Origin of the sequence: Geothrix limicola, assembly GCF_030268085.1 — a bacterium.
In the GTDB taxonomy this organism is placed as follows: domain Bacteria; phylum Acidobacteriota; class Holophagae; order Holophagales; family Holophagaceae; genus Geothrix; species Geothrix limicola.
Map to the genome: position 1 here is coordinate 57,672 of NZ_BSDE01000007.1, position 167,330 is coordinate 225,001.

General features: G+C 67.0%; 146 protein-coding genes, 4 tRNA genes, 1 pseudogene and 1 riboswitch (1 of these 152 only partly in view). Of the genes and pseudogenes, 75 read left to right on the forward strand and 76 right to left on the reverse strand.

The window, feature by feature from the left end; genetic code table 11:
- Together mazG and QSJ34_RS15665 are read left to right on the forward strand one after the other, a co-directional pair.
- Nucleotides 1-760, forward strand: partial view of a nucleoside triphosphate pyrophosphohydrolase gene (gene mazG / locus QSJ34_RS15660; RefSeq protein ID WP_285577003.1) — the 3' portion only. 32 nt of this gene lie to the left of the window's left edge; only the last 760 of its 792 coding nucleotides appear in the window; its start codon lies beyond the left edge, outside the window; its stop codon occupies nucleotides 758-760.
- A complete protein-coding gene (locus QSJ34_RS15665; RefSeq protein WP_285577005.1) occupies nucleotides 727-1,278 on the forward strand; it encodes a hypothetical protein in 552 nt (183 codons plus the stop codon). Before mazG ends, QSJ34_RS15665 begins: the two co-directional genes overlap by 34 nt.
- Before the next feature lie 176 nt (nucleotides 1,279-1,454).
- Here the strand turns inward: QSJ34_RS15665 and QSJ34_RS15670 are convergent, their stop codons facing one another.
- Nucleotides 1,455-2,789, reverse strand: coding sequence for an anaerobic C4-dicarboxylate transporter (locus QSJ34_RS15670; RefSeq protein ID WP_285577007.1), 1,335 nt, complete (start codon nucleotides 2,787-2,789; stop codon nucleotides 1,455-1,457).
- Between the two features lie 220 nt (nucleotides 2,790-3,009).
- Here QSJ34_RS15670 and QSJ34_RS15675 point away from each other — a divergent pair, with 220 nt between their 5' ends.
- The 5 genes from QSJ34_RS15675 to QSJ34_RS15695 all read left to right on the forward strand — a co-directional run bounded on the left by QSJ34_RS15675 (nucleotide 3,010) and on the right by QSJ34_RS15695 (nucleotide 8,730).
- Nucleotides 3,010-4,377 carry a bifunctional type I 3-dehydroquinate dehydratase/shikimate dehydrogenase gene (locus tag QSJ34_RS15675; RefSeq protein ID WP_285577008.1) on the forward strand — a complete coding sequence of 456 codons (1,368 nt, stop codon included), beginning with the start codon at nucleotides 3,010-3,012 and terminating at the stop codon, nucleotides 4,375-4,377.
- Nucleotides 4,378-4,396: 19 nt separating this feature from the next.
- Entirely contained in the window at nucleotides 4,397-5,677 is a 1,281-nt protein-coding gene (locus QSJ34_RS15680; RefSeq protein WP_285577009.1) for a sigma-54-dependent transcriptional regulator, read from the forward strand.
- Entirely contained in the window at nucleotides 5,674-6,645 is a 972-nt protein-coding gene (locus QSJ34_RS15685) for an AAA family ATPase (protein ID WP_285577010.1), read from the forward strand. Before QSJ34_RS15680 ends, QSJ34_RS15685 begins: the two co-directional genes overlap by 4 nt.
- A 151-nt stretch (nucleotides 6,646-6,796) precedes the next feature.
- Nucleotides 6,797-7,624, forward strand: coding sequence for a helix-turn-helix domain-containing protein (locus QSJ34_RS15690; protein WP_285577011.1), 828 nt, complete (start codon nucleotides 6,797-6,799; stop codon nucleotides 7,622-7,624).
- On the forward strand, nucleotides 7,621-8,730 hold the full coding sequence (locus tag QSJ34_RS15695) for a hypothetical protein (protein WP_285577013.1): 1,110 nt from the start codon (nucleotides 7,621-7,623) through the stop codon (nucleotides 8,728-8,730). Before QSJ34_RS15690 ends, QSJ34_RS15695 begins: the two co-directional genes overlap by 4 nt.
- Before the next feature lie 7 nt (nucleotides 8,731-8,737).
- Here QSJ34_RS15695 and QSJ34_RS15700 read toward each other — a convergent pair whose 3' ends face one another.
- Nucleotides 8,738-9,196, reverse strand: coding sequence for a GNAT family N-acetyltransferase (locus QSJ34_RS15700; RefSeq protein WP_285577014.1), 459 nt, complete (start codon nucleotides 9,194-9,196; stop codon nucleotides 8,738-8,740).
- A gap of 85 nt (nucleotides 9,197-9,281) precedes the next feature.
- A complete protein-coding gene (locus QSJ34_RS15705; RefSeq protein WP_285577016.1) occupies nucleotides 9,282-9,761 on the reverse strand; it encodes a hypothetical protein in 480 nt (159 codons plus the stop codon).
- Nucleotides 9,762-10,023: 262 nt separating this feature from the next.
- Here QSJ34_RS15705 and QSJ34_RS15710 point away from each other — a divergent pair, with 262 nt between their 5' ends.
- Nucleotides 10,024-11,025 carry a peptidylprolyl isomerase gene (locus QSJ34_RS15710; protein WP_285577018.1) on the forward strand — a complete coding sequence of 334 codons (1,002 nt, stop codon included), beginning with the start codon at nucleotides 10,024-10,026 and terminating at the stop codon, nucleotides 11,023-11,025.
- Nucleotides 11,026-11,222: 197 nt separating this feature from the next.
- Here QSJ34_RS15710 and QSJ34_RS15715 read toward each other — a convergent pair.
- A tRNA-Gly gene (locus tag QSJ34_RS15715) sits at nucleotides 11,223-11,297 on the reverse strand.
- Nucleotides 11,298-11,528: 231 nt separating this feature from the next.
- Here QSJ34_RS15715 and QSJ34_RS15720 point away from each other — a divergent pair.
- The 3 genes from QSJ34_RS15720 (at nucleotide 11,529) to fbaA (ending at nucleotide 16,221) form a co-directional block, all read left to right on the forward strand.
- Nucleotides 11,529-13,979, forward strand: a complete 2,451-nt coding sequence (locus tag QSJ34_RS15720) for a glycogen/starch/alpha-glucan phosphorylase (protein WP_285577020.1) — start codon at nucleotides 11,529-11,531, stop codon at nucleotides 13,977-13,979.
- A 32-nt stretch (nucleotides 13,980-14,011) separates the two neighbouring features.
- On the forward strand, nucleotides 14,012-15,121 hold the full coding sequence (locus tag QSJ34_RS15725) for a 6-phosphofructokinase (RefSeq protein WP_285577022.1): 1,110 nt from the start codon (nucleotides 14,012-14,014) through the stop codon (nucleotides 15,119-15,121).
- 74 nt (nucleotides 15,122-15,195) lie between these two features.
- Nucleotides 15,196-16,221, forward strand: coding sequence for a class II fructose-bisphosphate aldolase (gene fbaA, locus QSJ34_RS15730; RefSeq protein ID WP_285577024.1), 1,026 nt, complete (start codon nucleotides 15,196-15,198; stop codon nucleotides 16,219-16,221).
- 115 nt (nucleotides 16,222-16,336) lie between these two features.
- Here the strand turns inward: fbaA and QSJ34_RS15735 are convergent, their stop codons facing one another.
- The 5 genes from QSJ34_RS15735 to lpxK all read right to left on the reverse strand — a co-directional run bounded on the left by QSJ34_RS15735 (nucleotide 16,337) and on the right by lpxK (nucleotide 22,399).
- Nucleotides 16,337-17,053, reverse strand: coding sequence for an ABC transporter ATP-binding protein (locus QSJ34_RS15735; RefSeq protein WP_285577027.1), 717 nt, complete (start codon nucleotides 17,051-17,053; stop codon nucleotides 16,337-16,339).
- Nucleotides 17,054-17,061: 8 nt separating this feature from the next.
- Nucleotides 17,062-19,035: a branched-chain amino acid ABC transporter ATP-binding protein/permease gene (locus QSJ34_RS15740; RefSeq protein ID WP_285577028.1), complete on the reverse strand. Its 1,974-nt coding sequence runs from the start codon at nucleotides 19,033-19,035 to the stop codon at nucleotides 17,062-17,064.
- A 1-nt stretch (nucleotide 19,036) separates the two neighbouring features.
- The gene (locus QSJ34_RS15745; RefSeq protein ID WP_285577031.1) at nucleotides 19,037-19,915 is read right to left on the reverse strand and encodes a branched-chain amino acid ABC transporter permease; all 879 of its coding nucleotides are present in this window, start codon (nucleotides 19,913-19,915) and stop codon (nucleotides 19,037-19,039) included.
- Between the two features lie 66 nt (nucleotides 19,916-19,981).
- Entirely contained in the window at nucleotides 19,982-21,274 is a 1,293-nt protein-coding gene (locus QSJ34_RS15750; protein ID WP_285577033.1) for an ABC transporter substrate-binding protein, read from the reverse strand.
- A 105-nt stretch (nucleotides 21,275-21,379) separates the two neighbouring features.
- Nucleotides 21,380-22,399: a tetraacyldisaccharide 4'-kinase gene (gene lpxK / locus QSJ34_RS15755; RefSeq protein ID WP_285577035.1), complete on the reverse strand. Its 1,020-nt coding sequence runs from the start codon at nucleotides 22,397-22,399 to the stop codon at nucleotides 21,380-21,382.
- Between the two features lie 25 nt (nucleotides 22,400-22,424).
- Between lpxK and QSJ34_RS15760 the strand changes: the two genes are divergently transcribed.
- The 4 genes from QSJ34_RS15760 to QSJ34_RS15775 all read left to right on the forward strand — a co-directional run bounded on the left by QSJ34_RS15760 (nucleotide 22,425) and on the right by QSJ34_RS15775 (nucleotide 24,485).
- Nucleotides 22,425-22,964 carry a GAF domain-containing protein gene (locus tag QSJ34_RS15760; protein WP_285577038.1) on the forward strand — a complete coding sequence of 180 codons (540 nt, stop codon included), beginning with the start codon at nucleotides 22,425-22,427 and terminating at the stop codon, nucleotides 22,962-22,964.
- A gap of 25 nt (nucleotides 22,965-22,989) precedes the next feature.
- Entirely contained in the window at nucleotides 22,990-23,712 is a 723-nt protein-coding gene (locus tag QSJ34_RS15765) for a cyclic nucleotide-binding domain-containing protein (protein WP_285577040.1), read from the forward strand.
- A gap of 34 nt (nucleotides 23,713-23,746) precedes the next feature.
- Nucleotides 23,747-23,974 carry a hypothetical protein gene (locus QSJ34_RS15770; RefSeq protein ID WP_285577042.1) on the forward strand — a complete coding sequence of 76 codons (228 nt, stop codon included), beginning with the start codon at nucleotides 23,747-23,749 and terminating at the stop codon, nucleotides 23,972-23,974.
- Between the two features lie 61 nt (nucleotides 23,975-24,035).
- Nucleotides 24,036-24,485: a DUF1569 domain-containing protein gene (locus QSJ34_RS15775; protein WP_285577045.1), complete on the forward strand. Its 450-nt coding sequence runs from the start codon at nucleotides 24,036-24,038 to the stop codon at nucleotides 24,483-24,485.
- Nucleotides 24,486-24,551: 66 nt separating this feature from the next.
- Here the strand turns inward: QSJ34_RS15775 and QSJ34_RS15780 are convergent, their stop codons facing one another.
- Both QSJ34_RS15780 and QSJ34_RS15785 read right to left on the reverse strand, forming a co-directional pair.
- Nucleotides 24,552-25,523, reverse strand: coding sequence for an electron transfer flavoprotein subunit alpha/FixB family protein (locus QSJ34_RS15780; protein WP_285577046.1), 972 nt, complete (start codon nucleotides 25,521-25,523; stop codon nucleotides 24,552-24,554).
- Between the two features lie 37 nt (nucleotides 25,524-25,560).
- A complete protein-coding gene (locus tag QSJ34_RS15785) occupies nucleotides 25,561-26,310 on the reverse strand; it encodes an electron transfer flavoprotein subunit beta/FixA family protein (protein WP_285577048.1) in 750 nt (249 codons plus the stop codon).
- A 186-nt stretch (nucleotides 26,311-26,496) separates the two neighbouring features.
- On the opposite strand from QSJ34_RS15785, the gene QSJ34_RS15790 reads away from it, so the two are divergent.
- Nucleotides 26,497-27,588, forward strand: a complete 1,092-nt coding sequence (locus QSJ34_RS15790) for a UDP-N-acetylglucosamine--N-acetylmuramyl-(pentapeptide) pyrophosphoryl-undecaprenol N-acetylglucosamine transferase (protein ID WP_285577050.1) — start codon at nucleotides 26,497-26,499, stop codon at nucleotides 27,586-27,588.
- A gap of 10 nt (nucleotides 27,589-27,598) precedes the next feature.
- On the opposite strand, the gene tatC is transcribed toward QSJ34_RS15790, so the two are convergent.
- The 3 genes from tatC to QSJ34_RS15805 all read right to left on the reverse strand — a co-directional run bounded on the left by tatC (nucleotide 27,599) and on the right by QSJ34_RS15805 (nucleotide 30,104).
- Nucleotides 27,599-28,369 carry a twin-arginine translocase subunit TatC gene (tatC, locus tag QSJ34_RS15795; RefSeq protein ID WP_285577052.1) on the reverse strand — a complete coding sequence of 257 codons (771 nt, stop codon included), beginning with the start codon at nucleotides 28,367-28,369 and terminating at the stop codon, nucleotides 27,599-27,601.
- Between the two features lie 62 nt (nucleotides 28,370-28,431).
- Nucleotides 28,432-28,617: a twin-arginine translocase TatA/TatE family subunit gene (gene tatA / locus QSJ34_RS15800; protein ID WP_285577054.1), complete on the reverse strand. Its 186-nt coding sequence runs from the start codon at nucleotides 28,615-28,617 to the stop codon at nucleotides 28,432-28,434.
- 119 nt (nucleotides 28,618-28,736) lie between these two features.
- On the reverse strand, nucleotides 28,737-30,104 hold the full coding sequence (locus QSJ34_RS15805) for a UDP-glucose dehydrogenase family protein (protein ID WP_285577056.1): 1,368 nt from the start codon (nucleotides 30,102-30,104) through the stop codon (nucleotides 28,737-28,739).
- Between the two features lie 59 nt (nucleotides 30,105-30,163).
- On the opposite strand from QSJ34_RS15805, the gene QSJ34_RS15810 reads away from it, so the two are divergent.
- The 6 genes from QSJ34_RS15810 to QSJ34_RS15835 all read left to right on the forward strand — a co-directional run bounded on the left by QSJ34_RS15810 (nucleotide 30,164) and on the right by QSJ34_RS15835 (nucleotide 36,188).
- Nucleotides 30,164-30,859 (forward strand): MotA/TolQ/ExbB proton channel family protein, encoded by a 696-nt coding sequence (locus QSJ34_RS15810; RefSeq protein WP_285577058.1) that lies wholly within the window; start codon nucleotides 30,164-30,166, stop codon nucleotides 30,857-30,859.
- A gap of 104 nt (nucleotides 30,860-30,963) precedes the next feature.
- On the forward strand, nucleotides 30,964-31,671 hold the full coding sequence (locus tag QSJ34_RS15815) for a DUF3473 domain-containing protein (RefSeq protein ID WP_285577294.1): 708 nt from the start codon (nucleotides 30,964-30,966) through the stop codon (nucleotides 31,669-31,671).
- Nucleotides 31,668-32,399: a peroxide stress protein YaaA gene (gene yaaA / locus QSJ34_RS15820; protein WP_285577060.1), complete on the forward strand. Its 732-nt coding sequence runs from the start codon at nucleotides 31,668-31,670 to the stop codon at nucleotides 32,397-32,399. The genes QSJ34_RS15815 and yaaA overlap by 4 nt, the downstream gene beginning before the upstream one ends.
- On the forward strand, nucleotides 32,396-33,193 hold the full coding sequence (locus tag QSJ34_RS15825) for a DUF309 domain-containing protein (RefSeq protein ID WP_285577062.1): 798 nt from the start codon (nucleotides 32,396-32,398) through the stop codon (nucleotides 33,191-33,193). The genes yaaA and QSJ34_RS15825 overlap by 4 nt, the downstream gene beginning before the upstream one ends.
- The gene (gene nadB / locus QSJ34_RS15830) at nucleotides 33,190-34,764 is read left to right on the forward strand and encodes an L-aspartate oxidase (RefSeq protein WP_285577064.1); all 1,575 of its coding nucleotides are present in this window, start codon (nucleotides 33,190-33,192) and stop codon (nucleotides 34,762-34,764) included. The genes QSJ34_RS15825 and nadB overlap by 4 nt, the downstream gene beginning before the upstream one ends.
- Before the next feature lie 23 nt (nucleotides 34,765-34,787).
- Nucleotides 34,788-36,188, forward strand: coding sequence for an L-serine ammonia-lyase (locus tag QSJ34_RS15835; protein WP_285577067.1), 1,401 nt, complete (start codon nucleotides 34,788-34,790; stop codon nucleotides 36,186-36,188).
- Nucleotides 36,189-36,421: 233 nt separating this feature from the next.
- On the opposite strand, the gene QSJ34_RS15840 is transcribed toward QSJ34_RS15835, so the two are convergent.
- The 10 genes from QSJ34_RS15840 to QSJ34_RS15885 form a co-directional block, all read right to left on the reverse strand.
- Nucleotides 36,422-37,024 carry an L-threonylcarbamoyladenylate synthase gene (locus QSJ34_RS15840; protein WP_285577069.1) on the reverse strand — a complete coding sequence of 201 codons (603 nt, stop codon included), beginning with the start codon at nucleotides 37,022-37,024 and terminating at the stop codon, nucleotides 36,422-36,424.
- Nucleotides 37,021-37,701, reverse strand: a complete 681-nt coding sequence (locus QSJ34_RS15845) for an NUDIX domain-containing protein (RefSeq protein ID WP_285577071.1) — start codon at nucleotides 37,699-37,701, stop codon at nucleotides 37,021-37,023. Before QSJ34_RS15845 ends, QSJ34_RS15840 begins: the two co-directional genes overlap by 4 nt.
- Nucleotides 37,702-37,830: 129 nt before the next feature.
- Entirely contained in the window at nucleotides 37,831-38,100 is a 270-nt protein-coding gene (rpsO, locus tag QSJ34_RS15850) for a 30S ribosomal protein S15 (protein WP_285577072.1), read from the reverse strand.
- 172 nt (nucleotides 38,101-38,272) lie between these two features.
- A tRNA-Leu gene (locus QSJ34_RS15855) sits at nucleotides 38,273-38,358 on the reverse strand.
- Nucleotides 38,359-38,456: 98 nt separating this feature from the next.
- Complete coding sequence (locus QSJ34_RS15860; RefSeq protein WP_285577073.1) at nucleotides 38,457-38,915, reverse strand: type II secretion system protein; 459 nt, start codon at nucleotides 38,913-38,915, stop codon at nucleotides 38,457-38,459.
- Nucleotides 38,912-41,275 carry a secretin N-terminal domain-containing protein gene (locus QSJ34_RS15865; protein WP_285577075.1) on the reverse strand — a complete coding sequence of 788 codons (2,364 nt, stop codon included), beginning with the start codon at nucleotides 41,273-41,275 and terminating at the stop codon, nucleotides 38,912-38,914. The genes QSJ34_RS15860 and QSJ34_RS15865 overlap by 4 nt, the downstream gene beginning before the upstream one ends.
- A gap of 17 nt (nucleotides 41,276-41,292) precedes the next feature.
- Nucleotides 41,293-41,943: a hypothetical protein gene (locus QSJ34_RS15870; protein WP_285577077.1), complete on the reverse strand. Its 651-nt coding sequence runs from the start codon at nucleotides 41,941-41,943 to the stop codon at nucleotides 41,293-41,295.
- Nucleotides 41,940-42,521, reverse strand: a complete 582-nt coding sequence (locus QSJ34_RS15875) for a hypothetical protein (protein ID WP_285577079.1) — start codon at nucleotides 42,519-42,521, stop codon at nucleotides 41,940-41,942. Before QSJ34_RS15875 ends, QSJ34_RS15870 begins: the two co-directional genes overlap by 4 nt.
- Nucleotides 42,518-43,441, reverse strand: coding sequence for a hypothetical protein (locus QSJ34_RS15880; RefSeq protein WP_285577081.1), 924 nt, complete (start codon nucleotides 43,439-43,441; stop codon nucleotides 42,518-42,520). Before QSJ34_RS15880 ends, QSJ34_RS15875 begins: the two co-directional genes overlap by 4 nt.
- A complete protein-coding gene (locus QSJ34_RS15885; RefSeq protein ID WP_285577084.1) occupies nucleotides 43,441-44,172 on the reverse strand; it encodes a hypothetical protein in 732 nt (243 codons plus the stop codon). Before QSJ34_RS15885 ends, QSJ34_RS15880 begins: the two co-directional genes overlap by 1 nt.
- Nucleotides 44,173-44,386: 214 nt before the next feature.
- On the opposite strand from QSJ34_RS15885, the gene smc reads away from it, so the two are divergent.
- Nucleotides 44,387-47,896 carry a chromosome segregation protein SMC gene (gene smc / locus QSJ34_RS15890; RefSeq protein WP_285577086.1) on the forward strand — a complete coding sequence of 1,170 codons (3,510 nt, stop codon included), beginning with the start codon at nucleotides 44,387-44,389 and terminating at the stop codon, nucleotides 47,894-47,896.
- Nucleotides 47,897-48,222: 326 nt separating this feature from the next.
- Here smc and QSJ34_RS15895 read toward each other — a convergent pair whose 3' ends face one another.
- From QSJ34_RS15895 to QSJ34_RS15920, 6 genes are all read right to left on the reverse strand, one after another.
- Nucleotides 48,223-49,764: a tetratricopeptide repeat protein gene (locus tag QSJ34_RS15895; protein ID WP_285577087.1), complete on the reverse strand. Its 1,542-nt coding sequence runs from the start codon at nucleotides 49,762-49,764 to the stop codon at nucleotides 48,223-48,225.
- A 28-nt stretch (nucleotides 49,765-49,792) separates the two neighbouring features.
- Nucleotides 49,793-50,731 carry a 2-hydroxyacid dehydrogenase gene (locus QSJ34_RS15900; RefSeq protein WP_285577089.1) on the reverse strand — a complete coding sequence of 313 codons (939 nt, stop codon included), beginning with the start codon at nucleotides 50,729-50,731 and terminating at the stop codon, nucleotides 49,793-49,795.
- Nucleotides 50,728-51,315 carry a Holliday junction branch migration protein RuvA gene (gene ruvA / locus QSJ34_RS15905; protein ID WP_285577090.1) on the reverse strand — a complete coding sequence of 196 codons (588 nt, stop codon included), beginning with the start codon at nucleotides 51,313-51,315 and terminating at the stop codon, nucleotides 50,728-50,730. The genes QSJ34_RS15900 and ruvA overlap by 4 nt, the downstream gene beginning before the upstream one ends.
- 36 nt (nucleotides 51,316-51,351) lie before the next feature.
- A complete protein-coding gene (locus QSJ34_RS15910) occupies nucleotides 51,352-52,485 on the reverse strand; it encodes an acetoin utilization protein AcuC (protein ID WP_285577091.1) in 1,134 nt (377 codons plus the stop codon).
- Entirely contained in the window at nucleotides 52,482-53,114 is a 633-nt protein-coding gene (locus QSJ34_RS15915; protein ID WP_285577093.1) for a CBS and ACT domain-containing protein, read from the reverse strand. Before QSJ34_RS15915 ends, QSJ34_RS15910 begins: the two co-directional genes overlap by 4 nt.
- A gap of 287 nt (nucleotides 53,115-53,401) precedes the next feature.
- Nucleotides 53,402-55,840, reverse strand: coding sequence for a GNAT family N-acetyltransferase (locus QSJ34_RS15920; RefSeq protein WP_285577095.1), 2,439 nt, complete (start codon nucleotides 55,838-55,840; stop codon nucleotides 53,402-53,404).
- Nucleotides 55,841-56,005: 165 nt separating this feature from the next.
- Here QSJ34_RS15920 and QSJ34_RS15925 point away from each other — a divergent pair, with 165 nt between their 5' ends.
- Nucleotides 56,006-57,703 (forward strand): AMP-binding protein, encoded by a 1,698-nt coding sequence (locus QSJ34_RS15925; RefSeq protein ID WP_285577098.1) that lies wholly within the window; start codon nucleotides 56,006-56,008, stop codon nucleotides 57,701-57,703.
- Between the two features lie 37 nt (nucleotides 57,704-57,740).
- On the forward strand, nucleotides 57,741-59,576 hold the full coding sequence (locus QSJ34_RS15930; protein ID WP_285577100.1) for an acyl-CoA dehydrogenase: 1,836 nt from the start codon (nucleotides 57,741-57,743) through the stop codon (nucleotides 59,574-59,576).
- Nucleotides 59,577-59,617: 41 nt separating this feature from the next.
- On the opposite strand, the gene QSJ34_RS15935 is transcribed toward QSJ34_RS15930, so the two are convergent.
- On the reverse strand, nucleotides 59,618-60,790 hold the full coding sequence (locus QSJ34_RS15935; RefSeq protein ID WP_285577102.1) for an RICIN domain-containing protein: 1,173 nt from the start codon (nucleotides 60,788-60,790) through the stop codon (nucleotides 59,618-59,620).
- Between the two features lie 495 nt (nucleotides 60,791-61,285).
- Between QSJ34_RS15935 and QSJ34_RS15940 the strand changes: the two genes are divergently transcribed.
- The 3 genes from QSJ34_RS15940 (at nucleotide 61,286) to QSJ34_RS15950 (ending at nucleotide 65,281) form a co-directional block, all read left to right on the forward strand.
- Nucleotides 61,286-63,574 carry a nitric-oxide reductase large subunit gene (locus tag QSJ34_RS15940; protein WP_285577104.1) on the forward strand — a complete coding sequence of 763 codons (2,289 nt, stop codon included), beginning with the start codon at nucleotides 61,286-61,288 and terminating at the stop codon, nucleotides 63,572-63,574.
- Nucleotides 63,575-63,658: 84 nt separating this feature from the next.
- The gene (locus QSJ34_RS15945; RefSeq protein ID WP_285577106.1) at nucleotides 63,659-63,967 is read left to right on the forward strand and encodes a cupin domain-containing protein; all 309 of its coding nucleotides are present in this window, start codon (nucleotides 63,659-63,661) and stop codon (nucleotides 63,965-63,967) included.
- Between the two features lie 6 nt (nucleotides 63,968-63,973).
- Nucleotides 63,974-65,281 carry an NAD(P)/FAD-dependent oxidoreductase gene (locus QSJ34_RS15950; protein ID WP_285577108.1) on the forward strand — a complete coding sequence of 436 codons (1,308 nt, stop codon included), beginning with the start codon at nucleotides 63,974-63,976 and terminating at the stop codon, nucleotides 65,279-65,281.
- A gap of 66 nt (nucleotides 65,282-65,347) precedes the next feature.
- On the opposite strand, the gene QSJ34_RS15955 is transcribed toward QSJ34_RS15950, so the two are convergent.
- The 5 genes from QSJ34_RS15955 to QSJ34_RS15975 all read right to left on the reverse strand — a co-directional run bounded on the left by QSJ34_RS15955 (nucleotide 65,348) and on the right by QSJ34_RS15975 (nucleotide 70,429).
- Nucleotides 65,348-65,851 carry a hemerythrin domain-containing protein gene (locus QSJ34_RS15955; RefSeq protein ID WP_285577110.1) on the reverse strand — a complete coding sequence of 168 codons (504 nt, stop codon included), beginning with the start codon at nucleotides 65,849-65,851 and terminating at the stop codon, nucleotides 65,348-65,350.
- A gap of 63 nt (nucleotides 65,852-65,914) precedes the next feature.
- Nucleotides 65,915-66,940 carry a hypothetical protein gene (locus tag QSJ34_RS15960; protein ID WP_285577113.1) on the reverse strand — a complete coding sequence of 342 codons (1,026 nt, stop codon included), beginning with the start codon at nucleotides 66,938-66,940 and terminating at the stop codon, nucleotides 65,915-65,917.
- A gap of 338 nt (nucleotides 66,941-67,278) precedes the next feature.
- Nucleotides 67,279-67,354 (reverse strand) — tRNA-Ala (locus QSJ34_RS15965).
- 201 nt (nucleotides 67,355-67,555) lie between these two features.
- Nucleotides 67,556-68,593 carry a 2-oxoacid:ferredoxin oxidoreductase subunit beta gene (locus tag QSJ34_RS15970; protein WP_285577114.1) on the reverse strand — a complete coding sequence of 346 codons (1,038 nt, stop codon included), beginning with the start codon at nucleotides 68,591-68,593 and terminating at the stop codon, nucleotides 67,556-67,558.
- A gap of 12 nt (nucleotides 68,594-68,605) precedes the next feature.
- Nucleotides 68,606-70,429, reverse strand: a complete 1,824-nt coding sequence (locus QSJ34_RS15975) for a 2-oxoacid:acceptor oxidoreductase subunit alpha (protein WP_285577115.1) — start codon at nucleotides 70,427-70,429, stop codon at nucleotides 68,606-68,608.
- Between the two features lie 212 nt (nucleotides 70,430-70,641).
- On the opposite strand from QSJ34_RS15975, the gene lexA reads away from it, so the two are divergent.
- Nucleotides 70,642-71,307 (forward strand): transcriptional repressor LexA, encoded by a 666-nt coding sequence (gene lexA / locus QSJ34_RS15980; RefSeq protein ID WP_285577117.1) that lies wholly within the window; start codon nucleotides 70,642-70,644, stop codon nucleotides 71,305-71,307.
- A gap of 106 nt (nucleotides 71,308-71,413) precedes the next feature.
- On the opposite strand, the gene QSJ34_RS15985 is transcribed toward lexA, so the two are convergent.
- A complete protein-coding gene (locus tag QSJ34_RS15985) occupies nucleotides 71,414-72,439 on the reverse strand; it encodes an isocitrate/isopropylmalate dehydrogenase family protein (RefSeq protein ID WP_285577119.1) in 1,026 nt (341 codons plus the stop codon).
- A gap of 92 nt (nucleotides 72,440-72,531) precedes the next feature.
- Here QSJ34_RS15985 and QSJ34_RS15990 point away from each other — a divergent pair, with 92 nt between their 5' ends.
- The 3 genes and pseudogenes from QSJ34_RS15990 to QSJ34_RS16000 all read left to right on the forward strand — a co-directional run bounded on the left by QSJ34_RS15990 (nucleotide 72,532) and on the right by QSJ34_RS16000 (nucleotide 75,053).
- Nucleotides 72,532-73,020, forward strand: coding sequence for a peroxiredoxin (locus QSJ34_RS15990; protein ID WP_285577121.1), 489 nt, complete (start codon nucleotides 72,532-72,534; stop codon nucleotides 73,018-73,020).
- A 73-nt stretch (nucleotides 73,021-73,093) separates the two neighbouring features.
- Nucleotides 73,094-73,669 (forward strand): annotated as a pseudogene (locus QSJ34_RS18590) (GTP-binding protein); the annotation flags it as partial.
- A gap of 802 nt (nucleotides 73,670-74,471) precedes the next feature.
- Nucleotides 74,472-75,053: a LolA family protein gene (locus QSJ34_RS16000; RefSeq protein ID WP_285577125.1), complete on the forward strand. Its 582-nt coding sequence runs from the start codon at nucleotides 74,472-74,474 to the stop codon at nucleotides 75,051-75,053.
- On the opposite strand, the gene QSJ34_RS16005 is transcribed toward QSJ34_RS16000, so the two are convergent.
- Together QSJ34_RS16005 and QSJ34_RS16010 are read right to left on the reverse strand one after the other, a co-directional pair.
- Nucleotides 75,037-75,744 (reverse strand): HAD hydrolase-like protein, encoded by a 708-nt coding sequence (locus QSJ34_RS16005; protein WP_285577295.1) that lies wholly within the window; start codon nucleotides 75,742-75,744, stop codon nucleotides 75,037-75,039. The two genes, QSJ34_RS16000 and QSJ34_RS16005, sit on opposite strands and share 17 nt — an antisense overlap.
- Before the next feature lie 6 nt (nucleotides 75,745-75,750).
- On the reverse strand, nucleotides 75,751-76,275 hold the full coding sequence (locus QSJ34_RS16010) for an inorganic diphosphatase (RefSeq protein WP_285577127.1): 525 nt from the start codon (nucleotides 76,273-76,275) through the stop codon (nucleotides 75,751-75,753).
- Between the two features lie 356 nt (nucleotides 76,276-76,631).
- On the opposite strand from QSJ34_RS16010, the gene QSJ34_RS16015 reads away from it, so the two are divergent.
- Both QSJ34_RS16015 and QSJ34_RS16020 read left to right on the forward strand, forming a co-directional pair.
- Complete coding sequence (locus tag QSJ34_RS16015; RefSeq protein ID WP_285577128.1) at nucleotides 76,632-78,560, forward strand: TonB-dependent receptor plug domain-containing protein; 1,929 nt, start codon at nucleotides 76,632-76,634, stop codon at nucleotides 78,558-78,560.
- 8 nt (nucleotides 78,561-78,568) lie between these two features.
- Nucleotides 78,569-79,000, forward strand: a complete 432-nt coding sequence (locus tag QSJ34_RS16020) for a hypothetical protein (RefSeq protein ID WP_285577129.1) — start codon at nucleotides 78,569-78,571, stop codon at nucleotides 78,998-79,000.
- On the opposite strand, the gene QSJ34_RS16025 is transcribed toward QSJ34_RS16020, so the two are convergent.
- The 9 genes from QSJ34_RS16025 to ispE form a co-directional block, all read right to left on the reverse strand.
- Entirely contained in the window at nucleotides 78,995-80,104 is a 1,110-nt protein-coding gene (locus QSJ34_RS16025) for a sensor histidine kinase (RefSeq protein ID WP_285577130.1), read from the reverse strand. The two genes, QSJ34_RS16020 and QSJ34_RS16025, sit on opposite strands and share 6 nt — an antisense overlap.
- Complete coding sequence (locus QSJ34_RS16030) at nucleotides 80,101-82,467, reverse strand: HEAT repeat domain-containing protein (RefSeq protein ID WP_285577131.1); 2,367 nt, start codon at nucleotides 82,465-82,467, stop codon at nucleotides 80,101-80,103. The genes QSJ34_RS16025 and QSJ34_RS16030 overlap by 4 nt, the downstream gene beginning before the upstream one ends.
- The gene (locus QSJ34_RS16035) at nucleotides 82,464-83,144 is read right to left on the reverse strand and encodes an HD domain-containing protein (RefSeq protein WP_285577132.1); all 681 of its coding nucleotides are present in this window, start codon (nucleotides 83,142-83,144) and stop codon (nucleotides 82,464-82,466) included. The genes QSJ34_RS16030 and QSJ34_RS16035 overlap by 4 nt, the downstream gene beginning before the upstream one ends.
- Entirely contained in the window at nucleotides 83,145-84,632 is a 1,488-nt protein-coding gene (gene hutH / locus QSJ34_RS16040; protein WP_285577134.1) for a histidine ammonia-lyase, read from the reverse strand.
- Entirely contained in the window at nucleotides 84,629-85,897 is a 1,269-nt protein-coding gene (locus tag QSJ34_RS16045; RefSeq protein ID WP_285577136.1) for an MFS transporter, read from the reverse strand. The genes hutH and QSJ34_RS16045 overlap by 4 nt, the downstream gene beginning before the upstream one ends.
- A gap of 38 nt (nucleotides 85,898-85,935) precedes the next feature.
- A complete protein-coding gene (locus tag QSJ34_RS16050) occupies nucleotides 85,936-89,487 on the reverse strand; it encodes a PAS domain S-box protein (protein ID WP_285577137.1) in 3,552 nt (1,183 codons plus the stop codon).
- A 45-nt stretch (nucleotides 89,488-89,532) separates the two neighbouring features.
- Complete coding sequence (locus tag QSJ34_RS16055) at nucleotides 89,533-90,591, reverse strand: ABC transporter permease (RefSeq protein ID WP_285577139.1); 1,059 nt, start codon at nucleotides 90,589-90,591, stop codon at nucleotides 89,533-89,535.
- 2 nt (nucleotides 90,592-90,593) lie between these two features.
- Nucleotides 90,594-91,514: an ABC transporter ATP-binding protein gene (locus QSJ34_RS16060; RefSeq protein WP_285577141.1), complete on the reverse strand. Its 921-nt coding sequence runs from the start codon at nucleotides 91,512-91,514 to the stop codon at nucleotides 90,594-90,596.
- A 230-nt stretch (nucleotides 91,515-91,744) separates the two neighbouring features.
- The gene (gene ispE / locus QSJ34_RS16065; RefSeq protein WP_285577143.1) at nucleotides 91,745-92,581 is read right to left on the reverse strand and encodes a 4-(cytidine 5'-diphospho)-2-C-methyl-D-erythritol kinase; all 837 of its coding nucleotides are present in this window, start codon (nucleotides 92,579-92,581) and stop codon (nucleotides 91,745-91,747) included.
- A 38-nt stretch (nucleotides 92,582-92,619) separates the two neighbouring features.
- On the opposite strand from ispE, the gene QSJ34_RS16070 reads away from it, so the two are divergent.
- Both QSJ34_RS16070 and QSJ34_RS16075 read left to right on the forward strand, forming a co-directional pair.
- On the forward strand, nucleotides 92,620-93,123 hold the full coding sequence (locus tag QSJ34_RS16070) for a thioesterase family protein (protein ID WP_285577144.1): 504 nt from the start codon (nucleotides 92,620-92,622) through the stop codon (nucleotides 93,121-93,123).
- A gap of 26 nt (nucleotides 93,124-93,149) precedes the next feature.
- Nucleotides 93,150-93,614, forward strand: a complete 465-nt coding sequence (locus QSJ34_RS16075; protein WP_285577145.1) for a GNAT family N-acetyltransferase — start codon at nucleotides 93,150-93,152, stop codon at nucleotides 93,612-93,614.
- A 20-nt stretch (nucleotides 93,615-93,634) separates the two neighbouring features.
- Here QSJ34_RS16075 and QSJ34_RS16080 read toward each other — a convergent pair whose 3' ends face one another.
- Complete coding sequence (locus QSJ34_RS16080) at nucleotides 93,635-94,729, reverse strand: PEGA domain-containing protein (protein ID WP_285577146.1); 1,095 nt, start codon at nucleotides 94,727-94,729, stop codon at nucleotides 93,635-93,637.
- A gap of 101 nt (nucleotides 94,730-94,830) precedes the next feature.
- A complete protein-coding gene (gene map / locus QSJ34_RS16085) occupies nucleotides 94,831-95,628 on the reverse strand; it encodes a type I methionyl aminopeptidase (RefSeq protein ID WP_285577148.1) in 798 nt (265 codons plus the stop codon).
- A gap of 108 nt (nucleotides 95,629-95,736) precedes the next feature.
- On the opposite strand from map, the gene QSJ34_RS16090 reads away from it, so the two are divergent.
- From QSJ34_RS16090 to QSJ34_RS16110, 5 genes are read left to right on the forward strand one after another with little or no spacing between them, the layout of a single operon-like run.
- A complete protein-coding gene (locus QSJ34_RS16090) occupies nucleotides 95,737-96,033 on the forward strand; it encodes a hypothetical protein (RefSeq protein ID WP_285577150.1) in 297 nt (98 codons plus the stop codon).
- Nucleotides 96,033-96,656 (forward strand): hypothetical protein, encoded by a 624-nt coding sequence (locus tag QSJ34_RS16095; RefSeq protein ID WP_285577152.1) that lies wholly within the window; start codon nucleotides 96,033-96,035, stop codon nucleotides 96,654-96,656. The genes QSJ34_RS16090 and QSJ34_RS16095 overlap by 1 nt, the downstream gene beginning before the upstream one ends.
- On the forward strand, nucleotides 96,653-97,960 hold the full coding sequence (locus QSJ34_RS16100) for a hypothetical protein (protein ID WP_285577155.1): 1,308 nt from the start codon (nucleotides 96,653-96,655) through the stop codon (nucleotides 97,958-97,960). The genes QSJ34_RS16095 and QSJ34_RS16100 overlap by 4 nt, the downstream gene beginning before the upstream one ends.
- Nucleotides 97,957-98,499, forward strand: a complete 543-nt coding sequence (locus QSJ34_RS16105; protein WP_285577157.1) for a DUF1697 domain-containing protein — start codon at nucleotides 97,957-97,959, stop codon at nucleotides 98,497-98,499. The genes QSJ34_RS16100 and QSJ34_RS16105 overlap by 4 nt, the downstream gene beginning before the upstream one ends.
- A 43-nt stretch (nucleotides 98,500-98,542) precedes the next feature.
- Nucleotides 98,543-99,148, forward strand: a complete 606-nt coding sequence (locus tag QSJ34_RS16110) for a TMEM175 family protein (RefSeq protein ID WP_285577158.1) — start codon at nucleotides 98,543-98,545, stop codon at nucleotides 99,146-99,148.
- A gap of 16 nt (nucleotides 99,149-99,164) precedes the next feature.
- On the opposite strand, the gene QSJ34_RS16115 is transcribed toward QSJ34_RS16110, so the two are convergent.
- Nucleotides 99,165-100,235, reverse strand: coding sequence for a DUF3187 family protein (locus QSJ34_RS16115; RefSeq protein ID WP_285577160.1), 1,071 nt, complete (start codon nucleotides 100,233-100,235; stop codon nucleotides 99,165-99,167).
- A gap of 469 nt (nucleotides 100,236-100,704) precedes the next feature.
- Between QSJ34_RS16115 and QSJ34_RS16120 the strand changes: the two genes are divergently transcribed.
- Nucleotides 100,705-101,031 carry a winged helix-turn-helix transcriptional regulator gene (locus QSJ34_RS16120; RefSeq protein ID WP_285577161.1) on the forward strand — a complete coding sequence of 109 codons (327 nt, stop codon included), beginning with the start codon at nucleotides 100,705-100,707 and terminating at the stop codon, nucleotides 101,029-101,031.
- A gap of 9 nt (nucleotides 101,032-101,040) precedes the next feature.
- Here QSJ34_RS16120 and QSJ34_RS16125 read toward each other — a convergent pair whose 3' ends face one another.
- Entirely contained in the window at nucleotides 101,041-101,505 is a 465-nt protein-coding gene (locus QSJ34_RS16125) for an Lrp/AsnC family transcriptional regulator (protein WP_285577163.1), read from the reverse strand.
- Nucleotides 101,506-101,583: 78 nt separating this feature from the next.
- On the opposite strand from QSJ34_RS16125, the gene QSJ34_RS16130 reads away from it, so the two are divergent.
- Together QSJ34_RS16130 and recG are read left to right on the forward strand one after the other, a co-directional pair.
- Complete coding sequence (locus QSJ34_RS16130; RefSeq protein WP_285577165.1) at nucleotides 101,584-102,792, forward strand: trans-sulfuration enzyme family protein; 1,209 nt, start codon at nucleotides 101,584-101,586, stop codon at nucleotides 102,790-102,792.
- Between the two features lie 140 nt (nucleotides 102,793-102,932).
- Nucleotides 102,933-105,038 carry an ATP-dependent DNA helicase RecG gene (gene recG / locus QSJ34_RS16135; RefSeq protein ID WP_285577167.1) on the forward strand — a complete coding sequence of 702 codons (2,106 nt, stop codon included), beginning with the start codon at nucleotides 102,933-102,935 and terminating at the stop codon, nucleotides 105,036-105,038.
- Nucleotides 105,039-105,047: 9 nt separating this feature from the next.
- On the opposite strand, the gene QSJ34_RS16140 is transcribed toward recG, so the two are convergent.
- From QSJ34_RS16140 to coaD, 4 genes are all read right to left on the reverse strand, one after another.
- Nucleotides 105,048-106,592, reverse strand: a complete 1,545-nt coding sequence (locus QSJ34_RS16140; RefSeq protein WP_285577169.1) for a methyl-accepting chemotaxis protein — start codon at nucleotides 106,590-106,592, stop codon at nucleotides 105,048-105,050.
- Nucleotides 106,593-106,688: 96 nt separating this feature from the next.
- Nucleotides 106,689-109,700: a sensor histidine kinase gene (locus QSJ34_RS16145; protein WP_285577297.1), complete on the reverse strand. Its 3,012-nt coding sequence runs from the start codon at nucleotides 109,698-109,700 to the stop codon at nucleotides 106,689-106,691.
- Nucleotides 109,701-109,779: 79 nt separating this feature from the next.
- The gene (locus QSJ34_RS16150; RefSeq protein WP_285577170.1) at nucleotides 109,780-110,664 is read right to left on the reverse strand and encodes a LysR family transcriptional regulator; all 885 of its coding nucleotides are present in this window, start codon (nucleotides 110,662-110,664) and stop codon (nucleotides 109,780-109,782) included.
- A 16-nt stretch (nucleotides 110,665-110,680) separates the two neighbouring features.
- Nucleotides 110,681-111,160, reverse strand: coding sequence for a pantetheine-phosphate adenylyltransferase (coaD, locus tag QSJ34_RS16155; RefSeq protein WP_285577172.1), 480 nt, complete (start codon nucleotides 111,158-111,160; stop codon nucleotides 110,681-110,683).
- Nucleotides 111,161-111,347: 187 nt separating this feature from the next.
- Here coaD and QSJ34_RS16160 point away from each other — a divergent pair, with 187 nt between their 5' ends.
- The 6 genes from QSJ34_RS16160 to QSJ34_RS16180 all read left to right on the forward strand — a co-directional run bounded on the left by QSJ34_RS16160 (nucleotide 111,348) and on the right by QSJ34_RS16180 (nucleotide 117,072).
- Complete coding sequence (locus tag QSJ34_RS16160; RefSeq protein WP_285577174.1) at nucleotides 111,348-112,451, forward strand: D-alanine--D-alanine ligase family protein; 1,104 nt, start codon at nucleotides 111,348-111,350, stop codon at nucleotides 112,449-112,451.
- A 53-nt stretch (nucleotides 112,452-112,504) separates the two neighbouring features.
- Entirely contained in the window at nucleotides 112,505-112,822 is a 318-nt protein-coding gene (locus QSJ34_RS16165) for a flagellar basal body rod C-terminal domain-containing protein (RefSeq protein WP_285577176.1), read from the forward strand.
- 72 nt (nucleotides 112,823-112,894) lie between these two features.
- Nucleotides 112,895-114,106 carry a S41 family peptidase gene (locus tag QSJ34_RS16170; protein ID WP_285577178.1) on the forward strand — a complete coding sequence of 404 codons (1,212 nt, stop codon included), beginning with the start codon at nucleotides 112,895-112,897 and terminating at the stop codon, nucleotides 114,104-114,106.
- A complete protein-coding gene (locus QSJ34_RS16175) occupies nucleotides 114,106-115,020 on the forward strand; it encodes a divergent polysaccharide deacetylase family protein (protein ID WP_285577181.1) in 915 nt (304 codons plus the stop codon). Before QSJ34_RS16170 ends, QSJ34_RS16175 begins: the two co-directional genes overlap by 1 nt.
- Nucleotides 115,021-115,049: 29 nt before the next feature.
- Entirely contained in the window at nucleotides 115,050-115,814 is a 765-nt protein-coding gene (locus tag QSJ34_RS18595; RefSeq protein ID WP_420798869.1) for a penicillin-binding transpeptidase domain-containing protein, read from the forward strand.
- Nucleotides 115,773-115,835: riboswitch (Fluoride riboswitch) on the forward strand. Its footprint overlaps the gene before it by 42 nt.
- Before the next feature lie 13 nt (nucleotides 115,836-115,848).
- Nucleotides 115,849-117,072 carry a chloride channel protein gene (locus QSJ34_RS16180; protein ID WP_285577183.1) on the forward strand — a complete coding sequence of 408 codons (1,224 nt, stop codon included), beginning with the start codon at nucleotides 115,849-115,851 and terminating at the stop codon, nucleotides 117,070-117,072.
- Between the two features lie 7 nt (nucleotides 117,073-117,079).
- On the opposite strand, the gene QSJ34_RS16185 is transcribed toward QSJ34_RS16180, so the two are convergent.
- Nucleotides 117,080-117,520, reverse strand: a complete 441-nt coding sequence (locus QSJ34_RS16185) for an ATP-binding protein (RefSeq protein WP_285577184.1) — start codon at nucleotides 117,518-117,520, stop codon at nucleotides 117,080-117,082.
- Between the two features lie 209 nt (nucleotides 117,521-117,729).
- Here QSJ34_RS16185 and QSJ34_RS16190 point away from each other — a divergent pair, with 209 nt between their 5' ends.
- The 3 genes from QSJ34_RS16190 (at nucleotide 117,730) to QSJ34_RS16200 (ending at nucleotide 122,252) form a co-directional block, all read left to right on the forward strand.
- On the forward strand, nucleotides 117,730-119,961 hold the full coding sequence (locus QSJ34_RS16190) for a nitric-oxide reductase large subunit (protein ID WP_285577187.1): 2,232 nt from the start codon (nucleotides 117,730-117,732) through the stop codon (nucleotides 119,959-119,961).
- Between the two features lie 214 nt (nucleotides 119,962-120,175).
- A complete protein-coding gene (locus QSJ34_RS16195; protein ID WP_285577189.1) occupies nucleotides 120,176-120,469 on the forward strand; it encodes a hypothetical protein in 294 nt (97 codons plus the stop codon).
- Nucleotides 120,470-121,112: 643 nt separating this feature from the next.
- Nucleotides 121,113-122,252: a PilZ domain-containing protein gene (locus tag QSJ34_RS16200; protein ID WP_285577191.1), complete on the forward strand. Its 1,140-nt coding sequence runs from the start codon at nucleotides 121,113-121,115 to the stop codon at nucleotides 122,250-122,252.
- Nucleotides 122,253-122,264: 12 nt separating this feature from the next.
- Here the strand turns inward: QSJ34_RS16200 and ppc are convergent, their stop codons facing one another.
- From ppc to QSJ34_RS16215, 3 genes are all read right to left on the reverse strand, one after another.
- On the reverse strand, nucleotides 122,265-125,015 hold the full coding sequence (ppc, locus tag QSJ34_RS16205) for a phosphoenolpyruvate carboxylase (protein WP_285577193.1): 2,751 nt from the start codon (nucleotides 125,013-125,015) through the stop codon (nucleotides 122,265-122,267).
- A gap of 217 nt (nucleotides 125,016-125,232) precedes the next feature.
- On the reverse strand, nucleotides 125,233-127,137 hold the full coding sequence (locus tag QSJ34_RS16210; RefSeq protein WP_285577195.1) for a methyl-accepting chemotaxis protein: 1,905 nt from the start codon (nucleotides 127,135-127,137) through the stop codon (nucleotides 125,233-125,235).
- A 162-nt stretch (nucleotides 127,138-127,299) separates the two neighbouring features.
- The gene (locus QSJ34_RS16215) at nucleotides 127,300-129,234 is read right to left on the reverse strand and encodes a sensor histidine kinase (RefSeq protein ID WP_285577197.1); all 1,935 of its coding nucleotides are present in this window, start codon (nucleotides 129,232-129,234) and stop codon (nucleotides 127,300-127,302) included.
- Nucleotides 129,235-129,379: 145 nt separating this feature from the next.
- On the opposite strand from QSJ34_RS16215, the gene ispH reads away from it, so the two are divergent.
- Nucleotides 129,380-131,101: a 4-hydroxy-3-methylbut-2-enyl diphosphate reductase gene (ispH, locus tag QSJ34_RS16220; protein ID WP_285577199.1), complete on the forward strand. Its 1,722-nt coding sequence runs from the start codon at nucleotides 129,380-129,382 to the stop codon at nucleotides 131,099-131,101.
- 27 nt (nucleotides 131,102-131,128) lie between these two features.
- Complete coding sequence (locus QSJ34_RS16225) at nucleotides 131,129-131,947, forward strand: SDR family oxidoreductase (protein ID WP_285577201.1); 819 nt, start codon at nucleotides 131,129-131,131, stop codon at nucleotides 131,945-131,947.
- On the opposite strand, the gene QSJ34_RS16230 is transcribed toward QSJ34_RS16225, so the two are convergent.
- Nucleotides 131,938-132,393, reverse strand: coding sequence for a cache domain-containing protein (locus QSJ34_RS16230; protein ID WP_285577204.1), 456 nt, complete (start codon nucleotides 132,391-132,393; stop codon nucleotides 131,938-131,940). The two genes, QSJ34_RS16225 and QSJ34_RS16230, sit on opposite strands and share 10 nt — an antisense overlap.
- Nucleotides 132,394-132,460: 67 nt before the next feature.
- On the reverse strand, nucleotides 132,461-133,099 hold the full coding sequence (locus QSJ34_RS16235; protein ID WP_285577205.1) for a cache domain-containing protein: 639 nt from the start codon (nucleotides 133,097-133,099) through the stop codon (nucleotides 132,461-132,463).
- Between QSJ34_RS16235 and QSJ34_RS16240 the strand changes: the two genes are divergently transcribed.
- Genes QSJ34_RS16240 through QSJ34_RS16250 form a run of 3 tightly spaced genes read left to right on the forward strand, consistent with a single transcriptional unit; the run spans nucleotide 133,098 to nucleotide 136,116 of the window.
- On the forward strand, nucleotides 133,098-134,264 hold the full coding sequence (locus tag QSJ34_RS16240) for an acyltransferase family protein (protein WP_285577208.1): 1,167 nt from the start codon (nucleotides 133,098-133,100) through the stop codon (nucleotides 134,262-134,264). The two genes, QSJ34_RS16235 and QSJ34_RS16240, sit on opposite strands and share 2 nt — an antisense overlap.
- Entirely contained in the window at nucleotides 134,265-135,374 is a 1,110-nt protein-coding gene (locus QSJ34_RS16245) for a sensor histidine kinase (protein ID WP_285577211.1), read from the forward strand.
- Complete coding sequence (locus QSJ34_RS16250) at nucleotides 135,367-136,116, forward strand: LytR/AlgR family response regulator transcription factor (RefSeq protein ID WP_285577213.1); 750 nt, start codon at nucleotides 135,367-135,369, stop codon at nucleotides 136,114-136,116. The genes QSJ34_RS16245 and QSJ34_RS16250 overlap by 8 nt, the downstream gene beginning before the upstream one ends.
- 15 nt (nucleotides 136,117-136,131) lie before the next feature.
- Here QSJ34_RS16250 and QSJ34_RS16255 read toward each other — a convergent pair whose 3' ends face one another.
- Both QSJ34_RS16255 and QSJ34_RS16260 read right to left on the reverse strand, forming a co-directional pair.
- On the reverse strand, nucleotides 136,132-137,085 hold the full coding sequence (locus QSJ34_RS16255) for an alpha/beta hydrolase (protein ID WP_285577214.1): 954 nt from the start codon (nucleotides 137,083-137,085) through the stop codon (nucleotides 136,132-136,134).
- Between the two features lie 7 nt (nucleotides 137,086-137,092).
- The gene (locus tag QSJ34_RS16260) at nucleotides 137,093-137,746 is read right to left on the reverse strand and encodes a TetR/AcrR family transcriptional regulator (RefSeq protein WP_285577216.1); all 654 of its coding nucleotides are present in this window, start codon (nucleotides 137,744-137,746) and stop codon (nucleotides 137,093-137,095) included.
- 161 nt (nucleotides 137,747-137,907) lie between these two features.
- Here QSJ34_RS16260 and polA point away from each other — a divergent pair, with 161 nt between their 5' ends.
- From polA to QSJ34_RS16290, 6 genes are all read left to right on the forward strand, one after another.
- Complete coding sequence (gene polA, locus QSJ34_RS16265) at nucleotides 137,908-140,718, forward strand: DNA polymerase I (RefSeq protein WP_285577219.1); 2,811 nt, start codon at nucleotides 137,908-137,910, stop codon at nucleotides 140,716-140,718.
- Between the two features lie 168 nt (nucleotides 140,719-140,886).
- Nucleotides 140,887-142,005, forward strand: coding sequence for an isocitrate/isopropylmalate dehydrogenase family protein (locus QSJ34_RS16270; RefSeq protein WP_285577223.1), 1,119 nt, complete (start codon nucleotides 140,887-140,889; stop codon nucleotides 142,003-142,005).
- A 7-nt stretch (nucleotides 142,006-142,012) separates the two neighbouring features.
- Nucleotides 142,013-142,921 (forward strand): hydroxymethylglutaryl-CoA lyase, encoded by a 909-nt coding sequence (locus tag QSJ34_RS16275; RefSeq protein WP_285577226.1) that lies wholly within the window; start codon nucleotides 142,013-142,015, stop codon nucleotides 142,919-142,921.
- Nucleotides 142,918-144,117 (forward strand): CaiB/BaiF CoA transferase family protein, encoded by a 1,200-nt coding sequence (locus QSJ34_RS16280; RefSeq protein WP_285577229.1) that lies wholly within the window; start codon nucleotides 142,918-142,920, stop codon nucleotides 144,115-144,117. The genes QSJ34_RS16275 and QSJ34_RS16280 overlap by 4 nt, the downstream gene beginning before the upstream one ends.
- A gap of 8 nt (nucleotides 144,118-144,125) precedes the next feature.
- Complete coding sequence (locus QSJ34_RS16285) at nucleotides 144,126-145,415, forward strand: 3-isopropylmalate dehydratase large subunit (RefSeq protein WP_285577232.1); 1,290 nt, start codon at nucleotides 144,126-144,128, stop codon at nucleotides 145,413-145,415.
- Between the two features lie 129 nt (nucleotides 145,416-145,544).
- The gene (locus QSJ34_RS16290; RefSeq protein WP_285577234.1) at nucleotides 145,545-146,039 is read left to right on the forward strand and encodes a 3-isopropylmalate dehydratase small subunit; all 495 of its coding nucleotides are present in this window, start codon (nucleotides 145,545-145,547) and stop codon (nucleotides 146,037-146,039) included.
- Between the two features lie 48 nt (nucleotides 146,040-146,087).
- On the opposite strand, the gene tpx is transcribed toward QSJ34_RS16290, so the two are convergent.
- Nucleotides 146,088-146,633 (reverse strand): thiol peroxidase, encoded by a 546-nt coding sequence (tpx, locus tag QSJ34_RS16295; protein WP_285577237.1) that lies wholly within the window; start codon nucleotides 146,631-146,633, stop codon nucleotides 146,088-146,090.
- A 207-nt stretch (nucleotides 146,634-146,840) separates the two neighbouring features.
- Here tpx and QSJ34_RS16300 point away from each other — a divergent pair, with 207 nt between their 5' ends.
- Together QSJ34_RS16300 and QSJ34_RS16305 are read left to right on the forward strand one after the other, a co-directional pair.
- Nucleotides 146,841-147,878: a sensor histidine kinase gene (locus QSJ34_RS16300; RefSeq protein WP_285577240.1), complete on the forward strand. Its 1,038-nt coding sequence runs from the start codon at nucleotides 146,841-146,843 to the stop codon at nucleotides 147,876-147,878.
- Complete coding sequence (locus QSJ34_RS16305; protein WP_285577242.1) at nucleotides 147,875-148,627, forward strand: LytR/AlgR family response regulator transcription factor; 753 nt, start codon at nucleotides 147,875-147,877, stop codon at nucleotides 148,625-148,627. The genes QSJ34_RS16300 and QSJ34_RS16305 overlap by 4 nt, the downstream gene beginning before the upstream one ends.
- Nucleotides 148,628-148,649: 22 nt before the next feature.
- Here QSJ34_RS16305 and QSJ34_RS16310 read toward each other — a convergent pair whose 3' ends face one another.
- Both QSJ34_RS16310 and QSJ34_RS16315 read right to left on the reverse strand, forming a co-directional pair.
- A complete protein-coding gene (locus tag QSJ34_RS16310) occupies nucleotides 148,650-149,165 on the reverse strand; it encodes a protein-tyrosine phosphatase family protein (protein ID WP_285577245.1) in 516 nt (171 codons plus the stop codon).
- A gap of 140 nt (nucleotides 149,166-149,305) precedes the next feature.
- Nucleotides 149,306-149,878, reverse strand: a complete 573-nt coding sequence (locus QSJ34_RS16315) for a type 1 periplasmic-binding domain-containing protein (protein WP_285577248.1) — start codon at nucleotides 149,876-149,878, stop codon at nucleotides 149,306-149,308.
- Between the two features lie 237 nt (nucleotides 149,879-150,115).
- Here QSJ34_RS16315 and purD point away from each other — a divergent pair, with 237 nt between their 5' ends.
- On the forward strand, nucleotides 150,116-151,420 hold the full coding sequence (gene purD, locus QSJ34_RS16320; protein WP_285577251.1) for a phosphoribosylamine--glycine ligase: 1,305 nt from the start codon (nucleotides 150,116-150,118) through the stop codon (nucleotides 151,418-151,420).
- Between the two features lie 31 nt (nucleotides 151,421-151,451).
- Here purD and QSJ34_RS16325 read toward each other — a convergent pair whose 3' ends face one another.
- Together QSJ34_RS16325 and QSJ34_RS16330 are read right to left on the reverse strand one after the other, a co-directional pair.
- Nucleotides 151,452-151,802 carry a hypothetical protein gene (locus QSJ34_RS16325; RefSeq protein WP_285577254.1) on the reverse strand — a complete coding sequence of 117 codons (351 nt, stop codon included), beginning with the start codon at nucleotides 151,800-151,802 and terminating at the stop codon, nucleotides 151,452-151,454.
- Nucleotides 151,803-151,825: 23 nt separating this feature from the next.
- Nucleotides 151,826-152,713, reverse strand: a complete 888-nt coding sequence (locus QSJ34_RS16330) for a 3-hydroxyacyl-CoA dehydrogenase family protein (protein ID WP_285577256.1) — start codon at nucleotides 152,711-152,713, stop codon at nucleotides 151,826-151,828.
- Between the two features lie 119 nt (nucleotides 152,714-152,832).
- Between QSJ34_RS16330 and QSJ34_RS16335 the strand changes: the two genes are divergently transcribed.
- Nucleotides 152,833-153,312 (forward strand): DinB family protein, encoded by a 480-nt coding sequence (locus QSJ34_RS16335; RefSeq protein ID WP_285577258.1) that lies wholly within the window; start codon nucleotides 152,833-152,835, stop codon nucleotides 153,310-153,312.
- Nucleotides 153,313-153,323: 11 nt separating this feature from the next.
- On the opposite strand, the gene QSJ34_RS16340 is transcribed toward QSJ34_RS16335, so the two are convergent.
- The 3 genes from QSJ34_RS16340 to queG all read right to left on the reverse strand — a co-directional run bounded on the left by QSJ34_RS16340 (nucleotide 153,324) and on the right by queG (nucleotide 158,896).
- Complete coding sequence (locus QSJ34_RS16340; protein ID WP_285577260.1) at nucleotides 153,324-155,849, reverse strand: hybrid sensor histidine kinase/response regulator; 2,526 nt, start codon at nucleotides 155,847-155,849, stop codon at nucleotides 153,324-153,326.
- 119 nt (nucleotides 155,850-155,968) lie between these two features.
- On the reverse strand, nucleotides 155,969-157,864 hold the full coding sequence (gene speA / locus QSJ34_RS16345; protein WP_285577262.1) for a biosynthetic arginine decarboxylase: 1,896 nt from the start codon (nucleotides 157,862-157,864) through the stop codon (nucleotides 155,969-155,971).
- An 87-nt stretch (nucleotides 157,865-157,951) separates the two neighbouring features.
- Nucleotides 157,952-158,896 (reverse strand): tRNA epoxyqueuosine(34) reductase QueG, encoded by a 945-nt coding sequence (queG, locus tag QSJ34_RS16350; RefSeq protein WP_285577264.1) that lies wholly within the window; start codon nucleotides 158,894-158,896, stop codon nucleotides 157,952-157,954.
- Nucleotides 158,897-158,912: 16 nt separating this feature from the next.
- On the opposite strand from queG, the gene QSJ34_RS16355 reads away from it, so the two are divergent.
- The 4 genes from QSJ34_RS16355 to QSJ34_RS16370 are packed head-to-tail and all read left to right on the forward strand — an operon-like array spanning nucleotide 158,913 to nucleotide 161,571.
- Nucleotides 158,913-159,497, forward strand: coding sequence for a hypothetical protein (locus QSJ34_RS16355; protein ID WP_285577265.1), 585 nt, complete (start codon nucleotides 158,913-158,915; stop codon nucleotides 159,495-159,497).
- 37 nt (nucleotides 159,498-159,534) lie between these two features.
- Nucleotides 159,535-160,182, forward strand: a complete 648-nt coding sequence (gene pgsA, locus QSJ34_RS16360; RefSeq protein ID WP_285577266.1) for a CDP-diacylglycerol--glycerol-3-phosphate 3-phosphatidyltransferase — start codon at nucleotides 159,535-159,537, stop codon at nucleotides 160,180-160,182.
- Nucleotides 160,179-160,793 (forward strand): DUF502 domain-containing protein, encoded by a 615-nt coding sequence (locus QSJ34_RS16365; RefSeq protein ID WP_285577269.1) that lies wholly within the window; start codon nucleotides 160,179-160,181, stop codon nucleotides 160,791-160,793. The genes pgsA and QSJ34_RS16365 overlap by 4 nt, the downstream gene beginning before the upstream one ends.
- 28 nt (nucleotides 160,794-160,821) lie before the next feature.
- Nucleotides 160,822-161,571: an SDR family NAD(P)-dependent oxidoreductase gene (locus tag QSJ34_RS16370; protein WP_285577273.1), complete on the forward strand. Its 750-nt coding sequence runs from the start codon at nucleotides 160,822-160,824 to the stop codon at nucleotides 161,569-161,571.
- Nucleotides 161,572-161,592: 21 nt separating this feature from the next.
- On the opposite strand, the gene QSJ34_RS16375 is transcribed toward QSJ34_RS16370, so the two are convergent.
- Together QSJ34_RS16375 and QSJ34_RS16380 are read right to left on the reverse strand one after the other, a co-directional pair.
- Complete coding sequence (locus tag QSJ34_RS16375; protein WP_285577276.1) at nucleotides 161,593-162,150, reverse strand: OsmC family protein; 558 nt, start codon at nucleotides 162,148-162,150, stop codon at nucleotides 161,593-161,595.
- Between the two features lie 185 nt (nucleotides 162,151-162,335).
- Complete coding sequence (locus tag QSJ34_RS16380; RefSeq protein WP_285577279.1) at nucleotides 162,336-163,556, reverse strand: MFS transporter; 1,221 nt, start codon at nucleotides 163,554-163,556, stop codon at nucleotides 162,336-162,338.
- Nucleotides 163,557-163,597: 41 nt separating this feature from the next.
- On the opposite strand from QSJ34_RS16380, the gene QSJ34_RS16385 reads away from it, so the two are divergent.
- The gene (locus tag QSJ34_RS16385; RefSeq protein ID WP_285577281.1) at nucleotides 163,598-164,827 is read left to right on the forward strand and encodes an FAD-dependent oxidoreductase; all 1,230 of its coding nucleotides are present in this window, start codon (nucleotides 163,598-163,600) and stop codon (nucleotides 164,825-164,827) included.
- 17 nt (nucleotides 164,828-164,844) lie between these two features.
- A tRNA-Arg gene (locus tag QSJ34_RS16390) sits at nucleotides 164,845-164,921 on the forward strand.
- Nucleotides 164,922-165,138: 217 nt separating this feature from the next.
- On the opposite strand, the gene QSJ34_RS18600 is transcribed toward QSJ34_RS16390, so the two are convergent.
- A complete protein-coding gene (locus QSJ34_RS18600) occupies nucleotides 165,139-165,579 on the reverse strand; it encodes a bacteriohemerythrin (RefSeq protein WP_420798868.1) in 441 nt (146 codons plus the stop codon).
- Between the two features lie 119 nt (nucleotides 165,580-165,698).
- Nucleotides 165,699-166,418 (reverse strand): response regulator transcription factor, encoded by a 720-nt coding sequence (locus tag QSJ34_RS16400; protein WP_285577285.1) that lies wholly within the window; start codon nucleotides 166,416-166,418, stop codon nucleotides 165,699-165,701.
- A gap of 686 nt (nucleotides 166,419-167,104) precedes the next feature.
- Between QSJ34_RS16400 and QSJ34_RS16405 the strand changes: the two genes are divergently transcribed.
- On the forward strand, nucleotides 167,105-167,330 hold a 226-nt coding region (locus QSJ34_RS16405; RefSeq protein WP_285577289.1), incomplete at its 3' end, for a hypothetical protein.

A 167,330-nucleotide genomic window follows, 5' to 3' on the forward strand; every position in this document is an offset into this window, starting at 1 on the left:
CGCGCTCCGCAAGCCGGAGACGGGCTGCCCCTGGGATTTGAAGCAGGACCACCAAAGCCTGGCCCGCTACCTCCGCGAGGAGGCGGCCGAGGTGCTGGAGGCCCTGGCGGCGCTCCGACCCGGAGATCCGGCCACCGAGGCCCATCTGTGCGAGGAGCTGGGAGACCTTTGGCTGCAGGTCGCCTTCCACGCCCAGTTGGCGGCGGATCGCGGGGCCTGGGACATCCACGACGTGGAGCGCGCCATCGTCCAGAAGCTCGTGCGGCGGCATCCCCACGTGTTCGCGGAGGTGGATGTGGAGGGCGCCGACGAGGTGCTCACCAACTGGGCCGCCATCAAGCGCGAGGAGAAGGGCCAGGCCGCGGATCATGAGCCGCGCCTGCTGGATGGCATTCCCGCCTCGCTGTCGCCCATGGATGAGGCGCTGGAGATCGGCCGCCGCTGTGCCAAGGTGGGCTTCGAATGGCCTGATCTGGAGGGCGTCCTCGACAAGGTGAAGGAGGAGGTGGGCGAACTGCAGGCCGAATCCGATCCCGTGCGTGTGGAAGAGGAATTCGGCGACGTGCTGTTCAGTCTCATGCAGTGGGCCCGTAAGAAGGGCGTGGATCCTGACGCTGCCTTGCGGCGTCAGATGATCCGCTTCAAGGGCCGTTTCGCCTCTGTGGAAGACGATGCCAGGGCCGCAGGCGGCTGGGAGCAACGCGACCTCGATCAGATGGAAGAGGCTTGGCAGGCGGCGAAGCGAAAGGGGAAGGCGTGATGGCGATGCTGATGCTATTGTCTCGCCCCGCGGCCCCGCCACTTGTCTGGTTGCTGCTTTTCATTCCCGTGGTTTTTCTGGCGACGACCTGGATCACGAACCACTTCATGGGGACCTTCGCCATGTACCGGGACTGGCCTGCCGACCCCAACGATGTCATCGAGCAGAATGCGGGCTGGCAGCAGGTCGAGTTCGGCGCCTTCCGGGGCCACTGCCCCATGTCCATCAAGTTCGGGCGGCGCTGCCTGCACCTCAAACAGCCCTTCCCGTTTCAGCCGCTCTTCTGGCTGGGGCCAGCCTCCATTCCTTGGAGCGAGGTGCTGCTGGAAAAAGAGCCGAAGGATTCCTGGTGGGCCTTCCTCAGCCCGGCCGAATTCCGTCTGGGTGCGGGTGGACGGATGATCCGATTGCGGGGGAAGGCGGCCAAAACGCTGATGGAAAAAGTGAGGGAAAAACAAGGTCAGGGGATCGGATTACCACCCCCCATGGCAGGATCTTCACCCATCCGCCCGAAGTGAATGGACGCTTAAAAAAAAGAATTGAATAAGCGGAGGTTCGCGGAGAAGCGGAGGAGAGCGGAGAAAAAGCAAAAGGCATCAGGCCGTTTTCAGTTCTCTGCTTTCCTCAGCCCCTCCGTTCTCCTCCGCTTTAGAGATTCCTTTCCATCGTTGAGCCAGGGCGCTGCTTCAAAGCCTCAGGCGAACAGCTTCGACAATCCGAAGGCGACCACAGTGGAGACGCCCACGCCGATGAGGCCGGGGATCATGAAGCTATGGTTGAGGAGGTACTTGCCGATGCGCGTGGTGCCGGTGCGATCCATGTTGATGGCGGCCAAGTCGCTGGGATAGAAGGCGAAGAAGAAGTAGGCGTAGCTGGCGGGAATGAGGCCCAGCAGCAGGGGTGTGGGCAGGCCCAGGGCGTAGCCGAAGGGCAGCATGATGGTGAGCGTGGCTGCCTGGCTCTTCACGAAGGCCGAGACGCAGAACATGGCGATGGCAAAGGTCCAGGGCGCCACCTGCACCATGGCCTTGATGTTGGCGATGAGGTAGCCCTCGTTGGCCTTGATGAAGGTCTCGCTCATCCACGCGATGCCGAAGATCGATACCACGGCGATCATGCCCGCGATGAACACGCTGGATCGGGCGATCTCGGCGGCCTTCACCTTGGTGGCGAAGAGGATGAACGATCCGAAGGCCAGCATGATGATTTGCACGACGGTGGTCATGGGCACGGGCTTGCCGGCCACGAGGGGCAGCAGGGCTGGTTTCAGGGCGATGATGACGATGCTGATGACGCCCGCGAAGAAGAGACCCACGGACAGCTTGGCCGAGAAGGGAATCACCTTGTCCAGCGTCGTGACGTTGGCATCCAGGGCCTTGGCGAATTCGGGATCCTTCATGCGCTCGAGGAATTCGGGGTCCTGGTCCAGCTCTTTGCCGCGGTTGTAGCTCCAGGCCGCGGCGGCCAGCACGCCGATGAGGCCCGCGGGCATGGTGACGCGGATGATGTCGAAGAGGCCCACCGGATGGCCGTTCTTGGCGGCCATAGCCAGGAAGGTGGTGACGGCGGCGGCCACGGGGCTGGCCGTGATGCCCATCTGCGAAGCCACGCTCGATATCGCCATGGGCCGCTCGGGGCGGATGCGCGTCTTCAGGGCCACGTCGGAAATGACCGGCAGCAGCGCGTAGACTGCATGCCCCGTGCCCACGCAGACCGTGAGCAGGAAGGTGGACAGGGGCGCCAGGATGGTCACGTATTTCGGATTGGCCCGAAGCACGCGCTCCGTGAGTTGCACCAGGTAGTCGAGACCTCCTGCCACCTGCAACGTGGCCGAAGCCGTCACCACCGCGAGGATGATGAGCATCACGTCGATGGGCGGCGTCCCGGGCGCCACGCGGAAACCCAGCACCAGCACGGCCACGCCCAGACCGCCGATGAGGCCCAGGGCCACGCCGCCCTTGCGGATGCCGATGAGGATGGCGCCCAGCACGAGGACGAATTGAATCCAGAACATCAGAGCAGGCGACATGTCTGTTTCTCCTGGGTGGGATTGGGTGGTCAGACCGCGCGGTTCACGTTGGGCGAAATAGTAGCAGATGGGTAGGTCGTTAAATATCGGTGGCAGATGGTGATTGTGAGACGTATCACCGCTCATAAAAGGCCTCCATCATGAAAGCGAATGCTCTCAATCCTTTCCGGATGGTCGGAGGGAGGCGCGGGAGGTAGGATGGCGGAACCTGGATCTTGCCGTGAGCCCACTCCCCTTCCATCTGGTTACTCTGACCCACCCCGAGTGGGAGCAGGCCCTCGTCTGCGCCAAGCGCCTGGGGGAGGACGCCCTCCCCGAACTGCGGCTGGACCTGTTTCCAGAAGCCGATCCCGAGGCCCTGGTGGATGCGCTGAGGCGCCGCTGCCTCGTGACCTGCCGGCGTGCCTCCGAAGGCGGGCGCTGGCCGGACGAGGACGAGGCGGGCCGCATCGCCCACCTGATGCGCGCGCTCAAGGGCCGACCCGCCTGGATGGATCTGGAATGGGACCTGCCCATTCCGCCCGAGCTCCAGCTCGCGCGCACCCACGTGCGGCTGCTCCGATCCATCCACGTCCAGCCAGGCACCTTCGATCTGGAAGCCCGCCTGCAGGCCCTGCCCGAAGGGGAGGCCTTCAAGTGGGTCGGCTGGGCCGGGCGCCTGGGTGACAACGGCCGCCTGCGGAAGCCCCTGGCCTGGGCCCGGGATCACGGCATTCGCCTCTCGGCCTTCCTCATGGGCCCCAAGGGCCTGCCCAGCCGCGCCATGCAGGCCGTCTGGGGCGGCGCCTTCACCTACGCGGCTCCCGACGATGGCCCCCCCGCCGCGCCGGGGCAGCTGCCGCTGTCGACCCTGCGCGCCTGGCGCAGCGCCCGGCTCCTCGTCGGTCACGGCCTGTGCGGTGTCATCGGCGATCCCGTGCTGCATTCCCGTGGGCCGGCCTTTCACAATCCGCGCTTCCAGGCTGCCTACAAGGATCTGATCTACCTGCCCCTCGCCTGCGCCGAGGCAGAGGAGGCCGTGGAGGCTCTCCAGGCCCTCGACGTGCTGGGGCTCAGCATCACCGCGCCGCTGAAGCTGTCGTTGCCCGAGGCGCTGGGCCTGAAGGGTCCGCTGAACACGCTCTGGCGCCGGTCTCCCGGCGCAGGTTGGCAGGGCGCCAACACCGATGCCGAGGCCTTTGAACAATCATTGTCCAATCTGGCCCCGGGCCCGGTCCTGCTGCTCGGCGAAGGCGGCGTCGCCCAGACCAGCCGCGCGGTGCTCGAAGCCGCGGGCAGGGCCTTCCTCCAGGTTTCACGGCGGTGGCCCGCTTCCGTGGAGGCCGTTTCGGCCCTGGCGCCCGTGGGTGTGGTTCAAGCCACCAGCCTGGGCATGTCCCCCGAGGATCCCGCGCCCTTTCCCGAGTTGCTGGAAGCGACCCGCGCCAGCGCCGCCTGGGCGGTGGAGTGGATCTACAAGGAGGACACGGCCTTCGCCCTCTGGGCCCGGGAAGGGGGCCTGCACCTGGTGCCCGGCACGGCCCTCTTCGAGGCCCAGGCCCTGGCCCAGAGCCGCAGGTTCATCGAAGGCTGCGGGGGCGAAGGCTAGTCCTGCTAACGTGCCATTCATGGACCTCCTGCTGGTCGAGGACAAGGACAGCTTCCGGCGCCTGCTGAGCCAGGCGCTGGCGGGATCGCTCTGGAAGGTCCAGGCCGTGGCGGATCCGCAGGAGGCACTGCGGGCCCTGGAATCCCAGCCCTTCCACGTGCTCGTCACGGATCTGCGCCTGCCGGGCATGAGCGGCCTTGAGCTGATCCGCCGCGCGCGGCGCCTGCATCCGGGCCTGCGCGTGGTGCTCATGTCCGCCTTCGGTGAGCCCAGAGACATCGTGGAAGCCATGCGGCTGGGGGCGGACGATTTCCTGCCCAAGCCCTTCGACCTCGATGCCTTCCTCGCCCTGCTGGACCGCCTGCGGGCCCTCGTCGGCGCGCCGCCGCCGGATCCGACCGAACCCTGGATCGCACACAGCCCGGCCATGCAGGCCCTGGAGGCGGCACTCCGCCAGGCGGCCGCCTCCACCCTGCCCGTGGTGTTCCGCGGCGAGCGGGGTTCCGGTCGCGAGCGTTGCGCCCGGCGGCTGCACGCGCTCCGGCATCCGGCGGCCCCCTACCTGAGCCTGCCCGCGGCCACCCTGGGGCCCGAGGGGCCCGATCCCCGGACGCTCCAGCTGCTGGAGGGCGGAAGCCTCTACCTGGGCGGTCTGGAGCATCTGACCACCGCCGCGGCGGGAGCCCTGGCCCGGGCCATGGAAGGCGAGGCCGGACGCCGCCTGGCCTGGATGGGGGGCGTGGACGCCGAGGCCCCCCTGGACCCCGGCATCGCCCAGCGCCTGGGATCCCTGGAACTGCGCGTGCCCGCCCTCCGGGAGCGCCGCGAGGATCTGCTGGCCCTGGCGCGCCTGCTGCTGGAACAGGCGGCACGGCGCGAAGGCCGGCCTTCCCCATGGCTGGAGCGGAGCGCCGAGCGGCAGCTGCTCGAGCATGACTGGCCCGGCAACGTGCGCGAGCTGGAGGTGCTCGTGGGCCGCACCCTCCTCTTCGCCGAAGGCCACGCCGTCCGCCGGTTTCCGGACCTCGGCCTGGGCCAGGAAGCTCCACTCTGCCTGCCCTGGCCGGAGCCGGGCCCCCTGGAGGGTATGCTGAAGGCCGTGGCCCGGTCCGCCGAGGCGCAGCTGCTGAGGCGGGGGCTGGCCGAGGCCGAAGGGGACCTGCCACGGGCCGCGGAGGCTCTCGGCCTGACGGTGCGGACCCTCGCTCAACGCTTGCGGGATCATGGCATCCCTCTGGAAGATAGAGCATCGAGTCCCATCGCTGAGGGAGGCTCCGCGCCCCCCCGAAAGGCACCATGACCCAGGCCCCTCCCGTCCTCATTCCCCCGGTCCGCATTCCGGAGGGGATCCGTCCCGCGGCGCGGGCCGGGTTGGCGGCGCTGCAGGCGGTGGTGGTGGGCAAGGAGATCCAGGTTCGGCGGGCCTTCGCGACCATGCTGGCCGGGGGACACGTGCTGCTGGAGGACCTCCCGGGCGTGGGGAAGACCACCCTCGCCAAGGGCCTGTCGCGCATCCTCGGCGGCAGCTTCCAACGCGTGCAGGGCACCAACGATCTGCTGCCCTCGGACCTGCTGGGCGTCCACCTCTGGGACGCGAAGGAGCAGGGCTTCCGCTTCCAGCCCGGACCGGTGTTCTGCCACGTGCTGCTGCTGGACGAGCTCAACCGCATCGGCCCCAAGACGCAAAGCGCCATGCTCGAGGCCATGGTGGAAGGCCAGGTCACCTTGGATCGCAGCACCCACAAGCTGCCCGAGCCTTTCTTCGTCATCGCCACGCAGAATCCGCTGGATCACGCCGGCACCTTCCCCCTGCCCGAAAGCCAGCTGGACCGGTTCTCCTGCACGATCCACATGGGCTATCCGGACCGGGCCGCGGAGCGGCGCATCCTCATGGGCGAGGCGGGCGCCGACAAGCTGGACGATCTCGTGCCCGTGCTGGATCTGGACGGCTGGCGGCAGGCCCGCGCCGCGGTGCGCAGCGTGAAGGTCGCCGAAGCCGTGCTGGATTACGTCGAACGGATGGTGGAGCGCATCCGCGCCGGAGGCGGCTTCTGCTCCACCCGCGCGGCCAAGCACTGGATCGGCCTGGCCCAGGCCGAGGCCTGGCTGGAAGGCCGCGATTTCATCACACCGGATGACCTCCAGCGCACCCTCGCCGACACCATGGCCCATCGCGGCAGCCTGGATGACCGCCGCCTCAACCGCGGGGAACGGCGCGAACACCTGGCCCGCCTGCTGAAGGACCTGCCCGTGGGGTGGGCCGGATGAGGCCGGAGCAGGAGCGTAGGCCCACCGTGCGCGTAGCGCATGACCCCTTGGGGTCCGGCCCAGGGATGAGCCGGATGAAGCCGGAGCAGGAGCGTAGGCCCACCGTGCGCGTAGCGCATGACCCCTCGGGGTCCGGCCCAGGAGGGGCCGGATGACCGAAGACACCTCCGTCGGCCAGCTGCTCAGGCAGGCCCGGGAATCGAAGGGGCTTTCCCTGGAGGATCTGGCGCAGGAGCTCAAGCTGCCCCTGCGACACCTCGAAGCCATGGAGATCGATGACTGGGCCGCGCTCCCGCCAGGTCGCGCCCGGCCCCTGGCCCGTCAGTTGGCCGAGCGGCTGGGGGTGGACCTCGAGAACCACACGGGCGCCTTCCAGATCCTGCCAGGCGTGCAGGAGCTGGATCCGCCCGATCCCAGGCAGGAACGGCTGGAGCGGGTGGTCATGGGGGCGCTGACGGTGGCCTCGGTGCTGGTGCTGCTGTGGCTCGTGGTGCCGGGGCCCAGCCTGGGGCGCAAACCCCAGCCGAGCTACCTGACGACGATTCCCAAGGCCACCCTGCCGCCGCCACCGCCGCCCTCGGAATCGCCCTATCCCGTGTTGGGAGAGCTGCTGCCCGAAGCGCCGCTGAACGAGCAGGGCGCCCTCGTGAGCCTGCGCGCCATGGACACCTGCAATGTGAAGATCGAGCCCGAGGTTGTGCCGGGGGGCGAGCCCGGGGCCCCGGCCCAGGCGCGCACCCTGCGCGTGTCCGAGCCCTGGCGCCTCCGCGTGAAGGGCCCCTTCATCCTTTCGCTGGACAATGCCGGCGTGGTGAATGTGGAAGTGGCGGGCCGGCGCATCGCCCACGGGCGGAGTGTCGGCGAGACTTGGAGTGGGCGCTTCGATGCCGAGGGGCGCTGGCTCCAGCCCCCGCCTCCCGAGCTTCCGGAAGGGGCGCCGCTGCCCGACGACGAAGAAGAAGGTGGAACCCGCCCATGAGCACGCATCCGATCGTCGAAAAATTCGTCCAGGGCAAGCTGCCCGAACCCATGGCCATGGCTCTGGTCGGCGGCAGCCTCCCGGTGCCGGCCAAGGACCTGCTGAATGCGCTGGCCTTCGCGGTACTGCGGGAAACGCCCTACACCCAGCGCGCGCTGGATTTCCTCGCCACTATGCCGGAATCCATGGTGGCCGGCGTCGTCACCGAACCGGTCGATCCGCCCGAGATCCTGCAGCTGGTGCTCTGTCACCGCAAGGAACCAGCCCTGCTCGAAACGGCGTTGCTGAACCCTTCGCTCACATCGGAGATCGTGGAAGCCTCGGTGCTGAGCCTGCCGGGCACCGTGCTCGAGATCGTGCTGAACAACCAGGTGCTGTGGCTGGAGCGACCGCGGATCCTCGACCTGCTGGAAGAGCACCCCGAAGGAGAATACGTCATCAAGCGGCGCGTCAACGAATTCCGTTTCGACATCCTGCGCCTGATCCCCGAAGACGTGAAGAAGCAGCGCCTCGAGATCATCGACGAGGTGGAGGCGGGCCGGCTGGACCGCGCCTGGTCCGAGCTGCCGCTGCCCAAGGAGAAGTCGAAGGAAGAGGCCGACGCCGAGGTCGAATCCGATGAGATGGCCGCCGAACGCCGCCTGCTGGCGCAGAAACCGCCCGTGGACGACGAGGGCAACGAGATCACCCTGACGCTCACCCAGCGCGTGATGAAGCTCAGCACCAACCAGAAGATCATGCTGGCCATCAAGGGTGGCAAGGAGGAGCGCACCCTGCTCATCCGCGAGGCCAATCGCCTGATCCAGGTGAACGTCATCCGCAACGGCCGCATCACCGAAGGCGAGATCGCCTACATCGCCCAGATGCGCACCGTGAACGAGGAGGTGCTGCGCATCATCTCCAACAGCCGTGAGTGGATGAAGAAGTACCCCATCACCAAGGCCCTGGTCATGAACCCCCGCACCCCGCTGCCGGTGGCCATGACTCACTTCAAGCGCCTCTTCGACGCCGACATGAAGCTGCTCATCAAGGATCGCAACGTGCCCGAACTCCTGCGCCGCGAGGCCAAGCGCCTCGTCGAGATGAAAGAGAAGGGGAAGAACTGAAGGCCGGCTAGAGGTTCAGGCGGAAGAAGATCTGGCGCCCGTTCCACCGCTTGGATACGGCGTTGAATCCGAGCTGGGTGTAGATCCGGGTGGAAGCGGCGTTGTGCTCGTTGGTGTCCAGGCAGACCGTGGCGCAGCCCTTGGCTCTGGCCTGTTCGAGGGCGAATGCGATCAGGCGCCGACCCACGCCGCCCTGCCGGTGGTCGGGGGACACGAAGAGATCCTCGATGGTCGCTTCCAGACCCGCGGCCCACATGGAGAAACGGTACCGCTGGAGGACGTAGCCAATGGCCGCACCCTCCTCGAAGGCGAGGTAGAACGCCGCGTCCTCCGCGGACAGGAGATATTCGATGCTGGCCTGGAACTGGGCATCCGAGGGCGCGGTCCGTTCGAGGTGGTTTCTGAAGGAAACGGCCAGTCCGGCCAGGTGATCCGAGTCTTCCACGGTGGCGATTCGCAGGTCCAAGGTCCGCTCCGCAGGCGCTCAGCGCCCGATCAAGCACCTTAACCGGACTGGGAAGGCCAATCGGATCACGTCCCGCTGGGCCCGGCTACTTCAACACGCTCTTCTTGAAGGTGGCGACCATTTCTCCCGCGAGGGCCGGATCGACGGCTTCGGCCGAACGGTCGCGCGGCCCCTTGCCCTCCACCTGGACGACCTCCACCTCCTCCCCGGAGGCATCCTGGATCGTGAATTCGACGACAAAGGTGCCGGTCTGCTTTTCCACCCGGATCACCTCGACGGTCAGGCGGTAAGGACTCCCGGGCCGGGTGATTTCCCTCAGGGAACCTTCCAAGGCCGTTGCGAACCCCCAGGCCCGCTCCTCGGTCTTCCACCCGATCCGCCCGTCCCAACAGACGCCGCGCTCGCGCTCGAAGGCCGGGGGCAGGCTGGCGTTCACCGTCATCAGGCTTCTGGCGGACCGCCTCAGGTAGGACGGGGCGGGGGCCAGATCGGGGGACGGATGGGCCCCCAGTCCGAGTCCGCCCAGGGTGAACAAGGCAGCAAGGGCAAAGAAGCACTTCCTCATGGGGCCTCCCCCTGGAATCAAGCTGACCTTGGGGCGGGGGCGAGGATCGCTCAGATGCCTGTCAGGACGGGCTTGATGGTCTATCGACCGAATGGCGGAAGGCATGAGCCTTTTTCTTGCCTGGTTTGGAGACAGATCCATCGAGAGATCTGGTACCGGAACGCGCCCTGGCCCTAAACTGGGGATCGGGCCGTCCGTGGATCGCTCTGCTGGCAGAGGCCTCGATCCGACACTCAGCCCCCTTCTTCTTCATGGAGTCCCCATGTTTCGAACCCCGCTTCTCTCCCTACTGACGACGCTCCTGGTCGGCCAGACGCCGGCCGTGGCGCCCGCCCACGGGAAGGCCCCAGCCGCGCCTGCCAAGGCCACGAAGGCCGCCGATCCCGCCAAGGCCACCAAGGAGGACGCGGTCATCGCCAAGCTCGGGAAATCCGTCATCCGCCAGTCGGATTTCGACACCTTCGTCCGGGTGGTGTTCAACGAGCAGCAGCGGCAGCAGATCAACGCCACGCCGGGGGTGCTCGACCGGGTGAAGACCAGCTACCTGGATTCCCTTGTGATGGCCGCCAAGGCGCGGAAGGATGGCCTGAACAAGGGCGCGGACGTGAAGAAGCAGGTGGAGCTGGCGGAAATCCGGGTGCTGGCCACGGCCCTCGCCGAGCAGTCCAAGGATGAGCTGAAGAAGCGCGCCGAGGTCAACGACGAGGAGCTGAAGACCTTCTACGACAAGAACCACGAGCAGTTCCAGTCCAAGCCCAGCTTCAACGCCCGGCATATCCTCATCGCCGTGAAGGGGTCGCAGCCCGGAAGTGACAAGGGCCTGAGCGACGAGGAAGCCAAGGCCAAGGCCGAGAAGGTCCAGGCCGAGCTGGCGGCGGGAAAGCCCTGGCAGGACCTCGCCAAGCAGTACTCCGATGATCCCGGCAGCAAAGACAAGGGCGGGCTCTACGAGAACGTGCCCTACGGCCGTTTCGTGCCCGCCTTCGACGAGGCCGTGCGCAAGCAGGAACTCGGGAAGCCCGGGGCCCCAGTGAAGTCCACCTTCGGATACCACGTCATCCAGGTCGAAAAACGGATCGACGCCGAGCTGCAGCCCTTCGACAAGGTGAAGGAGCAAATCCGCCAGCGGCTCACGGCCACCAAGATGGAAGACGCGAGGAAGGCCTTCATGGACGAGTGCCGCAAGGCGGTCGGCTTCGTGGAGGTTCCCGCGGCGCCCAAGGACGGGCCGAAACCTGCTCCTGCCCCCAAGGCGGAGCGCTAGACAGGCGATGGGGATTCCCCAGCCCCGCCTCCGGCGTGACTGGGGCCGCGCGAATCGCTGGCACGCCGCTTGACGCCTGCGGCAGCCCCCCGGGCTGCCTTCGGCTGCGGCTACCTGCCAGCGATTCAGCGATTTCAGTCCCCGCCAATGGTTCTTCTCCAAAACAAAGGGCCCGCCGATTGGCGGGCCCTTTGTTTTGGAGCGGGCGATGGGGATTGAACCCACGACATCAAGCTTGGGAAGCTTGCGTTCTACCACTGAACTACGCCCGCGGCAGGGGTTCATCCTAGCGCAAGACCGGGGTGGGGGCCAACCCCACCCCGGCGGGAGTGCTGGCGGCAGGGGATGCCAGTCTTAATCCGGGGTTGCGGAATTCCCGATAGAAAGGGAATCTGCCTTCGCAGCCGGCTTGAGCATGAACCCTAGCCGGGAAGGCTGCGGGACGCCGGGGGGTGTCGATGACGATGGGACCGCGCAACATTCCCACTCCGGCCGCTGGGGGGATGGCGGTGCCCCAGATCATCGAGGCCTTCGCGCACCGCATGATGTACTCCATCGCCAAGGATCGGCACACGGCCACGGATTTCGACGTCTACCAGGGCCTGGCCTTTGCCGTGCGGGACCGGCTGATGGAGCGCTGGTTCAAGACCCAGAGCACCTACTACCTGCAGGACGCGAAGCGGGTCTACTACCTGTCGCTGGAATTCCTGATGGGGCGGGCGCTGCTGAACAACGTGCTGAACCTCGGCGCCGAGGACAGCTACCTCCAGGCCATGCGCGAGCTCGGCTTCAAGCTGGAGGACATCGGCGAACAGGAGTGGGACGCGGGCCTGGGCAACGGTGGGCTCGGCCGTCTCGCCGCCTGCATCCTGGATGCCGCGGCCACGCTGGAGCTGCCCTTCTATGGCTACGGCATCCGTTACGAGTACGGCATCTTCCAGCAGCGGATCCTCGACGGCCAGCAGGTGGAGTATCCCGACGGATGGCTGCGCTACGGCAACCCCTGGGAGATCCAGCGCCCCGATGCCATCTTCCCGGTCCGGTTCTACGGCCATACGCGCGGCTCCTTCGACGCCACGGGTCGCTATCACGTGGATTGGCTCGACACGCAGGATGTGTGGGCCATGGCCTACGACACGCCGGTGGCGGGCTTCCGCAACGGAACGGTGAACACCCTGCGGCTGTGGTCCGCCAAGTCCAGCCGTGAATTCGACCTGGCCCACTTCAACTCGGGCGAGTACGTCCGGGCGGTGGAGGACAAGACCCATTCGGAAAACATCTCCAAGGTCCTCTACCCGGCCGATGACCAGAGTGCGGGCAAGGAGCTGCGCCTCAAGCAGCAGTACTTCTTCGTGTCGGCCACGCTGCAGGATGTGGTGCGCCGCTTCAAGAAACGGCCCAGCTGGCGCTGGGAGGAGCTGCCGGACAAGGTGGCCATCCAGATGAACGACACCCATCCGGCCCTGGTGGTGCCCGAGCTGATGCGCGTGCTGCTGGACCAGGAGGGCCTGGAATGGGACCTGGCCTGGTCCCTCACCCAGCAGGTCTGCGCCTACACGAACCACACGATCCTTCCCGAGGCCATGGAGGTCTGGCCCATGGATCTCTGGCGCAACCTCCTGCCGCGCCACGTGGAGATCGTCGAGGAGATCGACCGCCGGTTCCGCCTGGCCGTGCGCGCGCGCTATCCCTTCGACGACGCGAAGCTCCAGCGCCTGGCCATCGTCGATCACGGCCACAGCGTGCGGATGGCCAACCTGGCCATCGTGGGCAGCCATTCGGTCAACGGCGTGGCCCAGCTCCACACCGATATCTTGAAGGCCTCCACCTTCGCCGAAATGAACGAGCTGTTCCCCGGCCGGATCAACAACAAGACCAACGGCATCACGCCCCGGCGCTGGCTTCTCAAGAGCAATCCGGACCTGGCCGCTCTGGTCAGCGAGGCCATCGGAGACCGGTGGACCAAGGATCTGGACGCCCTGCGGGGCCTGGAACCTTTCGCGACGGATGCGGCCTTCCAGGAGCGCTGGACGCGGGTGAAGCGCCGCAACAAGGAACGCCTGGCCGACTGGGGCCGGCGCACCCAGGAATTCGCCCTCGATCCCGCCTTCCTCTTCGATGTGCAGGTGAAGCGGATCCACGAGTACAAGCGTCAGCTGCTGAACCTGCTGCACGTCGCCACGCTCTGGAACCGTCTCCGCGACGGCGTGGACGGAGGCGTGCCGCGAGCGGTCCTGATCGGCGGCAAGGCCGCCCCCGCCTACTGGGCGGCGAAGCAGATCATCCACCTGGCCAATGCCATGGCCCGCGCCATCGGCGAGGATCCCGCCGCCAAAGGGCGCCTCAGCCTGGCCTTCCTGCCCAATTACCGGGTGTCCCTGGCGGAGGTGGTGTTCCCCGCCACGGAGCTGTCCGAGCAGATCTCCACCGCGGGCACCGAGGCCTCGGGTACGGGCAACATGAAGGCCGCGCTCAACGGCGCCCTCACCATCGGCACGCTGGATGGCGCCAACGTGGAGATCCGCGAAGAGGTGGGTGACCCCAACATCTTCATCTTCGGACACACGGCGGAAGGCATCGTGCGGCTGCGGGACGCGGGCTACAAGCCGCGGGACTGGGCCATGGCCCACCCGGAGCTCAGGCGGGCCATCGACACCATCGGGAACCTGGAGGGCGGGCGTTTCCGGGCCCTGGCCTGGGCCCTGATGGATTCGGACCACTACTTCCACTGTGCCGACTACGCCTCGTACCTGGAAACCCAGGAGCGCGTGTCGGCCACCTATCAAAAGCCTGCCGAATGGGCTCGCATGTCCATCCTCAATGTGGCGGGCATGGGCAAGTTCTCCATCGACCGCACGGTGAGCGAGTACGCTCGGGATATCTGGAACGCCCATGCGGTGCCGGTGGAAGGGCCCCCGCCTGAACCGTCCATGCAACCGGCTTTGAGGCTCTGACCCTTCACGCCACTCCTTTCAGGAACACCATCATGGCCAATCCCATCCGACGCATCGCGATTTCCACCGGCGGAGGCGACGCCCCGGGCCTGAACGCCGTGATCCGCGCCGTCGTCATCGCCGCCACCAACCTCGGCTGGGAATGCTACGGCATCCGCGAAGGCTTCAACGGCATCCTGTTTCCCGAGCGCTTTCCCGAAGGCGGCGTCTTCCGCCTGACGCGGGACCGGGTGCGGGGCATCGGCCACCTGGGCGGCACCATCCTGGGCACGACCAACCGCGGCAACCCGCTGCATTTCCCCGTGAAGATGCCCGACGGCACCGTGAAGGACGTGGATCGCACGGACGAGATCCTGGAATGCTTCGCCCGCAAGGAGCTCGACGCGCTCGTCTCCATCGGGGGCGACGGTTCCCTCACCATCGCTCACGCCCTGTATCAGAAGGGCCTGCGGGTGGTGGGCGTGCCCAAGACCATCGACAACGACCTCGACAAGACCTATACGACGTTCGGCTTCGATACGGCCGTGGCCTTCGCCACCGACTGCCTCGACCGCCTGCACAGCACGGCCGAAAGCCACCAGCGGGTGATGGTGGTGGAGACCATGGGCCGCTATGCGGGCTGGATCGCCCTCAATTCGGGCATCGCCGGCAGCGCCCACGCCATTTTGATCCCTGAAGTGCCCTTCGACCTGGAGAAGGTGGCGGCCAAGATCCGCACCCGGGACCAGGAAGGCCGCATGTATTCGCTGGTGGTGGCCGCCGAGGGGGCCAACCCGACGGACGGCCACCGCGCCGTGCTGGAACAGGCGGGCATCGGGCACGCCGAGCGCCTGGGCGGCATCGGCGAGTGGGTGGCCAGGGCCCTGCAGAACCTCACGGGCAAGGAGAGCCGCGTGGTTGTCCTGGGGCACCTGCTCCGGGGGGGCAGCCCCACCAGCTTCGACCGCCTGGCGGCGCTCCGGTTCGGGGCCGCCGCCGTGCGGGCCCTGCAGGAGGGCCAGAACGGCATCATGGTCTCCCTGGCCGTTCCCAACGTCATCTACGTGCCCCTGGAAGAGGTGGCCGGGCGCATGAAAGCCGTGCCCCTGGATTGCGATACGTTGCAGACGGGGCGGGATTTGGGCATCTGTTTCGGGGATTAGTGACGTCCGGGGCGAAATTCCGTTTCGCAGGATCCGGCAGGCTTGGATAGCCTGGAATGTGATTCGGAGGATCCATGCCCGTCGTCAGTCCCGCACAGTACGTCCAGATGCTGGAGAAAGCGAAACAGGAGAAGTTCGCCTTCCCGGCCTTCAATGTCACCTCCACTGAGACCGCCAATGCCGTCCTGCTGGGCCTCAAGACCGCCGGTGCCGATGGCATCATCCAGGTGTCGACGGGCGGCGCCGAGTTCATCAGCGGCCTCGGCGTGAAGAGCATGGCCAAGGGCGCCATCGCGCTGGCCGACTACGTGCACTACATGGCCGAGCACTACGAGGTGAACGTGGCCCTGCACACGGACCACTGCCATCCGAAGTATCTCGACACCTTCGTGCTGCCCCTGATCGAGGAGACGGAGCGCCGCCGGGCCGCGGGCCGGCCCAACCTCTTCAATGCCCACATGTTCGACGGCTCCGAACTGGGCCTGTCCGACAACATCGCCCGCTCCTCGGAACTGCTGAAGCGCTGCGCCGCCAGCGAGCTCATCCTGGAAGTGGAGATCGGCGTGGTGGGCGGCGAGGAAGACGGCCACGACACCAGCGGCGTGGGCAAGGACAAGCTCTACACGACGCCCGAGGACATGGTGGCCACCCACTCGGCCCTGGCGCCCCTGGGCCGCTACATGCTGGCCGCGACCTTCGGCAACGTGCACGGCGTCTACAAGCCCGGCAACGTGGTGCTGAAGCCCAGCATCCTGCGCGACGGCCAGGCCGCCATCGCCAAGGCCTGCGGCGGCGCCAAGTCCCTGCTGGTCTTCCACGGCGGGTCAGGCTCGAGCCTCGAGGAGATCCACGAAACGCTGGACTACGGCGTCATCAAGATGAACATCGACACCGACACCCAGTACGCCTTCACCCGCGCCATCGCCGACCACATGTTCAAGAACTACGACGGCGTGCTGAAGGTGGACGGCGAAGTGGGCAACAAGAAGGCCTACGATCCCCGCCCCTACATGAAGAAGGCCGAGCAGAGCATGGCCGACCGCGTCGTCCGCGCCTGCAACGATCTGCGCTGCGCCGGCAAGAGCATGGGCAAGATCTAAAAAGATCTGAACCGCGAATGACGCGAATGAGCGCGAATAAAGATTGAATGCCAAAGCACGGCTGCTCTTATTCGCGCGCCCGTAGGGCGATTCGCGTCATTCGCGGTTATCTTTTTCAGCCCAGGTAGGCCGCAATGACGCGTTCGTTGCGGCTCAGCTCGGCGGGGGTACCTTCGACGGCGATGCGACCGCGCTCCATGACGTAGGCGTAGTCGGCGACTTCGAGGGCGCTCTTGGCGAACTGCTCGACGAGCAGGAGGGTGAGGCCTTCTTCCTTCAGGCGACGGATGGTGCGGAAGACTTCCTGCACGATGACCGGCGCGAGGCCCATGGACGGCTCGTCCAGCAGCATGACCTTGGGCCGCGCCATAAGCGCCCGACCGATGGCCAGCATCTGCTGCTCGCCGCCGGAGAGGGTGCCGGAGGCCTGTTTCGCGCGGTCCCGGAGGCGCGGGAACAGGTCGTAGACGCGCTCCAGATCGGTCTGGGCCTTGGTCCGAAAGCCGAAGAAGCGCGGCAGGCGGCCATAGGCACCCAACAGGAGGTTGTCCTCCACGGACAGCGGCCCGAAGACCTTGCGTCCTTCGGGGGCGTGGGCGAGGCCCAGGCGCGCGATGCGCGAGGCATCGAGACCCTGCACCTCCTGGCCCGCGAGCACCACGCGACCGCGGCTGGGCTTGAGCCCCCCGGAGATGGCGCGCATGGTGGTGGTCTTGCCCGCGCCGTTGGCGCCGATGAGAGCCACGAGGGTGCCTTGCTTCACCTCGAGGGAGGCGCCGCTCAGCACTTCGCTGGCGCCGTAGCCCGCATGGAGGTTCTCCACGTGCAGCATGGGGGCTCCTAGGCGGGTTGCGGCGCGGGGCCGCCAGGTTGGGGATCGGACTCGGGGGAGGCGGGCTGGGGCGGCTGGCCCAGGTAGGCCTCCACCACCTTCGGATGGCGCTTCACTTCGTCGGGCGCGCCCTCGGCGATGACCTTGCCGCCATCCAGCACGGTCACGGTGCTGCACAGCTCGCTGACGACATCCATGTGGTGCTCGATGAGGATGATGGTGATGCCGCGCTGGTGCACCCGCTTGATGATCTCGATCTGCTGCAGCACGTCCGGGTGCGCCAAGCCCGCCGCGGGCTCGTCCAGGATGAGCAGGTCGGGCTTGCGGGCCAGGGCCCGGGCGATCTCCAGGAAGCGCTGGGCGCCGTAGGTCAGGTCCTTGGCTTTGTTGAGGGCCTGGCCCCGGAGTCCGATGAGATTGAGCAGGGCCAGGGCGTCCGCCCGCGCGCGGCGCTCCTCCGCGCGGCCGAGGCCGAACAGCACCATGGGCAGGGGGCTGCGGTACACGCCCTTCAGCGCGACCATCACGTTCTCCAGCGCCGTCAGTTCGCCGAAGAGCTGGAGGTTCTGGAAGGTCCGCGCCACGCCCGCCCGGGCCACGCGGAAGAGGCTGCCCGTGGGCAGGGCTGAGCCGCGCAGGAGCACGCGGCCTGAACTGGGCGTGTAGAGGCCGGAGATGACGTTCACCACCGTGCTCTTGCCCGATCCGTTGGGCCCGATGAGGCCGTGGATGGCGCCTGATTGGACGCTCACCGACAGGCCGTCCACGGCCTTCACGCCGCCGAAATGGCGCTTGAGATCCTCGAGCACCAGCAGGGGGGCGCCGTCGGCGGGCCGTGACGGCAGGACGTCTTCGAGGGCCGAAGGTTCGGGCAGCGGCGCGTGAGGCACGCGGAAGAGGCGGGCGAGGAAATGCGAGAGGAAACCCATGAGGCCCTCGGGCAGGCCCACCACCACGGAGAAGAGCATCAGCGCGAAGATGGCCTTGCGCCAATCTTCGGTGTTCTCGACGAGAAAGCCCCCCACCACCAGCAGGCCCATGGCGACGACGGGGGCCAGGGCCTGGAAGGGCCGCGTCGTCTGCTTCGCCAGTCCGCGCAGGCCCGCGGCGAGGGCCGCCGCGAATCCCAGGCCCGAGAAGATCTGGAAGAGGTGGCGGTTCGACAGCAGGTTGGGCAGGAGGACGATGACCGAGGACCCCACGAAGGCGCCCCAGAGGCTCTTGCGGCCCCCCAGCACCACGCCCAGCAGCAGGATGATCATCAGGTCGTAGGTGAAACTCTGGGGCTGGAGGTACTGGAAGTTGAAGGCGTAGAGCCCGCCGGCCAGCCCGCCCAGGCCCGAGCCCAGCGCGAAGGCCGCGACCTTGTGCCGGTAGGTGCCGACACCCATGGCATCCGTGGCGATGGGGCTGTCGCGCAGGGCCTCGAAGGCGCGTCCCCACTGGGAGGCCAGGAGGTTGCGCATGAGCATCCACACCACCGCCAGCAGGGCCATGCAGAGCCAGTAGAAGAGGGGCGGCGTCAGCACGTGCCCGAAGACCGGCGGGCGGCTGAGGCTGAGGCCCTGGGCGCCCCCCGTGAGGCTTTCGAGTTCGTTCAACGCCGTGGTGCTGAGGGCGGCGAAGCTGAGGGTGGCCAGGGCGAACTGGGGGCCTTCGAGCCGCAGCGCGGGCAGGGCGAGCAGGCCACCCAGCAGCAGGCCGACGGCCATGGCGGCCAGCAGGGCCGGGCCCATGCCGAGCCCCAGCTTCGTGACGACGAGGCCGGCGGTGTAGGCGCCCAGGCCCAGGAAGGCCACGTGGCCGAGGTTCACCTGGCCCAGGTAGCCCACGGTGACATCCAGGCCGATGAGCAGGATGCCGTAGATGGCGAGCAGCGTGAGCAGACCCAGGGCGTAGGGGTTCACCACCAGCAGCGGAATGGTGGCGAGGCAGGCGAAGACGATGAGTTCGGCACCACGGAGGAGGAGGATCCGCTTCATCTCACACCTTCCGGATCGTGGCCTTGCCGAACACCCCGTTGGGGCGCAGGGCCAGGGCCAGGATGAGCAGCACGAGGCCCGGGGCCTCGCGCCAGCCGCTGCCGAGGTAGAAGCTGGCGAGGCTTTCCAGGGCGCCGAGGCACATGCCGATCAGCACGACGCCAAAGCCCGAATCCAGGCCCGCCACCACGGCGACGGAAAAGGCCTTGAGGATGAGGGCCGAGGCCATGGTGGGCCCCACGGTGGTGATGGGCGAGACGAGGATGCCCGCCAGGGCCGCCACGGCGCCTGATAGCGCGTAGGAGAGCATGACGGTGCGCGTGGCGGAGATGCCCATGAGCTCGGCGGCGTCGCGATCCGCCGACACGGCCTCGAAGGCCTTGCCCAGCAGGGTGCGACGCTTGAAGAGCTCGATGGCGCCCATGATGGCGATGACGCCCACCGCCACGGATAGTTCCAGCCGCGTGACATCCACGCCCAGCACATGGATGGGATCGGCCGAGATCGGCGTGGGGAAGGGCCGGTCGTCCCGGCCCCAGATGTTTTCGGCCGAGGAGAAGAAGAAGAGGCCGAGGATGATCGTGAGCAGGATCCAGCCCTCGCTCTTCTGCTCCAGCGCGAGTCGCACGGCCGCGCGCTCGACGATGAGGCCCATGAGGGCGCCGAAGAGCAGGCCGCCGGGGATCATCGCCCAGTAGGGCAGGCCCAGGTTCGTAAGGGTGAGGCTGAAGAAGGCCGAGACCATCACCAGCTCGCCCTGGCCGAAGTTGATGCTCTTGCTGGTGGCGTAAGTGAGCTGGAACCCGTAGGCGATGAGGGCGTAGACGAGGCCCATCAGCGCGCCGCTCACGGCCATCTGTCCGATGATCTGAACGTTCATGCGGGCTCGATTCGGAAGGGGGAAAGATCGGGGGGCCGAAGCCCCCCGGGTTGGCGATGGCGCGACCTACTTGGTTTTCGGCTTGGCGGCTGGCTTGGTGGTGGGCTTGGCGGCCTTCGGGGTGGTGCCGGCGGCCTCCTTGATCAGGCGGGCCTTGTCGGCGGCATTGCCGAAGACCACGTGGCCGTCCTGCACCATGCCCATGACCGCCTGTTCGCGGCGGAAGGCCTCGTGGGTGGTGACATCGGCGGGATCCCACTTCGTGTAGGGGTGGTTCCAGGTGGCGATGACGCCTTTCACGGGCTCTTTCAGATCCTCGAGGGCTTCCTTGATCTTGTGGGTGTCCGTGCTGCCGGCCTGCTTCACGGCGGCGGCGAAGATGTAGACGGCGTCGTAGCCCTGGGCCGCGGCCACGGCCGAGGGGATGCGCCCCACCTTGTAGGTCAGGTGGTAGCCGTCGATGAAGGCCTTGGCCTTGGGCGTGATGGGCTCCTCGATGAAGGTCTGGGGCATGAGGGTGCCGTTGCCGTTCTTGCCGGCGTTGTCGATGTAGTTGGACATGGACAGCGTCCAGCCGCCGATGAGGGGCGCCTTCATGCCGATCTTGGCCATGCCGTTGGAGACGGCGGCCAGCTCGGGGCCGATGGCCCAGATGAGCACCGCCTGGGCGCCCGCGGACTTGGCGCGCAGCAACTGGGCGGTCATGTCCTTGTCGCCGATGTTGAACTTCTCCTGGGCTACCACCGTCAGCTTGTTCCCCTGCTTCTTGATCTGATCCAGCATGTCGTCGCGCCCGGACACGCCGTAGTTGGTGGAATCGAAGATGACGGCCACCTTGGTGAAGTGGCGGTTGATGGCCTCTTCGACGACCATGGCCGACTGGATGCCGTCGTGGGCGGCGAAGCGGAAGATGGAGAGATCCTTCACGCCGGCCCGATCCGGCTTATTGGCCCATTGCGTCATCGAGGCGGAACCCGCCGCGGGACAGATGATCTTGGTGATGCCCTTTTCCTGAAGGTGCTTGTCGCCCGCGAGGCAGACGCCGGTGTTCACGGTGCCGATGACGCCCGAGAGATCACCCATGGCCGCCAGCTCCTGGGCGATGAGGGCGCCGCGCTCGTTCTTGGCTTCGTCATCGCGCTCGATGATCTCGATCTTCATCTTCCGGCCGCCCACCTGGATGCCGCCCGCCGCGTTGATCTCGGCGATGGCCAGCTTGGCGCCGTCCCGCGTGGAGACGCCCATGGGGGCCGAGCCGCCCGAGAAGGGCCCCGTGAGGGCGAGCTTGACGGTATCCCCGGCCTGGAGGCCGAGGGCCGCGCACAAGAGGAGAGATCCTTGGACGATCTGCCTGGACATCGTGTCCTCCTTGGAGGCGATGGGTTGGAGTAATTGGAAGTTGCCGCAAGCATAGCGGTCCACCGCCCGGCCGGGAAGGTGGGCAGAATCACATCAGACAGGAATCTAGCCCAACCGGGCCTGGACCCAGGCCAGCAGCGCCTCTCCGCCGGAGACGTGCTGTTCGGCGACGAAGAGGGGCATGTCCAGGGCCCGGGCGTGTTCGGCGCCCAGTTTCACCGCGTCCTTTTCGGTGCAGACCAGCCAGCCGGCGCCTTCAGCGCGGGCCAGGGCCTGCAGGCGCCGCAGATCCGCCGGGGCCGGGCCCTGGTGGTCGGGAAAGCTGTGGGAGCCGATCCAGCTGTGGCCGGCCAGCAGCAGATCGGCGTAGAAGGCCTCCGGGTGCCCGAGGCCGCACCAGGCGAAGGCCGGGCCCTGGGCCTCGCGGGATGGCCCATCCGCGGGCCAGGGGCGCAGGGTCCCCAGGATGAAATCCACCCAGAAGATGGGGCCGCCGGAACCGTGTCGGGCCCACCAGGCTTCGACCTCCGCGCGGTCCTTCGTTCTCGCCGCGCGCGTCACCACTAGTGCGTGGGCGCGCCGGGCGCTGTCGAGGGGTTCGCGCAGATCGCCCAGGGGCAGCATGCGCCCGTTGCCCCAGAGCCTCACGCCGTCGAGCACCAGCAGGTCGAGGTCGCGGTGCAGGGCGCGATGTTGGAACCCGTCATCGAGCAGCAGGCAGCGCAGTCCGGGCCGCTGGGCCAGGGCCCGCAGGGCGGCGGCGTGGCGCTTCCGGCCCACCACCACGCGCTGAGAACCCAGGCGCCGGGCCATGAGCAGGGGCTCGTCGCCGGTCTGGCGGGGATCCGAATCCGCCTCCACGCTCATGGGATCGATGTCGCGCCGCCCGCCGTAGCCCCGCGACAGCACGGCGTTCGTCCAACCGGCGGCTTCAAGGCCCTCGGCGAGATAGAGGGTGAGGGGCGTCTTGCCCGTGCCCCCGGCGCTGAGGTTGCCCACGGAGACCACGGGCACCGCCACGCGGGCGGCCCGTTCGGGATGGGCGTCGAAGCTGCGGTTGCGGGCGCGCACCACCGCCCCGTAGAGGGGGGCCAAAGGAGCCGCCAGGTAGCGCAGAATGGACATGGATCAAGCGTAGCGGAGGTTGGCGATGAGCGAGGGCATCCTGCTGGCGAAGGTGGTGCGGGGCACCCTGCTTCCTGAAGACGCACGCGTCGCTCGGCTGCAGGAGGCCCTGCCGCAGATCGAGGCGGCGCTGGAGGGTGAGACCGATGAAGTGGCGCTCCAGGCCACGTTGGCCTGCCTGCTGTGGGAGACCCTGCCGCAGACCAACTGGTGCGGTTTCTACCGCCGGGTGGCGGATCAGATGCTGGCCGTGGGGCCGTATCAGGGCGGCATGGGCTGTCTGCGGATTCCCTTCGCGAAGGGCGTCTGCGGGGCCTGCGCGCGCACGGGCACCACCCAGCTGGTGCCGGATGTCCACGCCTTCCCCGGTCACATCGCCTGCGACGACGCCACCCGCAGCGAACTGGTGATCCCGGTCAGGAGGGGGGGGCGCGTGGTGGCCGTCCTGGACCTCGATTGCCCCGAACCAGAAGGCTTTTCGGCCCGGGAAGCCCAGATCCTGGAGAGCCTGCTTTCACGGACCTTCGACCGACCTGGGTTCCTTCCGGGCGGGACCCTGGGTTAAGCTAGGAAACTCCCCCGGGACCTTCATGGCTGAACCCAGCTTTATCGATCAAAGCAAGCTGCGCTTCCGCGAAGGCGAGATCATCTTCCGAAAAGGGGAGATGGCCCAGCAGATGTACATCATCCTGCAGGGCAAGGTCCGCCTGTACATCTCAGAGGAGCCCAAAGGAGATTGGGCCGAAGAACTGGCCAAGGGGGACTTCTTCGGAGAAGGCAGCCTGCTGGAGGCCCTGCCGCGCCAGCACACCGCCATCGCCCTGGAGGATTCGGATCTCATCGCCATCAACCGGGGCACCTTTTTGCGGATGATCCGACAGAACCCGGAAGTCTCCATCAAGATGATGCAGCGGCTGGCCCAGCGGCACCGGGAAGTGGGCGAGCGCCTGGAATCCCTGGATGCCACGCGCCCCGCCAAGGTGACCACGGGGCCCGTGGCGAACCTGGTGTCGGTGCTCAGCGGCAAGCCCCATCCCATCCTGTCGCACGGGTCTCTCATCGGCCGCTTCGACCCCACCACGGGCGTCCATCCCGACATCGACCTGACCGAAGAAGACCACAACCTGAGCGTCTCCAGGCGCCACGCCCGCATCCTCTGCGAGCACGGGCGGTATTTCCTCCTCGAAGAACCCGGCGTGGCCAACGGCACCTTCGTGCGCGGCGAGCGCATCCTGCCCGGCGAACCCCGCGAACTGAAGCATGGCGACCGGGTGGGTTTCGGAATGGTGGTGCTCTTCTTCGAAAAGACTTAACTTTCCCGCGGGCGGAAAAGTTGAGGAGGGCGTCATGGGCACGGACCTGATGGTGGAGTTGTGGCGGGACGAGCACGGCGTTGTCCGGGAGCTGGTCCAGTTCGGCCTGGATGAGATCGGCGGGGCCTGCATCATCCGGGAGCGGAACAGCCTGGATGAGCTGGATGGCGATGTGAACGAGGGGGACATGGTCGTGGCGCGCTTCGGCGATCCCGAGGCGGCCCGAGACTTCCTGTGGGAGGAGGGCTTCGAGCCCGTGTGATCCCTCTCGTGACGGGAGTGGCGCTCCAAATCATGGAGAATGAAAGGCTAGGAGCGTCGCGATGGAATCCCTCTTCAACCCGGCCGACCGGGAAGCCTTGTCAGTGCGCCTCGCAGCCCTGGAGGCCGATACGCCGCACCGGTGGGGCAAGATGAACCCCGCCCAGATGCTGCAGCACTGCTCGCGGGGGTTGGAGGCGGCCACGGGAGACCGGCCCATGAAGCAGCTCTTCATCGGAAAGATCCTCGGGCCCCTCGTCCGCCGGCTGGCGCTGGGGAAACGGCCCATGGGCCGGAACTCCCCGACGGATCCGAGCTTCGTCGTGCTGGACGTCCGGGACTTCAACGCGGAGCGCATCCGCCTCGCGACGATCATCGATCGCTTCGTCCAGCGGGGCCCCGAATCCGCCGGAAAGGCCACCCACGCCTTCTTCGGCCGGATGAGCGGCGACGAGTGGGGCCGCCTGATGTACAAGCACCTCGACCACCATTTGAGGCAGTTCGGGGTTTAGTTTTTTCTTCTCTCCAAAAAACAGCCCGGCCAATGCCGGGCTGTTTTTTGGAGCTGGGAACGAGACCTAGTTGGAACCAATCCCCAGCGCCTTCGCGGCCTTGGTGAGTTCGGGGACGACTTCGAAGAGGTCACCGACGATCCCGTAGTTCGCGAGCTTGAAGATGGGGGCTTCGGGATCCTTGTTGATGGCGACGACGAACTTCGAGCCGCTCATGCCGGCGATGTGCTGGATGGCGCCGCTGATGCCGCAGGCGATGTAGAGGGTGGGGCTCACGACCTTGCCGGTCTGGCCCACCTGCATGCTGTGGGGCAGGCCCCAGCCCGCATCCACGGCCGCGCGGGAAGCACCCACCACGCCGCCGATGGCGTCGGCCAGCTCTTCGAGGATCTTGAAGTTGGCGCCGTCCTTCATGCCGCGGCCGCCGCTCACGATGACGTTGGCTTCGCTGAGATCCACCTTGCCGCTGGCCTTGGCGAGGATCTCCTTCACCACCGACTTGAAGTCGCCGGCGGGGGCGGGCAGGACTTCGGTGGCGCCGGCACCGGCCTTCTCGGCGGCGGGGAACACGTTGGGACGCGTGGTGGCGACCTGGATCGCGCTGGAGAAGGTGGTGGTGGCGAAGGCCTTGCCGGCGTAGACCGGGCGCACGGCCTGGAGCTTGCCGTCGACGATGGAGAGGGCGGTGACGTCCGAGGCGTAACCCGCACCCAGGCGCGCGGCGGCGCGGGGGGCCACGTCCTTGCCGACGGCGGTGGCAGCGGCCAGCAGCACGGTGGCGCCCTTGGCCTTCACGGTGTCGGCCATGAGGGTGGCGAAGGCATCGCTGGAGTAGGACGCGAGGGTCGGGCCTTCGGCGGTGAAGATTACGTCGGCACCGAACTTGGCGGCCTCGGCGGCGCCCGCGCAGGAGGCGCCCGCGAACAGCGCGCCCAGCTGCTTGCCCGCGGCATCGGCCAGGCGGCGGCCTTCGCTCAAGGCCTCCGTGCTGGGCTTGCGGATCTGGCCATCCTTCAGTTCACAGAACACGAGAATCATGGATCATCCTTTCGAATCGGAAGTCTGTGGGGGTGGCCTAGAAGACCTTGGCTTCGTCCTTGAGCGCCTGCAGGAGCGCCTGGGCCTGGGCGGCGGCATCGCCTTCCAGCTTGCGGCCCGCGGGGCGTTCGGGGGGCAGGGCCAGGGCGCTGACCTGCGCGCCGGAGGTGGCGGGCGTGGCGTCCAGCTCTTCGATGGTCTTCTTCTTGGCGGCCATGATGCCCTTCAGGCTCGCGTAGCGGGGCTCGTTGAGGCCCTTCTGCGCGGTGATCACGGCGGGCAGGGCGCCTTCCACGATCTCGGATCCGCCTTCGATCTCGCGTTCGGCCTTGAAGGTGCCTTCGCCGAGTTCGAGTTTCACGATCACGTTGGCCTGGGCCACGTTCAGCAGTTCCGCCAGCATGGGGCCCATGGCGGCGTTGTCGCCGCCGAGTCCCTTGTTGCCGCAGAGGATGAGGTCGAAGCCCTTGTCCTTCACGTAGGCGGCGATCATCTGGGCCACCTGATACGCATCGCCCTGGCCGTCGCCCTTCAGCAGCACGGCGCTGTCGGCGCCGAGCGCGAGGGCGTTCTTGAGCACTTCCTTGGTGCTGTCGCCGCCGACGGAAAGGGCCACGACTTCAGCGCCCTTGGCTTCCTTGATGCGGATGGCTTCTTCCAGTGCGTATTCGTCGTAGGGGCTGGTGATCCACTTCACGTCCGCCGGATCGAGAGACCGCCCATCGGCGGCGACCTTGATCTTGGTTTCGGTGTCGGGAACCTGCTTGAGGGCGACGAGGATCTTCATGGGCGCTCCCTGATGCGTCATGGACAGGCCGGCGGAGGACCGGCCCAAAAGAAGAGTCTAGCCTGACGAAACCTCCCACCCCAGCGGCGTTTCACCGGGTTTGTGCCAGGAATCACGCTTGTCTCCGGGTAGGCTGCGGCGCCGACTCGCGGTAGGCCCGGACACTTCCGGTATGGTGGACGGATCATGATCGAAGCCACGCCGAGTTTCCTGGATGCGCTGGTCCTCACGGGAGGTGGAACCGGCGGCCACTTCTTTCCCGCCATCGCGCTGGCAGAAGGGGCGCGGGCCCGGTGGTCAGACCGCGCCATCGTGTTCGTCGGCGCCCGGCGCGGCATCGAGGGCCGCGAACTCCCGAACCGGGCCTGGCCGCATCTGCTGCTGGATGTGGAGGGCGTGGTGGGCCGGTCTCCGCTGCGCATGGCGCGGTCCGCATGGAAACTCTGGCGCGCCGTGTCCCGGTTGAAGCGGCTCTGGCGCAGCGAACGCCCTTGGGCGGTCATCGGCACGGGCGGCTACGGCGCAGCCCCGGCCCTGCTGGCGGCGCGGGCCCTGGGCATCCCCTTCTTCCTGCATGAAAGCAACGCGGCGCCCGGCGCGCTGGCGAAGCTGGTGGCCCCCAAGGCGCGGCGGGTCTGGTGCGGCATGGATGCCGTGAGGCCCCTGCTTCCGCAGGCCGACTGCCTGGTGGTGGGCACGCCTGTCCGCGAAGCGTTCCTCCGCGACTTCCGCCCTCCCGAATCGCTGAAACCACCCTTCCGTCTGCTCGTGCTCGGGGGCAGCGGCGGCGCGCGCGCGATCAATGAGGCGATGCTGGAACTCGCGCCCACCCTGCTGGAAGGCCTGCCGGACTGGGGGATCCTGCACCAGGCCGGGCCGATGGAAGTGGCGCGCCTGGAGGGCCGGCCCCGCCATCCGCGCCACGAGCTGGTGCCCTTCATCGCGCGCATGGACGAGGCCATGGAGGCCTCCAGCCTGGTGCTGAGCCGGGCCGGTGCGAGCACCTGCGCAGAACTGAAAGCCTCGGGGCGCGGGAGCATCCTGGTGCCTCTTCCCACCAGCGCCAATGACCATCAGCGAATGAACGCCCGCGCCATGGCGGCGGAGGGAAGGGCGGTGGTGGTGGAACAAGGGGTGGATTTCCCCGCGAGACTCGGCTGCGCGGCCGGGGCGCTCATGCGGGATTCGGGGGCAGGGCGGGCCATGTCCGGGCAGGCCGAGGCCAACCAAGCTGTGGCACGCTGCCTGGATGACCTCGAGGCCCGGTTGCGCCTCTGAAGGCCGTAGGCTACTTCGGCTGACGGGGCTCGGCGAGCCAGGCCACGACGACGGAGATGAAGTAGAGGCCCAGCAGCACGACGCTGAAGAAGATGGTGGTGACCACCACGTCGCCGGGTGTGAAGAAGGCGCTGAAGATCAGGATCGCCATGGTGGCGTGGCGCCAGTACTTCAGCATCAGCTTCGCGGTCACGATGCGGAAGCGCGCCAGGAAATAGAACAGCACGGGCAGTTCGAACATCACGCCGGTGATGAGCGTGGTGGAGATGAAGAGGTCGAGGTAATCGGACGCGTGCAGGTTCGCGCGCAGGCCCGCGGAGGCCGCCTCCTGGAAGAGGATGTCGCCGAGGAACTTGAAGGCCTGCTTGTAGGCGAAGGCCGCGCCGGCCAGGAAGCAGCCGGAGGTCACCAGCACGAAGGGGATGACGAGGCGGCGTTCCTTGGGCAGTAGCCCCGGCCGGATGAAAGCCCAGAGCTGATAGAACAGGAAGGGGGCGGAAAGCACGGCCGCGGCCCACAGCGAGAGCCGCATCATGCTGAAGAAGGGCTCGGTCAGGTCCGTGAAGGCGAAGGGATCGAGGGCCGTGATGGCCTTGCCCGTCTGGCGCGCCATGGCCTCAAGGAAGGGACGCTGGGCCCAGGCCCACAGGTTGAACCGGTAGGCGTACGTGATGGCGAACACGACGGCCACGATGATGAGCGACCGGACGATCCGCACCCGCAGTTCCTGCAGGTGCTCCCAGAAGCTCATCTTGTTGGGCGGGGTCTCTGGAAGGGGCATGGTCCTCTTGCGGGAAAAGGAACCGGCCTCCCGAGGGAGGCCGGTCGATGGGTCATGCGGCCCTACTTCTTGTCCTTGTCGGAGGTGACGTCTTCCTTCACGGAATCCGTCAGCTCACGGCTGGCCTTCTTGAATTCCTGGATGCCCTTGCCTAGGCTCTTGCCCAGCTCGGGCAGCCGGGAGGGGCCGAAGAAGATCAGCAGCGCGATGCCGATCAGCAGGATTTCCATCATTCCGAGGTTGCCCATGGGGTGCTCCGATTCGCAGAGGTGGTCCGACCGCCTGAACTGACCGCAGGGTCACCGGGCAGGTTGAGTTCCATTCTAAACAAAGAAAGCCCGGGGGTCTGCCCCCGAAGCGTTTGATTTCACGCCTTGACGGTGGCGCCGTCCACCGAGCGGCGGCCGAGGGACTGGTAAATCCAGCCCTTGGCCTCCATGGCCTCGGGCCGGAACAGGTTGCGACCATCGAACATGCGGGGGGCCTTGAGGGCCTTGGCAACGGCATCCAGATCCGCGTGGCGGTACTGGGACCATTCCGTGGCGATGAGCAGGGCGTCGGCGCCTTCGCAGGCCGCCAGCGGCGTCTCGGCATAGCGCACCTTGGTGCCGATTTTGGCCTTCACTGCGTCCATGGCGGCGAAATCGTGCACCACCACCTCGGCGCCCATGGTCACGAGGCCGTCGATGAGCTCCAGGGCCATGCTTTCGCGGATGTCATCGGTGTCGGCCTTGAAGGCCAGGCCCCAGAGGGCGAAGCGGCGGCCCTTTAGGGGACCGGGAACCCCCGCCTTCACGCCGAAATGGGCCTTCACCTTCCGCAGGAGCACCTGCTTCTGGTGGCGGTTGGCTTCCACGGTGGTGGCCAGGGTCATCATGGGCTGGCCGTGCTCGCGCCCGACCTTGAGCAGGGCCTGCAGATCCTTGGGGAAGCAGGAGCCGCCGAAACCCGGTCCGGGATTGAGGAAGGCGGGCCCGATGCGGTGGTCCGCGCCAATGGCGACCTTGACGTGGTCCACGTCGGCGCCCACGGATTCGGCCAGGTTGGCGATCTCGTTGATGAAGCTGATGCGCAGGGCCAGCATGGCGTTGGCGGCGTACTTCGTCAGCTCGGCGCTGGGGGGATCCATGCGGAACCACTTGCCGCCGCTGCGGTCGAGGAAGGGCTGGTAGAGCCCCTTCATCACGGTCTCGGCGTGGTCCGTGCGGCAGCCCACCACCACGCGGTCGGGTTCGAGGAAATCCTTGATGGCCGAGCCTTCCCGCAGGAATTCGGGATTGCTCACCACCTCGAAGGCCCGGTCCGTGTGGGCGGCGATCTCGGCATGCACCTGGGCGGCGGTGCCCACGGGCACGGTGCTCTTGTCCACGACGATGAGGGGCTTGGCCTCCATGGGTCGCAGCGCCATGGCCTGGCCGATCTGGCCCGCCACCGCCAGCACGTATTTCATGTCGGCGCTGCCATCCTCGCTCTGGGGCGTGCCCACGCAGATGAAGGCGGCGTCGGCGGTGGCGATGCCCTCGCGAAGGTCGGTGGTGAACCGGAGGGCGCCCGAAGCCAGGTGCTTCCGCAGGAGGTCGTCCAGGCCCGGTTCGAAGATGGGGGATTCGCCCCGCGAAAGGGTAGCGACCTTCGCCGTGTCCACGTCCACACCGAGGATGCGGTGGCCCGCCTCGGCGAAACAGGCCGCAGCGACCAGTCCCACATATCCCGACCCGATGACCAGCACCTGCATGAGAGCCTCGCGCAAAGGATCCAGTGTAGCTTGCTATCATTCGAGATGAAGGAGAGGGCATGGCGATCCTGGCATCACCCACGGGCAACGAGGTCAATCTGCTGGAGGTCATGCTCCACGCGGGGCCGGTCTCCAAGTCGGTGCTGCTGATCCTCGGGACCTTTTCGCTGCTCAGCTGGGTGGTCATCATCCGCAAGGCGCTGCTCTACCGCCGCAGCCGGGCCATTTCCGAGCAGTTCCGCAACGTGTTCAAGCGCGCCACGGACTGGCGTGAATTGAAGCAGCAGGTGGAGAAGTTCGCCCTGAGCCCCCTCGTGGGCCTCTTCGTGGCGGGCTATGGCGAAGTGACCTACCAGCTGCGCCAGGTGGGCCAGGACGGCCGCCCCACCCTGCGCAGCATGGAAGCGGTGGAGCGCAGCCTCCAGCGGGCCAGCGTCGTGGAAATGGGGCGCCTGGAGCGCTCCCTGGGAGGCCTGGCCACGGTGGCGGCCGTGAGCCCCTTCATCGGCCTCTTCGGCACGGTCTGGGGCATCATCGATGCCTTCCGCGGCATCGGCGCCACGGGCAACGCCAACCTCGCCACGGTGGCTCCCGGCATCTCCGAGGCCCTGGTGGCCACGGCCATCGGCCTGGTGGCGGCCATCCCCGCCCTCATGGCCTACAACTTCTTCCAGGGCCAGCTCAAGCAGTTCCAGACCGAATTGGATGACTTCTCCCTCGAATTCATCAGCCTTTCCGAGCGGAACTTCACCTGAGACAGCGGCTGCCCCTCTCCCTGGACTGGGAGGACTGGTTTCAGCTCTGCTGCCCGCCCTATGACCAGCCCGAGGCCCTGGACCGCTTCGAGTGCCGGCTGGAGCTGGCCACGGAGCGGGCCCTGGCCCTGTGCGCCGATCTGGGCGCCACGGCCACCTGGTTCTGCCTGGGGGATCAGGCGCGGCGCCATCCGGAGCTGCTGCGGCGCATCGCCGCTGGGGGCCATGCCATCGCCCTTCACGGCCTGACGCACCGTCGGGCCTTCGAGATGGACCGCGCCGCCTGGCGGGATTCGGTGCGTGACGGCAAGGCCCTCCTGGAGGATCTGAGTGGTCAGGCGGTGGTGGGCCATCGCGCGCCGGAATGGAGCCTGCGCGGCCCGGCCGCCGACTGGTGGCGGGACCTGCCGGAGTTGGGCTTCCGCTACGATTCCAGCCGCGTGCCCCTGGCCGTCATCGGGGATCCCGGATTCCCGCGACGCCCGCACCTTCTGACCGAAGGCCTGTGGGAACTGCCGCCGCCGGTGCTCTGGTCCGGCCCCGTGCGGATGCCGCTCTGGGGCTGGGGCCCGCGGGTGCTGCCCTTCAGCCTGGTGCGCCGGGCCCTGGAATCGCTGGCCCAGGAAGACGCTGGCACGCCCCTGGTGCTGCATCCCTGGGAGCTGGACGCGGATCAGCCGCGGCTGCCGGGCCTTTCGCTGGGCCACCGCTTCACCCACAGCGCCGGTCTGCGGGGATACGGGGGACGTCTACGAAACCTCCTGGAGGGGTTCCGCCTCACGAGCCTCGAAGCCTGGCTGGCGTCCCGATGAAGCACTCGCCGTTCATCTTCCTCGCGCCTTCCGAAGACAAGGCCCCGGGCGGCGTTCCGGGCCACCTGGCGGAAACACCAGCCCAGCGTTGGGTGCGCGAAAGGCTCGTGGCCCTGGCCAAGACAGGTTCGCCCGAAGCCTTGAAGAAGGCCTTCGACGTGAAGGACTTGGCCCTCGACAAGGCGCGAACCGAGGCCCTGGCGCTGGCGGGCCGCGCGCCCACATTGCCCCTGATGCCCGCGCTCGCGCGCTACAGCGGCGTCGCCTTCCAGGCCCTCGATGCGGCATCGCTTCCCGGTGAGGTGTGGTCCCAGGTGTTCGTGTTGTCCAACCTGCGCGGCCTCGTGCGGGGCGACGAGGTCGTGCCGCCCTACAAGCTCAAACTCGGCGCCATTCCGGGATTGAAGACTCATTGGCGGAAGGCGCTGCGGGCCCAGCTCGAAGCCCTTCCGGAAGGGCCCGTGTGGGAGCTGCTTCCGGGGGATTCGGCGGACCTGCTGAAGGGTTGGGCGCGCCCGCGCCACACGCTGGAGATCGTCGATGGCCGGGGGAAGGCCATCAGCCATTTTTCGAAGAAGTACCGCGGCCTCGTGGGGCGGTGGATCCTGGAGCACCAGCAGGGGGATCCCCGCCGGGTGTTGAAGGGCCGCATCCCCGGCTGCCACTGGGCGGGCAGCGCGGACAACGAGCTGGGCGGCCTGAACCTGAGGCTGGTGGTGGAACCATGAGCGACGATTGCAACCGCACCCCCTTCTGGCAGCGCCAGCCGCGCCTGCCCCTGGAGGTCCACCGCTTCCTGCAGGACCGCATGGAGGCCGCCCTGCATGATCCCGAGGCCCGCCAGCACCTCGTTTGGCCCACGATCCTCGGCGCGCCGGGCATCCGCAAGGCCCATCCCGAAGGCCTCGCCGAGGCGGATCTCCTGAACCATGCCGCCCGCATGCTCGGGGCCCTGGGCCATCACGATCCGGAAGGCGCATGGAGGGCCCACCGCGACGCCTGGCCGGACACGGCCGAAGCTGGCTCTACGGGCTGGCGGCCGGCGTCGGCCTGGGGTGCCTGGGGGCCCCTGGTGAGCCTGCGCAGCGGCTGGCAGCTGGCCGCCCTCACGCCGCTGCCGCTCGGCGCGCGCTATCCGCTGGCCTGCGGCGTGTCGCTGTTCAACCACGGGCTCTTCCACGAGTGCCACGATGCCCTCGAACCCCTCTGGAGCGGCGCACAGGGCGATCTGAAGGATCAGCTGCAGGGGCTCGTCCTCCTCACCGGCGGCTACCACCACCTTCAGATGCACAACCTGGGTGGGCTGCGGGCCCTGTGGGAGGAGGCCCTGGGCCGTCTGGCGGCCTGTGGCGGCCGCGTGGCCACGCCCTGGGGCGAGGTGCGGGCCGAGGCCGCGCTGGACCTGACGGCCCGACGGCTGGAACATGGGAAGCGCATCTCCGCGGACGCGGACGATGCGGATGATGAGGCGGTGTTCGGACCCCTCTGGGCCCTGGACCGCCCCACCTGGGAGCTGGCATGAGTGACGTGGCCGATCTGCTGGTGCTGGGTGCGGGGATCGCCGGATGCTCGGCGGCCCTGCGCGCCGCGGACCTCGGTGCCTCCGTGGTGCTGGTGGCCAAGGATGAGCTGGGAGGCACCAACACGGCCTGGGCCCAGGGCGGCATCATCGGTCTGGCGCCTCCCGAGATCGGGGATTCGCCGGATCTCTTCGCTTCCGACATCGAGGCCGCCGGCGCGGGTCTCTGCCGGCACGAGGCCGTGCGCATGCTCGCGGAAGAAGGTCCCGGGCTCTGCCGCAGCTTCCTGTGGGAGCGCCTGGGCGTGCCCTTCGACCTGGGCCCCAACGGCACACCAGATCCCACGGCGGAGGCGGCCCACAGCGCGCGGCGCATCTACCACGCCAAGGACGCCACGGGGCTCGCCATCCAGACGGCCCTCAGCGAGGCCGTGCGCAAGCACCCGAACATCCGCGTACGGGAGCGGCTCTGCCTGGTGGATCTCATCACGAGCCCCCACCACTGCCTCAGTCCTGAGCGCGTCTACGAGCCCATCCGCGTGCACGGCGCCTTCCTCTTCGATCCCGCCACGGGCGAGGTGGAAGCGGCCCTGGCCAAGCGCACCCTGCTGGCCACAGGGGGGCTGGGCTACCTGTACCTGCACACCACCAATCCGCCGAGCGCCACGGGCGACGGCCTGGCCGCGGCCTACCGCGCCAGTGCACGCATCGTGAACTGCGAGTACGTGCAGTTCCATCCCACGGCGCTCTACGTGCCGGGCAAGCCGCGGACCCTGCTGACCGAGGCCCTGCGCGGCGAGGGCGCCTGGCTGGTGAACCGCCGGGGCGAACGCTTCATGGAACAGTACGCGCCGGAGCAGCTGGAACTCGCGCCGCGCGACGTGGTGAGCCGCGCCATCTTCCAGGAGATGGCCCAGAGCGGGGAGCCCAACGTGTACCTCGATCTGGCGCCGGTGGCCGCGCACCTGGACCTGGATTCCCATTTCCCCACCGTGATGGCCGCCTGCCGCGCCGAAGGCCTGGATCCCAGCCGCCAGCCCATCCCCGTCGTGCCCGCGGCCCACTATTTCTGCGGCGGCGTGCTGGTGGACCTGGAGGGCCGCACCAGCCTGCCGGGCCTCTTCGCCGCGGGCGAAGTGGCCTGCACGGGCCTGCACGGCGCCAACCGGCTGGCTTCCACGAGCCTGCTGGAGGGCCTGCTCTGGGGCTTCCGCGGGGCCGAGGCCGCGGTGCGCGAACTGCCCGAGGCTGCCCCGCCCGAGGCCGCGGAGCTGGCGCCCTGGCGCATGCCCGAATCGCCTGAGCCCACGGATCCCCTGCTCATCGACCAGGACTGGGGGCTCATCCGCAGCACCCTCTGGAACTATGCGGGCATCGTGCGCACCGGCGCGCGCCTGCAGCGCGCCAAGGCCGATCTGCACTACCTCAACCACCGCATCGAGCGCTTCTACCACGAGGCCGGCCTCAGCCGGGAGCTGCTGGAGCTGCGCAGCGGCATCATCTGCGCGCGGCTCATCCTGAACGCGGCGCTGCAGAATCCCGAAAGCCGCGGCTGCCATTACCGCGTGGATTGAAGCCGATTCAGGGACAATGAGCCATGACGCTTTCGGTGTTCGACCTCTTCCGCATCGGCATTGGCCCCAGTTCCTCGCACACGGTGGGGCCCATGCGGGCCGCCCGCGCCTTCGCGCAGAGGCTGGAGCGCGAGGGTGCGCTGGCTGCCACCTCGTCCGTTCTGGTGGAACTCTTCGGCAGCCTCGGTGCCACGGGGCGCGGTCACGGCAGCGACAAGGCCGTCATCCTCGGCCTGTTGGGGGAGACCCCGGAGGATGTCGACGTTGCCTCCGTGGACGCGGTGTTGGCGCAGGTCCGCGCCACGGAACGTCTGGCCCTCCTGGGCCGCCATGCGGTGGCCTTCCGCGAGGCGGAGCACCTGCTCCTGCTGCACAAGAACCTGCCCTACCATCCCAATGGCATGCGCTTCTCGGCGATGGATGGGGGCGGCACGACCCTCTGCAGCCAGGTCACCTACTCCGTGGGGGGCGGCTTCCTGGTGGAGGAGGGCGCTGCGCCGGTGGCCACTGAGCGGGCCGAGGCCCCCCATCCCTTCCGTACCGGCGATGACTTGCTGGCGCGCTGCAACGAGAGTGGACTCAGCATCAGCCAGCTCATGCTGGAAAACGAGAAGACCTGGCGCCCCGAAGCCGAGATCCGACAGGGCCTGCTGGACATCTGGTCCGTCATGCAGGCCTGCGTCCGGCGCGGGTGCGCAACGGAAGGTCTGTTGCCCGGCGGCCTGAAGGTGGCACGGCGCGCCCCGGCCCTCTATAGGCGCCTGACGGAATCCCCCGAGGCCGGCTTCCGCGATCCCCTCACGCCCCTCGATTTCGTGAGCCTCTACGCGCTGGCCGTGAACGAGGAGAACGCCGCCGGCGGCCGGGTGGTGACGGCTCCGACAAACGGCGCCGCGGGCATCATCCCCGCCGTGCTGCACTATTACCGCCGCTTCGTGCCCGGCGCCTCGGACGAGGGTGTGCTGCGCTTCCTGCTCACGGCGGGGGCCATTGGGGCCCTCTACAAGGAGAACGCCTCCATCAGCGGCGCGGAGGTGGGTTGCCAGGGCGAGGTGGGCGTGGCCTGCTCCATGGCCGCGGGCGCATTGGCCGAGGTGCTGGGCGGCACGCCGGACCAGGTGGAGAACGCCGCGGAGATCGGCATGGAGCACAACCTCGGCCTCACCTGCGATCCCATCGGCGGCCTCGTGCAGGTGCCCTGCATCGAGCGCAACGCCATGGCCAGCGTGAAGGCCATCAACGCGGCCCGCATGTCGCTTCACGGCGACGGCCAGCACTTCGTGAGCCTCGACAAGGTCATCCGCACCATGCGCGACACCGGCGCCGACATGAAGAGCAAGTACAAGGAAACCTCCCGCGGCGGCCTGGCCCTGAACGTGCTCGAAGCCCCGCTGGACTTCACAGTGAACCTGCCCGAGTGCTGATGCCGCTTTGCCTTAAAAAGAAAAACCGCGAATGGCGCGAATGAACGCGAATGCGGCGAGGATGGGCCGCCTGGACCTACGCCGGAAGGATGCCTGGTCGCCATTCGCGCGCCCGAAGGGCGATTCGCGTGATTCGCGGTTGATCTCTTTTTAAGCCGCAGAAAATCGATAAGGATCTGGCCTTTTCTTCGTGCCTTCGCGGTGATCCTTTGTTTCCCCAACAACAGACCGTATCAAAGCGGCCAGGGGCCAGCGCCTTCGCGGATCAAGAGGGGCTCGTCTTCGCTGAGATCGACGATGGTGCTGGGGATGCCCAGGGGCTGGCCGCAGTCCACCACGAGGTCCAGCGCGTGGCCCTGCTCCTCTTCGATCTCCCAGGCGGTGTTGAGCACGGGCTGGTCGGGTAGCGCCACGCTCGTGGTGATGATGGGTTCGCCCAGCAGCGCCACCAGGGCCTGGCAGAAGGGCTGGTGGGGGATGCGCAGGCCGACGACCTGCTTGTTCTGGAGGTAGCGCGGCACTTCGCGGCTGGCGGGCAGCAACACCGTGTAGGGCCCGGGCAGCATCTGTTTCAGCAGGCGAAAGGTGGGGGTGTCCAGGTGGCGCGTGTAGCGGCAGAACATCTCCATGTCCGAGCAGAGGATGGACATGGGTTTCTTCGGATCGCGCCCCTTGATCTGGAGGATGCGGTCCACGGCCTTCTTGCGCGAGGCGAGGCAGCCCAGGCCGTAGAGGGTGTCGGTGGGATAGGCGATGACCCCGTCCCGCTGCAGCAGCTCCGCGATGCGCTCGAGGTGGCGCAGCTGGGGCGTGTCGGGGTGCAGGGTGAGGATCATGTCAGCGATTCCCAGCGCGCGCGGCCGGCGGAGGGATGTTCTGAGGGCCGTTGGAAGAAGCGCTCCGCAAGCGCTGCGTCGAGTTCCGCGGGCACCCCGCTGCGCCGGGCCTGGAGGGCCAACAGGGCCATGACCGTGAGGCTGTCCGTGATCTCCCCGCTCAGCACGCGGCGGAGGCAATCAGCGAACGGTTCGCGATGGAGCAGCAGTTCCTCGTCATCCTCTGGGTGATGGCCTTCGAGGGGCGCCAGGCCCGTGGCGAGAAAGAGAAAGGCCTCCTCCTCGGTGGAGGAATTGCTGGGATGGAAGAAGCAGAGGGGCTCCCAGATCTGGGCGCTGAGGCCGGCTTCTTCGGCGAGCTCCCGCCGCATGGCCTCGTAGGGACTCTCCGAGGTGTCGCCACCTCCTTCAGGGAGTTCCCATGAATAGAGCTCGAGCGGATAACGCCACTGACCCACCAGCACCACGCGGTCCTGGTCATCCAGCGCGAGCACGCCGCAGGCGGTGCGCCGAAATCCGCAGACCGCGTAGCGGCCTTCGGCGCCGCGCCGATGCCGGAAGCGATCCTCGCGGATGCGGATCCAGGGCGAGTCGTAGACGAACCGGCGGTCGAGGACGGTGTAGGGGTCCGGATGTTCAGGCCGGGGCAGGGGCTTCAGATCCATAGCTTTGAACATAGCAAAACGCCCGCAGAAGCGGGCATCCCGGAATCCTCGGAGGATAAAAGCAGAAGCCCGGCTTGGCCGGGCTTCTGCGCGGGGGTCCGGGGGTGTGCGCGCAGCGCGGAACCCCCGGAGAATACTGACCTACCGACGGAGGCCGAGGCGCTCGATCAGGGTGGCGTAGCGCTCCTTGTTCTTCTTCTTGAGGTAGTCAAGAAGGCGGCGGCGCTGGCCGACCATGATCATGAGACCGCGACGGCTGTGGTAGTCCTTCGTGTGGGTCTTGAAGTGTTCGGTCAGGTCGTTGATTCGCTTGGTGAGGATCGCGACCTGCACCTCGGGCGAACCCGTGTCCGACTCGTGCTGCTTGTAGTCGTCGATGATGATCTTCTTCTGTTCAACGTTCAGGGCCATGGTGGCTCCTTTTCGGGGGATCGCCCGTCACCCTGCTGCCAACGCTTCGCGTTGTCAGATCGCCTGCGGCGAAACCTTCAGTCCCGTACCGAAGGTGGGTCAAATCTGGTGAAGGCCAGATGCCTATCGTTTTTCAATCACCATTTTTTTGCCGGCTTTGCCGGCGAAAAAATGGTGCGGATAGAGGGACTCGAACCCCCACGTCTTGTGAACACTAGTACCTGAAACTAGCGCGTCTACCAATTCCGCCATATCCGCTTGAAAGAACAATCCAGGTCCCGCGGGATCCGAATGTGCCGAACTCCAAGCCTAGCGCGGTTCGCCGTCGGAGGCAACACCGATTCTTCGCAGGGCGATCACCATTCCCGGTAGGGGATGCCGTTCATGCCCGTGCCCTGGGAAAGGCTGTAGACATCGTAGACATGGCCGCCCCCCCAGCTGGTGCTGGTGGGGTCATCGTTGGTGTTGCGCAGCCCCCATTCGGCTTTGCCGGTGAAGGGGTCCACCGGGATGCGGCGGAGAAACTTGACCTTGCGGTTGAGGGAGCCGGCAGCGGGAACGCCCTCCACGAGGATCTCGAGGCTTTCGGGATAGAAATTCGCTTCGGCGGGAGGCGCCTTGATCTTCTGCTGCTCGGCTTGTCGCTTGTAGTCATCGATGGCGGCGCGCATTTCGCGGAGGTCACGCCTGAGTTCGATTTCCTGCTGCCGTTTCAAACCGTTGCGCGCCAATGGCACCACCACGGAGGCGAGGATCATCAGCACGGTGGCCGTGACGACCAGCTCCAGCAGGGTGAATCCGCGCTGGCGGCTCACTGCACCGTCACGAGGGCGTTGGACCAGCGCCCGGAAACGGGATTCGTGCCCATCAGGAACTGGCCGCTCTGGATGAGGACGGGCGCGTTCCCGGCGCTGAGGCCTTCCAGTTCGAGGGTGGCGAAGGGCCCGGCATCCGCGCCCGCCGGGTTGCGCCGGAAGACCAGTTTCAAGGCGCCATCCTTGCCGGGGATTTGCTCCAGAGTGCCGTTTTCCGCGCTGAGGAATTCACCGGGCGTGACGCCCTGAAGGCGCAGGCCGGGGGGCAGTCTCAGCTCCAGGGTGCCCGAACTCAGGCCGCCTCCCCCGCTCACCGTCAGGGTGACGCGAACCCTTTCCCCGACCTTGATTTCAGAGGCCACGGGGGACATGAAGATCACGAGGTCCGAGGGCGCAGGCGGCGCGTCGGCCGGCTTCTTTTCCTGGGTGGTGTCTGTGGGAGCGGGCGCGGTCGGGGGCGCGGTCGGTGGCGCCGCCGGGGGGGCGGCTGGAGCGGTCGAGGGTGGCGCTGCGGGAGGCTGCACGGCCGGGGGCTGGGCGGGACTGAGCGGCGCGGGCTGGGCTGTGGGCTGGGTGGCAGGCGGATTCACGGCTGTGGCGGGCTTGGTCGTGGTGGCAGGCGCTGGCGTCTTCTTCGGTGCGACCGGAGAGAATGGGCCGGCCTTGGAGGTGGCGTCATCCGGATTGAAGGGCGCCATGTCCTGCTCGGTCAGGACGGGCTTGCGGACGAGCACGGCGCGGATGGTGAGGATCACGTCGGTCTTGGCCTTGCTGTTGTGCGTGTTGCCGAACAGCCGGCCTACGAGCGGGATGTCGGCGAGTCCCCAGATGCCCTGGAGGCTCTTCTGCTCCTCGTCCTTCAGCAGGCCGCCGAAGATGGCGGTCTCGCCGTCCCGTAGGCGAGCGGAGGTCTTGATCTCGCGCTGGCCCAGGTCCGGGCGGCCAGGCGTGGAGCCCGATTTCAGCGTCGTCACGGTGCTGTCGATCTTCAGCGTGACTTCCCCGTTGTTGTGAACACGGGGCTCCACCTTGATCTTCACGCCCACGTTCTCGTAGGAGAAGGAGGTCTGGCCGACACCGCCCAGCAGGGAGGAAGCGCCGGCGGTGGCGCCCGTGGTGCCGGTGGGCAGGGAGAGCTGGCTCTGGGTGGTGGAGATCTTTTCGCCGATGTTCACTTCGCCGGTTTCGCCCGAGGCGACCCGCACATTCGGGCTGGCCACCATGCGCGCATCGCCGTTGCTCTTGAGGAAGTCGAGGGCCAGGTTGGGGAAGAGCACGCGAATGTCGGCGGTGTGGATCTTGGTGAATCCCGAATTGGTGTTCATGCCCGAGGTGTTGTTCACCGTGGTCGCGCCGAAACGGTACGTGCCCGAAGTATCCGAGGCGTTCAGCACCGGCAGCAGGCCCACCTGCTCCAGCGTGTTCTCGGTGACTTCCATCAGCTCGAAGTAGACCATGACCTCGGCCTTGCCCTTGTCGAGGGTGCGCACCACCTGGTCGACGATGGCCAGTTCCGTCGGCTTGGCCCGCACGATGATCGCGTTGGTACGCTTGTCCGTGAACACCTTGAGCTGGTTGTTGAGGGTCGTGAGGGTCTGCCGGAGTTCCTGGGGATCGGCGAAGGACAGGTAGTAGGTCTTGATGATCTGGTTTTCGTAGGCTTCGCGGTTCTGGGGGCTGTTCTTGAAGATCATGATGGTGTTCTTGTCGAGCACCTTGTAGAACAGGTCGTTCTGCAGCATGAGGGTGTCGAGCACGCGCTGGAAGGGCAGGCCGCGGAGGTCGATGGACACGCTCTGATCCTGGTACGACGTGTGGGTGATGATGTTCACCCCTGAGGCCTTGCTGAGGGTCGCGAAGATCTCGCGCAGGCTGGTCTTGCGGCTGAAGTTCAGGTCGATGCCGTCGATGGAGCGCGGGTTGAGCTGGATCGCGTTCATGGCATCAGCCTTGATCTTCATCAACTCGAGATCCTCGGTGGTATCGGCTTCGGCCTTGTCACGGGCGGCCTTTTCCTCCAGGCGGATGAGCCAGTCCTGGGCGATCTGGTTGTCGGGATCCAGCACGAGGGCCTTGCGGACTTCGGACAGCACGGTGTCGCTGAACCCCTTCATTTCGGCCTGGCGGGCGAGGTTGAGGTGCAGTTCGGAGGCCCGCTGGGAGGCGCGCTTGATGCCGATGCGCGCCTTGGTATTGGTGGGATCGCTGCGGAGCGCGGCGCGGTATTCGGCGACGGACTCGTCATACCGGCCTTCGTCGAAGGCCTTGTTCGCCCTGTGGAGGCTGCAGCCGAGGGCCAGCACCAGGAGCGCGGCGGCGATGAGCGGTTTGCGAAGCTGGGCGAAGGAGGGAATCGGCATCGGGGGCATCCTTCGGATCAGAATTGGTTCACGGGTGCGCCGCCGGAGGCCTCGCGGACCTCCAGGACCAGACGCAGATCCGGGTATTTCGTGTTCTGGAATTCGGCTTTGGTATCGAGGACAGACATGAGCTTCCACCGGTCCTTGAGCACGGAACCCTGGACCAGGGTGACGGGTTCCTCACCCTTCATGAAGGCACCCACCTTGCCCGAGGGGCTGCCCTTGAAGAAGCCGAGGTAGCGCAGGTCCTGCGGGCGGCCCGCGAATTCGGCGGCCTTCTCCTGGGCCAATTTCTGGCGCTGGAGTTCCTCGGCTGTCGGCGGCGGCGGCGGTGGCGGCACCACCACCTTCACGGGCGGCGGTGGCGGCAGCGGGGCCTCGAACATGAAGAGATCCCGCTGCTGCTTGGCCACCGGGGGCAGTTCGCCAGCCTTGCCCAGGGCTGCGAGGTCAGGCAGGCGGCGGAGGCCCTGCAGCTGCCGGGGATCGAGGTTCGATCCGGTCTTGGCGGCCGCCTTGTGGCCCTTGGGTGCATCCGGACTGAGGAAGGAGTACAGGGCGTAGCCCATGACGAGCAGGAAGGCGGCGAGGGCGATCTGGGTCTTGGGGTTGGACCGGATTTCCTGGCGCATGGCCTGGAAGTCGAAGGCGTTGGAGGATGCGCTCATGCCTCGCCCTCCTCAGCCTGGGGCCCACTGGCCTTGCGGAAGGCTCGAAGCACGATGGTGAGCCGCGCGCCCTCGGGGCTTTCCTCCAGGCGGCCGTCCCGCACGGCGAAGGGCAAGCCGGATCCTTCGAGATCGAGCATGAAGGCTTTGTGGTTGGCATAGATGCCCACGGCCACGAATTCGACTTCCACGGCCTCCAGGTCGGAGCCCTTGGTGCCCTCGCGGCTGGGCAGGCCGTACTTCACCGTCTGCAGCCTCAGCCCGTGCTTCTGCACCAGGGCGTGGAGGGTCTTGCTGAGGTTCCACTGGAGTTCGCCGGCCGATCCCCGGGGCAGGCGGGTCTCCAGATCCGCCAGGGTCTCCCGTCCGCGCCGGATACGGTCCGCCAGCTGCTGGAGTTCCTGGAGCTGGGTGACCTGCTGATTGCGGCTGAGCTCGGCTTCCCGCTTGGCCTTCAGTTTCTGGGACAGCTGCTGGGAGGCGTCCGGAAGCAGAAAGAACGCCACGCCCAGGCCCGACACCAGCCCCAGGATGCCCAGGGCCAGTCGGAGGCGGCTTGCGCGAAGGGGGCTGTTCATTGGGGATTCCTTGGGTCCGTCGGGCGCGCCCGCGCGGGACGGCGGCGGCGGTCTCCGGCTTCCTCGTCATTCGTGGGTGCGGGCGTGGGCGGCCGGGGCTGGAAGGTCTCCGGAGTCGGCCTGGCCGACGGGGGAACGACGTGCGGGGACGGCTGGCCCGTGGGTGATTGGACCTGGGGGGACTGGACCTGGGGCAGCGGGCCCGCCACGGCCCGGCCGGCGGCCGATCCCGGGCGTCCCGAAGCCACGGGCGCGGGGGAGGCCACCGGGGATTTGCCCGGCGTTTTTCCGGGCAGGGGCGCTGCGACAGGAGCGGCGGGTCCCAGCTTGATGGCCTTCACCTGGAAGGGGGGCGGCACGGCGGCCGTGGGCAGGCTGAGCTCGAAATCCCAGCCGCCGCCCTGGCGCTCGGCTTCCCGCTCCAGATTGACCTGCGCGAAGACCGGGGTGGTGCGCAGGGCTTCGATGAAAGCGGCTTCGGCCACGCGAGTCCGCGCCTCGCCCTTGAGTTTCATCACCACCTGCTGGGAACTGCTGCGGGCCCGCTGCAGCGTCTTCAGGCGCATGTCGGGCACCATGCACTGCTCCAGCTCCGCCGTGAGTCTGGACCAGGGCAGGCTGCGTTCCAGCAGGATCCGCTCGGCCAGCTTCCAGCGGGCCTGCTCGCGGGAGACGTCCATGTCCTGGAGGGAGGCCTGGATCTGCTGTTCCTGCCTGGCGGCGCGCTTGGCTTCCTCGGTCAGGCTGACGGCGTCCCGTCCGGCCCGGCTGGCCTGGTGGTAGGCGCGCCAGGTGAGTCCGATGGCGCCGGTCAGGACGAGGATGCCCAGGCCGAGGCCGAGCCAGCCGAGGGCCTGGTGCCGCTGGCGCCAGAGGCTGGGGCGCGGCGCCAGGTTGAGGTGGAGGACCGGAACGGCCATCAGCGGCTCTCCCCGAATACGAGGCGATCATCCATGAGCTTGGTGGCCAGGCCGCTATCGGGCCAGGCGGGCGCGCCCCAGATGAAGAGCTGCTGGGGCGGGCGCGATTCCCGTTGAAGGAAGGCGGCGCTGGGGGCGATGCGCTCCTCCATCCAGCCTTCGGCATCGAGGGGCTCGGACCATTGGCGCAGGAGGCAGAGCGTGCGGCCCCAGGCCACGAGGGTGCCGGCGTAGCGCCCGGATTCCACGGGGCTCAGCGACAGCAGCATGCCCGGCAGGGCGAGGGAGGGGGCCAGCAGGTTGTAGAGGTACAGCCAGCGGGGCGTGAGCGTGTGGACCGTCCGATCGAGGCGCAGGCTCAGCTGGAGCATGGATTCGCGCAGATCTTCGCGGATGCCCGAAGCCAGCCAGGCTCCGGGTTCGACTTCCAGGGCCTGCACGAAGTGGGGCGTCTCCAGGGCCAGGGCCTGGGTGAATCGCCACTTGAAGAAGGCCTCCTGGGCTTCGGCGCCGCGGGGCAGCTCGGTGAGGTCGCGCATCAGGACCGAAGGGGTCCACAGGTCTTCCACGACCCAGCGGGTGGGGCCCGGAGGCAGGGCCGCCAGCGCCTGGGCCAGCTGGTCCTCGGTGGGCGTGCCGTTCAGGGGGCGTCGATGGGTTCCGGCCACGACCCGATGGGCGTCGAGCCACAGGAGGGAGGCGTCGGGCGGAGCCAGGAGGGGCAGCTTCACAACCCTTCCCCCGGCCGGTGATCGGCCGCCAGGCTAGACGGGGGGGCTGGGAAAGGCTGCACAGGTGACTCCTGACTGGCCTGGGAAGGCCTAAGTCTAACGGGCTTCCGGCCGTTTCCCAAGGGGCCGCCCGCAAGCGCGGGTCGGATCCTACGCGTGATGTGGAATGATGGAGGGAGATGTTCCCCACTGTTTTCACCGGAGCGCTGACCGCGTGCGCCTGATCTCTCTCGAACTCCATGGTTTCAAATCCTTCGCCGACGCCCAGAAGCTGAGCTTCCCGGGCGGCATGACGGCGGTGGTCGGGCCGAACGGCTGCGGGAAATCGAACATTTCCGACAGCCTGGCCTGGGTGCTGGGAGAGCAGCGCGCGTCCATGCTCCGCGGCTCGGAAATGGCCGACGTGATCTTCGCGGGCACGGCCCAGCGCCGGGCGACGGGCATGGCCGAGGTCAAGCTGGTGCTCGAGATGCCGGATCCGGCCCTGCCGGGAGCGACGCGCGAGGTGGTGATCTCGCGCCGCCTCTACCGCGACACGGGCAGCGAGTACCGCATCAACGGACGCGAGGCCCGCCTCAAGGATGTGCAGGATCTCCTGCTCGACACGGGCATGGGCACGCGGGCCTACAGCTTCATCCAGCAGGGGCAGATCGACCTCATCCTCAGCAGCAAGCCCAAGGATCGCCGCCTGCTGCTCGAAGAGGCCGCGGGCATCACGCGCTACAAGCTGCGCCGCGCCGACGCCGAGAAGCGACTGGAAGAGACCAAGGCCAACCTCCAGCGCCTCGACGACATCCTCTTCGAACTGAACAAGCAGATGGATTCGCTGCGCCGCCAGGCTTCCCGCGCGCGCAAGGCCAAGGAACTCGACACCGAGATCAAGGCCACCCAGCGCATCCTGCTCGCGGGCAAGGCCGTGGAACTGGAGGCCGCCAAGCTGCGCATCCTCGATCAGCTGGATGCCATCGAGCGCAGGGTGGCGGAACTCACGGCCCAGGTTTCGGAAAAGGCCTCCGAAGTCGAGGCGCTGCGCCTTTCGGTAGACGAGCAGCAGCAGGCGCAGGCCAAGCGCCACAGCGCGATCCTGGGCCTGGATCAGCGCCTGCAGCTGGCGGAGCAGGAGCGCGGTTTCCAGGAGGAACGGCGGGACGAGGCGACGGGACAACTGCATCGCCTGCAGGAGCGCATCCAGACCCTGGCCGACCGGCTGTCGGAATCGGGCGATACCTTCACGGCGCTGGAGGCGGTGCTGAAGGAGGCCTCCGAACGCCTGAGTGTGTGGGAAGCGGACCTGGCCAAATCCGAAGAGATGGTGGCCCTGGCCCAGGGGGCGCTGCGACACGAGGAATCGGCACTGCACGCCCTGCGGGAGCGCAAGGCCGAAAGCCAGAAGGAGGCCCAGGCTCGCCAGAAGCAGCGGCTGGGTTTCCAGAGCCAGATCGCGCAGCTCGAAGGTCGACTCGATGCCCTGAACCACGAGGAATCCGTCCGGTCGCCGCGTCTGGAGAGTCTGCAGGCCGAAGCCACCCAGGTGGATCGCTCCCTGGAGGGGCTGCTCTCCCAGTTGGAGCAGGCCGAAGAGGCCGCCTTCGACCAGCGCCGCCGGGCGGAGACCCTGGAAGAGACCCAGCGGGTGCTGGCCCAGGATCATCACCGCGCCGAAGCCGAATTGGATGCCGCCGAGCGCCGCCTGCGGCAGCTTTCGGACCTGCTGTCCCAGAGCTTCGGCGACGAAGAATTGAAGAAGGGCCTCGGCTGGCTGCGGGAGCAGGGCATTCGTCCCAACGCGCTCGTGGAACTGCTGACGGTGGACGAGGCCTCACGCCCGGATCTGGAACGTCTGCTGGGCGCCTGGCTGCAGTCCCTGTCGGTGGATGTCGCCGGAGCCCGCCTGGCCGCGGGCGCGCCGGGGCATCTGCTGCTGGCCCTCGAGGCCGAAACCCCGGCGCCAGCCGCGCCCGAAGGCTGCGAACCGCTGCGGGACCACGTCCGCTGGAGCGGCTCTGAAAGACCGCTCGGGGCCCTGGTGGACCGGGCTTTCCGCTGTTCGGACGAGGCCCTGCCGGATCTCGCCCTCGCCCATCCCGAGTTCGCCTTCGTATCTCCCGGCTTCATCCGCCTTCCCTTCGGTCCCCTGCAGCTCGGCGTGTCCGCGCCCGCGGCCTCGCCGATCAAGCTGAGGGCCGAGCAGGAGGAGGCCAGCGCCACCCGGGAGGCGCTCCTCGACCGCCTGGAGGATCTGGAGGCCCAGCGGGGCCGGGGCGGGGATGAGGCCCGCGCCGCCCGCGAACGCTCCCTGGAGATCGATGAGGATCTGCGTGCCCTGCGCCGGAGGAGCGACACCCTCAAGGCCCAGAAGACCTCGCTCCAGGCCCAGTTGTCCGAGATCCGCGCCGCCAGCGAGCGGGCGGACGCCCTCTGGGAACAGATCGAAACCGAGATCAAGCGCCTACAGGGCCTTCTCCGCGAACTCGACGAGCATCCGGAGGAAGCGGGCGACGCCGCGCTGGAGGAGGCCATCCAGCAATCGGAAACCCTCGTGCGCGAGGCGCGCCAGCGCCTGGACGAGCGGCGCGACCAGCGCTCGGAGACGGCCCGGGGCCGCGACGCCGCCTGGGCCGAGCGGGATGGGCACGAACGCCACCTGCAGCTCGCCCAGCGGGGCCGTTTCGATCTGGAGGCCGAGCGCCAGCGGATGGAGGCCGAGGTCGGCGAACAGGTGGAGCGCATCCAGGCTTGTGCCCAGCGCCTGGCCGAACTGGAAGCCGAATCCCAGCGCCTCCTGCAGGATCGGGAAGGCGTCCAGGAGCAGGCCCGAGAGGCTCAGCCGAGGCTGGAACTGGATCAGGAGAACCTGCGGGTCCAGGAACGGTCGGCCCGCGAATTCCAGGAGGCCCTGGAAAACGCGCGGTCCCAGCATCAGGAAGTGCTGATCCACGGGGCCCAGGTCCAGGGCAGCCAGGAGGCTCTGGCCAAGGAAGTGGAACTGGCGCTGGGGCTGGAGGTGCCGGCCTTCCTCGCGGGCCTCAGCGAGGCGGAACGCGAAGCCTGGGAAGAAGGCGAGCTGGTCCACCAGACGCGCCTGAACGAACTGCAGGGCCGGCGCATGGACCTGGGCGGCGTGAACCCCCTGGCCATCCAGGAACTGGAAGAGGCCGAAACGCGCATGGCCTTCATGGACGAGCAGCGGGCCGACGTCACCGCCGCCATCGGCAACCTGGAATCCACCATCCAGGAGATCAACTCCACCAGCGAGGAACGGTTCCGCGAGGCCTTCGACTTCGTGAACAACCGCTTCCAGGAAGTCTTCCGCGAGGCCTTCGGGGGCGGCAGTGCCCACCTCAGCCTCGAGGATCCGAAGAACCTGCTGGAATGCGGCATCGAGATCACGGCCCAGCCGCCCGGAAAAACCGCCAAGGCCCTCACCCTGCTGAGCGGCGGGGAGAAGGCGTTGACGGCCATTTCGCTGCTCTTCGCCATCTTCCACTTCAAGCCCAGCCCCTTCTGTGTGCTGGACGAGGTGGACGCGCCCCTGGACGAGGCCAACGTGGGGCGTTTCGCGGCCATGGTCCAGAAGATGAAGACGGACACCCAGTTCATCGTCATCACCCACCAGAAACCCACCATGGTGGCCGCCGATACCCTCTACGGCGTGACCATGGAAGAGGCCGGCTGCTCCCGGCTGGTGAGCGTCCAGTTGCGGGAGGCGGAAGCCCTCGTCTGATGGCGTGAAATGGAGGTTGACAGGTTCGTTTTCGCCCCTACCTACCGGGGTCCAAGGCGTTCTTGGCTGTCAATGCGAAAGAAAGCGGAAATTGTGGAAAACCCAGGATTTGGGTGGGTCGGCAGATTCTGCTAGCGTCATCAATCTAAGAGTTGAAATAATTGATCTTGTATTGATGCAGATTTGCCCTGCTCGCGTTAGGAACCCTGTATCCGGACAGGATTTAGCACCTCGAAATAGGGGCAATCCACAGCCTTTTCCACAGGGAAAAATGCCCTATTTGTAACTGTCTGGAAATATTTGAGTGACGAAGCCGTGACGGGAGCTCAGCCTTCGGTCTCGCCCACGAGGAATCCCGGACGGAGCCATTCGCGGATGGTCTCGTCGGTCACGCCCAGACTGGTCAGGTGTTCGGTGGCCATCTTCAGGCTCTGGTCTTCGTCGCGGCAGATGAGCAAGCGCTGCTTCCAGGCTTCCGTGGCCCGACTGCGCAGCTCGGGCTCACCGTTGTTCATGCGCTTCTCGAGCACAAAGCCCAGGTTGTTCGCCGCCTTGCGGTGCTGGGGTTCCAGCGACAGGGCCTTCTCGTAGGCTTCGGTGGCTTCCTTCCAGAGGTTGAGCACCTCGAGGGCCACGCCCTTGGCGTTCCAGACATCCGCGTCCTGCGGGGCCAGGGCCATGGCCTGGTCCACCATGCTCATCTGATCCTCGCGGCGGTTGGCGAAGCGGTAGACCTCGGAAAGGCCGAGGTAGGCACTGTATTCGCCCGGATCCAGCTCCAGGGCCTGGAGGAAGGCCTGCTCCGCGGCAGGTCCCTGGCGGGTTTCCACGAGCACGTAGCCCAGTTGTACCTGCAGGTCCGCGGCGTCGGGTTCGCGCATCAGGGCCTCGCGGTAGCAGCGCAGGGCGTCCTCCCAGCGGCATTCCTCCCGCGCCATGTCGCCCAGGGCGGCCCAGGGATTCGAGGCATCTGGATCGGTTTCGGCGGCGAGGCTGAAGTAGGACACGGCGCCGTCGCGGTCGCCCATGTCGCGCTTCAGTTCGCCCAGGAGCGCCTGGGCCTCGGCCAGCACTGGAGCGGGAGGGGCCAGCAGCATGAGGGTGTGGAGCTGCCCCTGGGCCAATTCCAGATGGCCCTGCTCGCTGAAGATCTCGGCGAGGATGAAGAAGCTGGCGGGTTCGGAGGCGTGCAGGCTGCGGGCCCGGTGGATGCAGCGGAAGCCTTCGGCCAGTTCGCCGCGCTTCAGCAGTAATTCTCCGAGGGCGTGCCAGCCCCAGTAGTAGGAGTCTTCGGCGGAAAGCGCGGCCACGAGCTGGGCCTCGGCCCCCGCGAAGTCGCCCAGCTGTTCCATCGAGATGGCGAGCAGGCGCAGCGTGCGGGGATCCTTCGGATTGAGGCTGAGGGCCTTCAGCAGCCAGGCCTTGGCGTCCGAGGGCTGGTTCAGGTGCAGCTGCAGGAGACCTGCCAGTTCAAGGGCCTTCGGGTCCTGGCCGTTGAGGGCCAGGGCCTGCTGAAGCGCCAACTCGGCGCCGTCCAGATCGGCCATGAGCAGGCGCAGGTAGGCGAGGTTGCGCAGGTGCCCGCCATCGGCAGGATGCTCGTCCCGCAGCGATTCCAGCTGGCCGAGCAGTTCCAGGGCCTCTTCTTCGCCGGTATGGTCGCCGTAGCAGAGCAGACGCTCGAACCAGACCTCCGCATGGGCCCGGTCCTCGGCCAGCAGCTGTTCGAGGAGTTCCTGGGCCTCTTCATGGCGGGCGCGTCCGTTGAAGGCGCGAGCCAGCGCAAGCCGGTCTTCAAAGGAAGGGCCGGTTGCCGCCTTGAGGGTCGTCAGTCCGGGGTCTAGCAGCTTGAGCCAAGGGCGTACCATGGGATGCCTCGTGAGTGCATCCAGGGTATCACCCCCGAGTGCCGGTCAGGGCGTTCCCAAGACCGTCGCAGAGCAGGCGCGCCATCGCTTCGCGCGTTTCCACGGTGGCCGATCCGAGATGGGGCAGCAGCACGGCGCGCGGCGCCTGCAGCCAGCGGGGGTTGATCCGCGGTTCGCCGTCGTAGACATCGAGTCCGACGCCGCCGAGGCGGCCGGATTCGAGCAGGTCGATGGCCGCGTTCTCATCGAGGATGCCGCCGCGCGCCGTGTTGATGATCACCGCGCCTTCCGGCAGCTTTTCGAGTGCCGCGCGGTCCAGCAGGCCGCGGGTCTGATCCGTCAGCGGGCAATGGAGGGACAGCACGGCGCTGAGGGGCAGCAGCTCGGCGAGGGACATTCGTTGAGCGCGCCCGGCGCCGAAATCCACCTCGCCATCGCGACCGTCGCGATCCCAGAAGAGGGGCCGCATGCCCAGGGCCCAGGCGCGTCGCGCGAAGGCCTGGCCGATGGGGCCGCTGCCGAGGATGCCGCAGGCCTTGCCCGCGAGGCCGGGGCCCAGCAGTTGATCCGGCGCCCAGCCCTTCCAGGCGCCGGAGCGCACGAGGGCCTCGCCTTCGGCCACACGGCGCGTCAGGGCCAGCAGCAGGGCCAGGGCGATATCGGCAGTGGCGTCCGTCAGCACACCCGGCGTGTTCACCACGGCGATGCCGCGAGACTCGCAGGCCTTCAATGGCAGGTGGTTCACGCCCACGGAATAGGTGCCGATGGCCCTCAGCTTCGGAGCGGCGTCGAGATCCGCCTCCGTGATGGGTTCGGACAGCATCACCACCAGGGCCTCGGCCTCGGGCAGGGCGGCGTTCCACTCGGGCGAGCGGAACGCCGCGAGCCGCAGGTTGGGGAAACGCGCGCCGAGTTCGGCCAGGGCGGGGCCGACGAGGGGTGAGGTGGAGAGGATGCGGATGCTCATCGTTGCAGGGCCTTCAGGGCCTGGCGGATGGCGTCCGCCAGCGGGGGTTTGGAGGTGCGGAGTTCGGCGACCACGGGCAGCACCACATCCTCCTTGAAGCCGAGGTTGGTGAGGGCCGAGCGCAGGCTTTCCTCCCAGGGATCGCCAGTGGGCACGCCGGACAGGCCATCGAGCCCCGACAATCCGCCCAGTTTCTCCGAGAGTTCGAAGCAGATCTTTTCGGCGGTCTTCTTGCCCACGCCGGGAATGCGGGTGAGGGTCCGCACGTCGCGCCCGCGAATGGCCCGCACCAGGTCTTCAAGCGAAAGCGCGCCCAGGGCCGCGAGGGCCATCTTCGGGCCGACGCCGTCCACCTTGATGAGCAGGCGGTACAGCTCCCGCTCCTGGGTGGAGGAGAAGCCGAGCAGGGAGATCTCGTTCTCCCGCACCAGCAGTTCGGTGTGCAGCACGACCTGGGAGCCGGCCTCGGGCAGCAGTCCGTAGGTGGACAGGCTGATGGCGGCGGCGTAGCCCACGCCCCCGCATTCCACGAGGGCCAGGTTGGGCAGCTTCTGGATGAGTTCTCCGCGCAGGCGTCCGATCATCCTTCGAGGATAGCGGAAGGCCGTCCTCGGACGCGCTCAGAGCCAGTAGCGGAGGAGGGAATCCTGCAGGCGGCCCACCACATCCCGGTTGCGGCGCATGCGCTCCTCCCGGCCCGGCAACGCCTCGAAGGCCGGCACGGGATCGTGGAGGGTGCGGCCCACCTCGGGTCCGAGCAGGTGTTTCCACCGCGCCAGCCACGCGACCGGAAGGGCCTCGGGAATCGGCAGGTCCATCAGCGTGAGGTAGAGGATGGCCCAGACGCGCGCCACCACCTGGGCATCGTAGCCGCCACCCAGCGTGAACAGGGCCCGGCCCTGCGTGTGTGTCTTGGCCAGGTCGAGGATGCGGCGGTAGAGGGTTTCGAAGGCCTGGGTCGTGAGCGCGAGGTCGCCCAGGGGATCGGCGAAGTGCGCGTCGGCGCCGGCCTGCACCACCAGCACATGGGGGGAGAATTCCTCCAGGACTCGCGGCACCACGGATTCGAAGGCCTCCAGGTAGCTGTCGGACTCCGTGAAGGGCTCCAGGGGCACATTCACGCTGAGGCCCCGCGCCGGGCCCGATCCCAGTTCCTGGATGTGGCCGGTGCCTGGGTAGAGGTAGTGGCCCGTTTCGTGGAGGCTGATGGTGAGCACGCGGTCGTTGTCGTAGAACAGGTTCTGCACGCCGTCGCCGTGGTGGAGGTCGATGTCGAGGTAGGCCACACGCCAGCCGTGATCCACAAACGCGCGGATGGCCACGGCCAGGTCGTTGTAGAGGCAGAAGCCTGCGGCCCGGTCTTTCTGGGCGTGATGCAGGCCGCCCCCGAGCTGGAGGACGCGCGTGTCGGCGCCGTCCATAAGCATCCGCGCTCCGTGGAGGGTGCCGCCCACCAGCCAGCGGGCCGCGAGGTCCATTCCCGGGAAGATGGGATTGTCCGGCGTGCCGAGGCCGAAGCGCTCGGCCTCGGGCCGCGCCTCGCCGCGATCCAAGGCCTCCACCATCGCCACGTAGGCCTCGTCGTGGATGCTGAGGATGTCCTCTCGCGTGGCGGCGGGCGCGGCAAGGGGCGTGGCCGGGTGACCCAGGCCCTGGAGCAGGTCCAGCAGCATGGCCAGCCGGGCCGGCGTGAAGGGATGCTCCGGGCCGAAGTCGTACCCGGCGTATTCCGCGCGGTGGATCAGGACGGTCATTGAACGGGTCGAAGCTTCGGAAGGGGCCAGAGCACGTTGAATTCGGCGGCGCGGAGATCGTCCGCCAGGCTGCGGATCTGGTTCGAATCCACCCGCAGCACCGTGCGCACCGCCTCATCCGGCGTGGGGTAGGTGAGGATGGAATGGATGTTGACGTGTCGCGTGGCGAGGAGGGCCGTGAGGCGGGCCAGCTCGCCGGGCCGGTCCACGAGGGCCACCTCCAGACGCGAGGAGGGCTTGGTCACACCCGTCAGGCTCATGAGGGCGTCGAGCAGATCCATGCCCGTGAGGATGCCCACCAGTTCGCCGCCATCCAGCACGGGCAGGCACCCGATCTTGTGCTCGCGCATGATGCGCGCTGCGTCCTCCACGGGATCCAGGGGATCGGCCGTCAGGGGCGGGCTGCTCATGGCCAGCGACACGGGATCGTCCCCGCTGCGCGGCTCGGGGCAGAGGCTGCTGGTGGCGAAGCGGATATCCCGATCGGTGAGCACGCCCACGAGGCGCCCCTGGTCCATCACGGGCAGGTGGCGGAATCCGCGGGCCTGGAGGATCTGATTGGCCTCGCCGAGGGTGGCTCCGACAGGGACCACCGTCACCGGCCTGCGCATCATTTCCTTCACGAGCATGGCCACCTCCTTCGAATCAGGGCTTCCGGAAATCCGGAGCGTGTCCAAATAATGGGTTGGGGTTGCACTGGGGCGCCAGCCGAGGGAGGCAAGAAAGGCGACGAAGGCCTTGGCGGTTCCAAGGACGAGGAGCCTGACGCAGCATCCCGACGGCTGCCGCCCCAGCCCGAAGGGTTGATGGCAAAGGGCTCCCATGCTGCGTCAGCGGGCTTGAACGGTGAACCCGCACCGCCCTGCGCCCCCCTCCTTGCCTGGAAACCCTTTGCCATCAATGCAGCCCCTATCGATTACTTGGACACGCTCCTAGCCTGGCAGAAGGTCAGGCGCAAGCTGGGCTGCAGGGGGAGCGGACCGGTGGCGGCCGCTTCGCCCTGGATGAGGACCTGGGCTTCCAGCGCGCACAGCCAGGGCAGTTCTTCCACGAGCTGGGTCAGGCGGCCCAGCGTTTCGCCCAGGCCGCTGGTGGGGCGGAGGCGCAGCCGCTCGAGGACGTCGGCGATGTCGAGATCCGTGAGCGGCGTGATGCGCAGGATGGAGCCCGCGCCCTGGCGGTGGAAGCGCCAGATGGGCCCGAAGTCGGGATCCGCCGACAGGTTGAGCGATACCTGCGGCGCCTTCGATTTGGCCGGAGCCGCGGCTTCGGCGATGGGAACGCCGAAGAAGGCCATCAGCTCGCGGAGCTCGGGTTCGGGCAGGGCCGCGGGCGCCGATCCTGTGAGCCCTTCTACGAACTGCTCGACCCGGCGCCGGGCCTCGCCCGCGCTCAGATCCGCGTATCCCGAGATCCGCCCTGCAGGCTGCATGCGGAACCGGGCGTATTCCACGACCTTGGAAAGGGCCAGGGCCGCCGATTCGGGAAAGCGGTACGAGGGGAAGGTGCGGTAGCGGCCGCCGCTTTCGCCCAGGGCCGTCGAACCCACGGGCACGGCGCCGCTCATGCCCATGAGGGAGAGCAGGGTCGGCTTGGCGATGCCCGTCGTTTGTTCGGCCCGCACGGCGGCGCGCCGGATGGCCCGCGCCACCACCGTGGGATCGCAGGTGCCCAGGCAGGCGAAGGAGGCGATGAGGGCATCCACCTGGGGATGCTCCAGGGCCTCCTGGCAGGCCCGTTCGTAGTGCTCGGGCATGGCCATGGCGTGCAGGTCCACCACGCCGGGGCCGGCGATCTCCATGCCGTGGGTTTCGCAGGCGTCCGCGCAGATGGTGGCGACTCCGCCGGAATTGCTGACGATGGCCACGCGGTTGCCCCGAGGCAGGGGCTGGTGGGAGAGCAGCAGCGCGATGTCGAAGAGGTCTTCCAGTGTGTCGGCGCGGATGACGCCCGCCTGGTGGAAGAGGGCCTCCACTTCGGCGTCATCGCGGGGGCTTGCGGCGATGTGGGCCAGGGCCACGCGCCGCCCCGCGTGGCTGCGGGCGCTCTTGACGCAGAGGATGGGCTTGCGGTGCGAGATGCGGCGGGCCAGGCGGGCGAAACGCCGGGGGTTGCCGAAGGTCTCCAGGTAGAGCAGGGCCAGGTCGGTATCCGGATCCTCGTCCCAGTATTGCAGCAGGTCGTTGCCCGAGACATCGGCCCGGTTTCCGGCGGAGACGAAGGTGGAAAAGCCCAGTCCGCGCTCGGCCGCGTACTGCAGGATGACGACGCCGAGGGCTGCGGAATGGCTGAAGAAGCCCACCCTCCCGCGCGGCGGCATCGTCGCGGCCAGGCTGGCGTTGAGCTGCACCGCGGCGTGGGTGTTGATGAGCCCCAGGCAGTTGGGGCCCACCAGCCGCGCCCCGTGGCTGCGGGCCAGCCGCAGCAGGCGGGCCTGGCGCCGGGCCCCCTCGGGCCCCGTCTCCGCGAAACCGGCGGCGAGGGCCAGCAGGCCGCGGGCACCCCGTTCCAGGGCGCGCTTCGCGAGGGCGGAGGCCTTCGTGGCCGGCACCGCGAGGATGACCAGATCCGGCGTTTCCGGCAGGGCCGCCAGCGAGGCGTAGGCCTGCACGCCTTCGATGGTGTCGGCCTTGGGGTTGATGGGATAGACCGAACCCTGGAAGTGGTTTTCGAGGATGTGGCGGAAGATGATGTTGCCCACGGAACCCGGATCGCGCGAGGCGCCCGCCACGGCCACCACGCGGGGTCGCAGGAGCGGCACGAGGGAATTGGCTGTGGCCACGCGCTCTCGCAAGTCCGTGCGTTCGCGCAGGGCCTCGGGCGCGCTGAGCGGGAACTGCACGTGGATGATGCCGCCCTCCATGGCCCGCCGGGTTTCGAAGCCCGTGTCACGGAACACGTTCGCCATCTTCTCGTTGCGGGTCAGCAGCTCGGCTTCGAAGCCCAGGTATCCGGCGCCCGCGGCCATGCCCGCCAGGCGCTCGAGGACCAGGGTGCCGATGCCACGGCCCTGGTGCGCATCGCCGATCATGAAGGCCACTTCCGCCACGGCGCCCCCGCCGCCCACGTAGTTGCCCAGCCCGAGGATCTTCTGCTCCTCGCCCTCGCCTTCGACGGCCAGGAGGCAGGCGCGCAGGCGCAAGTTCGGATCGCAGAGTTCCTCCACGAATTTGCGAGAGACGCCGGCCACGCCGCCCATGAAGCGCATGGCCATGCTTTCGGCGGACAGGCTGCGGATGAAGGCCGCCACCCGTTCCACGTCGTCAGGCACCGCCACTCGGAGCAGGATGCCCTGGCCGTCCTTCAGGAGGACGAATTCCCGGTAGGTTGCCCCGTCTGGGATGATGCTGAACACCCTGGGCCTCGTGAGTGTGGTGAGATCCGACCACCCTACCATGCTCGCCTAGCCGCCTGATTCCATGTGGGATCCATAATCTTCCCGCGCGTCCTTTTCCCTTATGGACGCTGGGGTCGGGGCGTTATAGATTGGCCACATCACTACAATCAATCAGGGGGCGATATGCAGCCGCGCGAGGCTTTCCTCCAGGCCAGGGCTCTTCTCGTCGAACATCGGGAAGCGTACGGGAAGGCCCGCGAGGCCTTCCGCTGGCCGGCGCTGGACACCTTCAACTGGGCCCTCGATTGGTTCGATGTGCAGGCCGCGGGCAATGACCGGCCGGCCCTCTGGCTGGTGGAGGAGAACGGCACCGAGACCAAGGTCAGCTTCCAGGAGCTGTCCCGCCGCAGCAACCGGGTGGCCAACGCCCTGCGGGACCTGGGCGTGAAGCGCGGCGACGGCGTGCTGATCATGCTGGACAACGTGCTGCCCCTCTGGGAGGTGATGCTCGCCTGCATCAAGCTGGGCGCCGTGCTGGTGCCCTCGACCCTGCTGCTTTCGGAAGCCGATCTGAAGGACCGCATCGAGCGGGGCGGCATCCGTCACCTGGTGGTGGACGCCAGCCAGACCGGGAAGTTCGCGGCCATGGATGCCTCGCTGACGCGCATCATTGTGGGTGCCGGGGTGGGCACCGGGGTGGGCGCCGCGCCGGGCTGGCACGGCTTCGAAAGCCTCTACGGGGGGGCCGACGACTACGGGCCCGATGCGCCCACGCGCGCCACGGATCCCATGCTGCTCTACTTCACCTCGGGCACCACGGCCAAGCCCAAGCTCGTGCTGCACACGCACCAGTCCTATCCAGTGGGGCATCTGTCCACGATGTACTGGGTGGGCCTTCGTGAAGGCGACATTCACTACAACATCAGCTCGCCGGGCTGGGCCAAGCACGCCTGGAGCAGCTTCTTCGCGCCCTGGAACGCCGGCGCCTGCATCTTCGTCTACCGCGCCGCGCGGTTCAACGCCGCGACCACCCTGCAGGTGATCGTCGACAAGGGCGTGACCACCCTGTGCGCGCCGCCCACCGTGTGGCGCCTGTTCATCCAGGAGGATCTGGCCGCCTACCAGGTGAAATTGCGTGAGCTGGTGGGCGCGGGCGAGCCCCTCAATCCCGAGGTCATCAGCCAGGTCCAGAAGGCGTGGGGTCTCACGATCCGCGACGGCTACGGGCAGACGGAGACGACGGCCCAGGTGGGCAACCCGCCCGGGCAGCCCGTGAAGGCCGGCTCCATGGGCCGCCCCTTGCCGGGCTACGAGGTGGTGCTGCTGGACGCGGAAGGCCACGAGGCCGAAGAGGGCGAGATCGCGCTGAAGCTCAAGCCCCGGCCCCTGGGCCTCATGGCGGGCTACCGGGATGATCCTTCGAAGATGGCCAAGGCTGAGGCGGAAGGCTTCTACCGCACGGGCGACGTCGCCACCCGGGACGCGGATGGGTATCTCTTCTTCGTGGGCCGCGCCGACGACGTGTTCAAAAGCTCGGACTACCGCATCAGCCCCTTCGAACTGGAATCCTTCCTCATCGAGCACGAGGCCGTGGCCGAGGCTGCGGTGGTGCCGAGCCCCGATCCCCTGAAGCTGGCGGTGCCCAAGGCCTACGTCATCCTCCGCGCGGGCGTCGAACCCAGCCGCGAAACGGCCCTGGCCCTGTTCCGCTTCATCCGCGAGCGGCTGTCGCCCTACAAGCGCATCCGCATCCTCGAGTTCGGCGACCTGCCGAAGACCATCTCTGGCAAGATCCGGCGGGTGGAGCTGCGCAAGCGCGCCGCCGAGCAGACTCACGGTCCCGCCGAGTTTCGCGAGGACCAGTTCCCCGAATTGAGATAATCCGACATCCCGCCCCGCCTATGCATCAGGAGGCCCCATGAAGTACCTCGACGACGATCGCGACATCCGTTTCAACCTCCTCGAATGGCTGGATCTCGACGCGGTGCTCAAGGGCGAGGCCTACCGGGACATGGACCGGGAGCAGCTGGGCATGGTGCTGGACGAGGCGCTCAAGGTGGCGAGAGGCAGCGTGGCTGCCTGCAACGAAGCGGGGGACCGCACGGGCGCCCGCTTCGAGAACGGGAAGGTACAGCTGCCGGAGGGCTTCGCCGAGGCCTTCCGGGATCTGGCTTCGGGGGGCTGGATCAGCGCCACCATGAACCCCGAGTTTGGCGGCATGGGGTTGCCGGAATCCGTGGGCACGGGCATCAGCGAATTCCTCATGGGGGCCAACACCTCGCTGGGACTCACGGTGCTGCTCACACGCGGATCCGCCCACCTCATCGAAAGTTTCGGCAGCGAGGCGCTCAAGGCCACCTACTGCGAGCGGATGTACACCGGCGAATGGGCCGGCACCATGTGTCTCACCGAAGCCGGGGCCGGCAGCGATCTCGGCGCGCTCACGACGAAGGCGGTGCGGCAGGCGGATGGCACCTACCTCATCAGCGGCGAAAAGATCTTCATCACCAGCGGCGAGCACTCCCTCACGCCCAACATCGTGCACGCCGTGCTGGCGCGCACGCCCGACGCCCCGGCGGGCCCCAAGGGCCTCAGCCTCTTCGTGGTGCCCAAGTTCCGTGTGAACGCGGATGGCAGCCTCGGCGCGGCCAACGATGTGACCTGCGCGGGCATCGAGCACAAGCTGGGCATCCACGGATCGCCCACTTGCAGCCTCGTCTTCGGTCTCAACGGCGCCTGCCAGGGGTTCCTCCTGGGCCAGGAAGGGCAGGGCCTCGCCCACATGTTCCAGATGATGAACGCCGCACGGTACGAAGTGGGCGTGCAGGGTCTGGGTAACGCCTCGGCCGCCCACCAGGCCGCCCTCGCCTATGCGAAGGAGCGCCTGCAGGGGCGCGGCCCGGGCGCCGCGAAAGGCGGGGCCCAGTCGCTCATCATCGAGCATCCGGACGTGCGCCGCATGCTCCTCATGCAGTCCGCCTATGTGCAGGGCATGCGGGCCCTCGTCTCCTACACGGCCTGGTGCATGGACATGGCCGCGGTATCGGAAGGCGAGGAGAAGGACCGCTGGCAGGGGCTGGTGGAGCTGTTTACGCCCATCAGCAAGGCCTGGTGTTCGGATTGGGGTTTCCGCGTGACGGAATGGGCGCTGCAGACCTACGGCGGTTACGGCTACACCATGGACTACCCGGCCGAGCAGTACCTGCGGGACTGCAAGATCGCCTCGATCTACGAAGGCACCAACGGCATCCAGGCGCTGGATCTCGTGGGACGCAAGTTCAAGATGCAGGATGGGCGCCCCGTGAGCCACCTCCTCAGGCTGGCGGGCGACACGGCGAAACAGCTGGCGGACGACCCGGTGCTGGGCGCCTCGGCCCGGCAGCTGGCTGAGGCGGTGAAGGCCCTGGGCGCAGTGCTGGCCCACATCCCCACCCGCGAGAATGCGGGCCTGCTCACGATCCTGAATGCCGTTCCCCTGCTGGACATGCTGGGCCACGTGGTGGCGGGCTTCCTCCTGCTGCAGCAGGCGGCGCTGGCCGGCCGCAAGGGCGCCGAGCTCCTGAGCGCGCGGGGGGTGGATCCCAAGGATCGCGCCGCCGTGCGGACGCTTTGCGCCGGCAGTCCGGATGCGGCCTTCTACCTGAACAAGGTGCAGGTGGCGATCCACTTCGCCCACCGGGGCCTTCCGCTGGTGGCCGCCCACGCCGCCGCCATCCTCAGCGGGGAGACGGCACCCATGGAGGCCATGCTGTAGATCGGGGCCCGGCCGAAGCCGGGCCCCGATGCATGCAAGCCTTACTGGATGATCCACACCTGCTTTGAGGTGCCGGTGGCCGTGGCCTGGCGGATCTTGGCCAAGCTGGTGTTGCCATTGGGATCCACCATCAGGCTGCTGTAGGCGCACTCGATGAGGTAGCCGTTCCCGGAGGGGGTGAGGAGCCACTGCTCGTTGGGTGTGCCCGTGCCGTAGGGATACTGAATCAACAGGGTGCCGCTGGTCGTGCTGCTGCCGGGGTCATTGAGGCAGAGGCCGCTGGTGACGTTGACGATCTTGTAGTACCCGTTGCCGAGGTACGTGAACTGCCATTTCTGGTTGTTGCCTCCGTTGGCGGCGTACAGGATGACGTTGGTGCCCGAGGTGGTGGCGCTGCCGGGATCATCCCAGACCAGGCCGCTCGCGCTGTTGGTGACGGTGTAGGTGCCGTTGGGCAGGGGGCCTCCGCTGCCGTTGCAGCTGTTCGTGAGCAGGCAGCTGCCCACTTCGGACACGATGCTGTTGCCCGAAATGGCGCAGGTGGCTTCTCCGGGGCAGGTGTTGTAGGTGTGGGGATTGCCGGGGGTGGCCACGGTGGCGCCGGAGGATACGGAGTAGCGGCAGCGGGCATAGGGTCGGCTTCCGCAGGGGGTGCCCAGGTAGAACTCCGTGAAGGTGGATGTGGTGGCCTGGAAGGCGGTGGCGTTCACCGTGCCCAGGGCGCCCAGGTAGGTATCCGTGCCCGTGCTCATGTCCCGCACGGTGCAGCCCCACCAGCCGCCGCCCTCCGGGGCCAGGTGGAAGCGGTACTGGCGACCCACGGTCCAATCGTAGTGGCGGAGCAAGTGGTAGCCCACGCCTTCGCCTCCGAAGGGCTCGCCGCAGGTGCCGGCGGAGGGGCGGGACCCGGTGGTGTTCCATATGGCGAAGACCACGCCCTTGCCGCTGCTGCCGACGCAGGGGTTCACGTCGGTCTGCAGTCCGCAGTAGCCGCCGGTGCCCGCCGTGTCATTGAGCCAGAACTGGTTGGCCTGGTAGATGCCGGCTCCCACGCCCGGGCTCGCCTCGATGGTGAAGAACATGTCGATGGTGGCGGGTTGGCTGGGGAAGGTGAAATTGCCCGCGGGGGTCCCGCCCTGGGCCAAGAGGACCAGCCCGCTGAGGGCCAACAAGCCGCAGCCAAAGGCGCGGCGGAGGGTGGATAGGATGCGCATGAAGGCTCCTGGAATGGGGTGAAGGGAGAACACGAGGATGGGTGGGTGCAGAGGGCACACCCTCCCGCGGGGCCTGGCCCGGAGGCTCCCTGAATGGACAGGTGCTGAGGGAGCCCAAGGCAGGCCCGGGCCTCAATCGGCGCGCTCGATCGAGGGTTCGAGTATTTATTTTGTGCAAACAAAAATATTCAAAAAATCGGGACCGATTCGCAGAAGGTAGATTCGATGATCGGCCTGGTCAAGCGCATATGTGAAGTTTTTAAAATTAATTTGTGTTCTCGTTAAAATTATTGATCTTGGGTCAATCGGGCTGCTGCCACGGGAGGCCATTACGCGCGTCCTTGGTCGGTTCGCCGGGAGGACTCGAGGGGCAGCTGTGCCTCCTGCGTCCGCAAGCGGCACCCGAGCCTTGAGTCAGCATTTCAGCTTGAGCATTGATGCTTTTACGAGCAATGTTTGATTGGTTTTTCCAATTCACTCAAGAAAGGACCTGTCATGAACGCTGCGCATCAGGACTCAGCCCCCCTCTCTCCTCGGTGGCGTCAAGCACTGGTCCTGGTGATGGTGTTCGGCTTCAGCCTGCTGATCTGGGTGACGGCCAAGACCTACGCGGGAGCTCCGCCCATCCCGGCGCGAGTGCTGGGCGAGGCGGGCCAGACCCTCTTCACGGGAGAGGACATCAAGGACGGCCAGGAGGTCTTCCTGAAGTACGGCCTCATGGAGCACGGAACCCTGTGGGGGCATGGTGCCTATCTGGGCCCCGACTACACGGCCGAATACCTGCATCGCCTGGCGGAGATCGGCCGTGAATCGCTGGCCCAGGCGCGGTACGGCAAGGGCTTCAAGGATCTCAGCGAGGGGCAGGGCCTCGAGATCGGGGCGCTGGTGGCCCCCCAGATCAAGCAGAACCGCTACGATCCGGGCACGGACACGCTCCGCTTCAGCAGCCTGGAGGCGGAGGCTTTCCGCATCCAATCGGAAGAATGGAAGACCTACTTTTCGGGAAGCGAACCTGCGGTGGGGCTGCCCGCGAAGTTCATCCGCGATGAGCGCGAGCTGAGGCAGCTGACGGCCTATTTCGCGTGGGCCACCTGGGCCACGGTGGCGCCGCGCCCGGGCAAGGACTACTCCTACACCAACAACTGGCCCTACGAGCCGCTCGTGGGCAATGCCCCCACGGCCTCCACCTACCTGTGGAGCGCCATGAGCCTCATCGCGCTTCTCGGTGGTCTTGGATTGATCCTCTTCATCTTCGGGAAGTTCGACTATCTGGGATGGGGCGGCGAGGCCGGGTGGAAGCACGCGGAGGAGGGCAGGCTCCACGCCTGGGCCCTCACGCCCAGTCAGAAGGCCGTGGGCCTCTACTTCGCGGTGGTGGTCCTGCTCTTCCTGGGCCAGGCGGCCTTGGGCGGCGCCCTGGCCCATTACCGCGTGGAACCCGGTGGCTTCTACGGCTTCGACCTCACCCGGTTCCTGCCCTACAACCTCGCCCGCACCTGGCATCTGCAGCTCGCGATCTTTTGGATCGCCACGGCCTGGGTGGGAGGCGGGCTCTTCCTGGCGCCGCTCGTGGGCGGTTCCGAGCCCAAGGGGCAGAAGGCGGGCGTGCTCCTCCTTCTGGGCGCCTTGGCCATCGTGGTATTCGGTAGCCTCTTCGGGGAGTTCCTGGGGATCAACAACAAGCTGGGCAGCCTGTGGTTCTGGCTGGGACACCAGGGGAGCGAATACCTGGATCTGGGCCGGTTCTGGCAGCTCCTCCTGGCGGTCGGGCTCATCTTCTGGCTCTTCCTCATGTTCCGCGCCCTGCGTCCCGCCATGAAGGGCACGGAGCAGGGAGAGCTGCCCTCCCTCTTCTTCTACGCGGCCATCGCCATCCCCCTGTTCTACGTGCCCGCGCTGTTCTACGGGCCCCGCACGAATTTCGCCGTCATCGACAACTGGCGTTTCTGGATCATCCACCTGTGGGTGGAAGGCTTCTTCGAACTCTTCGCGACGGTGCTGGTGGCGGTGATGTTCTATCAGCTGGGGCTGGTCACGGCCAAGTCGGCCACGCGACTCGTCTACCTCGACGCCATCCTCTACCTGGCCGGGGGAATCATGGGCATCGGCCACCACTGGTACTTCACGGGGCAGGGCACCCTGAACATGGGGCTGGCGGCCAGCTTCTCGGCCCTGGAGGTGGTGCCGCTCACACTCTTGACGCTGGATGCCTGGGATTTCATCCGGCTGCAGGACAAGAATTGCGAGGATTGCGGCCGGCCCCTGGCGGCCAAGCAGCGCTGGGCCATCAAGTTCCTCATCGCCGTGGGCGTGTGGAATTTCGTCGGGGCGGGCGTCTTCGGATTCCTGATCAACCTGCCCATCGTGTCCTACTTCGAGATCGGCACCACCCTCACCGCCAACCACGGCCATGCGGCCATGTTCGGTGTCTTCGGGATGTTGGCCCTGGCGGTGCTGGTGTTCTGCCTGCGGGAGCTGAAAGGCGACCGGGCCTGGGACGGGGCCGAGACGTTCATCCGCATCGGCTTCTGGGGCCTCAACATCGGGCTTGGCCTGATGATGCTCCTCGACCTGTTCCCCGGCGGCGTGATCCAGCTCTGGGATGTGCTCGCCCACGGCTACTGGCATGCCCGGCGCCTCACTTTCATCATGGGCGGCACCTTCCACACTCTGGAGTGGATCCGGATCGCCGCGGACATGATCTTCCTTCTCGCCGGGGCGCTCCCCATCGCCTACGGCACCCTGAAGCTGCTCTTCACCCAGGAGCCGAACGGCCAGGCCTGACGGTTCAGCAAAGGCTCGCACCATCTTGAATCGAACCCGGGTACACCAAACAACGAGGGAACACCAAGCACCAAGGAGACCGACATGCCCATCACGAACCTTCAGGAAGCCCTGCCCATGCCCGAATCGCAGCGGGCGATGCTTCCGCTGATTGATGTGGAGCACGGGACCAAGCTCGTGCTGGTGGCCCTGCCCAAGGATGTCCAGATCCCCGCGCACAAGGCCCCCTATCCGGCCAGCGTGCAGCTGCTCACGGGACGGATCGAAGTGCTCAAGGGGGAAATCTGGATCCCCATGCTTCCCGGAGAACGGGTGGTCTTCGACAAGGACCAGCCCCATGCCCTGAAGGCCTTCGAATCCTCCTACCTCATCGTGACTCACATGCGGGGCTAGGGGGCGATGACTGACCCGCATCCCGTGCCTTCATCCCTTCCCACCGTCCTCATCGTCGGGGCCGGGTTCGGGGGCCTGAAGGCGGCCACCGCGCTCAAGCATGCTCCAGTCCGGGTGGTCGTGGTGGACCGCCAGAACCATCACCTGTTCCAGCCCCTGCTCTACCAGGTAGCCTCGGCTACGCTCTCCCCGGCGGACATCGCCGCGCCCATCCGCCACATCCTCCGCACCCAAAAAAACGCCGAGGTGGTGCTGGGTGAGGTTAGGGCCGTGGATCTGGCTGCGCGGCGGGTGGACCTGGCGGACGGAACGGGGCTTTCGTACGACTTCCTGATCCTGGCGGCGGGATCGCGCAGCTCCTACTTCGGCCGGAAAGATTGGGAGGGCCTGGCCCCGGGCCTCAAGACCCTGGACGACGCCCTGGAGATCCGACGGCGCTTCCTGCTCACCTTCGAGCGGGCGGAGCAGGAGGAGGATCCGGACCTCCGCCGGGAATGGCTGACCTTCGTCATCGTCGGCGGCGGGCCGACCGGCGTGGAACTCGCGGGCACCCTGAAGGAGATGGCCCGGCTTTCCCTGCCACGGGAATTCCGGCGCATCCGCACGGACCGGGCCCGGGTCATCCTCGTCGAGGCCGGCAGCAGCATCCTGGCGAATTTCGGAACCGGACTTTCCGAGAAGGCCGTAGTGGAACTGGAACGCATCGGCGTCGAAGTCCGCCTGGGACAAGCCATCACGGGGATCGAAGCACGCGCCGTCCAGCTCGGCGGAGAGCGCATCCCCACGCGAACGGTCATCTGGGCCGCCGGCGTGGCGGCCGTGCCCTTGGCTGCGAGTCTGGGCCTGGAGGTGGATCGCATCGGGCGGCTGCTCGTCGAGCCCGACCTCAGTCTTCCGGGCCATCCCGACGTGTTCGCCATCGGGGACCTGGCCGCCTTCCTCCACGGCTCAGGAGGTGCCCTCCCAGGTGTCGCGCCGGTGGCAATCCAGCAGGGCGACTGTGCGGCGAACAACATCGTGGCGACCTTGGGACATCGATCCCGACAGGCTTTCCGTTACCGGGACAAGGGCAGCATGGCGACCCTCGGACGAGGGAAGGCCGTGGCCCACATCGGCCACCTGAGCTTCACGGGCTATCCGGCTTGGCTGGCCTGGCTGTTCATCCACCTGATGCTGCTCGTCGATTTCCGAAGCCGGGTCTTCGTCTTCTTCGAATGGCTCTGGGCCTACCTGACGACCCAGCCTCGGGCCCGGCTCATTCTCAGGAACGGTCCTCGACCCGGTGCAGGTGAGCCCTCCGGCAAGGATGCGTAAATCTCAGAATACGCCTTGCCCAGGCTGGATCCCGCGAACGGTTGGGTGTGCGCGACGGGCATGCTTTCAGGATCCGTAGCGCGAAGGAAGAAAGTTCAGCTCCCGGGCGGCTTCCTCCAGCATCGCCGTCACCTGATCTGGGGGAAGCCGGTCTGCGGCCGGGTAGATGGAGGCCTCCTCGAGGGCATTGTGAGCCGTCAGGCGGAGCTTCAAGGCTTCGATGGCCGCCTGGATCGAGGCGATCTCAGGGGATGGATCACGCAGCGCCTTCACGGCGCCTGCCAGAACGGTCATGAAGGCATCATGGTCTTCATGGAGCGTCTGAAGCGGCCTTCGGAGATCCGGATGGGTCTGCTCCAGAACGGGAAAGATCACCTTGTGTTCGGCACGAATGTGGACCGCCAGTCGCATCCAGATCCGATCCAGGGCCGTGCAGGCCGCGTCCCACCGGCCGGAATCGAGCGAGGTCTGGGCGATGGTGAACAGGTGATCGATCTCTTTGTGGTCGCCCGAGAGCATCGCGGTGAGGGAGGGGGCTTCAAACGAGTGTCTTCGGTGAGGCGTGAGCATGGTTCGGACCTCCGACAGCGTGTGTGACCTGGGCTCGTTCCTTCACGCGGTTGAGGGTTTCGTTCAACCGCCTGCCAAGCGACCGAGGGCCAGGAGGCCGCGAGGCGGCCCCGGCGGGCTGGCCGGCAGATCCGGAAGGTCCATGGAAGCGCCAGGGGTTAGCCCCTGTTCGAGCACGGACAGGAACAGTTCGGACAGCTCGGCGGCCGCCCCTTCCACGTGGCGGGAGGCCTCGGCCAGGGCGGCCCGCGACATCCGCCCGGCATCCTGCAGACGGTAGAGCAGGTACCAGCTCGTGAAGCCTTGGATCTTTTTCCGGACCCAGGCGAGAAGATCCTGGCGTCCCGGCAGACGCGCGGAGGGAATGCCCGTTTCGGCCCCCAGGAGGCGGGCGAAGAGCCTCCAACGATCGGCCCAGTCGGATTCCGGCTTCTGGGCGTAATCCTCCAGGGCGTGGGCCACACTCACGAACTGGTGCGACTTCAGCAGGGACACCCGGTTCTTGACGATGGGATCCCGGGCCACCAGGTATCCGGCCACGTCGCCTTCCAGGTTGGGCCGGAGATCGTAGGTGTGCTTCGAGAACAGGAGCGGCACGGCCCGGGCCAGGGGATCTTCCAGGCGCTGAAGCACCAGGAGGCCCGCCGCGCCTCCCAGGTCGCCCAGCCACGTGCCGAGTTCGAGGCCCGTGCCACCCTGGCCCAGCAGGGGCAGGCGCGAGGCGCCCAGGCGGGTCCGGGCTTCCAGGCCGACGAGGATATGGCCGGCATCCATCCAGCGGTCCTGATGCCACACCACGGCGGAGTCCTTCAGGGCGCGCACGAGGGAAGCCCCGAGCAGCGGCGTCGGATCGGGAGGCGCCAGGCTTTGCAGGTAGAGGTTGAAACCCCAGTTGCGCAACCGGCTCTGCCGGCGTTCGAAGTCGAGGCTGTGGGAGGTTCCGTAGTACAGGCCGCGAAGCGTCCGGATGCGCTGGTAGGGGCCTTGCCCACGCTGCTGAAGGCGAAGGGCGGCCTCGTGCAGCAGCCGGATCAGGATTCCCAGCGTGGGGCCGGGCAGCGGGCCAGGGGGAGGGTCGGGGTTCAACATGCAATGCCCTCGCGCACGTCTGGAGTGAGGACCGAGGTGAAGGGAGGATCCAGTGGGGGATTGCGTCGACCTTGAATAAAAGATTGGGATCCCAAGTAATTGATTACGATAGCAGGTGAATGGTTGTCTCGACAGATCCTGAAGGTCAGCCCATGGGCGGCCGGAGCAACAGGGGCATTGAATGCGCCTTCTGGAGGAGGACTGGCCTCACAAGCTATCGGTAATCTCTGGGCCATTCCGGTGATGGCGATTGAGCACCGCTTGAGCACATGGCCCCGGTGCAAGGAAGATGTGCTGAATAAAAACAAAAATGCCCCCTGATTTCTCAAGGGGCTGGTTGGTGGACCTGATCAGGATCGAACTGACGACCTCTGCATTGCGAACGCAGCGCTCTCCCAGCTGAGCTACAGGCCCACGAAGCTCCAGTTTAGCGTGTCGGCGTTGGGCGTCAATGGTGGGGCCCGGCGGGCAGTAGTGGCTGGCGCCGCGGGAGGGCCTGGGCGGAATGGCGAAGGCCGCCTTGCGGCGGCCTTCGGTGTCCATGTGGCATAACCTTCTCGCCGGGGGCCGGCTCCGAACGCGCCACCGGCGCGTCCTCCGTCACCCGGCGGTCGGTTACATGAGGCTCTGCATGATCTTGTCGAGTTCGGCGGCGCTGGGCTTCAGCATGTCCTCGCCGAGGCTGGCCAGGGGCTCGTCCACCAGGTTCAGCACCTGGGGAAGAGGGGGCTGGATGGGGTTGATGTAGAGCAGGCCCGTGAGGAACTCACCCTTCTCCATGGATTCGTGGATGGCCTTCATGGCACCGAAGCGGTCCGTGGGGTCGTAGTGCTCGTGGATGGCCTTGATGGCCACCTTGGAACCGTCGGGGAAGGTCACGACTTCGGTCTCGCCGGCGGCGATATCGACGTCCTCGACCTCGGAGTACTGGATGAAGCCCAGGTCGTGGAGGGGGAAATCATGATCCTTCACGTGCTTGTAGGAGCGCGTGGAGGCGTCGTGGTTGTTGAAGGTGACGCAGGGGCTGATGATGTCGAGCACCACGGTGCCTTCGTAGGCGAAGGCGGCCTTGAGGATGGTGTTCATCTGCTTGGGGTTGCCCGAGAAGCAGCGCGCCACGAAGCCGCAGCCCAGTTCGATGGCCAGGGTGCAGGGGTCGATGGGAGGCAGCTCGTTCTTGGCGCCCGTCTTGAGGAAGGAACCCTTGTCGGCGGTGGCGGAGAACTGGCCCTTGGTGAGGCCGTAGACGCCGTTGTCCTCGATGATGTAGATCATCGGGATGTTGCGGCGCACGGCGTGGACGAACTGGCCCATGCCGATGGACATGGAATCGCCGTCGCCCGATACGCCGATGTTGATGAGCTGGCGGTTGGCCAGGGAGGCGCCGGTGGCGATGGAGGGCATGCGGCCGTGCACGCTGTTGAAGCCCCAGCCCTGGTTGATGAAGTAGGCGGGGGTCTTCGACGAGCAGCCGATGCCGGAGTACTTGGTGACGCGGTGGCCTTCGATGTTGGATTCGAAGGCGGCGTTGATGATCTGGGCGGTGATGGAATCGTGGCCGCAGCCGGCGCAGAGGGTGGACTTGGAGCCCACGTAGTCCTGCTTGGTGAAGCCGAGCTTGTTGGTGGGAGCTGAAGGGGTGGCGGTGGTCATGGTCGGCTCCTCTTACTTCTGCTCGAAGGCGTTGATCTGATCCACGATGCACTTGGCGTCGATGGCGTAGCCGTTGTAGTGGAGGACGCTCTTGAACTTGGTGGCGAGCGCCGGATAGGTCTCACGGAAGAGGTTGGCCATCTGGCCGTCGCGGTTCTGCTCGACGACGTAGACCACCTGCTTCTCCTGCACGAAGGCGTCGACCTCGGCGGTGAAGGGCAGGGCGCGCAGGCGCAGGTAGTCGGTCTTGAGGCCGGCCTCGGCCAGGACGTCCTGGGCCTCGATGACGGCGGGATCGCTGGATCCGAAGGCGAGGATGCCCTTGTCCGAACCCAGGTTGCGGAAGACGGGCGCGGGCACGTGGGTCTTGGCGGTTTCGTACTTCCGCTTCAGGCGATCCACGATGGCGACGTAATCCTCGGGCTTCTCGGAGTACTGGGCGTACTCGTTGTGGCCGGAACCGCGGGTGAAGTAGGCGCCCTTGCCGCCGGGCGTGCCGGGCAGGGAGCGGTAGCAGATGCCATCGCCATCCACGTCCTTGTAGCGGCCCCAGTCCTTGGCCTCGGCCAGCTGCTGCTGGTTGAGCACCTTGCCGCGGTCATAGGGCTTGGCGGGGTAGGCGAAGGGTTTCGACGACCAGTTCTGCATGCCCAGGTCGAGATCCGTGACGACGAAGATGGGCGTCTGGAAACGCTCGGCCAGATCGAAGGCGTCGTAGGAGAACTGGAAGCACTCCTCCATGTTCCCGGGGTAGAGGTTGATGTGCTGGGTGTCGCCATGGCTGCACTTGGCGCAGAGCTCCACGTCCGACTGCTGGGTGCGCGTGGGCAGGCCCGTGCTGGGGCCCGTGCGGGCGACGTTGAAGAAGACGCCAGGGGCTTCCACGTAATAGCCCAGGCCGATGAACTCGCTCATGAGCGAGACGCCGGGACCCGCGGTGGAAGTCATGGAGCGGGCGCCGGCCCAGCCGGCGGCCAGCACGACACCGGCCGAGGCCAGCTCGTCTTCCATCTGCACGATGGCGACGGTGGACTTGCCCGTCTTGGGATCCTTGCGGTACTCGTCGGCGTATTCGATGAAGGTTTCGACGAGGCTGGAGGCGGGGGTGATGGGGTACCAGCCCACCACGGTGACACCGGCGAAGAGGGCGCCGAGGGCACAGGCCTCGTTGCCGTCGACGATGATGAGGCCCTGGGTCTTGTTGTCGCGCACGACCTTGACGTGATCCTGGTCGGGCAGGTTCTCCATGGCCCAGTCGTAGCCCGCGACGCAGGCGTTCTGGTTGAGTTCGATGGCCTTGGTCTTGCCCTTCAGCTGCTTGGCGATGGCCTTCTTCACCTCTTCCATGTCGATGCCGAGCAGGCGGGAGGCCACGCCCACGTAGATCATGTTCTTCACGAGCTTGTGCAGCTTGGGCTCGGGGCAGGAGGCCGTCACGAGCTTCTGGAAGGGTACGGGGATGTAGGCCAGGTCGCTGCGGAGCTTGTCGAGCTGGAGCGGCTCGTCGTAGATCACGAGCGCGCCGACATCGGCCTTGGCGATGTCTTCCTTGGCCGTCTCGGGGTTCATGAGGATCAGCATCTCGTTGCTGGCCTTGCGGGCCACGTAGCCCTTGGCGCTCGCGCGGATGGTGAACCAGGTGGGCAGGCCCGCGATGTTCGAGGGAAAGAGGTTCTTGCCGCTGACGAAGACGCCCATCTGGAAGATGGCGCGCAGCAGAACGGTGTTGGCCGTCTGGGAACCCGATCCGTTGACCGTGGCCACCTGGATGGAAAAATCATTGATCCGGGTTTTCGCCCCTTGGGTGGGGGAGGGGGCGGCAAGACTGGCAGTCATGGGGACTCCTTTCTCATTTCGGACGCGGGCGTCGAAGAGGCCAGAAAGATGACGAACAGGGCGTAAATACTTGAGCCTCAAGGCCGTCTTTCAGTATGGCAGAGGCGACGAACGGGTTCTATCGCGGGTCTTGGAAAGCGGGAATGGGGGTCTGAAATAAAGCGAAAAAAAAGGGATTGACGACCTGCGGCTCAACTCCTAAGTTGGAACGTATGAAAGCCAGTGATCTCACCAAACGCCAGCAGGCCGTCCTGAAGTTCATCCGCACCTTCGTGGAGAGCGAAGGGCGGAGTCCGACCTTGGCGGAGATCGCCAAAGGGGTGGGCTCCAGCGCCGTGTCCACCATCCACAAGCACGTCCAGCACCTCATGGACAAGGGCTTCCTCGTGCGCAGCCACGGGAAGGGCAACAACCTGGTGGTGGCGGCCGCAGCCGAGGCGGAGAGCGCGTCTTCGCGAACCCTGCGGAGCGAGCCCCGCGCCGAGGCGGCGCCCATCGTGCGCATCTTCCCCTTCTGCGGGGACGTGGCCGCGGGCTCGCCCATCCTGCCGGAAAGCCGCGCCCTGCCCATCGAAGTGCCCAACAGCATCCACCGCCAGCGGGACGAGCTGTTCGTGCTGCGCGTGCGGGGCGACTCCATGGTCGACGATGCCATTCTCGACGGGGATCTGGTCGTGTTGCAGCGCAAGGGCGAGTACCGGAATGGGGATCGTGTCGTCGCTCTCATCGACCGGGAAGAGGTGACACTCAAAGAATTTCGCCGCGACCCCAAGGGTGTGTGGCTGATCCCCCACAATCCCGAGCTGCAGCCACGCTGCTACGCGCCGCAGCAGGTCGACATCCAGGGCGTGCTCATCGGCGTCATGCGCAGCTGCTGAGGACCCGGAGATCCGGAGACCTTTCCTGAAAGCGGAGCATCCGAACGGATCTCCGCTTTCTTTTTCCGGTTCATCTGGAGTCGCTCGGCCGCGCAGGGGCGTTGAATCAGGAAAACCGTTCCCGGATGGCCCGGCCCATGGCCGCGGTGGAGAGGGTTCCGCCGAGATCGCGAGTTTTCGCGCCGGCGGCCAACGCGTCCGAAACCGCGGTCTCCAGCGCCGCGGCTTCAGGTTCCCAGCCCAGGTACCGGAAGAGCAGGGCGGTGCTGAGCAGCATGCCCACGGGATTGGCGAGGCCCTGGCCCGCGATGTCCGGGGCGGAGCCGTGGACGGGTTCGGCCAGGACCGCGCAGCGATGGGGCCGGTGGGGCGCGAAGCTGATCGAGGGGGCCACGCCCATGCCCCCGATGAAGGCCGCACAGAGATCGCTGATGAGGTCGCCCAGGTAGTTGTCGGCGGCGATGAGGCCGAAGGGCGTGGGATCCTGCACGAGGGCGCAGAGCAGGGCGTCGGCGTGCATGCCGCGGGCGTTCACCTCGGGGTGGGCTGCACGGAGTTCCTCGAAGACGCGCATCCAGAGCCCGTGGCCGTGCTTCAGGACGTTGGCCTTGTGGGCCAGCGTGAGCGGGCGGCCCAGCGACGCGGCGCGCGCGAAGGCGGCCTGAAGGAGCCGGCGCACGGCGGGTTCCGTATGCACGGAGAGATCCACGGCCCGCCCCACTTCCGTCGAACCCTGTAGGCAGTAGGAGCCTTCGGTGTTTTCGCGGAACACTTCGATGTCGACGGTGCGCGCGACAGAGAGGAAGGGTGGGCAGGGCCGGAAGTTCACGGTGAGTTCGAGGTCGCGCCGCAGCCGCAGGAGGATCTCCTCGGCGTGGCGTCCGTCCGGAACCCGCGGATCGCCCACGGCGCCGAAGAGGATGGCGTCGAAGTGATCGCGCAGATCTGTGAAGGCGGAATCTGGAAGGGTCTCCCCGGTGGCGAGGTAGTGGTCGGCTCCATAGGGAAAGGTCACGGTTTCGAGGGCGCGGCCCCGGTTCCGGGCCCATTCCAGGCAGGGCAGGGCCTCGGCCAGAACTTCGCCGCCGACACCGTCGCCGGGGATGAGGGCGATGCGAATGGGCTGAGCCAAGGTTCCACTCCTCTTGAAGAGCCGATGGTGCCACACTCCATTCTCTTTTCTCTTTCCGGAGGTCAGGCATGGATCGGAAATGGAGGGTCAGCATGGGAATCTTCGCGATGCTGGGACTGGCTTCGGCCGCCGACATCAAGGAAGGCATGAAGGCTCCGGCCTTCGAGGCGCAGGATCAGAACGGCATCACCGTCCGTCTCGCCGACTACCAGGGCAAGGCGAACGTGGTGCTCTACTTCTATCCCAAGGACGACACGCCGGGATGCACGGCCCAGGCCTGCAGCCTGCGGGATGGCTTCGCGGCGATCAAGGCCGCCGGCGCCGTGATCCTCGGCGTGAGCGCCGATACGACTCAGAGCCACAGGGCTTTCGCGGAGAAGTTCCACCTGCCCTTCAGCATCCTCGCGGACCCCGACAAGCGCATCATCGAGGCCTATGGCGTGAAAATGCCTCTGGTCGGATTTGCCAAGCGGGTCACCTTCCTGATTGATCGCCAGGGTCTCGTGCGGAAGGTCATCACGGATACCCGCACGAAGGATCATGACCAGCAGGTGCTCGCCCTGCTGAAGGGAATGTCCTAGGGGATTCCTGCATTTGCATTGAGACAGAGGCCGTTTCCAAGCTAGACTTCGTGATCCACTACGAGGTCCTGGAATGGTGTTCTTCAACCACGCCACCCGGCAGATGACGGCGAAAATCGTCTATTACGGGCCCGGTCTGTGCGGAAAGACCACCAACCTCAACACCATTTACGGCAAGACGAGCCAGAAGGCCCGCGGCGAAATGGTGAGCCTCAACACCGAGACTGATCGAACGCTCTTTTTCGATCTGCTGCCCATGGATGTGGGCATGGTCGGTGGTTTCAAGACCAAGCTCCAGCTCTACACGGTGCCTGGGCAGGTGTTCTACAACAGCACCCGCAAGCTCGTGCTGAAGGGCGTGGACGGCATCGTCTTCGTGGTGGACAGCCAGACGCCGATGCTGGACGCCTGCAAGGAGAGTTACCAGAACCTGGAGGAGAACCTCCGGGAACTGGGCCTCAGCCTGAACGACATCCCCATGGTCTTTCAGTGGAACAAGCGCGACCTGCGCAATGTCGTGCCCGTGGAGGATCTGGAGGCGGCCTTCAACCCCAAGGGGCATCCCAGCTTTCAATCGGTGGCCTCCGATGGCTCGGGCGTTTTCGAAACGCTGCGGGGGATCACCAAGCTGGCCCTCTTCCACATCAAGACCAACGTGCTGGGCGAATCCCAGATCGCCGTGGCACCTCCACCGGTCACCTCGGCGGTACCGATGGCTCCCATGCCCGAACCGTCCCGCCCTTCGGTGGAGCCCCTCACCCTATCGGACCTTCCCTCTGTCACCGACCTGCTCGACATGGAAGGCTCGTCCTACGGCGCCGTGGCCGGGGCCGCGCCCCTGCCGGACGAGGACGAGGATTCGGGCTTCTACATCGAGGCGCCTGTGTTGCCCGAACATCCGGGAGCCGCGGACGATGACATCGCATTCCTGGTGGACGAAGTGCCTCCGCCCGAACCTGCGCCGGAGGCCTTGCCCGCAGTCCCCCTGGCCTCTGCCGAGCCCGTGCCCAGCCCGGAGCCTGTCCCGGCCCCGCCTGAAGCGGCGCCCGCGGCGCTCCCTGTCAAGGCTCCGGTCCTGTCACCTGAACCCGGGCCGCAACACCCTCCTCTCGCGACACCCGCCCATGCGCACAAGCCACCCTCGAAGGTGGATCCCCTGGCGGCCCTGGCCTCGTTGAAGGTGGAAGCCAAGAAGCCGGTGGCCAAGCCCAAATCCATCGACCACAAGGACGCGATCAACTCGCTGTTGGGTGAGCTGACCATGGTGGGCCGCTCGGGGGCACCCTCCGTGCTGCGCCTGGAGGTGCCCGCTGAGATGGACGGGCAGGACATCGAGGTGGTGGTCCAGCTGCGTTTCCAGGGCCAGGTGCTGACGGAAGGCCAGATCCACCGTCCGGCGCCAGGCAAGGGCAGCACGGCGAAGCTTAGCGTCGAACTGAAGCGGAGCTGAGGTGCGCCTTCCGCTCCTGCTCTGCCTGGCCCTGTCACCGGCATTCGCTGGTCCGCCCGGGTGGTGGGTGGCCTTCAGCAAGGGGCCCGCCCTGGAAAGCCGCTTCCGCCAGGAGAGCGATAGCGCGGTGTTCGGAAAGCTGTCTCGGGAAGGCCGTCTGGCCCTGGCCCGCGGAGGCAAGCTGCGCGTGGCCTACAATGGTGGCCTCACTGTCACCTGCGACGGCCACTACCTGGTGCAGTACGACCCGGATACCCGCACGGCCCAGCGGGTCGAGCTGGCCCGTGCCGTGCGGGATTTCCCGCTGCTGGGCATCCTGCTGGACCCGGCGCGGCTGGAACGCCTGTACAGAGTGGACACCTATGGCGGCGAGACCGTGAAGCTCACGCCCAAGGAGGCCGGCCTGCCTGAATTGAAGGCCACCGGACGCCGCGGGCTGCTGGGCACCCTGGAGTGGACGGATCCGACCGGAGCGCGGCAGAAGCTGGAGCTGCTGGACGCGAAGGTGCCGGCCAGCCTGGCACCGGACCTCTTCAAGACCCAGGTTCCGGCGGGCACCCGCTGGTCTACTCCGAACGGCTGAAGGCGTCGAATCGCTCCGGCTGCGGGAAGCGGATGCGCAGCCAGGCATCGAGCTCGGGCACGGTGTCGAACAGGTGCTCCGCGCCCGCGGCGAGGAGTTCCTCGCGGGTGCCGTAACCCCAGCCCACGCCGATGGCCTCCAGGCCGTGATCGCGGGCGGCAACCATGTCCACGCCGCGATCGCCGATGAACACGCCTCCGGGCCGGACGGTGCCCTGCTTCACCAACCCGCCAAGCACCTCGGTCTTGGGCTGCCAGCGGCCCTTGAGGGTGCTTCCGAAGATGTCGTCGAAGATCAGGTTCAGGTCGAACTGGTAGGCGATGCGGCGGGCGAAGAGGCTGGGCTTGGCCGACACGATGTAGATGCGGTGGCCCTGCCGCTTGAGGCGGTGCAGGAGGTGGAAGACGCCGGGGTAGAGCTCGTGCTCGAAGACGCCGTCTTCCCGGTAGCGGTCCCAGTAGAAGTCGAGCGCGTCCTCCAGGCGGGCGGGGTCTTCCAGTCCCGGCAGGGTGGCCAGGGACTCGCGCATGCCGAAGCCGATCCAGCTGCGGATGGTGGCCTCATCGGGCAGGTCCAACCCGAAGGCGTCGCAGGTCTTCAGCAGACAGTTGCGCACGCCGAGCAGGGGATCCACGAGGGTCCCGTCCAGGTCGAAGCAGACGACCCCGGGGGCCGTCTCTTGGGATTCCATCACCAGTTACTTCTTCTCGCGGTTGTAGGCCGCGGTAGCGGCCCGGATGAAGGCGTGGGCCTCGTCCTTGCCGCCCCAGCCGTCGCTGGCCACGGTCTTGCGCTCGAGGTCCTTGTAGGTGAGGAAGAAGTGCTCGACCTCCAGCAGGAAATGCGGGGGCAGATCGCTGCGGGACGTTACGTGGGCGTAGGTGGGATCATCCGTGGCCACGGCGAGGATCTTGGCGTCGTGTCCCTTGTCATCCGTCATGCGCAGGATGCCGATGGGCCGGGCGCGGATGACGACACCCGGATAGGTCGATCCGTTGATGAGCACGAGGATGTCGGCGGGGTCGCCGTCTTCGGCCAGGGTGCCGGGAATGAAGCCGTATTCGGCGGGGTAGTGGAAGGGGGAGAACAGCACCCGGTCCACGTGCACCAGGCCCGTGTGATGGTCGATCTCGTACTTGATGCGGGATCCCGTCGGAATCTCGATGATCGCATTGACGATTTCAGGCGCCTGCTTGCCAGGATGCAGGTGGACCAGGGACATGGATGCTCCGTAAAGACGTCGATTTTCGCATATTCCTGGGCGGGCGTCCCGCAACCGTCGGAGCGTTTGAGTCATAAAGATTAAAAAAGGATTCAATGATGGCCCACTGAATCACCTTTGAGGCGTTTATTGCCGTGTTTTTCCCGGTGCGGCCTTTCAGGCGCACGTTTTTATTCAAAAATTAATCCATTCAGATGCCAGGACCGATGTCTGGCCCATCCATGGCGGGCCGGCTGATTGGGACATCAGGCGGGTGTCATTGGGGTCATGGGGGAACCATGGCGATCTCTTGAGGGCCACGGAACACACCGGCATCCGAGTCGGTCGGAGCCGGTCATTTGGTCAGGGAGGATTCGATGAATGACCGACCTGCATGGATGCTCCTGCTCGTCTCCGGATTGCTCAACGCCCAGGCGCCGCCCCCGAAGGATGTCAACCTGGCGGCTGAGCTGGAGGACCTGCTCAACACGCCCATCACGGTGGCTTCCACCAAGGCCATGACCCTCCGCGAAAGCCCGGGCATCATCACGGTCTTCAACCGAGACGAGATCGTGGCCTCCGGGGCGCGGGATCTGCTCGATGTCCTGAGGCTGGTGCCGGGCTTTGAAATCGGCACGGACACCCAGGGGGTCACCAGCGTATTCGTACGCGGCATCTGGGGCCACGAAGGCAAGGTGCTCATCCGCGTCGATGGCCAGGAGGCCAACGAACTTCGCTACGCCTGCCTCTACCTCGGCAACAGCTTCCTCACGGAGACCATCCAGCGCATCGAGATCATCCGCGGTCCCGGCAGCGCGACCTACGGCGGCTTCGCCGAACTGGCCGTGGTGAACATCGTGACCCGCGGGGCCGACGAGCTGAAGGGCGCATCGGGATCTGTGAGCCTCGGCCGAAACCCGGATGACTGGAGTCACCAGACGCTTTCGGCTTCGTACGGCGACACGGCCGGGGACTTCAAGTTCTCTCTGGCGGCGATGGGGTCCCGGGGCATCCGCTCCAACCATGATTTCGTCAGCTGGGATGGCGCCGGAACGACCACCGTGATTCCCATGAACCGCGATACCGGCTACCAGAACGATGCCAACGTGAACCTGGGTATCCAGGGCAAAGGGCTGGGTTTCCGCTTCATCGAGGATCGCTACGCCACCTTCGACTACCAGTCCTCCACATATGCCCGCATGGAATTCAATCACCGGTACGCGGAACTGAGCTACGCCTGGAAGGTGGCGGATGGCTTCACGCTGACACCCAAGGTCAATTACAAGCTCAGCCAGCCCTGGTTCTATCCCTCTCTGGAAGCCTCCAACGACAAGCAGGTGACCCGCCTCACGGGCGAGGTGCAGGGCATCTGGGACGCGTCCAAGGAACTGAACATCGTCTTCGGCGCCCTGAGTTTCAAGGACGAGGGCAAGGCCAAGGGCGCCGGCCAGGTGTGGAGCAACGGCTCCGACACCATCAGCTACACCACCAAGGCCCTCTACGCGCAGGCCCTCTGGAACCTGCCCATCGTCAACGTGACATTGGGCGGGCGCTACGAGGATCACAGCGCCGCGGGGTCGGCCTTCGTGCCCCGCTTCGGGCTCACGAAGGTGATGGGCAAGTTCCACGCGAAGCTGCTGGTGGCGCGCGCCTTCAGAACCCCCGTCATCGAGAATCTTGAAGGCGGCCCCATCCATCCCGAGAAGACCACGGCCTATGAAGTGGAAGCGGGCTACCAGCTCACGCCCCAGATGATCCTCACGGTGAACGGCTTCAACCTGAAGATCGAGGATCCCATCGTCTACGCCAACACTTCGTTGACGGGATCCTACGCGAACCTTCCGCAGACCGGCAGCCAGGGCCTGGAGGCGACGTTGGCCGTCCGCGGCGGCTGGGGCTACCTGAACCTGACCGGGGCCTACTACCAGGCGAAGGACAACCAGGTGCCCGACTACGCGGTACCGCAGAACGACCGCACCCTGCTGGGCGCGCCGCGCCTGAAGTTCACGGCCTACGCCAACTTCATCCTCACCTCGTCGTTCAGCCTCGCGCCTTCGGTGGTCCACACCGGTTCGCGCTACTTCTACGACCAGGCCCACCCCGTTCAGCCGGGACAGCAGGAGGCCAGGACCATCCTGAACCTGTTCGGGAACTACCGGTTCCAGGCCCTCAAGCTGCTCGCGTCGCTGGGCGTCTCCAACCTCACCGACGAAAAACTCTATTACGCAGGAGGCTATCTGTCCGCGCCGTCTCCCAACCCCGCCCAGGGACGGGAGATCACCTTCCGACTTGGATACAACTTCTAGGAGGCTGTATGTCCGTTCGATCGCGTCTTTCTCTCGGAATGCTCGCGGGCGCATGGGTGCTCGCGGCGGGCCTGAACGCCTGGGCCGGGGACATCCCTCCCGCCGTCCAGGCGAAGTTCGTCAAAATCCTCGCGGCCGCTGCGGGTTCGCCCGGCAAGGTGGCCTGCAAGGATGCGGAGGTGCTGGCCGAGCTTGAAAAGATCGGCGTGTCCCAGGATGCGGGCGCCAAGGTCGCCTGGGCCAAGAGCGGGGAAGTCGGCGCCCTGAAGGCCGCGGGCAAGTTCATCATCTGCTCGAAGCTGGACGACCTTCCCAAGGGCGGTTCCATCGCCATCGTGGAAGAGGGCGGCAAGCCGCAGATCTACCTCCACATGGGCAACATCTCGGCCTCGGGTGTGACCCTGTCGGACAGTGTCCTCAAGATCGGGAAACGCCTATAGCCCCGTGGCCGGGGCAGGATCAGCGGCGGCGGCGGGAAGCCGCAGATGCACTGTCGTACCCCGGCCCACCTGGCTTTCGACGAAGAGCAGGCCACCGTGGGCCACGATGATGCGGTGGCACACCGCCAGGCCCAGCCCCGTGCCTCCGCCGAAGGTGCTGAAGAAGGGATCGAAGATCTTGGCCAGCGCCTCGGCAGGGATGCCGCAGCCGTTGTCGGACAGGGTGAAGTGCCAGCAGGGCTGGCCGTCCATCTGCTCTTCCACGGCGTTGAGGCTCATCCGGGGGGCCTCGGTGTCCTCCATGGCGCGGGTGGCGTTCTGGAGCAGGTTCTGGGCGACCTGGCGCAGCAGGTCCGGATCGCCGCGCCAGGCGGCCTGTTCGGGAATCAGGTTCTCCCAGGGCACCGTCTCGGCGAGGGTGGCGTGGCGCAGGGCCTCTTCCCACAGGTGACGCAGGGACACGGTGCCGGCCTTGGGCTGGAGGTCGCGGCTGAAGGCGAGGGTGTTGCCGACGACGCGGTTGAGGCGCTTGACGCCCTCCTGCATCTTGCGCGCGAGTTCGAGTGGGCCCGGCTGTTCGGCGAGATCCTCCACGAGCATGCCGGAGAAGAGCGAGAGGCTGCCCAGCGGGTTGCGGATCTCGTGGGCCAGTTCGGCGGCCATGCGGCCCATGGCCGCCAGGCGGTCTTCGCGCGTGGCCTGCTGGGCCCGCAGCACGGCCTCGGTGACATCGCGCAGGGTGACGATGGTGCCGCCGTGGGGCGCGGAACGCCGTTCCTCTTCGAAGATCAACTCCCGGCCTTCGGGGGTCTGGAAGCGGCGCTGCCCGCCGGGGCTGCCGATCTCCCAGGGGGCCGGATCCTGGAGGAAGCGCCCTTCGAGCCCCTGGGGCCGGTTGGTGAATCGCAGCGAACCGTCCTCGGCGAGCACCCATATGGCGAAGGGGACGGCCTCGATCACTGTTTGGAGCTCGCCCTGGAGCTGGCCCAGCTGCGCCTGCAGGGCCTCGTAGCGGGCCTGCAGGTGCTCGGAGGCGGCGGTGAAGGCCTCGAAGGCCTCGAGGAGCTGGCGCGGATCCGGATGGGCCTGCGCGGCGTCGCTCATAGCGGGGCCGGGCGTTCCAGCAGGCGGTTCATGGCTTCGCGTTCTTCGCCCTTGGGCTCGGCTTCCACGGTTTTCTGCAGCGCGGCGCGGGCTTCGGGGGTGCCCAGGGCCGCCAGGGCCTTGGCGGCGGCCAGGCGAATGGGCGGGGCCTCGCCGCCGCCGAAGAAACCCTTCTTGCGGATGCATTCGAGGAGGACGGGCAGGGATTTCGGCGAGGCGATGTGGCCGAGGGTATCCAGGGCCTGGACCCGGATCCGTTCCGTCACCCGCTTATCCTGGGCCAGCTCCGTGACCTGGGGCAGGCCGACTTCGGAGCGCAGCTGCCCGAGCGCGAAGAGGATCTCCTGCATGGTCTCCCCGTCCGTGTCCTTCATGCGCGCGATCAGGTGGGGTTCAGCCACGGGCCCGCCCAGCTTCCAGAGGGCCCGCACGGCCGTGCGGCGCACGCGGGGTTCCGGGTGGCGCAGGAGGGGAAGGATGGCCTGGACGCAGCTGGCGTCGCCCAGATCGGACAGGAGGGTCAGGGCGTTGCGCACGAGGAACCAGGCCGGCGCGCTCAACGCGTCCAGGAGGGCGGGCAGGGCGGCGGGTCCCAGGCTGCGGACGGATTCCACGAGGCGCCCACGCCGGGTGCGGTCGGCCTCGTCGCCGAGCCGGCTCACCAGGTGCCGGGCCATGGGATCTCCGATGAATTCCAGGTAGGGGTGCACTTCCCGGATCATCTGGTCGCGTTCTAAGGCGAAGGCGTGGGTGATGACCTCGTCGAGGAGTTGCGGCCGGTGGAGGGCCGCCCGGAGCCGCGCCAGGGCCTCGTTGCGCCAGGGATGCTGTTCGTCCAGGAAGGCGCAGAGGCCTTCGAGTTCCTGGATGTCGGAAATGACGGCGCCGAATTCGCCGCGGTGGACGAGGGCCGCGAGCAGGGATTCAAGGGCGTCCGTGGTCCAGCGGTGAATCGGGGGATCGGGTTCCCAGGCGAAATGCGCGCGCAGCGCGTCGGCCAGCGGGCCCTCGCTGTCGGGCGGCAGACCGGGGTCGCGGGCCCAGCGCGCCACGCCCGAAAGGGTCTGGCCACCCAGGAAGCGCAGGTCGGGGCGGTCGCTGCTGAGCGTTTCAACCAGCACTTCCTGGACCCGGAGGAATTCGTCGAAACGGCGCACCTCCAGCAGCTCGCGGAGGAAGGCCAGACGCTGCTCGAGGCTCAGTTCGAAGAGGCCGCCCTCCTCGAGCACCCTGAGCAGCTTGGCTTCCAGGCTGAGGCCCTCCCAGTCCAGGTGCCGCAGGAGCAGTTCGGCCTGGGAGGTGTCCTGGCCGGCGATGCGCAGATGGGAGGTGAGGGTCCGCACCAGGCGCTCGCGGTCGCCGAGCGGGCGCAGGATGTCCTGGATGGGGCCCTTCAGTTGGCCCCAGGAGGTTCCCTTGGCCAGCAGGCTGCTCGTGGCCACGGCGAGGATCTCGCCCGCCAGCGCCTTCACGCCCAGACCCAATCCGGCGGGGTGTTCCGGCAGGCTGCCCAGGCCCGCCAGGAGGCCCAATTGGACCTCGGGTGTGAGACCCATGAGCACCTGGCGGAGGGTGCCGAGCTGGCCGGGCGTCGGCATGCCTTCGCCCAGGCCCAGTTCGCGGCCCAGGGGCCCCAGGCCGCTGAGGTCGGCGGGGCCGAAGCCGCGCAGGGATCCCAGATCGTCGCGATCCGAGCCGCCCGAGGCCAATCCGCCGGATCCCTGGCCTCCGAGCCCCAACCCACCGGGGCCGAGGATCCCGGCCCCCGGCCCGCCCGCGCCGGGGCTTCCCGAGCTCAGGCCATTGGCCGCGCCGCCCTTGGCGATGGAGGCCAGCAGGGCCTCGCGGATGAACTTGACGAGGTTCTCGGGGGACTGCGAAGGCGGCGGGGCGGGGGAGAAGGCCGGCGCCTTTTCGGTGGAACCGGATTCTTCGCCTTCCGAGACCTCCTGGTAGCGGGTCTGGGAAACACGGATGCGCAGCACGCCCGAGGAGCGCAGCAGTTCCTCGAAGCCGCCCAGCTCCTCGAGCTTCTGGGGTTTGGTGGCCAGGCCGAAGAGGAAGGTGAGCAGTTCGTCGGGCGTGACGCCGCGTTCGAAGACGAAGCCGCCGATGCCGCGTTCGGAGACGAGCCGCACCAGGGCCGAGACATGGGGGCTGCGGGTGTCCTGCACCTGCCCGTCCAGGAAGGCCTTGGAGCCCGAGACGACGAACTGGACGCGCTCCTGATCCAGCAGCCAGGCCTCGAGGATGGTGTGGGCGACGGCCAGGCTTTCCTGGGCGCGCGGATGCGAGGCGGTGTACATCTGCAGCGCCTTGAGGGCCACGGCCAAACTCTGGGCAAGCTGCAGGAAGTCGCTCATGGGGGCGTCATCTCCATGGGATCGGACCACTCGCGGCGCAGTTGGGCGTAGTGGGCCTCGAGAAAGGCGAGCCTGCGCAGGCCCTCCGCCTTGGCGGGCTCGGTGTTGAAGCTGGCGGTGATGCCGCGGGCCAGGTCCAGCCATGCCTCCCCGCGCTGAAGGATGTCCGCGGTGGTGATGGGCTGGAAGGCGCCGCTGATGCAGCCGAAGTGGATGAGGCTGGCCGCGCCGATCTTGCTGAGCTTGTCGCAGTCCCAGAGGCAGGCCGTTTCAACGGGCTCCAGACGCTTCGTGAGCTTGAGACCCACATGATGCTCGATGGCGTGTCGCACGGCTGGGATCTTCGCGGTGGGGAAATCCGTGCCCGCGAGGATCTGCTCCACCTGGGCGGAGGCGTCCTGCGCGTGGGTGTCCTTGCCCTTGGGATCCTTGAGGCGTTTGGCGACGTCGTGCAGCCAGGCGGCGCACTCCACCACCTCCGCGTCTGCGCCGACGGCGGGCGCCAGCCAGCGGGCCAGCAGCACCGCCGCGTAGGTGTGTTCGAAGCGGTAGTTGAAGATGGGCTTGTAGCCCCCCTCGACCTCGTGGCCGATGCCCCAGAAGCGGATCGAATCGGCGTCTGAAAAACGCCGGAGCGCCTGCTCGCAAGCGGTCCGCCAGGGGGTGGGCTGGGTCATCTAATGGGCTTCCTGATGGGCGCGGAGGGCGCCGAGGGTGGCGTGGATTTCCTCAAACATCGCGCGATCGGACCAGGGCGCGCAAGCCTGGGACAGGCGGTCCAGCAGGGGCTTCAGGCCGGTGGCGGGGGCCATGCCCAGGATGCGGATGCCCTCCAGGGCCATGCGGGCCTCGATGGCCAGCACCTGCTCCAGGGCCTCCACCGCGCGCAGCAGCTTGCGGGCGGCGATGGGGCCCATGCTCACGTGATCTTCTTTGCCGGCGCTGGTGGGGATGGTGTCCACGCAGGCCGGATGGGCCAGACCCTTCATTTCGCTGACGAGGGCCGCCGAGGTGACGTGGGCCATCATGAAGCCGGATTCGAGGCCGCCGTTTTGGGTGAGGAAGGCCGGCAGATCCGAGTAGGCCGGGTTCACCAGGCGCTCCTGGCGGCGCTCGGAGATGCTGGCCAGATCCGCGGCGGCGATGGCGAGCACGTCGCAGGCGAAGGCCGGGTACTGGCCGTGGAAGTTGCCGCCCGAGCGGGATTCCTGGGTGTCGGTGAAGATCATCGGGTTGTCGGTGGCGCTGTTCAGTTCGCGTTCCAGGATGGCTCCGGCAAAGCCCAGGGCATCCCGGGTGACGCCGTGGACCTGGGGCAGGCAGCGCAGGCTGTAGGCATCCTGCACGCGGTGGCAGTCGCGGTGGCTGTCGGCGATCTCGCTGCTGGTGCCGAGGATCTCCCGCATGCGCTCGGCCACGGCGATCTGGCCGGGGTGGGGTCGAGCCGCGTGGATGCGCGGGTCGAAGGCCGCGCGGGTGCCGCGCAGGGCCTCCAGGCTGAGGGCCGCGACTTCATCGGCCAGGGCCGCCAGGCGGGTGAACTTTTCCAATGCCAGGTTACCCAGCGACGTGATGAGCTGGGTGCCGTTGATGAGGGCCAGGCCCTCCTTCGCCTGCAGCACCACGGGCTTGAGGCCCGCCTGGGCGAGGGCCTCGCCGCCGGGGATCTGGCGGTCGCCCGACCAAGCCAGCCCTTCGCCGACGAGCAGCAGGGCCATGTGGGCCAGGGGGGCCAGGTCGCCGCTGGCGCCCACGCTGCCCTGGCAGGGCACGACGGGCACCACATTCTTGTTGAGGCATTCGGCCAGCAGGCGGATGGGCTCGGGGCGGATGCCGCTGTGGGCCTTCAGCAGGCAGTTGATGCGGGCGGCCATGAGGGCGCGGGTCTGATCCTTGGGCAGGGGTTCGCCCACGCCGGCGGAATGGCTGCGGATGAGGTTGAGCTGGAGCAGCTGCAGCTGATCGGGGGCGATGACGACGGTGGCGAACTGGCCGAAGCCCGTGTTGATGCCATAGACCGTGCGCCCTTCGGCCACGATGCGGTCCACCACGGCCCGGTTCTCGGCGACGAGCGCGAGGGCGCCCTCGTCGAGGCTGACGCCTTCGCCCGCGGCGATGCGCGCCAGCAGGGGCGCGGTGAGGGAACGGCCATCCAGATGGATCATGGGACTTCCTTGCGGGAAAGGGTGAGGGCCAGCATCAGGGCCAGGCCCAGGGTGAGTCCTGCGACGGTGTACGTGGTCTGTCCGCCCCAGCGGGCGAAGGTGAAGGTGCCGACGGCGGGCCCGATGATGCGGCCCATGCCAGTCATGGCGTTGATCACGCCGAAGAGCCCGCCCTGTTCTTCAGGGGGCGTCAGGCGGCTGGCCAGGGCCGTGCCGGCCGTGTTGCCCATGCCGCTGCCCCAGGAGAGCGGGATGAAGAGCAGGACGAAGGGCCACATCCAGGGCGCCTTGGGCATCAGGGGCAGGGTCACGCCCATGAGTACGAGGCCCGTGATGAGCGCCACCCGCTCGGGGATGCGCTTGGCGACCACGCGCACGAGGCCGCCCTGGTAGATCACGAGGAGGATGCCGATGCCCGCGAAGAGGTAGCCCACTTCGCGTTGATGGAAATCGAAGCGCTGATGGACCATGAGGGCGAAGGTGCCCTCCATCATGGCGAAGCCCGCCATGGCCAGCAGGGATACGCCGAGGATCTGGGGCATGCCGGGCCGCTTCAGGGCCTTCACGAGGGCGTGGCCTCGGCTCTCGTGGGAGCGGGCCCGGGCGCGCACCTCGGGCGTGAGGGTCTCGGGCAGCCAGAACAGCACCATGAGCGAGGCCAGAAGCGAGAGGCCGCCCGCCACGAAGAAGGGCAGGTGCCAGCCGCGGGTGGCCAGCAGGTGGTGACCGAAGGCGCTGCCGCTGAGGAGGCCCGCCAGGGCGGGTCCCAGCACGAAGCCCAGGCCGAAGGCGGCGCCGATCATGCCCAGCACCTTGGAGCGTTCCTCGGGGGCCGAGGTGTCGGCCATGGCCGCCTGGGCCACGGAGATGTTGCCGCCGGTGATGCCGTCCAGGATGCGCGCCGCGAGCATCCACTCGAAGCGGCTCGTGAGGGCGAGCATGAGGTAGCCGATGGCGGATCCGACGAGGCTGATCCAGAGCACGGGCTTGCGGCCCGTCTTGTCGGAGATCCGGCCCAGGATCGGTGAGGCGATGAACTGCATGACGCTGTAGCTGAGGAAGCCCACTCCGGCCCAGAAGGCGCCCGGCGTGGTTCCCGCGCCGCCCAGGCCGAGGAAATGGTTGACGCTCGCCATCCAGTCGCTGGGATGGTCGGCGATGGCCTGCGCGTAGAGCGGCAGGATCGGGATGACGATGCCGAAGCCCAAAAGGTCGACGAAGACCGTGAGGAAAATGGCCATCCGGGCGCGTTTGGAAGACTGCATGCGGCTCTCCAGCCTCCCAGTGTAGCCCGGCGCCGGTCTCAGTCTCCCAGGACCATCTGAATCAGCCCACGGAGTTCCTTGATCTGATAGGGCTTCTGCATGAAGGCCGCCGGACCCTGCCCCGACAGGGTCCGGAGGGAATCCCGCTCCGTGAAGCCGCTGCTCAGCACCACGGGCACCGAGGGATCCAGGTCGTACATGGCCTGGAAGGCCTCGCGCCCATCCATGCGCGGCATGGTGAGGTCCATGAGCACCAGGTCCGGGCGGGGATCGGCCTCTTTGAATATCTGCAGGGCCTCCAGGCCGTCCCCGGCCGTGAGGACCTCCAGCCCGAGGGTTTCCAGGGCGGCCCCGATGGTCTGGAGGATGAGGTCCTCGTCGTCCACCAGGAGGATTCGGCCGTGGATGGGGTGCGAAAGCACCGTGTCGAGGGCGGGGGTGGAACTGGCGGGGCGCTCGCTCGTGGCGGGGAAGCAGAGGCGGAAGGTGCTGCCCCGGCCCACCTGGCTGCGGATGTGCAGACCGGTGCTGTGCCCCCGCAGGATGCCGAGCATGGCCGACAGGCCGAGGCCGCGCCCCGTCGACTTGGTGGTGAAGAAGGGGTCGAAGATGCGGCCCATCACCTCCGGGGACATGCCGATCCCGGTATCGGTGACTTCCAGCAGGACGAAGCGCCCCGGTGCCAGGCCCTCCGGGCGGTAGTTCGAGCGGAGTTCATGCTCGTCGAGCTCGGCCGTGGAGGTGCTGAGGTGGATGATGCCCTCCTGATCCCCGATGGCGTCGGAGGCGTTGGTCACGAGGTTCATGACCACCTGCTGGATCTGGGCGGCGTCCGCCTGGATGGCCGGCAGTTCGGCCGCCAGGTCGAAGCGCAGGCGGATCTTCTTGGAGATGGAGACCTCCAGGAGGTGGGTGACCTCGCAGACCACCTCGTTGAGATCCTGGGGCTTCACGACGAAGTGGCCGCGCCCGGAATAGGCCAGCATCTGCTTGGTGAGTTCGGTGGCCCGCAGCACCGTGGCTTCCATCTTGGCCAGGTAGGGCAGGGCCGACGAATGCTCGGGCAGGTGCATCTGGGCGAGGTTCAGGTTGCCCATCACGACCGTCAGCAGGTTGTTGAAGTCGTGGGCGATGCCACCTGCGAGGATGCCCAGGCTCTCCAGCTTCTGGGACTGCCGGAGGGCGTCTTCGGCCTGCCGGCGCTCCGTGATGTCCAGCACGTAGCCCAGGTAATGGGAGGCTCGCGGGCCCGGACCCATCGCGGCGGAGAAATCGTAGAACCAGCGGTACTCGCCCGAAGCGGTCCTCAACCGGTACTGCTGTTCAAAGTGGGTCTGGCCCCGGGCCTCGACCTCGGCGGATTCCCGCAGCACCCGCTCCAGGTCATCCGGGTGGAAGAGGCTTTCGTAGGTGATTCGCCCTTCGGCCAGATCGCTGGCGCTGTAACCGAGGATGGACTGGACGTTGGGCGAGGCGTATTCCACGGGCCAGCCGGGATCCGTGCGCCACTTGAACACCATCACCGGACCGCCGATGAAGAGGCCGCGCTCGGCGGCCAGGGCCTCCTCCGCCCGCTTGCGGTCGCTGATGTCGCGGGTGATGGAAAGCAGGCAGGGGACGCCGTCGACCTCCATGGCTTTGCCCGACATCATGCCCGTGATGAGGCTGCCATCCTTGCGGCGGAACGCGACCTCCATCCCCGTGAATTCGCCGTCGGCCCTCAGCCGGTCCACGATCCGCTTCCGATCCTCGGGATCGGCCCAGATGTTCAAATCGAGGGCCGAACGCCCGAGGACCTCCTGCCGAGTCCAGCCGCTGATCTTTTCGAACCCATCGCTGACCTCCACGTACGTCCCGTCGTCGATCCGCGTGAGGTTGATGGCATCGGGACTGGCGTGGAAGGCGCGGGAGAATTTGTCCTCGCTGTAGCGGATGGCGGCTTCCGCGGCCTTGCGGTCGGTGATGTCGCGCGTGATGGTCAGCAGACAGGTTTCCCCGGCGACCTGGAGCAGGGTGCCGGACACGAGACCCGTTCGGATGGAGCCGTCCTTCATGCGGAAGTCCGCCTCCAGGCCCACGAAATGGCCCTCTGCCTTGAGGTGTTCCTGCATCTTGGCGCGATCTTCAAGGTGAACCCAGAGGTTCAGATCGAGGGTGGAGCGGCCCAGCGTCTCCTCCCGGCTCCACCCGCTCAGGCGCGTGTAGGCCGGGTTCACGTCCAAGTAGGTGCCGTCGAGCCGGTTGATGTTGATGGCGTCCGGGCTGGCTTCGAAGGTCTTAGAGAACTTCTCCTCGCTGGCGCGGAGAGCCTCTTCGGCGGCCTTCCGGGAGGAGATGTCCCGGGCATGGGTGAAGATGATGTCCCGCCCTTCCGTTCGGAGGAAATTGCTGCTGAGTTCGACCGGGAAACACGTGCCATCCTTGCGCCGGTGCTGGCTTTCCATGCGCCGGGTGCCCAGGCGGCTGACCTGCTCCCAGCGGGATGGCCACGTCGCGGGATCCACCGAGGGATCCACGTTCCACACGTGCAGGCGAAGGAGCTCCTCCCGGGTGTAACCCAGGGAGGTGCCGGCCGTCTGATTGACGAAGATGAAACGCCCCTCGGCGTTGATGCCGAAGACCGGATCGGCCGCGGCGTCCATGGCCGCGGTCAGGACGCGCTGCTCGGACTGGGCCCGGGTGCGGTCGATGGCCAGGGCCACTTGGGCGGAGACAAATGCCAGCAGATCGTGGTCGGCCATGTTGTACCGGTGGTCACCCGTGTAGCTCTGGACCACCAGGGCGCCGAACACGCCGGCATCATTGCGGAGCGGCACCCCCAGCCAATCCCGGGGGGGCGTGCCGTGCGGATCCACCTCGCCGGATTGCAGCAGACCGGCCAGGGTGTCGGGGCTGACCAGCAGCGGCCTGCCGCTGCGCAGGATGTACTCGGTCAGGTACCGCTTGGGCCTGCGGGGCTCCGGGACCGGGTCGAGCTGGTCGACCCAGTAGGGAAAGCTGATGGTGTCCGTGGACCGGTCCCAGAGGGCGATGTAGAGGTTCTCGGCGGGCATCAGGTCGCGGATGATGACGTGGGCGCGCTGGAAGAGTTCCTGGGTGTTCCTGGCCTCAAGGGCGGCTTCGGCGATGTGGTAGGTGGCCCGCTGTGTCTGTTCGGCCCGTTTCCGTTCGGAGATGTCCTGGGCCACGGCGATGACCACCTCCTGACCCAGGTAGGTGCCGGGGTACAGCCGGATCTCCTTGGGAAAGGGGGTGCCATCCCGTCGGAGGCCCCAATACTCGAGCTGCTGGGGCTCACCGTGGAGGGCCTGGTCGAAGGCGCGGCGGAAGCCTTCCGCATCGTTGCGGCCCGGCGCGGAGAGCACCTCGGGGGTCCGGCCGAGAAAGAAGGCCCGGGGATACCCGTACATCCGTGCCGCGCCTTCGTTCACATCGAGGAATCGCCCCTCCGCATCCTGGACGTAGATGGCTTCGGAGATGGCATCGAGCATGCCGTGCGTCGCGTCCAGCCGCGCCTGCAGTCCGTCGGCCCTCAGATCCGAGGGGTCGAGGGCTTGCCGGAGATCCCGGGGTGGGGACTGGAAGGTCATGCCTACACCATCGACTGGAACGGGGCAGGGGCCAAGTTTTTCGGTTCAGGACCAGCGGAAGCGCCGCACCGCCAGGAGGAAGGCCGCGAATCCCCAGGCCGCGACGATGGCCAGGCCCAGCCCGTGTCCCGCCAAGCCTGCGCCGTCGTTGAACACGGCCCGCAGGGCGCGCAGGAAGGGCGCGAGGGGCAGGAGGGCCACCGTGTGCTGCAGCCAGGCCGGTGCCGCATCCAGCGTGAAATAGACGCCGCTGAGGAGCATCAGGGGGAAGAAGACGAGGTTGGAGATGGCGGCGTAGCCCTCGGAGGTTTCCGCGAAGCCGCTCAGGGCGAAGCCGAAGGCCATGAAGCAGCCCGTGCCCAGGGTCATGATGAGTAGCAGGTGGGAGAACGATCCCTGGTTCTGGATGCCGAAGACCAGGCGCCCCACCAGGATGAGGATGGCGGCCTGCACGACCGTGATGGTGAGCCGGTGCAGCACCTGACCGAGCAGGAAGATCCACTTGGGCAGGGGTGTGACGGCGAGGCGGCGGAACTTCCCCTTTTCGCGGTAGGAGACGTTCACCATGCCCACGCTGAACAGGCCCATGCTGACGAGGTTGAGGCCCAGCAGGCCCGGCAGGAGGAAGGAGGCGTAGTTGGTGGAGCGCTTGTGGCCCGGCGATTCCACCTGGACGGGGATGCGCTGGGGTTCTGGGGCGCCGCTCATCCGCGCCTGGGCCATCAGCCAGGCCTGGTTCACCAGCCCCGCCGTGGCGCCGGCCTGGGCCATGAGGTAGCTGTTCAGACGCAGGCGGTAGCCCTCGCCATCGGGTTCGACCTGGGCCGCGGTTTCGCCGCGGGACCAGCGGGCTTCGGCCTCGGCTTTCGTGAGGGTCTGCACCTTTAGCTGCAAGTCCGTCAGGGCCTGGTCCAGGGCCGCGTCATGGGGGGATTGGACCGCGGATTGGACCCGCACCACGGACAGCTTGGGGCCGCCACCGTCGCGGAAGATCGTGCCGAAGCCCAGCAGGAGCAGCACCGGAAAGGCCATGGTCCAGAACATGGCCACTCGGTCGCGGGCGTAGAGCCGCCATTCCATGGAAAACTGTCTCCAGAGCATCATGGCTACTCCCTCAGGCTCCGGCCCGTGCGGTGCAGGAAGACATCCTCCAGGGTGGCCCGGCGGACGTGGACCTGCTGAAAGGGGACGACCGCGGCTTCGGCGGCCTCCAGCAGCCGCGGCAACAGCGTCTTGGGATCGGGCGTCGGGATTTCCCACAGATCCGCGCGCCGTTCCACGGCCTGGCCCAGGCGCGCGGCGAAGGCCGCGGGTTCCGGCGCCGCGCCTTCGAAGGTGAGCTCCACCACGCTGGGGATGGCCAGTTCGGAAATGAGCGAGGCGGGGGTTCCGGTGGCGATCACCTTGCCGTGGTCCATGATGGCCAGCCGGTCGCAGAGGGCCTCGGCCTCGTCCATGTAGTGGGTGGTTAGCACCACGGTGCGGCCCTCGCCCTTCATGCGCCGCACCACGTCCCAGAGGCTGCGCCGGGCCTGGGGATCCAGGCCGGTGGTGGGCTCATCGAGAAAGACCAGTTCGGGATCATTCACCAGGGCCATGGCGAGGGCCAGCCGCTGCTGCTGCCCGCCACTGAGGGTGACGTGGTAGGCGTCGGCCTTCTCCTCGAGCTGCACGAGGTCCAGCAGTTCCTGGGTGCCGCGGCGCTTCGGATAGTAGCTGCCGTAGAGGTCCAGGGCCTCCCGCGGCGTGATCTTGTTGAAGAGGCTGGTGCTCTGCAGCTGCACGCCGATGCGCGAGCGGATCTCCTGTCCCTGCTGCTCCCAGGTCAGGCCCAGGATCTCGATGCTCCCGGCATCCGCACTCGTGAGCCCTTCGATGATTTCGAGGGTTGTCGTCTTGCCGGCGCCGTTGGGGCCCAGCAGGCCGAAGACCTCGCCCCGGGCCACCTCCAGGTCCACGCCATCCACGGCGACGACCTTGGGGAAGGCCTTGCGGAGACCGCGGATACGGAGGGCTGGAGCGGGCATGGCCACCTCGGAACCTACCATCATGCCCGAGCCCGGGGCCGCGTGTCTGAACAGCGTGTCCCTGGCGCGCAGGCGGCCTGTCGGGGTTATTCCTTTCGCGCCGGGGTCTTGAGGTTGTCCAGGGTGGCCAGGACGCCGTCGAAGAGATGGGCGGGGGTCAGGGTGGATTCCTTCAGCTTGTAGAATCAGACAGGATTCCCGATAGGTTGAATCCAGCAATCAAGCTCGGATCAAACCGACCAGGTTTTCCATCCCGGATTCTGGAGTGCGATTCGTCGCCTCGCGTCGTCCCGCGCCGCGGGGCTGGCGTATCGTCCGGCCCAGCAGCTGCCGGAACCGCAGAGCAGGGGCTCGGCGCCGGTAGCATGCAAGGTTTCGCGCACCTCGGCCAGGGCCGGGCAGACGCGCAGCGCGGCGGCCGTCAGGTCGTTGCGCCAGGGGGGGGCGGCGCCCTCCGGTTGCGAGGCCAGGGGCTCGGGGGCGGGATAGCCCACGTCCTGCAGGGCCCGGTAGACGCTGGGCGTGCTCACGTGCAGGCCGGGATGCACGAGGAGGATCGGTTCCAGGGGCACCGGGCGAAGGGGGAACACGCGTTCACCGCGATCGAGCCCGAGCACCGTGCCTCCCAGGAGGAAGAGCGGGACGTCGCTGCCCAGGGTGGCGGCCATGCGCAGCAGATCCCCGTCGGCCAGACCGAGCTCGAAGAGCCGGTTGCCCAGGCGCAGGGCTGCCGCCGCGTCGCTGCTGCCGCCGCCCAGGCCCGCGCCGTGGGGGATGCGCTTGACCAGTTTCAAGGCGGCGGGGAGAGGGCGCTTCGCGGCCGCTTCAAGCAGGCGCCAGGCCCTGATCACCAGGTTGGTTTCGTCGGCAACCAGGCCTTCGCCCGTGGGGCCCGAGATGGCGAGGGACAGCGCCTGAGCCGGCGCTCCCTCCAGGGTATCCATGAGATCCGACACCCCATCGAGGACCGTCGTGACCAGCTCCAGCGCGTGGAAGCCATCGGCGCGCCGGCCCAGCACGGCGAGGAAACGGTTGAGTTTGGCGGGAGCCTGGATCGTCAGAACCATGTCTCCACGGTAGCGCAACGGGCCGCTAGGCTAGTCGGATGGTTCTGATTCTGCGCACGCTCTGGAAAGGCCTCAGCCTTCGGTTCCGACCACCCCTGGAGGCGCTGGCCACCTCGGTCCTCGTCTTCCGCGTCTGGCCCAACGACCTCGACGTGAACGTCCACATGAACAACGGGCGCTTCCTGAGCGTGATGGACTTGGGACGTTTCGACCTCACCTTCCGCACGGGGCTGGGTCGGGCCATGCTCCGGAACCGCTGGAAGCCGCTGGTGGGGGGCGTGTCCATGCGCTACCGCCGCAGCCTGGATCCCTTCGAGCGCTACGAACTGCACACGCGCCTGCTGGGCTGGGACGCCAAATGGTTCTACCTGGAGCAGCGCTTCCTGAAATGCGGCGGGGACCTGGCCGCCGAAGGCGTCGTCCGGGCCCTCTTCCGCGGGAGGGACGGCAATGTCCCGGTGGCCGAGGTGCTGGGCCAGGTGGGATTCTCTGGACCCCAGCCGGAACTGCCGGAATCCGTGCGACGCTGGGCGGAAAACTGAACCGGCATCTCTCACCTGAGGTCTCCATGGCCGCCATCCCTGCCACGTACCGGATTTCGCTGGACCCTGCGGAGCTCCAGTTCGACGTGATCCACGGTTTCCTGTCCCGCTGCTACTGGTCTCCGGGCATCCCCCGCGAGGTCGTCGAAAAGGCCGCCAGGCACAGCCTCTGCGTGGGCGCCTACGGGCCCGAAGGCGCCCAGGTGGGCTTCGCGCGGCTGATCACGGACCACACGACCTTCGGTTACCTGGCCGATGTCTTCGTGCTGGAGGAACACCGGGGCCTCGGTCTCTCCGCCGCCATGGTCCGCGCGCTCATGGACCTCCCCGAGGTGGCGGGCATGCGCCGCCTCATGCTGGCCACCCGCGACGCCCACGGCCTCTACGCGAAGCTCGGCTGGGCCCAGGTGACCGACCCCACGCCCCTCATGCAGATCCGGCGCGAAGGCCTCTACCAGCCAGGGCCGACTCCCCCGGAAGAGAGGCGTTGAGACCCTCCCGGCCGGATTCCCTACTTGGTGGCCGCTTCCCGCACGTTGGTCTTCAGCAGGGCGTCGGGACCGATGCCGAGATACCCCGTGCCACTGAGATCCTTCACCCTGCCTGAAATGAGATCTTCGTACCAGTTCATCCAGGGGAAGGCGTAGCCGTAGGACTGCGCCGCGTGGATTACGAGCCCACCGCCTAGGCTGGCGCTGGGCAGGCTGCAGCCCTTGCTCTGGTAGAAGGATTCGCCGACAGTGTGGAGCCACTCATGGATCCAGACGCCGGGATCGTTGGCCATGTAGTTGTTGATCACCGTCTGGAGATCGGATTGGGCATCCATCTTCACGGTGATGTAGCCCGTCTTCTGGGTGGCCAGCTGGGTGGGATCCGTCCAGGCCAGGCCGAAGTAGTTGCTCTTGAAGCTGCAGGTCCCCTGGCTTTCCCGCCAGAAGACGAAGACCGCGTCGTAGACGCCGGGTTGGACCTGGGGAAGCAGGGGCATCATGGTCGTGGGTTCGAGCGTGTAGCCGATGCTGCCGTAGGTGAGGGACACGGGGTTCACGACATCGACCCGCGTGATGTCCCACTTCATGGTGCCGTAGGAGTAGGGTTCGAAGTGGTGCGCGACGCTCCAGGTGAAGAAGTTGTACCCGGCGTCCAGTTCGGCCGTCGTGAATCCGGTGGTGCACTGGCCCGCGGTGGTCGTGCCCGTGGCGCTGGCAATGCCGACCCACAGGGCCTTCCAGGTCCTGGGCGCCTGCAGGTCCGCCGTCGCGTCCAGCGTGAGCTGGACATCCTTGTCCACCACGTCGACGGAGTGCCGCAGGTAGGTTCGGGAGGTGGCCAGGGCCACGCCGACCTGATGGGAGCCGGCCGTGACGGCCAGTTTCGCGGGAGTAAGCTGGCCCGTGTACTTGCCATCAAGGTAGACGTAGCCCTGCTCGGGCGCACTGACGCTGAGGCTCAGGCTGCCGCTGCCATTGCCGCTGCTGTTGTTGCCTGAAACGCTTGGCGCATGGCCGCTCGACGCGCAGGCTAAGACCACGGCAAGGCTCAGGCAGCCCAGAACGAAGAACAGTGGTCCGGCCTGTTTCAGGCCCCTCCTCGTGATCGTGCTCATGCGCTCCTCCGAAGGCCGACGCGTGCCTTGATGGTTGTGCATGTAATATATCAGATTTTGTGAAAAAGTTTCCCGGACCCTGTCTTCTTCCGGAAGCAGTGCTACAGGCCGTCCTCTAATTCGAATTCAGGATCGGGGATGCTGAGGATCTCGGGGCCGTTGCGGGTGATGGCGATGTCGTGCTCGAACTGGGCGGAGAGGCCGCCGTCGCGGGTTCGCACCGTCCAGCCGTCGGGCTCCACCAGGCACTTGTGGCTGCCGGTGTTGAGGATGGGCTCGATGGTGATGGTCATGCCGGGCTCCATGCGGAAACCGGTGCCGGGCTTCTGCTCGGCGAAGACCACCTGCGGATCCTCGTGCAGGTCACGGCCCAGGCCGTGGCCGATGTATTCGCGCACGACGGAGTAGCCGCGCTCCTCGGCGAAGTTCTGGACCGCCGTGGCCATGTCGCCCAGGCGCAGGCCCGGCCGGCAGTGCTCGATGCCCACGTACATGGCGAGCTGGGCGGTCTGGATGAGCATGCGGGCCTCATCCGTGATCTTGCCCACGCCCACCGTGAGGCAGGTGTCGCCGTGGAAACCGTCGAGCTTGGCCCCGCAGTCGATGGCGATGATGTCGCCTTCCTGAAGCACGTACTTGGTGGGGATGCCGTGCACCACTTTGTCATTCACGGAGGTGCAGAGGGTGCCGGGAAAGCCGTGGTAGCCCTTGAAGCTAGGGGTGGCCCCGTGCTGGCGGATGTAGGCCTCGGCAATCTTGTCCAGCTCCAGCAGGCTCACGCCAGGCCGTGCGGCCCGGGCGGCGATGCGCAGGGCATTGGCCGCCAGGCGGCAGGACTCCCGCAGCTTGTCGATCTCCTTGCGGCTCTTGTATCGAATCTGTTCGCGGATCAGGACCATGCCCCCCTCGAAACCTAGTCTAACGGGTAGAATGTGGGCATGGCGCGATCATCCACAATCCTGGTGATGACATTTATCCTGGCGGGCTTCGGAGCCGGGTGCGGAAAGGTGCCGTCCAGGCCCCGTTCGGTGCCCGCGGACGCCGAGTGGGGCGGGGAGGGCAAGACCGGCGTGTTCCTGAGGGTCCAGAGCCACCAGGGCACGTTGTGGCAGATGGAGGTCTGGGATCGCAAAGGCCAGCGGTTGGGTGCGGGGGCCTTCCGGCTCCGGGGCTTCGCCAAGGCCAAGATCGTTCCCGAGGAAGTGTTGGCCTGGGAGAACGGCGCCCTGCACCTGAAGGACGGCACCTGGCTGGTGCCGGAAGCTCCCGCGAACCCTTCCGCGAGCCCCACTTCGAGTCGCTGATGCCCTACAGCCGGGAGGAGAAGGACTGGCTGGAACGTGAATGGGCGTTCCGGGCCTGGGGGCGGGCCGGCCTGCTGAGCACCGAGGACTACCGGCAGGTGCTGGCCTGGGAGGCCGACGGCGTGCCCATGGACCTGGTGGTTTCGGCCCTCAACGCCTTTTTCGACCGGCGCGAGAAGCGCGACAAGCCCCGCACCTTCGTGGCCCTGAAGCACCTCGACCGGGACGTGGCCAAGGCCGTGAAGCTGCGGGAATCCATCCTGCGCGCGGGACCCGCCCTGGACGCGGGCAAGGGCTGGCAGCAGGTGAAGGCGCCCCTGCGGGAGGATCCCGCCGCCCGTTCAGCCTATGAGGAGTGGCAGCGCCTGCGGGCGTCGGCCCCCTCGCCCGAATCCGCGGGCTACCTCGCCCATCACGACCAGATTCGGGAGGTGCGCGCGAGCCTGCTGGGCCTGGCCGAGGCCGCCCTCGGCCTCCAGGCGGAGGCACTTCGGAAGGACCTGCACCAGCGCCTCGAAGCTTCGGATATGAAAGAAGGCAGCCTCGTGTGGAAACGGGCCTGGAACCATCATTGGGCGCGCCTCGTGGCCTCCGCCTGGGCCCTGCCCCTGGAGGATGCGTGAACCCCGAGGCCCGCTGGTCCCAGGAGCTGGAGACGCCGACGGCGGGCTTCTTCGAGGCCTTCGCGGCCCGGATCGCAGAGCCCGACGGCGTGCGGGACGCGGTGCGGGAGGCGGTGAAAGCCCTGGTGCCGCGCATCGACTGGGAGGCCTACCAGCCCCACGTGCCCCATGGCATTCTTGGCCTTCGGGCGGTGTTCCGGCTGCGACCCCTGCTGGAAACGCGGAGCTTCCACCGGGCCCTCGGCATCCAACTGCACATGGCGGCCCACGAGGGGCGCCGGTCCGCCCAAGCGGCCGCCCAGGTGGCTTCCGCGAAGGGCAGTGGTCAGTGGCGCAACCTGGAATCGTTCATCGAATCCCGCCGGCCCGGCCTGGCCTATGCGGAGGCCCAAGGCTTCGAGCTGCCTGAGCCCGCCGACTTCCAGCGCTTGGGGCGGCGCGTGGACACGGACATGGCCAACGTGGGCCACAAGGCCGTGTTGGTCTCCGACCTGGGTGATCTACACGAGCAGCTGGAGCGGCCCAAGGCGACCGGCCGGCGGCTCTTCGGGCTGGCGGCCTGGGTGGCGGCCACGCCAGAGGACAGCTTTTGGGCCCGCCGCGCGGCCAAGCGCCTGGGGGAGAACCAGGTCGCGCTGACGTGGACGGGAATGGATCCGGACGCGACGGCCCTCGATCCCTGGGTGCGGGAGATCTGCGATCTGGGCCTGGTGGCCCTGCTGGATCGCTTCACCGAGCGGATCCGCTTCGGCCAAGAGGCCTTGGATGCGCTTACGGCGCTGGTGCTGGCGGCCTGCGAAAAACAGTTGGACGCCCGGCGCGACCTGGAAGGCAAGACGGCCTGGTCCTTCGTCTACCTGGCCAACCTCGCCCGCACCCGTCCCACGGATCCCCGCATCTGGTGCCAGGCCGCAGCCCTGGTGAACCTCTTCCCCACCGACGAGGCCGAGGAACGCATTCGCCCCGCGGCTCTCGCTGAGCCCACTTGCGAAGGTCTGCTGGAAGCCGTGCTGGACGCAGAGCCGGGGCCGGCCATGGGCCAGGCCCTGGGGCTTGTGCGTTCGGGGATGGGCGATGAGGCGCTCGCGGCCCTGGCCGAGGCCGCCACGCGCAATGATCCCTCCTTCAATCACGCCCACCAGCTGCTGGCCGTGGCGGCCGTGGCCGATCTGATGCCGCACCTGCCCGCCTTCGCAAGAGAGGCGCTGCTCGTGGCCCTGGCCAAGAACCTCGCGAACAGTCAGGGCAGCGGGGATCTGGGCCGCCTGGCGGACCGCGCCCTGAGTGCTTTGGAGGCGCCTTGAGTCGCACCTTCGCGTTCCTTCGTGCCATCAACGTGGGCGGCCACACCGTGACCATGGCCCGGCTACGGGAGCTGTTCGAAGACCTGGGACTGCGGAACGCTGAGACCTTCATCGCCAGCGGGAATGTCATCTTCGAGGGCGCCAAGGGCACGGAGGCGGCCCTGCAACGGCGCATCGAGACGCATCTGCAGGCTTCGCTGGGCTATGAGGTGGCCACCTTTCTGAGGACCGAGCGGGAATTGGCCGCACTGGTGAAGGCCTGTCCATTCAGCGAGGCCGAGGTGGCTTCCGCCAAGGCGCTGAACGTGGCGCTGCTGCACGCGCCGCTGCCTCCGGAGGCCGAGGCGCGGCTGCAGACGCTCCGTACGGAGGTGGACGCCTTCCGCGCGGTGGGACGCGAGGTCTGGTGGTTGTGCCGGATGAAGCAGAGTGAATCCACCTTTTCGAACGCGGTTTTCGAAAGGGCCACGAAGGTGCAGGCGACCTTCCGCGGTTTCAATTCCCTGCAGCGCCTGGCGGCGAAGCATCTGAAACCTTGACCCGCGCCACCGTGCCTACAACAATCGCGAAACTGAGGTGGGCATGGGAAAGAACAGGCTGGAAGCCTTCAGTGACGGAGTGCTCGCAATCATCCTCACCATCATGGTGCTGGAACTGAAGGTGCCCCACGGCGACTCTTTCGCGGCTCTACGAACTCTATTACCGACCTTCGTGAGCTACGCGCTGAGCTTCATCTACATCGCCATCTACTGGAACAACCACCACCACATGCTGCATGCCGTGAAGAAGGTGAACGGGCCCATCCTCTGGGCCAACACGCACCTGCTGTTCTGGCTGTCGCTGGTGCCCTTCGCCACGGCCTGGATGGGCGAGAACCACTTCTCGGCGGGGCCCGTGGCGCTCTACGGATGCGTGCTGCTCATGGCCGGGCTGGCCTACTACCTGTTGAGCCAGTGCCTGATCCATTTCCACGGCGAGGGCTCCCTGCTTGGCGCCGCCGTGGGCAGCGACCTGAAGGGCAAGCTCTCCGTCGTGATCTACGCCATCGCGATCCTGCTCTCCTTCTTCAATCGCTGGGCGGGTTTCGGGCTTTACTGGATGGTGGCCCTGATGTGGCTTGTCCCCGACCGGCGCATCGAGCGGACGCTGGCGGGCCGCGTCCCCGGTGAGGATCAGCACCCCCTTTGACAACGCGGCCTCACGCTCAAAAGCGGCAGGTGAGGCTCGCGGCGAAGGAGGCGTCGTCCGTGTTCTCGTGGTGGGTGATGTTGTTGATGTAGCGGAAGGTCAGGGTGGAGCGCCGATCCAGGTGCACGTGCAGGCCCAGGTCGTGCTGGAGGCTGCCCTCGTGCAGCTTCGCGAAGGGCCGTGGCGTGCTGAATCCGCTCAGGAAGTAGAGCTGGACGAAAGGCTGGACGGCGGATTGCCTGCGTCCTTGCCAGGTGAGGTGGGCCCCCAGATCCGACGTGTAGTCCAGGTGGTTGTAGGCCGCGTTGCCGGAACCCCGGTGGGTGTAGGCGGCACCGGCATAGAGGGTCTGGGTGGTACCGAGGTCCCACCATCCGCTCAGGCCGCCCTCCAGGTCCCACCCGGCGCGGTACGAGCCATAGGTGGTGACCAGGGGGGGCTTCACGGTGAAGGTGGCGCTCAGGCCTGTGGACGCTCCCTGGTGGATCTGATGGACCAGCCCGATCAGGGGGTCCTGGAGGTGCGTTGCCTGGGATCCTTCCCGAACGAAGTCGAGGTGTCCGTAGCGGATGGTGGCGACGACGGCCTGGTTGCGGGCCACCTCTGTCCGGCCCCACTGATCGAAACCGAGGGACTTGTGGAAGGCTTCGATGGGCGCGTCCAGGTCGCCGCCGCCGTGGCGTTCCACCGGCAGATCGATCCAGAGGTCGGTTCGCTCCGTGAGGCCGCGCCGAACCCGGAGGGTCGTCCGGGCGATCTCTTCGTCGAAATAAAAGACGAAGGGCGCCGCGGGGTACTGGGCGGCCAGGGCCTCCAGGGCGCGGCGGTCCATGATGACGCGCCCCTGGAACCAGGCCGGGGGGTGTTCCTTGATCAGGTCCGAGAACTCGAACACATTGGCGCGCACGTGGGTCAGGGACACCTGCCAGTTCCCGGCGCCGATGGGGCGCGGGGCCGTCGGCTGGTAGGTCATCGGCGCCTGAAGCAGGGTGAACATGTTGCGGGTGGGCAGGGGGCCCATTTCGGGATAGGCGGGGTCCTGGGCCTGGAGGGACAGGCCGAGGGCCAGCGCGAGAACGGCGCGCATGGAAGGCTCCTGGGGGGCCGCGGGTGGACGCATCCACCCCTACCGGACGAAATCCGGGCGGCGCTTGGTGACGGTGACGAAAAAGGAAGTAGAGAGGGGGATTAAAACCAGGACTCGGTTTTTGTGGCCCGAGTCCGCGACGAATGAATTCGAGGGGCCACCAGGACAGGGGACCTTCTTCGATGGGGGTGGGTGAGCCCAAGGGCTCTCGGCGGGTCGGCCATGGGGTCGGCAAAGCTTGTCAGCCAGCTTCGGCCGCCCGGGAGGGATAGAACCCTGAGCACCCAACGGCCCAGGCGCGTGATCCAGATCGGACTGGGGTTTTGAACGGGGCTCATGGGGACTCCGGCGGCTTTCTCAAAGGAAGCTTGTTTCCTGGTGACAGCAATCTTGGTTCCGTGGCTTCCCCTTGTCAAGCGACTTTCTTTGGGATAGCTTTGGGGTGCCCACGGTGGGCCCCGGACGACCCATGGACGCGCGTGAAACCGCCAGTTGCCAGCTATTCAGGATGGCCATCGACCTGCTGGCCAAGCCCTGGACCGGCCGCATCCTGTGGATCCTCCAGGATGGGCCGCTCCGGTTCAACGAACTGGCCGCCCAAGTGGATGGCATCGGCGAGAAGGTGCTGTCGGCCCGCCTGAAGGAATTGGAGTGCCAGGGCCTGCTGGTGCGCCGCGTGTTGCCCACCACGCCGGTGAAGGTGGAATACGAACTCACCTGCAAGGGGCGGGGGTTCCGCCAGGTGGTGGAGGCCGTCACCCGCTGGGGCGAGCAGATCTCCCTGCCGCCGGCCTAATCCCCGCATCTAGGCCCGGTAGTTGGGCATCGCCTTTCCCTTGGCGCATTCGAAGATGAGGCTCGTTTGGATGTGGGCTACCTCGGAGCGGGTGGTGAAGGCGTCGAGGGCCAGATCCCGCAGGTGGTGGGCGTCGCGCACCGCCACGTGCACCTGAAAATCATGGGTGCCCGCCACGTGGAAGACGGCCAGCACCTCGGGCAGCCCCATGACGTGCTTCCAGAAGGCCTTCACCTGGGCCCGGCTGTGCTGGCGCAGCTGAACGGCGATGAGGGCCTGGAGGCCCACGCCCAGGGCCTGCGGATCGACTTCAGCGTGGGCCCCCTTCAGCACGCCCTCCGTTCGAAGGCGCTGCACCCGGGCCAGGCAGGAGGAGGGCGCCAGACCCACGGCGGCGGCGAGTTCCTTGTTGGATAACCGAGCATCATTCTGCAAAAGCTCGATAAGGGCGCAGTCGATTCGGTCGAGTTCCATGTTTTTCATTGTTTCACGAAATGAATTCGGCCGGACACCGAATTGAACGAACCTACATTGGAGGGACAGGAGCTCATCATGACCCACTTGTCCCCTTCCTTGGCGCTTGAAACCCAGGCGGTGCATGCCGGTCGTGAGGTCCTCCATGAGCAGGGTATCCATGCCATGCCCATCGATCTCAGCAGCACCTATCCCGTCCAGGATCTGGATGAGGGCGGCCGCAGCCTCGAGGCCATGGCCATGGGCGGCCTGCCCATCGGAAGCCCGGTGTACGCCCGCCTCTACAACCCCACCGTGGCCCGCTACGAGCAGGCGCTGGCGCAGCTCGAGGGCGCCGAGGAATGCGTGGCCTTCGGTTCCGGCATGGCCGCGGTGACCGCCAGCCTCATGGCCGCCAAGCAGCGCGGCAACCACATCGTGGCCGTGCGCCCCCTCTACGGTGGCACGGATCACCTGCTGGCCTCCGGCATGCTGGGTTTGGAAGTGACCTGGGCCGAGGCTGACGGCATCGCCGCGGCCATCCGCCCCGACACCGCCATGGTCATCGTGGAAACCCCGGCCAACCCGACGCTCGCCCTGCTGGATCTGGAAGACGTCGTCCGCCAGGCCGGCAAGGTGCCCGTGCTGGTGGACAACACCTTCGCCACGCCGATCCTGCAGAACCCCATCAAGCTGGGCGCGACCCTGGTCCTCCACAGCGCCACGAAGTTCCTCGGCGGCCACGGCGACGTGCTCGCGGGCCTGGTGGCCACCAACAACGACTGGGCCACGGAGCTGCGCAAGGTCCGCGTCATCACGGGCAACGTGCTGCATCCGCTCGCGGCCTACCTGCTGCACCGCAGCCTGCCCACCCTGCCCCTGCGCGTGCGCGCCCAGCAGGCGGGCGCCCAGGTGTTGGCCGAACGCCTCGCCAAGCACCCCGCCGTGTCCGCGGTGCACTTCCCGGGTCTGCAGGGCCAGGATCCCAAGGGCCTCATCGGAGGCCAGATGAAGGGCCCCGGCTCCCTGATGGCCTTCGAACTGAAGGGTGGTTTCGAAGCCGCCACGACGGTGATGTCCGAAGTGAAGCTCATGACGCCCGCCGTGTCCCTGGGCAGCGTGGACACGCTGATCCAGCATCCCGCGGCCCTCACCCACCGCGTGGTGAACCCCGAGGCCCGCGAGCACACCGGCATCTCCCAGTCGCTCATGCGGCTGTCCGTGGGCCTCGAGAACCCCGAGGACCTCTGGGCCGATCTGGAACAGGCCCTCGTCAAGGCCATGGCCCGCAGCGTCGCCCAGGTCTAGCTTTCCCTGATCCCGCCTTCGGGGCCGCCCTGGCATGGGGCGGCCCCGATCATTTCTATGCCAGGAAAGGGGGACCGCCCAGGTGAGGCCTGAGCAGAGCCCAGGCCTCACGTCTGGGTTCGTCCGAGCTAGGCTGAAGCATGTCGCTCGCGCCGCTTCCCCTCTCGTCCAAGGTCACGGTCCTCCGCGGCCTGGGGCCGGCGCGGGCGGCGGCGCTGCAGGAGGCGGGCCTCGATACGCTGCGGGATCTGCTGTGGGATCTGCCCTACCGCTATGTGGATCGCGGCAGCCTGAGAACCCTCGACAGCCTGGATCTGCGCGGCTTCGAATCGCCCGAAGTGGGCCTCGTGACGGTGCTCGGCACCATCCAGGATCTGCGCCAGAGCACCACCCACGTCCAGCGCATGGCCCTCACGGAGGCGCTCCTGGTCGACGGTACCGGCAGCCTGCGCCTGATCTGGTTCAATCAGCCCTACCTGGGGCGCACCTTGAAGGTGGGGGACCGCCTGCTGGTGTTCGGCACCCTCGCCATGGGCCGCCATGGCCTGGAGATGCGAGGCCCCCAGTTCGAGATCATGGACCGCGGTGGAGACATCGGCCACCGCGACAGCGGCCTGGGCTGGGTGCGCCGCTACCTGCCGCTCTACCGCCGCCTGGGCCCGCTCACGGGACGTGTGAGGCAGAAGCTGGTGACCGAGGCCTTGGGCCGGGCCCACATCACCGAGGATTGGCTGCCCCTCGAGCTTGGGAGGGATCTGCCGGACACCCTGACGGCCCTGCGGCTTTTGCACGAGCCTCCGGACGACAGTGAGGCCCTGGCACTGGAAGAGGGATCGACGCCGGCCCACCGGCGCCTGGCCTCCGAAGAACTCTTCGCGTTCTCCCTGGGGGTGGCCCTGCGTCGGGCAGGGCGACTGAAGCGCCGGGGTCTCGTGGTGGAGACCTCGCCCGAACTGCGTGAACGCCTGAGATCCTTTCTGCCTTTTCCCATGACCGGCGCGCAGCGCCGGTCCTTCAAGGAGATCGTGGAGGACCTGACCTCGGGCCGGGTGATGAACCGCCTGCTCCAGGGCGACGTGGGCAGCGGCAAGACGCTCGTGGCGCTGTTGTCCCTGGCCATGGTGGCCGAAACGGGCGGCCAGGGCGCACTGCTGGTGCCCACGGAGGTGCTGGCCCGTCAGCACGCCGCCAGCTTCCGCCGCTACCTGGGCGATCAGGCGACCTCCATGCAGCTGTTGCTTGGAGGTATGAAGGCCGCGGAGAAGCGGGCGGCCCTGGCCCGCATCGCCAGCGGCGAGGCCCGTTACGTGGTGGGCACCCACGCGCTGTTCCAGGAGGCCGTGGCCTTCCACAAGCTCCAGCTGGTGGTGGTGGACGAACAGCATCGGTTCGGCGTCAAGCAGCGCGAATCGTTGAAGGAGAAGGGTGGCGATCCGCACTGGCTGGTGATGAGCGCCACACCCATCCCCCGCTCGCTGGCGCTGGCCGTGTTCGGTGACCTGGATCAGAGCGTGCTGGATGAGCTGCCGCCCGGTCGCCAACCCATCAGCACCAAGCTGTTCAAACCCGACTCCGCCGAACGGGCCTGGGAACTCATGCGGCGCGAACTGGCCGAAGGCCGCCAGGCCTTCGTCGTGAGCCCGAGCATCGATCCTTCCGATGAAGGGAAGGTGCAGCTGCGAGACATCCAGGCCATGGAAGCGCTGCTGCAGGCCATCTTTCCCGACGAGCGCATCGAGGTGGTGCACGGTCGCCTGAAGGCCGATGACATGGGGACCCGCATGGCGCGCTTCGTTGCGGGCGAGGCGAAGATCCTCCTGGCCACCACGGTGATCGAAGTGGGCGTCGATGTTCCCAACGCCACCGTGATGGTGGTGGATCACGCCGAGCGGTTCGGCCTCAGCCAGCTCCACCAGTTGCGGGGCCGGGTGGGCCGCGGCGCCCACCGGAGCCATTTCCTGATGATCAGCGGATCGGAGAACGAGCGCCTGCAGACATTGGTGGAGACCCAGGACGGCTTCCGCATCGCCCAGCGCGATCTGGAGCTGCGGGGGCCCGGCGAATTCTTCGGTGTGAAGCAGGCCGGGCTGCCCCGCTTTCAGGTGGCCGACCTCGTGCGGGATCGCAGCCTGCTGCTGCGCTGCCGCGAGGCCGCCGACCGGGTGCTGGCCCTGGGGCTCAGCGAGGCCCAGGCCGAATGGCTGCGCCGGGAGCAGGCCCGCCTGAAACTGGCCGAGATCAGCTGAGCGCGGGGCCTAGGCCCGCCTGCCGCGGTGCTCCTGCAGGGTGAAGAAGGCCAGGAGTGACTGCAGGTGGGTCGCATGTTGGCCCATCTCAGAGGCCGTGGCGGCAAGTTCCTCGGATGCAGAGGCGTTCTCCTGGGTCGCCTGGCTCAGCTGGCTCATGGCGCCGTTGATCTGGGCCACGCCGGTGCTCTGCTCGCTGGAGGCCGAGGTGATCTCCTGCACCAGGTCCGACGTCTTCCGGATGGTCGGCACCATCTCGTCCAGAAGGTGCCCGGCCTGCTCGGCCATGGTGACGCTGGATCCCGCCAGATGGCTGATCTCCGCCGCCGAAGCCTGGGATCGCTCGGCCAGCTTGCGCACCTCGGCGGCCACCACGGCGAAGCCCTTGCCGTGTTCACCCGCATTGGCGGCCTCGATGGTGGCGTTGAGGGAAAGCAGGTTGGTCTGGTAGGCGATGTCGTCGATGAGTCCGATCTTGCTGGCGATCTTCTTCATCGCGTCGACGGTGTCCTTGACCACCGTGCCGCCTTCGATGGCGGCTTCGGCCGAATGGCTCGCCATGGTGTCAGTGACCTTGGCGTTCTCGGTGTTCTGCGCGATGGAGGCCGACATCTCGTCGATGGAAGCCGCGGTCTCTTCTACGCTCGCGGCCTGCTCGCAGGTGGCCTGGGAGAGGGACTGGGCGGTGGCGTTCACCTGCTGGGCCACCGAGGCGATGTGGTTCGCCGCCGTGTCGAAGTCGGTCACGATGCTCGTGAGGTTGCCGGCCATGATGTTGACGGCGTGGCGCGTGCGGCCGATGACGGAACCCGTGTCCACCGAGGCGTCGAAGGCCAGGTTGCCCGAGGCCACGGCCTGGCAGGCGAGGCCGATCTCCTCGAGGGGGCGGAAGACCTTGGCCCGGAGGGCCCACCAGACCCAGCCGTCCAGAACCAGTCCCAGCGCGGCGATCAAAAGGAGTAAGGCGTTGGCCTGGGGAGGCGTCGAGGTCATCAGGAAGTACGCGAGGCCCAGGATGGACAGGCCCACGAGCAGGCAGGCCGCGGAAATCCCCGCCTCCACGCCGAGATTCCGGATCGCGTCCGGCCAGCCGCGCCAACCCGTGCGGACGATGCGGCCCGCCTTCACGGCATATCCCTGCCCGCGGCCCCCGCGGAGCAGCCTGTAGACCCGCTCGGCCTCCTGGATCTTGGCGCGCGGGGCTTTCATGCGCAGCGACATGTAGCCGACGATGCGACCGTTCTCCCAGATGGGGTTCGCGTTCGCATCCACCCAGTAGTAGTCGCCGTTCTTGCAGCGGTTCTTGACCATGCCCCGCCAGGCTTTGCCCGCCTGGAGGGTGCGCCAGAGGTCGGCGAAGGCTGCGGGCGGCATGTCGGGATGGCGCACGATGTTGTGGGGAGCGCCCATCAGCTCCTCGTGCGTGAATCCGCTGATTTCGAGGAAGGGCTGGTTCACATAGGTGATCAGGCCCTTCGTGTCAGTCTTCGAGACGATGTACTGTCCGTCGCGAAGCTGGATTTCGACGTTGGTAACCGGTTGATTGATGCGCATGCCCATCCCCTTTCCCAGGGTTGTGCGAATGGCGGCGTGTCGTTATACGCCTCAACGGTTGTTTATGCAAATGTCTTGATTTTCCGACGGGATGGATCAGTCCTCTTGGACCTGAAGATCTTGGCTGGGCCCGGCCTTGGGGAACCTCAGGGTGAAGGTGGTCCCCTGGCCGGGCATGGATTCCAGCGCGAGTTCTCCGCCCAGAAGGCCCATGAATTTCTGCACCAGGGTGAGCCCCAGGCCCGTGCCCCCGAATTTCCGGGTGGTGCTGTCATCGGCCTGCTCGAATTCGCGGAAGACCTTGGCCTGTTGCTCGAGTGTCATTCCGATCCCGTTGTCCTGGACGACGACGACGAGGTCCTCCGCTTCTGGCCAGGCCTTCAGCAGCACGTAGCCCTTGTCGGTGAACTTGGCCGAATTGCCCAGCAGGTTCGTCAGGATCTGGCGGAGGCGGACGGGGTCGGAGCAGATGCGTCCGGCGGCTTCATGGATATCGATCTCGAAGCGATTCCCGTTCTTCTCCACCAGGGGGCGGATGGTCGCATCGAGGTCATGCATGAAGGCATGCAACTCGATGTCCTGGAGTTCGAGGCGGAGGCGGCCCGCTTCGATCTTCGACAGGTCCAGGATGTCGTCGATGAGGCCCAGCAGATGTCTGCCGGCGCTCTGGATCTTGCGGGCGTCCTGCCGAAGTTCGCCCAGGGCGGGGTCCTTCATGTCCTCCTGCAGGATCTCCGAGTAGAGCAGGATGGCATTGAGGGGCGTGCGCAGTTCATGGCTCATGTTGGCCAGGAAGGCGCTCTTCGCCCGGGAGGCTGCGAGCGGGGCCGAGGTCTGGCGGGCCACTTCCTCCATGAGTTCGCGGTTGCGCTGTTCGAGGCGCGCCTGGCGGACCTTCACGAGCAGCACGATGAGACCGGCCAGGCCCAGCAGTCCCAGGCCCCGCACCCACCAGCGTTCCCACCATTCCGGGCGCACCCTGAAACGGAAGGTGGTCACCGGTCCCAGAACACCATGCGGGGTGAGGCCCCGCAGTTCCAGCACGTGCGGGCCCGCCTGCAGCCCGGCGTAACGAAGGTGGGGCGTGTCGAGCTTGATCCAGTCCGCATCCACGTCCGACAGCTTCGCGGCATAGGTGAGGGTGTCCTGGACCTGGTAGTTGGGAACCATGAAGCGGAGTTCGAGCTCGTTGTGCTTCCGGGTCAGTTCAGGGATCTGATCGAGCCCTTCGAGCTCCTTCCCGCCGGCCTGGGCGGAAAGGATCAGGGGGGCCCTCAGTTCCTGCCGCGGAGGGCTGGGCCGGGGGTCGTGGCTCATCAAGCCCGAGGGGGTTCCGATCCAGATGCGGCCGGGTTCCGCGAAGATGGCGCCCTGGTCGCACTCGGGGCTGACGAGGCGGTCTTCGGTGCCGAGAATGCGGAAGGTTTCTGGATGGTCTCCGTCCACATAGCCGAGTCCATGGGCGGTGCCGATCCAGATGCGGTCATCGGTTCCGAGGGCAACGCTGTAGAAGACCATGTTCGTTCCCGGCGGCGCGAGGTTGAGCACGGCCGTGCGGACGAGGCCGCCGTCCTTCAGCGCATGCACGGTGAGCGCCCCGGAATCCTTGTAGGCGATGACCACCTTCCCATCGGGCCGCGCGGCGGCCGTGAAGGGCAAATCCGTCAGGAGATCGGGCAGGCGCTTCCACTGTCCCGCCTTCCAGGTGGAAGCGGACTGGTCATGGAGGAGCAGGACACCGCCCCCCGGCAAGGCAAGCAGTCCCTTGACCCCCCGGGGCGGCAGACCCCCGATGGGCATGGACTCCCAGGACCATCCCGAGCCCGCACGGGTGCCCCGGACCACGCCGCCCTGGTCGTTGGCCAGCCATGGGTGCCCCTCGGCATCGATGGTCAGGGCTGCGGTGATGCGGGCCACCGGGAGTTTCTCGATCCGGATGCTCCGGCCCTTGAGGGTGCGCGTATCCATGACCTGGACGGTTCCGCCGGGGCTCCCCGCCGCCCAGAGGGTGTCGTCCTTCCCCAGGGCCAGGACGAGGAAACGACCCGGGACGGTGCGTTTGAATTTTCCCCCTGCCTCCACCCAGAGGCCCTTGTCCGTGGCCACCCAGAGGTGGCCCTGATGATCGCGGATCATCTGCCAGGTGGTGTCCTGGGGCAGCCCGTCCTGGGGGCCGTAGGTGCGCCAGTGCGTCTGGCCGAGCACGCGAAGCACACCCTTGTCGGTGCGCAGCCAGAACCCGCCGTCCTGGTCGACCATGCCGCCGCGGGCATCGTCCTGGGCGTGGCCGAAGCGTTCACGGTGGCTCCCGCGCACGCGCCACAGGCCGGCGGTGCTGTCCACCCACACCCAGCCCCGGGCATCCCGGCTCAGCCTCGAGATGTGGCTGTAGCCACCGGCCATGGGCAGGCCGACCCAGGTCCGCGGACCTTCGGCGGGTAGATGCCACAGGGTGCTGATGGTTCGCACCCAGAGATCGCGTTCGCCATCCACGGAAAGGTCGAGGAGGATCTCGCCCGGCGCGCAGGGCGGGGGGTCCTGCTTCACCCAACCCTGGGGCCGCCACCGCCAGATGGCGCGGGAGGTGATGGCCCAGGCGCCGGGCAGGGAGGGATCCGCAAACAAGTGGGCGGGCAGCTCCGGGTCGGGCCAGGGCATGGGCGCGATGAAGCCGTGGGAGGCATCCTCGACCCGCACACCCTGGGAGGTGAGCACCCAGAGGTGACCGTCCGCGTCCCGGGCCACTTCCTCCACCGATCCGCGCGGGATGCCTTCGGCTTCGCCCAGGCGATGCGAGCGGCCGTGGTCGATGCGGGCCAGGCCGCCATCGGTGGCCACCCAGACGGCGCCGTCCAGATCGACGAACAGGTGCTGCACGAATCCCGGGGGCAGGGGCCCGTTGAAGGGATTGAACTGGCGCCCGTCGAAGGTGCAAAGGCCTCCTTCGGTGCCGACCCACAGCTGCCCCGCATGATCCTGCACCAGGGCGGATACGACCTCGCTGCACAGGCCATGCTCGGTGCCGTAGCGCCGGACGGGGAAGGTCCCCGCGGACTCGGCCGCCAGGGGGAGGATGAGGCTTAGAACAGCCAGGGCACGCAGCAGCATCAAGACGTCTCTACCCCCTCTTCGGGTGGTTTGGGTCTGAACTCCACTATTCAGAGGAAAAAACCATGTCGGTCCCGGATCAGCCCACGGAATCCTCGATGGCCCGGCAGAGGTGGTCCGCCAGCAGGCGCCCTGTCCGGCCCAGGGGGCGCTCCCGGCGGGTGACGAGCTGGGGGGTGAAGGTGTAGCGGGAACCGCCCGCATAGCTGAGTTCCACCAGATCACCGGCGGCCAGCTCGGTCTCCACGAGGTAGAGGGGCATCCAGCCGAAGCCCAGGCCCATGCGCAGGGCCTGCTTCTTCAGCACGAAGCCCGAGAGGTAGAAGACCCGCTCTCCGCCGAACATGTGGCGATCATCCCCACGGTCGGAGGAATCCTGGACGGAGAGTTCCACGTGTTTCCGCAGGTCTTTGAGTTCGACTTCTCCGGAGGCGAGGGGGTGGCCCGACGCCGCGCACAGCACGCATTCCACCTCGGGCAGGGCGATGGCGCAGAGGCTCGGGCTGGGCTGGAAATCCTTGACGAGCATCAGGTCCGCCTCCTCCTTGTCGAAGCGGTACTGCACGCCCCGCAGGAACTCCACCTTCACCTGGATGCGGGTGGGCACCTGGTCGTCGGCGATGCGCTTGAGGGCCGTCATGATCGGCTCCAGGGGCAGGATGCCGTCGATGACCAGCGAAAGCCGGGGCTCCCAGCCGCTGGCGAACTGGTGGGCCAGATCCTCCAGGTGGCGGGCCCGGGTGAGGATGCGCTGTCCCTCCGCCAGCAGGGTCTCCCCGGCAGGCGTGAGGGCGGCCCGGTAGGCGCCGCGATCGAGCAGGGCGACACCCAGCGACTGCTCCAGCTTGCGCACCTGGTAGCTGACGGCGCTCTGGGCCTTGTTCAGCACCAGAGCCGCCTTGGCGAAGCCGCCTTCCTTCACCACTGCCTCAAGCGCCCGCAGGGCCTCCAGATCCAGGGTCATCGGCCATCTCCAAATCCTACTTCGCGAGCCTTTCGGAGATTCGCCCGCGCAGCGATTCGGGCACCAGTTCCGAAAGGTTGCCGCCCATGGTGCCGATCTCCCGGACCAGGCGGCTGCTCACGGCGCTGTACTTCTCCTTGGGCATGAGGAAGACGGTCTCCAGTTCCGGCGCCAGCTTGCGGTTCATGAGCGCCATCTGGAATTCGTATTCGAAATCGCTGAAGGCGCGCACGCCGCGGACGATGAACTGGGCGCCCTGGGATTTCGCGAAATCCACGAGCAGCCCGTGGAAGCTGGTGATTTCGATGCCCGGCCGGTCGCCCACGAGCTCGCGGAGCATGGACACGCGCTCGTCCACGCCGAAGGCGGGGGTCTTGGAGGGGTTGTGCAGAACGGCCACCACCAGGCGGTCCACGAGTTTTTCAGCCCGCTGGATGATGTCCCAGTGACCCAGGGTCACGGGATCGAAAGAGCCTGGGTAAATGGCCGTCCGCACAGGAGCTCCAAAAGTCGCCCTAGCCTAACGCATCGGAGCCGTCGCGGTCGTCACAGTGTTCGATCGGGCCCGGTTGAGAGTACAGTGGTCGCATGAGAACGAAGCAGGAACGGAGTTCCAGTCAGGCGGGGCAGGCCCCGCACGTGGTCCACCGCGTGGTCCACCGTGTGGTCCGGGGAGGTGCGGCATGAGCGGAACCCTGAGCGGAACCTTGAGCGTGGGCCTGCTCTTCGGCGGGGAATCCCCCGAGCACGAAGTCTCCATCGTGACGGCGCGGGCCATTTCGGAGCATCTGGATCCGGCGCGCTTCCAGGTGCGGCCCATGGGCATCGCGCGGAACGGCGTGTGGGTGGTGAATGGCGATCCCTTCGCGCGCCTGGCCGCCGGCGAGCTGCCGACGCGCAGCGAGCATCCCTTCCTCCCCCTGGAACGGGGCGCCGAGACGACGCCGCTGCCGGACCTCTTCTTCAACGCGCTGCACGGCGCCGGGGGCGAGGACGGGCAGATCCAGGGCTACCTGGAGCTGCTGCACCGGCCCTACACCGGCGCGGGCCTTCTGGCCATGGCCGCGGGCATGGACAAGTGGATCACCAAGCGCCTCTGGGAGTCCGAGGGGCTGCTCGTGGTGCCCTACGTGGGACTCACACAGGAACGCTGGAAGCGGGAGCAGGCCGTCTGTCTGGCGGAATGCGCCAAGCTGGGCCTGCCCCTCTTCGTGAAGCCCGCCAACCTGGGCAGCAGCATCGGCGTGGAGAAGGTGAAGCAGGCCGGGGACCTCGCGGCAGCCCTGGACCGGGCCTTCACTTTCGATCGGCGCGTGCTGGTGGAGCAGGGGTTGGATGTCCGCGAAATCGAGGTGGCGGTCCTGGGCGGCGACGAACCCCTGGTTTCGAGTCCCGGCGAAGTGATCGTGGCCGACGAGTTCTACACCTTCGAGGACAAGTACCTCCACGGCAAGAGCCGCACCGAGATCCCCGCCCAGATCCCCGAGGAGCTGGCGGACCTCGTCCGCAAGCTGGCGGCCAAGGCCTTCGCGGCCTCGGATGGTTACGGCATGGCCCGGGTGGATTTCTTCCTGGAGCGCCTGACGGGGAGGGTCTTCCTCAACGAGCTCAATTTCATCCCCGGTTTCACCAGCATCTCCATGTATCCCAAGATGATGGCCGCCAGCGGCGTGCCCTACGCCGAACTGCTGACGCGTCTCATCGATCTGGCCCTGGCCCGGCATGCCCAGATGGCCGCCAAGCAGAAGGGCTTCCAATCCGGCAGCAACTGGTTCCAGAACGCTTGAACCTCACGACATTTTTCATCAAGTCCGCCTAGGCGGCTGCCGATAGTTCCCCCATGGACGTTTTCGGCATTGCACTTTCCGGTCTCAGCGCCTCCAGCGCGGGGCTGGCCATGCAGGCCAACAACGTGGCCAACCAGCAGTCGGACGGATTCAAGGCCAAGCGCGTCGACCTGGTGGCTGAAGCCTCGGGGGGGGTGCGGGTGTCGGGTGCGTTCGAGGACCCGACGCCCGCCGGCCCCGGCGCGTCGAACGTGGACCTACCCACTGAAACCGTGCAGGGCATGGGTTTCGAACTGATGTACAAGGCCAACCTCAAGGTCCTCAAAACCGCCGATGAACTGGCGCAGGCGACCATGGATCTGAAGGCCTAGGGAGCGCATGGCCGCCCCGGTCCGCTGCCAATAGCAGGAGGACGCCGGACGGTTTCCTCGTAGACTGTTTCCATGCACTCACGCACCTGGCTCTCGGTCCTGTCGCTCCCCCTCGTGGCTGCCTTCACCATGCCGGTGATGCAGCAGGGCAACGCGCCCAAGCCCCAGTCCAAGGCGGGCGCCAAGGCTGTGCCCCAGGATCCCCTGGCGGGCCTGTCCGACATCCAGGACGTGCTGTCGCTCGTGCAGCAGAATTACGTGGACCCCCCCGACATGGACAAGGTGGTGTCGGGCGGCGTGCAGGCCGTGCTGGAGCGTTCGCACCCCCTCAACGCCTACCTGAGCGCCGAAGATCTCCGCCTGCCGGATCCGGGCCCCGCCGAAGCGGGGATGATCATCGTGAAACGGGGCATCTACGCCACGGTGGCCGCGGTGACACCGGGCGGGCCCGCAACCAAGGCGGGCATCCAGGCCGGTGATGTGATCCGCAAGGTGGACGGAGATTCCGTCGGCCGGCTCAGCGCCTGGGCCCTGGAGCGCAAGCTGCGCGGGCCCGATGGGTCGTCACTCGACCTCTACCGCTACAACGCCACGGGAGACCTCACCAAGACCACCGTGCAGCGCCAGCGCCTCACGCCAGGCGCGGTGGCCGTCAAGCACGGCCAGGGCGCGCTGATGGTTTCGCTGCCGGACCTGGATGCGGGGCGGGCCGAAGAGGTGAAGAAGGCGCTCGCGGCCGTGGATCACGGGGAGACCCTCGTGCTGGACCTGCGGCAATGCCAGAGGGGCGCCATGACTGAAGCTGCCGCCCTGGCCGGGGCTCTGGGCGCGAAAGGCGCCTTCGCCACCCTGCAGGAGGCGGGCAAGCCGGATCGCGAGATTCCGGTGTCGGGCCAGGGAACGCCTTTCGCGCACCTGGCGCTGTTGGTGGGACGTGCCACCCTGGGCGCGCCGGAAGTCCTGGCCTCCTGCCTCAAGAAGGGCGGCGCGAAGGTCCTGGGTGAGCGGACTCCGGGCCTGGGTGTCGAGCGCACGCGCTTCCTCCTGAAGCAGGGCGGGGCCGTGGAGCTGGTCTCCAAGCGCTGGGTGGGGCTCGGGGGCGAGAAGCTCGATCGCCAGGGAATCGTTCCCGATCAGGTGCTTCGCATGGCGGACACCGAAGATGCGCTGGCCCGAGTAATGACGGCCCTGGCGACTCCCGCCGTCAAGGCTGAGTCCCAGGCCTCGCATGGCATTCCCGTTCCCAAACTGGAAGTCCCGCCGCCGGTCAAGAAGCCCGACTGATGGCAGGAAGCAAAAAGAAACGCACCTCCACCCTGGCCCTGGTGGGCTGGGCCGTGCTCATGCTGGCCCTGGGCCTGGGCGCCGGGCTGGTGCTGGGCCAGCAGGGCTGCGGCAAGCGCGGCACCCCCGAAAAGCACGAGGCGCCCAAACCCGAACCCAGGAAGCCCGAGAAAAAAGGGACTGAGCCCAAGGCTAAGCCTCCGGCTGAGGCGGCCAAGCCCCAGAGTCCCGAGCCGGAACACCCACTGCCGCGCTTCGCCCTCGTCATCGACGACCTCGGCTACATGCAGCCGGAGCTGGTGACGCGGCTCTGCAGCCTGCCCGTGGCCTTCAGCGTGGCCGTGCTGCCCTACCAGGAGCACACGCGTGAAAGCGCGGAGATCGCGCATCGCCTGGGCAAGGAGGTGATGCTGCACCTGCCCATGGAACCTATCGGCTACCCGGCGCCGGGCCGCGATCCGGGGCCCAACGCCATCCTCTTCAACCTTCCTGAACCCGAGGTCCGTCGCCGCGTGCGGATGGCGCTGGATGAGATTCCATTCCGCGCGGGCGTGAACAACCACATGGGCAGCCGCATCACGCCGGACCGCACGCGCATGGGCTGGGTGCTGCAGGAGATCAAGGCGCGCAAATACTTCTTCGTGGACAGCCGCACGGAGAAGGACAGCGTGGCTTACGACGTGGCCGAGGAACTGCACGTGCCCTCAGTCCAGCGGCGCGTCTTCCTGGACGACGACAAAGCCTTCCCCGAGATGGAAAAGCAGTGGGAGCGGGCTCTCAAGCTGGCGGAGAAGGAGGGCTCGGTGCTCATCATCGGCCACATCTACCCCGAGACCGTGGAGGCCCTGGAAAAGCTGGTGCCCCGCACGAAGGGCCAGGTGCGCTTCGTGACCGCAGGGCAGCTGGTGAAATGAGGGCCCTCGCGCTGCTCGTCTGTGCGGTGATGGGCCAGGTCCACGCCCGGGCTCAGGACTGGACCGAAGCCGAAGTTGCGCGCGCCTTCGCGCCCAACGACTACGTGTTGTTGTGGGACCGCGGCGATCGCGTGACGCGATGGAGCCGCCATCTGAAGGCCACGGAGGCCTTCCAGCCGTGCTCAACCTTCAAGCTGCCCCACGCCCTGATCGCCCTCGAAGCGGGTGTCATCACGCTGCAAGAGAACCGGCGGCACTGCGATCCTCGCGAATGCCACGCCGACCATGGCGAGATCGACCTGGCGGGCGCCATCCGCGAATCCTGCCTGAGCTACTTCCGTCAGACGGCGCGGGCCCTCGGCCCCGACCGCATGGCCGCAGGATTGGCCAGGCTCGGATACCCCGCCACAGGGCCGCTTCAGCCCATCGACGGTTTCTGGATCACGGGCGAGATGAAGGTCACGGCCGAGCAGCAGCTTCGCTGGATCCGACGCTTCTACACCGAGGCGTTGCCCGTGAAACCCGAATACCTGGAGGCCGTGAGGGCCGCATCCCTGAAGCCCTCGAAGGGGGACTACGTCCTCCAGGGCAAGACGGGAAGCTCGGGCCACGGAGACGGCTGGTTCATCGGGCAGGTGACCCAGTACGGCGTTCCAGCCTGGGTGGTGATCCTGCTCAAGGGGGACCACGCGACGGGCATGGAGGGCGAACGTCGCCTGAAGGAATTCCTGTTACCGAAATCTCCGCTAGGATCAAAGTCCGGCGATGGTGTCCGCCCCAAAACCGCTCCTTGAGCTGATGGCGCCTGCGCGAAGGGAGGGCGTAGGCATGTTCGATTCGAGACAGCAGGTGGCGAGAACGTTCTGGGACATCGCCGCGGGTTCGGTGGTGGGCCTGATGTCGGGCGCCGCTTCGGCAGGCTTCATCTTCCTTCTCGGGCGCGCGATCCACCTTCGCGAGCAGCATCTCTGGCTGCTGGGCTGCCTGCCCCTGTTCGGCCTGGCCTCCGCCTGGCTCTACCACCGCTACGGCAAGGGGGCGGAGGGTGGCGGTGGCCTGATCATGGACGAGGTGCTCGAATTCAAGGGCCGCGTGCCGTCGCGCATGGCGCCCCTGGTGCTCATCGGCACGCTCCTTTCGCATCTGGGCGGAGCCTCCGTCGGCCGCGAAGGCACCGCCGTCCAGATGGGCGCCTCCCTGGCCCGCAGCTTCGGGAAGCTGCCCTGGGCCTGGTTGCGCCTGACCCAGTCGCGCCAGCGCCTGCTCCTCATGGCCGGCGTGTCGGCGGGCTTCGGATCGCTGTTCGGCACACCCGCGGCGGGTGCGGTGTTCGGCATGGAGGTCATCGCCATCGGCAAGATCCACTACGAGGGCCTCGTGATCTGCGGGGTGGCGAGCTTCGTGGGGGACTGGGCCTGCCGCGGTCTCGGCGCCCATCACGACCTCTATCCGGCCCTGTCCCTGCCCCTCACGCCCAGTCTGGGGCTGAAGCTCGCGCTCTTCGCGCTGCCGGTGGCCCTGGTGGCGGGCAGCTTCTCCGAGCTGTCGCACGGCCTGGCACGGTGGACGCGGGCCCGCTGGCCCGCCTGGTGGCTCCGCCCCCTGATCGGCGGCCTGGCCTTCATCGCGCTGACGGCCCTGTTTCGCAGCACGGATTACCTCAACCTGGGCACCGTGTGGCTGCCGCGCGTGTACCAGGGCGCTGGCGTGCCCGTCTGGGCCTTCGCGGCCAAGGTGGGCTTCACCGTGCTGTGCCTGGGCTTCGGCTTCAAGGGCGGGGAGGTGACGCCCCTGTTCGTCATCGGCTCCCTGCTGGGCGTGGCCCTGGCGCCCGTGTTCGGCCTGCCGCCGACCTTCCTGGCCACCATCGGCTTCATCGCGATGTTCGCCGCCGCGAGCAACACGCCCCTCGCCTCGACGCTCATGGGCATCGAGCTCTTTGGCGGCGCCTTCCTCGCACCCCTGGCCGTCACGAGCGCCCTGGCCTACGTGCTGGTGGGCCACCGCGGCATCTACGGCGGCCATCGCGTGGAAACGCCCAAACAGGCCTAGCAGGGCCTCAGGCGTGGGGTTCGCGGACCTTCCGGGCCTTGACGAGCACAAGGGTGGATCCCTCGGGCGTACGCTCCATGATGACTTCGTCCATCACCTGGCGCATGAAGAACACGCCGCGGCCACCGGGCTTGAGCAGGTTCTCGGGGAGGTTCGGATCGGGCAGGGCCTCCAGATCCACGCCGGGGCCACGGTCTTCGATGCGGATCTCGAAGCGGTCCACCCGGGGCGTGAAGGTCACCTTCACGGGCTTGTCCTTCTGCAGCTTGTTGCCATGGCGCATGGCATTGGCGATGCCTTCCTGGATGGCCAGCCACAAGCGCTCGCCGTCTTCCTGCGTGAAGCTGAGGTGCTTGAGGAACTCGGCCCCCACCACCTGGATCAGGTCGATGAAGCGCAGGTCCGTGTTGCACGTGAGGACGACGGGCAGAAGCGCGGGGTGGGCCATGGATGAAGAATCCCTTCCAGAGATCAAAAGAACCAAGCCCAAGGTACTTGGAATCCACCCCTTCGGGCCAGTGGTTTTGCCGCGGAGACGGCGTTGTGGGGGCCGGAGGTTGCGTGGCGTGGATCACAATTAAGAATACTTTGTCCTAAATATAGAAATTTATGGAACACTGCTTTTTGGCGAGGAAATCCGCCCTGAAGGAGGTTTCGATGAAGGCAAGATGGTGGCTGGTACTGCTGGTGCTCCTGGCAGGTTTCGGGGTGCTGGGGTTGGGCGGGCGGCAGATCGCCCAGAACGCGCCTCCGATTCCGCAACGCGTGGTTGCGGAGGATGGGACGGTCCTGGTGGGCCCGGGCCAGATCCTCGAAGGCCAGGTCAGCTATCTGGGCCACGGCGGCCAGCACATCGGTTCCATCTGGGGTCACGGGTCCTACCTGGCGCCGGACTGGACCGCCAAGGCGCTGCACCAGTGGGCCTCCCACACCCTTGACGGCGTGAAGGGGCAGGGCGGATCCCTGGCAGATGCCAAGGCCAATACTTTGTCTACATTTCAGAACTTCAGGTATGAATCATCCACCGGGACTCTGACCCTCGGCGCCGCTCAGGCGGCCGCCTACCTGAAGACCCGGGCGGAGCTGATGAAGATCGTGGTGGAGGGCGACAAGGGCGCCGCCATTCCGGCCCGCTGGATCCCCACCGTCCAGGAAGGCGAGCGCGTGGCGGACTTCTGGCTGTGGACGGCCTGGGCCGCCGCCGCGCGCCGTCCCGGCTCGGAGGTGAGCTTCACCCAGAACTGGCCTCAGGAGCCCCTGGTGGGCAACACCATCACGCCCATCAGCCACCTCTGGAGCATTCTCTCGATCATCCTGCTGATCCTGGGCGTGGGCCTGATGATCTGGCACCACGCGAAGCAGCCCGCGGAGGAATTCCCCGATCCCAAGGCCATCCCGGCGGCTCCGGCGACGCCCAGTCAGCGCTGGTCGGCCATCTACTTCGCCGTGGCCATGGCCCTCTTCCTCGTGCAGATCGGCATGGGCGTCCTGACGGCCCACGACGCCGTGGAAGGCAACGGCCTCTACGGTCTGGATCTCTCGCACATCCTGCCTTACGCAGCCTCCCGCACCTGGCACCTGCAGCTGGCCGTCTTCTGGATCGCCACCTGCTGGCTGGCGACGGGCCTCTACCTGGGCCCCAAGCTCAGCGCCAAGGAACCCAAGGGCCAGTGGCTCGGCGTGGCGGGCCTGCTCGCGGCGCTGGTGGTGGTGGTGGTCGGTGCGCTGGTCGGCGCCCACCAAGCCATCGTGGGCAAGCTGTCGGGCTCGTTCATGCTGGGCCATCAGGGCTATGAATACGTCGAACTGGGCCGCCTCTGGCAGATCCTGCTGACGGTCGGCATGGTCATCTGGCTGGTGCTGGTGCTGCGCGCGCTCATCCCTGCGCTGAAGGGCGAACGGGGCCGCCTGGGTCTGCTCAAGCTCTTCGTGCTGTCGGCCATCGCCATCCCGCTCTTCTACTCCGCGGGCTTCATGTACACCCGCGAGACCCACGTCGCCATGGCCGAATACTGGCGCTGGTGGGTGGTCCACCTCTGGGTGGAGGGCTTCTTCGAAGTCTTCGCCACCGTCGCCATCGCGCTGCTTTCCACGCGCATGGGCCTGCTGCGCGAGAGCACCGCGCTGCGCGCCGTGAGCACCTCCATGGGCCTCTTCCTCGGTAGCGGCGTCATCGGCACCTTCCATCACCTCTACTACACCGGTTCCCCCGCCTCGATTTCCGCCCTGGGCTCGGTGTTCAGTGCCCTTGAGATCGTGCCCCTCACCATCGTGGGCTTCGAGATCGTGCAGAGCCTCAAGGCCGGCCGCGCCATCGGCAGCGGCTACGAATGGCCCTTCAAGTTCTTCGCGGCGGTCTGCTTCTGGAACCTGCTGGGCGCCGGTGTCTTCGGCATGCTCATCAACCCGCCTTCCGTGCTCTACTTCGGCCAGGGCCTCAACACCACGCCCATCCACAGCCACGCCGCGCTCTTCGGGGTCTACGGCTTCCTCGCCATCTCGCTCATGCTCTTCGCCCTGCGCGGCATGACGCCGGACAAGGCCTGGGACGAGAAGTGGCTGAAGGTCGGCTTCTGGGGCCTGAACATCGGCCTGGTGCTCATGCTGGTGTTCTCGCTGATCCCCAGCGGCTTCTACCAGATGGCCCAGAGCCTCGAGCACGGCACCTGGTATGCCCGCAGCGCCGAGGTGGTGCAGTCACCCCTCATGCGCACCTTCACCTGGCTGCGCATGCCCGGTGACGTCCTCTTCGGCATCGGCGCCCTCGCCGTCATCCTCTTCACCTTCAAGGCCGTCATCGGCGCCTGGGGCTGGAGATCCGCCGAGGAAGCGCTTCCCGCCCGGGAAAGCGTGGACCAGGCTCCCGCCTTTGCGGTGGCCGAAGACTGATCCTGCAAGACTCTGACCAGGCCCCCGTTGCGAAACGGGGGCCTTGTTCTGTCTGCCCGTATTGCAGGGGACCAGCCAAAAGAACTAACCGGGCTACCCGCCATTCGGTCACGTTGACATCCAATCTCAAAAAATTAAGTTTGGGACCTCGCCTCATGGCGAGGCCTTCCAACCCCTCGCGGAGTGGAGCTCCGCTTGAATCAGGAGGTGGTCCATGTTGAAGTCCGCGTTTGTTTTCGTCCTGTCTATGGCAGCTTCGGCACCCGCGCTCTTGGCGATCTCCCCGGCCCCGATCCCGGTGGCCGATGGAGATGAAATGAAGACGATCTGCCCTGTCACGGGGAAGGCCATCCCTCCAGGGAAAGGCACCAAGGTCACGGTCCGGGGCCAGGAATATACCGTGATCGATAAGGCCGCCGCAGACAAACTTGCGGCGAACCCGGACCTTTTCCTGAACCCTGATGGGACGCCGAAGAACGCCGAGAAAAAGGAGCCGAAGCCCTACTAGCCACTGGCCACCAGTCAGGACCCTCAACCATTCGAAGCTGAGGCAATCCACGTGAACGAGGGAGGTCCCCATGCTCATGTCGGCATTCACAGCCGTAGTCGTTGTGGCATCCATCCCGGTTTCGGCTCCGACGCTTCCGCCGGCTCCGGCAGCGCCGCCGGGGATTCTGGCGATCCTGGGGAGCGAAGAATCCACGCATGTGTGCCCGGTCTGCGGGGGCATCATTCCTTTTGGCAAAGGCAGCAAGGTCGTGGTTCGAGGCCGCGAATACGCGGTGGATGACGGTGCCTGCGGTGAGGCCCTGGCCGCCAATCCGGACAAGTACCTGGACCCCGACGGCACTCCGAAAAACGCCAAAAAGAAGGATGGTGCCCCTCCTAGGTCCTTCGAACCTGGCCCAATCGCTCGGAGCGGCCCGGCCGAACGGCGAGGGGCCGATCCCCGGATGTCGGTCCCTCCAAATCCGCCAGGAGACCGCAGATGGGTCAGATGTAATCGTGGAATCTGAATGTCACGATAGGGATGGGCGTGGGGACGCCAACCGCTGGGCCCCGCGGGAGTCCCGAATTCATGCCCATCCCCTGCCTTCAACCGATCACAACAGGACGCCACCCCAGGACGGGGCCGAACCCGGCGAGGCCCCTTGCCTGAGCGTGCCCCCATCTCCAAGCTGCCCTTCCTCGGCGGCGGTACCCTCGGTGACACGCTGAAGGGGTCGGCCTTGGCGCAGGCCCTCGACGAGATGGCTGAGCGCAAGGCCTTCCTGATGGTGGCGACGCCCTACCTGTCCTTCCCGGCGCGCCTGCTGGCCTGGCAATCCGGAGAGGTGCGGCTGCGGGCGAACCAGACCCGGGAATTCCTGCTGAGGACCCTGCCGGACCAGGGGTTCCGCCTGCGCATCCCCTGGGGGCTGGGCATCGCGGCCGCATCCACGCGGCTGCTGGGCGTAGAGGAGGTCGAAGGCAGGCGGGTGCTTTGTGTGCAGGCCCCGGATCGCTTCGTGGAGGACGAGCCCCGACGGGCCTTTCGCGTGACCAAGACGGGCCAATCGAGGGCCGTCATCAATCCGGGCGGGGATCTCCTCCTGAGGGCCAACCTGGACAACCTCAGCGCCGTAGGGGCCTGCTTCTTCGTCACCGAGCCCATGCCGTCCGAAGGGCTCATCGTTAACCGCCCTCTCCGCCTTTCCATGGTGCTCGACCAGGGGCCCGCCCTGGATCTGGAGGGGCGCCTGGTCCACATGGACGGTCAGCTGCTGGGCGTGGCCTTCGAACCGCCACCCTCCACCGTCACGGCTGCTGCCCTCGAGGCCTGGCTTCAACCACGGGTGGAAGAAGCCCGGCGCCAATGGGAGAACCGCGCCGCCCTGCGGGCCATGGCCGAGCAGGCGGCCCGGCCCCGCAGCCAGCCCGAGGGCGCGCTGCTCCTGGCCCGGGATCCGGCCCTCCTCACCCAACTGGGGGACATCCTGGGCGAACGGCTGCCCATCCGCGCCTGTGGTCTCGCCCTGGCTCCGCTCAGGGAAGCCCTGGAAACGCCGCCCCAGGTGGTCATCGTGCCCTGGACCGGGGGCGGGGTGCAGGCCCGTCATACGCTCCGGAACCTGGCCGAGGCCTTCCCCGCCGGCACGCCCATCGTCGTGCTGGGTCTGGGGGGCGATTACGGCGGCCGAGAGCTGGCCCTGGAACTCAAACAGGCGACCTTCGTGGCCTGGCCCACGGCCCAGGGCGCCTTCTTCGCCCGGCTGCTGGAAGGGCTGATCCGCAGGGCCTGGGGAGCCTGAGGGTGGCCTCGTCTAGCCGCTGTTGCGCAGGCCCGCCGCGATGCCGTTGATGGACAGCAGGAGGCACCGTTCGATGCGCTCGTCGGTCTCTCCGGTGCGGAAGCGGCGCATCAGCTCCACCTGCAGATGGTTCATGGGGTCGAGGTAGGGGAACCGGTGCCGGATGGATCGCTGCAGGGAGGGGTTGTCCTCAAGCAGCTCGGCTTGACCCGTGATGGCCTTCAGAGCCTCGACGGAGGCTTCGCATTCCGACTGGATCCGACCGAAGATGCGGTGCCTCAGGTCGGGGTCGCCCACCAGGTCCGCGTAGCGCGAGGCGATGGCCAGATCCACCTTGGCCAGCACCATGTCCATGTTCGAAAGCAGGCTCTGGAAATAGGGCCACCGCGCGTGCATCTCCTTGAGCAGGGACAACCCCGCGTCGCCTCGCCTTTCCAAGAAAGACTGTACGGCCGAACCGAAGCCGTACCAGCCCGGCAGCATCACGCGGCATTGGCTCCAGCTGAACACCCAGGGGATCGCCCGCAGGTCCGTGATGCTGCGCCCGGCCTTCCGGCTGGCGGGCCTCGAGCCGATGTTGAGGCGGGCGATCTCGGCGATGGGCGTGGATTCCCAAAAGAACCGCTCGAAGCCTTCGGTTCCGTAGACGAGGTCGCGGTAGGCGCGGCAGGCCGCCTCGGATAAGTAATCCATGGCTTCGGTGAACCGGGGATCCGCGCCGGCATCCTGATGGACAGGCAGGCTTGCTTCTAGCGTGGCGGCCACCAACACTTCGAGGTTCCGGCGGGCCACGGCGGGGTGGCCGTACTTCGCGGCGATCACCTCGCCCTGCTCGGTGAGCCGGATCTGGCCATTCACGGCACCCGGGGGCTGGGCGAGGATGGCTTCGTAGGCGGGGCCGCCACCCCGCCCCACGGAACCGCCGCGCCCATGGAAGAGGCGCAGGCGGACACCATGATTCCGGGCGACCTCCACCAGCCGCAGTTCAGCCTTGTAGAGCTCCCAGCGGGAGGTGAGGAAGCCGCCGTCCTTGTTGCTGTCCGAGTAGCCGACCATCACTTCCTGGATGTCTCCCCGGCCCTGGAGCAGGCGCCGGTAGAGGGGCAAGCTGAACAGCGCGTCCATGATGTCGCCGGAGCGCTGAAGATCCTCGATGGTTTCGAAAAGGGGGATCAGATTGATGTCGAGGCGGCCTTCCGCGGGCCGGAGGAGCCCGGCCTCACGCAGCAGCACGGCGGCTTCCAGCAGGTCCGACACGCCTTCCGTATGGCTGATGATGCAGCTGGGCAGAGCCTCGACGCCCAGGCGCTGCTGCGCGTCGGCCGCCGCATGGAAGAGGGCCAGCTCCTGGCGGGTTTCATCGGTGTAGGTGAGATAGGGCGAGGCGAGGGGGCGCGGGCTTTCCAGTTCGGCGGCGAGGGCTGCGATGCGCCCGGATTCGTCGAGGGATCCGTAGGCCGAGCCGGGTCGCACAGCTTCGAGTAGCTCGGCCACCACGCGGCCCTGGACCTCGGAAGCCTGGCGCAGATCGATGGGCGCGAGATGGAAGCCGAAGACGGACACCGTGCGCCGCAGGTCCCGCAGGCGGCCCCGGGCGAGGCGGCGGCCCCCGTGATCGCGCAGGGACCGGTCCAGCACATCCAGGTCCGACTTCAGTTCGGCGGGGCTGCCGTAGGCGGCTTGGACCTCGGGCTTCGCGTCGCCTTCCGCACCCACCAGCTTCGTGCGGGTGGCCGATAGCCTCTGGAAGATCAGGCTGAGGGCGCGCCGGTAGGCCTCGTCCGCGCGCTGCGGGGCCTGGTCCGGGGCAGTCGCGGCCAGATCGAGCAGGTCCTGCGAGGCGCGGGAAACCTGGAGGCTGAGGGATAATTCCTCGCCGAGGGTCTGGGTCTCCTTCAGCAGGAAATCGAGGATGGTGCGCGACTGCATGCGCAGGGTTTGTCCGAGCACCTCTGCGGTGACGAAGGGATTGCCATCGCGATCTCCCCCGATCCAGCTGCCCACCTGGAAGAAGGGTGGCAGCTCGGCGTCGCCCCAGGCCGGATCGAGGCCGAGGCGGTCCTCCAGATCCGCATAGAGCGCCGGCACCTGGTGCAGGAAGGTGCGGCCGAAATAGGAAAGGGCGTTGGACACCTCGTCGGTGACCGCGGGGCGCTGGGGGCGCAACATGCGCGTCTGCCAGAGCAGCAGCACCTGGCGCTGCAGGTGCTCTTCGCGCAGGGCGGCCTCGCGCGGGGTCGAGGCGCTGCGATCGCGCTCGTCCAGCAGCCGCGCGATCTCCATCTGGGCGTTCAGGATGCTCTTGCGCTGCACCTCGGTGGGATGGGCGGTGAGCACCGGCCGCACCTGGGCGCCGGAGAAGAAGGCCCGCAGCCCCTTCGCGCCGAGCCCCGCCTCGGCGGAACGGGCCAGGGCGTGGCCCAGGGAACTGGGCCTGGGCGCGCTCTGCCCCATGCGGTGGGCGCGGGAACGGCGGATGTGGTGCTGGTCTTCCGCCAGGTTGGCGAGCTGGGAGAAGTAGCTGAAGGCGCGCACCACCAGCGTGGCGCGGCCCGGACTCAGGTCCTTCAGGATCGCGCGGAGCTCCTCGCCCGCCCCGGAATCCATGGCGCGGTGGAAGCGGACGCCGCTCTGGCGGATCCGTTCGATGAGCTGGAAGGTCTCCTCGCCCTCCTGCTCCCGCACGGTGTCGCCCAGCACCCGGCCCAGCAGCCGGATATCTTCCCTCAGGGGCAAGTCCTTGTCGGCGAGGGCGAGGTCCATGGGCGATTCCTTGATGAAGCAATGAAAGATCAAGCCTCCCGCCAGATTAAGGGAAATCGGGCATCGGAATCATGCCGATGTGGGTTCATGCGCCCGGATTCTTGCGGTGCGAACCGGGCACCAGGAGGAGAAGGTCTTGAAGGGCCGCTGCCCCTGGCAAAAGCCGATGTCTCCTTCTCGAAATTTCACATAAGCACGCCCAGCCGAAGGCCGTGCTTCAGAGACTGAACCGGTTCACGGCCTGGGAGAGATCTTCGGCGAGCCGGGAGAGTTCCATCGCGGTGCGGGAGACTTCGGCCACGGAGCTGGCCAGCTCCTGTGTGCCCCGGGAATTGACCGTGGTTTCGTCGGCCACGGCCAGCACCTGGTGGGCCGCCTCGGCACTGATGGCGGTCTGCTGATCGGTGGCCTGGCCGATGGCGGTGATCAGGTTCGAAATGCTATCGATCTGCGCCTTCATGTCCTGCACGGCTCCGGTGGCGGATTCCGTGGTTCGAAGGCCTTCTTGGACGGCTGAATCGCTGCGCTCGATCAAGGTGCTGATCTCCCGGGCGGCCGTGGCGGACCGCTCGGCCAGCTTGCGCACTTCTTCGGCCACCACGGCGAAGCCTTTGCCCTGGGCGCCAGCCTTGGCGGCCTCGATGGCCGCGTTCAGGGAAAGCAGGTTGGTCTGCCGGGCGATGTCCTGGATCAATCGCACCGCTTCCACCACTTCGTTGGTGGACGTCTGGATTTCATCCATGGCCTTGGCGATGGAGGCGCTGGCCTGTTCACCCAGCCTGGAAGCCTGGCTGGCACTGGTGACCCGGTGGCAGGCCTGCTGGACATGCCCGGACACCACAGTCACAGAGGAGGACAGGTCGGTGACCGCGGAACGGATGCGACCGGTGCTTTCCTGCACGTGCTGGGCCCCCTGGGCGATGCCGTGGGTGGTCCGGTTCATCTGTTCGGCCGAGGCGGAAAGCTGTGTGGCCCCGCTCGCCACGCGGTGGGATGCGTCCATCACGGAAACGAACACCTCCCTGAACCGGGCCAGGGCCTTGTCCGCGGCCTGGGCGACCCGCTGGAATTCGTCCCGGCTCTCCAGTTCGACGCGGGAGGTCAGGTCACTGTTCTCCAAGGTGGCCACCAGCTGCGTCAGGGTTTCGTTGACGGAACGGTGGAAGCCGATGAGGAGGTACCCGCAAAGGAGCAATCCGAAGAGGGCCACGCCGAGGGCAAGTGCCATGCCCTGGGCCTTCACCTGGATCCGGGCGTCCAGCAGGTGGTTCAGGCAGGGGATGGTTTCTTTGAAGAAAGCAGCATTCGATTCGAAGGCCGCTCCAGCTATGCGATGGAGATCCGCCACTGAAGCCGTGGCCGGCGCCTTGAGGACCTGCTTCTCCAGGAACTCCGTGAACTCGGCCATGGCCTTGGTGGCGGCTGAGAAGGAAGGGCCCAGAAGCCTGGCCGATTCGGAATTGCTGAACCCTTTGGAGGGATTGAGGTCATCCTCCATGCCGGTTTGGTTGGTGCGAAGGGAGCCGAGGAGGATGGTGAGCCGCGTGGTTTCTTCTGCGGCAATGGCTTTCCGGGAGAGGATGCCTTCCGCGAGGGCCTGGCACTGGGCGATGGCGTCGCCCTGCTGGAGCTGCTTGAGAAGCGCCAGGTCCATGATGTAGAAGCTGTCCAGCTGAGGGTCGAGGATCAGTCCCGAAGTGTCGCCGACCTTTGATACGGCGCCGAGCACCAGGTTGTTCATGGGTTCCAGGGCCGCCGGATCCAGTCGAGAGCCCCCCTTCTTCCAGGAGGTGACACCTTCCGACCAGGTGGTACCCATGGCGAGGGCCGGGCCCAGCTTGGCATCGACGCCATCCATCCGATTCAGGGCCGATTCGAGAGGCCCGGATCCGACCCCGCCCGAACGCAGGCGGGCGAGGGCCTCGGATACGGCACCCAAGGCCTTCAGATAATCGCTGCCCAGGCGTTCCTGCCGCGCCGAGGCAAGGTCGGCGTTGAGCGTCGTAACCATGCTGAAGGTATTCCATCCCAGGGCGAGGAACACGACCACACTCACGGCGAGGAATTTCCCCCGGAAACGGAGGCGATGCATGAGGGTCGTAGCTGGTCCGAACAGGTTCATGGAACCCCCTTCACAGGCCCTATCAGGGAAATCCGTTGGACAGATTTTTTTTGATCGGGAGATGGGGCTTCCGGGTGAAATCCGGAGACCTTTCGGACTGGCATCCGCGCCTGGGAAAGCGGTGTCTTCCAGGTTAGGTCGACCGCCAGAGGTGAAAAGGGCTCACCTGTCGGGGAGGGGTGTTGAACCCGGGAAGCGCAGGGTGAAGCGGCTCCCCTGGCCGGTTTCGCTGTGCACCTCGATTTCCGCGCCGTGGGCCCGGGCGATGCCCTGGACCATGGCGAGCCCCAGGCCCGAGCCCCGGTCCGGGCCCTTGGTGGTGAAGAAGGGCGTGAACAGCTGATCCTTCACGTCCGGCGGGATGCCTTCCCCGCCATCCATGACGGCCAGGTAGGGCCGGCCGTCCGAGCCCTTTCCGGCTTCGAGGCGGAGAGGCCCGCCGCGGGGCATGGCGTCCCGTCCGTTGACGGCCAGGTTGAGCAGAACCTGCTCGAGCTGGAGCCGGTCCCCATGGATCCAGACGGGGTCCTGGGGCGGCACGACCTGGAGGGTCACCTGGGCGCCCAGCAGGGGTTCCAGCAGCGATCCCGATTCCCTGAGCAGGGCTCCCAGTTCGATGGGGCCGGGATCTTCCTCCACGGGCCTCCCGATGGTCAGGAGGGCGCGCAGGAATCCTCGGCCGCGCCGGAGCGCGGAGGAGGCCAGGTCCAGGCTCCGCGTACGGAGATCTTCCGGGAGGCTCGGATCCTGGGCCATCTCCAGATTGGCGCCGACGGCAGAAAGCAGGTTGCCGAGATCATGGGCCACCCCGGCGGCGAGGGTGCCGATCATTTCGCGGCGCTGGGCCACGCGCAGGTGGCCTTCCAGGCTCGATCGCTCCTCGAGGGCGAGGGAGGCCACCCGCAGGGTCTTGGCGAGGTTCTGGACTTCGGCGATGGGGGTTTCGGGGCTGACGATGACGTGGCCTTCCACGAGGGCTTCCGCCTGGGCGGCCAGCCTTTCCAGGGGTTCGGCGATCTGGCGGCTGCTCCAGGCCATGCGCCACGCCAGGAAAGCCAGGGCGCCCAGGCTGAGGACCAGGGTGGCCAGGGCCACCCTCCGGGGTTCACGAAGCAGATCCTCTTCGGGAATGGCGGCGAGGATCTCCCAGTCCAGGCCCCCGTCCAGCCTGAATCGGCGCCGCTGCACGAGGAAGGTTTCCCGCCCCACCTTGATCTGGGGCCAGGAGCCGGCGCGGTCGGCGCGTTCGACCCGGTGGACCGCCGCGGGAATGGGGTGCCGCAGGGGATCCAGGGGCTCGGGCTTCAGGGCGCGGGAGTGGTCAGGCGGCGAGGGTGACCCCTCCTGTTCCGGGGGGACGAGCAGGCGACCATCCCCATCCAGGACGGCGAGCCGTGTGCCTTCCGTGGGCTTGGCCTCCCTCAACCAGGGCTGGATGTCGCCCAGCACCAGGTCCACGCCCAGTACGCCGAGCGGCCGGTCTCCCTGGGACACGGGGATGGTGTAGGTGAATCCGAAGCCGACCTTGCCCAGAAAGGGATAGGGCGGCGTCCAACTGCCCCGGGTCTCCTTCAGGCCCTGCAGGACCCAGGGACGCAACCTCCAGTCCGGTGGTGCCGCCGGATCCGGCTCGGTCCGGATCAGGCGGCCCTGCTCGTCCCACAGGTGGATCAGGCGCTGCGGAAGACCACCCTCGACGTGGGTTCCACGGGTGATCCACAAGTTCTGATACTCGGCTTCGGGGGTGTTGGCGGCGGAGGCCTGGCCATCCGGCAGCACGAAGGTCAGGTTCGACAGGCCGGGGCGGCTGCGCAGCTCGGCCAGCAGCTGTTGTTCCCCCGCGAGCGTATCCATGGGCGCCAGCTGGCCCAGCCGGCCCATCTGGGCGAGGGCCTCGCCGGTGCGGACGGCCTCGTTGAGGCTGCGCTTCAGCCGCCGCTCGACATCACTCAATCCCATCTCGGCCCGAGTCTTGGCTTGGGAAATCATGATGGCCCGGGCTCCGGACCAACCCACCCCGGCCAGCCCCAGCCCTCCCAGGCCCACGATCAATAGGCTTTCTCGAAGCAGCAGGCGGCGGAGCGGGAGCGGATCCATGGCAACCTTCCTCGCTTCGGCAGGAAGGAGGGGACCTATGAGGAACGCCTTTGGGATCGGATCTCCGGCCGAGATCCGTGCACCCGTGCGGACCTGGAGGTATGATGAATAACCTGACCAACCAGGTCAGGATTGTGGGGCTGCCATGAAGGTGATCGTCGCCAAGACCGCTGGGTTCTGCTGGGGCGTCAAGCGCGCCATGGACGCGGTCCTGGAGGCCTCGGTGCGCAACGACGGGCGCACGGTGCAGACGCTGGGTCCGCTCATCCACAATCCCCAGGCCCTCGACCTCATCGGCAAGCGAGGCGTGGCCGTGGCCGAGGCGCCGGACAAGGTGCAGAACGGCACGGTGGTGATCCGCGCCCACGGTATTCCCATCCAGGATCTGCGCGGCCTGAAGGAGCGCCAGGCCAAGGGCGAGCTGAAGATCGTCAACGCCACCTGTCCCGAGGTGGCCAAGGTCCATAACAAGATCAAGAAATGGAGCCCCAAGGGCTATTTCACCGTGATCCTGGGCAGCCACGGCCACGCCGAAAGCGTGGCCCACCGCAGCTTCGCGGACAGCGGCTCGGTCATCGTGTCGAACATGGCCGAAGCCGAGGCGCTCACCGACGAGCAACTGAAGAAGGTGCTGGTGGTGGCCCAGACCACCTTCACCGTGAAGGACTACCACGCGATCACGGACTACATCCGCACCCGCGCGGGCGATGCGGTCTTCGAGAACACCATCTGCGAAGACACCTGGATGCGCCAGGACGAGGCCAAGGAGCTGGCGCGGACGGTGGACACGGTGATCGTCGTGGGCGGCAAGGCCTCCAGCAACACGAAACATCTGGCCGAACTGGCCCACCACTACGGCAAGCCCGTGCAGTACGTCGAAACCGCCGCGGAACTCGATCTCAGTGGGTTCACGGGGAAGGAGACCGTGGGCGTGCTCGCGGGCGCCTCCACCCCGACTTGGCTGGTGGACGAGGTGGTGGACGTGATGGAGCAGCTGGGCGACGGCCCCAGCCGCTGGCGCAGCTTCATGCAGGCGGCCTTCGGCAGTTCCTCGCTGATGGCCGTCGGCGCGGGCCTGATGACCCTGGGCGTGCACCGCTGGCTGGGCCTGCCCCTGGGCTGGCGCTATCCCACCCTGACGGCGACCTACGTGCTGGCCATGTTCCTGCTCAGCCCCTTCCTCGATCCTCTCGGACTCGGTGCGAAAGGGCCCGCCCGGGCGCGCTTCCTCGAGCGCAATCAGCGCGTGCTCATCGCCTCGGCCGTGACGGCCCTCATGCTCATGCTCGTGCTGGCCATCAGCCTCGGCGCGAAGGTCGTGGCGGTCGTCGCCGGCGCCTCGCTGGTGGGCGTGGCCTACAAGCGGCGCTTCCAGGTGGGTGGCCGCGGCTGGGGCCTGAGGCAGATTCCGGGATCCAAGGACGTGGTGGTGGCGCTGGCCCTGGCCACGGTGGCCGTCATCACGCCCGTGTGGCAGGAGGGCCGGGTCTGGGATCTGCGCACCTTCGCAGCCATCTTCCTGGTGGGTGTGCTGGCCTTCGTCCGCACCGTGATCTACGAGATCCACGACATGCAGAACGATCAGATCGTGGGCAAGGAGACCCTGCCCATCCTGATGGGCAAGCGGGCCACCAAGGGCGTGCTGCTCGCCCTCTTGGGCACCCTCCTGGCGGGCACCCTCTGGCTCACCTTCCAAAGCCGCGGGCAGGGGCATCCCATGATCGTGGCCCTCGTGCTGGTGATCTGTGCCGCCTACCCGGTGCTCTACCTCTGGCTGTACCACGAGCGCTTCACCACCGGGAGGACCCGGTTCGAACTCAGCGTGGATTTCAGCTTCTACCTGGTGGGTCTGCTGGCCCTGCTTTGATCCGCGCAGCTGTGGAAAGATGGCTGCATGAGGAACTGGGTGCTCATCACAGGGTGTTCGACGGGCATCGGCCGGGCCCTGGTGCCGCTCTGCCGGGAGGCCGGCTGGGGCGTGGTGGCCACGGCGCGGAACCCAGCGGCCCTGGCCGATCTGGCGCCGGGCGACGATCTGCGGATCCTCGCGCTGGACGTGACCGATGGGGGCAGCATCGCCGCGGCGGCCTCGGCCTGTGCGGATCTGAAGCTCAGGGCCCTCGTGAACAATGCGGGCTACGGCCAGGTGGGTCCGCTTGAACTGATCCGCCCGGAGGAGCTCCGCGCGCAGTTCGAAACGAACGTCATCGGGCTGCAGGCCATGACCAACGCCTTCCTGCCCCTGCTGCGTCGCGAACCCGGCGCGCGGATCCTGCAGGTGGCCTCCATGCTGGGGCGGCTGTCGATCCCGCTGGCAGGGCCCTACAACGCCTCCAAGCACGCGGTGGTGGCCCTGGCGGAAAGCCTGAGGCTGGAGGTGGGCCGCGAGGTGGCCGTGGTGCTGGTGGAACCCGGCGCCATCCGTTCGGCTTTCCGCGAAAGCCTGGCCAAGGTTTGGGGTGATCTTCCCGAGCGGGCCAAGGGCACGCGCTACGAGGCCGCCATCGCCCGCTACCTGCGCCTGCGCAGGGATCAGGCCGATCGCCACGCCATGGATGCCGGAGCCTGTGCGCGGAAGATGCTGCGTGCCCTCGACGCCGCGCATCCACCCCGCCGGCTCGTCATCGGCCGCGATGCCTTCTGGGTGCGCAAGCTGAAGGCGCTCCTGCCCGAATCCTGGTGGGAGCGCCTGATGCGTCGGATCTACTTGTAGATGCCGCAGCCCACGACCACATCCCCTTCGGCCAGGCAGAAGGAGGTCTTGTTCTCGATCTTGTGGGTGTCGGGGTTCTCGACCTTCATGTCGGCCCATCCGCCGCCCTTCTTCTGCCCGGTCTTGATGATCTCCTGGACGTTGTAGACCCCATCGGGATCCTTCACGTTCCAGCGGTTCATGCCGACGAGGTTGGGTCGCGCGCCGTGGGCCAGGACCACGCCCTTGAGGTCGTAGACGAAGAGGTAGAGGGTGCTTCCGGGCTTCACGTGGAAGCGGCCCGTGGCCTTTTGAACCTCGCTGAAAAACGCCTCCTTCCCATGGGCCTTGAGGAAGGCGATGCCCTCCTTGACCATGGCCTCGGCTTTCGGACGTTCCGAAGGCTGGGCCGCCAAGGGCGCAGTCAGGATGAGGGCACACAGAGGAAAGGCCGGGAAGGGGCGCATGGAACCTCCAGTCGGTGGGTTTCCATTCCTTATCGGGATATCGCGATACCAGATGAGTTCCGCGGGCCTATTTGTAGATGCCGCAGCCCACCGCCCAGCCATCCAGGAATTCCACGTACGAGGTCTTCGCCTCGATCTTGCCCGATTTGGGATTGGTGTACTTGTAGTCCACCCAGCCACTGCCCTTGGTTTTGGCGGTGTCCAGAATCTCCTGCATGAAGAATTTCCCGTCCGGATCCTTCGAGTTGTACCGGTTCACCCCGATCAACTGGCCCTGGAAACCGATGGCAAGGCAGACGCCCTTCATGTCGTAGATGAAGAGGAAGAGATCGTCCGCATTCTTGGCGTGGAAGCGGCCCTGACCCTGGTTCGTCTCCTTGAGCAGGGCCTCTTTGCCATGGGCTTTGGCGAAGGCCACGGCCTCCTTCACCAGGGCCTGGGCTCGGGCCTTGGAATCCTGCGCCGGCAGCAGGCTGGTGAGACAGGCCAAGGTCGGGATCAGAGCTTGCCTCAGGCGCATGGAACCTCCCGGTTCCATTTCTTCATCCCAGGGATCGTCCTCCGAGCCGATGGCCATGAATCCGAGACGCGATCCACCTGCTCGAGGACGTTTTCGGATCCGGCTCAGGCCCTCCCAGATCCGGCTCGTGCCGCCGAGGCCTGCGGTGGCGACCGGCACGGGTAGCTTGGCGGGAGGAGGTCCCATGTCCGATCCAACCAGCCGCAGGCCCGACATCGATGCCCTGCGCGTGGCCTGCATCCTGCTGCTGCACCTCTACCATTCGGCGAGGATGTTCAACGTGAACGATCCCTGGCACGTGAAGGCGCCGGTGCTGCTGCCGGCGCTGAACGGTCCCATGGACGTCCTGCACCTGGTGCGCATGCCCCTGCTCATGCTCATCGCGGGCATGGCCACGGCCTTCGCATTGCGGCGGCGCAGCCTGGGTGCCTTCGCCTGGGACCGCGTGAAACGCCTGCTCCTGCCGCTGGTCTTCGGCATGCTGGTCATCGTGCCCCCCCAGATCTGGGTGGAGCGCGTGTGGACGGGGCAGTACGGCGGCAGCTACTGGGCCTTCTGGCCCTCGGTGTTCCAGGGCGTGCCCTACCCGAAGGGCAGCCTGAGCTGGCACCACCTCTGGTTCGTGGCCTACCTGTTCGTGTTCTGCCTGGCGGCGCTGCCCCTGCTGCACTGGTTCCGCAGCGCGGGCGGCAGCCGCTTCCTGTCGCGGGCGGAGGCCTTCCTGGCGCGGGGCGCGAACCTCTGGTGGCTGGCCCTGCCGATCATGGGAGGACGCTTCCTCCTGCGGAACCATCCCGAGACCCACGACCTCGTGCGCGATCCCAAGAACCTCGTGTTCTATGGCGGGCTCTTCCTGGCCGGGCACCTCATGGGCCGCCTTCCGCGGCTTGATGAGCGCCTGGTGGCGCTGCGGCACTGGCACCTGGGCCTGGCGGCCCTGCTGTTGGCCGCGCTGCTGCCCGACGGCGAATTCCCCTTTCCCTTCGAGCACCTGGCCATCTACGCCTTCGCCTGGGCCTCCATGTGCGCGGCCCTCGGATATGGCCGGGCCCACCTCACGCGATCCACACCCCTCCTGCACCACGCCCAGTCCCTGGCCTATCCCTTCTACATCTTCCATCAGAGCGTGATCGTCGTGATGGGCTGGTGGATGCTGCGCTTCCAGCTGCCGCCCTGGACCTTCTTCGGACTGCTTACCGCGGGTTCCTTCCTCGTCACTTGGGGACTCTGCGAAGGCGTCGCGCAGGTCCGCTGGCTGCGTCCCTGCCTGGGCATGGGGCCGCGGACACCGGCGCGTCCACATCCTCGAGAAGCCCGGCTTGGGGCCATACTCTCTGACGAGGCCCGCTGAATGCATCCCACTCCAACCGCACCCACCCCCTGGCGCTGGCCCGTGCTGCGCCTGCGCTGGGTGCTGGTGGCGCTGGGCCTGTTGCTGGCCAACGGGTTGTGGCGGGCGCTGACCGTGAACCTGGATTTCCGCGCCTCGGGCTTCCACGCCCGTTTCGGCGAGCCGCTCGTGTGGGAGCTCACCTCCGCCGTGATGGTGTGGTCCCTGCTTCCCCTGATCCAGACCGTGGCGTTGAACGCACCGTGGAAGGCGGTCCGCTTCACGCGTTTCCTGGGGCTGCACCTCGCGGGCTGCGCGCTGTTCTGGGGCCTTCACGTGGCGGGCATGTGGATCCTGCGGATCTGGATCTACCGCGCCGCGGGCTGGGGACCCTACGACTACGGTCAGACCGTCTACCGCGTGCCCATGGAAGGCCTCAAGGACGTGCTCAGCTTCGCGGGCCTGGCCCTGCTGTTCCACCTCCTGGAGGCCCGTCGCGCGCGGCAGGCACGGGAACTCGCCGCCGCGCGGCTGGAGGCGGAACTGCGCGAGGCGAGGCTGCAGGCCCTTTCCGCCCAGCTCGATCCCCACTTCCTGTTCAACGCGCTGAACACCCTGAGTGCCCTCATGTACGAGGACCTGCCGAAGGCGGACCGCCTCATCACCGCCCTTGGTCAGATGCTCCGGGACGGGCTCCAGGCCGAAGGCCCCACCTGGACCCTGGACCGGGAATGGGAACACCTGCAGCACTACCTCGCCTTCGCGGAAGCCCGTTTCGGCGACCGGCTGCAGGTGGAGCAGAGCCTCGAGCCGGGTCTCGGACGGGTTCTCGTGCCGCGCTTCTCCCTTCAGCGGCTCGTGGAGAATGCCCTCAAGCACAACGAGGCCACGCCTGGCCGTGTCTTGCGCGTACGCGTCGAGGCTCGCGCGGAGGCAGGCCTGGCGCACCTTTCGGTGACTGATGACGGCGTCGGATTCCTGAATGGAAGTTCCGGCGGCCTCGGCCTCGACAACCTGAGGCGAAGCCTGGCCCTGCTTCACGGGGATCGGGGCGCCTTGATCGCGGGTGACGCGCCGGAAGGTGGTGCGCAGGTATCGCTGAGCCTGCCGCTGGAGGCCGCCCGTGGCTGATCCGCTCGGGGTCCTGGTGGTGGACGATGAGCGGCCCGCGCGCGCCAAGCTGAAGCGGATGCTCGCGGCGGACGCGCGTTTCGCGCTGGCAGGCGAGGCGGCGGACGGGCTGGAGGCCGTGGCGAAGACGCGCAGCCTCCATCCGGATCTGCTCATCCTCGATATCCAGATGCCGGGCCTCACGGGATTCGAAGTGCTGGAAGCCCTGGCTGCGCCGCTGCCGCAGATCATCTTCTCCACGGCCTTCGATCAGTACGCCATGCATGCCTTCGAAGCCGCGGCCGTGGACTACCTGCTCAAGCCCTATGACGGGGACCGGCTCAAGCGCGCGCTGGACAGGGCCTTCACGCTGCACGCGGGCGTCGATGGGACGCCCATGAACCGCCTGATGGGCCAGCTCGCCCTGACGCCGCTGGAACGCTTGCTGGTGGAAGGCGAGAAGGGGCTTGAGGCGCTTCCCCTGCGGGCGATCCTCCGCCTGGAGGCCGAAGGCAAGGGCGTCCGGCTGCACACGGATCGGGGAATCTTCGAGGTGCGCCGCGCCCTGAAGGATCTCGAAGCCCGCCTGCCGGGCCATCGATTCGTCCGCGTCCACCGCAGCAGCCTCGTGGCGCTGGACGCGGTGCTGCGGCTCGAACCCTGGGACCACGGCGACGGCCTGCTGATCCTGAAGGACGGCAGCCACTGCGTGCTCAGCCGGACCTACCGCGCGGCCTTCCTCGAGCGTTGGGGCATGGGATAGGCGGGGCGGCCGGCCTCAGGTCAGCGTCAGTTGGGGTACGCGATCCTCCATCCGCAGGTCCCGCTGGTAGAGGTGCCACTCCAGGCTGCGCAGCCCATCCCCGTGGAAGGGCAGGGCAGTGCCGGCCTGCTCGCCCAGGAAGGCCACGGTCTTTTCGATGACCGAGGCATCGCGAAGGATCCGCCGGTGCCCCAGGCCCTCGGTGATATGGAGGGTCGCCGAAGGCCAGGCCGAGGCGATGGCCGCGCCGTCGGACCAGGGCACATCGCGGTCCCCTCGATCGTGGATCACGAGCAGGGGTGAAGATAGGCGAGAGGCCAGGCTGCGCAGGCGGACGCGTTCGGGCGGCAGGCCGGTGCGCTGGAGGTAGGCGACGAAGGCCTTCGCGTGTTCCGAAGGCGGGAAACCAAGCAGGTCGAGGAGGTGCTCGAAGTAGGGATCGGGCTGGGCCGGCGGGGCCAGGAACACGGCGCGCGGCACCGGGACTCCGTGATCCATGGCGATGGCGGCGCCCGCGGCGCCCAGCGAATGGGCGATCAGGCCGTGGATGGGGCCGACCTGATGAACCAGATCCTGGATGGCCTGGGCCCAGTCCAGCGGGCCGCTGCGCCGCCCCTCGGATCCGCCGTGGCCCGGCTGATCGAAGGCGAGGAGGGAGAAGCCCGCCTGCGTCAGGGGTTCGATGAAGGCATGGAACTGCGTGCCGCGGCCCTCCCAGCCGTGCAGGCAGAGAATGGCCGGGCCCTCGCCCCAAGCGTGGCCGCGCAGGCGCAGGCCCTTCGACAGGAAATGGAAGGGGCGCCCCCGACGTCGGGCCTCGCGCTCAGCCTCGGGTTCCCGGTGGCGGCGCGGCGTGGAGAACAGCCTTTCCGCGCCCCGCTGGGCAAGGTCGGGCGCGAACGCGCGCAGGGCCCGGAAGCCGAGCCGCAGGACCTGGACTTGAAACGTGGTGGGACCGGGTCGGCTCATGCGGGCCTCACAGGGGAGGAAAACGCGTGCCGGGCGCGGCGAAGGCCTTGAGCCGCTCCTTGATGGCGCGGCGGGCCATGGCGAAGCTGCGGTGATCGCGGTGGAGCTGGAAGGCGTTGTTGGCGCCCAGGGCCAGGGCGCCGAACTCGAAGGCCAGCTGCTCGGGATCCGCGCCGCGGGACAGCTCTCCGGCCTCCTTCGCTTCGGCCACCAGGCGGGCGAGGCTTTCCCGCCACACGTTCATGTTGGCGGCCACCAGATCCTTCACGGGGCCGGGACGGCTGTCGAACTCCACGGAGACCGATGCGAAGAAGCAGCCGCCGCGGAACATCTCGCGCTCCGCGTAATCCAGCCATCCCGCGAGGACGGCGCAAAGCCGCCTGAGCCCGCGCGGCGCCCTGAGCGCCGGCACGAAGACCTGCTCCTGGAAGACGCCCCGCGCGGCCTGGATCGTGGCGAGCTGCAGCTCCTCCTTGGATCCGAAATGGGCGAAGAGCCCGCTTTTGCTGAGGCCCGTGGCCTCGGCGAGCGAGCCGATGGTCAGCCCCTCCAGGCCTTTCACTGAAGCCAGGTCCATGGCCTCCTGGAGGATGGCCTGGCGCGTGAGGGCGCCCTTGCCGGCCGGCAGGGGAAGGATCGGCTTCGAAACGGCGCCGGGCATAGTCACTCCCAATCGATTCAATAAAAATAGAACGATCGTTCGTGCTGTCAATGCTTCTTCGATAGATCAGACGGAATTTCAGGCACCGGTCGACTTGGCAAGAACCGTTCGAGGCCTGGGCTCTTCACCTTGAAGGGAAGTGATTCTGAGACACTGGGGGCATGACCGAAGACCGCCTCTATCTCATCGATACCTTCGCCTTCATTTTTCGGGCCTACTTCGCCAATCCCCGGCTGAAGAACGGCGCGGCCTACACCTTCACGCGACTGGTGCTGCAGCTGCTGGAGAAGCACAAGCCCACGCACATCGCCTGCGTGTTCGACACGCCGGAGCCGACCTTCCGGCACGAGATCTATCCCGAGTACAAGGCCAACCGCGACGCCATGCCCGAGGATCTGCGGCCCCAGATCCCCATGATCCGCCAGCTGGTGGAAGCTCTTAACATCCCCATCGTCGAGCTGCACGGCTATGAGGCGGACGACGTCATGGGCACCCTGGCCCGGGAATCCGCCGCCATGGGCCTGCCGGCGGTCATCGTGAGCCCCGACAAGGATCTGCTGCAGTTGGTGAACGATGACCTGCGCATCCAGGTGCTGAACACGAAGGACGGCGAGGTCTGGCACGACCGCGAAGGCGTGAAGGCGCGCATGGGCGTCTGGCCCGAGCAGGTGGTGGACTACCTCAGCCTGCTGGGAGATGCATCCGACAATGTGAAGGGCGTGCCGGGCATCGGCGAAAAGGGCGCGGCCCAGTTGCTGGAGAAGTTCGGCAGTCTGGATGGCGTGATCGCCGCCAAGGGCGAGCTGAAGCCCAAGCAGCGCGAGGGCCTCGACCTGGCCCTCGACGCGGAATCGGGATGGCTGGAGCTCACGAAGCGCCTCGTCACGGTGGTGTCGGACCTCGAGCTTGCCCTGCATCCGAAGGACCTCGCCTACCCCGGCGTGGATGAGGCCAAGGCCCGGGAGACCTTCAAGGCCCTGGGTTTCCAGACGCTCACCAAGGAGTTCACGCAAAGCGCCCAGCAGTCCGGCACGGCCCGGACCTACCGGGCGGCGGCTTCGGTGGCCGACCTGGAAGCCGCCGTGGCCGCCTGCCGCGCCGCGGGCCGCTTCGGCCTCGACACGGAAACGACGAGCATCGATCCAACCCGGGGCCACATCGTGGGCCTGAGCCTGGCCTGGGCGCCCAATGAAGGACTTTACGTGCCCCTGGCCCACCTCAAGCCCGCCACGGCCGACACGGAAGGTTCGCTGCCCGGTCTGCTGCCGGATTCGGGCCTGCCCGAGGCCATGCTGGACCTGCGCGGCGACGCCGTGGCCTTCTTCGCGGAGTTGGCGCCTCACCTGGATCCTCGCAACGTGCCTTTCGCCGAAGTCCGGCGCGTGCTGGCGCCGCTCTTCGCGGATGCGGCCATCGGGAAGTGTGGCCAGAACCTGAAGTACGACCTTCAGGTGCTGGCCCGTCATGGTCTTCCTGTGATCGGCTTGGCGGACGACAGCATGGTGCTCAGCTACGTGCTGGATAGTAGTTCCCGCCACAACCTGGATGATCTCTCTGTGCGCCTGCTGGACGTGAAGCCCATCGCCTTCGAGGAGGTGGTGGGGAAGGGCAAGGCCCAGAAGCGCTTCGACGAGGCCGTGTTCGAGCAGGCCGTGCAGTACGCCGCCGAGGACGCGGACCTGGCCCTGCAGTTGTGCGACAAGCTGCGGGCGAAGATGGTCGACGAGCAGCTGAAGCGCCTTTACGCGGAGGTGGACCTGCCCCTGGTGGAGGTGCTGGCGGCCCTGGAAGGCCATGGCGTGCGTCTCGACCTCGCGGTTCTCGCCCAGCTCGCGGAGCGCATGCACGCCGAACGCGAGCGCGCCCAGGCGCGCGTCGTCGAGCTCGCCGGCGAAGCCTTCAACCTGAACAGCCCCACCCAGCTGGGTGCGATCCTCTTCGGCAAGCTCGGCTACAAGCCCGTGAAGTTCACCGGCAAGACCAAGGCGCCGAGCACGGACGAGGATGTGCTGCAGGAACTGGCGGAGAAACAGGGGGCCGAGATCGCCAGTGAACTGCTGCGGCACCGGCAGATGGTGAAGCTGCTGGGCACCTACGTCGAGGCGCTGCCCCAGATGGTGAACCCCGTCACGGGGCGTGTGCACACCAAGCTGCACGCGGCGGTGGTGGCGTCGGGGCGCCTGGCCTCCAACGATCCGAACCTGCAGAACATCCCCATCCGCACCGAGGAAGGCCGCGCCATCCGCGGCGCCTTCGTGCCCGAGCCGGGTTGGGTGCTGCTGGATGCCGATTACAGCCAGATCGAACTGCGCGTGGTCGCGGCCCTGGCCGAAGATCCCGTGCTCCTGGGCGCGTTCGCCGCCGGGGAGGACATCCACCGTCGCACCGCTTCGGAAGTCTTCAACGTGCCCATGGATCAGGTCACCTCCGACCAGCGTAGCGCTTCCAAGGCCGTGAATTTCGGGCTGCTCTACGGCCAGGGGGCCTTTGCGCTCGCCGCCAACATCGGGGTCAGCCAGAAGGAGGCGAAGGCCTTCATCGAACGTTACTTCGAGCGCATGCCCAAGGTGGCCGCCTGGATCGAGGGCGCCAAGGAGGAGGCCCTGTCCGAAGGGCTGGTACGCACGCATTGGGGCCGCATCCGCCGGATCCCTGAACTGGAAAGCCCCAACAAGCAGTTCCAGGCGGCGGGTCTGCGCGAGGCCGTGAACACCATCGTGCAGGGCACGGCCGCGGACCTCATGCGCCGCGCCATGGTGCGCCTGCACCGCAGCCTCCGGGCCTCGGGCCTGAAGGCGCGGCTGCTGCTGCAGGTCCACGACGAACTCCTCATGGAAGCGCCGCCGGAGGAAGTGGAACGCGCCGCCGCCCTGCTCAAGGAAGCCATGGAAGGGGCCGACGACCTGAGCCCCCTGGGTGTGAAACTGGCCGCTGAGGTGCGCAGGGGCCAGAGCTGGCTGGCCTGCAAATAAGGAGGCCCCGGGGCTGGTTTGACGTTTTGCAGGTGGGTGCCTCCGAATCTAACGATTTCCGGGGGTTTTGTGACGTCTGCCCGGGCCCAAATTTAACGGGGAGGTCATGATTGGCGGATTCACTGCTTCGCACATCCCCATCCGAGTCCCCTTCCGGAGGAGCCGATCATGAGCCAATACAACATCGCCTGGTTGCCCGGTGACGGCGTCGGCGTCGAGGTCATGGAGGCGGCGCGGATCTGCCTCGACGCGCTGAAATTCGACGCCCAGTACACCCACGGGGACATCGGCTGGGAGTTCTGGTGCACCGAGGGCGAATCCTTCCCCCAGCGCACCATCGACCTGCTGAAGAACAGCCATGCGGCCATGTTCGGCGCCATCACCTCCAAGCCTGTGAAGGATGCCGAAGCTGAACTGGTGCCCGCCCTGAAGGGCAAGGGGCTCATCTATCGCAGCCCCATCGTGCGCATGCGCCAGATGTTCGACCTCTACACCTGCCTGCGGCCCTGCAAGGCCTACCCGGGCAACCCGCTGAACTACAAGGAAGGCATCGACATGGTGATCTTCCGCGAGAACACGGAAGACTTATATTCCGGCGTAGAGTTCAGCCCCGTGCCCGACGAGCTGAAGGCCACGCTCAAGGCGCTAAGCAAGCCCTTCGGCCACTTCGCGGACCTGCCGGGCGACCAGTTCGCCATTACCTGCAAGGTGAACACGATGAAGGGCTGCGACCGCATCATCCGTGCGGCCTTCGAATACGCCAAGACGTTCGGCTATCCCAAGGTCACGGTCATCCACAAAGCCAATGTCGTGCGCGCCACCGAGGGCATGTTCCTGGAGACGGGCAAGCGCATCGCGAAGGAGTACCCAGGTATCGAGATGGACGATGCCAACGTCGACGCCATCACCATGTGGATGCTGAAGAACCCGAAGAACTACGGCGTGATGGTGGCGACCAACCTCTTCGGTGACATCGTCAGCGACCTGGCGGCCCAGATGGTGGGCGGCCTGGGCTTCGGCTGCTCGGGCAACATCGGCGAAAAGCTGGCCGTGTTCGAGCCCAGCCACGGCAGCGCGCCGAAGTACGCGGGCCAGTACAAGGTGAACCCCATCGCCACCATCCTCGCCGCCAAGATGATGCTGGACTGGCTGGGCGAAACCCATAAGGGCAGCCGCCTCGAGAAGGCCGTGGCCGCGGTCATCGCCGATGGCCAGGTGCGCACCTACGACATGGGCGGCCAGGCCACCACGCTCGAAATGGGCGAGGCCATCGCGCGTAAGCTCTGAGGCTCCCATGACGTCGATCCTCATTCACGAAGTCGGTCCCCGCGACGGTCTGCAGGCCGAAAGCGCGGTGGTGCCGAGGGAGATCAAGCTGGACTGGATCCGCCGCGTGGCGGATTCGGGTGTGGACATCGTCCAGGTGGGTTCCTTCGTGCGGGGCGACAAGATGCCCCAGATGGCCGATACCGATGACTTGTTCCGCATCCTCTCGAAGGAAACCCACCGGGCGCTGCTGTCGGGCCTCGTGCTCAACGAGAAGGGGCTGGAGCGGGCCCTGGAGGTGGGCGTACAGCTCATCTGCATGGGCGTGTCGGCTTCGGACACCCACAGCCGCAAGAACACCGGCATGAGCACGGAGGACGCCACCCGCCGCATCATCGCCACGGCGCTGGAAGCCAAGAAGGCCGGACGCAAGGTGCAGGTGAGCGTGCAGAGCGCCTTCGGCTGCGGCTTCGAGGGCGCCATCGACGAAGCGCGTGTCATGAGCATCGTCTCCACCTACCTCGACGCGGGACTGCGCTCCATCAGCCTGGCGGATACGGCGGGCCACGCCCATCCCGCTCAGGTGCGCCGCTACGTGCAGGAGGTGCTGGAACTGGATCCGGCGGCCGAAGTCACTGCCCACATCCACGACACCTACGGTCTGGGCATGGCCAGCGTCTATGCGGCCATGGAGGCCGGCGCCAGGGCCATCGAGACCAGCTTCGGCGGGCTCGGCGGCTGCCCCTTCACCAAGGTCGCCGCGGGCAACGTGGCGACGGAGGACTTGGTGCATGGCCTGCAGCGCACGGGCCAGCGTCTGGACATCGACCTGGCGGCCCTCATCGGTGTCAGCAAGGATGTGGCCCGTCATTTCGGTCGCGAACTTCCCGGCTGTGTCTACAAGACCGGCCCCATTCAATCGAAGGCCATGGCATGAGCAAGAAAATCCTCGAAGGCATCAAGGTTCTGGACCTCACGAACGTGCTGTCCGGGCCCTTCACAACGCTGCACCTGGCGCTGCTCGGCGCCGAGGTCATCAAGGTGGAGAACCCGAAAGACGGCGACTTGGCCCGCAAGCTGGGCATCCTTCCGGATCTGAACAAGAAGCTCATGGGCACCAGCTTCCTGGCCCAGAACTGCAACAAGCTCTCCATCACGCTCAACACCAAGTCGCCCGAGGGCAAGGAGCTCTTCCGCAAGCTGGTGAAGGACGCGGACGTGCTGGTGGAGAACTTCCGTCCCGGCGTCATGGACCGTCTGGGGATCGGCTACAAGGCGCTGGCAGAGATCAATTCGAAGCTCATCTACTGCGCCATTTCGGGCTTCGGCCAGACGGGGCCGGACGCCCTCAAGCCCGCCTACGACCAGATCATCCAGGGCCTCTCGGGCGAGATGGCGGTGAACGGCGACGAGCGACTGAATCCCCTGCGCACGGGCTTTCCCGTCTGCGACACGGTGGGCGGGCTCAACGCGGCCTTCGCCGTCATGGCGGCCCTCTTCCACCGGGAACGGACAGGCGAAGGGCAGTTCATCGACGTGGCGCTGCTGGACAGCATCATGCCCCTCATGGGCTGGGTGGCGGCCAACCTGCTCATCGGCGGCGAACAGCCCGTGCTCATGGGCAACGACAACTTCACGGCGGCACCCAGCGGCACCTTCCGGACCCAGGACGGCCACATCAACATCGCGGCCAACAAGCAGGAGCAGTGGGAGGCCGTCTGCGACGTGCTCGACCTTCCTGAACTGAAGACGGATCCCCGCTTCCAGGAGCGCGACACCCGCAAGAAGAACCGTGGGGCGTTGACACCGTTGTTGGAAGCTCGGTTGGCCCAGAAACCTACCGGTTTCTGGGTTGAAGCATTGAACGCGAAGGATGTGCCCAGTGGGAACATCCTCAGCCTGGAGGAGGCGCTGCGCCAACCCCAGGTGCAGCATCGGAAGGTGCTCCAGAAGGTGCCTGTGGCGGGCGTCGGCGAGGTGGAGGTCTTTGGCCTCACGGCGCTCTTCGACAAAACGCCGGGCTCGGTGGACGCGCCGCCCCCCGCGCTCGGCGAGCACAACGCGCGGATCTATGGGGCATTGGGGCTTTCCGAAGGCGAGCAGGCTGAACTGAAATCCAAAGGCGTCATCTAGGAGGTCGTATGGGTATGACGGTGGTTGAAAAGATCCTGGCCCGGGCGGCGGGCCTACCCTCCGTGAAGGTGGGCGACGTGGTGGAGCCCCAGGTGGACCTGGCCATGTCCCACGAGAACGCGGCGCTGGTGATCAACCAGTTCCAGGAGGTGTTCCAGGGCACGGGCCTGGCACCCAAGGTCTGGGACCCTTCGAAGATCGCTATCATCTTCGATCACCGCGTGCCCGCGGAGTCGCCGAAGACCGCCACCAATCACAAGAAGATCCGCGACTTCGTGAAGGCGAACGGCATCACCAAGTTCCACGACGTGCGCGGCGACGTGGGCGGCATCTGCCACCAGATCCTGCCCGAATACGGCTACGTGCGTCCGGGCTTCGTGGTGCTGGGCACGGATTCCCACACCACCAGCCATGGCGCGCTGGGCGCCTTCAGCTTCGGCGTGGGGGCCACGGAGATGGCTTCGGCCTGGGCCTTGGGCATCGCCGTCAACATTGAAGTGCCCGCGACCATCAAGGTGGTGGTGAAGGGCGAATTCCCGCCCATGGTGGGCCCGAAGGATCTGATCCTGCACCTCATCGGTAAGCTCACGGCCCAGGGCGCCAACTTCAAGGTGCTGGAATTCCACGGCGAGACCATTCGCAAGATGAGCACCAGCGGCCGCATCGCCATCTGCAACATGAGCGTGGAAGCGGGCGCCACGTCGGGCATCGTGCCCGGTGACGAGGAGACGGTGCGCTACCTGCGCGAAGAAGCGGGCGTCACGGAGGCGATCCCCTGCGTCACGCCGGATGCGGACGCGGCCTACGTGCAGACGGTGGAGATCGACGTCTCCAATCTGGCGCCCCAGATCGCCTGCCCGCACATGGTCGACAACGTGAAGCCCATCGATCAGGTGCTGGGCACCAAGATCCAGCAGATCGTCATCGGCAGCTGCACCAACGGCCGCCTCGACGATCTGGAGCAGGCCGCAGACATCCTGCGCGGCAAGAAGGTGGCCGAAGGCACGCGCATGCTGGTGTTCCCGGCCTCCAGCAAGATCTTTGCGAAGGCCTTGGACAAGGGGCTCATCCATGACCTGATGAAGGCCGGCGCCGTGGTGATGAACTCCGGCTGCGGGCCCTGCCTGGGGGTGCACGAGGGCGCGCTGGGCGATGGCGAGACCGCGCTCAGCACGACGAACCGCAACTTCAAGGGCCGCATGGGCAACCCCACGGGCTTCGTCTACCTCTGCAGCCCCGCCGTGGCCGCCGCTTCGGCCATCACCGGCGTCATCACCGATCCCCGCAATTCGAACTGATCCACCACGGAGGCACGGAGGGCACTGAGAACTGAACACGGAGAAAACCAATGAATGGACTTCTTCTCCGTGACGCTTCCGTGCTTTCCGTGTCTCCGTGGTGAAGCCTTCCTTTAGACGGAGACTCCCATGCCGAAGGTCATCATCAAGCTCGAGAACGACATCAGCACCGACGACATCTACCCGGGCCGCTTCATGGCCACGGTGCTGCCCACGGAAACGCCCCAGTTCGCCTTCTTCGACCGCACGGAGTTCAACGCGCAACTGAAGGCCAAGACCTTTCCGGCGGGATCGATCATCGTCGGCGGCGAGAACTTCGGCTGCGGCTCCAGCCGCGAGCAGGCCTGCTCCACGCTCAAGGGCCACGAGGTGGCCGTGGTGGCCAAAAGCATCTCGCGCATCTTCCTGCAGAACAGCATCAACCTCGGCCTGCAGGTCGTGATCTGCCCGGGCATCGAGGCCAGCGAGGGCGACGAGCTGGAGATCACGGCTGACCAGGTGTTCAACAAAACCACGGGCAAGGCTTTCGCACAGGTGAAGCTGCCCGCCGCGCGCAAAGGCATCATGGATGCGGGTGGACTCATCCCCTACACCCGTGCCCGTCTGATGGCCAAGCAGGCCTGAAGACCTTCGCCATGACGAGATCGCCCGGCACCTGCCGGGCGATCTTGTTTACTCCGTCGTCTCGAGGGCGTCTTCGGGGCAGGGGTGGTGGTGGTTGCGGATGGCGTGGATGGCCAGCTCGTAATCCGGCTCGCGGGTGAGCTCGGGCACGAGCTCCGTGTGCAGCACGGTACCGTTCTCGTCCAGCGAGACCACCGCCCGCGCGAAGAGGCCGCGCATGGGCCCGTCGACCAGGGTGACACCGAAGGCCTGGCCGAATTCGGGATGGCGGAAGGCCGAGGCCGGCTCCGCACGCTCCAGGCCCTGGGTCCCGCAGAAGAGGTTCTGAGCGAAGGGCAGGTCCATGGACACGCAGAGCAGCACCGTGTCGCTCAGGTCGGCGGTCAGGGCGTTGAAGGTGAGCATGCTCTGGGCGCAGGTGGCCGTGTCCAGGCTCGGGAAGATGCTGAGCACCACCCGTTTTCCCTCCAGGTCCACGCTGCTGACCTCGCTGAGATCGGTGCGGGTGAGGGTGAAGGGGGGCGTCGCATGTCCCGGCAGGGGCAGTTCGCCGCAGGTATGAATGGGGTTCCCGTTGAGGGTGAGGGTCGCCATGGGGTCCTCCCGGCGGGCCCATCCTACTCCCATCGCCGGAACCCGGTGAGCAGGTTCTTGATCTCGCGGACGGTCACCCCCGGAATCCACCGGTTCGCCCCAGCCTCCCTGGTGGGAACCCCTTCGATCAACTAGGCTTTGGGCATGGTAAACGGGGGACCGAAGTGGGGCTGGTATTGGGGCATCTGGGCCCTGATGGGGGTCTACATGACCACCTGGGACTTCGTCCTGTACCCGGCGAGCCCCCTGCTGCGGCTGTTGATCCTGAATCTGCTCCAGAACGGGGCCTGGGGTTTGCTGGGCCTGTTCCTGATCTGGCTGGCCAACCGCAAGCCCATCGAAAGCTTCGCATGGAAGGAATGGCCGACCTGGGGGCTCCATCTGGTGGTCAGCGTGATCGTGGCGGCCTTCGGGCTCTTCGTCGCCTACTGCATCACGATCCTGATGGAGTCATTCGGGTGGAGCCACGTGGACATGGCCTCGATCAAACGGGGCATGCCCATGATCATGAAGGGCCTGCCCAAGTTCTACCGCAACTACTTCCACACGAACCTGCTGTTCATGTGGGCGGTGGTGGCTTCTTTCCACGGGTTGCGGATCTACCGGAAGTACAAGTCGCGCGAGGTGGAGGCGGCCCGGCTCGAAGCCCGCTTCGCCGAGGCGCAGAACCTGGCCCTGCGGATGCAGCTGCAACCCCATTTCCTCTTCAACACCCTGAATTCGATCTCGGCTCTCGTCCACTCCAACCCTGAGGGGGCGGATGAAATGATCAGCCGTCTGGGGGATTTCCTCCGGGCCACCCTGGATGCCCCCCACGATCAGCTGGTGACCCTGCGGAAGGAACTGGCCTTCATCCAGGATTACCTGGCCATCGAGCTGGTCCGCTATCAGGACCGGCTCCGGGTCGAGACCCAGATCCCGGCCGAGCTGATGGAGTGCCGGCTGCCCAGCTTCATCCTCCAGCCTCTCGTCGAGAATGCCCTCAAACATGGGCTCGCCGACCGGCCCCAAGGCGTCCTGCTGCACCTGCGCGCGCGGAAGGAACCGGAATACCTGGTGCTGGAAGTTCAGGATGATGGGGAGGGCTTCGTCCCCGGCCGGGAGGGCGTGGGCCTGGCGAATGTGCGTTCCCGCCTGGGCCTGCTCTACAAGGGGCGGCACCACTTGGATATCCTGGGCGCCCCGGGTCGCGGCACGCTGGTGGTCCTGCGGCTGCCCCTGGCGAATGAAAAGGGCGAGGCATGAACCTGCGGGCCGTGGTGGTGGATGACGAACCCTTGGCGCGTCAGCGGATCCGGGATCTGCTCCGCCGGGCCTCGGACATCAGCCTCGTGCAGGAGTGCGCCAACGGCCTGGAAGCGGTGAAGGCCATCGAGGATCATTCGCCGGACCTCGTCTTTCTCGATGTGCAGATGCCTGAGCTGGACGGCTTCGGCGTGGTCGAGGCCGTGGGCGCGGACCACATGCCGCCCACCCTCTTCATCACGGCCTACGATCAGCACGCCCTGCGCGCCTTCGAAGTCCACGCCCTGGACTACCTGCTCAAACCCTTCTCGCCCGAGCGTTTCCATCAGGCGCTGGAGCGGGCCCGCCGCTGGTGCGCGCCCCAGGCGACCCAGAAGGCGCCGGATCTCGAGGCCCTGCTCGCGGGGCTTCGCAAGGAACGCCCCTGGGTGGATCGGCTGCTGGTGAAGCAGGGGGAACGCCACGTCCTCGTGAGGACCAACGCCCTCCAGTGGGTTGAGGCTGAGGACAACTACGTGCGCCTGCATGTGGAAGGCACCTCGTACCTGCTGCGCCAGACCATGACGGCCCTGCTGGGGCGCCTGGATCCAGCCCAGTTCCGGCGCATCCACCGTTCGGCCATCGTGAACCTGGATTGCATCAAAGAGCTTCAACCTTGGACGGGCGGCGACCACCTGGTGATCATGCGCGACGGCACCCGGCTCACCCTGAGCCGGACCTTCCGCGAGCAGATCGGGGAATGGCTCTGAACCTAGGGAAGGTAGGCCGGGATCACATGCGGTCGCGCATGTATTTCCGGATGACCACCTCAGTCTCCGCCATGCGCAGGCCGGCCCGGCTGGAAGCAGTCATCGCTTCTTCGACTTCCATCCCCTGATCGAGCACCAGCCACGGACACACGGCAGCGGCAGCACGATTCCCGTTGACGCAGGTCACGACGATGCGTGATCCGGCGGGCAAGGCTTTCAGCAGGGTCCGGACGAAATCGAGATCCACGATGGGGGGAACGTGGCTCGTCGCATAGCGCATGTACTGGATCTTCATGTCCTGCAGCAGGGTGAACTGAAAGGCCGACTCGGCCGTGATCTCACCATCCGCCCGCAGATCGATGATGTGGGTGATGCGCTGGCGCGTGAGGGCCGGATAGAGGGATGGCGTGGCCCCACCCTTCAGGATGAAGACCCCGGGCCTCATCTCGACGGCTCCGGGAATGGCGCATTCCGATGTACCCGCCAGGAGCGGCGACAGGACCAGGATGGGCAGCAGCAGATGGGCGAAATGAGGCAAGTTGGCCTCCCGATCCCAAGGCTACGCACCCCAGTCTGCTGATCCAGGTTTGATTGTATGGAGGGGGTCACAACCCATCCGGTCGATAGACAGACAGAAAGAGGCCCGGCGGGGCCGGGCCTCTTTCTGAATTCGGGCAGCTACTCGACTTTGCTGACCGAGACCGTCGCCATGCCTTCGCGCCGCAGCACGAGGCTGGCCTTCTGGCTCATCTTGTCGGGGTGAGGCAGGAGCACGTCGACGGTGCCGGTGAGTTTGTCGGTGACGAGCAGCTGGCCTTCCGTCCCCTCTCCCATGCTGAAGACGGCGCCCTGCTTGAGGCCCGACGGCGTGGTGGCGATGGCGGGCACGCCCAGGTCGGCCAGGCGTTTCACGGCGTTCGTGGCACCGAAGGAGCCGTCACAGAAGTAGCGATCCTTGGGCAAGAGGACCACGTAGTCCACCTTGTGATCCGCCAGCATGGTGGCGGCGACGTTCGACTGGTCCATGGCCCGGGCATCGATCACGGTGATGTGGGCGTCCTGCCCGGCGGCCCGGGCCAGATCCCAAACCTGATCCTCGCTCGCCCGGAAGTTGCAGATCACGCCGATGTGCTGCTTTTCGGGCCAGGTGGTCTGGACGGTCTTCAGAAGCGGTTGGAAATCCTCTGCGGAGAGGGCAAAGCCGACGAGGGCGATGGCGGCCACACCGAGGGACTTGGACAGGCTGAACATGGTGCCTCCGGAAAGAAGGGCTGCCTCTGGCAGCAGGATGAGAAAGAGCCCTGAGCGGGAAACGCCGGGCGGGGGTGATGTCGAACAGGATCGGAGGTGCCGCCCTCGCGGGCCACGGATCCGGGGCGGAACGGGTTTGGTCTGGGTGGAAGGTCGCCTTCGAGGGGTGAACCGCGTCGGCTTTCTCCTCCAGCCCCGGGCCGGGCTCGGCGATACTGGAGGTTCCGGGAGGTTCCAATGAAGATCCTGCTCCTCGGCTCAGGCGGCCGGGAACATGCGCTGGCGTTGAAGCTCAAGACCTCGGCCCAGGCCGTGGACCTGATTTCGGCGCCGGGCAGCGACGCGCTGGCCGAACTCGGTGCCTGCGTGAAGCTGGACCTGGAAGACCCGGCGGCCGTGGCCGCCTGGTGCGCCTCGAACCGCCCCGACCTGGTGGTGGCCGGCCCCGAACTGCCCCTGGTGGCCGGCGTGGGCGATGCGGTCCGGGCCCTGGGCATTCCCGTGTTCGGCCACAACGAAGCCACGGCCCGGCTGGAAGGCAGCAAGGCCTTTGCCAAGGCCTTCATGCAGCGCCATGGCATTCCCTGCGCCGCCAGCCACACGGTGGCCGCCCTGGCCGAAGGCGAGGCGCTGATCCGCGAATGGCCCTACGGATACCCCATCGTGCTGAAGGCCGACGGCCTCGCCGCGGGCAAGGGCGTGGTGCTGGCGGCCCACGAGACCGAGGCGCTGGAGACCTTCCGCGCCTTCATGGCAGGCCAGTTCGGCGAAGCCAGCCGTACCGTGGTCTTCGAAGCGCCCCTGGTGGGCATGGAACTGTCGCTGCACGTGCTGGTGGACGTGGATGCGGATCACGCGGCCTACGCGATGCTGCCGGCCTGCCAGGATCACAAGCGCATCTTCGAAGGTGACCTGGGCCCCAACACGGGCGGCATGGGGGCCTTCGGCCCCATTCCCTACCTGCGTCCCGAAGATGTGGAGCGCATGCGCACCGAACTGGTGGAGCCCACGGTGCGGGGCCTGCAGGAGGACGGCCTGGCGGCCCGCGGCGTCCTCTTCCTCGGCGTCATGTGGACGGCGGCGGGACCCGAACTCCTCGAATACAACGTGCGCTTCGGCGATCCCGAAACCCAGGTGCTCATGCAGCTGCTGGACGAGGACCTGGCCAGCCTGCTGCTGGAAGTGGCCGAGGGCCGCCTGGTGGCCCGGAATCTGAGGCTCAAGCCCCACACGGCCATCGCCGTCGTGCTGGCGGCCGAAGACTATCCCGAAGGCGCCAAAAAAGGCGTGTCCATCGCCATCGGATCGCCCGGGGTCACCCTCATCCATGCGGGCACCAAGAAGCAGGATGGCCAGTGGGTGACGAATGGCGGGCGCGTCATGAACCTCGCGACGTCCGCGCCGGATCTGGCCGCGGCCCGCGCTGCCATCGAGGCTTCCCTGTCTGAAGTGCAGTGGCCGGGCATGCAGGTGCGCCGCGACATCGGCCTCAAGGCCCTCCGCCATGCCCTGGCGGGAAAGACCGTCCAGGATTCCTGGTGAACCCGGCGGCGGCGGTTCGGCCCTAAGCCCCCTAGCCCCGCGACCGCAACAACCAGATGAAGGTGATGAGGGCCAGGCCGATGAGGGTGGCCGCGCCGAAGGCCCGGTGGATGCGGGGCAGGGTGGTGCGGGTGCTGCGCGCCTCGCGCCAGGCCAGGGCCCTGCGGCCCAGCAGCACCGTGCATCCCGACGCGGCGAAAAGGGCGGCCCAGAGGCCCAGGTGCAGGTGGGCCAGGTCCCTCGGGTGCAACAGGAGCCTCAGCCCCGTCACGGTGAAGGCCCCCGTCATGAGGTGCCCGTGCAGGCGGTATTCGCCGCGGCGCACCGCCCGGAGGGCCAGGGCCAGGAGCAGGGCCGCGGGTATCAGCAGGACATCGAGCACGCCCACAGCCTACCTCGGCCGGGTTACAGCGGCATCGCCTCCATGCGTTTTTCACCCTCCCACCGGTAGAATCCGGACCCGGTCTTGCGCCCCAGACGACCCGCGGCGACCAGCTGGCGGAGCAGGGCCGGGGCCTTGAAGCGGGGTTCGCCGAAAGCCTCGAAGAGCACCTCGGCCACGCTCTGCATGGTGTCGAGGCCGATGAAGTCGCTGAGGTGGAGCGGCCCCATGGGGTGCCCGCAGCCCAGCTTCATGCCCGTGTCCAGATCCTCGACCGTGCCCAGCTTCTGCTCGGCGCAGCGCATGGCGTCCAGCAGGTAGGGCACGAGCAGGCGGTTGACGATGAAGCCCGGCGCGTCGGGCGCCATGACGGCGCTCTTGCCGAGCTTCTGCACGAAGCCCCTCAGATCCGCGAGGGTGTCCTCGCCGGTGCCGAGGGTGCGGATGATTTCGACGAGGGGCATGGCGGGCACGGGATTGAAGAAGTGCAGGCCCGCCAGGCGGGGCAGGCGGTGGGGCGCCAGCGCAGGGCTGAGCTGGGCGACGGAAAGGCTGGAGGTGTTGCTGCAGAGGATGGCCGTCTCGCCGAGCACACGGTCCAGCTCCGTGAAGGTCTGCAGCTTGAGGTCGAGGCGTTCAGGGATGGCCTCTACCACCAACTGGCAGTCGGCGAGGGCCGTGAATTCGAGGGTTCCATGGAGGTTCTGCCTCCAGGCCTCGCGCTGGGCCTCGGTCGCCTTGCCCTTGGCCACGGCGCGGTCCCAGGCGCCGTGGATGCGGGCCAGCCCCTTGGCGAGGAAGGCGGCCTCCGCCTCCCTCACCCAGACCTGGCACCCGGCTTCTGCGGCGCACTGGGCGATGCCCGAGCCCATGAGTCCGCATCCGACGACGCCGACGCGCTGAATGTCCATGTGTGCCTCCAGATGGTTCGGGCTGACTGTTGGGGAATGGATGGCCTTCCATTCTCCGGGAAATCGCCGGGCGCGGGTCGTAGACCTCCGGTAGAATTCCCGCGTTGCCAGGAGGAACCATGCTGGGCCCGCTGAAGGATCTGCTGGGTCACCAGGCCTGGGCGGACGCGATGTTCTTCCGCGCCTGGGGAAAGTCCGGGGCCCTCGAGGATGAGGATCTGCGCCGCCGCACGGATCACCTCGTGTCCACCCAGGAGGCCTTCCTGCAGGTGCTCAAGGGGGGTGCGGTGTCGATGTCCGAGGGGCCGCTTCCGGATTTCAATGCGCTGAAGGCGCGCTGCGAGGCGGTCCACCAGGTGTTCAAGGCCCTGGGCCACAGCCTGGATCCGGCCTCCCTGGCCCGCACGGTGCGCATCCCCTGGTTTCCAGAGCCTCCCTGCGTGATCCCGGTCTCGGACGCGCTGCTGCAGGTCTGTCTGCACACCCAGCACCACCGGGGCCAAAACATGATGCGGATCAAGGCCCTGGGCGGGGCGCCGAAGAATGTGGACTACATCATCTGGCTCTGGAAGGGAAAGCCCGAGGCGATCTGGCCCTGATCAGACGCGGGTCAGATGCGGCCCGCGGGGCCTTCCGCGACGGCCCTGAGCCTTTCCGTGAGTTGTTCGATGGTGAAGGGTTTGCGCAGCAGGGGCGCGTCGGGCCGGGCCAATCCGTGGGGGCCCAGTTCGTCCGCCGTGTATCCGGAGATGTAGAGCACGCGCAGATCCGGGTGCGCCCGCACCAGATCGGCCGCGAGCGCGGGGCCGCTTTCCCCAGGCATGATCACGTCCGTGAGGAGCAGGTGGATGTGACCTGGGTGGACCTGGATCTGCTGGCGCGCATCCCTGGCGTCGGAAGCGACGAGGACGGTGTAGCCGTGGGCCTCGAGGATCCGCTGCGTGGTTTCGCGCACGGCGGGCTCGTCTTCGACGAGCAGCACCGTTTCCGTGCCGGGGACTCGGGCCGGCCGGGCGGACGTTTCCTGGGGCTCCGGCTGGCCCTGGGTCCGCGGGAACTGCAGGCGGATGGTGGTGCCCTGGCCGGGGCTGGACAGGATGTCGATGCCGCCATGGGCCGCCTTCACCATGCCGTAGACGGAGGCCAGGCCAAGCCCCGTGCCGCGGCCGGGCCCCTTGGTGGTGAAGAAGGGTTCGAACAGGTGAGCCTGGGTGAACTCATCCATGCCTTGGCCCGTGTCCGTCACCTCGATGGTCACACGATCCGAGGCCGCGGTGCTGAGGTGTGAAGACGCGCTGGCATCCTCGGCGGTGGAACGGCGCAGGCTGACGGTGAGGAAGCCGCCCTCGGGCATGGCGTCCCGGGCATTGGCCGCCAGGTTCAGAAGGGCCTGCTCCAGATCGTTGGGATCCACGGTGATGGCTCCCGCATCCGGGGCGATGTGGAGCTGGAGTTGGATGCGCTCGCCGATGAGCCCCAGCAGCAAGGGGGCGACGCCTCGCAGGAGGGCTGCGGGATCGACGACCTTCGATTCCGGCGCCTCGCGTCGGCAGAAGGCCAGCAGGCGCCCGGTGAGGGCCGCGCCGCGGGTGGCCGCGCCCTGGATGCGGGCCAGATCCTTCTGCACGGGATGATTCTCGGGAAGCGCGGTTTCGGCCAGTCCCAGGTTGCCCATGATGGCGCCGAGCAGGTTGTTGAAATCGTGGGCGACGCCTCCCGCCAACCGCCCCACGGCTTCCATCTTCTGGGCCTCGCGCAGCTGGTCCTGCAGGCGGTGCCGCTCGGTGATGTCGCGTGCGTTGAGCACCAACCCGCGAACGGCCGGATCGGCCAGGAGGTTGGAACCGGAGATTTCCAGAAGCCGCCAGGGGCCGCCGGGGGAGCCCACGCGGACGCTCTGGACATGCGGGCTCTCCGGGGCCTGGATGAGCACCTGCAGGAAGTCGGAACCCAGCTGGAGGTCGTCCGGATGCAGCAGGCTCAGGAGGTCCCGCCCTTCGAGGGTGCCGGTGGTGAGCCCCGTCGCACGCAGGGCCGCCGGATCGGAAAACACGATGCGGCCCTGGGCGTCCGTGACGAGGATGGGATCCGACGAATGGCGGACCAGGGCCTCGAAGCGGGCCTGCATGGCGAGGGTGGCGGTCTCGACGCCCTGCCGCATGCTGTCCCGGAGCGCCAGCGTTTCGCGCAGGAGCAGCACGAGAATCAGCAGCAGCACGCCGAAGAGCACGCCCTGCAGGGTGGGGCCATCCATGCCCCGTCCCACGAGCCGGACCAGCCAGAGGCTCACCAGCACGATGGTGACCATGGGCACGGGGCTGACGGATACCGGCCGGACCGGATGCTCAGGTACGGGATCGTGCTCCAGGCGCCAGGCCCCCGCCAGGCACAGCACCAGGGCCAGTCCGTTGATGATGTTGCCCCAGAACTTCAGACCGATGAAGATCGCCCGGTTGTCGATCTGCAGGCTGAAGATCAGATCCGCCAGCCAGGAGATGCCGAGCCCGACGAGGAGGAGGTGGTAGGCGGCCCGGCTCGGAAAGGGCTTGCAGCGCAGCAGGACAAGGTTGAGGCACATCACGCCGAGGAAGGCCAGGGTGGGGTAGGCCGAGGCGAGGAAGGACCCGATGTTGAGCCCGTGGGCGAAGGCGGGCCGCACGGTGAAGAGCCAGAGAGGGGCTCCGACGCCCACGACGAAGACCGCCCCGTCCAGGAAGATGCGAAGGCGCCCCGGCAGTGGTGGTTCCGCCCGGGGCAGCCGCGATAATCCGAGGAAGAAGAAGGCGTAGGCGGCCAGGTAGCCCACATCCGGCGGACCGATGGGAAAGGCGGTGTTCTGGCTGATGGCCGTCAGGGGAAGGGCCACCGTGGACAGGAAGATCAGCAGCCAGGCGAGGGCGAACCACCGGAGGCCCGCCCTGAAGGCCGGCGGCGCCTCAGCCCGGCGGGAGGCCCGCTGAAGGGACCAGATCGTGAGCGCCTGCAGGGCCATGAGGTAGCCCAGTTCGAGCACGCGCGCGATCGGGCCGGTGGGATAGGTGGCCATCCACCCGGCATAGGGCAGAAGCAGGAGCACCGCCACTTTGAGCCAAAGGGGGAAACGCAAGAACCAGGTGAATCGGAGTGCGGCACGCATGGATGGAAAGCCTGTGGGGGGTCGGCCCGCGGGGGCCTACCTTCCTGTCGGCCCATGGCGGGCCAGGCATGACAATCCACTCGACCTGGGCCGGGAATGATTGCGCGTGCCTCGGCGGTCTAGATCTCCAGGTAGGTGTGGAGATCCCGCTCCTGCGTGAGGAGGCCGCGCAGGGCTTCTGCGGCGTCATTCTTCACGCTGGTCTTCCGCTTGGTCTGGGGCCCCTGGATGAGCACGCTGGGATCGTAGTGGACGCTGCGGAGCACGTGATCCACCGTATCGCCCTTCACGATGTGCTGCACCTTGAAGGTGTCGTCCTCGTGGACGACGATGTGCGCTTCGTTGGGGGCGCCGAAGAGGTTGTGCCGCATGCCCAGGATGTCCTGGTAGGCGCCCGTGAGGAAGAAGGCCAGGTAGTAGGATTCGCCGCCCCGGGGCTCGTGGAAGGGCATCTCGTCGCGCACATCCTTCAGGTCGATGAACTTCTCCATCTTGCCGTCGCTATCGCAGGTGATGTCGCAGAGGGTGGCCGACAGTCCCGGCTTTTCCTTCAGGCGGTGGATGGGCATCACGGGGAAGAGCTGCTCGATGGCCCAGTGGTCGGGCATGGTCTGGAAGATGCTGAAGTTGGCGATGAGCTTATCGGCCAGGCTCTTGTTGAGATCCTGGAATTCCTCGGGCACGTATTTCAGGCTCTTGCTGCTGAGGATGCGCGAGAGCTTGCGGCAGACTTCCCAGAAGAGCGTCTCGCCCTTGCTGCGGTCCTCCAGGCTCAGGTAGCCCAGGTTGAAGAGCGTGAGCAGCTCGTCCTTCTGGGTGATGGCGTCGTGGTACATCTCGGCGAAGTTCTTCACGGAGATGTTGTCGCGGGTGTAGGCCAGCTCCTTCAGGATCTGGGGTTCATTGCCCGTGAGCGTCACGGTGTACTTCGTGTGCGTGGTGTCGATGAGGCCGATGATGTCGACCACCACCACCTGGTGGTAGGCCACGATGGCGCGCCCGGATTCGCTGAGCAGATCCGGCATGGGCACCTGCTCCTGGGCGCAGATGTCCTTGGTGGTGTAGACCACGTCGGCGGCGTACTCGGCGATGGTGTAGTTCATCGAGCTGCTGAAGGTGGTCTTGGAACCGTCGTAGTCCACGCCGAGGCCGCCGCCCACGTTGAGGTAGCGGATGGGCACGCCCATCTTGCGGAGCTTGGCGTAGATGCGGGTGGCCTCCTTCATGGCCGACTTGATCTTGCGGATGTCGGTGATCTGGCTGCCGATGTGGAAGTGCAGCTCGATGACGCTGTCCAGCAGGTCGCGCTTCTCCAGCACCTCGATGGCGTCGAGGATCTCGCGCGTCGTCAGGCCGAACTTGGCGTGATCACCGGCGCTCGTCTCCCACTTGCCCGAGCCCTGGGCGTTGAGCTTGGCGCGCAGGCCGATGAGGGGCTCGACCTTGAGCTCCTTGGCCACCTTGAGGATGAGCGGCAGTTCGGTCATCTTTTCGACGGTGATGACCACCTTGCGCCCGGCCTTGCGGGCCAGCAGGGCCATGCGGATGAAGGATTCGTCCTTGTAGCCGTTGCAGAGCACGAGGGCTTCGGGGTGCAGGTCGATGCTGAGGGCGATCATCAGCTCGGGCTTGGACCCGGCCTCCAGGCCGTAGTGGTACTTGTTGCCGGCGCGGATGATCTCTTCGACCACTTCCTTGGTCTGGTTGGTCTTCACCGGGTAGACGCCCTGGTAGCCGCCCTCGTAGCCGAATTCGATGATGGCGTGGCGGAAGGCCTCGTTGACCTCGATCACCCGGTGCGCCAGCACCTGGGGGAAGCGCAGGTTCACGGGGGTGCGGATGCCCTTCTTCTTCAGGTGCTGGACGATCTCGTAGACGTCGCAACTGAGGGACTCGTCCTTCGTGGGCGTGATCTCCAGATGGCCCTTGGCATTGATGCCGAAGTAGCCGTTGCCCCACTCGCGGATGCCGTACAGGGTCGCGGCGTCCTGGACCGTCCAGTGCTTCATGGGCATCCGAGGGGCCTCCTCAAAATCGGGGCGGCCACCTTTGGCCGGAAGATTGTTTATATGGAAAAAAGCCCAACACTTCCAATGAAATTGTTAGGCGCCCAGGATCCGGCCTAAAGTCGCTCGCCAATGACGGTCCCGAACCCGCCTCAGGGCGTTCCTCCGGGTGAGCTTCCGCCACTGGGCCGCGCCCCGGGGCAAATCCTCCGCAGACCGCGTGTGGAGCGGGCTCGGACCACCCCAGAGGGCCGGGTCGCCCCAGAGGGGGGCCCGGTTCCAGGGGCAGGCCTCCTGGCAGGCATCGCAGCCCGCGGCCCAGCGGCTGCTGGCCAGGGCGGCGGCGATGTCGGGCGGCGGTTCGGTCTCGGTCTCGATGGTGTAGGTGGTGAGGCAGCGGGCCGGATCCAGACGGAAGGGCTCCAGGGCGTTCGAGGGACAGACGTCCAGGCAGGCGGTGCAGCTTCCGCAAAATTCCGTGACCACGGGTTCGTCCAGGGGCAGGTCCACGGACAGTAGCAACACGCCGAGGAAGCCCCAGGAGCCGCCCTTGCCGGCGATGAGGAGGGTGTGCTTGCCCTGCCAGCCCAGGCCGGCCCGGGCGGCCAGCTGGCGCTCCAGCAGCGGCGCCGTGTCCACGCAGACCCGGCCTTCGAGTCCGGGCCAGCGGGCCTGGGCCGCCTCCAGCAGCCGGGTGAGGCGGGGCTTCAGGATCATGTGGTAGTCCATGCCCCAGAGATAGCGGCTCAGCTTGAGGCTGCCCGGGGCGGCGCCCGGTACCGCATCGGGCCGGGCATAGGGGAAGAAGCCCACGAGGGCCGTGCGGGCCTGGGGCCAGAGATTCCGGGGATCCATCAGGGTGGCGGGATCCAGATAGGGCAGCAGGGCGCCGCGTCCCTCCCGGAACCAGGCCTGGAGCCGTTCTTCCTCTTCGGCGAAGGGCGCGCAGGACGCGAAACCCGCCACGGCAAAGCCTCCGGCGAGGACCTCGTCGTGAAGCCAGGCCTTGAACGCCAGTGGATCCGGGTGTTCAACTGGCACGTGAAGGCCACCTCCCATGGATATCCTCACCCTCGAGCTGCTTGATGTCACGGTCTTCCAGGCTCTGCTGGAGCTGCGGGGCCTGCTGAACGACCATCCCGGCGAGCCGTTGCGGATCCAGGGCGAAGATGACCTGGTGCGGGTGAACGTCAGCGGCTTTCTCGAGAAACAGGGCCGCACCGTCCGCCAGGTCCGGCAGGGCGCCTCCTGGGAACTGCACGTGGCCCAGGGGGCCCGCCCGGTTCCGCTGGCCTCGGCGGCGGCCCCTGCGCCTCCAGTGGCACCGACGCCGCGTCCGGTCCTGCTGCTGCGGGGGGCCTTCTCCCCCGGGGACAGGGCCCTGGGCAGACGTCTGCTCCTGGAAACCCTCTCTCATCTGGAATCGGGCACACCCTGGCTCTGCTTGGCCCACCAGGCCGTGGAACTGCTCGAAGACCCGCGGGCGATGGCCATCCTGGAAGGCCTGAAGGGCAGGGGCATCCCCGTGCACGTGTCGGCCTCCAGCCTGGCCTTCGGGGGCCAGGAGACGGGCGGGTTCGACGTGGTCCCCGACGAGGGATGGCAGAAGCTCCTCATCCGGGGCGGCGTAACCGTTCTGTAAATGGCGTTAGGCTGGAAGTGGAGCCGAACGCCAGCCCATGAACCTTCCGAACCTTCTCTCTCTTGCCCGGATCCTCATGGTTCCGGTCCTGGTCGTGGTCCTCATGACGAAGGTGACGAACCACGAAGTCATCGGCGTGGTGGTGTTCTGGGTGGCCTCGATCACGGATTGGCTGGACGGCTATCTGGCCCGCCGCTGGAAGCAGGTGACGACCCTGGGCAAGCTGCTGGATCCCCTGGCGGACAAGCTGCTGGTGGCCGGCGGGCTGATCTCACTGGTGGATCTGAACCTGGCACCCGCCTGGATGACCTTCATCATCCTGGCCCGCGAGTTCGCCGTCACGGGGCTGCGCGGCATCGCCAGCGAGGAGGGTCTGACCATTCCCGCGGGCACCGTGGGCAAATGGAAGATGGGCTTCCAGGTGGCGGCCATCTCGTGCCTCATCCTGGGCCCGCGCCTCGACTACTGGCTGTACGAATGGACCCACAAGGAGATCTTCCGCTTCTTCATCCAGCTCAACCGTCCCTACACCTTCTTCTGGGGCATGGGCGTGCTGCTGCTGTGGGGTGCCGTGATCCTGGCCATCTGGAGCGCGGTGTCGTACTTCCACGGCTTCTGGAAGGTGGTGGGACCGCGCATCATGGCCGAAAACAGCCATCTGACTGGACCAGGGGACACTGAATGATCCGAAAGTATCTCCTCGCAGGCCTTTTTACGCTGCTGCCGCTGGTGGTGACCCTCTGGATTCTCAAGGGCATCTTCACGGCACTGATCGGCATCTTCCGGGGACCCCTCACCTGGCTGGCCCACCTGGTTCACGTGCCGGATCCGCCGACCTGGGCCCTGGCCTTATTCTCGGCCCTGGCCACCATGTTCCTGCTCCTGCTGGTGGGTGCCCTCGTGGGCAACTTCATCGGGCGCCAGGTGCTGGCCTGGCTGGACGAACTGATGATGCACGTGCCCGTGGTCAAGACGATCTATGGCGCGACCCGGCAGCTGATGGGCGCCATCCAATCGGGGCAGGGCGGCAGCTTCAAGGATGTGGTGCTCGTGGAGTGGCCCCACCCGGGGTCTTTCACGCTGGGGTTCGTGGCGAGCCGCGACTGCTCCTGGGCCATTCCCGACGGCCAGTCCATGGTGGCGGTCTACGTGCCCACCTCGCCCAACCCGACTTCCGGTTACGTGATCATGCTCGAGGCCTCGAAGATCCGGCCCGTGGCTCTGAGCGCCGACCAGGCCCTGACCTGGGCCGTCAGTGGCGGCGTGGTGGTGCCCGAAACGTCCCGCAGCCGCTGAGGCGGTCATTCATGCATGGAGGGTTCGCTTGAGCGCAGCGGAATCCCAGTTCAAGCCCCTCGACGGGAAACGGATCCTCGTCACGGGAGCGGGCAGCGGCCTCGGCCGCGCCGCCGCGCGGATGTTCTGCGAGCGCGGAGCGGAACTGATCCTGGTGGGGCGTCGCCTGGAGCCCCTTCGGGAAACCCTTCCCGAGGCGATGTGCGTATCCCTCGACCATGCGGACGATGATGCCGTGGCCGCGTTTGCGCAGGCCTGCGCACCGCTGGATGGACTGTTCCTGGCGGCGGGTGAACTCCGCACGGGCTCGGTGGCCAGCACCTCCATCCGTGATTTCGATGCCGTGATGGCGGCGAACCTCCGCGGCCCCTGGTTGATGGCGCATCACCTGGATGCGAGGTTGAAGGAGGGCGCCAGCGTGGTGCTGGTGGGTTCCAACATCGGTATCCGCGCCATCCCGGACAGTGCCGCCTATAGCGTCGCCAAGGCCGGCATCCACATGCTCGCCAAGGTGCTGGCGCTGGAATGGGCACCGCGCCGGATCCGCTGCAACGCCATCGCGCCGGGACCGGTGCTGACGCCCATGGTGCAGGCAAGGCTGGCTGCCAGCGCGCACCCGGAAGAGGACCTGGCGCGCCTGGCGGCGGTGAATCCGTTGAAGCGCCTGGGCGCTGAATCCGACGTCGCCGCCCTCGCCGCCCACCTGTTGAGCGACGAGAGCAGCTGGACCACGGGGACCGTGATCACGATCGACGGTGGCGCCGACGCGGTCTACTAGGTTGTCGACCCGATGGGCGGCTCAGCTGGTGCTGACCTGGACATCCACCGGGTTCTTGAAGGTGTCGTAGATCGGGGAGGTCCTCAGCACCTGGGCGTGCAGCGCTTCGATCTGCTCCGGGGTTCCGTTGCAGTTGAGGTTGACCTTCACGCGGATCTGGGAAAGACCTGGACGGATGCTCTTGTCGAGCTCCATGAAGCCGCGCAGATCCGTATCCGTCTCGAGGTCAAAGCTGAGGCTGGCGATGTCGATGCCCATGGCCGAAGCGGTGTAGGCGTAGGTGACGCTCAGGCAGGAACTCAGGGCATGGAGGGCCGCTTCTCCTGCGTTGGGCGCGAGGTCCGTGCCGAGCAGGGCGGCGGGTTCATCGCCTTCGATGAAGAGCGGCGTCGCGCGTTTGTGGTTCATGCCCGCCCCATAGAGCGAATCGAAAGTGCTGTGGGAATGAGCACGGTTGATCCACTTGGCTTTGGATCTGAACTGGAACTTACCCAGGGCCGGATTGGCTTGCACGCGGGAGACGAGGGCGTTGAGCTCCTCGACGTTCACGCCGTTGCGAAGGGTTGCGGTGTTGCCCATGGATCCTCCTGTGGGAAACGGCGTCCGCCGCCGCACAGCCTGCCCGCAGGCTGCCGCGATGGAAGCGCATAAGGACATCCACTCGGATACCTGGCTTTGTCGCCCAGGGTCCAGAGGATGAAGGCTCCCAACATGGGTCGGTTTGAGTTTGAATCAAGGTCGCAAAATTCAAACCAGCGGGCAGGTCATTCCACGAAGTCGAGATCGCGCCCGTGGGTTTCGGGCAGGCCCCAGAGGGCCACGAAGGCCAGCGTGAAGCAGGCAGCCCCCACCAGCCAGGCCGATCCCACCAGGCCCATGCCCGTCCGGAAATAGAGGAAGCTCCCCGTGATGAGGGGGACGGCGCCGCGAACGAAGTTCGGCACGGTGGTGGCGACGGTGGCCCTGAGGTTGGTGCCGAACTGTTCGGCCGCCACGGTCACGAAAACAGCCCAGTAGCCGGTGGCGAGCCCCAGGTAGCCGGCCAGCAGGTAGAAGCATCCGGGCGTGAGGCCGCGCACGGCCAGGTAGAAGGCCACCCCGGCCAGGGCTCCGGCGACGAACCATCCCACCACCTTCTTGCGGGTCTGCCAGGCCTGGCTGAGGAAGCCGCTGAGCACGCTGCCGAGGGTGATGCCGGTGTAGCAGAAGGCGACGGCCGTGCCGGCGTTCACCTTGCCGGTGACCTTCAGCACCGGCGCGAATTCCGGGGAGAAGGTGATGAGGATGCCCACCACGTACCAGGTGGGCAGGCCGATGAGGATGCAGCGGAGGTAGCGGCCCAGCCGGTTCCAGTCGGTGAAAAGGCTGAGAAAGTCGCCGCGCGCGATGGTGGATTCATGCTTCTTCGAGAACATGAAGCTCTCGCGGATGCCCACGCGCAGGAAGAGCAGGGCCACGCCGAGTCCGCCGCCGATGGCGTAGGTCATCCGCCAGGGGAAGAAATCCCCCACGAGCTTGGCGGTGACGGCGCCGAAGATGCCCACCGCCGCCACGATGGCCGTGCCGTAGCCGCGCAGGTCCTTCGGCAGGATCTCCGAAACCATCGTGACCGCCGCGCCCAGCTCGCCCGCCAGACCCAGCCCGGCCGTGAAGCGCCAGAAGGCGTAGGCGGGCACGGTGTGGACGAAGGCGTTGGCGATGTTGGCGACCGAGTACAGCGCGATGCTGCCGAAGAGGGTGGAGAGCCGGCCCTTCTTGTCGCCGAGCACGCCCCAGAAGATGCCGCCGAGCAGCATGCCGGCCATCTGCCAGTTCAGCAGACGCGCGCCGACTTCGATCTGCAGCGCCGGGGGGACGCCCAGGGCCGTGAGGCTCGGCTGGCGTACGATGGGGAAGAGCAGCAGGTCGAACATGTCGACGAAGTAGCCCAGGGCCGCCACGAGGACGGTCAGGTTGAGGACGGAGCGGATGCGTGTCTGATTCATGATGGCTTCATTGAATCACAGGGACGCGGCACACTGCTTCCATGTCCGACGCCTGGCCCACCCCTCCCGAAGGCCTTTGCACGCTGCCCGCGGTGATCGAGACGGAAGTCGCGATCCTCGGCGCCGGCATCCACGGCGCGGCCCTGGCCCGGGAACTGACGCTGCGCGGGGTGGCCTGCGCCCTCGTGGACAAGGGCGAGGTGGGCGGCGGCACCAGCCAATGGTCGAGCCAGCTGCTGCACGGCGGCATCCGCTACATGCTCACCGGCGACATTACCCAGATGCGCGAGGGGTTGATCGAGCGCGCCACCTGGGCCCGCATCGCCCCCCGCCGATGCCGCTGGGAGGCCTTCTGGATGCCGCATCGGTTTCTGGTGGAAGGACTGGCCCACCGCTTCGGCATCGGCCTCTACGATCATTGGGGCGCCGACCGGCCGGGCTGGCCTCCTGAGCTCAAGCTCGGCCGGGTGCCACGTGCCACCTTCGAAGCCGATCCCCGCGCCGTGGGGGGGCCTTTCCGGGGCGCCACGGCCTACGCCGACCTCATGACCTGGGATCGGGAACTCACGAAGGATCTCGCCGCCTCCAGCGGGGCCGTCCTCCTGGATGTCCACGAGCCCGAGACCTTCGAGGATGCGGGTGGAAACCTGACGACCCTGCATCTGCGCGATCGACGCGACGGCACGCTGAGACGCCTGAAGGCCCAGCGATGGGTCTTCGCGCTGGGTCCCTGGACAGATAAGGCCATGGCGCGTTGGTTCGGCGAAACCCGGAAGCGCCTGCGCCTCTCCTCAGGTATCCACCTCTGGTTCGATGCCGTGGCCGGCTGCGAGCGGCCCTGGGCCATCCGGCGGCCCAAGGGGCGCATCCTCTTCGTGATCCCGCGGGATGGCCTGCTGCAGGTCGGAACCACCGAGCGCGAAGTCGAAGAGGGCTGGGTGCCCATCGTGGAGGCCGAGCGGGAGGAACTGTTCCAGGCCCTTGAAGCGAACCTGCCGGCCATTCCGTGGCGGCGCCTCCCGGTCCGCTCCGAGGAGCTGGGTGTGCGTCCCCTGGTGGCCTCCAGCGGCGATACCACCCACCTCAGCCGCGAGGCGGTGCTCGAGCGCCACGGACGATTCCAGAACCTCAGCCTGGTGCTGGGCGGAAAGCTCACCACGGCCCGGGCCCTCATGGACCGCCTGGCCACCGAACTCACCGGTCGCCCTTGCGCCGCCTCCAAGACCGAACCCCTGCGCCTTTGGGATGGACAGAATCCAGAGATCCGGTAGAATCATTCTTTCAGTGCGGTCCCGTAGCTCAGCTGGATAGAGCATCAGACTACGAATCTGAGGGTCGGGCGTTCGAGTCGCTCCGGGACCACCACTCAAAAATGCCGCCACCATTCGGTGGCGGTTGTTTTTTATCCGCACGGTTGTTGGCTGGGCCGAAGGGGCGACGGATGTGATCCCCTGGTGACCGGGTTCTTTGCCTCAATCCCTTCCTGTCAGATGCCGCAGGCCTCGGCCGGAATCGCCGGCTTCAGCCCCTTTTTCGAATGTCAGGGAATTCGCGGATTGGGACACCTCCCACGGCTGGAGCATTAATGCAGTCCGTTACGTCGCATGCAGGATGCGTATTTGCGATCCATGCTTCGCATGTGGGTCATGAGCCAGGTCTTAAGGAAGTTGGGGATGGCGAGGGCGCTGATGCTTCCATTCCGAACCTTCAGGAGCAGCGCGTTCGCCTGCTGGATCAAGGCCGCATGCTCAGCCGTGTGCGCCTCTCGCTCGGCGAAGTCGATATTCCTCATGACCGATTCTTCGTGGTCGAAATGGGCCTGGGTTTCATGGATGAGGGTTTCCAGCAGCGACTCGGCCCGATGCCGATCCTGCTTGTGCTGCAAGGCGAGGTGGATCTGCCCCATGAGGGCGATGAGCCGCTCATGCTCCTGATCAAAGATCGAGACGCCTACGGAATGCTCCTCGTCGGACCAGATGAAAAGGGAAGGCTCAGGTTCGGGCTTGGGCTTTGAAAACCACATGGGCCGACAACCTCCATGCGAGACTCTATAGCAGTTTGAATGGGGCTGAGCCTTCGTTCTGATCTGAACCTTGAGAGGTCATTCCGATCTGCTTAGCGCTGGATCGCCTCTGAATGGTTTCAGGCGTCTCCGGCCTTGCGTGGGGTCTGGGGTTCGACTTCCTGGATGGCGCCGGTCCAACAGAAACCGAGGGATCCGGAAGATGTGATCCATTTGGGGTCGCCGGGCAGGGTGATCTTTCGGCGCAGCCGGACGATGGTCACGTCCACGGTGCGTGGGGAGGGGCGGGCGTCGGAGGGCCAGGCCAGATCGAGCAGGTCCAGGCGGGGCAGGAGCCTTCCCGCGTGGGAAAGCAGCACTTCCAGGACGTGGTACTCCATCGGGGAAAGGTCGACGGGTGCGTCATTCCGGGTGAGCTGCTTGCTCATGCGATCCAGCAGGAAGGGGCCCGTGCGCAAGGGCTTCAATTCGCTGAAACGGTAGGAGCGCCGCAGGATGGCACGGATGCGGGCCACCAGTTCCTGCGCGCTGAAGGGCTTGAGCACGTAGTCGTCCGCGCCGAATTTGAAACCCTCCACGCGTTTCTGCTCCTGGCCCATGGCCGTGAGCATGAGCACGGGCACTTCATCACGGGGACGGAGAGCCTTGAGCACCTGGAACCCGTCCATCACGGGCATGTTCAGATCCAGCACCAGGAGGTCCGCCGGCTCGGCGCGATGAAGGGCCAGGGCGGCGGATCCGTTTTCAGCCTCAAGCACCTGGAATCCAGCCTTCTTCAGGGCCTTCACGAGGAGGCGCCGAAGGCTCACGTCGTCGTCTGCCACCAGGATTCGCTGCATGGATCGGGCTTTCAGAGGAAGGGGACGCGGAAGGCGGGAATCAGGGGTCCCCACGGACTTCCGGCTGTCCAATCGGAATTGTAACGGGTTGTAACAGAGCGCAAAGGTAGCTTCGCAGTGATCAGATCTATGACAATCGCTCGTGAATGCTTTGCGTCTCTGCCCGAGATGGGGGTCATCCAGCGACAGGTCTTTCTTTCTTGATGCAGGCCGTGGGGGCCTCTTCAAGTCATATGGGAAAGGGGCAGGCCTGGCGAGGGATGACTCCCGAAGTCTCACATTTCTATTGGCAGATTAATTAAATTGCGTAAGCAAAAAATATAACCGAACTGAGCTTCTGCTCGCGAAGACGCTCGGACGGCCCGCCGAACCTATGTCCACGCATTACCCCATCACCCCCATCCAACCCTATCCCCAAGGAGGACGATCCATGACGATCATCCACACCCTGAAACGCTCCGCCCTTCTATGTGCGCTCCTGGGAACGAGCCCCCTGTGGTCCGCGGACGGACCCTTCTCGTTCGACCTGAAGCTGCACGGAGGCGTCACCGGCGGCGCGCTCCACGAGGACCACNGCCAACAACAAGACCTTCGGCTTCGGTGTTGAAGGCCGCTACGCCCTGGGCGGACAGAAGGCCCTCACGCTGGAATTCGCCTACGACGTCCTGCCCGCCCGCTGGCGCGACGTGCCGCCCCCCAGCAGCACCATCTACGCCCAGCCCAGTTCCGGCGCCCCCGTCACCACCTGGAACGGCGTGCCCCTCTCCCTCTCCAATGCCAACTCCATGGATCTGCGCAAGGAATCCGCCCAGGGCTTCAGCCTTCGCGGCGGCTACACCGACGCGCTGCCCTGGATCCAGGGCATGACCTGGAAGGCCGGCCTCAGCCTCGATGCCTACAAGGTGATGTCCG

Excerpts from the sequence above, each read along its gene's own strand:
- QSJ34_RS15895 (WP_285577087.1), bottom strand. The coding sequence starts at position 49,764 with ATGGTACGCCCTTGGCTCAAGCTGCTAGACCCCGGACTGACGACCCTC.
- QSJ34_RS15970 (WP_285577114.1), bottom strand. The coding sequence starts at position 68,593 with ATGACCACCGCCACCCCTTCAGCTCCCACCAACAAGCTCGGCTTCACC.
- QSJ34_RS15770 (WP_285577042.1), top strand. The coding sequence starts at position 23,747 with ATGGGCACGGACCTGATGGTGGAGTTGTGGCGGGACGAGCACGGCGTT.
- QSJ34_RS16120 (WP_285577161.1), top strand. The coding sequence starts at position 100,705 with ATGGACGCGCGTGAAACCGCCAGTTGCCAGCTATTCAGGATGGCCATC.
- QSJ34_RS16215 (WP_285577197.1), bottom strand. The coding sequence starts at position 129,234 with ATGGATCCGCTCCCGCTCCGCCGCCTGCTGCTTCGAGAAAGCCTATTG.
- QSJ34_RS16235 (WP_285577205.1), bottom strand. The coding sequence starts at position 133,099 with ATGGGACCTCCTCCCGCCAAGCTACCCGTGCCGGTCGCCACCGCAGGC.
- QSJ34_RS15685 (WP_285577010.1), top strand. The coding sequence starts at position 5,674 with ATGACCCAGGCCCCTCCCGTCCTCATTCCCCCGGTCCGCATTCCGGAG.
- QSJ34_RS15900 (WP_285577089.1), bottom strand. The coding sequence starts at position 50,731 with ATGAGCATCCGCATCCTCTCCACCTCACCCCTCGTCGGCCCCGCCCTG.
- nadB (WP_285577064.1), top strand. The coding sequence starts at position 33,190 with ATGAGTGACGTGGCCGATCTGCTGGTGCTGGGTGCGGGGATCGCCGGA.
- QSJ34_RS16095 (WP_285577152.1), top strand. The coding sequence starts at position 96,033 with ATGCCCTACAGCCGGGAGGAGAAGGACTGGCTGGAACGTGAATGGGCG.
- lexA (WP_285577117.1), top strand. The coding sequence starts at position 70,642 with ATGAAAGCCAGTGATCTCACCAAACGCCAGCAGGCCGTCCTGAAGTTC.
- QSJ34_RS16070 (WP_285577144.1), top strand. The coding sequence starts at position 92,620 with ATGGTTCTGATTCTGCGCACGCTCTGGAAAGGCCTCAGCCTTCGGTTC.
- QSJ34_RS16055 (WP_285577139.1), bottom strand. The coding sequence starts at position 90,591 with ATGATGCTCTGGAGACAGTTTTCCATGGAATGGCGGCTCTACGCCCGC.
- QSJ34_RS15790 (WP_285577050.1), top strand. The coding sequence starts at position 26,497 with ATGATCGAAGCCACGCCGAGTTTCCTGGATGCGCTGGTCCTCACGGGA.
- QSJ34_RS16380 (WP_285577279.1), bottom strand. The coding sequence starts at position 163,556 with ATGAATCAGACACGCATCCGCTCCGTCCTCAACCTGACCGTCCTCGTG.
- QSJ34_RS16125 (WP_285577163.1), bottom strand. The coding sequence starts at position 101,505 with ATGGAACTCGACCGAATCGACTGCGCCCTTATCGAGCTTTTGCAGAAT.
- fbaA (WP_285577024.1), top strand. The coding sequence starts at position 15,196 with ATGCCCGTCGTCAGTCCCGCACAGTACGTCCAGATGCTGGAGAAAGCG.
- lpxK (WP_285577035.1), bottom strand. The coding sequence starts at position 22,399 with ATGTCCATTCTGCGCTACCTGGCGGCTCCTTTGGCCCCCCTCTACGGG.
- QSJ34_RS15865 (WP_285577075.1), bottom strand. The coding sequence starts at position 41,275 with ATGCCGATTCCCTCCTTCGCCCAGCTTCGCAAACCGCTCATCGCCGCC.
- QSJ34_RS16050 (WP_285577137.1), bottom strand. The coding sequence starts at position 89,487 with ATGACCTTCCAGTCCCCACCCCGGGATCTCCGGCAAGCCCTCGACCCC.
- QSJ34_RS15705 (WP_285577016.1), bottom strand. The coding sequence starts at position 9,761 with ATGAGGAAGTGCTTCTTTGCCCTTGCTGCCTTGTTCACCCTGGGCGGA.
- QSJ34_RS16300 (WP_285577240.1), top strand. The coding sequence starts at position 146,841 with ATGACCACCTGGGACTTCGTCCTGTACCCGGCGAGCCCCCTGCTGCGG.
- rpsO (WP_285577072.1), bottom strand. The coding sequence starts at position 38,100 with ATGGCCCTGAACGTTGAACAGAAGAAGATCATCATCGACGACTACAAG.
- QSJ34_RS16015 (WP_285577128.1), top strand. The coding sequence starts at position 76,632 with ATGAATGACCGACCTGCATGGATGCTCCTGCTCGTCTCCGGATTGCTC.
- QSJ34_RS16075 (WP_285577145.1), top strand. The coding sequence starts at position 93,150 with ATGGCCGCCATCCCTGCCACGTACCGGATTTCGCTGGACCCTGCGGAG.
- QSJ34_RS16110 (WP_285577158.1), top strand. The coding sequence starts at position 98,543 with ATGGGAAAGAACAGGCTGGAAGCCTTCAGTGACGGAGTGCTCGCAATC.
- QSJ34_RS15745 (WP_285577031.1), bottom strand. The coding sequence starts at position 19,915 with ATGAACGTTCAGATCATCGGACAGATGGCCGTGAGCGGCGCGCTGATG.
- QSJ34_RS15740 (WP_285577028.1), bottom strand. The coding sequence starts at position 19,035 with ATGAAGCGGATCCTCCTCCTCCGTGGTGCCGAACTCATCGTCTTCGCC.
- QSJ34_RS16160 (WP_285577174.1), top strand. The coding sequence starts at position 111,348 with ATGAGCGGAACCCTGAGCGGAACCTTGAGCGTGGGCCTGCTCTTCGGC.
- QSJ34_RS16375 (WP_285577276.1), bottom strand. The coding sequence starts at position 162,150 with ATGGGCAACACCGCAACCCTTCGCAACGGCGTGAACGTCGAGGAGCTC.
- QSJ34_RS16335 (WP_285577258.1), top strand. The coding sequence starts at position 152,833 with ATGCTGGGCCCGCTGAAGGATCTGCTGGGTCACCAGGCCTGGGCGGAC.
- QSJ34_RS15990 (WP_285577121.1), top strand. The coding sequence starts at position 72,532 with ATGGGAATCTTCGCGATGCTGGGACTGGCTTCGGCCGCCGACATCAAG.
- QSJ34_RS15725 (WP_285577022.1), top strand. The coding sequence starts at position 14,012 with ATGGCCAATCCCATCCGACGCATCGCGATTTCCACCGGCGGAGGCGAC.
- QSJ34_RS16170 (WP_285577178.1), top strand. The coding sequence starts at position 112,895 with ATGCACTCACGCACCTGGCTCTCGGTCCTGTCGCTCCCCCTCGTGGCT.
- QSJ34_RS15975 (WP_285577115.1), bottom strand. The coding sequence starts at position 70,429 with ATGACTGCCAGTCTTGCCGCCCCCTCCCCCACCCAAGGGGCGAAAACC.
- QSJ34_RS16165 (WP_285577176.1), top strand. The coding sequence starts at position 112,505 with ATGGACGTTTTCGGCATTGCACTTTCCGGTCTCAGCGCCTCCAGCGCG.
- QSJ34_RS15945 (WP_285577106.1), top strand. The coding sequence starts at position 63,659 with ATGCCCATCACGAACCTTCAGGAAGCCCTGCCCATGCCCGAATCGCAG.
- QSJ34_RS16035 (WP_285577132.1), bottom strand. The coding sequence starts at position 83,144 with ATGACCCAGCCCACCCCCTGGCGGACCGCTTGCGAGCAGGCGCTCCGG.
- QSJ34_RS16190 (WP_285577187.1), top strand. The coding sequence starts at position 117,730 with ATGAAGGCAAGATGGTGGCTGGTACTGCTGGTGCTCCTGGCAGGTTTC.
- QSJ34_RS15760 (WP_285577038.1), top strand. The coding sequence starts at position 22,425 with ATGAGCGAGGGCATCCTGCTGGCGAAGGTGGTGCGGGGCACCCTGCTT.
- QSJ34_RS15960 (WP_285577113.1), bottom strand. The coding sequence starts at position 66,940 with ATGTTGAACCCCGACCCTCCCCCTGGCCCGCTGCCCGGCCCCACGCTG.
- QSJ34_RS15780 (WP_285577046.1), bottom strand. The coding sequence starts at position 25,523 with ATGATTCTCGTGTTCTGTGAACTGAAGGATGGCCAGATCCGCAAGCCC.
- QSJ34_RS15825 (WP_285577062.1), top strand. The coding sequence starts at position 32,396 with ATGAGCGACGATTGCAACCGCACCCCCTTCTGGCAGCGCCAGCCGCGC.
- QSJ34_RS16025 (WP_285577130.1), bottom strand. The coding sequence starts at position 80,104 with ATGAGCGACGCCGCGCAGGCCCATCCGGATCCGCGCCAGCTCCTCGAG.
- QSJ34_RS15875 (WP_285577079.1), bottom strand. The coding sequence starts at position 42,521 with ATGAACAGCCCCCTTCGCGCAAGCCGCCTCCGACTGGCCCTGGGCATC.
- QSJ34_RS16385 (WP_285577281.1), top strand. The coding sequence starts at position 163,598 with ATGTCCGACGCCTGGCCCACCCCTCCCGAAGGCCTTTGCACGCTGCCC.
- QSJ34_RS15930 (WP_285577100.1), top strand. The coding sequence starts at position 57,741 with ATGAAGTACCTCGACGACGATCGCGACATCCGTTTCAACCTCCTCGAA.
- QSJ34_RS15785 (WP_285577048.1), bottom strand. The coding sequence starts at position 26,310 with ATGAAGATCCTCGTCGCCCTCAAGCAGGTTCCCGACACCGAAACCAAG.
- QSJ34_RS16060 (WP_285577141.1), bottom strand. The coding sequence starts at position 91,514 with ATGCCCGCTCCAGCCCTCCGTATCCGCGGTCTCCGCAAGGCCTTCCCC.
- QSJ34_RS18595 (WP_420798869.1), top strand. The coding sequence starts at position 115,050 with ATGGGCCAGGTCCACGCCCGGGCTCAGGACTGGACCGAAGCCGAAGTT.
- hutH (WP_285577134.1), bottom strand. The coding sequence starts at position 84,632 with ATGATCCATCTGGATGGCCGTTCCCTCACCGCGCCCCTGCTGGCGCGC.
- QSJ34_RS16330 (WP_285577256.1), bottom strand. The coding sequence starts at position 152,713 with ATGGACATTCAGCGCGTCGGCGTCGTCGGATGCGGACTCATGGGCTCG.
- tatA (WP_285577054.1), bottom strand. The coding sequence starts at position 28,617 with ATGGGCAACCTCGGAATGATGGAAATCCTGCTGATCGGCATCGCGCTG.
- QSJ34_RS15720 (WP_285577020.1), top strand. The coding sequence starts at position 11,529 with ATGGCGGTGCCCCAGATCATCGAGGCCTTCGCGCACCGCATGATGTAC.
- QSJ34_RS15805 (WP_285577056.1), bottom strand. The coding sequence starts at position 30,104 with ATGCAGGTGCTGGTCATCGGGTCGGGATATGTGGGACTGGTCGCTGCG.
- QSJ34_RS15690 (WP_285577011.1), top strand. The coding sequence starts at position 6,797 with ATGACCGAAGACACCTCCGTCGGCCAGCTGCTCAGGCAGGCCCGGGAA.
- QSJ34_RS15880 (WP_285577081.1), bottom strand. The coding sequence starts at position 43,441 with ATGGCCGTTCCGGTCCTCCACCTCAACCTGGCGCCGCGCCCCAGCCTC.
- QSJ34_RS16260 (WP_285577216.1), bottom strand. The coding sequence starts at position 137,746 with ATGCCCGGCGCCGTTTCGAAGCCGATCCTTCCCCTGCCGGCCGGCAAG.
- QSJ34_RS16285 (WP_285577232.1), top strand. The coding sequence starts at position 144,126 with ATGGGTATGACGGTGGTTGAAAAGATCCTGGCCCGGGCGGCGGGCCTA.
- QSJ34_RS15775 (WP_285577045.1), top strand. The coding sequence starts at position 24,036 with ATGGAATCCCTCTTCAACCCGGCCGACCGGGAAGCCTTGTCAGTGCGC.
- pgsA (WP_285577266.1), top strand. The coding sequence starts at position 159,535 with ATGAACCTTCCGAACCTTCTCTCTCTTGCCCGGATCCTCATGGTTCCG.
- QSJ34_RS16230 (WP_285577204.1), bottom strand. The coding sequence starts at position 132,393 with ATGCGCCCCTTCCCGGCCTTTCCTCTGTGTGCCCTCATCCTGACTGCG.
- QSJ34_RS15940 (WP_285577104.1), top strand. The coding sequence starts at position 61,286 with ATGAACGCTGCGCATCAGGACTCAGCCCCCCTCTCTCCTCGGTGGCGT.
- yaaA (WP_285577060.1), top strand. The coding sequence starts at position 31,668 with ATGAAGCACTCGCCGTTCATCTTCCTCGCGCCTTCCGAAGACAAGGCC.
- speA (WP_285577262.1), bottom strand. The coding sequence starts at position 157,864 with ATGCCCATGAAGCACTGGACGGTCCAGGACGCCGCGACCCTGTACGGC.
- QSJ34_RS16020 (WP_285577129.1), top strand. The coding sequence starts at position 78,569 with ATGTCCGTTCGATCGCGTCTTTCTCTCGGAATGCTCGCGGGCGCATGG.
- QSJ34_RS15925 (WP_285577098.1), top strand. The coding sequence starts at position 56,006 with ATGCAGCCGCGCGAGGCTTTCCTCCAGGCCAGGGCTCTTCTCGTCGAA.
- QSJ34_RS15870 (WP_285577077.1), bottom strand. The coding sequence starts at position 41,943 with ATGAGCGCATCCTCCAACGCCTTCGACTTCCAGGCCATGCGCCAGGAA.
- QSJ34_RS16145 (WP_285577297.1), bottom strand. The coding sequence starts at position 109,700 with ATGCTGCTGCGTGCCCTGGCTGTTCTAAGCCTCATCCTCCCCCTGGCG.
- QSJ34_RS16210 (WP_285577195.1), bottom strand. The coding sequence starts at position 127,137 with ATGAACCTGTTCGGACCAGCTACGACCCTCATGCATCGCCTCCGTTTC.
- QSJ34_RS15910 (WP_285577091.1), bottom strand. The coding sequence starts at position 52,485 with ATGACCGTCCTGATCCACCGCGCGGAATACGCCGGGTACGACTTCGGC.
- ispE (WP_285577143.1), bottom strand. The coding sequence starts at position 92,581 with ATGGTTCTGACGATCCAGGCTCCCGCCAAACTCAACCGTTTCCTCGCC.
- QSJ34_RS16080 (WP_285577146.1), bottom strand. The coding sequence starts at position 94,729 with ATGAGCACGATCACGAGGAGGGGCCTGAAACAGGCCGGACCACTGTTC.
- map (WP_285577148.1), bottom strand. The coding sequence starts at position 95,628 with ATGGTCCTGATCCGCGAACAGATTCGATACAAGAGCCGCAAGGAGATC.
- QSJ34_RS16115 (WP_285577160.1), bottom strand. The coding sequence starts at position 100,235 with ATGCGCGCCGTTCTCGCGCTGGCCCTCGGCCTGTCCCTCCAGGCCCAG.
- recG (WP_285577167.1), top strand. The coding sequence starts at position 102,933 with ATGTCGCTCGCGCCGCTTCCCCTCTCGTCCAAGGTCACGGTCCTCCGC.
- QSJ34_RS16280 (WP_285577229.1), top strand. The coding sequence starts at position 142,918 with ATGAGCAAGAAAATCCTCGAAGGCATCAAGGTTCTGGACCTCACGAAC.
- QSJ34_RS15810 (WP_285577058.1), top strand. The coding sequence starts at position 30,164 with ATGGCGATCCTGGCATCACCCACGGGCAACGAGGTCAATCTGCTGGAG.
- QSJ34_RS16140 (WP_285577169.1), bottom strand. The coding sequence starts at position 106,592 with ATGCGCATCAATCAACCGGTTACCAACGTCGAAATCCAGCTTCGCGAC.
- QSJ34_RS16245 (WP_285577211.1), top strand. The coding sequence starts at position 134,265 with ATGCATCCCACTCCAACCGCACCCACCCCCTGGCGCTGGCCCGTGCTG.
- QSJ34_RS16150 (WP_285577170.1), bottom strand. The coding sequence starts at position 110,664 with ATGACCCTGGATCTGGAGGCCCTGCGGGCGCTTGAGGCAGTGGTGAAG.
- QSJ34_RS16275 (WP_285577226.1), top strand. The coding sequence starts at position 142,013 with ATGACGTCGATCCTCATTCACGAAGTCGGTCCCCGCGACGGTCTGCAG.
- QSJ34_RS15950 (WP_285577108.1), top strand. The coding sequence starts at position 63,974 with ATGACTGACCCGCATCCCGTGCCTTCATCCCTTCCCACCGTCCTCATC.
- polA (WP_285577219.1), top strand. The coding sequence starts at position 137,908 with ATGACCGAAGACCGCCTCTATCTCATCGATACCTTCGCCTTCATTTTT.
- QSJ34_RS15835 (WP_285577067.1), top strand. The coding sequence starts at position 34,788 with ATGACGCTTTCGGTGTTCGACCTCTTCCGCATCGGCATTGGCCCCAGT.
- QSJ34_RS15750 (WP_285577033.1), bottom strand. The coding sequence starts at position 21,274 with ATGTCCAGGCAGATCGTCCAAGGATCTCTCCTCTTGTGCGCGGCCCTC.
- QSJ34_RS16175 (WP_285577181.1), top strand. The coding sequence starts at position 114,106 with ATGGCAGGAAGCAAAAAGAAACGCACCTCCACCCTGGCCCTGGTGGGC.
- ppc (WP_285577193.1), bottom strand. The coding sequence starts at position 125,015 with ATGGACCTCGCCCTCGCCGACAAGGACTTGCCCCTGAGGGAAGATATC.
- QSJ34_RS18600 (WP_420798868.1), bottom strand. The coding sequence starts at position 165,579 with ATGTGGTTTTCAAAGCCCAAGCCCGAACCTGAGCCTTCCCTTTTCATC.
- QSJ34_RS16030 (WP_285577131.1), bottom strand. The coding sequence starts at position 82,467 with ATGAGCGACTTCCTGCAGCTTGCCCAGAGTTTGGCCGTGGCCCTCAAG.
- QSJ34_RS16340 (WP_285577260.1), bottom strand. The coding sequence starts at position 155,849 with ATGCGTGCCGCACTCCGATTCACCTGGTTCTTGCGTTTCCCCCTTTGG.
- ispH (WP_285577199.1), top strand. The coding sequence starts at position 129,380 with ATGAAGGTGATCGTCGCCAAGACCGCTGGGTTCTGCTGGGGCGTCAAG.
- QSJ34_RS16010 (WP_285577127.1), bottom strand. The coding sequence starts at position 76,275 with ATGTCCCTGGTCCACCTGCATCCTGGCAAGCAGGCGCCTGAAATCGTC.
- QSJ34_RS16255 (WP_285577214.1), bottom strand. The coding sequence starts at position 137,085 with ATGAGCCGACCCGGTCCCACCACGTTTCAAGTCCAGGTCCTGCGGCTC.
- QSJ34_RS15915 (WP_285577093.1), bottom strand. The coding sequence starts at position 53,114 with ATGCTCGTGAAGGAAATGATGCGCAGGCCGGTGACGGTGGTCCCTGTC.
- QSJ34_RS16180 (WP_285577183.1), top strand. The coding sequence starts at position 115,849 with ATGTTCGATTCGAGACAGCAGGTGGCGAGAACGTTCTGGGACATCGCC.
- QSJ34_RS15935 (WP_285577102.1), bottom strand. The coding sequence starts at position 60,790 with ATGCGCATCCTATCCACCCTCCGCCGCGCCTTTGGCTGCGGCTTGTTG.
- QSJ34_RS16315 (WP_285577248.1), bottom strand. The coding sequence starts at position 149,878 with ATGTTCAGCCTGTCCAAGTCCCTCGGTGTGGCCGCCATCGCCCTCGTC.
- QSJ34_RS15840 (WP_285577069.1), bottom strand. The coding sequence starts at position 37,024 with ATGATCCTCACCCTGCACCCCGACACGCCCCAGCTGCGCCACCTCGAG.
- QSJ34_RS15670 (WP_285577007.1), bottom strand. The coding sequence starts at position 2,789 with ATGTCGCCTGCTCTGATGTTCTGGATTCAATTCGTCCTCGTGCTGGGC.
- ruvA (WP_285577090.1), bottom strand. The coding sequence starts at position 51,315 with ATGATCGGACGCCTGCGCGGAGAACTCATCCAGAAGCTGCCCAACCTG.
- QSJ34_RS16130 (WP_285577165.1), top strand. The coding sequence starts at position 101,584 with ATGACCCACTTGTCCCCTTCCTTGGCGCTTGAAACCCAGGCGGTGCAT.
- QSJ34_RS15710 (WP_285577018.1), top strand. The coding sequence starts at position 10,024 with ATGTTTCGAACCCCGCTTCTCTCCCTACTGACGACGCTCCTGGTCGGC.
- QSJ34_RS16365 (WP_285577269.1), top strand. The coding sequence starts at position 160,179 with ATGATCCGAAAGTATCTCCTCGCAGGCCTTTTTACGCTGCTGCCGCTG.
- QSJ34_RS15680 (WP_285577009.1), top strand. The coding sequence starts at position 4,397 with ATGGACCTCCTGCTGGTCGAGGACAAGGACAGCTTCCGGCGCCTGCTG.
- QSJ34_RS15735 (WP_285577027.1), bottom strand. The coding sequence starts at position 17,053 with ATGCTGCACGTGGAGAACCTCCATGCGGGCTACGGCGCCAGCGAAGTG.
- QSJ34_RS16290 (WP_285577234.1), top strand. The coding sequence starts at position 145,545 with ATGCCGAAGGTCATCATCAAGCTCGAGAACGACATCAGCACCGACGAC.
- tpx (WP_285577237.1), bottom strand. The coding sequence starts at position 146,633 with ATGGCGACCCTCACCCTCAACGGGAACCCCATTCATACCTGCGGCGAA.
- QSJ34_RS16045 (WP_285577136.1), bottom strand. The coding sequence starts at position 85,897 with ATGCAGTCTTCCAAACGCGCCCGGATGGCCATTTTCCTCACGGTCTTC.
- QSJ34_RS15955 (WP_285577110.1), bottom strand. The coding sequence starts at position 65,851 with ATGCTCACGCCTCACCGAAGACACTCGTTTGAAGCCCCCTCCCTCACC.
- QSJ34_RS16305 (WP_285577242.1), top strand. The coding sequence starts at position 147,875 with ATGAACCTGCGGGCCGTGGTGGTGGATGACGAACCCTTGGCGCGTCAG.
- QSJ34_RS15695 (WP_285577013.1), top strand. The coding sequence starts at position 7,621 with ATGAGCACGCATCCGATCGTCGAAAAATTCGTCCAGGGCAAGCTGCCC.
- QSJ34_RS16240 (WP_285577208.1), top strand. The coding sequence starts at position 133,098 with ATGTCCGATCCAACCAGCCGCAGGCCCGACATCGATGCCCTGCGCGTG.
- QSJ34_RS16270 (WP_285577223.1), top strand. The coding sequence starts at position 140,887 with ATGAGCCAATACAACATCGCCTGGTTGCCCGGTGACGGCGTCGGCGTC.
- QSJ34_RS16400 (WP_285577285.1), bottom strand. The coding sequence starts at position 166,418 with ATGCAGCGAATCCTGGTGGCAGACGACGACGTGAGCCTTCGGCGCCTC.
- tatC (WP_285577052.1), bottom strand. The coding sequence starts at position 28,369 with ATGCCCCTTCCAGAGACCCCGCCCAACAAGATGAGCTTCTGGGAGCAC.
- QSJ34_RS15845 (WP_285577071.1), bottom strand. The coding sequence starts at position 37,701 with ATGTTCAAAGCTATGGATCTGAAGCCCCTGCCCCGGCCTGAACATCCG.
- QSJ34_RS16225 (WP_285577201.1), top strand. The coding sequence starts at position 131,129 with ATGAGGAACTGGGTGCTCATCACAGGGTGTTCGACGGGCATCGGCCGG.
- QSJ34_RS16005 (WP_285577295.1), bottom strand. The coding sequence starts at position 75,744 with ATGGAATCCCAAGAGACGGCCCCCGGGGTCGTCTGCTTCGACCTGGAC.
- QSJ34_RS16355 (WP_285577265.1), top strand. The coding sequence starts at position 158,913 with ATGGATATCCTCACCCTCGAGCTGCTTGATGTCACGGTCTTCCAGGCT.
- QSJ34_RS16185 (WP_285577184.1), bottom strand. The coding sequence starts at position 117,520 with ATGGCCCACCCCGCGCTTCTGCCCGTCGTCCTCACGTGCAACACGGAC.
- QSJ34_RS15765 (WP_285577040.1), top strand. The coding sequence starts at position 22,990 with ATGGCTGAACCCAGCTTTATCGATCAAAGCAAGCTGCGCTTCCGCGAA.
- purD (WP_285577251.1), top strand. The coding sequence starts at position 150,116 with ATGAAGATCCTGCTCCTCGGCTCAGGCGGCCGGGAACATGCGCTGGCG.
- QSJ34_RS16195 (WP_285577189.1), top strand. The coding sequence starts at position 120,176 with ATGTTGAAGTCCGCGTTTGTTTTCGTCCTGTCTATGGCAGCTTCGGCA.